Source organism: Amycolatopsis sp. VS8301801F10 (assembly GCF_046195355.1).
Classification (GTDB): Bacteria; Actinomycetota; Actinomycetes; order Mycobacteriales; family Pseudonocardiaceae; genus Amycolatopsis.
The window spans coordinates 7,441,576-7,672,261 of record NZ_CP176065.1 but is presented as its reverse complement, the minus strand read 5'-3'; the positions used below and the strand labels follow the sequence as shown (position 1 = coordinate 7,672,261).

Genomic DNA, 230,686 nt, shown 5'->3' with positions numbered 1-230,686 from the left:
CAGCGGATCACGCCTTACACCCCACGCCACAACGGGAAAGTGGAGCGCTACAACCGCATCCTGGCCGAAGAGTTCCTCTACGCGCACGTCTGGCTCAGCGAAGAACACCGCACCGCAGCCTTGACCGTCTGGAACATCCACTACCACTACCATCGACCACACACTGCCGCCGGAAACCAGCCACCAGTCACCCGGCTCCATACCGGCGTCACCAACGTCATGGCCTCATACAGCTAGCTCCCTTTTTTCCAAGCCCTCGGCGAACCGGTCTGCGACGCTGGCCCGGTGATCAAGCGCATCATCGCCTACTCCGAGGGCTCCGACAACACCGCGACCCGCGATTTCTACGTCCACGTCCTCGGGCTCGACGTCGCCATGGACGACCCCGTCCTCGGCTTCCGCAGCCGCGACGACCCGGCCGCCCAAGTGCTCGTCCTTCCGCCCGGGAGCACCGACCCCGTGCCGCGCTGGGGCGTCGACCTCGGCGAACCGGAGGCAGTCGAGCGAGCCCACGCCGAGGCGGTCCGGCGCGGGCTGCGCGTCGTCTATCCGCTCACCGACGAACCGTGGGGCGTGCGGCGCTTCTTCGTCGAGGACCCGGGCGGCACCGTCGTCAACGTGCTCGCCCACGTCACGGGCAGCTCGCGCACCGAGTAGAAGATCGCGTTCTCCTTGAACTCCAAGCGATCCAGCGGCGCCGCCAGCTCCAGCGTCGGGATCCGGCGGCGCAACGCGGAGTACGCGACCTCCAGCTCGACCCGGGCCAGCGGCGCGCCGAGGCAGAGGTGCCGTCCGTAACCGAAAGCGACGTGGTGGCGCGCGGAACGGCGGACGTCGAAGCGGCCGGGATCCGGGAAGGCCAGCGGATCCCGGTTCGCCGTGCTCTTCACCGCGATGATCCCCTCGCCCGCGCGGATGAGCTGCCCGCCGATCTCCAGATCCGCCAACGCGACGCGCCGGGCTTCGGTGTGCGTGATGGACAGGTAGCGCAACAGTTCCTCCACCGGGTCGGCGGTGGCGTCGCGGAACTGCTCTGGGTGCGTCAGCAGCACAGCGGTGCCCAACGCGATCATGGCCGCGGTGGTGTCGTGTCCTGCCACCAGAAGAAGCTGGCCCAGAACGGCGATCTCGCGCGAAGTCATCGCTCCGCGCTGCTGGAGTTTGCTCAGCAGATCATCGCCTGGCTCGGCGGCTTTCGCGGCGACCAGGTCTTCCAGGTACGCGTTCAGCTCTTCGCTGGCGGCCACGGCGCGTGCCGGGTCCGGGTCGTCCATGACGAGCGTCCGGGCCACGCCCTGGAAGAAGTCGCGGTCCGCGTAGGGGACGCCGAGGAGTTCGCAGATCACCAGCGAGGGGAGCGGCAGCGCGAACGCCTCGACCAGATCGGCCGGATTCGGCCCGGCCAGCATCCGGTCGAGGAGACCGTCGACCAGTTCCTGAACGCGCGGCCGCAGCGCCGCCATTTTCCGGACGGTGAACTCCGGGGCCAGGAGCCGCCGCTGGACGGTGTGCTCCGGCGGATCCATCTGCATCAACGTCTTCATCCGCGCGTCGCGTGCCTTGCTGACCGCGTTGGTATGCGGAAAACCGGGCTGTGCGACGTCAACGCTGACGCGCGAGTCCGCCAGCACCGCACGGACGTCGGCGTACCGGGTGATCAGCCAGGGCTCGCTGCCGTCCCACAGCCGTACCCGGGACACCGGCGCCCGCTTCGTCAATCCGGGGGCGGGGTCGAAGGGGCAGCCGGCCGCCCGTGCCATCGGGAAGGTTTCCTTGCCGCTCATGCGGTCTCCTCACGGTCGAGTGCGGTTCGGACCTGAAGCATGACCGCGGGAGAGGACCCGGTAATCAGACAAATCGGACGTGAACTGTGTCACAATCCATGCTGTCGCTGTGGTGGCGGCGCAGGCAGGCGAAAACAGGTCGCCCACAGTCCCGGAGATGAGCGAATCCGTCATCTGGAGCCTTCTCGTGGAGGTCTTCGCCGATCTGCCGCGCAGAGGTGGAGGGAGTGCGGCCCGACCAGGCATCCTGCTCGCCGTGAGATCCGACATCTCACCCTTTTGGCTGGTCAGGGGGAATCGATGCGCAAGTGGTGGCCGTTGGTGGGCGTATGCCTCGGCACCTTCATGTTGTTGCTGGATCTGACGATCCTGTCCGTGGCGCTGCCCAGCGTCGCGGTGGGCCTGCACACCACGCTGGCCGGGTTGCAGTGGGTGCTGGACATCTACGCGCTGGCCCTGGCGGCTCTGGTGCTGGTGGGCGGATCGGTGGCGGACATCGTGGGCCGTCGCCGGGTTTATCTGTACGGCCTCGCCGTTTTCGCGGTGGCCTCGCTGGCCTGCGGGTTGTCCACGTCGGTGGTTTTCCTCGTCACCGCGCGGGCGGTGCAGGGCATCGGCGCGGCGGCGATGTACGCCACGACGATCGCGCTGCTGGCCGACCACTACACCGGCCGGGACCGGGGCACCGCGTTCGGCGTCTGGGGCGCGGTCAACGGCGTCGCCGGCGCGGCGGGTCCGCTGGTCGGCGGGCTGATCACCGAATACCTGAACTGGCGGTGGATTTTCGGGGTCAACATCCCGATCTGCCTCGTCGCCGTCCTGATCACCTTGCGCTGCCTGCACGAGACGGAAAAGCGCGCGCAGCGGAAGTTCGACATTCCCGGAATGGTGTCGTTCGCGGTGGCCGCCACCGCGATCGTCTACGGGCTGATCCTGGTCAACGGCACCGGCTGGACCGACCCGAGCACGCTGCTCGTTTTCGCGGCGGCGGTGGTGGCGCTGGTCGTGTTCGTCATCGTCGAATTGCGGGCCGAATCGCCGTTCATCGATTTGCGCCTGCTGCGCAGCAAAGCGTTCAACATGATCATGGTGGCGACCTTGGTCCTGCAGGTCGCGGCGTTCACCTACATGCCGTTCACGTCGCTGTGGATCCAATCGGTGCTCGGCGCGGGACCGATGCAAGGCGGGCTGGTCTTCGCCGCACAGGGCGGCGGCGCGCTGGTGGCCTCCCTGCTGGCAGGGCGGTTCCTGCACGGGGTCGCGCCGCGCTGGTCGGTCGGGTTCGGCGTGCTGATCGTCGGCTGCGGCGCCTTGCTGCAAGCCGGGATCGGCGCGGACGCGGATTCGTCGGCGGTGATTCTCGGGCTGGCGGTGTCCGGCATCGGGATCGGTCTCGGAACCCCGACCCTGGTCTCGGCCGCGGTGGCCGCGGTGCCGCCGAAGGACGCGGGCATGGCGGGCGGCGCGGTGAACACGCTGCGCCAGTTCGGTTATGCGCTCGGCGTCGCGGTGCTGGGACTCATTTTCGCCTCCGCGGTGCAGTCCTCGTTCGAGTCGTCGCATTCGGTCGCCGACCCGCACGCCGCCGCGGAAAAGCTCGCCAGCGGCGGGGCCGGCGAACTGCTGGCGGCCAACCGCGGGCTGACCGGGGCGGTCCAGCACGCGTTCGTCTCCGGCCTGAACACGATCTGCCTCGTCGCCGGGCTGCTCGGCGTGGTCGGCGGATTGCTGGTGCTCGTGTTCGGCGCGGTGCGTACGAAGGACGACAAGGCCGTGCCGGAACCGGTCAAGACCACCTGACCGCTATCGCGGCCGGGCGGCGGTCCGGCCGAGGTCACGGGCCGCTCCCGCGCTCTTGAGCGTCTGGAGCACGGGAGCGGTCTCCATGTGGCGGATCGCGTCGAGGGAACACACGCGTTCGGTGAGGTATTCGTGCAGGGCGTCGAGGTCGCGGCACAGCGCGTGCACCACCAGGTTGGTCGGCCCGGTGGTGGCCGCGACCACGGCTACCTCGGCGTGGCCCGCCAGAGTCGTCGCGACCTCGACCAGCCGCGAGGGTTTCACCGACAGCCAGAGCCATGTTTCCGCGCTGTACCCCATCGCGAATTCGTCGATTTCGATGTCGAAGAACACCACGCCGTGCTGACGCAAGGCCTGCAACCGGCGTTTGACGGTGGTCTCGGACCATCCGGTGGCCGCCGCCAGCTCGCCGTAGCTCATCCGGCCGTCCCGCGTCAGCTCGGCCAGCAGCGGGGCGTCGGCGTCGGTGAGCGCGACGTCGCCGCCGGTCTCGACCGGGGGCGGGCGCAGCTCGTCCTGCTGCGCGGGCGTGAGCGCGGTGGTCAGCGCGCGCCAGCCGGACGGTCCGCCGAAGTACATGTGCAGCAGGCAATGCGCGGAAACCGACATGACCCGGGGAGTGCGCGGCAGTTCGCGCAAAAGCAGGGAACCCTGTGCGTTGCCCGGAACGGTGCGGACGGTGCACATGATTTCGGTGCCGCCGGAAATAAGCTGCACCCAGGAAGTGTCGGACCGCCGCGCCAATGCCTCGGCCACGGTTTTGGCGGCGTTCGGAGTCACCGACAACCGCACCATCCATTCGATTTCCCCGGAACGGCGCGGCGCGGGAAGCCCGACCACCCGGAGAATCCCGGCCTCGCGCAGCCTGCGGTACCGCCGCGCGACCGTCTGCTGGGAAACCCCGAGCACCGCCGCGACCCGGCTGAACGAAACCCGGCCGTCGAGATGCAGGGCATGGATCAGACCGCGGTCCACCTCGTCCAGGACGACTTTCTCCATGGGGCGAGCTTAGTCCGGCGGGGGAACGTGGTTTCGGAGGATTCCGGTTGAAACGCGTTCTGTTCGGGCGCGGAGTGAGGCCGGCGGAGCGTCTGCGAGGGCAAACGCGCCGCCGGCCGTGATGGGGTTACGAAACGAGCGGGCGGACTTCCTCGGCGAGGAAGCGGAAAAAGCCGACTGGGTCGGGTTCGTCGGGGGTGGGTTCGAGGATTACGGTGTCGGCGCCGGCTTCGGACCATTGCGTGATCGTGTCCGCGATAGCGCGGGCATCGCCCACGGCTGTGAGACTGTCGCCGACGTCATGGCCCAGCCTTTTCGTTTCGGCACCGGCTCGTTCGGCCGCGTCCGGTCCGGTCGCGGCCACCAGCTGGACCATGAACGGGAATTCCCCGCCGCTTTGTTCGCGCGCGGCCCGCCCTTCGCGCACCAATTCTATCGCTTGCGGAAGACCCGCCAAAGTCGTTCCGGTGACGACGCCGTCGGCGGTTTCCCCGATCAGCCGCAGGCTGCGCGGACCGAACGCGCCGGCCACCACCGCCGGAGCGGTTTCCGGCGGCCAGTCGAGAGCGACGTTGTCCAGCTGGACATAGCGGCCTTGCGTGGTGACGCGTTTCCCGGCGAGCAAATCCCGCAGGGCGTCGAGATATTCGCGCAGCAAGGTGAGCGGCGAAACGACCCGGGCCCCGACCTGGCCCATCCACTCCTGGTTGCCGTGGCCGACTCCCCAGATCGCCCGTCCGGGGAACATTCTCTCGAGGGTGGCGATTTCCATGGCGGTCAGCGCGACATTGCGCAGCGGCACCGGAAGAACGCCGACGCCGATGCGAACGCGCTCGGACCAGGCGAGCGCCGCCGCGGCACTCGAGATGCCGCCTTCGGCGAAGCAGTCTTCGCACAGCCAAAGTTCTTCGAGACCCGCCGCATCTGCTACCTTCACCACCTCCCGGAGCAGCTCTGGGGGATTTTGCGGACGGAATACGACACCCATGGTTGTCATGCCCCTATTGCTACCATTCGGCACCGCTTCGGGCCAGCGAATATAGCCGCGATCGCGTACTACGGATCGGTGAACATTCGGGGGCGCTTTCCGCGGATCGCGGATCGGCTCCGGTCCGGTCAGGTCATTCGCCTGCCGGGAAGCCGGTCGCCTTGCCTGGTCCGCATTGCCGCCCGCCGCGATGTGCGAAAGCGTGTCCGCATTCACGACGACGGCCGAGTGTGGAATATTTCACGCCACCGCGGTCACTATGTCGACAACGTGCCGAATGTGGTCTTTTGTCACATAAAGCGGCGCGAAGGCGAAGCGAATCAGGTCCGGCGGCCGGGAATCGACGTGCACACCGCGTTCGGCGAGTTCGCGCTCGACCCGCTCGGCCTCCGCGACGCGCACCGCGAGATGCCCGCCGCGCCGAAGAGCGTCCCGCGGCGAGACAAGCTGCTCCGCCAGATCCGGCCGGCTTTCCTCGAGACAGGCGAGGAAATAATCGCCGAGTTCGCGAGTGCGCTGGTAGAGCGCTTCGACCCCCACCTCGAGCAGCGGATCGAGCGCGTGGTTCAACCCGGCGAGGCTGAGCACCGGCGGGGTTCCCGTGCGGGCCCGGTCGATTCCGTCGGCGGGCTCGAAACCGGCGGTCATCGCGAACGGCCTGGCGTGGCCGTGCCATCCGGCCAGCGGGAAATCCACGTCCGGCTGATGCCGCACGGGCACGTAGGTGAAAGCCGGGGCTCCCGGCCCTCCGCCGAGATACTTGTACCCGCAGCCGATGGCGAGGTCGACTTCGTTGGCGTCGAGTTCGACCGGGAGCACGCCCGCGGCGTGACTGAGATCCCACACCGAAATCGCTCCGGCGTCGTGGCACAGCGCGGTAGTCGCCCCGATGTCCCGGCGTTCTCCGGTGCGGAAGTCCACCGGCGAAGTGAGTGCGGCGGCCACTTCATCGCCGTGTTCGCGCAAGCGGCTGTCCAGTTCCGCGCGGGATACGGCGACCAAGCGCCGGTCGAGCAATCGCGCGACGGATGCCGCGATATACAGGTCGGTGGGAAACGACTCCTGCTCCACCAGCAAAACCGGCCGGTCCGCGCGCAACCGGCAGGCCGCGACGAGGACATTGAACAAGGTCGTCGACGTCGTTTCTCCCGCGACGACAATCTGTCCCGGTTTCGCGCCGAGCAGCACGCCCAGCTTGTCGCCGACCGTGCGCGGCAGATCCAGCCAGCCTTCCTGGAACCATCCGCGCACTTGCAGAGGAGCCCATTGCCGGGAAATCAGCCGTCCGAGTTCGGGAACCAAGCTGTGCCGCGGAGCGCCGAGCGAATTCCCGTTGAGATGGATCCGGCCGTCCAGGGCGTACTCTCGCGAGTAGGGCGAAAGCGGGTCGGCATTTTCTTGGGTTGCTCCGCCTTCGTCGATCCTGGCCTGAATCGTCATTCCTGATTCTCCTTATCGTCGGCCCCGGGGAAACAGTTGTCGCCGAAGAATAGTCGCCGGTGTGGTGTCGCGCCATGAGTTCTGGCAGTGCCTACGGCCTCGGCGAACGAGATGAGCGGCTCTTGAGCCGCGCTTGAGCGAGCGCCGGTAATTTGGCGAAACCGCTTTTCTCTCCGGGCGCGCGGGAACCTCCGTGCGGTTGACACGCGGGGCGTCCGGTACCTACTCTCGATCAAGTCCTGCTCCGAATCAGGGCGCGCGGTAGTGCGATCGTCAGTGCTGGGGTGTCGAGACCAATCGGCGAAAACTGCCGACGGCCGTTTCCGGCCGGCCGAATTGTGCTGAACAGGCGAAGACGGGCGCCGCGTGCGATCGGCGGCGGATCAGTGGTGCGCTTTCCCGCGTTGTGGCAAGGGTGTATCAGAAAGGGACTCATCGTGCAGCAGAAATCGGTCACCATGGTCGACGGTTACGTGCCGGTCATCGACATCTCGTCCCGCGACAGCGCGGAGGGCCGCGGGGCACTGGCCGCCGCGATCGGCAAGGCGTGCGAAACGTCGGGCTTCTTCGTCATCGTGAACCACGGTGTCCCGCAGGAGCTCATCACCCGGACGTGCGAGGTGACCAACGAGTTCTTCCGGCTGCCGGACGAGGAGAAGGAGCTGATCGCCCACCGGCCCGGCGCGTCCGGTTTCCGCCGGTCCGGCGGGAAGGTGGCGCAGAGCATCGACCGGAAGACCCCGCCGGACCTGTGCGAGACGTTCGCCGCGCATTCCACCGGCGAGCTGAGCGAAACGGAACGCGCGAAGCTGGGCGACTACCAGGCGACCTGGAAGCTGGCCAACATCTGGCCGGAGCGCCCGGCCGGGTTCAAGGACACCTGGCACGAGTACATGGCCGCCCTCGAAGCGCTGTCCGCCGACCTGATGCGCTTGTTCGCCCTCGCGCTCGGCCTGGACGAGAACTTCTACGACTCCAAATTCGACCGCCACGTGTCCGCGCTCGTCGCCAACTACTACTACCCGCAGCACGAAAAGCCCTTGCCCGGCCAGCTGCGGAAGGGCGCGCACACCGATTTCGGCAGCCTGACCGTCCTGTACCAGGAGGACAACCTGGGCGGGCTCCAGGTCCTTCAGGGCGAGGACGAGTGGCGGGACGTCCGGGCCATCCCGGGCAGCTTCGTGGTGAACGTCGGCGACCTGATCTCCCTGTGGACCGGAGGGCGCTGGGTGTCGACCATGCACCGGGTGGTCAACCCGGAGCAGGGCAACACCTCCTCCCGGCTGTCGTTGCCCTTCTTCTACCAGCCCAACCACGACGCCCGCGTAGAACCGCTGCGCCCGCTCGCGGCGGCGGCCGACGACAGCCGCTTCGACACCGTGATCGCCGGGGAATGGGTGGCGATGAAGATGAGCAAGCTGTTCGCGACCGCGCATTGACGGCTTGGGAAGGCTGAGGTGCGGCCGGCGGCCCGCCTCGGCCTTCCCCGCGTTCCGGGTCAAGGCCGCACGGCGTTCGCGACCGCGTAGCTGTCCTCGAGGAAGAGATAACGCGTGATCCGGCCGCCGGCGACGGTGATCCGGATGGCGAACTGGCTTTCGACCGGTCGGCCGGTGGCGCGCACGACAGACCGCAGGCGACCGGTGACCACGGCCTCCTCGCCGTCGACGAAGACCCGGTCCACTTCGAACAGTTCCTGGATCACGTACCGGCCCATCGAGGCGTAGAAGTCCGCGACCTCGGCCGGCGTGCGGCGGCGTCCGAGCCACGGAACAAGGTCGGCGGCGCCGGGGATATGCCAGTCCACTTCGTCGGCGAACAAGCTGTCGAGTCCGTCGAGGTCGGCTTTGGCCAGTCGCGCGAACAGTTCGTCGACGACGGCGCGGGTGCTCGGGGTCAAGGTTTCCTCCGGCGAGACAGTGGCGAGTACGGCAGGGCGGGCGGTCCGGGAACCGCCCGCCCTTTCTGCTACTTCAGTTGTTCGTAGGACACGCCGTAGGCGCCGAGCCAGTTGTTGAGCCGGATCGGGGTTTCGGCGAGGAGGATCCGTTCGAACATCGAGCACGGCTGGGTCACCGGCTGGTTCGCTTGCGCCCGGCAGGCCTCGACGTCGAGCAACGGCAGGGCGGGCGAATCCGGGTTCGCCACGATCTTGCCGAGTTCCTGGTTGATCGCCTCGTCGTAGGCAGTGTCCTGAGTGGACGGATACGGTGCCTTGCGGCGCTGCAGGATCGACTCGGGAAGCAGGTCGGTCGCCGCCGCCCGCAGGAGGCTCTTCTCGCGGCCGTCGAACGTTTTCATCGCCCACGGCGTGCCGTAGACGTATTCCACGAGCCGGTGGTCGCAGAAGGGCACCCGGACTTCCAGGCCGTTGGCCATGCTCATCCGGTCCTTGCGGTCCAGCAGCTGGGGCATCCAGCGGGTGATGTTGAGATAGTTGTTGTTCCGCATGCGGCGTTCGAACTCGGACTGGTCCGGCGGATGGGGCACCTCGGCCAAGGCCGTCTGGTACTGGTCGGCGACGTATTCCGGCAGGCTGAGCTCCTTGACGAGGTCGGGGCGGAAGAACCGGGTGGACAGACTCGCGGGCGACTCGCTGGCGAGCGCGTGCCACGAGAAGGTGTCGGCTTCCACCGCGCGCGGCAGATGACTCCACAGGTATCCGCCGAACACCTCGTCGGCTGATTCGCCGGACAGCGCGACCGTGGAATGTTCGCGGATCGCCTTGAACAGGAGGTACAGCGAAGGGTCGTGGTCGCCGAGCCCGTACGGCAGATCCCAAGCGCGCAGCACCTCCTCGCGCACCGCGGGATCCACCAGGTCGGCGTTGTTGAGCAGAATGGTCGTGTGGTCGGTCCCGGCGTGTGCGGCCAGTTCGGCGGCGTACGGGCTGTCCGGGGCCTCGCGCAGCGGCTCGGGTTCGAAATTGCTGGTGTAGCCGACGAAGTCGACGGAGAACGCGCGGACCTTGCCCTCGCCGCGCGCGTTCGCGGTGCGTTGCGCCAGCGCGGTGATGACGCTCGAGTCCAGGCCGCCGGACAGCAGCGTGCACAGCGGCACGTCGGAGATCATCTGGCGGCTCATGATGTCGTCGAGAAGTTCGCGGACGGTGGAGATCGTCGTGCGCAGATCGTCCGTGTGCGGGTTGCCGGTCAGCGACCAGTAGCGCTGCTCGGCGAGCCCGTTCCCGCGCACGCGCACGAGATGTCCCGGTTTGACCTCGTGCATGCCGCGCAGCGGCGTCTGGCCCGGAACCCGCAGAAAAGAGATCGCGTCGCGCAGGCCGTCCACGGTGATTTCCGCGGAGCTGAGCGGATTGGCGAGAATGGCCTTGGGCTCCGAACCGAACAGCACCCCGTCCGGCGTCGGGTAGTAGAACAGCGGCTTCACACCGAGCCGGTCCCGGACCAGCAGGAGTTCCTGGGCGCGGTTGTCCCAGATCGCGAAAGCGAACATGCCGTTGAGGCGCTCCACGAAGCCGTGCCCCCACTGCAGGTAGGCCCGCAGCACTACCTCGGTGTCGCTGCGCGTGCGGAACCGATGCCCGTGTGCGGCGAGTTCGTCGCGGAGTTCGGCGAAGTTGTAGACCTCGCCGCTGTAGCTGAGCACCGCCAGCGGGTCGCCGTCGCTCGTCGTTTCCGGGCTGGACATCGGCTGCTGCCCGCCGGGAAGGTCGATGACGGCGAGCCGGCGATGGCCCAGCGCGACCCTCGGGCGGAGCCACAGGCCCGCCGCGTCCGGGCCGCGGCACGCCATCGTGGCGACCATGCGCTCAGCGGTTTTCTCCTGCCGCGTGAGATCGCGCTGAAAATCCACCCACCCAGTAATTCCGCACATGAAAGACCTTTCCCCGAGGAAGAAATGTGGATTGCCGTCCGTCGGCCTGCTGGCGAGAACCGGAAGCGGCAGGCCCGCTCGATTGTCCTTGGTAGCACGACTTCCGTCCGGGGCGGAACAGCAGACCATCGGCCGCGCCGATTTCCGCGCGCTGCGGCCAAGGGCGGCGCCGAGGGCGGGCATCGGGCGCAGGAACCTGTCTTGCGGTTCGGCAAGCAAGCCGCCGTCGCGTCCCGGCGAGGTTGCCCCTAGTGAAATGACAGGGGTTGTGCACCTGATCTGCGATCACACAAATGGCGTATTCTTCGCCGGTTCCCGCTGGACAGCCGAGTGTTCGTCCGCGCGCAATTGCGCGCCAGCCTTCCCTTAGCTGGTGGCTAATTGCGTGAATCGGATTGCCGAATCCGGGATGCTACGGAATCCGTAGCTCATGCCTATGCGGTCGCGTTATCTGGACCGCGGCGGGCGCTCTCGACGAAGCGGACCCGAGATGATCGAGCTGGTAGACTCGTGATCGACACGATGCGGCACCGCTCGTCGGGGGTTGTATGTGCCAACCTGGGGGCAAGTCGCTGCTGAACACGTTCGGGCCGAGTTCAATCGTTACTGGGTACGTGGGGGCACGGTGGGCGACGTCATCAATGGTGAATCATCAATGGAGGAAGTGCGTTTCGCATCGGCGGCGATTCGGGAGCTGCCGTCCTGTTCCACAGTAGTGCAATGCCGGATATCGGACGTGCTGCCCGCGGATTCGTCGCCGCGCAGTGCGGCCCTGGATGCCGAGCACCTGAGAAAACTGCGCGAATCGGAGTCGCCGCTCCCGCCGATTGTAGTGCATCGGGAGACGATGCGGGTCGTCGACGGCTGGCACCGGCTGCACGCGGCGAAGTCGCGCGGGGACGCCACAATCGCGGCGGTGTTCTTCAACGGCACTTTCGAAGAGGCTTTCGTGCTGTCGGTGAAACTCAACTCGGCGCACGGGCTGCCGCTGTCGCTCGCCGAGCGGAAGGCCGCGGCGGAACGCATTCTGACGTGGTATCCGAACTGGTCGGACCGGTCGATCGCGGCCATCGCCGGGATCTCGCACACCACCGTCGCCGCCGTGCGCGGCCGGTCGACTGGCAAATCTGGCCAGTCGACCGGGCGGATAGCCCGCAACGGGGCGGTGTACCGGTCCAAGGTGCCGCAGGGGCGCCGGCGCGCGGCCGAGCTGTTCGTCGCCGACCCCAGCGCGTCGGCGCGCAAGGTGGCCCAGGCGGCGGGCATCTCCACCACCACGGCCAAGGACGTGCGGAAGAGGCTGCGGGCGGGGGAAGACCCGGCGGCGTCTCGCGGGGGCGCGTCCGGCGAGTCCCCGGCAGGCGAGCCGGACGGGAAGCTGCGGGTGCCGCACCAGAGGACCGTCGGCGCCGCCGAAATGCTCGACCGATTGCGCCGGGACCCGTCGTTGCGGTTCACCGATTTCGGCCGGAAACTGCTGCACTGGCTGGAGAGCCCGCTCGGCGACCACATCGACTGGGACGCCGTGGTCAGCAGGCTTCCGAGCCACTGCACCAGGAACATCGCCGAGATCGCCCGGCAGCGTTCCAAGGATTGGCAGCAGCTGGCGGAATTGATCGACCGCGACCTCAACGTCACCGGGTGAAAGGCGCCGCCTGCCCGCGGAGCGCCCGGATCGCCGAGGGTGACCGGGCTTCCTGACGCGCAACCGTCCCGTTAGGACAAGCGCCCGGATGATCGGGTGCAGTGTGTTCACCGCATTGGTGCTCGGTAAACAATGCGCGAAGAAACGGCGCATGTTCATTTTGTCGCGAGAAAAAACTGGTCAGGAGAATGTCGTGACGACTTTGGCCGAAAGACGCATCGACCGGTACCGGACCCGGACCGACGAGCCCGCGCCGCTGATCCGGCGAACCGACCCCGCGGTGTGGGGAAAGAAGGATTCGCCCGTGCTGGGCCGGCTGGACGCGGACGGCTACGCGGTCCTCGACGCCTTGCTGAGCCCGGCGGAAACGGCGGAGCTGGCGGCCGGGATGGACCGGCTGGAAAGCGACCGCGACCTGCGGGACGACGAGCGGGTGGTCATCGAGAAGAAGGCGGACCGGGTCCGGTCGGTCTTCGAGGTGCACCGGATCAGCCCGGCCGTCGCGGACCTGGTGCGGGACGAGCGGCTGGCCGGCCTGGCGCGGCGGGTGCTGGGTTCGGAGGTCTACGTCCACCAGAGCCGCGTGAATTACATGCCCGGTTTCGACGGGGCCGGATTCTATTGGCATTCCGACTTCGAGACCTGGCACGCCGAGGACGGGATGCCGCTGCCGAGGGCGGTGAGCCTTTCGATCGCGCTGACCGACAACCTCCCGTACAACGGCAGCCTGATGGTGATCCCCGGTTCGCATCGCTTCTTCGTGCCGTGCCGGGGGAAGACCCCGGACGAGCATTACCGGGAATCGCTGCGGGAGCAGCGGATCGGTGTTCCTTCGGAGGAGCACGTCGCCGAATTGGCGCGCGGCCGGGGGATCGTCCAGTTCACCGGTGCTCCGGGGTCGGCGCTGCTGTTCGACTCGAACGTGATGCACGGCTCGGCCAACAACATCACGCCGTTCCGGCGCTCCAACATCTTCGTGGTGTTCAACAGCGTCGAGAACGCGCTGGAGGATCCTTTCGCGGCCGCCGCCCCGCGTCCGGCGCATGTCGCGGCGCGGGATTTCACTCCGGTGCGCTGACGCGCGCGGCCCGGTCCGCCGGGCGGACGGCGCGTTGACGACGGCATGCGACGGCACTAATCTCTCGTGAGAACCAGTGCGAACGTGAATTTCCGACTCGCACAATGTTGGGGGAATACCGGTCTTCGGCGCGGAAGCGGTTTTGCCCGGGGCCGACAGGCTCAGGCGCTCCGGACAGGCGAACCCGCGTTCCAGGAAATCGTTCTCGTTCAGTCGGGTCCGCGCCCGGCTCACGTTTCGCGAGGCGCGGAGAAAACGTCGTTGGTTTCCAGGGGCTGTTTCGGCGGCCCTGACAAGGGAGAGAAAACTTCGTGGATACGGAACCATTGCTGAACCTCGTCCTCGGCGACGTGCTGAGCAGGCAGGCCCGCGAATACCGGAACGAGGCGTTCCTGCGGTTTCGGGAGGGAGACCTGACCTACGGCGAGGTCGACGAGATGGTCAACCGGGTGGCGCAGGGGCTGATCTCGGCCGGCATCGGCCCCGGCGACCACGTCGCGGTGATGATCCCCAACCAGCCGGAGATCCTGTACTCGATTTTCGCGCTGGCCAAACTCGGGGCGCCCTCGGTGCCGGTCAACACCGAATACCACAGCGAACTGCTGCGGCACGTGCTGCACAGTTCGGACAGCACGACGCTGATCGTCGATTCCCGCTACGTGGACCGGATACCGCCGTTGGCCGCGCGTCTTCCGCGGCTGGAGCGGATCATCGTCTGCGGCGCGGACGCCGCCGCGGCGGCCCGCCTGCCGCTGGGCAAACCGGCGGTGACGCTGAAGAGCCTGCTGGGCAACGGAAACGCGCGGCCGCTGGTCGAGGTCGGCTTCTCCGACCTGCAGGCGATCCAGTACACCTCCGGCACCACCGGCCCGTCCAAGGGCGTGATGGTGTCGCACGCGCACGCGCTGATGTGTTCGCTGGATTCGCTGAACTACCTGGACCGCTGGGGAAAGACGAGCTACAGCCCGCTGCCGCTGTACCACGGGTCGGCGTTGTGGGACGGGGCGTTCTCCGCGCTGCTGTGCGGCGGCTCGGTGGGGATCGTCGAGCGGTTCAGCGCCTCGCGGTTCTGGGACGACGTGCGGTTTTTCAACGCGAAGGTCGCGATGAGCGTGTTCACCATGATCCCGATCCTGCTCAACGCGCCGCCCAGCCCCCGGGACAAGGACCATCCGCTGGAGATGTTCTACACCGGCAAGTCCGCGCTGGACGACACCCTGCGGGACCGGTTCGGCGTGCGGTCGGTCGAGACCTACAGCGCCGCCGAGGTCGGCCTGCCGATCGCCAGCCCGTACGGGCAATGGCGCACCGGTTCGTGCGGCCGGGTGGTGGCCGACAAGTTCGAAGCCGCGGTCGTGGACGAGCACGATTTCGTGGTCGGCCCCGGGGTGGCCGGCGAGCTGGTGATCCGGCCGAAGCTGCCGTCGATCGTGACCGGCGGCTACTACGGCGTCCCGGAGGCGACCGCGCGGTGTTTCCGGAACATGTGGCTGCACACCGGCGACCGCGTGTGGCAGGACGCCGACGGCTACTTCTACTTCATCGACCGGATGCGCGACGCGATCCGCCGGCGCGGCGAGAACATCTCGGCGTTCGATCTGGAATGCGAGGTGAACCTGCACCCCGCGGTGCTCGAGACCGCGGCGATCGCGGTGCCGTCCGAACTGGGCGAGGACGACGTGAAGCTGGCTGTCGTGCTGCGTCCCGGTTCGACGCTGACGCCGCAGGAGCTGATCGAGTTCTGCACCGAGAAGCTGCCCCGGTTCATGGTCCCGCGGTACGTGGAGTTCGTCGATTCCCTGCCCCGGACCGGAAACGACAAGGTCGCCAAGTACCTGCTGCGGGCGCAAGGCGAGCACGGGGTCACGCCGGGAACGTGGGACCGGGACAAGCCGGCGCAGGCCGAGGCGAGCGCCGGGGAAGGGGCCTGAGGGGTGCACTGGGCCGACAGCGAGCAGGACGCGGCGTTCCGCGACGAGGTGCGCGCCTTCATCCGCGAGTCCTTCCCGGCCGGGTACGAACCGGATCCGGCGGGCGAGAACAGCCTGGAGCCGGAGGACGCCCTCGGCTACGAGTGGTCGGCGGACCGGGTCAGTCCCGACCCGGTCCGCCGCGAACACGCGCGGGCGTGGGCGGCGGCGCTCGCCGGCCGGGGCTGGGTGGCGCCCCGGCTGCCGGAGAAGTACGGCGGGGCCGGGTGCTCTCCGATGCAGGAGCTGATCCTGCAGGAGGAGATGATGCGCGCCGGAGTGCCGACGGTGAACGGCATCGCGGCCTTCCTGTTCGCGCCGACCTTGCTCGCCTGCGGCACCGAGGAACAGCGCGCCGCCCACCTGCCGGGCATCGCGCGCGGCGAAGTCACCTGGGCGCAGGGATTTTCCGAACCGGACGCGGGATCCGACCTCGCGTCGGTGCGGACGAGGGCGGTCCGCCGGGGCGGCGAGTACATCCTCAACGGGCAGAAGGTGTGGACCTCGCTGGCGCAGTACGCGGACTGGCTGTTCGTGCTCGCTCGCACCGACCCGGACGCGCCGAAACACCGCGGGCTCACCATGCTGCTGGTGGACGCCAGGTCGCCGGGCGTGGCGATCCGGCCGATCCGCGACCTCCGCGGCGCCGAGCCGTTCAACGAAATGTTCTTCACCGACGTCCGGGTGCCCGCGGAGAACCTGGTCGGTGCCGAGAACGAGGGCTGGAAGGCGGCGATGACGGCGCTGGGGTTCGAGCGCGCCGGCATCGGGGCGACGATCAAGTACGAACGAGTGCTCGCCCAGCTTGTCGAGTACCTCCGGAGCGGGCAAGCGGCGTCGTTCGTGCGGGACGACGCCGCGGTGCTGCGCCGCGAGATCGCCCAGCGGTACCTGGAAATCCGCGTGCTGCACAACCTGGCGCGCTACACCGTCAGCAAGCAGGAAGTGGGCGAGATGCCCGGATACGAGGCGTCGGCCAGCCTGTTGTTCGGCGCCGAGCTGAACCAGCGGCTGGCGCGCACGGGCGCCGGCGCGTTCGGCCCGTTCGCGAATCTGTGGCAGCGCGGCGAAGCGCCGTTGGGAGCGCTGTTCACCCATCTGCGGTTCGACTCGGTGGCCGCCACCTTCATCGGGGGCGCGGCGGAGATCCAGCGGCAGATCATCGCCTGCCGCGGCCTGGGTTTGCCGCGATGACGGCGAGCGGTCCCGGGCAGGCGACGAGGAAAGGCGAGCAATGGATCTGACCCTCACCGCGGACCAGCGGCTGATCCGCGACGCCGCGGCCGAGTTTCTTTCGGCGCGGGCGGCCGAGGCCGGAGCGCGGGCGGTGCGCACCGAAGCGGCGGGCTACAGCAGGACCTTGTGGAAGGAACTGGTCGACCTCGGGTGGACCGGGCTGCCGCTGCCGGCGAGCGACGGCGGCGAGGGCGCCGGATTCCTGACCGCGTGCCTGCTGCTCGAACAGCTGGGCGCGCACCAGATTCCCAGCCCGTATCTGCCGAGCGTGGTGTGCGCGGCGTTTCCCATCGCCCGGTACGGAACGCCCGCGCAGCGCGAGGAATTCGTCGGCGGGATCGTGCGGGGCCGGGTGCTCAGCTATGCCCGCGCCGCACCGCGCGGGCAGTGGGACTCGGATGACTCGGAGGTGCGGGCCACGCCCGTCCCCGGCGGCTACCGGCTGTCCGGCACCGCGTGGTTCGTGCCGTACGCCGAGGCTGCCGAGCAGCTGCTCGTGGTGGCCGGACTGGACGGCGAGCTGGCCGTGTTCGTCGCGGACACCGCGGTCCCCGGCGTGCACAGCGCCGAGCTTGACGTGGTGGGCAGCGAACCGCAGTATCGGGTGGAGTTCCGCGACGTCGTGGTTCCGGCCTCCCGCCTGATCGACGGCGGGCGCGCCGTGGTGCGGCTGATCTCCGCACTCGGCGCGGCGGCCGCCTGCGCGGAGATGGCGGGCGGGGCGCAGCGGGTGCTCGACAGCACCGTCCAGTACGCCCGCACGCGCGAACAGTTCGGCAGGCCGATCGGCAGTTTCCAAGCGGTGCAACACCATTGCGCGGACATGGCGGTCGACGTGCTCGGTGCGCGGCTGACCGCGTACGAGGCCGCGTGGCGGCTGTCCGAAGGACTGACCGCCGAGATGGAGGTGGCCGTCGCCAAGGCGGCGGTGAGCGAGGCGTACCGCCGGGTGTGCGCGCTGGGCCATCAGGTGCACGGGGCGATCGGCTTCACCGGCGAGCACGACCTGCACCTGTACACCCGCCACCAGTTCGCCTGTTCGCTCGCCTTCGGCGACGCCGGCGCGCACCTCGACTACGTCGCGCGGGCGCTCGGTATCTGATCATCGACCACAGTCCGGGGGACAAAGTGCTGTTAAAGCTGGACGAATTGGAAGGCGAGCTGGCCGCCACGTTCGACGAATGGCTGACCGGGTACATCGAAAGACCGCATCCGGAACTGGGCCGGAAAGGCGCGATCTGCCCGTTCGTCCGGCCCGCCCGGCTCGCGTCCGGGCTGCGCGCGTACCGGTACCACTGGCTCGCGGGCGGCGACCTCGGGGACATGCTGCAGATCTTCGACACCGCGATGTGCCGGTACCGGCAGGAGGACTTCGGCGAGCTCAAGCCGACCCTGCGCACGCTGGTGGTGGTGATTTCCGGGCTGCCTCCCCGGGACTACGAACTCGTCGACCAGGCGCACGCCGAGCGCAAGGGCGACGCGATCGCGCACGGGCTGATGCTCGGGCAGTTCCATCCGGAATGCCCCGCGCCGGCCGCGCACAACGAGCGGTTCCTGGTCAACCAGGCTCCGTTCGCCGCGGTGGCGGTCCGGGACATGGCGTTCCACGACATTCTGTTCCTGAACCACGTCGGAAAATGGTTCCGGGAGTACCGGGACCGGTTCGGCCATTTGTACGACGACGGCAAGCGGGTCGATCCGCATTTCCGGGAATTGTTCGACGCGGCGCAGTCCAGGCAAGAACACAAGATGGAGGTTGGGTAATGCGGATGGGGGACGTGTACATCGCGGGCATCGGGACCCACTTGCCGGATCGGTACAGCGCCGAGCAGGCCGTGGCCGAGGGACGCTACGACGAGGAGGTGCGCGAGGCGACGGGGATGCTGTCCGTGTCGGTCGCGGGGGACACGCCGGCCCCCGACCTCGCCATCGCGGCGGGCCGCGCCGCGCTGCGGATGGCGAACATCCGCGCGGAGGACTTCGCCGTCCTGGTGCACAGCCACGCCCATTTCCAGGGACCGGAGACCTGGTCGGCCCAGCACTACATCTTGAACAACACGGTCGGGCTTCCGATCCCGGCGCTCTCGTTGATCCAGGGGTGCAACGCGTCGGTGACGGCGCTGAGCTTCGTGCGCAGCTTCCTCAAGGCGGGCACGGAGAAAACCGCGGCGCTCATCACGGCGGGAGACAACTTCGGCACGCCGGTGATCGACCGCTGGCGGTGCATGAACCTGGCCCCGCTCGGCGACGGCGGCGGCGCGCTGGTGCTGTCCACCGAGTCCGGATTCGCCCGGCTGCTGTCCAACGGGGCCCATTCCAAGCCGATGATGGAAGAACTGCACCGGGGCGGCGAGCAGATGTTCCCGCCGCCGATCACCGTCGGCGAGCCGGTGGACCTGGAACGCCGGTTCGCCTACTGGAACCGGCAATGGGCGCAGGGCGTGAAACCGCCGACCGGCGACGCGACCGAGAACATCAGGGAAGCGGTCGGGCAGGCGCTGGCCGACGCGGAGCTGAAGATGGGCGACATCGCCAGGGTCGTGCAGCCGCACTTCGGCAAGCCCGCGATGCGCAACTTCTTCCTCGACCCCATCGACGTGGAACTGGAGCGCGGCACCTACGAGTTCGGCAGGCGGATCGGGCACGTCGGGCCGGTCGACATCATCGCCGGGCTCGAGCACCTGTGGCGCACCGGCGCGGTGCGGGCGGGGGAGATCGTGCTGCTGCTGTCCGAGACTCCGGGCATGGAGGCGGGCGCGGTGCTGGTCGAGATCACGCGCGACGGGAGCGACCAGTGATGCTCGCCGGATGCACGCCGTGGCCGGAGGAGTTCGCCCGGCGCTACCGCGAGGCCGGGCTGTGGCTCGACGTCCCCCTGGGCGAGCTGCCCCGGCAATGGGCCCGCGAATACGGCACGGCCACCGCCGTGGTGTCCGGCCAGGAGCGGCTGAGCTACGCCGAGCTGGACGAGAAGATCGACCGGATGGCGGGCGGCCTCGCCGGATACGGCCTCGTCCGCGGGGACCGGGCAGTGGTCCAGATGACCAACGAAAGCGCGTTCCTGATCGTCTGCTTCGCGATGTTCCGGCTGGGCGTCACCCCGGTGTTCTCGCTGCCCGCGCATCGCGACGTCGAAGTGATCCACCTGATCGAAACCTCCGGCGCGGTCGCGTACGTGATCCCCGACGTGCGGCTCGGCTACGACTACCGGCTGCTGGCGGCCCGGGTCGCGATTCCCCGGCGGAGCGTGCGGACCGTGTTCGTGGCCGGCGACGTGGGGGAGTACGCCGAGTTCGTTTCGCTGTCCACCGTGGGCGAAAAACCGGAAGGGCTGCCGGAGATCGACGCGCAGGACGTCGCGTTCTTCCTGCTTTCCGGCGGAACGACGGGGCTGCCCAAGCTGATCCCGCGCACCCACGCGGACTACTTCTACCAGCTGCGCTCGGCCGCGAAGCTGTGCGAGCTGGACCGGGACACGGTGTACCTCGCGGTGCTTCCGATGGAGTTCAACTACTGCCTCGGCTGCCCCGGGGTGCTCGGCACCCTGCACCACGGCGGCCGGGCGGTGCTCGCGCTGAGCCCGAGCCCGGACGGCTGCTTCCCGCTGATCGAACGGGAACGCGTGACGATGAGCTCCCTGGTGCCCACGATCGCGCACGCGTGGGTCGAAGCGCGGGAATGGAGCGAAGCCGACCTGAGCAGCCTGGAAGTGGTGCAGATCGGGAGCGCCAAGCTGCACGAGAGCCTGGCCCGCAAGATCACCCCGATGCTGGGCTGCCGGCTGCAGCAGGTGTTCGGCATGTCCGAGGGGCTGATGAGCTACGTGCGCCGGGGAGACCCGGAGTACACCGTGCTGCACACCCAGGGGCAGCCGCTGAGCGAATTCGACGAGCTGCGCGTGGTCGACCCGGAGACCGGCCAGGACGTGCCGCGCGGCGAATGCGGCGAATTGTGGGCGCGCGGCCCGTACACGATCCGCGGCTACTACAACGCGCCCGAGCACAACGCGGTCGCCTTCACCGAGGACGGGTTCTACCGCTCCGGAGACCTGATCTGGCAGACCGAGCGGGGCGACATGGTGGTCGCGGGCCGGATCAAGGACGTGATCAACCGGGGCGGCGACAAGGTGTCGGCGACCGAGGTCGAGGGCTATCTGCAGGCGGAGGAGGGAATCCGGCAGGCGGCCGTGGTGGCGATGCCCGACGAGGTGCTCGGCGAGAAGACCTGCGCCTTCGTCATCGCCGACGGAAAGGCGCCGACCGGGCTGCAGCTGCGGTCCTCCTGGCGGGCCAAGGGGATCGCGGACTTCAAGATCCCGGACCGCGTGGAGCTCGTCGACGAGCTTCCGCTCACCGGACTGGGAAAGCTGGACAAGGCCAGGCTGCGCGCGGACATCGCGGCGAAACTGCGGGAGGAGGCCGGATGAGCGGGCACGAGGAGCTCAGGGACGAGGTCGCGGGAGTGCTTTCCCTGCGCCCGGAGGACATCGAGGAGCATCGCAATCTCGCCGACCTCGGCATGACGTCGATGGAATTGATGGGGCTGATCAACCGGTGGCGGAAGCGGGGGCTGCAGGTCTCGTTCGACACGCTGGTGGAACAGCCGACCCTGGCGGCCTGGCGGAAGCATCTGGAGGCGGTTTCATGACGGCGGGCGAGGCGCAGCTGATCAGGGCCGGGATCGTCTACACCGCGGACGAGACCGAGCGGGTCGTCCCCGGCGGCGCGGTGCTGGTCGAGGACGGGAGGATCGCGGCGGTCGGGACGGACGCCGAGGTCGCCGCCGCGGCCGCGGCGCTGGACCGGCCGGTGCGCACGGTCGACGCGACGAACATGATGGTGCTGCCCGGTTTCGTCAACGCGCACTGGCACGAGTTCTTCTCGTCCCGGATCAGCCCCATGGACGCGCTGCGCCCGGTGCGCGACGACGAGGACGTGCCGGGATGGATGTCCTCGGGCGGCAACTTGCTGGCGGTCTCGCCGCTGTTCGACAAGTTCGCCGACCTGGTGCCGCGGCTCACCGAGCGGGAAGCGGTCGACATCGCCACCTACTCGGTGTGGACCCAGCTGCGTTCGGGGACCACCGCGCTCGCCGATCTCGGTTCGCTCAACCAGCCGGACGCCCTGGTCGCCGCGTTCCGCGCGGTCGGCATCCGCGGCGTCGTCAGCACCTGGGTCAGCGATGTCGTGTGCGAAGCGGGGGCGGCCCGCCCGCGGCGGTCGCGCCCGGCCGCCGCCGTCGTGGACGAACTGGACCGGGTGGCGAAGATCTGCGCCGCCGACGACACCGGGATGCTGCGGGCGCGCGCGTCGGTCGTCGTGGTGACCAACATGTCCGACGAAGCGGGAACGGGTCTCGCGGAGCTGGCCGACCGGTACGGGCTGACCACCGGGGCCCACTTGTGCGCGCTGCGCACGGAAAGCCCGACCGTGCGGGAGTTCTTCGGCCGGGGCTCGGTGCACCGGTTCGCCGATCTCGGGCTGCTCAACGACCGGTTGCTCGGCGCGCACACCAGTTTCGCCGACGAAGCCGAGCGGCGGCTGCTGATCGAGGCGGGCGTGCACGTCAGCCATTCGCCCGCCAAGTACGGGCCGGTGGGCGAATCCACGATGTCCGAAACCCGGCTGATCCCGGAGTTCGCCAAGGCCGGGCTTCCGGTGTCGCTGTCCACCGACGGCGCGGGCAAACCCATCGGCGGCATGGCGGAGAACATGCGCGCGGCGTGGCAGCAGCACAACGAGCTGTACGCCGACCCCACCGTGCTGCGCGCCAGCCGGGCACTGGCCATGGCCACCCGGCTGCCCGCCGAAGCCCTGCGCTGGCAGGACGAGATCGGCAGCATCGCCCCGGGCAAGCAGGCCGATCTGCTGATGGTGCGGGCGGACGACTGGCGGTACCTGCTGGAGCCGCGTCCGCTCGAGGCCTTCCTGCATCTGGGCGGGTCGCTGGACGTCGACACCGTGCTGGTCGCCGGCCGGACGCTGATCAAGGGCGGGAAATCGGTGCACCTGGACGAAACCGGACTGCGGCGGCGGTACCTGGACGCGCTGCGCTCGTGCTCGGCCCGGGTCTTCGACGTGGCGGAGCCGCAGCTGCGCGAGGTCTTCGCCAGGGCGGCCCGATGACCGCGGAACGGGAGGCGGTCTGCCCGCTGCGTCCGCCGGAATACGTCAGCTACGCGCACATGGACCGGTTGCACGAGCTGGTCGAGCCGAGGACGGACTCGCCGAGGGAAGTGGTTTTCCTTCTGGTGAGCCACGTCAAGGAGCTGCTGTTCCGGGTCGGGTACGTGGAACTCGACCAGGCGCGCGAGCAGCTGCGCACCGGCCGGGTCGACCAGGCGTGCCTCGCGCTCGACCGGGCCGCCCAGTCGCTGCGGGTGCTCGTGCAGACCTGGGACCTGCTGACCTCGATGTCCCCGGACGAGTTCCTCGTGTTCCGGCACATCCTCGGCGAGGCGTCGGGCACCCAGTCCTTCATGTACCGCACCTTGGAGTTCTGCCTGGGCAACAAGGATCCGCGCATGGTCGCCGCGGCCGAGGACCAGCTGGCGCTCTACCCGCAGCTGCGCCGGGAACTGGCCGCTCGCACCGTCTACGACGAGGCGCTGGGGCTGCTGGCCCGCGAGGGCCTCGACATCCCCGCGGCGGTGCTGGAGCGGGACGTGTCCGCGCAGTACCGGCCGGACGCCGCGGTGGAACTCGCGTGGCGGGCGGTGTACGAGCAGCCGGCGCGGTGGCCGGCCGCGCACCGGATCGCCGAGCGGCTGACCGAGGTGGCGTTCCGGTTCTCCCACTGGCGCGCCAGCCACCTGCTGGTGGTGGAGCGGATGCTGGGCAGCAAGCCGGGAACGGGCGGCACCACCGGGGCGCCGTGGCTGCGCGAGATCAACGAACATCGGTTCTTTCCCGAACTCTGGTCAGTGAGGACGTCGCTGTGACCCCAACGCTCAAGAGCCGCACCGCCCCGCTGACCATGCCGGGGCTGGTCCCGATCCTGTTCGGGCACGCCGCGTTCCAGCAGCTGAACGCCGGTTTCCAGCTCGGGCTTTTCGCCCGGCTGGCCGAGCGTCCGGACAGCTCGAAGCCGGAGCTGGCCGCCGCGCTCGACCTGCCCGCCCGCTCGGCCGACGTGCTGCTGCTCGGCACCACCGCGCTGGGGCTCACCACCGCCGAGGACGGCCGTTACCGGAACGCGGAGATCATCGACGCGGCGTTCCGGGACGGCAGCTGGCAGACGCTGCGCGACATCGTGGAGTTCCAGGCCCGGATCAGCTATCTGCCCGCGTCCGACTACGCGGAATCCCTGCGCACCGGCCGGAACGCGGGCATCCGGCATTTCCCGGGGGACACCGAGGACCTCTACAGCAGGCTGTCGAATTCGGAAGGCCTGGAGGAACTGTTCTACCGCGGGATGAACGCCTGGTCGAAGCTGTCCAATCCGGTGCTGGTGAACGGGCCGCGGTTCGCCGAGGTGCGCCGGGTGCTCGACGTGGGCGGCGGCGACGCGGTCAACGCGATCGCGTTGGCCCAGGCGCATCCGCACCTGCGGGTCACGGTGCTCGACCGCCCGGCCGCGCTGGAGGTCGCGGCGGAGCGGGTGCGCGCCGCCGGACTGCGGGACCGCATCGAGCTGCACGCCGCCGACATCTTCACCGGCGAGTACCCGGGCGGCCACGACTGCGTCCTGTTCGCCCATCAGCTCGTGATCTGGACGCCGGAGCAGAACCGCGAACTGCTCGGCAAGGCATGGCACGCGGTCGAGCCCGGCGGACGCGTGCTGATCTTCAACGCCTTCGCCGACGACGACGGGCAGGGGCCGTTGTACGCGGCGCTGGACAGCGTGTACTTCTCCACGTTGCCGTTCGCCGGCAGCACGCTGTATCCGTGGCACCGGTACGAGGAATGGTTGCGGGAAACCGGTTTTGCCGAGATCACCCGGGTCGGCACGTCGTCCTGGACGCCGCACGGGGTGCTTCAGGCGATCAAGTCCTGACTGCTGGGTGCCGCCGAGACTGGGCCTCGGCGGCACCCAGCGCTAGCGCGTCGCCATGGCCGCCAGCACCCGGGAGCCCAGCGGATCTGCGGGCTTTCCCAGTCCCAGCACCAGATCGAAATGGTTGGCCCCCGGGACGACCAGCTCGGCCGCCTGATTGCCCGCCTGGCGGGCCGCGGCCGCGAATTCCTTCTGCTGGCGAATGTATTCGCCGGTCTCGAATTCGCCCCGCGCCAGCAGCAGCCGGGGCGTCCGGCAGGGCAGCGCGTGCAGCGGGCTGTGCGCCCGGGCCGTCGCGGCGTCGAGGCCGAGCGCGTCGTTGACGTAGGTGTGCCGGATCGGTTCCAGGTCGTAGGTGCCGCTCAGCAGGCAAGCGCTGGCCAGCGGGGGCCGCTCGCCGGGCGTGCGCCGATCGGTGCACAGCGCCATGGCCAGCAGGTGCGCGCCCGCGGAACTTCCGCTGGCGTGCACCGCGTCCGGCCTGGTGCCGAGTTTTCCGGCGTTGTCCCGGATCCAGCACAACGCCCGCCACACCGCGTCGCACATCTCGGGCAGGGTCCGGCCGGGCGCGAGGCCGTAGCCCACTGCGGCGAATCCGTAGCCCTGGTTGACGAAATCCAGTGCGCTGAAGCTGGCCTCGTCCTTGCTGGTCTGCTGCCAGTGTCCGCCGTGGACGAACACCTGCAGCGGCGCGCCGGGCTCGGAAGCGGGGAAGTGGTCCACGGCTTCGGCCGGATGCGGGCCGTAGGAATAGGTGGCGAATCCGGTCGTGTCTTTGGCTTTCCGGCTGAGTTCGGCGCATTCCTCGAGAATGGCCGGGAAATTCGGGGCCAGGCGGCTCGGGGAGAATTCCGCGTCCAGCCGGGATCGCGGGGTTGGGTCGACCATGAGTTCCATGGTCGGTTTCCGCGGAACCGGTGTCAATATCAGCGCCCGGGGGCGGCGTACAGCTGGTGGAGCAAGGAGTTCCGGGCGGTCGGTTCGATCGCGGAAGTGCTGTTGGCGTCGAGCACCCTCCGCTGCAGCAGCTGCAGTTCGGCGGACGGTTCGATGCCCAGTTCCTCGGTCATAGATTTGCGCAGTTCATGGAATACGCGCAGCGCGTCCTGGCGTCTTCCCGCTCGCTGCAGCGCGATCATGTAGTAACCGTGCAAATGCTCGTCGAAGGGATGTTCCACGACCAGTCCGGACAATTCGGCGAGCACCTCGCGGAACTGCCCGATGTGCAGCTGGGTTTCCACCCGCTTGATCCGGGCGTTGGACCGCGTCTGCTCGATCCGGGCGACTTCGGCCTGCAGCAGCGGCCCCTGGTCGACATCGAGCAGCGGGAGCCCGCGCCACAGCTGCTCGGCCGCGGCGAGCAGCCGCACTCCCTTGGCGTGATCGCCGGCGTCCAGCGCGGTGCTTCCCCGTGCGGTCAGCCGCTCGAATTCGGCGAGGTCGAACCGGCTTTGCGCGGTGTCGAACAGATATCCCCGGTTGTGGGTCTGCAGTATTTCGGCGCGCACCCGGCTGCCGGGAACGTCCAGTGCCGCCGCCAGCTGCCGCCGGATGTTCAGAATGTAGGTCTGCACCGCGGTCACCGCCGATTTGGAAGGCTTTTTGAGCCACAGCTCGTCGATGATCCGGTTCAGCGAAACGACTTTTTCGTGCTGGGTGAGCAGCAACCCGAGCAAATGGCGTTCCTTCGGGGCGGACGGGGTCAGCGTCCTGTTCCCCGCGGATACCGAGAGAGGTCCTAATATCCTGAGGTCAAGAGTGCTCCGCATCTGGCTCCCCCATGAGACGCGCGCCGGTTTCCGGGCACGCTGTGCGCATTCGCGACGATTTTCCTGCATCGCCGGGCGAATGTGCAACAGGTCGGCCGATCCGAAGGGGAGTCTCCTGGCCGGGGAACGGGAAGCGCTGGTCAAGGCTTTCGGGCGGTCGCCCGCAACAGCAGGCCTTTGGTGCGCAGCGTCCCGGCGGGGACCGGGCGTACCCGGGCGCCGGGCACCGGGTCGAGGCGCCATTGGCGGGTGATGCCGGCGAGAGCCAGTGCCGCTTCGCCGAGGGCGAAGTTGTCGGCGATGCACTTGCGCGCCCCGTTGCCGAAGGGGATGTACGAGGCCGTCGCGGTAGCGCGGGTGTGGAGCCAGCGGTCCGGGTCGAAGCGTTCCGGATCCGGGTAGAGGTCCTCGCGGCGGTGGATGAGATAAGGGCTGACGATCACGTTCGTCCCGGCGGGCAGGAGGTGGTCGCCGAGTTTGGTGTCGGCGGTCAGCGAGCGGGAGGCGACCCAGCCCGGCGGCCGCAGCCGCAGCGTCTCGCTGATCACCCGGCGCGCGAGGGGCAGGCGCTCCAGATCCGCCGGGCCGACTGGATGGTCTGCCAGCACCTCGTCCGCCTCGGCGCGCAACCGGCTGGCCACCTCCGGCGCCCGCGTCAGGTGGTGGAGAGCCCAGGCCAGGGTGAGCGACGTCGTCTCGGCGCCGGCGAGGAAGAAGGTCAGCACGTTGTTGCTGATCTGTTCTTCCGGGGACGACAGGGCGCCCTGGTCGTCCTTGTCCGCGATCAGGATCGACAGCAGATCGTGGCGGTCGCGTCCGCCGGAACGGTGCCGCCGCACGAGGTCGGTGCTCACCTCCTGCAGCCGCTGCTGGGCTTGCTTGCGTTCCCGGACGTTCAGCACCGGCAGCTTGAATTCGCTCAGCGTGAGCAGCTGCACCGGAGTGTTGAGGAATACGTCCCCGTCCCGCAATGCCTGGCGGACCGTGTCCGGCGGAATCGAATCGGAGAACAGCGTGGACACCACGACCGACGACGTGAGTTTCCGCATTTCCGCCGAGACGTCGAGAATTTGCCCGTCTTGCCAGGAACCGGTCAGTTCGGCGATCCGGGCCGCGGCTTTGCCCAGGTAACCGGAGACGAGGTCGCGGTGGAAAACGGGCTGAAGCTGCCGCCGTTGGCGGCGGTGGAGGTCGTGCGGGCAGGTGAACAGGCCGTCGCCCAGCAGCCGGCGGTTCCATTCCGAGATCGGGCCGCCCTTGTCGAACGCGCGGTCGTCGCGGTGCACTTGGCGGGTCAGTTCGGGATCGCACACCACCACCACGGTCGCCGGGCCGGCCTTGACGCGCACCAAGTCGCCCTGTTCGGGCAGTCCGGTGAGAAAGCCGAAGGGATCGCGCAGCAAGGGGAGCAGATGCCCGAGGACGGGCAAGGCTCCGGCGGCGAGCGGGATCGTGCGCAGACTCATCGCTTGAAATTCTCCCCAGCACATCGGAAACGGGAAAGGCGGAATGCGTGACCCGGGGGCGCGCCGCCGTGGTCCGCGAAAAATACGCTTAGCCTGATCGAGGCTAGTCCGCGTCGCTCAAAGCGCGCTCAATTCCGGCGCGGCGACGGAATGGGCGTCCGCGGTTTCGGCCCCTGCGCGACAGCTCTTGCCGTCGTCAGTCCTTCGCGGGGTCCGGCTCTCCGGGCCGCTCGACCACGCTCCACAGGAACGAATACCTGCGCCCGGTCGGTTCCTCGCGTTCGACGAACTCGTCCAGCAGCGCGTCCAGCCGGGACTGGAGTTCGGTCGCGGCCTCGTCGCTCAGCCGGACCACGCCGCGGCGGGTCTGCTGGATCGACGCCGGGTCGGTTTCGAGCATTTCGGCTCGGTGCGCGTCCAGGGTCGCCAGTTCGACGCGTGCGGTCAGCGCGGGATCGCCTGCCTGGTCGAGGTCCAGGTGCCAGGTCCGCCGCGTCGTCCGGTAGGGGCGTTCCCACGCGCCCAGGTCGCTGCGGCGGGCCGGTTCGGCGACGAGGAAACCCGCTTCCGCGAGGGCGTGCACCCGGCGCAGCACGGTCGCCGGCGACTCTTCCAGCCGTTTCGCCAGCTGCTGGTTCGTCCACGCGGAATCCAGGCACAGCCGCAGAATCCGCCAGCTCAGCGGGTGCGCGAGCGCGCGGAGGTCGGCGGCGGTCGCCTGGCGCGGGAGGGGCTCGTCCATTGACAGCAGCTTAGCCGATTTGCTTCGATGGTATCGATATCAGAAAATGAAATCACTGGAGGTCCGGGTGCGCCGCATCGAGTCGTACGTCGAGCAGCACCGGGAGCGGCACGAGGCGGAGCTGGCCGAGTGGATCGGCGTTCCCAGCGTGAGCGCCACCGGCGAGGGCATGGCCGAGGCGGCCGAGTTCGCGTGCGGGCTGCTGCGGCGCAGCGGGCTCGACGCGCGGCAGGTGGACACCGGCGGCTGGCCGTTGGCGGTGGGGCACGCCGATGGGCCTCCCGGATCGCCGCACGTGGTGATCTACGGGCATTACGACGTCCAGCCGGCCGGGCCGCTGTCCGCTTGGGACAGTCCGCCGTTCGAGGCCAGCGTCCGCGGCGGGCGGATGTACGGGCGCGGCACGGGGGACAACAAGGGGCAGCATTTCGCGCAACTGCTGGCGTTGCGGGCGCTCGCCGAGACCGGTGAACTGCCGTGCAGCGTGACGGTGCTGCTCGACGGCGAGGAAGAAATCGGCAGTCCGAACCTGGAGCCGGCGCTCGCCGGGCTGCGCGACGAGTGGGACGCGGACCTGGTGCTGTGGAGCGACGGGCCGGTGCACGACAGCGGCGAGCCGACGGTCAGCCTCGGCGTGCGCGGCGCGGTCCGGTTCGAGATCCGGGTGCCCGGCGCTCCGGCGGCCCTGCATTCGGGAAACTGGGGCGGGGTCGCGGCGAACCCGGCGTGGGAGCTGGTGTGGCTGCTGTCGACGATGCGCTCGCCCGACGGGGAGATCCTGGTCGAGGGGTTCACCGACGGCATGGTCCCGCTGAGCCCGTCGGAACGAGACGCGCTCGACGCGCTTCCGGTCGACGTGCCCGCCGCGCTCGCCGAAGTCGGGCTGGACCGGATGGACGTGCCGGACGGCGCCGGGTTCAACGACCGCCTCGCCTCGCCCACCTTCAGCATCAACTCGCTGTCCTGTTTGGACGGAGGCGAGCACCGCACGGTCATCCCGGCGGTCGCGGTGGCCCGCTGCGATATCCGGACGGTCGGCGGCCAGCGGGCCTCCACGGTCCTCGGCGCGTTGCGCGCGCACCTCGCGCAACACCTTCCGCACGCCGAACTGCACGTCCCGGGCGGGGTGATGGAAGCTTCGCGGACGCTGCCGGAATCGCCGTACACCGCGGTGATCACCGACGCGGTCAGCGCGGCCGCCGGGCGTCCGGCGGTGCTGGTGCCCGCGATGGGCGGCAGCCTCCCGATCGCCGCGCTGTCCGACGGCCTCCGCCTGCCGTGCTACGGAATCCCGCTGGCGAACGTCGACGAGCACAACCACGGCCCCAACGAGAATTTCGAACTCGCCCGGTTCCACGCCGGGATCACGGCCGCCGCGAACGTCCTGCTCGAATTGGGCAAGCTCCGCTGAATTCCCGCACATGGTTGCTCCGGGCGAATGCGCTCGGAGCCGCGATTCACCCACGAAGCCGAACCGCTGACGCACCGCCCCGGAGGCGACCATGTCGATTCCCGCTCCCGATTCCCCTGCCCTGAAAACCGGCCACGGCCCAGCACCGCGTTCGTCCCGGATCGTGCTCGCGGCCACGATTGGCAACACCCTGGAATGGTTCAGCCTCGGGGCCTACACCTTGTTCGCCGACGTGCTGGCGAAACAGTTCTTTCCCGCGACTGATCCGGCGGTGTCGCTGATGCTGGCTTTCGCCAGCGTCGCAGTAGCGTATTTGATCCGCCCGTTCGGCGGGATGATCCTCGGGTCCTACGCCGACCGTGCGGGCCGCAAAGCCGCGCTGGTGGTGTCGATCCGGATCATGGCGGTGGCCTCGCTGCTGATCGCGATCATGCCGAATTACGCGACGATCGGGATCGCGGCCCCGATCGGGCTGGTGTTCGCCAACCTGCTGCAGGGATTCTCGGCGGGCGGCGAATTCGGCAGCGCGACCGCGTACCTGGTGGAGAGCAACCGGAAACGCCGCGGCTTCATGGGCAGCTGGGGCGCGGCGAGCCAGGGCTTGAGCACCTTGCTGGGCATCGTGTTCGCCGCCGTGCTGAGCGCGGTGCTCACCGAACAGCAACTGGGTTCGTGGGGCTGGCGGATTCCCTTTGCCTTCGGCCTGCTGATCGCGCCGATCGGGTTTTATATCCGGCGGCACGTCGAGGAATCCCCGGCATTCGAGAAGGAGTCCGCCGAGGCTCCGCTGCGGGAAGTCCTGCGTGCGCAGAAAACGCGGATTCTGGTCGCGATGGGCGCGATGGCGGTGTCGACCGCGATCAGTTACCTGATCATTTACCTGCCGACCTACGCGATCCGCAATCTCGGACTGCCCACATCGCTGGCCTTCACCACGACGATCGTCGCGCAGATCGTGCTGACCGTCCTCGCGCCGGTCGCCGGACGGCTCTCCGACCGGACCGGCCGCGTTCCGCTGATGGCGGCTGCCTGTTCGGTGCTGCTGCTGGCGATCTTCCCGTTGTTCCTCGCGCTGAACAGCCATCCGACGTTCGCGATGATGACGGCGGTGCTGGCCGCGATCGGCCTGGTCAAGGTCTGGTACGTCGGCCCGCTGGGCACGATGATGGCCGACGTCTTCCCGACCCGGACCAGGGCGACCGGGCTGGCGGTCAGCTACAACCTCACCGCCTCGCTGTTCGGCGGGTTCACGCCGCTGGTGGTGATTTGGCTGATCGAGGCGACCGGGAGCAACCTGGCGCCGAGTTACTACGTGATGGCGTTGGCGGTGCTGAGCCTCAGCGCACTGGTCTTCGCCCGGCGGCGGCTGCGGGTGCGCTGAAGCCACGGGTTGCTGTGCCGGTGCCGGGTCAGCTTCCTCCCGTGCTTTCGCGGGCGAGCAGCGTGTGCGGTGCGATGAACTCCTCCGCAGGCAGCCCAGGGTCCTCGATCCGCGCGGCCAGCCGGGCGACGGCCGTTCTCGCGATGAACGGCGTGTCAAGCGAAACAGTGCTCAGCGACGGCCGGGAGTAGCGGCCTTCTTCGATGTCGTCGATCCCGATGATCGCCACGTCTTCTGGCACCCGCAGACCGGCGTCGAACACCGCGCGCATCGCGCCCATCGCGAGGAGGTCGGAGTAGCAGAAGATCGCGTCCGGATGCGGTGACTTGCGCAGCAGCGACGTCGCGGCAGCGTAGCCGTCGGCGCGGCCGTAGTGCGCGGCCGTGCGCTGCAACGCGTTCACCGGTTCGAGCCCGCGTTCCTCCAGTGCTTTCCGGAAGCCCTCGGTGCGTTGCAACGGCGTCGAGTAGGTCTGCTTGGGCTGGGCGCCGATCGCCGCGATGCGGGTGCGGCCGCGGTCGAGCAGGTGTTTCGTCGCGTCGTGGGCCGCGACGACGTTGTCGATCGCCACGTGGTCGAAGCGCTGGTCGAAGACGTGCTCGCCGAGCAGGATCAGCGGCGACGAGCGGCCCGGGTCGACGTCGCGCAGCTCGTCTCTCGTCGCGAGCGGCGCGAACAGCATGCCGTCGAACAGGTTGCGCCTGCCGCCGCCGCGCAGCAGCTGGCGTTCCCGCTCGTGGTCGTGCCCGGTCTGGTCGATCATCACCTGGAAGCCGAGACCCGCGGCGGCGTCGATGACCTCGCGCGCGAGCTGGCTGAAGTACGGCACGTCGATTTCCGGCACCACCAGCGAAAGCAGGCCGGTCTTGCCGGTGCGCAGCGTGCGCGCGACCGGGTTCGGGATGTAGCCGAGCTCCTCGATCGCCCGCAGCACGCGCTGGCGCATCTTGTCGCTGACGTGCTCGTAGCCGCTGACGACGTTCGACACCGTCCGCACGGAAACCTGTGCCCGATCCGCTACGTCCCGCAACGTCGCCGCCATGGAAACCCCCTTCGTCCGGAAGCCACCCTACCTTTTGCAACGTGTGCAAGCATGTCGTACAGTTTGCGTACGATGGCAAACGAGGGCGCGTCCTTCTCCCCGCGCCCCTTGTCACCGTCCCGCACAAAGGAGTGCCATGAAATCCACTCTCGGACGGAGCGGCGGACCAGCCCGCCTCCTCGCGCGCCGCGGCGGAACGGCCGCCGCGGCGGTCCTGCTCGTCGCCGGGCTGACCGGCTGCGGCCCGGACATCGGTTCCGGCGGCGCGGAGGCGGACAACGCCGTCCTGCAGGCCCCGGCGGAGGACGCGCCGAAAGGCGAGATCACCATCTGGGACCGCTCCGGCGACCTGTACAAGGTCTTCGACTCCGCGATCAAGAAGTTCACCGCCAAATACCCCGGCGTCACGGTCAAGCACGAGGCCGTCGACATCGACTCCAAACTGCAGAACACGCTGATCACCGGCACCGACGTGCCCGACGGCGTTTTCCTCGACGACGCCAAGGTCGGCGGCTACGTCAGCCACCTGTGGAATCTCAAGGACGTGCTCGCGCCCTACACCAAGGACATCGCGAAGCAGAAGGTCGACGTCAACACCGTGGGCGGCGGCATCTACGGCGTGCCCTTCGACCTCGACCCCGGGCTGCTGTTCTACAACGCGAAGGCGCTGAGCGCGGCCGGGATCGACCCGAACGGCATCAAGACCTACGACGACCTGCTCGCCGCGGCGAAGAAGTACCAGCAGTACAAGCCCGGCGCGAAGCCGATCCACCTGGAGCAGAACGCCTTCAACAGCCAGCTCCAGCTCGAGATGTTCGCCAGCCAGCTCGGCACCAGCCTGGCCGGCCCGGACGGCGCGCTGCGGCTGGATTCGCCGCAGTACCGCCAGATCCTGACCTGGCTCGACACCGTGCGCAAGGACGGGCTCGGCACCCGCGCGGAGTACCTCAAGCCCAGCGACGTCAGCGCGCTCGACTCCGGCAACGAGGTCTTCTACCCGTGGGCGATCTGGTTCGACTTCGCCCCGCAGCAGCAGCTGACCGCGACGAAGGGCGACTGGCGGGCGATGCCGTTGCCGGCGTGGACCGCGGGCGGCGCGCGCAGCGGCGCGATGGGCGGCTCGTCGTTCGTCATCCCCAAGGACGCCAAGAACCCGAAGCTGGCTTGGCTGTTCTACCGCTTCCTGGCGTTCGAGGAGGCCGGCTACACCGGGGTCTACGGCCCGAACGCGGTCTATCCGGGCGGCCTGAACACGTCGATCCCGGCCTACCGGCCCGCGGCCGACCCGGCGAAACCGCTGTTCCGCCCGATCGAGGCGATGGGCGGCCAGGACCTGTGGAAGACCGCGGTCGAAGCGAGCCGGGACATCCCCGGCGGCGCGCCGATCCCGTCCTGGTGGTCCGGCGCGGTCGACTACCTCGGCACCGGCCTGCAGAAAATGCTGGACGGCGCGCTCACCCCGCAGCAGGTGATCGACAAGGCGGGCAAGGACATCCAGACCAACCTGATCGACCGCAAATGACCAATCGTTCCGTTTCCGCCGCGACGAGAGCGTTCAGGGAACCGCCGCCTGCCGCCGCACCGCGGTCCCGGGCGCCCCGTCGGCGGCGGAGCGCCCTGTCCTGGCGCCGCCGGTTCGCGCCGTACGTCTTCGTGCTGCCGTTCGTGCTGGTGTTCTTGGCTTTCAGCGTCTACCCGCTGTTCTTCACGCTGCGCCTGAGCTTCACCGACTGGCACGGCTCCGGCGCCGCGCACTGGGTCGGCCTCGACAACTACCGGTACCTGCTGACCAACGGCGGTTTCTGGTCGTCGCTGGGCAATTCCGGGGTGCTGTGGCTGCTGATCGTCCCGGCGCAGATCGTGCTGGCGGTGCTCGTGTCGGTGCTGCTCAACGCGATCAAGCGGCTGCGCGGCTTCTACCGGGTGGCGTTCGTCGTGCCGTTCGTGACGCCGCTGGTCGCGGTCGCGCAGATCTGGATCGTGCTGTTCGACCAGGACAACGGCGCGGTGAACGCGCTGCTCGGCGCGGTCGGCCTGCCGCCGGTCGGCTGGCTCGTCACGAGCGGATGGGCGAAGCCGACGCTCGCGTTGCTGTTCCTCTGGAAGACCACCGGGTTCGTGGTGCTGATCGTCCTTTCCGGACTCCAGCAGATCGACCGCGGACTGTACGAGGCGGCCTCGCTCGACGGAGCCGGCCGGGTACGGCAGCTGTGGTCGATCACCGTTCCGCTGCTGCGCCGTTCGCTGATGTTCAGCGTCGTCCTGCAGACGCTGGCGGTGTTCCAGATGTTCGCCGAACCGTACGTGGTGACGAAAGGCGGGCCGTACACCTCGACCACCACCGCCGGGCTCTACCTGTACCAGCACATCACCCGCGCGGATCTCGGCACCGGAGCGGCGAACTCGTTCCTGCTGGTGATCGTCGTGATGGCGGGGTCGCTGCTTTTCGTGCGGCTGCTGCGAGCGGAGGACTGACATGACGACCCTCGGCGTCCGCGAACGGCGGTCCAAGGCGCGGCCGTTGCTCGGCTCGCACGCGTTCCTGATCGTGCTGACCGTCGCCCTGCTCGCGCCGGTCGCGTGGGCGATCCTGTCGTCGTTCAAACCGGCGGGCGAGATCATCCGGGACCCGCTCGGATTCGATCCGGCGACCTTCACCCTCGCCAATTTCCGCGGGATGTTCCAGGACGTCCCGATCGGCAGCGGGTTCCTCAACACCGGCGTCGTGCTCGTGGCGAAGGGCGCGATCACGATGTTCTGCGCGCCGCTGGCGGCGTACGCGCTCGCGAAGTACCGGTTCGCCGGCCGCAACCTGATCTTCGGCACGGTGCTGCTCACGTTGATGCTGCCGACGATCGTGCTGATCATCCCGCTGCTGCTGGAGATGAAGGAACTCGGCTGGGTCAACACCTACCAGGCGCTGATCCTGCCCGGTTCGGTCGACGCGTTCGCGATTTTCTGGATGCGCCAGGTGATCGCGGCGGTCCCGGACGAACTGCTCGACGCCGCGCGCGTCGACGGCTGCGGCGAGTTCGGCATCTTCTGGCGGGTGGTCGTCCCGGCGATCCGGCCCGGTCTCGCCGGGCTCGGCGTGCTGACGATCATGAACATCTACAACGATTTCGTCTGGCCGGTCGTGGCGGCCAGCTCCAGCCGGATGGCCACCCTGCAGGTCGTCCTCTCGACGCTCGCCCAGAACATCTCGGGCAACCGCGTGGACGCCGACTACGCGACGGTCACCGGCGAGCTGCTCGCCGCCGCGTCGCTCGCGCTCGTCCCGCTCCTGATCCTGTTCATCGTGCTGCAGAAGCATTTCATCAACGGCATCCTCGCCGGAAGCGTAAAGGGCTGACACACATGACGATTGCCGAGAACGCCGCCGAGCCGACCACCGCGGAGGCGGTGGCCCGGCCCGGATATCCGCGTCCCGACCGGGACCGGTCCGCGCGGTGGCTCAACCTGAACGGCCGCTGGCGGTTCACCGCCGACGACGGGGCTCCGGACTCGATCGTCGTCCCGTTCGCTTGGGAGACCGCGGCTTCCGGCGTGCAGCGGACGTGGCTGCCGCACGCGGTCTACGCGCGCACGGTCACGGTCCCGCCGGAGTGGGCCGGACACCGGGTGGTGCTGTGCTTCGGCGCGGTGCATCACCGGGCGGACGTGTCGATCGACGGCGTACCTGTCGGGTCGCACGTCGGCGGGCACAGCTCGTTCGAGTTCGATGTCACCGACGTGCTGGAACCGGGCCGCCCGGCCGAGCTGACCGTCGAGGTCGAAGCACCGGCGGACAAACGCGAAATCCCGCACGGCAAACAGCGTTCGATCCCGCGCGACGACTACGACGGCGTGTCGTTCACGCCGACGTCCGGGATCTGGCAGACCGTCTGGCTGGAAGCCCGCGGCCGCACGTACGCCGCCGAAGTTTCGGTGCGCGGAGACTCGCTGACCGGGTTCGACCTCGCGGGCGAACTCGCCGGCGACGCTCCGGACAGCGCGGTGGTGGTCGCTCGCCTCGAAGGCCGCAAGACCGTCCTTCCGGTGCGCGACGGGCGGTTCTTCGGACGGCTGGACCTTCCCGATCCGCGGTTGTGGAGCCCGGACTCGCCGCATCTCTACTCGATCGAGGTGACCGTCGGCGAGGGCGAGTACGCCGACCGGCTGACCGTGACCGGGGGATTGCGCCGGATCGAAACACGCGGCGAAGCGCTGTATCTCAACGGAGAGCGGCTGTACGTGCGAGGCGTGCTCGACCAGGGCTACTGGCCGGAGAGCGGGCTCACCGCACCGGACGACGAAGCGCTGGTCCGCGACCTCGACCTGGCGCGAGAACTCGGATTTTCCCTGGTGCGCAAGCATCTCAAGGCCGAGGAACCGCGGTGGCTGGACTACGCGGACCGGACCGGGATGCTGGTCTGGGCCGAACCGCCGGGCCCGAGCCGGTTCAGCCCGGCGGCCGCGGCGGCCTTCGAAGCGCAACTGCCCGACCTCGTGCGCCGCGACGGCAACCACCCGTCGATCGTGATCTGGGGGCTGTACAACGAAGAATGGGGCCTGGACTGGGACATCCCGGGCAGCCCGGAGCGCGCCGCCGCGGCCGAGCACGCGTACGACCTCATGCGGTCGCTCGACGACACCCGGCCGATCGTGGAGAACTCCGGCTGGGCGCACGTGAAGACTGACCTGGTCGACTGGCACTACTACGACGAAAACCCGCGCCACTGGGCGGAAAACGTCGCCGCGCTCGCGTCGGGGGAGCGGGAGTCGTTCGAGGTGAAGCTCCGGCCGGATTTCCTGGTCGACAAATCGTTCTACGGTTCGGCGAGCTTCCCGCGCTCCGGCGTCCCGGTGCTGAACAGCGAATACGGCGCCGGGTTCACCAGCCTGGAGCGGGCGTGGCACGTGCGCTGGCAGACCCAGGAGATCCGCAGGCACGACCGGTTCTCGGGCTACATCTACACCGAACTCACCGACGTGGAACACGAGATGGCGGGCCTGCTGGACGCACACCGGCGGCCGAAGGACTGGGGCGGGCTGAACCCGGCCGACGCCTTCGCGGAGACGACTCTCGTGGTCGACCTCGTGCCCGCGCACGCAGGCGCTGACGTCCCGGTCCCGACCGGGCCGCTGACGCTGGACGTGCACGTCTCGCACACCGGCCAGGAGCCGATCGCGGGAACGCTGCACGCCGGATGGGGCGCGCCGGGTTCGCGCGGTCTGCCTCCGGCCGCGGTTTCCCTTGCCGCGCAAGCGAAACCGTTCCGGCTCAGCGACGCGTTCCCGCTGACCGTCCCGGCGCCGGGCGGCCCGGCGCGGTTGCATCTGTGGTTGGAGAAGGACGGCGTGGCGGTCGCGCGGACGTTTGTGGACGCCGCGGTGGTGGAGGAATTGAACCGGCGCGGCGCGCGGGAGTGACTGTCGCCGGGAAGGGGCGGTCAGCTTGGGCTGGCCGCCCCTTTTTCGGTTAGGCCGGGAGGTGTCAGGCCTGGGTGGACAGTCCGTGGCAGATGCGTTTCCGCTGACCGTCCCGGCACCGCGGCCTGCATCTGTGGTTGGAGACAGACGGCGAGGATTTGAATCGGCGCGGCGCGCGGGAGCGACTCGCACGGCGAAGGGGGCGGCCAGTCTGAGCTGGCCGCCCCCTCCCCGGTTAGGCCGGAACGTGCCAGACCTGAGTGAACAGCCCATTGCAGTCGTAGATCTGCAACTGCGTGCCGTCCGCCGTCTGGGCCTGCGGGTCGTCGAGGCAGCGACCCGACTGCGGGTTGAAGAGCGACCCGTCGGCCCGAGCCCGCCACTGCTGCGAAGGCGTGCCGAGGCAGTCGCGAAGCTCCACTTTGGCCGAGTTCGCGGTCGCGCCGTCGACGATGTTGAGGCATTTGTCGAAGGCGCGGACCGTGCCGTCGGTTTCCAGCGACCACTGCTGACCCGTCGCGATGCCGCAGGTGTAGAGCTGCACCGCGTTGCCGTTGACCGACGTGTTGGTGTTCACGTCGACGCACTTGCCGCCGGGGCCGGTGATCTGGCCCTGCGCGTTCGGCAGCGTCGCGGTGCCGAAGTCCGTTTCGCATTTGCCCGTCGACAAATGCGTGCCCGCGAGCATCAGGAACGTGGCGCCCGACGGCGCGCCGAGCAACGGCGAGCTGTATCCGGCGCAGGCCGTCTCGCCCGCGTTGTAGCCGCCGGTCGGAGCGGTGGTCACCGGCGTGGTGATCTCCTGCCAGGGGCCCGATCCGAGGTTCCGGTTCACGAACAGCACGTGCCCGTCCTCCGGCTGGATCGCCAGCGATCCGTCAGTGCCCGCGACGACCCGCTGCCCGGACGCGACGAGCGTCCCGTTCGCGCCGCCCGCCGGGGACCACGTCAGATACGGCGTGTGCAGCAGGAACCGGTGATCGGCGGTCTCGATGCGAGTGCCGAGGCTGCCGGGATTCCACGTCACGGCGTCCGGCGAGGTCTTGAAGTAGACGTCGCAGGCCTGGTCCGGGTCGGCGCCGGCTTTGCAGTCCTCGTAGGTCATCGCGTACGTGCCGTTGGGCAACGGGACGACGGTCGCCATCCCCGGCCGGTCGACGCCGTTTTGCAGCGCGACGTCGTAGACCTCGTTGCCCCAGGTCAGGCCGCCGTCCGTGGAGACGGTGTGCGCGAGGACCTGGGCGTAGTTGTTCGCCGAGGGGCGCTCGTCGGAGAAGTAGCAGATGAGCCCGCGGTCGGTGACGGCGAATTCCGGTTCCCAGATGCCGTGGCCGATCGTGTTGGCCATGCCCGACTCGGCCGCGCACGAACTGCGGTAGGTCCAGCTCGCGCCCTGGTCGGTGGACGCGAAAACCTCGACCGCCTGCTGCGTGTAGTCGCCGTGGTTCCACGCGGTGCCCGCGGCGAGCAGCGTGCCGGCCGGCAACGATCCTTGGGCGCGCGGCAGTTCGTAAAGCGTCGGACCGTCGAGATCCCAGCCGTGCTGGGTGTCGGTGACCGTGCTGATCGGCGAGGACGTCCAGGTGACGCCGTTGTCGGTCGAGCGGTAGATCGGGAAATTCGCCTTGCCGACGCCCGTGCCGGAATGGGAGAACGTCGCCAGCAGCGTGCCGTTCGCGCTGCCGTTGTGCGCGAGCCGGACGACCCGCGGATAGCTCGCGTCCTCAGTGGACCCGGCCGCGGTGCTGGGCCGGTAAAGCACGCCGCCGGACGTCGTCGCGGCCTGCCCCGGCGCGGCGGCCAGCACGGCCGCGCCGAGGACTGTCGCCGCGACCAGTGCGCCGCGTCTGAAGCGGTGCCGGAAAACCAGGGGACCAGGGGCCATGGACCTCACTCCTCGGACGGGAAGGCGCCGTGGCCCGCGGACGGCTTGGCGCAGCCAGGGTTCGCGCGTCGCGTCCGAAGCGCGCGAGCAGCGCGGGACGACCCGGGTGCTCGCTGCGGGCCAGTTTGCCATCGTGTGCAAGGAGGGTACCGCCGTTTTGCACACGATGGCAACCATGGCTGGATACCTGTCCGCGTCGGACAGGAGCGGCTGTCCGCTAAGCGTTTTCGGCGGACACGACCACCGGAATGCGCCGCAGCCTTTCGAGGAGCAGGCCGGTTTCCCTGGCGGTCAAAAGAACTGTGCAGCTCACCCGGCTTTCCACTACGCCTTCGCGCACGTCGACGTCGAGGCCGCGGACGGGATAACGCCGGCCGTGCAGCAGGGTCAGGACGCGCAGTGCGCCGGCGAGCCCGCCGGTGACGTGGGCGGTGACGGCGCGGTAGACGGGGAATTCGGCCGGCGAAGCCGGGGAGGCTTCCGGGGAAACGGCGGCACTCATGGTTGATCGAGACAAGACGGATCTCCTGCACCAGTGTTCGGGTGGATGATCCGGACCAGGTTCCGAAGCGCACGAAAGACAGCGCGCCGGCGACCTGGTCTAGCCGACGCGCCAGCGAATGATCAGCGTGCGCACGGGCTGAGCATACCCGGGGCGCTCCGGTTGTCCAGCCCGCGGCGGAGAAACCGGCGCGACTGCGCTGCCGAAAGGAAGAGCATTTCGGGCCGGCCGCGGCGATTGTTCTGGAGTATTCGAAATTCCGGGCCTCGCTGATCGACCCGACTTCGCCGAGTCGGCGTTGCGGAGGGCCGCTCCCGCCGGACACGCAGGGTTCGCGCCGCGGTGACTCGCGGTGGTGTGCCGGTCGCGCGGGCGGCCTGAGGTTGCGCGGGGAACCCGGGCCGTTGTTATCCTGCGGTAAGCGGTCGCTTAGCGGCTGCTGTCCAGCGGCGGACAAGGAGACGGTGTGGTGGAGTCGTTCAAGGATCGCGTTGCCCTGATCACCGGGGCCAGCCGGGGGATCGGGCTGGCCATCGCGAAGGGGCTCGTCGAACGCGGGGCGAAGGTGTGCATCACCGCGCGCAAACCGGAGCCGCTCGCGGAGGCCGTCGAGCAGCTCGGCGGTCCGGACGTCGCGATCGCGGTGCCGGGCAAGGCCGACGACGCCGCGCACCAGCAGGAGGCGGTCGCCGCCGCGGTGGAGAAGTTCGGCAGGCTCGACATGCTGGTCAACAACACCGGCATCAACCCGGTTTACGGTCCGACGCTGGACGTCGACCCGGCCGCGGCGAGCAAGATCTTCGCGGTGAACGTGGTCGCGCCGCTGTCGTGGATCCGCGCCGCGCGCGACGCGTGGATGGGCGAGCACGGCGGGGCGGTGGTCAACGTCGCGTCGATCGCGGGCATCCGCACCTCGCCGGGCATCGGCATGTACGGCGTCAGCAAGGCCGCGCTGATCCGGCTCACCCAGGAACTCGGCGCCGAGCTCGGGCCGAAGATCCGGGTGAACGCGGTGGCTCCGGCGGTGGTCAAGACGCAGTTCGCGACCGCGCTCTACGAGGGGCGCGAGGAAGAGGTCGCGGCCGCGTATCCGATGAAGCGGCTCGGCGTGCCGGAGGACATCGCGGGTGCGGTGGCGTTCCTGCTGTCCGGCGAAGCGGGCTGGATGACCGGGCAGACGGTCGTCCTCGACGGCGGCGTGACGCTCGGCGGCGGCCTGTGAGCGCCGGCGTCGTCGTCACCGGCGGCGGTGGCGGGATCGGGGCGGCCCTGGCCCGGCGGTTCGCGGCGGACGGGGCTCGCGTCGTCGTCGCGGACCTCGACGGCGACCGGGCGGCCGAAGTCGCGGCCGAGGTGGGCGGCACCTCGTTCGCGGGGGACGTGGCCAGCGAATCCGGGGTGGCCGACCTGATCACGGCAGCCCGCGAAACGCTCGGTGAGATCGACGTTTTCTGTGCCAACGCCGGGGTCGCGCCGTTCGGCGACGCGCACGCGGACGAGGACGCGTGGGCGCTGGCGTGGGACGTGAACGTGATGGCGCACGTCCGCGCGGCCCGGCTGCTGCTGCCCGCGTGGCTGGAGCGCGGCGAGGGCCGGTTCGTCGCGACGGTGTCCGCGGCGGGCGTGCTGACCAGCCTCGGTTCGGCGCCGTATTCGGTGACCAAGCACGGCGCGCTGGCGTTCGCGGAATGGCTGTCGGCCACCTACCGGCACCGCGGGATCACCGTGCAGGCGATCTGCCCGCAGGGCGTGCGCACCGCGATGCTGGAGGAGACCGGGGAACGCGGCAAACTGCTGATGGGCGCGACCGCGATCGACCCGCCGCAGGTCGCCGACGCGCTGTTCGCCGCGATGGCCGAGAACCGGTTCCTGGTGCTGCCGCACGCCGAGGTCGCCGACTTCTACGCGTTGCGCGCCACCGAAACCGACCGGTGGCTCGGCGGGATGAACAAACTGCAGCGGAAAATGGAGGAGCTGCCCGGCGACGCGTGACCCGATATTCTCCTTGCGCGGCACGGGGCCGCAGGGAGAACAGGGGAACCGGAATGACCGCACCCGCGCGAGCCGGCCTTTCGCGCATCGCCACCGCCAGTTTCATCGGCACCGCCATCGAGTTCTACGATTTCTACATCTACGGCACCGCGGCGGCGCTGGTGTTCGGGAAGGTCTTTTTCCCGACCTTCTCCTCGACCGCCGGGGTGCTGGCCTCGCTCGGTACCTTCGCGGTGGGCTTCGTCGCGCGCCCGGTCGGAGCGATCCTTTTCGGACACTGGGGCGACCGGATCGGCCGCAAGTCGATGCTGGTCGCGTCCCTGCTGGTGATGGGACTGTCCACAGTGGCCGTCGGACTGGTGCCGGACTACGGCACGCTCGGCCTCTGGGCGCCGATCCTGCTGGTGGCGCTGCGGTTCGTGCAGGGCATCGGCCTCGGCGGCGAATGGGGCGGCGCGGTGCTGATGTCGACCGAGTACGCGCCGCCGGGCAAACGCGGGCTGTACTCGGCCTTCCCGCAGCTCGGCCCAGCCATCGGATTCGTGCTGGGCAATCTGCTGTTCCTGGTGCTGGACGCGGTGCTCCCGCCCGCGGAGTTCCTGTCCTGGGGCTGGCGGCTGCCGTTCCTGTTCTCCGCGGTGCTGCTGGCGGTCGGGTTTTACATCCGGATCAAAATCGCCGAGACGCCGGTTTTCCAAGCTGCCTTGGACAAGGCCGAACAGGCGAAGGTTCCGCTGTTCGAACTGCTGCGGAAACAGCCGCGGGTTTTGGTGCTCTCCACGTTGTCCTTCGTGCTCGCCCACGCGCTTTTCTACACTGTGACCACATTCTGCCTTTCGATGGCGACGACCACGCTCGGCATTCCGCGCACGACCGTCCTGATCAGCCTGCTCATCGCCGCCACCGTGATGGGCGTGGCGACATTGGTGTTCGCCAGGAAATCCGACCAATGGGGCCGCCGGCGGCTGAGCGCGGCGGCCGCGGTGTCCGTAGTGGTCTGGGCGTTTCCGCTGTTCGCCTTGCTGCACACCGGAAATCCGGTGCTGCTCACACTCGGGTTCGTCGGCGGTCTGACGTGCTTCGCGATGCTGTACGGGCCGATGGGCGCGTTTCTGCCGGAATTGTTCCGGGTGCGGTACCGCTATTCCGGCGCGTCGATCGCGTACAGCGCCGCCGGGGTGATCGGCGGCGGGGTCGTGCCGTTGATCTCGACGGACCTGTGGGCGTCGACCGGTTCGACGGTGCCGGTTTCGCTGGTCCTGGTGGTGCTCGGGGTGCTCAGTTTCCTGTGCGTGCTGGCGCTGCCGGAGACGCGGGACCACGACTTCTCCGACGGGCTCGGCGAGGGCCGCTCCTGACTTTCGGCCCCACCCGGGCGGGGGAAACCCGGCCGGGCGAGGGGTTTCCGCCTCCGGTGCGCCGTTCGGGCTGCGGCTCTTGACACGCCGATTTGGTCTAGTCCAGTGTGTGACGGCACCCTTCCGGGTGCACTCCTCCCGGGTTGATCCCGCCGCCTCAAACCGGAGGTGTTCCGTGGTGCTCGTGGGAGGAACACGATGAAGACAGTGCGTCGGCTGGCCGCGCTCGCGGCGGCGGCAGGGGCGGCCCTCGCGACCGCGGCCGGGGTGGCCACGGCCGCTCCCGCCGCTCGGCTCGCGGCCGCTCCGGACCCGGTTCTGGCCTCGCCGTACCTGTACCAGTGGGCGGGGCAGACCAGTGCGTCGGCGGCGATGTCCGCGACCGGGATCAAGACGTTCACGCTCGCGTTCATGCTGTCGGACGGCGGGTGCAACCCGAAGTGGGACGGCGACCGTTCGCTGACCGGTTCGGACAAAACCCTGATCCAGGGCATCCGCGCCGCGGGCGGCGACGTCATCCCGTCCTTCGGCGGCTGGTCCGGCACGAAACTCGGCGCGAAGTGCACCTCGGCCAGCGCGCTGGCGGGGGCGTACCAGAAGGTGATCGACGCCTACGGCCTGAAGGCGATCGACCTCGACATCGAGAACACCGACGAGTTCGAGAACGCGACCGTGCAGGACCGGATCCTGAACGCGGTCAAGATCGCCAAGCAGAAGAACCCGGGCCTGCGCGTGGTGATCACGATCGGCACCGAAACGTCCGGCCCGAACGACTGGGGCAAGCGGCTGATCAAGCAGGCGAAGGCGATCGGCGCGCCGGTGGACGTGTGGTCGGTGATGCCGTTCGACTTCTCCAGCGGCGGCGACATGGCGGGCAAGACGAAGTCCGCGGTGGACGGACTGGCGGCCCAGCTGAAGTCGACCTTCGGCTGGGACAGCGCGACGGCGTACCGGCATGCGGGCCTGTCGTCGATGAACGGCAAGACGGACAACCCCGGCGAGGTCGTGTCGGTGGCCGATTTCACCGCGATCCGCGACTACGCCGCCAGCCGCCACCTCGGCCGCTTCACCTTCTGGGCAACGAACCGAGACTGCTCGGGCGGCGGCGAGTGCAGCGGAATCTCCCAGCCGAAGTACGCGTTCACGAAGATCGTCGCCGGATACCACGGCTGACCCTGCCCCAGGCCGGTGCCGAGGCCGCCGTTCCGAGGGGTGCGGCCCCGGCACCGGCCTGCGGTGCGGCTGGGATTGGGCGGGCGGTGTGGTGGGGCTTCGGGGCGGCCGGTGGTGGCTGGGGGAGTGGCGTTCGGCTCGGCAGGAGCGGCTGGGCCGGGTTTTGGCGCGACCGGGGGATGAGGGAGTCGCGTTCGAATCGGCAGGCGTGGTCGGGGTGGGTCTTCGTGCGGCCGGTGGTGACTGGGGGAGTGGCGTTCGGCTCGGCAGGAGCGGCTAGGCCGGGTTTTGGCGCGACCGGGGGATGAGGGAGTCGCGTTCGAATCGGCAAGAGCGGTCGGGGTGGGTCTTGGTGCGGCCGGTGGTCGCTGGAAGAGCCGCGTTCGGGTCCCGCAGGAGCGGCTGGGCTGGGTTCCGGGCCGGTCGGCGACGGGCCCCGCAGGTGGAGCGACCAGAGCGGCCGGGTTGGGATTCTGGCGCAGGGGGCCTGAATCCCGCGCAGTCGCGCAGAGCAGCCGGATCAGCAAGCGAACAGCCAACGGGCATCCGAAACCGCGGACAAACCAGCCAAACTCACTCGCCCAGCACCCGACGCACGAACTCCGTCTTCCCCGCCGTGTACTCCTCCCGATCCGTCGCCTCCCCGGCAAGGCGCCGCTTCAGCTCGGCATACTCCTCGGCCAACCCGCGATCCGCCCGCAGTGTGTCCCGGAAGCGGAGCTGGGCATGCCACCTCGGATGGCCCACCGGCAGCAAATGCAGATGCGCCACCCGACGCCGCCCCTCCGTGTCCGGCAGCACGAAAAACCGTCGCCACGGTGCCGCGGCGTCCAGCGACGGCGGCACGAAACACCATCCGGCAGCGGAAAGCACCGGTACCACCGCCGCGACCGTCTCGTCGGACAGGTCTCGCATCGGGGCCATCACGTCAAGCACCGGTTTCGCCGCCAAACCGGGCACCGCGGTCGAGCCGACGTGTTCCACCCGCCCGGGGGCGAGCCACGGCGCGAGCAGCCGGGCGACCTGGGCGCACAGGTCGGAGCCCCGCGCCGCCCACGTCGGATCCGGGGGACGGATTTCCGGCCGTTCGTACGCCCAGGCCGGAACATCGGGCAGGTCAGCCATGCGAAAGTGAAGCCGGGGTCGCCACCATGCCCACCACGCTAACCCCGGCCACCGACAAAAACCGTCAGGCGGGCAGATCCACCAGGTCAGCCAGCCGGGCCCGATGCCGGCCCGGCGTGCCGAACGCGATCTGGTCGCTCTTGGCCCGCTTCAGATAGAGATGCGCCGGATGTTCCCACGTCATCCCGATCCCGCCGTGCAGCTGGATCGCTTCCTCCGCCGCGTGCACCGCGATCGGCGACACCCGCGCTTGCGCGACCGCCACCGCGATCGGCACGTCGTTCCCGGTCGCCAGCGCGTCCGCCGCGTACCGGGCCGTCGCCCGCGCGTTGACCAGTTCCGTGTACAGGTTCGCCAACCGGTGCTTCAACGACTGGAAACCACCCACCGGACGGCCGAATTGGTACCGCCCCTTCAGGTATGTCACGGTCTCCGTCAACGCCCACTCGGTGATCCCGGTCTGCTCCGAAGCCAGCAACCCGGCCGCAGTGGTCAACGCGTGCTCCAATGCCTCCGCGGCGGCGGCACCGGTGCAAATCACCTGCGCGGCAGCGGAATCCAGAGCCACGTCGGCGACCCGGCGGGTCAGGTCAAGCGACACCGCCTCGGTCACGGTCGCCGCGGAAGCGTCCACCGAGTACAGGCCAGGCCCGTCCGGACCGACAGCGGGGACGATCAGCAGATCAGCGACCGAAGCATCGACCACTGTGGACACTCGACCGGTCAAGGTTCCGTCGAGAAACGAAACCGCGGAAGGGAAAGCGGAACCCGGCGCGGTCGACAACGGCACCGCCAAGGCGCCGATCGCCGAGCCGGAAGCCAGCCGGGGGAGCAGGTCCGAGCCCGCGGCCAGCAGGGCGGCGGTCGCAAGCACCGCACTGCCCAGATAGGGCACCGGCGCGACGCTCCGGCCCAGTTCCTCCATGACGACCGCGACCTCGCGCGCCGAAGCCCCGTGTCCGCCCAGGGATTCCGGCACCAGCAGCCCCGCCGCGCCGAGGTCGGCGGCCAGCGTCTTCCACAGGGCGAGGTCGTACGGAGTGTCCGTTTCGACCCGCGCCAGCAGCGCGGCCGGCCCGGCGCGGTCGGCGAGCAGCGCCCGCACCGAGGACCGCAGATCCTCTTCCACCTCCGAGTACAGCAGGTCCGGCGTGCTCATCGGGGCAGGTCCTTCCAGGCGACGTCCTTGTCCACCCGCGGCTCGGACGGCAGCCCCAGCACGCGTTCGGAGATGATGTTCCGCAGCACCTCCGAGGTGCCGCCCTCGATCGAGTTCCCCTTGGCGCGCAAGTACCGGTACCCGGCGTCGCGGCCGAAGAAGTCGACCTGTTCCGGACGGCGCATCGTCCAGTCCTCGTAGCGCAGGCCCTCTTCGCCGAGCAGTTCCAGCTCCAGCCCGGACAGCTGCTGGTTCAGCTCGGCGAACGCCACCTTCATCGCCGAACCCTCCGGACCCGGCGCGCCCACCGCGAGCTGCTGCCGCTGCCGTTCCCCGGCCAGCCGCAGCGATTCGGCCTCGACCCAGTGCTGCACGAGCCGGTCGCGCAGTTCCGGCGTGCGCAGCTCGGGACGCTCTCGCCAGGTCTTCGCGACCAGCCCGATCATCCCGCCCTCGCGCGGCATCGCGGTGCCGCCGATCGCGACGCGCTCGTTCATCAGCGTGGTCTGCGCGACCTTCCAGCCCTCGCCGACCGCGCCGAGCCGCTGCGAATCCGGGATCCGCACGTCGGTCAGGAAGACCTCGTTGAACTCCGCCTCGCCGGTGATCTGCCGCAGCGGCCGGACCTCGACGCCGGGCGCGGTCATGTCGCACAGGAAGTACGTCATGCCCTGGTGCTTCGGCACGTCCGGGTCGGTGCGGGCGACGAGGATGGCCCACTGCGCGAGATGCGCGCTTGAGGTCCACACCTTCTGCCCGGTCACGACCCAGTCGTCGCCGTCGCGGACCGCGCGCGTGGCCAGCGCGGCGAGGTCGGAGCCGGCGCCGGGTTCGCTGAACAGCTGGCACCACACCTCCTCGCCGGTCCACAGTGGACGGAGGTAGCGCTTCTTCTGCTCCTCGGTGCCGAACGCGAGGATCGTCGGCGCGGCCATGCCGAGCCCGATCAGGATCCGGCGCGGGTTGTTGTCCGGCGCGCCAGCCGCGGCGAAAGCGGCCTCGACCTCGCCCTGCAGCGCACGCGGAGCACCCTGGCCGCCGAGGCCCTCGGGGAAGTGCACCCAGGCGAGCCCGGCATCGAACCGCGCCCGGAGGAAGTCCAAAGTGGACAGCTCGGCAGGGTCGTGCGCGGCAAGGAACGCGGCGACCTGCGCGCGCAGTTCCTCGGCGGTCACTTGCCCGCCTCCGTCCGGTACTTCTTCAGCTCGCGCCGCGCCAGCGACCGCTTGTGCACCTCGTCCGGCCCGTCGGCGAGCCGCAGCGTGCGCACCCCGGCCCAGATCTCCGCCAGCGGGAAGTCCTGCGAAACGCCGCCCGCGCCGTGCGCCTGGATCGCCTTGTCCAGGATCCATTCGACGGCCAGCGGGGTGGAGATCTTGATCGCCTGGATCTCGGTGTGCGCGCCCTGGTTGCCGACGGTGTCCATCAGCCACGCGGTCTTGAGCACCAGCAGCCGCTGCTGCTCGATCCGCACGCGCGCCTCGGCGATCCAGTCCTGCACCACGCCGGAATCGGCGATCGGACGGCCGAACGTCTCGCGCGACAGCGTCCGGCGGCACATCGCCTCCAGCGCCCGTTCCGCCATGCCGATCGCGCGCATGCAGTGGTGGATGCGGCCCGGCCCGAGGCGGGCCTGCGCGATGGCGAAGCCGGAACCCTCGTCGGCGATGAGGTTTTCCGCGGGCACCCGGACGTCCTCGAACAGCACCTCGGCGTGCCCGCCGTGGTCGCCGTCGGTGTAGCCGAACACCTGCATGCCGCGCACGACGGTCAGCCCCGGCGTGTCGCGCGGGACCAGGATCATGCTCTGCTGCTTGTGCGGGGGCGCGTCCGGATCGGTCTTGCCCATCACGATGAAGATCTTGCAGTTCGGGTTCATCGCGCCGGTGATGTACCACTTGCGCCCGTTGACGACGTACTCGTCGCCCTCGCGCCGGATGCTGGTGGCGATGTTGCGCGCGTCCGACGAGGCCACGTCGGGTTCGGTCATCGCGAACGCGGAGCGGATCTCCCCGGCCAGCAACGGTTCCAGCCACTGCTTCTTCTGCTGCTCGCTGCCGAACATGGTGAGCACTTCCATGTTCCCGGTGTCCGGCGCGGCGCAGTTCACCGCGGCGGGCGCGAGATGCGGGCTGCGGCCGGTGATCTCGGCGAGCGGCGCGTACTGCAGGTTGGTCAGCCCCGCGCCGTGGTCGCCGGGCAGGAAGAAGTTCCACAGCCCGCGTTTGCGCGCCTCGGCCTTCAGCTCGTCGACGACCGGCGGCGGCGACCACGGGTCGGTGCGCGCGGCCAGCTGCTCGGGGAAAACCGCCTCGGCCGGGTAGACGTGCGAATCCATGAATTCGAGCAGCTGCCCGCGCAGTTCCTCGGTGCGGGCGTCGAACGCGAAGTCCATCAGTTCTCCTTGCTGAGCGTCTTGGCGCCCTGCTCGATCAGGGGAGCGACGGCGGCGCCGATCTGGTCGAAGCCCTCGCCGACGGTTTTGCCTTGCTGGAAACGGAAGTAGATGCCCTCGAGGATCACCGCGAGCTTGAAGAACGCGAAGCTGACATACCAGTTCAGCGCGGACAGATCGCGGCCGGACCGCTGCGCGTAGCGGGCGATCGTCTCGTCGGTGTCCGGGTACCCGGGCGCGCTGCTGGCGTTGGACACCATCGGCAGCGAAAGCTGGTCGCGCTGCGCGTAGGTGACCATCAGGCCGAGGTCGGTGAGCGGGTCGCCGAGCGTGGACATCTCCCAGTCCAGCACCGCGGTGATCCGGTCGTCGCCGTCGACGAGCACGTTGTCCAGCCGGTAGTCGCCGTGCACGATGGCGGGCGGGCCGGACGCCGGGATCGCCGCGGCGAGCTGGTCGTGCAGCCGCTCCGCGCCGGGAAGGTCGCGGCTGCGCGAACCGTCGAGCTGCTTCTTCCACCGGCGCAGCTGGCGTTCCAGGAAGCCGTCCGGACGGCCGAAATCGCCGAGCCCGACCGCTTCCGGATCGACCGAGTGCAGGTCCACGAGCGTGTCCACCAGCGAATCGGCGATCGCCCGCGTCCGCTCCGGGCCGAGCTGTTCCAGCTCCTCCGCCGTGCGGTACGGCGTGCCCTCGACGAACTTCATCACGTAGAACTGCGCGCCGAGCACGTCGGAGTCCTCGCACAGCAGAACGGTTTCCGGCACCGGCACCGCGGTTCCGGCGAGCCCGCTCATCACCCGGAACTCGCGTCCCATGTCGTGCGCGGTCGGCAGCACGTGGCCGAGCGGCGGACGGCGCACGACCCAGCGCTGCGTGCCGTCGGACACGAGGTAGGTGAGGTTGGACCGCCCGCCCTGCACCACTTCCGCGGTGAGGGCGCCGGAGACGAGCCCGGGCCGCTCGCGGTCGAGATGGGAGCGCAGCCTCGCCAGATCGAGGCCGGGCGGGTCGGTTTCGGTCATCGGAAGGACTCCAGTTCGGGCTAGGTCGGCGATCAGAGGATGAGCCGGGAAACCATCTCGGCGACGCAGGCGGGCTTGTCCTCGCCCTCCATTTCGACGGTCCAGCGCACGACGGCCTGCTTGCCGCCGGGCACGTCGGTCAGCTCGACCAGGTCGGCGGTCCCGCGCACCCGCGAGCCGACCTTCACCGGCTGCGGGAACCGCACCTTGTTGAGGCCGTAGTTGATGCCCATCTTCAGGCCCTCGACCCGGTAGATCTCCGGCAGGAACGCCGGGATCAGCGACAGGGTGAGGAACCCGTGCGCGATCGTCGTGCCGAACGGGCCCGCGGCGGCCTTTTCGGCGTCGAGGTGGATCCACTGGTGGTCGCCGGTGGCGTCGGCGAACAGCTGCACCTGCTCCTGGGAGACGGTGTGCCATTCGCTCGTGCCCAGCGTCCCGCCCACTGCTCCGGCGAGTTCGGCGACATCGGAGAACACGCGCATCGCGATCAGTCCTTCGGTCCGCCGGCGACGTAGATGACCTGGCCGGACACGAAGCCCGCGCCCTCGCTGACCAGGAACGACGCGACGTTCGCGATGTCCTCGGGCGTGCCGACGCGCTGCACCGGGATCTGCGAGGCGGCCGCGGCCTTGAAGTCTTCGAAGCTCATGCCGACGCGCTCGGCGGTCGCCGCGGTCATGTCGGTGGCGATGAACCCGGGCGCGATCGCGTTGGCGGTGACGCCGAACTTGCCCAGTTCGATCGCCAGCGTCTTGGTGAAGCCCTGCATGCCCGCCTTGGCCGCGGAGTAGTTCGCCTGCCCGCGGTTGCCCAGCGCCGACGTGCTGGACAGGTTGACGATCCGGCCCCACTTCTCCTGCGTCTGGTACTTCTGCACGGCGCGGGTCATCAGGAAGGAGCCGCGCAGGTGCACGTTCAGCACCGAGTCCCAGTCCTGTTCGGTCATCTTGAACAGCAGGTTGTCGCGGGTGATGCCGGCGTTGTTGATCAGCACGGTCGGCGCGCCGAGCTCCTCGGCCACGCGGGTCACCGCGGCCTCGACCTGCTCGGCGTCGCTGACGTCCAGCGCGACGCCGACCGCGCGGCCGCCGTCGGCGACGATCGCTTCGGCTCCCTGCTTCACCCCGGCCTCGTCGAGGTCCAGCAGGCCGACGGCGAACCCGTCGGAAGCGAGGCGGCGGGCTACGGCGGCGCCGATGCCACGGCCGGCGCCGGTCACGATGGCCACACGGGAAGCGGTCACGAGGATCTCCTCATCGTCGAGAAAGCGGTTCGGCAGCGGCGCTAAGCGTACGCTTAGTACGAGAATTTCGCGAGACCTCGGAAGGGCGGTTCGCCGCGTGCGGCCGGAATCGTCGGTCCGGGCGAGTAGGGTCGCCGCCGATGAAGATCACGAGCGTGCCCCTCGTCGCGGCAGGACGCGCGCTGGGAGAAGCGGTCGCCGGGGGCGGCGGTCCGGCGGTCGCGCCCGGCCGGACGCACCAGGCGCTGATCGGGCTCGCCGCGGTCGTCGCCGGGGTGCTCGCGTTCTTCCCCGCCGACCGCGCGAACGAGGGCACGCGGGTGCTGGCGGCCGCGCTGACCATGTTCGCGGTCGGGCTCACGCTGGTGCGCCCGCTGTGGTCCTGGCGCGTGCTGATCGTGATGGTGGGCTGCGCGGACCAGCTGTACGGGATCCACGCCCGGTTCGGCTGGCCGTGGACCGGGGGGTTCGCGTTCGCGGCGATCCCCGTGCTCGCCGCGGTCGGCCGCAACCACCGGCCGGGCGTGCTGGCGTGGGTCTGGCTGATCTCCGCCGGGGTCAGCGCCCTGCTGGCGAACGTGCGGGGCGAGCTGGTCGTGATTTCCGTGCTGCTCGCGGTGCCGCTGGCGTTCGGCTGGCTGGTTTCGCGGCTGCGCGGTGCCGAACGCGACCTGGAGGCGGAGTCCGCCCGCCGGGCGGTCCTGGAGGAACGGGCCCGGATCGCTCGCGAACTGCACGACGTGGTCGCGCACCACATGTCGGTGCTGGCCATGCGCGCGGATTCGGCGCGCTACCGGTTCCCCGGCCTCGACGACGGGTTGCGCGAGGAGTTCCAGTCGATCCAGGACACCGCGCGCAACGGGATGACCGAAATGCGCAGGATGCTCGGCCTGCTGCGTGCTGGGACGGGCCAGGAGACCGAGCCCCAGCCCGGGGCCGAGCAGATCGGACAGCTGGTGGAACGCGTTCGCGCGGCGGGCACCGACGTGCGGTTCGAGCTGCGCGGCGATTACCGCGCGCTGCCTGAGGGCGTTGGGCTGTCGGCGTACCGGATCGTCCAGGAAGGACTCAGCAACGCGGTGCGGCACGCTCCCGGCGCGCCGGTCGAGGTGTTCGTACACGTCGGTCCGGGACAGCTGCGGCTCGTCGTGCAGGACACCGGTGCCGTCGCGCGCGCTCCGGAGGACACGGCGGGCCGGGAGAAACACGGACTGCTCGGGATGCGGGAACGCGCGGCAGCGCTCGGCGGTACGTTTTCCGCGGGACGACGGGACGGCGGCGGGTTCGCCGTCGTCGTGACCGTTCCGCTGGACTAGGGGGACAGCCATGGTGGTGACGGTGGTGATCGCCGACGACCAGACCATGGTCCGGCAGAGCTTTCGCGCGGTACTGGCCGCGCAGCCGGACATCGAGGTGATCGGCGAGGCGGCTACCGGGACCGAAGCAGTGGCCGCGTGCCGCGCACTGCGTCCGGACCTGGTGCTGATGGACATCCGGATGCCGGACCTCGACGGGCTGGCCGCGACCCGGCTCGTCCTCGGCGACGGGCGGGACGCCGGACCGAAGGTGCTCATGCTGACCACCTTCGACGCGGACGAGTACGTCTACGGCGCGCTCAGCGCCGGTGCCAGCGGGTTCCTGCTGAAGGACTCCCCGCTGGACGATCTGGTCGTCGCGGTCCGGATGGTGGCCGCGGGCAACGCGCTGTTCGCGCCCGCGGTGACCCGGCGGGTGATCGAGGGGTTCGCCGGGACGCGGCCGCCGACCCAGGACGCCGGCAGGCTGTCCGAACTGACCGCGCGCGAACTCGAGGTGCTGCGGCTGATCGCGCGCGGACTGTCCAACGCGGACATCGCGGGGCAGCTGGTGATCGCGGAGCAGACCGCCAAGACGCACGTCAGCCGGGTGCTGGGCAAGCTCGGGGTCCGTGACCGCGCCCAAGCCGTAGTGCTGGCGTACGAGGCCAAGGTCGTGGTGCCGGGCCAGTGATACGCCGGTAGCACTCGCGCGCGGGGACGCTACCGGGGGAGCAGCCGAAGACGGCTCCGCGGACCGACGATTCCGGGGCACTCGTCTCCCTAGCTTTCCCTGGTGCGCCAAGAGAAAAAGATCGTCCTCGGGGTCGCGATCGCCGTGTTGACCGGGATCGCCGTCGTCCGCTGGCTCGGCGGAGCGCCGCTCGGGGTGGACAGCGCGGTGTACCGCGCCGGTGCGCTCGCCGTGCTGCGCGGACAGCCGCTCTACGAACCCTTGCTCGCGCTCGACCCGAAGTCCGCGCTGGAACTGCCTTTCACGTACCCGCCGAGCGCGGCGTTGCTGTTCCTGCCGCTGGCCGCGCTCCCGGTGCACTTCGGGTGGCTGCTGATCGCGGTCGGCTCGGTGCTCGCGCTCTGGTCGGTGACGCGCCGGTTCGCCCGGGAACGGCCGCTGCCGGCGCTCTGTCTCCTGCCCGTCCTGGAACCCGTGTGGCGGATGATTTCGCTGGGCCAGATCAACGGCGTCCTGATGGCCATGGTCGTGCTGGACGCGCTGCCGGGCCGCAACCGCAGATCCGGCGGAATGCTGATCGGGCTGGCCGCGGCGGTGAAGCTGACCCCGCTGATCTTCGTCCCGTACCTGTTCCTGACCGGCCGCCGAGCCGACGCGTGGCGTGCGCTGGGGACGTTCCTCGGGACGAGCGCGGCCGGTGCGCTGCTCCTGCCGGGCGACTCGATCCGGTACTGGACCTCGGCGATGCTGGACAACCGCAACGCCGGAACCGTCGACTGGGTACTGGACCAGTCCCTGCACGGCATGTTCGCGAGGTTCGGCGCGACCTCGCTCGGCTGGTACGCGGCGTCGGCGGCGCTGTGCCTGCTGGCGGGCGCGCTGCTGGTCCGCGAGTTCCACCGGCGCGGCGACCCGCGGGCCGCGCTGCTCGTGACGGCGGCGTGCGGGCTGCTGGTGAGCCCGCTTTCCTGGACGCACCACTGGATTTGGGCGGTGCCGCTGGTCGGTTTTCTGTCGGGCAAACGGGCTGGGCTGATCTGCGCCGGGACGGTTTTCAGCGGGATCGCGCTGGCCGTGGTTCCCGAAGGCGGGCACCGGGAACTGTCCTGGAACCCGGTCGAGGTGGTGCTGGGCAACGCCTATGTGCTGAGCGCGTTGGCCGTCGGCGCGGTCCTCAGCGTCCGGCTGCTGACCCGGCGCTCGGGTCGGCTAGTGCGGCCAGCGCGACAAGTTCGGTGAGCGCCATCCCGCGTTCGACGAGGCCCAGCGGGATGAGCAGCCACCAGCGCTGGTCGGTCAGCGCGGCGACCACGACCGCACCGAGGATCACCGCGAACCAGGCGAGCGACGCGACCGCGAGCACGCGGGCGAGGAACCGGCGGCGCGGGGAGTCCGGAAAAGCCGCGCGCGCCGAGACGAGCACCGCGAGCGGAAGGCAGACGAACGCGACGACGCTGGCGATCCGGTGCAGCGTGCCGCCCGCGCCGGTGGCCGCCGCGTTGGTCCAGTCGGTCTTCGGGAACGCGACTATCACCAGTAGCCCGGCGGTCCAGAACGCACCGAGCACCGCCGCGAGGACCGGCAGCCGTCCCTGCAGCCGCAGCACGGCGAACGCGACCGCGGAACCGGCCGCGACCAGCACGACTGCCAGATCGAACACCCATTTGTGGTCCGACCGCCCGTATTCGCTGATCGTCCGGCGGGTCGCGCTGATCTCGTCGGTGGGCGGCACCACCTGCAACAGCAGCATCAGCACGGCGCCGAGAGCGAGCGCGGCGATCCCGGCCAGCGCGAGCAGGGCCGGGCGGCGGTCCGCGGAGACGGTGGTCATGCACTCACCGTGCCACGTGCCGGATATGCCCCGGGTGAATCAGGCCGCCCGGCCGGACCCGGTGACCTGCGCGCGCACCGTGCGCAGCGCGTCGTGGTCCACAGTGGACGGTTCGGCGGACAGCCAGCCGCCGATCTCGTGCAGGAACTGCTCCGGCGTCATCGGCGGACCGGGTTCGCCGTCCGGTTCGGCGGTGGTGACCTCGCCGTCGCGGCTGGGGTACACGATCATCGCGCCGCGCAGCGCGACGCCGGGCAGCAGTTCGCGGTAGCGCTCCAGGCTTTCTTCCAGCTGGCTGCCGCCGCCGCGGAACGGGCGGCCGTTGCGCAGCAGCCGTCCGTCCTCGGCGGTCTCGTAGTGCCCGGGCAGCCACAGCTTCGACTCGACCAGCACCAGCCGTTTCCCGCACAGCACCGCGTGGTCGACGTCGGCGAACACCGAACCCGGCCAGGCGAGCCCGTGGAAGATGCGCGCGCCGGGCAACCGGGTCAGATACCGCTCCAGCAGGTCCGCGGTGAGCCGTTCGGCCAGTTCGTCGTCTTCGGCGCCGGGGGAGCCGAACACCGCGGTGGCGCCGAATTCCTCGGCGAACTCGTGCCGGGCGCGGCGTGCGGACAGGAAGCCGCGGGCGAGCCGGTGCACGAGCAGCGCGGTGCCCGCGGTGAGCGCGAGCCAGACGATCAGCACCGGCGGCGTGAAGTCGATCCCGGCGAGCAGCGGCAACAGCACCAGCACCGCGCCCGCGACCGCCGCGACGACCGGCGTGTGCCCCGGCCCGCGCCGCCGCCCGTGCCGCATCCGCGGGTCGGCGGCGGCGAACGACCACCACTCCAGGGTTTCCGGATCGATGTCCGGCGCCTCCGGCCGGTAGCCGGGCTGCTCGCCGAAACGCCGCCGCGGCCGGGGTTTGGGCACCGAGGCGGCCGGAACGCCGGCGTCGTAGCGCGCGCGTTGGTGGGGGTCGGCGAGCGTGTCGTAGGCCTCGCGCAACAGCTGGAAGGTGCCGACCGTGCCGCCCGCGTCCGGGTGCAGCGTCTTGGCCAGCCGGCGGTAGGCGGCCTTGATCTCCGTGGGGGACGCGGTTTTCCCCACGCCGAGTACCGCGTAGTAGTCGGGCACGGTTCGGGTTCCACCTCCGGACGGCTGCCCGCGCAACGATATGGGGTCGCCGGGGCGCGGCGCCATCCGCCTCCGCGGCGCGCCGGGGTGAACGTGTCCGCTACGCCCACTCCTCGCGGCCGATGGCGTACTCGACGGCGTGGCGGTCGTCGCCGGGCGAGAAGTACTCCGGGTCGGCGACGAAGTCCCGGACGTGCCGGAGCCCGATCGCGGCCATCGTCGCCTGGGAGCCTTTGTTGGCGGCCGCGGTGCGGGCGTAGACGCGGTCGAGCCCGACGTCGCGGAACGCGTGCCGGAGCAGTTCGCGGCCGCCCTCCTTGGCGAATCCCTTACGCCAGTGCCGGCGGTGCAGGCGGTACCCCAGTTCGGCCTGCCCGGCGGATTCGCCCGGCCGCAGGGACCAGAAACCGGCGAAACCGGCTTCGACGAAACCCGCCCAGCACCCGAGGCCGCCGCCGGCATACGCGAGGGTTTTCCGCAGCTCTTCCGCCGCCTGCTCCCGGGTCAGCACGCCGGCCAGATACCGCATCACCTCCGGGTCGGCGGAGAGTTCGGCCAGGTGCTCGAGATGTCCGGCGGACAACGGGACCAGCCGGATGCGCTCGGTGCGCAAGATCGGTTGCGACATCAGGCGAACCTCCCCAGTTCGGCACCCGAGCAGTCTGACAGCCGCGCGGGCCGTCCGTCAGCTCGTTTTCCGGCTGTCGTCGCAGGCCGGCGCGCCGCGGCGGCTCCCGGTCAGCGGCGCCGTCCGGCCGGAGCGCCCGCTTCCGCCGGGACTCGCCGTCTCCCCGGACCCGCGCCTCATCGTCCCCTTCTCCCACTCCCGCACCGGTTTCGGCAACTTTCCGGACGCAGCCCTTCCGCACCCCGTTCATTCTATGTTAAGAAGCTTTACTAACTATTGGATGGAGGCACGACGTGAGCTCACCCTCCCGCCCGGGGGACTCCGCGACCCTTCCGCGGACCGGTCTCGAACGCCGGATCGGGCCGCTGCAGGCGACCGCGATCAACATGACGCAGATGTGCGGGATCGGCCCGTTCGTCACCATCCCCGCGATGGTCGCGACCATGGGCGGCCCGCAGGCGATGTTCGGCTGGATCATCGGCGCGATCATCGCGCTCGCCGACGGGCTGGTGTGGGCCGAACTGGGCGCGGCGCTGCCCGGGGCCGGCGGCACCTACATCTACCTGCGGGAGGCGTTCCAGTACCGCTCCGGGCGGCTGATGCCGTTCCTCTTCGCCTGGAGCGCGGTGCTGTTCATCCCGCTGATCATGTCCACCGGCATCATCGGGCTGGTCCAGTACCTCGGCTACCTGGTGCCCGGCGTGACCGACGCGGACGGCGTGACCCCGCTGGGCAAACTCGTCGGCATCGGCCTCGTCGTGCTGATCGTGCTCGCGCTGTTCCGCCGGATCGGCCAGATCAGCAAGCTCACCACCGCGCTGTTCCTGATCATGCTGTTCGCCGTCTTCGCGGTGATCATCGCGGCCTTCACGCACTTCGACGCGCACCAGGCGTTCGCCTTCACCCCGGGAGCCTTCAGCTGGGGCGGCTCGTTCTGGGCCGGTCTCGGCGCGGGTCTGATCATCGCCGTCTACGACTACCTCGGCTACAACACGAGCGCGTACCTCGGCGGCGAGGTCCGGAACCCGGGCCGCACGCTCCCGCGCTCGATCATCTTCTCGATCCTCGGCATCATGACGCTCTACTTCCTGCTGCAGGTCGGCGTTCTGGGCTCGCAGCCGCTGGAGTCGATCAAGAGCGCGACGTCGGTGGCGTCGTCGGTGCTGGAGCAGGCGTGGGGTTCGGTGGCCGCCAAGATCGTCACCGTCTTCATCGTGATCGCCGCGGTGGGTTCGGTGTTCGCCGGGCTGCTCGGCGGGTCGCGGGTGCCGTTCGAAGCCGCGCGCGACAAGGTGTTCCTGCCGGTGTTCGGCACACTGCACCCGAAGCTGAACCTCCCGACCGCGGGCGTGCTCGCGATGGGGCTGATCACCGCGATCGGTTCGCTGTTCACGCTGACCGACGTGATCAACGCGGCGGTCACCGTGCTGGTGATCATCCAGTCGCTGGCGCAGGTCGCGGCGATCGTGGTGCTGCGCCGTCGGCAGCCGCATCTCAAGCGGCCGTACCGGCAGGTGCTGTATCCGGTGCCGACGATCATCGCGGGTATCGGGTGGGTGTACGTCTTCCATTCCGCTACGCCGCTGTCGAAGTGGCTCACGGCCGCGTGGATCGTTCTCGGCCTCGTCGCCTTCGCGTTTTATGCCGCCAAGGAAAAGGTGTGGCCGTTCGGTCCCAAGGAAATCCGCGAGGCGTTCGCCTCCCCGGCCGCGGGGGCGGAGTCATGAGGAAACCGCTGATCGCCGGGATCGCCGCGCTGGTCCTCGTTCCCGGCGTCGTTTCAGCCACCGCTTCGGCGCAGCAGCCGGAAACGGCGGCGTCGCGCCCGCAGGGACCGTCGACGATCGGCCTGGGCGGCTGGCAGGTGCTGACGACCGCGCAGGTCAAGGACGACGGACCGGCGGTGTCGAGGCCGGGTTACCCGACGCACGGCTGGCTGAAGGTGAAGCCGGACGACGCGGGCGCGCCGGGGACCGAGATCAACGCGCTGGTGCAGAACGGCAAGTGTCCGAACGTGTTCTACTCGGACAACATGCGCAAATGCTTCGGCTACCAGGCGAAGCGCGGACCGGTCGGCACGAAGCAGTTCAAGGACCCGTGGTGGTTCCGCACCGATTTCAACCCCGGGTTCCGGCCGGGCAAAAACGCGAAGCTGACCATCCCGGGCGTCGTCGGCGAGGGCGACGTGTGGCTGAACGGCACGCTCGTCGCGGGCAAGGACGTAGTGAGCGGCGCGTACGCGAGCCACACCTTCGACGTCACGAAACTCCTGCGGCCGGGCAAGAACACGCTCGCGGTCAAGATGTACCCGAACGACCCGAATTCGATGTACACGCTCGACCAGGCCGACTGGGCGCAGATCGTGCCGGACAACAACACCGGTCTGCAGTTCCCGCCGACGCTGCAGCTGTCGGACGCGCTGAGCGGCGACAACGCGCACGTCGTGCAGGACAACGCGGCGGATCTGTCGACGTCCTCGCTGACCGCGAAGGTCGACGTCGCCAATGACGCGGACACGCCGCAGACCGGCGAGGTCACCGCGACCGTCACGCCGCCGGGCCGCGGTGCGCCGATCGTGGCGAAGCAGAGCGTCACGATTCCCGCGCACAGCAAGCAAACCGTGACGTTCACGCCGGCGAAGTTCCCGCAGTTGAAGATCGTCAAGCCTCAGGTGTGGTGGCCGTACTCGATGGGTGCCCAGCCGTTGTACACCTTGGGTACGACAGTTTCGCAGGGCGGCGTGGTCTCCACGTCGTCGTCGGAGACGTTCGGGATCCGGACGGTGACGTCGAAGCTGATCGGCAAGTCCCCGGCGCTGCCGGACGGCGCGCGGAAGTTCGCGATCAACGGCCGCGATTTCGTGTTCCGCGGCGGCGGTTTCGCCCCGGACCTGTTCCTGCGCTACGACAAGGCCGACATCGCGCACCAGCTCGCGCTGATCAAGAACCTGGGCCTGTCCGGCGTCCGCCTCGAAGGCCACGACATGCCCGCGGACTTCTACGAACAAGCCGACCGCGCCGGACTGCTGGTGCTCGGCGGATTCATGTGCTGCGACGCCTGGCAGCCGGAACATCCGGAGAAACTGGCCGAGCGCGACTACCGGATCATGCACGATTCCGCGTACTCGATCGCGCGGGCCGAACGCAGCCACCCCAGCGTGATCACCTACGGCTGGAGCGACAACGAGCCGATCCCTCGGCAGGAAACCGAGACGCTGAACGCGTTCAAGGCGGCCGACTGGGACGTGCCGGTGATCGCGTCGGCGGAGTACAAGAGCACCAAGACGCTCGGCCCGTCGGGGGAGAAGGAAGGCCCGTACGACTGGGTCCCGCCGACCTATTGGTACGACTCGTCGACCTTCGACAAGACCGACCCGAGCCGCACGAACGCGGGCGGCGCCTGGGGTTTCGCGAGCGAACAGAGCGCCGGGCACACCGTTCCGACCCTGGATTCGCTCCGCCGGTTCCTGTCGCCGGAGGAGCAGGCGAAGCTGTGGCAGGACCCGGGTTACAACCAGTATCATGCGAACTACGAGTCCGGGCACGGCGGCTACAAGTTCGGCACCCTGTACACCTTGGACGAGTCGATCGCCCGCCGGTACGGCGAATGGGATTCGCTGGAGTCCTATGTGGAATCCGCGCAGATCGCGAACTACGAGAACACCCGTTCGCAGTTCGAGGCGTTCCTCGCGCACGCCAACGACAAGCAGAACCCGTCGACCGGCGTGGTGTACTGGCAGCTGAACAAGGGCTGGCCGACGCTGCTGTGGGCGCTGTACAACAACGACGGCGACCAGCCGGGCGCGTATTTCGGCGCGCAGAAGGCGAACAAGCCGCTGCACGCGCTGTACGCCTATGACGCAGGCACGGTCGCGCTGTCCAACCTGGGCGCCGCGCGGCAGAACGGGATTTCCGTGCAGGCCAAGGTGTACGACACCGCGGGCAAGGTCCTCGACGACCAGACTGCCCCGGCGGTTTCGCTGGACAGCCAGGGCGTCGCGACCGGGTTGCTGAAGCCGAAGGTGCCCGCGGAGACGAAGGCGCCGGCGAAGGCGCAGGTGTATTTCGTGGAGCTGCAGGTGCGGCAGGCCGGGAAGGTCGTGGACCGGAACGTCTACTGGATGTCCACCCAGAAGGACGTCGTGGACTGGGCGAAGACGCTGCAGAATCCGCAAGCGACGATGAGCCAGTACGGTGATTTCACCGCACTGCGCGATCTGCCGAAATCGCAGGTCGCCGTGACCGCGTCCACCCGCCCGTCGCGCGGCCCGGACGGCACGGACACCGCGACGACGGTCACCGTTGCGAACACGTCGAAAACCTCCGCGGTCAGTTTCTTCCTGCGCGCGGATCTGCGCCGCAATACCGACGGGTCGCAGCTGCCTGCTGCGCTTTGGGACGACAACGACATCACGTTGTGGCCGGGCCAGTCGCAGACGCTGACCGTCCGCTACCGGGCCGCCGACCTCCACGGCGCGGCCCCGACCGTCAGCGTCGACGGGTTCAACACCGGCCGGGTCGTGGTCCCGGCCGGTCCGCACCGGGACAGCCAGGACGCTGTCCCGCCGGTCATCGAGGGGACCCGCGAGTGACATCGGACGACCTGATCCTGGGCATCGACTTCGGCGGCACGAAAGTGGCGCTGGGTCTGTCCGACCGGACCGGCACGCTGCTGGCCACGCGCCGCCTGGACACCGACGCCGAAGCGGGCGCGGAACAGGTGGTCACGCGGGCGCTGACGGCCGCCGCCGAGCTGGCCGCCGGCTCCCCGCCGGCCGCGATCGGCGTGGTCAGCCCGGGAATCGTGCTGCCGGACCGGATCCTGCTGGCCCCCAACGTGCCCGGCTGGGAAGAACTCCGCCTGGCCGAACTGGTGTCGGCGGCCTTCCCCGCCGTGCCGGTGAGCGTAGGCACCGACGCGAAAGCCGCCGCGCTGGCGGAATGGACCTGGGGCGCCCTGGCCGGAGCCGACCCGGCGGTGTTCCTGTCCCTGGGCACCGGAATCGCCGCCGCGGTACTGGTCGGCGGCCGCCTGCTGACCGGCGCGAACGGGGCGGCCGGGGAGATCGGGTACAACCTGCGCACCCCCCAAGACACCGACGGTTTCGCCAGCGGAGCGGCGCCGCTGGAAGAAGCCGTCGGAGGCCGGTGGCTGGGCACGCGGGCAACCGCGCTGCTCGGCCGCCCGGTCACGGCGGGGGAGTTGTTCGCACTGGCCCGGGAAAACACGGAAGCGAAGGAATTGGTCGCGTCGGCGCTGGACGAGCTTTCCATGCACGTGGCCAACCTGGCGATCGCATTCGACCCGGCCCGGATCGCCGTCGGCGGCGGATTGGTCCGATCGGCTGACGTACTGCTGCCCGCCCTGCGAGAACGCCTGGCGGCCGCAGTGCCGTTCCCGCCGGAGTTGGTCCCCGCGCGGTTCGACCAGGACGCTTCACTGCTGGGCGCGGTGGCGCTGGCGTTGAGGGAGGAATAAGACTCCGTGACCGGCGGGGTTGGTTGTGCGCTTCGCCGGTCACGGGTTCCAGGGTTCTGGCTGGGGTTTCGCTGGGTTGGTTGCGGTTTTGGCTGGCCGGGGTTCTGTTCCTCGCTCTCGCGCCCCGGACTCCGTCGTGCCCCCGGCCCCGGCGCGGCTCTGCTGGCGGGCCTGGTCAAGGCGAAGACCGCGGAATCCGTGAGCGCGCTGTTCTTCCGCGGGGTGCTGTGCAACTTCCTGGTCTGCCTGGCGGTGTGGATGGCCGCGCGCACGAAGTCGGACGGCGCGAAGCTGGCGCTGGTCTTCTGGTGCCTGCTGGCGTTCGTCAGCTCCGGGTTCGAGCACGTGGTCGCCAACATGACGACCTTCTCGCTCGGCCTGCTGGACGGAGTGCCCGGCGCGTTCGGCCGCAATCTGCTGTTTGTCGGACTGGGAAACCTGGTCGGCGGCGGGCTTCTCGTCGGAGCCGCGTATGCCCGTGCTGGGCAACCGGCCCCGCACCGCCGTTCCCCCGGTCCCGGCGACGGAAGAACTCGCGACCACTGGCAGCTGACCCGGCTGTTTTCGCCGCCCGAGGCACCCCTCCGCGCCTGCCTCGGCCGCGTAGCGACAGGGCGTTCGGCCCGGGCCTGCCGTCACAAATACCGATGTGCGCGGAAAGTCCCCTCAGTATCGTGTGGCCGACCGCACTCCCGGAGAGGACCGTGCCCCAGTGGACACCGTCGCCGATCTCGGCCCGTTGACCAGCACGCACCGCGTCGACAACCGCGCCCGGCGGCGCGTCGGGCTCGGCATGAGCGCGCTCGGCGCCGGCGCGGGGGTGCTGGGACTGCTGGTTTCGCAGCTCCCGATCGACCGGGCCGTCGCCCGTATCCTCGGCATCGTCCTGGGGCTCGGGATCGCGTTGCTGATCGTCGGGATCCACGCCGTCGCCGTCGCGGTCCGCGGCGGGCCGGGCGAACGCGTCGACGTCCACGAGAACGGCATCGCCTGCCGGACCAAGCGCGGCGTCCGGCAGTGGAGCTGGGACCGGATCACCGCGATCCGCCTCCGCCAGACAGAGTCCTCGAACCCGCTCGCGCTGAAGCTGCGCACGGACTACTGGTGCGACGTGGAAATCGACGGCAAACGGCAGCTCGTCATCACCGGAATGACCGACGAGCCCGAGGAACTGGTGCGCGCGCTGAAGCGGCGACGGCCCGACGTCTACGACGGGAACCCGCCGCACCCGGTGGCCCGGCTGCGCTGGTGGTGGCTCGGCGCGGGCATCGTGTTCTTCGCCGGGCTCGCCGCCGCGGTCATCTTCCTGATCACGCACCCGGACACCGAGGTCCAGGTCACGCACGGCACCATCACCGAGATCACCGACGTGCCCGCGATCAGCAAGGACGCGCAGCCGTATTTCTACGGTGCCATGCTCGCCTGCCTGGTTCTCGGGATCACGGGCATCCGGCTGTTCCTTTACGCCACCCGCGAACGCCGCTGAGCTTGCCCGGTCCGCCGGCGGGTCAGGTCTGGTGATGGACCAGGGTGGCGCCCGCCCGGAAGTCCTCGAGAACCGCGGTGATCGACCGGTGGGGCAACACGCACGCATAGCCGAGGTCGGGCGTAACCCATACCTATCCCGGCGACGACGCCGTCCTTCACCGGGTAATCCTTGGCGGTCGCGGAGGCGGGGGTGTCGAGCGTCGGTGCGCCGTTGGTGCGGAAGTGCGCCGCGGCGGCCGAGGCGCCGTTGGCTCCGGCGGCGACTGCGCACCACTCGCCGCCGTCGCTGACGCGTTCCGGCTGGCCGTGAACTCCCGGTGCTGGAAGTCCACTGGCACGTCGTTGGTGTCCTGGTCCTTGGCCCCGCCGCGGGCTCCGTTGACGACCGTGAAGTCCATCGTCGTCGAGTCGCAGCCGCAGCGTCCCGAAACCGATCCGCGGACTGGAGACGCCCCGCAGGTCGGCGGCCGAAACCCGGAATTTGACGTCGATCAGCTGCTCGCTGTGGAAGACCTCGTGCTTGAAGCGGACTGCCCACGCCCTCCAGCTGTCCGACGACGGAAGGTCGCAGACCTGCCACCGGCTCTTGAAGGTGACGGCCGTGGAACCTTCCTCCGAGATCGAAACCGTGCGACTGGACCACGAGGTTCTGCAGGGAGCTGAACCCGTGGAACGCCGTGCCGTCCCCGGCCAGCGCGCCGCGCGTCCGCCCCGGGCGTCCGGGACGACGTCGAACTGCCTGGAGAAACCTCGGTCGCGGGCAAGCTCGCCGCGCCGCGCGGAGCGGCGGAAGCCGCCGTCGCCCCGGTGCCAACGCCACCACGCCGACTGCGACACGCTTATCCATTTCTGCCTCTTTCCCTGTCCGGGACAAGACATGTTTCCGAAAGAAGGCTTTCGGCGGCTCGCGCCGCCGCCGAAGCTCGCTCGGTCCCGAGTTCGGCAGAAAGAATGCCGGCGGAGTTGTCCCTTCCGGTAAAAGCCCCGCGGATTTCGCCTCGGTCCGGAATTGCCCGCAGCCGAACGGCTTCGCAAGACTGCCGCTGGCGCCCCGAGGGCATGCGGATCAGCTCGCTTGCCACGACCCCAGCCTAGGCTGGCACCGCGACGGCGACGACGCTCGTGCTCGCCGGACCCGACGTCGGCGGCCCGGTGTCGGCCTGGGCGACCGCGAAGTCCTCCGGCCGGTTGCCCCTCCGCGCCGGCAAGCGGCGCGGAGGAACAGGGATCAGCGAACAGTTTTCGATTCGGCGATGTAGCGGCTGGACTCGGGCAGGAACGACAGCACCACGCCGACGACACCGCACACGGCGGAGGCATAGCCGATCACCGTGCCCTGCCCGAACAGCAAGGAAAGGACCTGCAAGGCGGTCAGCACCGTCAGCACGATCCGGGCCCAGTTGCGGCCCGCTCGCAGTTTGAACGCGAAAAGCAAGTGCAGCAACGCGACCACGAGCGCGATCGCCACCCCCATCGTGATGGCGATCGTCGCCGCCTGGTCGATCTGCGCGTCCGTGAGCTGCTGGGCGTTCTGCCCGTTGGCTCTGCGCGCCGCGTCGACCAGCGCGTCTTTCGAAAAGAGCAGCAACACCGCGGCGACCACCCCGACCGCCGTCGCAGCGACGAATGCCCAGAACGCACCGGTGATCGTTCCGGGCCGTTCGAGAACGCCCGCGCGCTCCGCGGGCCGGTCGGAGGAAGAGGAAGGGTAAGCAGGCAAGTCAGTCATGCGAAGAAGGTGGCACAACGCCGACGAGGCCGCACAATGAAACGCGAAATTCTCTCCGGAAGTCGTATTTCCGGAAGATATTCTTCATCGTCGCGCGCAATTCCGGTTTAGTGCCGGGGTGCAGCGGGTACCCATGGCGGCTCTGGTCAATGCGACTGCCATTCTGGCCCTCGCCAGATGGGCTTCCTCTGCGGAGGATACGGCAACACCTGGCGAAACCCGAACCGGGCGACGAAAATAATGCTGAACACGCCGGAAAGTCATCCTATTCGTCAACGGGGCAGCCTTTTCCTGAAAAATTCGGCACTCATCCGAAGCGGACAGAGCGAGACCGCGCGGCGGGGTGCGGGCGAACGGATGCTCCGGACGTCGCCAGGGCTGCCAGCGGCTCGGCACGTCGTCCCCTGGGCGAAAGCGGGAGAGAATGTCACCTCGCGCGGCTTCCCTCGTTCGGCAGCGCGGTCACGGGTGGCGTGGGCAGCGGCGGCAGCGCTGAACAGGGCAGCGTCCCCGACCCTGGTGGGCCAGCCCTGCCAGATCCTGTCTCGCATTCCGCGCCCCGCCCCTCCGCATTCCGCCACCAAGTTTCTCCCCCTCCCTCGCCACCCTCCTGACCAGCGAAAACCTCCGCTAGATCCAACCTGGCACCCCCGCGCACCGATCTGGCGCCCAAGAAGTGTGGACGAGGAGCTGCGGGTTGCCGTGCTCGTCGCCAGCACCCGGGAGGGCCGGGTCGGCGGCGAGGTCGGCCGATGGTTCGTCGAGCGGGCCGCCGGGCACGGCGGGGTGGTGCTCGACGTGCTCGACCTCGCGACGTTCGCGATCCCGGCCCGGCTGCCCGCCGAGCCGACGGCCGCCATGGCCGGGTTCGCGAAGCGGATCGCGGCGGCCGAGGCGTATGTGGTGGTCACGCCCGAGTACAACCGCAGCTTCCCGGCGTCGCTGAAGCAGGCGATCGACTGCGCGTACGAGGAATGGCGGGCCAAACCGGTCGGCTTCGTCTCCTACGGCTACCGCGCGGGCGGCCGTTACGCGGTGGAGCACCTCCGGGATGTCTTCACCGAACTGCACACGGCGACGGTGCGGGATTCGGTGTGTCTCGACCTGTTCGAGCACGAATGCGGTGACCCCGGCGCGGGCCCGCACGGCGAATCCGCGGGCCACGCGGCCTCTGCTTTGCTGGACGAGCTGGTCTGGTGGGGCCTCGCGCTGCGCGACGGCCGGCGCGCGCGGCCGTATCGCGGATGAAGAACTGAGGGGAAAGGAAAGACATGAGCAACGCTGCCGGGGAACCGGCGATCGAGACTTCCGGGCTCGTCAAAGTGTTCGGCGAGACCCGGGCGGTCGACGGGGTCGACCTCGTGGTGCCCGCCGGAACCGTCTACGGCGTCCTCGGGCCCAACGGCGCGGGCAAGACCACCACGGTCCGGATGCTCGCCACGCTGTCCCGTCCGGACGGCGGCGAGGCGCGGGTGTTCGGCCACGACGTGGTGCGCGAGGCGGACGCCGTGCGCAGCCGGGTCAGCCTCACCGGCCAGTACGCCTCGGTCGACGAAGACCTGACCGGGCAAGAAAACCTGGTCCTGCTCGGCAAACTGCTGGGCCACCGCGGCGGTGCCGCGCGCGATCGGGCGGCTCAGCTGCTCGCGGCGTTCGGGCTCACCGACGCCGCGCGCCGCCAGGTGAAGAACTACTCCGGCGGCATGCGAAGGCGGCTCGACATCGCCGCGAGCATCCTCAACACGCCGGACCTGCTGTTCCTCGACGAGCCGACCACCGGTCTCGACCCGCGCAGCCGCAACCAGGTGTGGGACATCGTCCGCGCGATCGTCGCGCAGGGCACCACCGTCCTGCTCACCACGCAGTACCTCGACGAGGCCGACCAGCTGGCGTCGCGGATCGCGGTCATCGACCACGGCCGCGTCATCGCCGAGGGCACCAAGGGAGAGCTGAAGGCCTCAGTGGGGGTCGGAGCCGTCCACTTGCGGCTGCGCGACGCCGGTCAGCGCGCGACCGCCGCCGAACTGCTGGAACGCTCGCTGTCGGCCACCGTGCAACTGGATCCCGACCCGGTCGCGATCACCGCCCGGCTGTCGTCCGAGGCGCACGAGGCCGCCGCCGACCGCGCGTCGCGTGCCCTCGCGGAACTCGCGAAGGCCGGCGTCATCGTCGACACGTTCTCGCTCGGCCAGCCCAGCCTCGACGAGGTTTTCCTGGCCCTCACCGACCGCACGGCCACCGAGGAGGCGGCGTGACCACCGTCAAGGAACCCGATCTCGACCTCGCGGCCCCGAAGCCGGACGAACTGGCCGCGGTCCTGCTCGCCACCGAACGGCCGCCGCGGCCGAGCGCGCTGTCCGCGTCGTTCTCCTTCGGCTGGCGGGCGGTGCTGAAGATCAAGCACGTGCCGGAACAGCTGTTCGACGTCACCGCGTTCCCGATCATGATGACGTTGATGTTCACCTACCTGTTCGGCGGCGCGCTGGCCGGTTCGCCGACGCAGTACCTGCAGTTCTTCCTGCCGGGCATCCTCGCGTCGAGCGTCGTGATGATCACGATGTACACCGGCGTCGCGGTGAACACCGACATCGCGAAGGGCGTGTTCGACCGGTTCCGCACCCTCCCGATCTGGCGGCCCGCCCCGATGGTCGGCTACCTCCTCGGCGACGTGCTGCGGTACCTGATCGCGTCCGTGGTGATCATGGTCGTCGGCCTGATCCTGGGCTTCCGCCCGGACGGCGGGGTCGGCGGCGTGGCCGCGGGAGTCCTGCTGCTGCTCGTGTTCTCGTTCGGGCTGTCGTGGGTGTGGACGATGTTCGGGCTGCTGCTGAGGTCCGAGAAATCGGTGATGGGCGTCAGCATGATGGTGATCATGCCGCTGACGTTCCTCAGCAACATCTACGTCGACCCGTCCACCATGCCCGGCTGGCTCCAGGCCGGCGTCTCGGCCAACCCGATCAGCCACCTGGTGACCGCGGTGCGCTCGATGATGTCCGGGACCTGGGACGGCGGCGCCATCACGTGGACGCTGATCGCGGCGGCCGCGCTGACGGCGGTGTTCGGGACGCTGACCATGCGGCTGTACAACCGAAAATGACCCGGCGTCGGGGGAGGCCGTCCGGCTGCGAACCGGACGGCCTCTCGGCCTCGGCTTCAGGTCGCGGGGGAGAGCACGTAAGAGAACCGGCGGACCGCCGGAACCCAGTGCTGGAAACGGGAAAGCGTGTCGATGCGCAGCGTGGCCGACACGTGCGCGAGTCCGCGATGGAGCTGACGCCAATCCCGCACTTCGTTGTCGCACAGCGTTCCGGCGACGGGATTCCGCCAGACCTCGCCCTGCCGGCGCGGTGCGCAATCGGCCACGAACCCGGACCAGGCGGCGTCCGGCGCACGGTGAACGAGGCCGCCGGTGACCGACCGGTCCGGGTCCGGCAGCGTGTCCAGCGCCTTTTCCAGCACGAGCCCCGGCGCGGTCAACAGCCCGAGCAACGCCACCACCGCCTGGTAGTCGCCAGGCGTGGTGTCGTCGCCGAGGAAACGCGACGCCTCGGACAGGTCCCGGGTCGCGCGAAGCATCCGGTACAGGTTGAACAGCCGTTTCGCCTCGCGAGGAGTGCTGATCAGCAGGTCCAGTTCGGACAACAGGTCGATTTCCGCGGGCGTGAGCGGACGCGGCGGGTCCGCGGCTCGTTCCGGACGGCTCTGACTGTCTACTTCGGACCCTTCCTCGATCTGGGGAACCAGGTCCGGGAGCGCCTTGGCCGGGGAAGGGATCCGCTGCGTCCGCGGCCGTTCCTCGCCCGCCGGTTCCAGCAGGCGATCGTCGGTCAGCGACCGCAGCAGCCGGCGCAGGCTCCCCTCGGACATGGTGGGCAGCACGAACGGCAGATTGATGATCTTCCCGAGATAGTCCTCCGGCGAAGCGAGCCGGCCGGCGTCGGGCGCATCGTCGAGCATCCCGTCGTAGCGGCTGTGCAACGACCGGGTCAGCCACCGCGGGTCGACGCCGACCACCACCACGAACAGCTCCAGGGCGAGCAGCAGATGCACCGCCTCCAGCACCTCGACCACCTGGCGGGCGCTGCACCGGTCGAGGTCGTCGATGTACAGCACGATCCGGTCGATCGGCATGCCGCCGGAGCCGGGGTGCGCGCGCCAATCGGCCATGAGTTCGACCAGCTGCTCGAAATCCTTCCGGATGGTCGAGATCAGCCCGAGGTCGCGCCGATAGGAATCGCCGTGCGCGCGATCGGCGAGAAACGCGTAAAGATTGCGGCCCGGCGTCAGCTCGGTCAGCTCCCGGCCGAGTTCGCCGACCCTCGCCACCACTTCTTCCAGCTGCGCCTCGGCGACCCGCTGATCGGTCTCCGCCCGGCGGAGCTCCTCGAGCATCCGGGACACCTCGGGCGCGAGCATCCTGCTCGCACCCCGGTCGATTCCGCGCCGGAGATCTTCGCTGAGTTCGCGCAACTCCCGAAACCCCGCCCGGGCGCGGCTCAGCAACGCGACCCCGGTGCCCGCAGCCGCGGCGAATGCGACGCCAACCCCGGCCAGCCATTCCCGCGCCACCGGCATGATCGCGGCGACGAAAAACCCGACGAACAAAATGACTGCGGCCACGGTCAGCGCTGCTCGGCCCCACCGCCCTCGCGGCGATCTGCGCAACGCCTCGGCTTCGGACAACGTGCCGCGCAATTGCTCGACGAGCAGCGCCCCCTGCTCGGCCTCGTCCTGAATCCCGAGCCGCTGCCACACTTCCCGGCTGCCAGCCAACGCCCGAATCAGGACTCGCGCGGTGTCCTTTCGGCTCAAGGCGGCTTTGTCGACGTCCGCTTGAAGTTTCGCGGCGGTCGCCTGCGCCTGCCGCTTCGCGTCCTCGAGTTCGGTGACCTGATCAAGCCGTTTGGAGAGTTCCTCGCGCAGTTGCTCGCGCCGCTGCTGCGCGTTCGGTCCCGGACCGGCGAGCTGGCGGAAGATCTCGTCGCCGAGGCTGGCCCACAGATTGCGGTCCGCGTAATGCCAGGCGTTGAACCCGATCTGGACGATCTCGCCGCAGTAAGCCGGATTGCCCGACCCCGCGAGCCGGTCGACCTCGTCCCGCATCAGGCCCATGAAGTAGCTCTTGCCGGACCCCCATTCGCCGAACACCCCGACCGACAGCGGCGGCAGCGTGCTCCGGTCGGCGATCACTGTCGCGAGCATCGACACGTAGGGCGCGACACCGAGCCGGTCGCGCTCGAGCGGGATGCCGCGGGTCGGATCGACCAGGTCGTTGGAGATGCCGCCGGCCAGTTCGACCGCGGAGAACCGCAGGCCTCCCGCCTGTTGCCAAGCCGCGCGGATCGCGTCTTCGGCGGGTTCGGAGTTGCAGACGAAGACAAGACTGCGCAGCCCGCTGGTTTCTTGGAGAGCCTTGATCGCCGCCGGAACCGCTACCGCGGCGACTTCCGCTTCCCCAAGCCCGAGGTCGCCAGTGCCCAGCAGCGGCAACCCGAGTGCGACCACGTTCGCGCTCGCCGCGAACCGGATACCGGCGTCGGTGGCGGCAGAGATCGCAGTCAAGGACGGCAGGCCGAACGCCCCGTCTTCATGCGGCGTCACGAGCACGGCGAACCGCAGCGGACCCCGGCCGGCGCCGCGGAGGTCCAGCAGGAACGGCCGCTCGGGCACGACCGCGTCGTAGTCGACCGAATCCCAGCCCGCGTCCGGATACTCCTCCCGGACGGCGCGGCCAAGGCTGCCGAGCGTCCCGCCGACGGACACCGCGACCGCATCGATGCCGGTTTCCCACGGATGCTGCGTGCGCACGACATGGCACGAAGTCCCGCCTGCTGAACCGAGATAACCGGAGTCGGTGGGTGCTGGTGTGCCTGCCATATCAGCCCGCGGCCTCCACGACCTCGACGTCAACGCGGACGGCCAGCCTAGCCAACACCGCCGCTTCGGCGCTCGGACTGCGCGGTTTCGGATACACGAACGGCGCACTGCCACACCCGTAAGCCTGAACGGCTTACGCTTCGCGGGTTCGGCCAGCGGCAGTCCGGTCTGGTTGCCGGTCTGGTTGCCTGAGCCGGGCGGAACGAGCGCGGCCTTGGACGACTCAGCGGCTGGCGCACGGCACGGCCACGTTCCCACAGCCTCGCCGATGCCAGTTTTCCGCTCCTCGCAATCGCTTCTGCCCTCGCGATCGCTTCTCCCCAGGCAATCGCTCGGTCCCTAGCAATCGCTCCGCTGGCGGGTGCGGGAATTTCCGCCTCCCGCTCAGACAGCCTCACCATCACTCGGCTCGGCTCCACGGCGTCCCTCGCCGCCTTCGCGCGCGTCGCTACTTCGCCTGGCCTCCTTCCGTTGGTGCCCTCATGCGGCGCGCGGGCAGCACGTCCTGCCGCACAGCCCCGGGCTTTGCCGGGCGGCCGCGGTTCGTTCTGGCAGATGGGTGCGTGGAGCGCTCGCCGCTCCGGCTGACGGTCCGGATTGTCTCGCTGGGCACTGGCGCGGTCTGCTCCTGTTTGGTCTGCTCCCTTCGGTGCGGTGGTGCGGTGGTGCGGTGGTGCGGTGGTGCGGTGGTGCGGTGGTGCGGTGGTGCGGTGGTGCGGTGGTGCGGTGGTGCGGTGGTGCGGTGGTGCGGTGGTGCGGTGGCGGATCCCTGGCCGGAACGCGACGTGCTGGTGCTCGCGCTCGGGCTGCTCGCGGGCAGCGGAAATGCGCGCTCACCCCGCGGTCGGTGGTCGAGCGGGACGGTGAACTGCGGTCGCACGTCCACGGCAATGGTCGTCCGGCGGTGCGGTTTGTCTCCTTCTCTCCTTCCCTTCCTTGCTGGGGCGGCTGCGGTGCCGCTCCGGGGCTGGCGGCCGGGCCCGCTGGGCTACAAACGCCAGGTCATGGGTGTGTCCGGTTGGTAGCTGCAGGACGAGCCGGTCGTGATGGTGTTGCGGAGGTGGTCGGCCAGTTCCGGGTGGAGGTCATTCAGTTTGCGGAGGGTGTCGCGGATGCGGGCGGTCACGGCTTTGCGGGCGCGTTCCGTTTCGTCGCCGAGGCGGCGGGTTCGGCCGGACAGGCCGGTGGACGTTCGGAGTTCCTCCAGCAGGGCGGCGCGTTCGTGGTCCAGGGCGGCGGCTTTGGCGTCGTCGCCGCGGAGGGTGGCGGCGTCGATGGCTTCGTCCAGCTGGTCCAGGCGGCGGCGGTAGGCGGCTTTCGCGGTGTCGTCCAGGATGGGGTCGCCGCTGAAGGTTCGGGTGGCTTCCGATTCTCGTCCGCCGTCCGGGGAAAGCAGTTGTGCGGCCGGGATTTCGGTTCCTGGTCTGCTCAGCAGGAAATTCAGGTCTCGCAGGCCTTTCGCGTCGGGCATGCGTACTTCGCGGTCGGCGAAGCGCAGGGTCCAGACCGCGTCGGTGCGGTGGAATTCGTTGGCGGGCACGGGTGGCGGCGAGGGCTCGGGCCGGGCGGTGATGTGGTGCAGGCCTAGTTCGGCTGCTTCGGCCGTGACGGCGTCGGCCAATGCGGTTGCGCGGTCGGTGTCGCCTAGGTCTCGCAACGTGGCTGCCAGGTGGTTGCGGGCTTCGACGGCCCACGGACGGGCGCGCAACCGGTCTGCGGAGCGGGCGGCGGCAGTAAGATGCGCGGCGGCGGTTTCGTGGTCGCCGAGGGTTCTGTGCAGCAGGCCGGTCCACAGGTCTACTGGGCCGCTCAATTCGCAGCCGTATAGGGAGACCAGCCATTCCCCGCGGTGTGGCGAGAGTTCGCGCAGCAAGCGTTCTGCCGCGGTGCGGTCTTTCAGCACTACGGCGGCTTGGGCCTGGCAGCGCAGCCATAGCGGGGTGAAAGTGCGGGCGTACGGGCCCTCTGCGTGTGCTTCGGACAGTTCGTATCGGGTGGTGGCTGCGTCGCCCGCTAACGCGGCGGTCAGGGTGCGGAGGAGCGCTGGGTGCGGGAAACCGGAATCGGCGACCTTTGTGGCGAGGTCGGCGGCTTCGGCGAATCGGCCTTGTACGAGCAGGGCGCTCCAGCGCAACTGGTCGGGCATGTAACCGTAATCGTTGCTGCCGAAGATTTCCGGGGCGGCCAGTGCCTCCGCGAGTGCCGCGTCGGCTTCGGCGAAGCGGCCGCGGAAGGTGCAGATGATGCTGCGGTCGATCGCTTCCGCCAGTTTCGCCGCTCGCACGCCTTCGTCGGCGATCCCTCGGAACACTTGGAATTGGTCCAGGTAGCGCGGATCTCCCTGTTCCAGCATCGCGACCCACTTCAGCGAAGCCGCGAAGAACTCGGTCTCCCGGTCGCCAGTGCGTCTCGCGATGGCGGTCAGTTCATCGGTAAGCCGCTCGCGTTCGGCGCTGCTGCCCAGGCCCCAGATCGCGTCGTGCCTGGCCCACAAGGTGAACGCCAGCGCGTCGTCGTCTTCGTCGTCTCGGGCGAGGATCGCGGCGCGGGCGGTGAGTTCCAGCCGGATGCGGTCCAGCGAGAGAGGTTCGGACGCGTTGCCGCCGCAGAGTTTTTCGTGTGCCTCGCGGAGCACTTCAGCGGTGAACTCGCGCCGTGCCCCGCTCGTGCCGAATTTAGAGAGGGTGAGGGCGGCGCGGGCGAGGAGGTTTGCGTTGTCCTGGCGGCGAGCCAGCGCGACGGCTTCTTCGCACAGAAGCCAGGCCTCGTCTTTCTCCTCGAAGCGCCACAGCGTGGTGGCCAATTCCAGCGCGACGACTGCTTGACTGCGTTCGTCGGCCGCTCTTTCCCGGGCTCGGCGCAGGTGTGCGATGGATTCCTCGAACGCCATCCGGGCGGCCGCGTCCTTGGCGGCGGCGAGCAGCAGGCGGACGACGTGCTTCGGTTCGAGATCGGTATGGGCGAGATAGGCGTGCCGGGCCCGCTCGGCGACGCCGATCAGGGTTGGCGTGTGCTCGCTGGCGCGCACGACCGCGGCGTGCCGGCGTTGTGCCTCCGCGGGCGTCAGCTCGGCGTATCTCGATTCTCGTACCAGGTCGTGCGCGAAGGAGAAGCGGCCTTCGCCGAGCGCGAGGACCAGCCGGGCGGCTACGGCGCGGGTGAGCAGGTGGTCGACCTGTGCGGCGGGCGCGCCGGCGGTGGCGGCGAGCAGTTGGAGCGAGAATTCGCGGCCGAGCACCGCGGCGTTGGTGAGCAGTTCGGTGACTGGACGGGGGAGGAGGGACAGCCGCCGCTGGAGGGCGTCGGCGACTCCGGGCGCGACCGCGGACACCGTGCTTCCGCTGCGCCACAACCGCGCTGTCTGTTCCACGAAGAACGGGTTGCCGCCGGTGCGCCGGTGCACCTCGGACGCCAGCTCGGCGCCCGGATCCGCGCCCGCGGTGCGGCTCATCAGCTCGGCTACCCCGGCTTCGTCCAGGCCGGTGAGCGTGATCGTGGTCGCCTTGGCGACCAGCGGCAGCATCAGCTCGTGCAGAGGGTGGCCGGGCGCGTCCACCTCGACGTCGCGGTAGGTGCCGATGAGCAGCAGCCGCTCGAACCAGGTGTGCCGGGCCGCGAATTCGAGCAGCCGCAGCGACGCCGGATCGGCCCAGTGCAGATCGTCGAGGATGACCGTCACTGGGCGGTCCTGGGCCACCGCGACCAGCGCTCGGGTGACCGCGTCGGGCAGCTGGAACCCGTCGTCGGCGGGCGGTTCGGGGGTTTCGCCGAGCAGCGCGGACAGCGTCGGCGAGCTCGCGACGGCCCATTCGTGCGGCGCGGCCTCCCTCCGCAGCGAGCGCATGACCTGGACCCACGGCCAGTAGCCGGGCGCGGCCCCGGACTCCCAGCAGGTGCCGCCGAGGACGAGCGCGCCTGCCTCGCGCGCGTCGTCGGCCAGTGCGCTGACCAGCGTGGTCTTGCCGATTCCGGCCTCGCCGGCGACCAGCGTGAGGCCGCCGTGGCTGGCCATGGCGCGCGAGAGCTGCGCACGCAAGGTCGCGGCGGGGTGGGCCCGCCCGATCAGCGCCGCAGTCATGTCCGGTTCCTCCCTTTCTCCGCGAGCCTCTCACGGGACTCGCGGTGCCGTCTCGTCCTTTCACCGCCCGCGACCGGCCGGTCACGCAGTTCGTGCTGGTCGCGGGTGATGCGGGCCATTCTGTCCGCGGGGTCTGACAATTCCCGGGGGTCCGTCGCCTGACCGGGTGACGGGAGTCCACTGTGGACCGGCGCTGGCCTCGGGGTGACGGGCGTCTCCGCCCGGGACCGGCGGAAGGGGTGGTTGCGGTACTGTCGCGGCCATGGGGAGTCTCCGTTCGCGCATCCTCGCCTGGGCCGGCCGCCGGTACATCGCCCGCCAGCAGAAGCGCGGTTTCGATCTCGAGAAGATGGCGCTGCTGCCGGATTCGGCGCTGGAGCCGTTGCGCCGCCAGGGTCTCGACCCGCTGCCGGACCTCGGCCGGCTGCGCGGCGAGGCACCGATCAGCAAGCTGGACCTGCCGTTCGGGATGAACGCCTGGCTCGTGACCGGGTACGAGGAGGCCAAGGCCGTCCTCGGGAAGGGCACGGAGTTCAGCAACGACTTCACGAACCTCGTCGGCAACGCGGGCGTCACCGAGGACCAGAACCCGGGCGGTCTCGGATTCGCCGACCCGCCGGTCCACACGCGGCTGCGGAAGCTGCTGACGCCCGAGTTCACGATGCGCCGGCTTTCCCGGCTCACGCCGCGGATCGACGAGATCGTGGCGGTCCAGCTGGACGCGATGGCCGCCGCGGACGGGCCGGTGGACCTGTGGGAGCAGTTCGCGCTGCCGATTCCCTCGCTCACGATCTGCGAGCTGCTCGGCGTGTCCTATGAGGACCGGGCGGACTTCCAGCGGCTGAGCACCGCGCGGTTCGACCTGTTCAGCGGCGCGGGCGCGTCGCTGGGGGCGATCTCGGAATCGCTGGGATACCTGCTGGAGATCGTGCGCAAACAGCGCGAGCAGCCCGGCGACGGCCTGCTCGGCATGCTGATCAAGGAGCACGGCGACGAGATCGACGACCGCGAACTGGCCGGTCTCGCCGACGGCATCCTGACCGGCGGCCTCGAGACCACGGCGAGCATGCTGGCGCTGGGCGCGCTGGTGGTGCTGCGCGACCCGGCCGCGTTCGACGCGGTCCGGGGCGACGACGATTCGGTGCACCGGTTCGTCGAGGAGCTGCTGCGCTACCTGACGGTGGTCCAGATGGCGTTCCCGCGGTTCGCGAAACAGGACATGGACATCGCGGGCGTGCACATCAGCGAGGGCGACATCGTGCTGGTGTCGCTGTCGGTCGCGGACCGCGACCCGGTGCTCGGCAAGGGCGACATGGACCGCTTCGACCCGACCCGCGAGCCGTCCTCGCACCTGGCCTTCGGGTACGGGATCCACCGGTGCATCGGCGCGGAACTGGGCCGGATGGAACTGCGGGCGGCGTACCCGGCCCTGGTCCGGCGATTCCCGAACCTGCGGCTGGCGGTGCAGCCGGAGGAGCTGGCGTTCCGGAAGGTGTCGATCGTATACGGGCTCGATTCGTTGCCGGTGCTGGTGGACTGATCTCGGCTTGCTGGACGGCCGAGGCGGCTGGGGTGGGTGCCTCGGGGTCGGTCGGCTGGGGACTGGTTCGCCCGCGGTTGGGTCGGCGCGGTTGGTCGCCTGCCGTCGGGATGCGGCGGATTCGGCCCGTGGATGGCTTCGGCAATCGCCGCACCGGTGCGGTAGTTGTTCGGGACAGTGGACGGTTGGATCGGCCGCGCGCTCACGGGTGGGCGAGATGGCTCCGTCCGACTTGCGGAGCGCGGGTGAGGTGAACGGCCGCACGGTTGAATCGGCGGCGCTTGAGATGCTCCGATTGGACGGACCGTGTGCGGGTGGGTTCACGGCGGCACGGTCGAATCTGCGGCGGGGAACGTACGAGGCGGTGCGCCAGGGCCCGCGGTGGAATCCGCGGTGCGCTCAGGAACGCACGAGGCGGACTAACCGAACCGACTGCGCACCCGTGATGGGCGAGGCGACGCGGTCGAACCAAGTCCACGCAGGTGCTCGTAACCCGTCACGGCACCGCGTTCGCCGGGCTTCTCACCTCAGCGCACCCCTCTCGGCCGAAACTGGATACTGATCCGCGGCCCCACCGCGCGGGCCGTTTTCGGGATCGCGTGTTCCCACGTCCTCTGGCAGGATCCGCCCATCACGATCAAGTCCCCGTGTCCCAGCGGGTACCGCACCGATTCCCCGCCGCCTCTCGGGCGCAGTGCCAGGTGCCGGGCCGCGCCTACGGACAGGATCGCCACCATGGTGTCCTCGGTCCGGCCGCGGCCGAGGTCGTCGCCGTGCCAGGCGACGCTGTCCTGGCCGTCGCGGTAGTAGCAGAGCCCGGCCGTGCGGAACGGTTCGCCCAGTTCAGCCGCGTAGTGCGCGGACAGTGCCTCCCGGGCCTCGGTGAGGACGGGGTGCGGCAGCGGTGCGTGCTCCCGGTAGAAGCACAGCAGCCGCGGCACGGCGACCACTCGGTCGTACATCTGGCGGCGCTCCGCGTACCACGGGACCTCGGCCGCCAGGTGCTCGTACAGCTCGTCCGAGCCGTCGAGCCATCCGGGCAGCACGTCGATCCACGCGCCTTGTCCCAGTTCGGTGCGCTGTATGCCGGACAGCGGGCCCAGCGTGGCCGGCCCGCTGGCACCGAACAGCGAGCCCTGAAATGCCTGACTCATGCCTCCAGGCTACACGACAATCGAACACCTGTTCGGATGAACTACTCGGCGGGCTTGGGATGTGCGGTGACGACGAGCCGGTGCAGGCGGGCGTCGGGGGCGGATTCGTTGTGGTAGCGGGAGACGAGGTCGGTCACGAGAGCGGTGAGTTCGTCGGTGAACGCGGATCGGTCGCGGGCGGAGGCGAAGGCGATTTCCGTGTCCAGGGTCAGCGTCGAGAGCGGTTTGCCCGCGCGGGCCGCGCGCCGGGTCAACCCGGCGACCTCGCGCAGGGTCCGGCCGGCGACGGCCAGCAGGTAGCTGACCGACAGGCGGTCCGGTTTCACGCGGGCGGAGCCGGCCGCGCCGAGGGCGGCGGGGGAGACCAGGTAGGCGCCGGCGGTGGCGGCGAAAAGCCGTTCGGTGAGGCCGCCCCACTGCCGGGTCCCGGCGGGTTCGACCAGGCCGTGCGTTTCGAGCGCGCGCAGGTGGTAGTTGACCTTTTGCCTGGTCAGGCCGACCTTGGCGGCCAGCGCCGCGGCGGACGCCGGTTCGGTCAGCGCGGCCAGCAGGCGGGCGCGCACCGGGTCCAGCGCGGCCGCCGCGACGGCGGGGTCCTCGATCACTTCGACGTCCTGCATCCCCTGAGCCAAGCAGTGACAAACAAAGTCGTCAAGGAGCCGGCCCTTGTCCGCGACCGGCCGGGGACTTACAGTGACCCACCAGTGGTCTGGACCTGTACCGCTACCGCCGCCCTGAGTTCGACGGAGGTTGGCACGTGCGCACGAGAACCCGGATCGGCGGAGCGCTGGCGGCGGCGGTGTGCGGGCTGGCGATGCTCGCCCCGGCCGCGGACGCCCAGGTCGGCGGCGGCACCTGGAAGCCCTGGTCGCCGGGGTACAAGGAACAGCAGAAGGGCTGCGGCCAGATCAGCGGGCTCACCTTCAAGCTGACCTGCTCCGACGGCAGCGGCGAGCAGCGCGCCGAACGCCGCTACGAGACCTACACCGGCGGCACGCACCAGTTCGAGGGCTCCTTCAAGATCACCAGCATGGGCGGCTCGCGGATCAGCCTGAAGCAGACGTTCCGCGACGGGTCGGACGCCGGGCCGTATTTCCTGCTGGCGGTGGAGAAGGGCGGCCGGCTGTACGCCGTGGAGAACGGCCAGACGGTGGCGACCGGCGCGACGGTCGGGACTTCGGTGCGGGTCAACACGATCAATCAGGTGGGCAGCTCCCACAAGGTATACATCAACGGCTCGCTGAAGCAGACCGATGCCAGCCCATCGGGTAGTTATTACGACAAATTCGGGTCGTATCGGACGGCGAGCGGGGCGGGGCCGATCACCGTGCAGTGGAGCGGGATCAAGTTCTGGACCAGGTGATCTCCGCGACGGATGCCTGCCGCCGCCGGGCATCCGTCGCGCGGGAATTCCGTTGCCGCGGAAGGGGGCTTCGGTCACTGTTGCGGCCATGACTTTGGTTGAGCACTACGCGACACCGCGACCAGTGGTCAGATCGCCGCACGGCAGGCTGGAATTCCTGTGCACGCACGAGTTCGTGCGCAGAGCGACGCCTGCGCCGAGGCCGGAGAGCGCGCGACGTCAGCGGGGCGACCGGAGTGCATGCACGTTGGCTGGCTGCGGACGGACATTCGGTGCACGTGGTCGATCCGGTGCCCAGACACGTCGAGGAGGCGGCTGGAATCGAAGGTGTCACAGTGGGAAATGGCGCTTGCCGAAGCCCGGCGCGTGCTTCGGCAAGCGGCATTTTGGTCGCCGCGGCGGCCAGCCGTTATCTCCCGGGCGTGGGTCGGCTCACCGAACAGTTGTGCCCGGCAGCAACGGCGTCATCGAGGAATTACCGCCAACGCCAGCGCGCATTTCCTGGCCGTAGCCCTCAACTAGCCCATGCTTCGAGCGAATCCCACGCCGCCAGCGTCCGGCGGCTGGTGAAGCGGCGGTGTTCGCCGGTCAGCGGGTCGTCGAATTCCAGTACTTTCGCCAGCAGCTGCAACGGTTTCGTGAAGTCGTCGAGCGGTTTCTCGTGCAGTTCCGGATAAAAGTCGTCGCCAAGGATCGGGATGCCCAAAGAGCACATGTGCACTCGCAGCTGGTGCGTGCGTCCGGTGGCGGGGGTGAGGCGATAGCGGCCCAGCCCGTCCCGGTGTTCCAGAAGTTCCACTGTGGACTCGGCATTCGGCGGGCCGGGAATCTCCTGTGCGGCCAGCACTCCGCGTTCCTTCACGATCCTGCTGCGCACCACCCGGGGCAGCTCCAGCGCCGGGTCATAGGGCGCGATCGCCTCGTATTCCTTGTGTACCAGCCGATCGCGGAACATCGTCTGGTACGCCCCGCGCGCGGACGGCGTGATCACGAACATCACCAGCCCCGCCGTCACGCGGTCGAGGCGGTGGGCGGGGGAGAGGGCGGGCAGGTCCAGCGAACGGCGGAGGCGCACTAGGGCGGTTTCCAGGACGTGCCGTCCGCGCGGGATGGTCGCCAGGAAGTGTGGTTTGTCGACCACCAGCAGGTGTTCGTCGCGGTGGAGAACGGAGACGTCGAACGGCACCGGGACCTCGTCGGGCAGGTCGCGGTGGAACCAGATGAACGAACCGGGGACGTACGCCGCGTCGATCCCCAGTGGCCCGTTCTCGCCATGGATCCGCTGCTCGTGCAGCATTTCCTCGATCCGTGCGGGGGCGACCCTTGGCAGCCGTTCGACCAGGTGCTCCAGCAGGGTCGTCCACGGACCCTCCTCGGGCAGCCGCAGCCGGGCGGGGTCCAGGCCGTGCCGGGGCGGGATCGGGGCCAGGCGCTTGCGTCTCATCGGCTCCCGAGTCTAGTCGGCCGGGTCCTGCCGGTAGGCCGCGATGTAGCGGGCGGTCGCCTCGGCGTTGGCCTCGGCGGCTTTCTCGCGCCGGATCCGCTTGCCGGTCCCGGGCGGGAAACCGTTGCGGGACAACCGGTGGTCGATGCTTTCTTCCATGTAGGCGCAGGAGTAGAAGTACGACACCAGCGCGGCCATCAGCACGATCGCCAGCCGCAGCCCGAGCGGGGCCGGCAGCAGCAGCCAGACCAGGCACAGCGGCGCGATGCCCACCGTCGCGCGCAGGACGTGCCGGGCCTTCCAGTGCTTGGACGTCGCGTCGTGCAGCAGCCAGTCGCGGTAGCGCTCGGGAAGCCGTCCGCTCACGGCATACCAGAACCAGCGGAGAACGCCGGGCCGGTCGGTCATCGCTCCTCCTCGGGGTCTGCTGCCACAGTACCCTAATGATTAGTACACTAACTATTAGTGTGGTGCAGCCCGCGCTAGAGTGGGCCCGAGCACGAGGAGGACGAGTGGCCGAGATCGACCTTGGCGAGGACCCGCTGAAGCTCGACCGGCAGGTGTGCTTCGCGCTGTCGGTCGCCTCGCGCAGCGTGATCGCGATTTACCGGCCGCTGCTGGAACCGCACGGGCTGACCCATCCGCAGTACCTGGTGATGCTGGCGCTGTGGGAGCAGTCGCCGCGGTCGGTCAAGGACCTCAGCACGGCGTTGCGGCACGAGCCCGCGACGCTGTCGCCGCTGCTCAAACGGCTGGAGGCGATCGGGTACGTGACCCGCGGCCGCAGCCGTGCCGACGAGCGGCAGCTGACCGTCGAACTCACCGACAAGGGGCGGGAGCTGCGCGCCGAGGCGGAGAAGATCCCGTATCGCGTCGTGGAGCGGCTCGGCATGGAGGTGTCCGAACTGGAGGCGCTGCACGCCGCGCTGGGCCGGGTCATCGCAGCGACCGCCTAGCGGGAAGAACTCGCGCCGGGATCCGGTTCTGCCGAGGGAAATCTGTCGAGGAGAGCGGAGCGGGCGTGGACAAGATCCGGGTGGGGGTGGCTCCGGGGCTCGGGACCGGGCCGGCGGAATTCACCGGTTTGGCCGAGGCGACGGAGGCGGCGGGCGTCGACTCGCTGTGGCTGTCCGAAGTGGTCTATTCGCCGGACGTCGACCCGTTGATCGGCATGACGCACGCGCTCGCCCGCACCGAACGGCTCAAGCTCGGCACGGGCGTGGCGATCCTGCCCGGACGGAACCCGGTGCTGGTCGCGAAACAGCTGGTCACGCTGGCCGGGCTGGCTCCGAAACGCGTGCTGCCGGTGTTCGGCCTGCTGCCCGCGCAGCCCGCGGAACGCGCCCTGTTCCCGGTGCCGGAAGGCCGTCGCGCGGCGGTGTTCGACGAGTCGCTCGCCTTGCTTCGGCTGCTGCTCGAACAGGACAACGTGTCCTTCGACGGCGAGTTTTTCCAGGTCGACGGCGTGACGATCGGGCCGCGTCCGGCGAAGCGGCTCGACGTGTGGGTCGGCGGGGCCGCGCCTGCCGCCTTGCGGCGCGCGGGCCGGCTGTCCGACGGATGGCTCGGCAGTTTCCACACGCCGGAGCAGTCCCGGGCGGCGCGGCTGGCGATCCAGGAAGCCGCCGCCGACGCCGGGCGGGAGATCGAATCGGACCACTTCGGACTGAGCATGGTCCTGGCTCTGCACGGGATCCCGGAAAGGCTGCGCGCGGTGGCGCAGCAGCGCAATCCGGGCCGTCCGGCCACCGACCTCGTGCCCACCAGCTGGGCCGGGGCGCGCCGGATGATCGAGCAGCACCTCGAGGCCGGAATCACGAAATTCGTGGTCCGGCCGGGATACTCCGGCGACTACCGGCAGTTCCTCGACGATTTCGTGCGCGAACTCGTGCCGCTGCAGAACTAGAACGTCAGCTGTTCGGTCTTGCGGGGCATGAGCAGCAGCGCGACGACACTGAGCACCGAAACGGCGACGATCGCGAGGAACACGTTGTGCGTGGCCCCGGCGAGCGATTCGCGCACGTACGCCGTCGCCGGCGAGTTGTCGTGCGCGCCGCTGAGGACGCGGCTCGTGGCGTCGACGCTCTCCGGAAGATGGCCGGCGACCTCGGCGGGCGGGTTCGCGAACCGGCCGGCGAGGGTGGCGTTGGCGATCGCGCCGAAGATCGCCGTGCCGACCGCGCTGCCGAGCGAGCGGCTGAACATGTTGGTCGCGGTCACGACGCCGCGGCGTTCCCAGCCGACGGTCGACTGCACGGCCACCACGGTCGGGCTGGCGGAAAGCCCGAGCCCGACGCCGACCACGAACACGGCCGCCGCGGCCGTCCAGACCACCGAGTCCAGGCCGAGGAACGTCGCCATCACCGCCCCGACGAGCAGGAATCCGCTGCCGATCAGCGCGGTGTCGCGGAATCCGATGCGCAGGTAGATCTTCCCGGACAGCGAAGCCGCGATCGGCCAGCCGATCGTGAGCGCGGCCAGCGCGAAGCCCGCGGTGAGCGCGTCCGTGCCGAGCACGCCTTCGGAGTAGGTGGGCAGGAAGGAGCTGAAGCCCAGCAGGACCGCGCCGGTGACGAGGGCGACCAGGTTCCCGCCGATCAGCGTGCGGCGGGTGAACACCCACAGCGGCAGCACGGGTTCTTCCGCGCGCCGTTCGACCAGCACGAACGCGACCAGCAGCAGGACGGCGGCGGTGAAGATCGCCAGGCTCGGCGCCGACGTCCAGCCCCACGCGACCCCGCCTTCCAGCAGGGCCAGGATCAGCAGCGCGCACCCGAGCGTCAGCAGGGTCGCGCCCGGGTAGTCGACCTTGTGCCGCGTGCGTTTCACCTGCTCGGTGAACTTGCGGTAGAGCATCCACGCGGCGAGCGCGCCGAGGGGCAGGTTGACGAAGAAGATCCACCGCCAGCTGAGGTATTCGGCGAACACGCCGCCGAGCGTCGGCCCGATCACCGACGCGACCGCCCATACCCCGGCGAGGTAGCCCTGCACCCGGGCGCGCTCCTCGACCGTGTACAGGTCGCCGACCATCGTCATGCTGATCGGCTGGACCGCGCCCGCGCCGATGCCCTGCACCGCGCGCGCCGCGATCAGCACCGGCATGCTCCAAGCGATCCCGCACAGCACCGAACCGAGCAGGAACGCGGCGATGCCGAAGAACATCACCGGACGGCGGCCGAGGACGTCGGCGAACTTGCCGTACAGCGGCACGGTGACCGCCTGGGTGAGCAGGTAGATCGAAAACAGCCACGGGAACTGGGAAAACCCGCCGAGGTCGCGGACCACCGAGGGGACCGCGGTGGCGATGATGGTGCTGTCGAGGGCCACCAGGCCGGTGCTCAGCATGACAGCGGCGAGGACGGGGCCCCGCTCGGATCGAAGGCCCACGGCGGCGCGTTTCGCCGCGGGCGGACTGCTCGTGCTACCCATGCCGGGAATGAACTCCTTCGCCTCGGCAAGCATTCCCCAGCCGATCGATCGGTGCCCCCGCGTTCGCCTGGCCGCCATCATGGAGGCATGGACAGATGGGTGCGGCCGATCAGCCGGGGCTGGGTCGTCGAGGGAGCGGTGCCGGGACCGGACGTCGACGAGTTCGCCGAACCGGAGGCGGTGACGAGGGCGCTCGCGGCGGCGGAAGGGGACACGCTGCTGGCCGCGCAGCATCCGGCGCGCACGCCCGCGGCGCTGGCGGCCGGGCTGGACGTCGAGGCCGCGCTGCCGGAGGCCCGTGCGACGCTCGAACGCCTGCTGACCGGGCATTACCGGCCGGAGACCGGATTCGTCGCGGCCTACCGGATCGGCGAAACCATCGCGGGCGTGCTGTGCCTGGTCGACGTCCGGGAGCTGACCTCGGCCGGGGCGCACGTGAAGCACACCGAGGAGGTCTACCCGGAGGTGGTCGCCGAACGCGCGGCTGTGCTGGACGGCCTCGGCTGCGCGACGAGCGCCGCGCTTCTGGTGCCGGTCGGCGACGCCGCGGAGCTGACCGCCGCGGTCAAGGAAGCGGCGAGTTCGGCGGAACCCGACGTGTCCACTGTGGACCGGGCGGGACTGCCGCACGAGCTGTGGGTGGTGCGGCAGGGCGAGATGCAGGAACGGCTGCTGGAGGCGGCGTCGGCGAGCGATCTGCTGGTGGCGGACGGAAACCACCGGGTCGCGGCGGCGGCGGGGAGCGGGCAGCTGCTGGCGCTGATCACCGAGGGCGCGCAGCTGGAGATCCGGGCGATCAACCGGGTGCTCCTCGGGACCGGGCGTTCCGCGGAGAGCCTGTTCGCGGCTTGGCAGGCGGCCGGACTGGACGTGTCCTGGGCGGACGACGCGACCCCGCCGTCCTGCCCCGGCACGGCGGTGGTGCTGGCCGGATCGCGGGCGCTCTCGGTGCGGCTGCCTGCCGCGGATCCGCTGGTCATCGACCACGAGGTGGTGGAACAGACGCTCCTCGGCTCGGCGCTCGGCCTCGACCCGGACGGCCCGCACGTGCGTCCGCTCCTGCCCGGCAGCCCCGTCCCGCCGGACGCGGACGCGGTGGTGCACCTGGCCCCGGTGCCGTTCGAGACGGTGCGGGCGGTGCACGCGGCGGGGCGGCGGATGCCGCGGAAGGCGACGTACTTCATGCCCAAGCCGCGGGGCGGGCTGGTGCTGGCGCGCTGGTAAAAAGGTGCAGGTCAGCGCCTGGTCCCTTTAGGATCGCGCAGGTGGAGCTACCCCTGATGCCGCCGGTGCGGCCGATGCTCGCCAAAGCCGTGCACGAGGTGCCGCGCGGCGGCGGGTTCTGGTATGAGCCCAAGTGGGACGGCTTCCGGTGCGTCGTGTTCCGCGACGGCGACGAGGTCGAACTCGGCTCGCGCAACGACCGGCCGCTCACCCGGTACTTCCCGGAACTGGTCGAGCTGCTGCGGGACGCGTTGCCGGGCAAATGCGTCGTCGACGGCGAGATCGTGCTGGTCACGCCGCGCGGGCTGGACTTCGGGGCGCTGCAGCTGCGGCTGCATCCGGCGGCCAGCCGGGTCCGGAAGCTCGCGGCGGAGACCCCGGCCAGTTTCGTCGCGTTCGACCTGCTCGCGCTGGGGGAGCGGGAGCTGACCGAGGAGCCGTTCGCCGAGCGGCGCCGGGCGCTGGAGGGCATTTTCGCGCCCTCGACCGGCTTGCAGCGGGTGCATCTGACTCCGCTCACGACGGACCCGGACACCGCGCAGGACTGGTTCACCCGGTTCGAGGGCGCGGGCTTCGACGGGGTGATGGCGAAGCCCGCCGACCTGCCGTATGAGCAGGACAAACGCGTGATGCTGAAGGTGAAGCACGAGCGCACCGCGGACTGTGTCGTCGCCGGGTTCCGGTGGCACAAGGACGGCAAGGGCGTCGGGTCGCTGCTGCTCGGGCTGTACGACGACGAGGGGGCGCTGCACCACGTCGGCGTCGCGAGCAGCTTCACCGCGGCGCGGCGGCGGGAGCTGGTCGAGGAGCTGGCCCCGTGGCGGGAGAACGCGCTGGACGGGCATCCGTGGCGGACGTGGGCGGAATGGCAGTCCGAGGAGGTGCGCCGGCCGGGCGCCAACAGCCGGTGGGCTCCGGACAAGGACCTGTCGTGGGAACCGCTGCGCCCGGAACAGGTCGCGGAAGTGCGCTACGAACACCTCCAGGGCGGCCGCTTCCGGCACGGCGGCCGATTGGTGCGGTTCCGCCCGGACCGGACCCCGGAATCGTGCACCTACGCACAGCTGGAAGAAGCCCCGCCGGCCGAGCTGGCGGATTTGTTCGGGGAGGCCCGATGAGCGGCGTGGCGCTGGACGTCGACGGCGTGGAATTGACGATCTCCAGTCCGGACAAGGTGTATTTCCCGGAACGAGGCGAAACCAAGCTCGATCTCGTCCGGTATTACCAAGCCGTCGCCGGCCCGTTGCTGGCCCGGCTCGGCGGACGCCCATTGCTGCTGGAGCGCTATCCGGACGGCGCGGGCGGGAAATCGTGGTTCCAAAAACGCATCCCGAAGAACGCTCCGGCCTGGCTGACCACCGCCGTCGTCTCCACCCCCAACGGCACCACCAGCGACGCGCTGGTGGCCGCGGATCTGGCGCACGTCCTGTGGGCGGTCAACCAAGGCTGCCTGGGCTTCCACGTGTGGCCGAACCGCGCGGCAGCCTTGGAGATCGCGGACGAACTGCGCATCGACCTCGACCCGTCGCCCGGGATCGGCTTCCCGCAGCTGCGCGAAGCAGCGGTGCTGGTGCGGGAATTCCTGGCCGAATTGGGAATCGAGGTCTACGTGAAGACCTCGGGATCCCGCGGATTGCACCTGTATTCGATTCTGGAACCACGCTGGGACGGTTACGAGGTGCGAGCCGCCGCGGTGGCGCTGGCAAGGGCTTTGGAACGGCGGCACCCGGACTTGATCACCGCGCAGTGGTGGAAGGAAGAACGCGGCTCACGGGTCTTTGTGGACTTCAACCAGAACGCGCCGCACAAGACGGTCTTCGGAGCTTGGTGCGTGCGACCGAGGGTCGGCGGACAGGTTTCCACGCCGATCGCCTGGGACGAACTGGCGACAGTAGAGCCGGACGCCTTGACGCTTTCGACGGTCCCGGCACTGGTCGCGGAACGGGGAGATCCGTGGGCCGGCGCGAACGACCGGCCGCAGTCGATCGAGGCGCTGCTGGAGATGTCGCGCGAGGACCTGGCCCGCGGGCTGATGGACGCGCCGTGGCCGCCGGTGTATCCGAAGATGCCGAACGAACCGCCCCGGGTCGCGCCGAGCCGGGCGAAGAAGGAATGACCCGGCAGGCCTCACCCCAGCGGCAGATCGAACGCCAGCTGCTCCTGCGCGCCCGCTCCCGCCGGCACTCCGGCCAAAGTGCCCGCGCACCCGGGACACGGCGTGACGTGCCCCGTCCCCGGAGCGGTCAGATCGACCGGCGTCCACGTCCGCGATTCCCGCTCCCCGCACGCGGACCGCCGGTACCGCAGATCGTCCGCCCGGGTCATCAGATGCGCGACCGGATCGTCCTCCGGCAGCGCGCCTACGAGGTACCACCGAGCCGCAATCGTCTTCGCCATGGAACTAGTCCTCCAAAGAGGCTGGTCCGAGCTACGAAGACATAGTGCGACTCCGCTCCGGCAAACCCGCGCGTTTACGCGTCTTCGGCGTGGCGCTCTTCCGCAGGCTCGTCCAGATACCGCAGAAACCGCAAAAGCCCCCGCTCATCCGGCGCATCGTCCTCCGCCACACACGCGGCGAGCTGCCGCTCAATAGCCGCGGAATCAATCCCGGCGCCAATCAGCACCAGCTCGGTCCGCCGCGGCCCAGACCCCCACGAAGACCGCTCTACCTGCACAAACGCTCCGACGGTGTGCAACCCGAACCGGGACCGGGCCTCGGCCGACCCGAGATCCACGTGCCCCTTGACCCGGTAAAGCCCAGCGGGCCGGCTCTCCAGAAACGCGAGAAACCGCCGAGGCGAAAGCGGCCGGTCAGCGGTGAACGTCACGCTCTCGTACTGTTCGTGCAGATGCTCGGAATGATCATGTTCCCGCAGATCGTCGAATGACAACTGCCCGTAGCTTTCCCGAGGCCGGGGATCGAAAAACAACCCCGGATCGACCCGTCCCCGTTCAGTCGCCAGCACCGGCACCCCGGGCGCGTGCTCCTCGACCACCGCCCGCACCTTGGCCAGCGCGTCCGCCTCGGCCCGGTCGGCCTTGTTGAGCACCACCAGGTCCGCGACCCGCAGGTGCTCGGTCAGTTCCGGATGCCGGACCCGCGTGGCCTCGAACTCGACCGCGTCGACGACTTCGACCAGCCCGCCGTAGCGGATGTCCGGGTTCTCGCTGGCGATCATCAGCCGCAGCAGGTCGCGCGGCTCGGCGATCCCGCTGGCCTCCACGACGATCACGTCGATGCCCGCCTCCGGCCGCGACAGCTTGCCCAGCATCGCGTCCAGCCCGCTGGCGTCGACCGCGCAGCACAGGCAGCCGTTGCCCAGGGACACCATCGTGTCGACCTGCCCGGCGACCGCGAGCGCGTCGATGTTCACCTGGCCGAAGTCGTTCACCACGACCCCGACCCGGACGCCTTGGCGGTTGGCGAGCAGATGGTTGAGCATCGTGGTCTTCCCCGCTCCGAGAAAACCCGCGACGAGCACTACCGGAACCCGCTGCCTGGCCACGCGTCCACTCCTCCTTCACGTCCGGGCCGCCGACGATACCCGCAGCGGGCGCCGGGACCGGGGCAACCTCGGCGAACGGAGCGCGTCGTCGTGGCAGGATGACCTGATGATCTGGACGCCGGGCAGGGAGGACCGCGTCGACGGCATGCCGACGGCCGGGGAATGGCGGCGGTTGTCGGTCGTGCCGGAGAAACGGGAGGTCTTCGGCTGCGACCTGTACTTCCGCGAGGGCTGGGCGGACGTGCTTTCGGTGTTCGGCGGCGACGCGACCGGTGTCCTCGGCGGGCTGGCGATGCTGGTGGTCAAACCGGACGCGGTGGCCGGGCGCAGGCTCGGCCCGATCATGGAGTACTTGGCGGACAACGGTTTCGTGCCCGTCGCCACGACGCGGTTCGCCTACACGCGGCATTCGATGCGCGAGGTGTGGCGCTACGACTGGCACATCTACACCGTGGACCGGCTGCAGCTGTGCACTTTCTGGTATCTCACCAACGACGTGCTGGTGTTCCTGGCGCGCGACGTCCGCCCGGTCCCGGGGCTGCCCGCCACGGTCCGGCTGTGCGAGCTGAAGGGTGTCGGCGACCCGGCCCGGCGCCAGTCGCACCATCTGCGCACGAAATTGAACCCGCCCAACCGGATGCTGAACTTCGTGCACGTCGGCGATGAACCGGCGGACATCGTGCGCGAGCTGGCGATTTTCCTCGACCGCCCGGAGCGGCTCCGGTTCCTCGAGGACCTGCGGGCGCATCTCGGCGAGGACCGCACGGCGCAGGCGCGGGCCGAGATCGCGGCCCTCGAAGCGGACTGCCCGGCGCACGACCTGGACCTCGCCGCGGCGTTGTCCCGGCTGGCCCCGCTGGCGGGCGAGGCCGCGGCGGCCCGGTTGCGGGACGTCGCCGCGAGCGGGGAGCGAATCAGCTGGGACGAGCTGGCCGAGCTGGTGCCCTTCGAGAAGGCCGATCGCTGGGACGTGATCGTGACGGCGTCGTTCGTGGTGCACGACGAACGTCCGGTGCCGCATGCGTTGCTGCCGCCCGTTTCTCCGGAGGCCTGGACGGCGCGGTAGCGCTGTCTGCAATGGACGCCGGGCCCGGGGTTTGTTCCCGAGCGGGGGAGCCGGGTTGGCGATTGCCTTCGGAGACCAGGCGGGACCCCGAGGCCAGTCCCGCCAGTACTTCCCGGCGCTGCGGCGAGTCGAGCGGCAGGCTGAGTTCGCGGACCAAGTCGGCGGGCTCGTCGGCGACGTGCACGTATCTGAGGTTCCGGTTGTGCTGGCCCAGCAGGGCGCGCAGCGTGCCGGGCTCGCGCTCCCGCGGGCCGTCCCGCAGGAGCAGCAGGGCAGGGCGGTGACGCGGGCACCTTCCCGGAAATAGGTTTCGCGGCAGTAGGCGAGGCGCTTCGCGGGCGTGAAGCACCGATGAGCAGTCAGCAAAAAAATGCCGAACGCTTTCGGCGCGGAACTCCCGCGTACCAATCGTCCACTGTGGACAACGGGGTTTTCCCGCCAGGACAGGCGTTTTCAGTGGTCCGGACCAGTAAGCGCGGATGATCCCGCATCCCCGTACTCGCGGATTCCGCCGGATGTCGCAGGCGGATTGGTCGGTTCCGGGTCTTGTCTCCACATATTCCCCGGCATTCCCCGAATTCGCGTAGAATGTTGTTCACCCGGATGGTCGCTGCGCCGGTTTGCCGGGGTCCATAGAGTCTGAGGGGCAGCCCTGGTCCAGTGGGGGAATCACCGCCAGCGGCTTCGCTTCGCGGCTCGCACAGTGCCGCGCTGGAACGGACGGGTGCGGGTGAGCCCCGGACGCGCCGTGCGCGGCACTGGACCGATCGGCTGCGCGAACACCCCGTAATCGCACCGCATCCGGCACGCCGCGCCCCGAGCGGCGTGCAGCCGAGCACGAGCACCACCGCGCGCACCGTCGTCGCACCGGCGGCGCTTCGCGTGCCCGGACGGTCGACGCCGCACCGGGCGGCCGCCGACCAGCCGGAATCCGTTCAGCGGGACGGCCGGGAACCCTGCTCGACCGATCTCCGCGCGACCGCGGCCCGGCCGGAAGGCGGAAAGGACCACACAACCCGAGGAAGAACATTCCCGGAGGGCCGGAATGCACCGACTGCCCGAACCCCGCAGCATCACCCTGACCACCCAGCAGGAGGCCGAAACCTTCGGAACCGACTGGCGCGCTCGCGCGTTCCGCGACGTCGAATCCCGGCTCACCGACCGCGGTTTCCCCTGTGTCTTCTCGAGAAACGCGTTCCGCAAGAGGCTGCTGCTGTTCGCCTTCGCCGAGGACGCCGGTCCGGACGCCATCGCGAGACTCGGCGTCCAGCTGGCCGAGTACGTGGAGCTTTCCCGGGACTGGAACGGCCATCTCGACACCGCGTACCCGCTGCTGATCGTGTTCTCGCCCGCGGCGGTGTCCGCCGGGTCGGTCGCCGGGTACCAGGCGTTCGGCTGGGAGGTGCTCCAGAAGCTGCACCACGTCGACCCCGCGCCGTGGCCGGAGAACGTCGGCACCGACCCCGCGGACAGCTCGTGGTCCATGTGTTTCAACGGAATGCCGTTGTTCTTCAACATGAGCAGCCCCGCGCACCGGGTCCGGCGCAGCCGCAACCTCGGCGAGCACTTCGTGCTCGTGGTCAACCCGCGCGAGCGGTTCGACGTCGTCGCGGGCGACACCCCGAGCGGGCGCAAGGTCCGCGGCAACATCCGGGCGAGGATCGACCGCTACGACGGCGCCCCGCGCGCCCGCCAGCTCGGCTCGTACGGCGTCGCCGGGCTCGAATGGTGGCAGTACGGCCTGCCCGAGGACGACGTCGACCGGACCGATTCCTGCCCGTTTTCCTTCCGGGCCCCCGAAACCGCGCAGCCGGACGGGGCCGCGGCCGCTACCTGATCGGAGACAGGCGATGATGGAACTGATCGTTTCCCAAGGCCGCATCGGCGACCGCGGCGCGGGAATGATCGAGGGCGCGGCCCGTACGGCGCGTGCGCTGCACGAGCGGTACGGCGTCGAACCGCGGTACGTCGGCACCCCGGCCGGTCCGCGGGACGACGACTGGACGGTCAGCCTCGCGGCCGCGGAGGAGACGCTTTCCGGTTTGGCGGCAGCCGTTTCGGCGAGTGTCGCGGCCGGACGGCGCACGGTGCTCGCGGCCAACACCTGCTCGGCCAGCCTGGCGACGCTGCCGGCCGCGGTCCGGGCCTTCCCGGACTGCGTGGTGCTGTGGATCGACGCGCACGGCGATTTCAACACCCCGGACACCACGGAATCCGGCTACCTCGGCGGAATGGCGCTCGCCGGCGCGTGCGGCCTGTGGGAAAGCGGGCACGGCGCGGGCGTCGACCCCGGCCGGGTCGTCCTCGTCGGCGCGCGCGACCTCGATCCGCCCGAACGCGAGCTGCTGGACAAGGCGGGCGTCCGGATCCTCGCCCCGGCGGAGGCGACCGGGAAGCGGGTCGCGGCGGCGGCCGGCGGCGCGCGGGTGTGGGCGCACATCGACTGGGACGTGCTCGAACCGGGCACCGTGCCCGCCGACTACCACGTGCCGGAGGGCCTTCCGCCGCACCGGATCCGCGAGATTCTCGAGGCGATCCCGGCCGGGGACGTCCTGGGTCTCGAACTCGCCGAATTCGCCGCGACGGGCGACGAAAGCGTCGACGCGCGCGCGACGGAGTCCATTATGGACATGATCGCGCCGGTGTTCGCGACCGCGGCGGTGCGATGAACCAGCGCGCGAATCTTCCGTTCACCAAAATGCACGGGTGCGGCAACGATTTCGTCGTGCTCGACCTGCGGGACGCGCCCGCGCCGTCGCCGGAGCTGTGCCGGGCGCTCGCCGACCGGCACACCGGCGTCGGCTGCGACCTGATCCTCGGGATCCGGCCGCCGCGCAGCGCCTCGGCGGTCGCGGCGTTCGAGATCTGGACCGGAGACGGCGAAAGCTCGCCGCAATGCGGCAACGGCGCCCGCTGCGTCGCCTCCTGGCTCGTCCAGGCCGGGCTGGCGCGTCCGCCGTCGTTCGAGATCGACAGTCCGAGCGGCACGCACCGGGTGGAAGTGCTGGAAGACAACAGGTTCAGCATAGAACTGACTGTCCCCCGGTTCACTCCCGAGCAGATCCCGCTGTCCGGCTTCGCGAGCAGGGACGGCCGGTACGAGGCGGTGCTGGCGGACGGGACTCCGGTCCGCTTCGCCGCGGTGTCCACCGGAAATCCGCACGTCGTGCTCGAAGTCGACGACGCAGGCAGCGCGCCGGTGGCCCGGCTCGGCCCGGCCGTGCGGGCGCTGCCCGGTCTGCCGCCGACGGTCAACGTCGGCTTCGCCGAGCTCGTGGCGCGCGACCGGATCCGGTTGCGGGTCCACGAGTTCGGCGTGGGCGAGACGCTCGCCTGCGGCAGCGGGGCCTGCGCCGCCGCCGCGGTGCTGATCCGGGCCGGACGGCTCGACCGGGACGCGGCGGTCGAGGTGCCCGGCGGGGAACTCCGGATCGGCTGGCCCGCCGAGGAGGAGCCGATCGTGCTGGCCGGCCCGGCCACCACTGTGTACGAAGGAGGATTCCGTCATGCCGCTGTACTCCAGCATTCTTGACGCGATCGGCCGCACGCCGATCGTGCGGCTGAACCGGATGGCGCCCGAGCACGTCTCGGTGTATGTCAAGGTCGAATCGTTCAACCCGGGCGGTTCGGTGAAGGACCGGCTGGCGCTGGCCATCGTCCTCGACGCGGAGGCGAGGGGAGCGCTCAAGCCCGGCGACACGATCGTGGAGTGCACCTCCGGCAACGTCGGCATCGCGCTGGCGATGGTGGCGGCCGCGCGCGGGTACCAGTTCGTCGCGGTCCTCGGCGACACGTACTCGGTGGAGCGGCGCAAGCTGATCCGCGCGTACGGCGGCAAGGTGCTGCTGTTCCCCGGCCATCTCGGCAGCCTCGGCGGCAACCGGATCGCCGACGAACTGGCCGAGAAGCACGGCTGGTTCCGCGCCCGCCAGTTCGAGAACCCGGCGAACCCCGCCTATCACCGGGAGACCACGGCCGCGGAAATCCTCTCCGACTTCGCCGGGAAACGGCTGGACACGTTCGTCACCGGCTTCGGCACCAGCGGCACGATCACCGGCGTCGGGCAGATGCTCAAGCTCGCCCGCCCGGACGTGCGGACTGTCGTGCTGGAGCCGGAAAAGGCGGCCGTGCTGGCCGGGCAGTCGTGGAATCTGCATCAGCTGCAGGGATTGGCTCCGAACTTCGTCCCCGCAGTGCTGGACCGCACGGTGATCGACGAGCTGGTGACGATCGACGACGAGCTGGCCAGGGACACCGCGCGCCGCCTCGCCGCCGAGGAGGGGATCTTCGCCGGCATGTCCGCGGGCGCGACCCTCGCCGCCGCGCTGCGCGAGGCGGAGAACTCGCCCGAGGGCGCGGTGCTGCTCGCGATGCTTCCCGACACCGGCGAACGGTATCTGTCCAGCTTCTGGTTCGAAGGGATCAGCGACGGTTCGGACGACGAATGGCTGGCCTCGCTCGGCGAGTGACGCGCACGCTCGCCCGACCACTGGGGACGCATGATGCACGAGTTCATTCCTCCGGCCACGCGGTTCGCGCGGCTGCCGGAGAGATTCGCGATGAAACGCGGCGGCGTGCTGCACGGCGCGCGCGTCGCCTACGAGACCTTCGGACAGCCCGCCCCGGACGGGGGCAACGTCGTGCTGCTGCTCACCGGTCTTTCGCCGAACGCGCACGCCGCGTCCTGTGCGGAGGACCCGAGCCCGGGCTGGTGGGAGCAGATGGTGGGGCCGGGCAAGCCGATCGACACCGAGCAGTGGCACGTGGTCTGCGTGAACTCGCTCGGCGGCTGCCACGGATCGACCGGACCCGCCTCGGCCGATCCGGCGACCGGGCAGCCGTACCGGCTCGGCTTCCCCGAACTGTCCATTGAGGACATCGCGGACGCCGCGGCGCACACGGTGCGGAGCCTCGGATTCGAGCGGCTGGCGTGCGTCGTCGGCGCGTCGATGGGCGGGATGAGCGCGCTGGCGCTGCTGGCGCGGCACCCGGAGCTGGCGCGCAGCCACGTCAGCATTTCCGCGGCGGCGCATTCGCTGCCGTACTCGATCGCGATCCGTTCCCTGCAACGGGAAGCGATCCGCTCGGATCCACTGTGGAACGACGGCCGCTACGGTCCGGAACGCTACCCGGAACGCGGCATGCTGACCGCGCGCAAAATCGGCATGACCACCTACCGGTCCGCCCGGGAATGGGAACGCCGGTTCGGCCGCGAGAGATCCGGGCCCGGGGACGTCGCGTTCGGCCCGGAGTTCGCCGTCGAGTCCTATCTGGACCATCACGCCCGCCGGTTCGTGCGCCGGTTCGACCCCAACAGCTACCTCTACCTCAGCCGCAGCATGGACTGGTTCGACCTCGGCGAGTTCCGCGGCGCCGCCGAGGCGCTGGCGGCGCTGCGGGTCGACCAGGCGCTGGTGATCGGCACGCAGACGGACATCCTGTTCCCGCTGCACCAGCAGCGGCAGATCGCCGACGGCCTGCGGGCGGGCGGCGCGGACGTGGAATTCCTCGCGCTGGAGTCCGACCTCGGCCACGACGCGTTCCTGGCGGACCTCGACAGTTTCGGGCCGCCGGTGGCGAAATTCCTGTCCACCCTGTGACGGCCCCGGACCGACAAGAGAGCGAGACCGAGTTGGAGAACACCATCGCGCTGGTCACCGGCGCCAACCGCGGCATCGGCTTCGAGATCGTGCGCCAGCTCGCCGAACGCGGCGTCCGCGTGGTGCTGAGCGGGAGGGACGAAGCGGCGGTCGAGACGGCCGCGGCGGGATTGCGCGACACGGGCCTTGCCGTCGAAGGGCTGCGGCTCGACGTCACGGACTCGAAGAGCATCGAGGCCGCCGCGGCGGAGCTGGAAACCCGGCACGGACGGCTCGACGTCCTGGTCAACAACGCCGCCGTGCGGATCGAGAAGTACGGCAAACGGCCGTCGCAGCAGACGCTGGCCGAATGGCGGGAAACCTTCGACACCAACCTGTTCGGCATGGTCGAGACGACGCTGGCGATGCTGCCGCTGATCCGGAAGTCGGCCGCCGGGAGGATCGTCAACGTGTCGAGCCTGCTCGGTTCGCTGACCCTGCACAGCGATCCGGAGTCCTACACCTACAGCGACACCTTCAAGGCGCTTCCGGCTTACAGCGCCACGAAAAGCGCGGTGAACTCGTGGACCGTGCACCTGGCGTACGAGCTGCGGGACACGCCGATCAAGGTCAACTCGGCGCATCCCGGCTACACGAAAACCGGAATGAACGACGGAGCGGGCGACCAGGAACCGCCGGACGGCGCCGTGACCAGCGTCGAACTCGCGCTGCTCGACGAGAACGGGCCGAGCGGCAGCTACGTGCACGCCGGGAAGGTCCTGCCGTGGTGACCCGCACCGTCCCGATCGGGGGAACTGCTCGATGACCACCGTCGCACTCGTGACCGACCGCGTCAGCCTGCCCATCGACTACGACATGCCGCTGCTGCGCGAGGCCTGCGCGCGGACCGGACTCGACACCGAGGTCTGCCCCTGGGAGGACGCCGAGGTCGACTGGGGCCGGTTCGACGCGGTCGTGCTGCGCTCGCCGTGGAACTACGTGGACCAGCTGCCGGACTTCCTGGCCTGGTGCGAGCGGGTCGAGGAGGAGACGCTCCTGCTCAACCCGCTCGCGGTCGCCCGGTGGGCGCTGGACAAGTCGTATCTCGCGGACCTGGCCGCGCTCGGAGTCCCGGTCGTCCCGAGCCGGTTCGCCTCGCCCGGCGACGACCCGGACGTCGTGGTGCGGGAAGTGCTGGACACGCATCCGAACGCGACGGAAATCGTCGTCAAACCGGGAGTCGGCGCGTATTCGCGCAATGTCCGCCGGTTCACCCGTCCGGCGGCGCCGGAGGCCGCCGCGCATCTGTTGAAACTGTTCGGCGAAGGCGGGCACGCGCTGGTCCAGCCGTATTTCGAGTCGGTCGACCGGGACGGCGAAACGAACCTGGTCTACTTCGACCGGCAGTACAGCCACGCGATCCGCAAGGCCGCGATGCTGATGCCGGACGGAACCGTGCACGTCCCGACGCTCGACTTCCGCACCCCGCGCGTCGCCGACGAGGACGAACGCGCGGTCGCGGTCGCCGCCCTCGACGCCGCGGCGAGCCATCTGGGCCTGGACCGCCCGCTGCTGTACGGCCGGGTCGACCTGGTCCGCGACGACCGGGGACAGCCGAGGGTGCTGGAACTCGACATCTGCGAACCGTCGCTCAACCTGCCGTTCGGCGACGGCAGCGCGCTGCGGTTCGCCACCGTTCTCGCCGAGCGGATCGGGGCCTGACCCCGCCCGTTCCGGTCTCGTGCCATCGTGACGAAGGAGTTGTGTGACGTGCGTGTTCTTGGCTACCTGGACGGTTCCGTAGCCGATCCGGACGACCCGCAGATCAAGGTCGCCGACCTGGGCCTGCTCCGCGGCGACGGAGTCTTCGAAACGGTCCTGGTCGAGGACGGCGAACCGCGGGAACTCGACCTGCACCTGGACCGGCTCGCCCGCTCGGCGCGGATGATGGAGCTGCCCGAACCGGACGACGCGCAGTGGGAACGGGCCATCCGCGCGGTGGTCGACGCCTGGCCCGACGACAGCGAAATCGCGATGAAACTCATCTACACCAGGGGTTTGGACAGCGAACCCGGCTCCCCGCCGACGGCCTTCGCGCTCGGACTGGAGATCAGCCCGAAGATGCTGCGCGAACGCACCGAAGGCATCGCCGCGATCACCCTGGAGCGCGGCATCGAACCGGGTATCGCCGAACGCGCGCCGTGGCTGCTGCTGGGCGCGAAGACGTTGTCCTACGCGGTCAACATGGCCGCCCTGCGCGAGGCGAACCGCCGCGGCGCGTCGGACGTCATCTTCACCGCGACCGACGGTTCGGTGCTGGAAGGCCCGACGGTTTCGGTGGTGCTGGTGCGCGACCGGACGCTGTACACGCCGCCGCCGATCATCGGCATCCTGCCCGGGACCACGCAGGCCGCGGTGTACCGGGGAGCCGAGCGCGCCGGGTTCACCGCGAAAATCGAAACGCTGACCGCCGACGACCTTTTCTCGGGCGACGGCGTTTTCGTCGCGTCGTCGGTCCGCAAACTGACCCGGGTGCACACCCTGGACGGCAAAGAACTGCCCGACTCGACCGAATTGCACCGCGAACTGAGCGCGGCCTACGAATCGGTGTACCGGTAGGGATCTTGCCGACCCCGCGCGGAACCGGGCAAGATCGGAACCGGCGATGCCCGCCAGTCTTGCCCGGCGCCGGGCGGGCGGCGGGGAGAATATTCCGGCTGCGGGGAGGATCCGATGCCCGAGGATTCGGTTCTGCCGGCTGTGTCCTACGTATGGGGTGGGCCGTGACCTCGGCTGGGCCTGGGCGGTCCGGTCGCGGTGGTGCGGGGGGTCTTGCTGGCCGGTTCCCTCGGGCGAGGGTTTCTTGGCGGGGTGTCAGCGCTCGGTTCGGTTCTGCGGTTTCCGAGGCTGCCGGATCGAGGATGCGGCGCGCCTTTTCGGCTGCGAGGGGTTGTCGGGGCGGGGGCGGTCGGGTGACCGGTTGCCTTGTCTTCGGGGGTTCGGAGGGCGGTGTTTTGCCGGGGCGTGAGCCGGTCTCCGCCGCTGCGGGCCGTTCTCTGCGCAGTGCTGCTCGGTGCGGAGGTCGTTGCGTGGTGGTCCGCCTTGTTTTCGGGGCTTCCGAGCGGGCTGTTTTGCTGGGGCGTGAGCCGGTCTCCTCCGCCGTGAGCTGTTCTCTGCGCAGTGGTTCTCGCCGCATGGTCATCCGCCGCGTCTTCGCGGCTTCCGAGCGGGCCGTCTTGCCGGGGTGTGAGTCGGTCTCCACCGCCGCGGGCTGTTCTCTGCGCACTGCTTCTCGAGGCGGGGCTTGTCGCTTGATCATTCGCCTTGCCCTCGCGGCTCCGGAGCGTGGTGCTCTGCCGGGGCTTGAGCCGAGCACCATCCCCGCGCCCCGAGTCGTCCCGCGCAATGCTTCTCGCTGCGGGGGTCGCCCCGTGATCGTCCGCCTGGCTCCCGCGCCGCAAGCCGTTCCCCGTGCAGCACCCCTCGGTGCGGAGGTCGCCGCATGACCGCTCGTCCCGCCGTCCCGGAACGGGTGACGCCGTTGCGTCCCGGGCTCGTCCTGATCGGCGTTCTGCTGATCGCCACGAACCTGCGCGCCGCGATCACCACCCTCGGGCCCACCCTGAGCCTCGTCCAGGCCGACCAGGGGCTTTCGTCGGTCGCCGCGTCCGTCCTGGTCAGCGTGCCGCTCATCGCCTTCGCCGTCTGCTCGCCGATCGCGCCCAAGGTCGCCGCGAAGCTCGGGCTCGAGCGGGCGCTCGGCGCGGCGGTGGCGCTGCTCGCGGTCGGGATCCTGCTGCGTTCCACGCCGCCGCAGGTGTTGCTGTGGACCGGGACCGTGCTGCTCGGGGTCGCCATCGCGATCCTGAACGTCCTGCTCCCGGCCCTGGTCAAACGCGATTTCCCGACCCGGATCGGGCCGATCACCGGCACGTACACCGCGGTCCAGTCCGGCGTCGCCGCGATCGCCGCCGGGGTCGCGGTGCCGCTGGCCGGGCAGCAAGCAGGCGGATGGCGGCTGTCGCTGGGAGTCTGGGCCGGGTTGGCCCTTGTCGCGCTCGGCGTTTTCCTCCCGCAACTGCGGCGTTCCGCGACGGCGCCGGCCCTCGCGCCGACCACCGGCGCGGCGCGGCCCTGGACGAGCGCGCTGGCCTGGCAGGTCACCATTTTCATGGGCCTGCAGTCTCTCGCCTTCTACGTGCTGGTGACCTGGCTGTCTTCGATCGAGCACGCCGCGGGCATCAGCTCGGTGACCGCGGGGTTCCACCAGCTGCTGTTCAACCTTTCCGGCCTGGCGGGCAGTCTCGTCTGCTCGGCGCTCATCCACCGGTTGCCGGATCAGCGGGCGATCGCGATTACCGGGTCGTTGCTGCTGACGAGTGCGTTGGCAGGGCTCCTGGCCGCGCCGGGGGCCGCGGTGCTGTGGGCCATCCTCGCCGGACTCGCGGGCGGGATCACGCTGGCGCTGGCGTTGTCCCTGTTCGGATTGCGCACCAAGGACTATTCCGATGCGGGAGCGTTGTCCGGGATGGCGCAGTCCGCGGGGTACACGCTTGCCGCGCTGGGGCCGATCGCGATCGGCGCGATCCACGACGCGACCTCGTCATGGACGCCCGCGCTCGGGGTGATGATCGCGCTTGCGCTGGTGCAGACCGCGTTTGGGGCGTTGGCTTCCCGGCCTCGGACGATTTGATCGTCCAAGGGTGGACAATAAGGACATGATCAACGTCCTCGTCGCCTACGCGGGAAAGCACGGCGGCACCCGTGAAATCGCCGAAGTCATCGGCGAGGAGTTGCGCGCCGCCGAGTTCGCGGTGGACGTGCGTGACGCGGGCGAGATCGACCGGGTCGCCGGGTACGCCGCGGTGGTGGTCGGCAGCGCGCTCTATTACGCGCGGTGGCGGCCCGAAGCGGTGCGGTTGCTGGAGCGGAACACCGAGGCGCTTCGGGCGCGTCCAGTCTGGTTATTCCACAGTGGACCATGTGGCCCTGGCGCGAATCTCACCCGGGTGAGCCTGCCCGCGCGCGTGACCTTGCTGGCCGCCGCGATCGACGCGGGGCGTACCGAGACGTTCGGCGGGCGGCTTGATCCGGCGCTCGCGGACGGTGTGCTGGAAAAACTGATGGCGCGCGGAAACCGGGTCGGCGATTTCCGCGACTGGGACAGAATTCGGGCGTGGGCGCGGGACATCGGCCGGCGGATTCATTCCCGCGTCCCGATCTGAGCGCCGCGCGAAACGCCCGGTTCCTCCGTTTTACCTTGGTATGTCGGGGATGCGCGGTGTCCACATGCGACTCTTGCCTCTCCGCCGCGCCGGGTGTAGACCAAGCCGGTGACCGAAAACGCAGCCGGGGGCAAGGAAAAACGCAAGCTCAGCGCCGATCAGCGGAATTCGTTCCTCGCCGCGTGGCTCGGCTGGAGCATGGACGCGTTCGACTATTTCCTGGTCGTGTTCGTGCTCGCGGACATCGCCAAGGACACATCGTTCGGGGCCACCGCCACCCAGTTGGCGTTCATCACCACCGCGACGCTCGTGATGCGCCCGGTCGGCGCGCTGCTGTTCGGGCTGTGGGCGGACCGGTCCGGACGGCGCGTCCCGCTGATGGTCGACGTCCTGCTGTACTCGGTGGCGGGCGTGCTGTGCGCGGTCGCGCCGAACTTCACCGTGCTGCTCGTCCTGCGGTTCGTCTACGGCATCGGCATGGGCGGCGAATGGGGGCTCGGCGCGGCGCTCGCGATGGAGAAGATCCCGGTGGAGCGGCGCGGGTTCTTCTCCGGGCTGCTGCAGGCCGGCTACTCCGCCGGATATCTGCTCGCCGCGTTGGCATATCTGTTGTTCCACACCGCGCTCGGCCTGGAGTGGCGGTGGATTTTCGTGCTGAGCATCTTCCCGGCGCTGATCAGCCTGCTGATCCGGGCGCGGGTCAAGGAATCCGAGGTGTGGGAGGCGGCGCAGGAGAAGATGCGCGTCACCCGGACGTCGGTCAAGGACGTCCTGCTCAACCCGAAGGTGCTGCGCCGGTTCGGGTACCTCGTGCTGCTGATGACCGCCTTCAACTGGATGTCTCACGGGACGCAGGACCTGTACCCCACGTTCCTGAAGGCGACCGACCACGGCGGCGCGGGGCTGAGCGCGGCGACCAGCACGTGGATCGCCGTGCTGTACAACGTCGGCGCGATCGTCGGCGGACTGGTCTTCGGCTCGCTGTCGGAACGCTTCGGCCGCCGCATGACGATCGTCGGCGCGGCGGTGCTCGGACTGCCGATCGTCCCGATCTTCGCCGTCGACCACGGGGCCGGGATGCTCGCGCTCGGCTCGTTCCTGATGCAGGTCATGGTGCAGGGCGCGTGGGGCGTCATCCCCGCGCACCTGACGGAAATGTCCCCGGACGCGATCCGCGGCTTCTTCCCCGGCGTGACATATCAACTCGGCAACCTGCTGGCCGCGCTGAACCTGCCGATCCAGCAAAGCATCGCCCAGTCGCAGGGCTACCCGGCCGCTCTCCTGTGGACGGTGATCCCGGTGCTCCTCGCGGTCGCCGTGCTGACCGCGCTGGGCAAGGAAGCGAAGTCCATCCGCTTCGGCGGGGAAGGCGCGACCACCGCGCCCGCCGGAACTTCCTGATCTTCCCCCTCCTGCCAGGGCGCCTTGCCGTCGAACAATCGCCGATATATCGTGGGCATATCGGCGATTGTTCGACGACGAAGGAGGAGCACATGACGAGGACCGCAGGCGGAGGACACCTGTTCCGGGGCTTCGGCGGGCCGGAACGTTTCGATGGACCCGGGGTGCCGTTCGGATTCGGCCGCCCCGGGCAGGTTCGCCCTGGTGACGGGGGTCGTGACGGGCGGGGCGAGCGGAGGGCGCGACATCCGGGCGGACCGGGGGAAGGACACGGGTGGCCCGGGCCCGGCGAGGAGCAGGACCGGCAGGGGCAATTCGGTGGGCTGGGGGCTGAGTTCGGCTGGCCTGGGCATCCGGGCTGGCAGGTGGGTGAGCATCCCGTCTCGTCGGGTGTGGCGGGGGAATGGCACGCGCACCCCGGCCATGCCGGTTTGCCGCGTGACCCGGTTGGGCACCACGGGCACCCCGGCCATCCGGGCGGGAACCCCGGCTACCCCGGTGGCGGGGAAGCGTGGGACGACACCGTCCTCCAAGCGCGCGGCGGCTTCCCTCCCGGACCTCCTGGGCCTCCCGGACCGCCTGGACCGCCGCATCGGCCGGGATTTCCCGGGTTTCCTGGCTTCCCTGGGTTTCCCGGCGGACCGGGAGGCCCCGGCGGGTTCTTCGGCGGTCCGCCCCACGGCGGGAGAGGGGGACGAGGTCCGGCCCGTCCGGTGCGGCCGGCCGTGCTCGCTCTTCTCGCTGAGGAGCCGCGGCACGGGTATCAGTTGATGCAGGAGATCCGGCGTCGCACGAATGACGAGTGGCGGCCCAGTCCGGGGTCCATTTACCCGATTCTGCAGCAGCTCGAGGACGAGGGTCTCGTCCGCACGGCCGAGGAGGGCGGCCGGCGCGTCGCGCATCTCACCGAGGCTGGGCGGGAGCACGTCGCGGGGCGCGAGGAGGAGTTCGCCGCGCTGTGGGAGTCTTCGGCTCGCGACGAGGAACCCGGTGCGGACCGGTTCGCTGCGCTGTACCAGCAGATCGGCGAGCTGGCCGGGGCCGCGGCGCAGGTCGCGCACACCGGGAGCGAGGCGCAGTGCGCGGAGGCGCGCAAGATCCTCCGCGAAGCCCGCCGCCGGTTGTACGCGCTGCTCGCGGACGACGATTCCGACGAATGAAAACCCGCCGGTTGGCGAGTCCATTGTGGACTCGCCAACCGGCGGTCACCTCGGGGCACAACCGGAGGTGGTTCGGGCGCGCGTGTCGGTTGTTGGACGGCGGCGCGGTGCGACGGGTCCAATGCGGCCATGCCATCGTTTGTCCACCTGCACGTCCATACCGAGTATTCGATGCTGGACGGTGCGGCGAAGATCGGTCCGTTGTTCGCGGAGGCTGCTCGGTTGGGGATGCCCGCGGTGGGGATGACCGATCACGGGAACATGTACGGCGGGGACGAGTTTTATCAGACGTCGAAGAAGCACGGGATCAAGCCGGTCATCGGGATCGAGGCGTATGTGGCGCCGGAGTCGCGGTTTCACAAGAAGCCGGTGTTCTGGGGGCAGGCGTCGCAGCGGGGGTCGGACGAGTTCGGCGAGGGCGGCGACGTGTCGGGCGGCGGTGCGTATACGCACATGACGATGGTGGCGGGGAACGCGACGGGGTTGCGGAATCTGTTCAAGCTGTCGTCGCTGGCGTCGATTCAGGGGTATTACCGCAAGCCGCGGATGGACCGGGAGCTGATCGCGGAGAACGCGGAGGGGATCATCGCGACGACGGGGTGTCCGTCGGGCGAGGTGCAGACGCGGTTGCGGCTGGGGCAGCGGGAGGCGGCGATCCAGGCGGCGTCGGATTACAAGGACATTTTCGGCGCGGGGAATTTCTATCTGGAGCTGATGGACCACGGGTTGCCGATCGAGCGGTCGGTGCGGGAGGGGCTGCTGGAGATCGGGAGGCTGCTGGACCTGCCGCCGCTGGCGACCAATGACTCGCATTATGTGACGAAGGACCAGGCGGACACGCATTCGGCGTTGTTGTGCGTGCAGGCGGGGAAGACGCTGAACGATCCGACGCGGTTCAAGTTCGACGGGGACGGTTATTTCCTGAAGTCCGCGGAGGAGATGCGCGAGTACTGGGACAAGGAGGTCCCGGGGGCGGCGGACAACACGCTGCTGATCGCGGAGCGGGTGGAGTCGTATGAGGACGTGTACGCGCACAAGGACCGGATGCCGGTCTTCGACGTCCCCGAGGGCCACACCGAAGCCTCCTGGCTGCGCCACCAGGTCGCCGAGGGGCTCAAATGGCGGTTCCCGGACGGCATCCCGGACGGCTACGAGGAACGCTGCGACTACGAACTCAACGTCATCGAGGGCAAGGGCTTCCCGGCCTACTTCCTGATCGTCGCCGACCTGATCCAGCACGCGCGGGAGGTCGGCATCCTGGTCGGCCCCGGCCGTGGTTCCGCGGCGGGCGCGCTCGTCGCGTACGCGCTCGGCATCACGAACCTCGACCCGATCCCGCAGAAGCTGCTGTTCGAGCGGTTCCTGAACCCGGAGCGCATGTCGATGCCCGACATCGACATCGACTTCGACGACCGCCGGCGCGGCGAAATGATCCGGTACGCCACCGAGAAGTACGGCGCGGACCGGGTCGCACAGGTGATCACCTTCGGCACGATTAAGACCAAGGCGGCGATCAAGGACTCCGCCCGCGTGCACTTCGGCCAGCCGGGCTACTCGATCGCGGACAAGATCTCGAAGGCGCTGCCGCCGCCGATCATGGCGAAGGACATCCCCCTGTCCGGCATCGTCGACTCGAAGCACGAGCGCTACGCCGAGGCCGCGGAGGTCCGCACGCTCGTCGAGACCGACGAAGAGTGCAAGACGATCTTCGAGACCGCGCGCGGCCTCGAAGGCCTGATCCGCAACGCCGGCGTGCACGCCTGCGCGGTGATCATGTCGAGCGAGCCGCTCACCGACGCGATCCCGGTGTGGCAGCGCGACGACGGCTCGATCATCACCGGCTGGGACTACCCGTCGTGCGAGGCCATCGGCCTGCTGAAGATGGACTTCCTCGGCCTGCGCAACCTGACCGTCATCGGCGACGCGATCGACAACATCAAGGCCAACCGCGGCGAAGACATCGATCTCGACCGGCTGGCCACCGACGATCCGGAAACCTTCGCCCTGCTGGTCCGCGGCGACAGTCTCGGAGTGTTCCAATTGGACGGTGGCGCGATGCGGGATCTGTTGCGCCGCATGCGTCCCACGGGATTCGAGGACATCGTGGCCGTCAACGCGCTCTACCGGCCAGGCCCCATGGCGATGAACACGCACAACAACTACGCCGACCGCAAGAACAACCGGCAGGCCGTCGAACCGATCCATCCGGAACTGGAGGAACCGCTGCGCGAGATCCTCGCCGAAACGCACGGTCTGGTGGTGTACCAGGAACAGATCATGCAGATCGCGCAAAAGGTCGCGGGCTACTCGATGGGCCGGGCGGACGTGCTGCGCCGCGCGATGGGCAAGAAGAAAAAGGAAGTCCTGGAAAAGGAATTCGCGGGCTTCCGGGCCGGGATGCTCGGCAACGGCTTCTCCGCCGAGGCCGTGCAAGCGTTGTGGGACACGATCCTGCCGTTCGCGGGCTACGCCTTCAACAAGTCGCACGCCGCCGGTTACGCGCTGGTCGGCTACTGGACCGCGTATCTGAAGGCGAACTACACCGCGGAGTACATGGCCGCGCTGCTCACCTCGGTCGGCGACAACAAGGACAAGTCGGCGATCTATCTGTCGGAGTGCCGCCGGCTGGGGATCAAGGTGCTGCCGCCGGACGTGAACGAGTCGGCTCTGCGGTTCGCGGCCGTCGGGAACGACATCCGGTTCGGCCTGGGCGCGGTGCGCAACGTGGGCGCGAACCTGGTGGAGTCGATCATCAAGACGCGCGAGGAGAAGGGCAAGTACTCCTCGTTCACCGATTTCCTGGACAAGTCGGAGCTGGTGGCCTGCAACAAGCGGGTGATCGAATCGCTGATCAAGGCGGGCGCGTTCGATTCGATGGGGCACACGCGGCTGTCGATGATCCAGGTGCACGAGGACGCGGTGGAAGCCGTCGTCCCGCTCAAACGCCAGGAAGCGATGGGCCAATTCGACCTCTTCGGCGGCGAAAACGAAGAACCGGCGTCCTCTCCGTTGGCGCACGTGAAATTCACCGCCGAAGAGTGGCCGCGCAAGCAGCTGCTCGCGCACGAACGGGACATGCTCGGCCTTTACGTTTCGGCGCATCCCTTGGACGGGGCCGAGGGCGTCCTCCGCAAACACGCACCGCGCCCGATCGCGGCGATCATCGACAACCCGCCGAAGGAAGGCGAACTCGTCGTCGCCGGATTGATCACCTCGCTGGAGCGGCGGGTGAACAAAAAAGGCGAACCGTGGGCGATCTGCACGATCGAGGATTTGGACGCGTCTCTGGAAGTGCTGTTCTTCGCCAAATCGTACGCGTTGTGCGCTGCGGATCTGGTGGAGGACAACGCGGTGCTGGTGAAGGGCCGGGTCAACTGGCGGGAGGACAAAATGTCGGTCTTCGGGGCGAATCTGGCGCCTTTGGACCTGACGGAACTCGGTGAAGCGCCGCTGGTGCTGCACACGCGGGCGGAGAAGGTGACGCTGCCGGTGGTGCTGGAACTCAAGCAGACTTTGCGGGCACACCAGGGAAACACGCCGGTGCACCTGCACGTGGGAGAGCGGCGTTACGCGCTCGACGGCTACTCGGTCAAGGTGACCCCGGCGCTGCTCGGCGAGGTGAAGACGATCCGGGGAATCACGGTGGGTTCGTGAGCGGCGATGCCGGGGAGAACCGCCGCTCACGACTCCCTTCGGCTGGGACTCGTGAGCGCCTATGCCGGTTCTCCCCGGCGCCAGCGCTCACGAGCCCCTTCCCTCAGCGCTTCAGCCCGTGTTCGATCGCCTCGATGATCCGCGGCCGCAGCTGCGCCGTGCTGACGATCGCGTCCACCGACCCGACCTCGACCGCGCGCTGGATGCTGTGCACCCGGTCGAACTCCGACGCCACCTCGCCGAGCTTCTCCGACCGCACCGACGACGTGACCTCAGCCAGCTCGGCCGCGCACGCCGCCCGTTCCGCCCCGCTCAGCTCGCCGAGCCGTTTCTGCAGCTCAGCCACCCGCGGATCGTTCGCCGTCCGGGTCTTCACCTCGCCCGCGAACACCACCGCGGCCGCCGGGGCGCCGCCCAGCACCGAGGCGAACGAGCCCTCCAGCGCCAGCACCGTCATGTTCGGGTTCAGCGCCTTCGAGAACACCACGAACGCCCCGCCGTGGTAGCGCGAGATCACCGTGAACACGATCGGGCCCTCGAAGTTCACGATCGCGCGGCCGATCTCGGCCCCGTACTCCAGCTGGAGCTTCTTCATCGACTCCGGCGAGCCGTCGAAGCCGGACAGATTCGCCAGCACCACCAGCGGACGGTTGCCGCTCGCCGCGTTGATCGCGCGCGCCGCCTTCTTCGACGACTTCGGGAACAGCGTGCCCGCGGTGAACGTGTCCGGGCCGTCGGTGGGCGGGAAGCCGCGGCGCGGCACCGAACGCGATTCGATGCCCAGCAGGCACACCGGGTGGCCGCCGATGTGCACGTCCTGCACCGCGGCGGTGTCCGCGTCCGCCATGCCCGCCCAGCGTTCCAGCACCGGGTGGTCCTGGTCCGACAGCGCGCGCATCACCGTGCGGATGTCGAACGGCTTCTTGCGGTCCGGGTTGTGCTCGGCGGAGAAGATCTGGCCCACCGTGGTGAAGTCGCTGCCGACGACGGCGTGCGGGTAGTCCGACACGTCGCGGGTCGCCGGGTCGGTCGTGACCGCCTTGCGCGGGCCCGTTTCGCCCGGCACGACGTAGGTGTGCGCGTAGTGCGCCATCAGCACGTCGCGCGCCCCGGCGAGGTTCGGCGCCCAGTACTGCGCCTGCCCGTTCGGGCCCATCACGCGGTCGTAGCCGCCGATGCCGAAGTTGTCCTCGGCCGACACGCCGCCGGAGAAGTCCAGCGACTGCTTGCCGGTGAGCACCATCGCCGAATCCGGCGTCATCACCAGGATGCCCTTGGTGTGCATGAGCATCGTGGCCTCGGCGTTCCAGTACGGCTGCGCGCCCACGGTGATCCCGGCGACCACGATGTTGATCTCGCCGCCGTCCTGGGTGAACTCCACGATCCGCTTCAGCGCGGCCGCGACCCAGTCCATGTTCTCGGTGCCGGACTCCATCGAGATCCGCGCGCCGGACGACAGCGCGAACCATTCGACCGGGACCCGCAGCTCCTGCGCCAGGTTCAGCGCCGCGATCACCCGCGTGCACTCCGGTTCGGCGAGCGCGCCGAGCGACTTCGTCGGGTCGCCCAGCAGCACCACGCGCTTGACGCCCTCGGGCACCAGGTCGGTCGGCGTGCTGACCACGCCGGCCACGAGCCCGGCCTTGTTCTGCCCGCGCGGCCGGTCGACCGGCACGAGCGCGCCGGTGTCGTCGAGGTCGTGCTCCACGAAGGACCCGCCGCCGGCCAGCAGGTCGGTCAGCTCGTACGGGTACACCGTGTCGCGGCGGGCCGCGCGCAGCACCTTCTGCCGGTAGTCGTCCAGCGGCTGCACCGGTTCGGTGCTCGGGGCCTCGACCGTGAGCCGCACGCCCGCGCCGACCTCGTTGCGGACGGTCACCGCGACGTCGGTCAGCTCGCCGGTTTCGGCGTTCCGCTGGCGGGCGAGGAACTGGATCTCCTCCAGGCCCGCGCCCGCGGTGGTCGGCAGCACGCGGCGGGCGAGCAGGTTCAGCTCGTCCATGGTCAGGTCGCTCGGCGGCCACACGTAGATGACGATCCGGTTGGTGTCGAACCGGTTCTTCGCCGGACGCCGCGCCTGCGCGTTGCGGACCGCGTCGAGGCACGCGGCGAGCGTGTCCTCGGCCGAGGGCAGCGACACGAGCCTGCCGTCCGCCTCGCGCAGCGGCGTGAGGTCGCGGACCTGCGCCATCGCGATCAGCCGCTCGTCGGCCGGGTTCGTCTTCGCGGTGCCGGTGAACAGGTAGACCTCTTCGTCCGCCGACGGCAGCCGGGTCAGGTCGAATTCCTGCAGCCGCTCCAGCTGGAGCCGCTCGGCGACGCGCGGGTGCAGCCCGCGGATCACCCGGTCCTCGGCGAACCCGGATTCGGTGCGGCGGAAGGTGAAGTGGTGGTGCATCACCGCGCCGCCGCCCCCGGCGACGGTGGTGACGACCCGGTCGACATCGGCCGGAAGCGGTTGCGCCGCCACGATTTCGCCCAGCTTCGCGGCCATCGCGTCGCTGTCCGGCTGGTCCGTCCACTTGAGATAGACGTCCGCGGCGACCGGCGCCCCGGCGCCGGCCGACAGTTCGGCGACCGCGCGCATCGCGTCCGGCAGCTGCGGGAAGTCGACCGCGGTGGTGACCACGCGCGCCGGTTCGGGGTGCTCCGCGGTGACGAACGAGCAGCCCGCGACCTCGCGCACGCGCACGTCGGTGAGCGCCTTGTTGCCGTAGTAGCGCCGGGTCAGCACCTCGAGCATCGGGGCCGGGTCCGCGCCCGGCCGCCCGATCCGCTGGCCGAGCAGCCGCACCAGCGGCTCGTTGCTCGACACCATGCCGGAGATCCGCTCGGCGCGGTCGGGCGCGTCCGGGTTGCGGTCGAGATAGCGCAGGTGGCCGCGGATCTCGGCGTACACCTCGGCGCGGGCCCGGCGCAGCATCGGCTGCGCGAACCAGCGGAACACCACGCCGCGGGCGAGGTCGCTGACCGCCGGGAACCGCAGCTGCGTGGCGGCGACCAGGTGCTCCAGCGCGAGCCCGGCCGCCTCGCGCAGCTCGGCCGAGGGCGGGGCCTCGGCGAGCCACTGCCGCAGCAGCGCGGACACGATCGCGCTGTCGCTCGAAGCCCGTTGCTGGGCAAGGAAAATCCGGAAGACCGCCTCTTCCAGCTCCGGCGTGCGCTCGAGGTCGCCGACGCCGTAGTGGCCGAGCACGCGGCGCAGCCTGCCCTGGAATTTCTCCGGCAGCCCGGCCCGCTCGACGTCGAGGCTCTGCAGATAGGTGTGGAAGTACTCGCGGGCGCTGTGCACCGGGCTCGACGCGCTGAGGTCGTCGTCGGCGGGCTTGTTGCGGCTCAGCTCGGACAGGTCGGCGAACACGTCCAGCAGTTCGAGCTCGCCCTCCAGCGGACGCGCCGGCAGCTGCGCGCGCGCCGCCAGGTAGCCGCTGAGCACGCGGCCCTGGTCGTGCGGGTCGACGTCGAACCCGAGCAGCAGGCTGCGCAGGTCCTGCCTGCCGCGCTCGACCCGGTCGGCCGCGCTCGTGCCGTCCTGCTCGGCGGGCAGGTCGATTTCGGCGGTCTCGGTCTGCGCGGCGGCCTCGTCCTCGGAGCCGTCGGCCAGCGGCTCGAGCCGCAGCAGCGGCGCCCCGGTCTCCACCTGGCTGCCGATCGACACCGGGAGTTCCTTGACCCGGGCCCGGAACGGCGCGCGCAGCACCGTCTCCATCTTCATGCTTTCCAGCACGAGCACCGGCGCGCCGGATTCGACCTCGTCGTCCACCGCGACCGGCGTGGCGACCACCAGCGCGGGCGCGGGGGAGCGGACGACGCCGCCCTCGTCGCGGCTGATCCGGTGCGTGACGCCGTCGACCTCGACCAGGTGGATCGGCCCGTGCGTGCCGGTGACGAGCCGGAACCGCGTGCCGTTGACGGTGATCTGGCCGCTGTACTCGTCGAACCGCTCAAGCTCGACGTCGGCCTGGTGCACGTCGCCGCCGCCGCTGACGCCGACCCGGAACCGCTTCGGGCCGGTGCGCGCGACGGTGACGCGGTAGGACGCGCCGCGCAGTTTCAGGTCCAGCGGCCGGATTTCGTGGCGCACCTGCGGACGGCCGCCGAACGCGGTGGACAGCAGGCGCTGCCGCCCGACTTCTTCGTCGTCCTCGTAGGCCTCGATCGCCGCCGCGGCGAGCGCGACCGCGGAATGCCGCGTGGTGACGAGCCGGCCTTCGGCGCGGACGCGGTCGATCCAGCCGGTGTCCGCGCTGGCGTCGATCACCTCGGGCTGGTCGAGCAGGTCGAGCACGAAGCTCTTGTTGGTGGCTCCGCCCTCGATGAGCACGGACGTCTCGGCCATCGCCCGGCGCAGCCGCGCGAGCGCCTGGTCGCGGTCGCGGCCGTAGGCGATGATCTTGGCGATCATCGAGTCGAAGTCGGCGGGGATGGTGTCGCCCTCGCTGACGCCGGTGTCGACCCGGATGCCCGGGCCGGCGGGCAGCAGCAGCCGCGCGATGCGGCCCGGGGACGGCGCGAAGTCGCGGTCCGGGTCCTCGGCGTTGAGCCGCGCTTCGACGGCGTGCCCGGACTCTTCCGGCTGGGCGCCTTCGAGCTTGCCGCCGGACGCGACGTGCAGCTGCAGCCGGACCAGGTCGGTGCCGGTGGTGATCTCGGTGATCGGGTGCTCGACCTGGAGCCGGGTGTTGACCTCGAGGAAGGCGAACATCCGGTCGCCGGGGTGGTAGAGGAATTCGACGGTGCACGCGCCGCGGTAGCCGACCGCGACCGCGAGCCGCTCGGCCGACGCCTTCAGCTCGGCGGTCTGGTCCGCGCCGAGCACCGGCGAGGCGGACTCCTCGATGATCTTCTGGTTGCGCCGCTGCACCGAGCAGTCGCGGACGCCGAGCGCCCACGCGGTCTCGCCGTCGGAGATCACCTGGACCTCGACGTGCCGCGCGCCGGTGACCAGCCGCTCCAGGAACACGACGCCGCTGCCGAACGCGCGCAGCGCCTCCTGGCTGGTGCGCTCGTACGCCTCGGTGAGGTCGTCCGCCGATTCCACCTTGCGGATGCCGCGCCCGCCGCCGCCCGCGGTGGCCTTGAGCATCAGCGGGTAGCCGATCTTGTCGCCCGCCGCCAGCGCCTCCTCGAGCGTCGCGACCTCGCCGCCGCTCCACGGGGCGACCGGGACGCCGACCTCCTCGGCGATCAGCTTCGCGCCGATCTTGTCGCCGAGCTTGCGCATCGCGTCCGCGCTCGGGCCGACGAAGGCGACGCCGATCTTCTCGCACAGTTCGGCGAACGCCGGGTCCTCGGCGACGAAGCCCCAGCCGACCCACGCCGCGTCGGCCTTGGTCTCGACCAGGGCCTTCTCCAGTTTGGCGAGGTCGAGGTAGGGCCGCGCGGAGGCGGGGCCGAGCGAATAGGCGACGTCGGCTTCGCGGACGAAAGTCGCGGTGGCGTCCGCGTCCGTGTAGAGCGCGACCGTCTCGATCCGTCGCCCGGTCTCGGCGGACAAGTCCCGGACGGCGTGGATCAACCGCATCGCGGCCTCTCCGCGGTTGACGATGGCGACGCGATTGAACACGGACAAAGCCTCCCAGTGAACCGACTGCACGCACGCACAGCAGGCGACGCCGGACCCGCCGGAACGTCGCCTGTCTTCGTCGTACACATTGCTCCCTTACCGCCGGGTACACCAATGTCGCGGATGGCGCATGCCGCGCCTGCCGGTTTGTAGGAACCCGCCAAAAACGGCTCGTGTCACGTCGTCCGGGCCTCGTTTCTCGCGAGGTATGCCACAAATCACGCCCGGTCGGCGGCGGCTGGACGGCCGGCCGTTCCCAGGGGGTCGGACAGGGGTCACCCGCAGTTCAGGCGGCGGTGCGGAGGGCGCCCGGACGAACCGGAGCTGAGGCTCCCCTGAGGTGGGAAATTGTGACCCTTGACACTCCTCGCGGGGCCCCCTACGGTCCGAGTAATCGATTTCTCGACGCGCGGCGGGCCGAGAGGGCGGGGCATGGGCGACGGTGGCGTCGCGCTGGTCGAGCTGGCCGGCGTCAGCAAGACCTACGGCGGGGTGCGTGCCCTGGGCGCGGTGGATTTCACCGCGGCGAAGGGGGAGGTGCACGCGCTGCTCGGCGAGAACGGGGCAGGCAAGTCCACGCTGCTGAAGATCTTGTCGGGGGAAATCGCCGCGGGGGGAGGGGCGATCCGGATCGCGGGGGAGGCGGTCCGGTTCGCCCGCCCGGCCGACGCGCGCCGCGCCGGGGTCGCGATGATCCACCAGGAACTGGACCTCGTTCCCGCGCTTTCGGTGGCGGAGAACGTCTTCCTCGGCCGCGAACCGCACACCCGGGCCGGCACGGTCGACCGGCGGCGGATGGTCGCGGCCACGCGCGAGGTGCTGGAGCGCTCCGGCGTCGGCCTCGACCCGCGCACGCCGGTCGAACGGCTGCGCACCGGCGAACAACAGCTCGTCGCCATCGCGAAAGCCCTGTCGCTGGACGCGCGGATCCTGCTGATGGACGAACCCACGTCGGCGCTGTCGCCGCGCGAGGTCGAGCGGCTGTTCACGGTCATCGACCAGCTGCGCGCCGACGGGGCCGCGATCGTCTACGTGTCGCACCGGATGGACGAGATCGGCCGGGTCGCGGACCGGGCGACGGTGCTGCGCAACGGCGAGGTCGTCGCGGAGTTCAGCGCGGCGGAGCTGACCGCGGAACGGGCGGCGGAGGCGATGGCCGGCCGTCCGGTGCACCTGATGTTCCGCGCGGACAGCGTGTCTTCGCCGGATCAGGACGAGGTGCTTCGCGTCGAAGATCTCGTGGTGCGGCCGCGGGCCGGGCGGCGGGAGCCGGACGGGATCAGTCTCACCGTGCGGGCGGGCGAGATCGTCGGGGTTGCCGGATTGCTCGGCGCGGGGCGGACCGAGTTGCTGGAGACGCTGTACGGCGCGTCCGGCGGCAAGGTTCACCGGGGAAGGATTTTCCTGCGGGGCAAGGAGTTCCGGCCGCGGTCGCCGCGCGCGTCGCTGCGGGCGGGGATGGCGTTCGTGCCCGAGGACCGGCGGATCGCGGGGCTGGCGCTGGAGCATTCCGTCGTGGCGAACACCGTGCTGTCCATTGTGGACCGGCTGGCCCGGTTCGGGATCGTTCCCGGACGGCGCGAGCGGGCGGTGGCCGGGAAAGAAGCGGGGCGGCTCGGGGTGAAACTCGGGTCGCTCGCCGATCCGGTGGGTTCGCTGTCCGGCGGGAACCAGCAGAAAGTGGTGCTGGGCCGGGCTTTGCTCACCGAACCGGCGTTGCTGCTGCTGGACGAGCCGACGCGCGGCGTGGACGTCGGGGCGAAGGCGGAGATCTACCGGCTGCTCGGAGAGGCCGCGCGCGGCGGCGTCGGGGTGCTACTGGCGTCGTCGGAACCGGCGGAGCTGGTCGGCGTGTGCGATCGCGTGGTGGTGCTGCGCGGCGGGCGCAGCGTGCACGAGCTGGACACCGCCCGCGCCGGCGAGGCGGAACTGCTCGCCGCGTCGATGGGAGACGTCCGGTGACCGGGCGCGCCGTGCTGGCCGCGGTGTTCCGGTTCCAGAGCGTCTTCGGGCTCGTGCTGGTGTTCGCCGCCGCGATCGTCTTTTCCCCGCACCGCGACGGGGAGCTGGTGTTTCTGGGCAGCGGCAACCTGTTCAACGTCGTGCGCGCGATTTCCGAGATCGGCATCATCGCGGTCGGCATGACGCTGGTGATCCTGGTCGGCGGCATCGACCTGTCGGTGGGCTCGGTGATGGGGCTGGCCAGCGTCGGCGTCGCGCTGCTGCTCACCAGCGGCGGCTGGGGCCTCGTGCCGGGCGTGCTGGCGATCCTCGCGCTCGGCTTCGGTTTCGGCCTGGTGCAAGGGATCGCGAGCGCGCGGTTCCGGATCCAGTCGTTCATCGTGACGCTCGCCGGGATGCAGATCGCCCGCGGCATCGCGCGCATGTGGTCCGGCGGCGAAGGCGTTTCGATCGCCTACGGCACCGGTCCCGGCCAGGCTCCGGTGCCGTTCTCGCTGCTGGGCGAGCGGACGTTCGGCGGCGTGGTGCCGATCCCGGCGCTGTTCTTCGTGGTCGTCGCCGCGCTGGCGGTGCTCGTGCTGCGGGCGAGCGCGTTCTCTCGGCACGTGTACGCGATCGGCGGCAACGAGAAGGCCGCGGTGCTCTCCGGAGTGCCGGTGATCCGGGTGAAAGTGCTGGTCTTCGGCCTGTGCGGGCTGCTCGCCGCGCTGGCCGGGATCGTCCACGCGGGACAGTACAACTTCGGCGGGCCCAACGACGGCACCGGCTACGAGCTGAACGCCATCGCGGCCGTCGTGATCGGCGGGACCAGCCTGTCCGGCGGGCGCGGGTCGGTGTCCGGCACCGTCGCGGGCGCCCTGCTGGTCGGCGTGCTCGACAACATCCTCCAGCTCAACGACATCGATGCGAACGTCCAGCTGATCGTGGTCGGCGTGGTGATCGTGCTGGCCGCGGGCCTGCAGCGGCTGCGCCCGGCCACGGTGTAGACGTTCGGGGAAAGAGGCGCAATGTCCGGCATCCTCCGCGGCGGAGCGGTCCTGGCGGGGCTGGCCCTCGTCGCCGCTTGCGGCACTACGCACGAGAACGCGCCGGGCGCGTCGTCCGGGACCGCGCCGGCCGCGAAACAGTGCCGCGGCCCGAGCGGGAAATACAAAATCGGGATGAGCCAGGCGAATCTCGCCGAACCGTATCGGGTCCGGATGGACGACGACATCCGCAAAGCGGCGGCCGGGGTGCCGCAATTCAGCGTCAGTTACGCGGATGCCGCGCAGGACAATGCGAAACAGGTCGAGCAGGTCAACACCTTTCTCACTCAGGGGATCGACCTGCTGATCATCAGCCCGAACGAGGCGACGCCGCTGACCGGCGTGGTGAAGAAGGCCTACGACCAGGGGATCCCGGTGCTCGTGCTGGACCGGAAGGTCGACGGCGACGGGTACACGTCGTTCATCGGTGCGGACAATGTGGACATCGGCCGGCAGGCGGGCAAGTTCTTCGCCGAGAAACTGCTGCCGCACGGCGGAAAAGTCGTCGAGCTGAAGGGGCTCGCCGGGTCGACGCCCGCCAAGGAACGCAGCGACGGATTCAACCAGGGCATCACCGACCGGAATATCACCGTGGTGGGCAGCGCGGACGCGGATTGGTTGCGGGACAAGGGGCAGCAGCAGGCGGACGCGTTGCTGAAGGCGCATCCGGACGCGCAGGCGATGTTCTCCGAAAACGACCCGATGGCCGAGGGCGCGCGCATCGCCGCGCAGAACGCGGGCCGCGCGGACCTGCCGATCGTCGGCATCGACGGCCTGCCGGTGCCCGAGGGCGGCATCAAGGCGGTGGAGGCCGGCCGGCTGTCCGCGACGTTCATTTACCCCACCGGCGGCAAGGAAGCCGTTGCGGCGGCGAAGAAACTGCTCGTCGACTGCCAGCCCGTGGCGAAGACGCAGACCCTGCCCACCCGCCTGGTGACGCGCGACAACGCGGCCCAGGTCTACGCCGAACTGAACCGGAGCTGACCCCCTATGGCGCGCATCGGCCTCCTCGCCGTCTCCGACGGACGCGACCACGTGCACCGGCGGAACACCGGTTTCATCCGGGCCAAAGCGGACGAGTTCGCCGCCGCGCTGACCGCGGCGGGCCACGACGTGGTCACCGGAGGACTGGTCGCCACGAACACGACCGCGACCGCGGCCGCGCGCTCGGTCGCGGCGAGTTCGGTGGACGTGACGGTGTTTTATTACGCGGTGTGGGCCTTTCCGCACTTCACCATGCTGGCCGCGGACGCGACGCCGGGCCCGCTGCTGCTGGTCGCGAGCACCGACCCGACCGAGCCCGGCCTGGTCGGAATGCTCGCCGCCGGGGGCGCGCTCGACCAGATCGGCCGCGCGCACACCCGCCTGTGGGGCGCCCCGTCCGACGCCGGGCTGATCGGGGAAGTCGGCGCCCACGCGAGCGCCGCCGCCGCGGTCGGCGCCCTGCGCGGTTCGACGTTCGGCCGCTTCGGCGGGCGGCCGATGGGGATGAACACCGCGGTGGCCAATACCGATCAGTGGATGCGCCAATTCGGGGTGGACGTCGAGGAAATCGACCAGTACGAACTCGTCCGCCGCGCCGAATCCGGCGGTGCGGCCGAGGCGGTCAGCGGCCGGAAATGGCTGGAAGAGCAGGCGACTGTGCATTATGATGGGGATCGGCTCACGCCGGAGTTATTGGAACGCCAACTGCGTCTTTACCTTGCCGTGCGCGACGTCGCCGCCGAACGCCACCTGGATTTCTCCGGGATCAAAGCACAACCGGAACTGACCGAACACTTCGCGACCGCCGATGTCGCCGAAGCGCTGCTCAACGATCCTTACGACTGGAACGGCCCGAAGGCAGTGCACGTCACCGCCACCGAGGCGGACATGGACGGCGCGCTGACCATGCAGCTGATGCACCGGATCACCGGGACGCCAGTGCTGTTCGCGGACGTCCGCCACTACCACCCGGACCGGGATGTGTGGGACCTGTGCAACTCCGGCCAGCACGCGACGTGGTTCGCCGCGCGGAGCGAGGATCCGGCGGAGAACCTGTCCCGCGTGCACCTGTACCCGGAGGTGTTTTTCTTCCCCGCGGGCGGCGCTTCGGTGCAGCACATCGCCGCCCCCGGCCGGATGACCCTGGCACGGCTGAGCCGCTGGGACGGGGAATACCGGCTGCAGATGGTGCTGGGGGAGTTCGAGAACTACGACGAGCGAACCACGAAGGACCTGGTGTCGCGGTCGACGCCGGAGTGGCCGCATGCCTTCGCGCGCCTGGAGGTGGCCGCGGAGACGTTCCTGTCGCACTTCGGAGCAAACCACATCCACGCGGTGCCCGGGGACCGACGAAGGGAGTTGCGGGCGGCGGCTGGGCTGATGGGGGTGCGGGTGGAGGAGTGGAGCCGCTGATCGGGAGGGTGGAATAGGCCGGTCGTTCGTGGGCCAGCCATCGCCCCGCGCATCGCTGCCCGCCGACCCCCCCGCACGCTTCGCCTGGCCACCGTGCCCGACGCAGTGCGGGACCGGTCGCTCATCCGCGCCGCGTCAGCACGCCAGCCGCAAACTCCGCGCATCGCTCTCAGCCGAATCCATGGCTGCTTCAGCGCGGCTGGCACACCCGCGCCCGCGCAGTGCGGGTCCGGTCGCTCGTCGGGGCTGTTTCGGTGCGCCAGTGGCAAATTTCGCGTATTGCTCCCGGTCGCTTGCATGCGGCTGGCGACCGCCCCGCGTCCGCGCAGTGCGGGTGCGGTCGCTCGTCGGGGCCGTTTCAGCGCGCAGTCGCAAACCTCGCGTATCGCTCCCATTCGCTTGCACGCGGCTGGCGCCCCCCCCGCGCTCGCGCAGTGCGGGTGCGGTCGCTCGTCCGGGCCGTTCTAGCGCGCCAGTCGCAAATCTCGCGTGTCGCTCCCGGTTGCTTGCACGCGGCTGGCACCCCCGTGCCCGCGCAGTGCGGGTCCGGTCGCTCGTCCGGGCCGTTTCAGCACGCCAGCCACAAACTCCGCATATCACTCCCAGCCGAATCCAGCGCTGCTTCAGCGCGCCTGGCAACCACCCACGCCCAAGCAAGGCGGCATCGCGACGCCGCAGCACCGGGCACCCGGTTATTCACCCCCGCCACTCCGGCTCGCTAGGCAGCGCGCCCCCACCACTTCCTCGCGACCGCACCGCTTCAATGGGCCCACATACCTGGCAGGCTCGCTGCTGCCAACACCATCGCGGTTCTGCTCTGGAGCGGGCGCGGTGAAGCGACGTTGGATCGGGCCGAGGCACGGCGTTCTGTTGCTGCCGTGCCGAAGCGGCGCGTGCGACCGCCCGAATCCCCGCTCCGGAGCCACCCGGGCACGGCCGGGGACCGGTCCCACCCCTGCTGGATAACTTCGCCGCATGGGTGAACAGCCGTCGGGCAGGGCGGGCATTACCGCGTTCGTGCTCGGCATCGTCAGCTGGCTTTTGTTCCTCGGGACCTATCCCGCAGGCGGGACGAGTTTCGGCGACGCCGTCTACTACGAGCCGGTCACCGTGCTGGGGCCGTTGGTGCTGCCTGTCGGCGCGATCGTTTTCGGCCACGCCGGCGTGCGCCGAGCCGTTTCCAAGGGGCGCGGTCTCGCGGCCGCGGCGCTGGTGCTCGGGTATCTCGCGTTCGCCTTCGGGGCCGCGCGGTTCGTCGGGCTGGCCGCGGCGCGCTGACCACCTGCCGATCGAGCCGTTATTCCGGCTTGAAACGATTTGCCGGACATCGGGCCGAAATAGTCCGGCGGCGGGAAATCGTCCGCTCCGCCGCCCTCGGGGACCGCTGAGTCCCCGATCGTGTCTTGTCGTTTTCGCAGGTCGAAGCTGTCCTGGACCGGCTGGGGGAGCGAGGGGAGGGTTGCCCCTTCCTGCTGGCAATGCTGCCCTTGCGTAGCCAACTGAGACGTAGATCTCCACCGTTGGAGTGAAATCTGCTCGGTCGGGCAGCTTAGGCTCTTACGGCGCGTTACTTATTGAGAAACATTCACTTCGGTCCGGACAGGTTCGCGACCGGATAACGAAGGAGGCGCCGTCGTGGAAACCGAACCGCAGGTCGTCCGCGCGACGATCATCTTCGGGCTGCGCACGTTCGGGTCCGTCCCGCTGCCGGTGCGCGCCGATGTGGAATACGACCCGGCGGATCCGTTCGCGGTGTCGGTTGGCTACCACGCCGGCGGGGGTGTCGTGCGCTGGCTGTTCGGCCGCGACCTGCTCGCTGACGGCCTGCTCGCCCCGGCGGGCGACGGCGACGTCCGGGTCCGCCCCGCCGCCGACGACAGCCGCGTGCTGGTGGAGCTGAACGCCCCCGACGGTTCCGCGGTGCTGGAGGCGGCGGCGAGCGAACTCGCCGACTTCCTCGACCGCACCTACGACGAGGTCCCGGTCGGCTCCGAAGACCGTTGCTTCGACTTCGACGAGGAACTCGCGAAGCTCGCCCTGCGCGACTGACAGTCCACAGTGGACGACCGGCCCCGCGCCGGGCAGGCTCCCGGGCAGGCGACCTGCTTCGGGAGCGGGCGGGGCTTGGTCGCGGAGTGCTTCCGTCGGCCAGTTGAAGCAAGGCGGGCTCGTGCCGCGAGGGGTCGAGAGTCGCGGTGTAGACGCCGGTCGGGCCACAGCGTGCTCCCGTCGGTTAGCTGAAGCTAGGTGGGCTCGTGCCGCGAGAACCAGCCGTAGTGGTGCGAATGCCGGTTGGGTCGCGGAGCGCCCCGTCGGCCAGTTGAAGCTAGGTGGGCTCGTGCCGCGGGAACCGGCAGCAGTGGTGCACACGCCGGTTGGGTCGCAGGGCGCCCCCGTCGGCCAGCTGAAGCTAGGCGGGCTCGCGCGCGAGAACCGACAGCCGTGGCGCGAATGCCGGTGGGGTCGCGGGGGTGCCCCGTCTGCTGGTTGGAGCAAGGCGGGCTCGCGCGGCGAGGATCGGCAGTAGCGGCGCAAACGCCTGCCGGGCCCAGAGAGCGATCCCGTCGGCCCGCCAAAGCCACGCAGACTCGCGCTGCGAGAACCGACAGCAGTGGCGCGCACGCCGCTTGGGTCGCGGAGCGCTCGTGTCGGCCAGTTGAAGCAAGGCGGCCTCTCGCGGCGAGACTTGGCAGCCGCAGTGCGAACACCCGCCGAGCGCGGAGTGTTCCTCTCGGCCAGCTGAAGCCAGGCGCTCCGTCCTGCGAGGATCAGCGCAACCCCCCGCCAGGCCCGCAGAGCGCTCCCGTAAGCGAGAACCGGCAGCAGCGGCACCAACGCCGCCCCAGCCAGGCATCCCCCACCCAGGTGCCCGCGCATGAACGCCCGATGAACAACCCCCACCGCCCCCGCGAAAACCGGCAACCCGCCAACAACGCGTCGACCAGCCTCCGCCCGCAGCGCAACCCGGTACCGCACTGCCGAAGCGGGCTCTCCGATCAGGGCAGGTTCCGCTGCCGCGCGAGTGAACCCGTGGTCACCCGGGTTGACCGTACTGGCAGAGCGCGTACCGTCGCCTGTGTTGGCTGTTGTCCGGAACATACTGCGGTCAGCGCCCCAAGCAGGTCTCTGCGAAAGGAGCGCAAACCCATGACTCTCCACCTTCCCGGCGTCACCGCGCCGGAGGAATTGACCGTCCGTTCGGCTAGGCGGGCGGACGCTATCCACCTCGCTCTATCCGGCGACCTCGACGCGGCTACCGTGCACCTCTTCGAAGCCGCCGTCGCGTCGTTGGCCGGGCCGGTGGTCGTCGATCTGTCCGGTGTCGCGTTTCTGAGTTGCGCGGGGGTGCGCGCCTTGCTCGACGCGCACGAACGGATTCCAGGCTTCACTGTCGTGCCGGGGAAAGCGCACGCGGTCCGGCGGTGTCTCGCGGTGACCGGCGCGGACGAGATCCTGCGCGACGCGGTCGCTGCCTGATCGAGGGAGTTTCACTGCCGCCGGGCACGGGTAGGCCGCCGACATGACGATCGAGACGAACCGCGTTCCGCAGCTCGAACTCAACAACGGCGTCCGGATTCCGCAGTTCGGCCTGGGCGTCTTCCAGATCCCGCCGGAGGAAACGGCTTCGGCGGTGCGCGAAGCGCTGGAGGCCGGATACCGGCACCTCGACACCGCGCAGATGTACCGCAACGAAGAAGGCGTCGGGGCGGGCATCCGCGAATCCGGCGTACCTCGCGAAGAAATCTTCGTCACCACAAAACTGGCGAACGACGCACAGGGCCACGACAACGCGATCAACGCGATGGAGGGCAGCCTGCAACGGCTCGGCCTGGACTACGTCGACCTCTACCTGATCCACTGGCCGCTGCCGAAACAGGACAGGTACGTCGCCACCTGGCACGGCTTCGAGGAGCTGCTGCGCGCCGGGAAGGCCCGCGCGATCGGGGTGTCCAATTTCCAGGTCGCGCACCTCGAACGGCTGGCCGCGGAGTCGGCGACGGTGCCCGCGGTCAACCAGATCGAACTGCATCCCGCGCTGCAGCAGCCGGAACTGCGCGCCTACCACCAGGCGCACGGCATCGTGACCGAGGCGTGGAGCCCGCTTGCCCAAGGCGAGGTGCTCGAGGACCCGCTGCTGGCCGAACTGGCCGAGAAACACGGCAAAACGCCCGCCCAGATCGTGCTGCGCTGGCACATCCAGCTCGGCAACGTGGTGTTCCCGAAGTCGTCGTCGCCGAAGCGGATGCGGGAGAACATCGACATCTTCGACTTCTCCCTCAGCGACGGCGACCTCGACGTCCTCAGCGGCCTGGACGAGGGCCGCCGCACCGGTTTCGACCCGGACACCTTCGAAGGCTGAACCGGATCGGCCCGTCGCCCGTTGTCTCCTGTCAGGAGGGAGGCAGCGTGCGACTGTCCTGTTTCGTAGTGCCCGGCGACATCGACGACCGCAGCGTGCCCAGCGGCGGCAACACCTACGACCGCCGGATGGCCGAGCAGCTGCCGGTGCGGCTGCGGCCGGTCGACGGGGCTTGGCCGGACCCTGGGCAGGTCGCGGAAAAGCAGCTGGACCAGGTCCTCGCCGAGGTTCCCGACCGGGCGAAGGTGCTCCTCGACGGCCTCGTCGCCTGCGGAGTGCCTGACGTCCTCGCCCGGCACGCGGACCGGCTCGACCTGGCTGTCCTGGTGCATCTGCCGCTCGCCGACGAAACCGGCCTCGACCCGCGGCGCGCGGCTGACCTCGACGCCCGCGAACGGAAGACGCTCCGCCTGGCGCGCCAGATCATCGTCACCAGCCCCGCCGCCGCCCGCGCTGTCGAGCGGCGCCACGGCCTCGCCACCGTCCACATCGCACCGCCGGGGACCGATCCGGCGCCGCGCGCGAACGGGACGGACGGAGTGTCCCAGCTGATCTGCGTCGCTGCGGTGACCCCGCGCAAGGGGCAGGGCCTTCTCCTCGAAGCACTGTCCGAAGTGGACGGACTCCGCGTGGACCTCGTCGGCTCACGCACCCGAAACCCGGCCTACGCCAACAGCTTGCGCCATCCCCGGGCCCGCTTCACCGGTCCGCTCGCCGGGTCGGAGCTGGAAGCCGCCTACGACCGAGCCGACCTGCTGGTCCTGCCTTCGCTTGCCGAGACGTACGGCATGGTCGTCACGGAGGCGCTCGCCCGCGGCATTCCGGTGCTCGCCTCGGAAGTCGGCGGCGTGCCCGACGCCCTCGGCCGTGCCCCGGACGGCGAACAACCCGGCCTCCTCGTCCCGCCCGGCGACAAAGCAGCGCTCGCCGAAGCGCTCCGAAGCTGGCGCGACGACCCTGAACTGCGGAAACGACTCCGTACCGCGGCTGCCGCACGAGCGCGCACCCTGGAGGGATGGGCTGCTGCGGCGGCCCGGTTGCGCGGAATCTTGGCGGTGGGCTGATGCGGTGGCTGCGTTTGCTGGCCGGGGCCGCGCTCCTCGCCGCGCTGTGGTGGCGGCTCGGCACCGGGGCGTTCGCCGGCGGTCTGCGCGCACTGGGCCCGAGGCCGATCGCGACAGCCCTGGTCATCGGGGTGGTGACCACCCTCGCGAGCGCCGCGCGCTGGCGGCTGGTCGCGGCGCGGCTCGGCCTGTCCCTGCCGTTCCGGGAAGCCGTCGGCGACTACTACGGCGCGCAGTTCCTCAACGGCGTCCTCCCCGCTGGCGTGCTCGGCGACGTCCACCGCGCGGTGCAGCACGGCCGACGCTCCGGCGACGTCGGCCGCGGCGTCCGGGCGGTCGTGCTCGAACGCGCCGCCGGGCAAACCGTGGTGGTGATCGCCGGGCTGGCCGTCGTGGCTTTCCGGCCGGAGCTGTTGCCCCGGCAGGTGCTGATCTGCCTGGGGGTCGTGCTCGTGGCCCTCTTAGCCGGCGCAGTGGTGATCCGGCAACGGCTGCGCCGGGTCTGGGCAGCCGACCTCCGGACCGGCGTGCTCGAAGCGTGGCCCGGCGTCGCCGGCTGGTCCCTGGTCGCGGCGGCGGGCCATCTGACGCTGTTCGCGGTCGCCGCCCGGGCCGCCGGTGCGACCGCGCCGTTGAGCGTGCTGCTGCCGCTGCTGGTGCTCGCGTTGCTGGCGATGGGGATGCCGCTGAACGTCGGCGGATTCGGCCCGCGCGAGGGGGCCGCGGCGGTGTCGTTCGCCGCCGCCGGGCTGGGCGCCGAGCAGGGCGTGACGGTCGCGGTCGGCTACGGCGTGCTCGGCCTGGTCTCGACGCTGCCCGGCGGGGCGGTTCTCGCGCTCCGCCGGATGATCCGGCGGCCGGACCCGCAGGCCCGGCCGGTATCGTCCGGCCGGTGGCGGCGGCTTTCCGGGGGATTCGGCGACGGTGGTGCGCGGCGCTGGCCGTCGTCGGAGTTCTGGCCGCGCCGGCCTGCGCGGCTTCGGACGCGGCGATCAGCCGGGCAGGCGACGTCGTGCACACCGCAGCTGGCGTTGTCCGCGGCAGTGTCGCTCCCGGACACCGGCTCTTCCAGGGCATCCCGTACGCGGCCGCACCTGTCCGCGAGCGGCGCTGGCAGCCGCCCGCCCCGGTCGAGCCCTGGGCGGGCGAGCGGGACGCCACGAAACCAGGGCCCCGCTGCCCGCAGGCCGCCGACGGAGCCCTGACCAGCGAAGACTGCCTCTACCTGAACGTCTGGACCCCGCCGGCCGGCGAGCGCGCGCGGCCGGTCCTGGTGTGGCTGCACGGCGGCGCGTTCCTCAGCGGCGGCGGCGACCGCTACGGCGCCGCGCGGCTCGTCGAACGCGGCGACGTGCTGGTCGTGACGCTCAACTACCGGCTCGGCGCGCTCGGCTTCCTCGCCGACCCGGCGCTGGGCCCGGAACCGGGCAATTACGGCTTCCTCGACCAGCAGCAGGCCCTGCGCTGGGTGCGCGACAACATCGAACCCTTCGGCGGCGACCCGAACCAGGTGACGATCGCGGGGGAGTCCGCGGGCGGGATGTCGGTGTGCGACCACCTGGTCGCGCCCGGGTCGCGCGGGCTGTTCCGGGCCGCGATCATCCAAAGCGGACCGTGCCAGGCGCAGACGACGCTGCCCGCGGCCGAACGCGAGAGCGTCGAGTACGCCGCCGCGCGCGGGTGCCCCGACCGGCGGACCGCCGCGACCTGCCTGCGCGCGTTGCCCGACCGGAAACTCCTGGCCGCACCGGCGTACGGCTCGATCGCGGGCATCGAGATGCCCGGCCCGGTCACCGGCGGTTCGGTGCTGCCCGGCAAGGTCCCGGCGACTCCGGTGCCGGTGCTGCTGGGCACGACGCACGACGAGTTCACCTATTTCCTCGCCGAGCAGGCGGCGGCCGGGCGCGAGGTCACGCGGCACGGCTATCCGCAAGCACTGGCCCGCGTCTTCCCGCAGGCCGACGCGGTCGCTCGCGAATACCCGGCGGACGCGTTCAGCGGCAACGCATCGCTGGCGTACGCGGCGGCTGTCACGGACTGGGCGTTCGCCTGCCCGACCGCGCGGCTCGCCAGCTCGCTGCCGAGCGTGTCGACCTACGAGTTCAACGACCCGACCTCGCCGGCCGCGGCCGCGCTGCGGGCGCCGTTCCCGCTCGGCGCCACGCACACCGCGGAACTGCCCTACCTGTTCGATTTCGCCGAGCAGCCAACGACATTCACCCCGGCGCAGCAACGGCTCGCGGACCGGATGGTGGACGACTGGACCGCGTTCGTCCGCGGCGGCCCGACCGGGCAGGCAGTCGCGTACCGGCCGGGCGGCGCGCAGCCGTTGACCGGCTTCGCGAAAGAGCACCATTGCGGGTTCTGGGCTTCTCTACGCTGACCGGATGACCGTGCGCGCCGAAGACCTCGACGAAGCCCTCACCCGCGTGTCCGCCGCTCTCGAACCCGTCACCGGCGGCGACTGGACCCGTCCGGCGGGCGACCTCGACTGGGATTGCCGGTACACCGCCGAGCACCTCGGCGACACGCTCCTGTCCTACGCCGCGCAAGTCGTGAGCCGTCCGGCCGACCGCTACGTGCGCTTCCTCGCCAAGGCCGACGCCGGCGCGTCCCCGGCCGAACTGCTCGAATTCGCCCTCACCGGCGGGCGGCTGCTGGCCGCCGCGGTCCGGAACAGCCGTCCGGACGACCGCGCCTACCACCCGACCGGCCGCTCCGATCCGGCCGGGTTCGCCGCGATGGGCTGCGTCGAACTGCTGTTGCACGGCGACGACATCGCACAGGGCCTCGGCGCCGCGATCGACCCGCCGCGCGAGGTCTGCGCCCGCGTCGTCGCGCGGCTTTTCCCCGAGCAGGAGCCGATTCCCGACGCTTGGGACGCGCTGCGCTGGTGCGCCGGCCGGATCGACCTGCCCGGACGGCCCCGGCGGACCGGCTGGAAGTGGCGGGGCAGCCCGCTCGAGGACCGCTCGATTCCCGAGGAGTGAACACTCCTGCCCGCGGGGTGGTCACATCCGGTAGTCTTGACCACCAGGTCGAGAGGCGCTGCAACGGACCGGTGGTCCGCCACGCTCGGCCGGCACCACCATTCCCAAGGGCGCCTCCGTGGACTTCATGCGGAGGTGGCGATGACCCAGAACCTGCGGAACCTGCTCGACCAGCGCGTCGTCGTGCTCGACGGGGCCTGGGGCACGATGCTGCAGGGCGCCGGTCTCGCTCCCGAGGACTACCGGGCGGACTGGCTCGAAGGGCACGAGAAGGACGTCACCGGCGACCCGGACCTGCTCAACCTCACGCGGCCGGACGTCGTGCTCGACGTGCACCGCCAGTACCTCGCCGCGGGCGCGGACATCACCACCACCAACACGTTCACCGCCACCAGCATCGGCCAGGCCGACTACGGCCTGCAGGACCGCGTGCGCGAGATGAACCTGCGCGCCGCCGAACTCGCGCGCCAGGCCGCGGACGAGTTCGAAAACCGGTTCGTGGCCGGGTCGATCGGCCCGCTGAACGTCACGCTGTCGCTGTCGCCGCGCGTCGAGGACCCGGCGTTCCGCGCGGTCACTTACGAAGAGGTCAAAGCCGCCTACGCCGAGCAGATCAAGGCGCTCGCCGACGGCGGCGTCGATCTGCTGCTGATCGAGACGATCTTCGACACCCTCAACTGCAAGGCCGCGATCACCGCGGCCCGCGAGGTCGCGCCGCACCTGCCGCTGTGGATTTCGGTGACCATCGTCGACCTGTCCGGGCGCACGCTGTCCGGCCAGACCGTCGAGGCGTTCTGGACGTCGGTCGCGCACGCGCGCCCGCTGGTCGTCGGCGTCAACTGTTCGCTCGGGGCCGCGGAAATGCGCCCGCACGTGGAGGAACTGGCGAAGCTCGCGGACACCTACACCGCGTGCCACCCGAACGCGGGCCTGCCCAACGCGTTCGGCGGCTACGACCAGACGCCCGAGGAGACCGGCGGGATGCTCGGCGAGTTCGCCGGGGCCGGGATGGTCAACATCGTCGGCGGCTGCTGCGGAACCTCGCCGGCGCACATCGCGAAGATCGCCGAGGCGGTCAAGGGGCTTCCGCCGCGGCCGGTGCCCGCGCACGAGCCGAGCACGCGGTTCTCCGGGCTCGAGCCGTTCAAGATCGGCGCGGACACCGGGTTCGTGATGATCGGCGAGCGCACCAACGTCACCGGCTCGGCGAAGTTCCGCAGGCTGATCGAGGCGGGCGACCACCAGGCGGCCGTGGACGTCGCGCTGGAGCAGGTCCGCGGCGGCGCGAACCTGCTCGACGTCAACTTCGACGCCGACCTGCTCGAATCCGAGCAGGAGATGACCACGTTCCTCAACCTGATCGCCACCGAGCCCGAGGTCGCGCGCATCCCGGTGATGATCGACAGCTCGCGCTGGAGCGTGCTGGAGGCCGGGCTCCGCTGCGTGCAGGGCAAGGGCGTGGTCAACTCGATCAGCCTCAAGGAGGGCGAGGGCCCGTTCCTGGAGCAGGCCCGGCGCATCCGCGACTACGGCGCCGGCGTCGTGGTGATGGCCTTCGACGAGAAGGGCCAGGCCGACACGGTCGAGCGCAAGGTCGAAATCTGTTCCCGCGCCTACGATCTGCTCACCCGCGAGGCGGGTTTCGCCGGCGAGGACATCATTTTCGACCCGAACGTGCTCGCCGTCGCCACCGGCATCAGCGAGCACAACGGCTACGCGAAGGCGTTCATCGAGGCGCTGCCGCTGATCAAGGAACGCTGCCCGGGCGCGCACACCTCCGGCGGCATCTCGAACCTGTCGTTCTCCTTCCGCGGCAACAACGTCGTGCGCGAGGCGATGCACTCGGCGTTCCTGTTCCACGCCGTGCGCGCGGGGCTCGACATGGGCATCGTCAACGCCGGCCAGCTCGCGGTGTACGAGGACATCCCGAAGGACCTGCTGGAACTGGTCGAGGACGTGCTGTTCGACCGCCGTCCGGACGCCACCGACCGGCTCGTGGAGTTCGCCGAGACGGTCAAGGGCAGCGGCACCAAGCGCGTCGTCGACCTGTCCTGGCGGGAAGCACCGGTGGCGGAACGGCTTTCGCACGCGCTGGTGCACGGCATCGTGGACTTCATCGAGGACGACACCGAGGAGGCCCGGCAGCAGTTCGCCCGGCCGCTCGAGGTCATCGAGGGCCCGCTGATGGACGGCATGAAGATCGTCGGCGACCTCTTCGGCTCCGGGAAGATGTTCCTGCCGCAGGTGGTCAAGAGCGCGCGGGTGATGAAGCGTTCGGTGGCCTATCTCGAGCCGTACATGGAGGCGGAGAAGGCCAAAATGCAGGCCGAGGGCCGCTTCGACACCTCGCGCGGCAACGGCAAGGTCGTGCTCGCCACGGTGAAGGGCGACGTGCACGACATTGGCAAGAACATCGTCGGCGTCGTGCTGGGCTGCAACAACTACGAGGTGATCGACCTCGGTGTGATGGTGCCCGCGGCGAAGATCCTCGACACCGCGGTGGCCGAGCACGCGGACGTCGTCGGGCTGTCCGGGCTGATCACGCCGTCGCTGGACGAGATGGTGTCGGTCGCACAGGAAATGCAGCGGCGCGGGCTGAAGCTGCCGCTGCTGATCGGCGGCGCGACCACGTCGAAGCAGCACACCGCGGTGAAGATCGCCCCGGCGTATGACCACACGACGGTGCACGTGCTCGACGCGTCGCGGGTGGTCGGCGTGGTGTCCGACCTGCTCGACACCGACCGCGCGGACGCGCTGGACACCGCCAACCGCGCGGAGCAGCAGCGGTTGCGCGTCCAGCACGAAAACCGGCACGCGACGCCGATGCTGACTCTCGAACAGGCCCGGGCGAACGCCGAGAAGGTGTCGTTCGACGAGATCCCGACGCCGGAGTTCACCGGGGTGCGGGTGGTGGAGCCGTCGATCCGGCAGCTGCGCGAGATGATCGACTGGCAGTTCCTGTTCCTGGCCTGGGAACTCAAGGGCAAGTACCCGGCGATCCTCGACCAGCCGGTCGCGCGCGAGCTGTTCGACGACGCGAACCAGCTGCTGGACGAGATCATCGAGAACGGCTCGTTCACCGCGCGCGGCGCGTACGCGTTCTGGCCCGCGCATTCCGAGGGCGACGACATTCTGCTCGAAGGCGAGTACTCGGACTGGAAGTTCCCGATGCTGCGCCAGCAGACGCAGAAGCCGGACGGCCGCGCGAACCGGTGCCTGGCCGACTACATCGCCCCGGCCGGTTTCGGCGACCACCTGGGCGGCTTCGCCGTCGCCATCCACGGCGCGGAGGACCTGGCCGCGCGCTACGAGGCCGAGCACGACGACTACCGGGCGATCATGGTGAAGGCGCTGGCCGACCGGCTGGCCGAGGCGTTCGCCGAGTACCTGCACCTGGAGGCCCGCCGCCGCTGGTTCGAGCCGGACGCGCAGCCGGACCTGGCGGACCTGCACGCGGAACGCTTCCGCGGCATCCGCCCGGCGCTCGGCTACCCGGCGAGCCCGGACCACAGCGAGAAGAAGGACCTGTTCACCCTGCTGGGCGCGGAAGAGCTGGGGATCGGGCTGACCGAGTCGTACGCGATGACCCCGGCCGCCGCGGTGAGCGGGCTGATCTTCGCGCATCCGGACTCGCGGTACTTCACCGTCGGCCGGCTGGGACGCGACCAGACCGAGGACTACGCCCGCCGGCGCGGCGAGGAACTGTCCGAAGTGGAGCGGTGGCTGCGGCCCAATCTGGCTTACTGAGCCCGCTGGGGCCTTCCTGGTCGTTCCGCTGGCGTTGTTTTCGACGGGCGGCCAGAGCCGGGAAGCTGGCGGCCGGTGCCACGCCGTCGCGGTCCTTTGCAGCCTGCGGAAACTCGTGCATGCCGGACGAGGAGCAGCTGTGCGGGCGTTCTTTCCGTTGCGGCGATGGCGCTTTTCAGGCTCGACGGCTGGACAGGCGTGAGCTCAAGGCCCGGCCAGGTTCAGGACAGCAGTTCGGCGAGCCGCTCGGTGTCGCGCAGGTACTGCTCGTACGGGAATCCCGCTGCCAGCAAGGCTTCGCGCAGCTCGTCCCGCATGGGTTTCCCGGTCTCGCGGAAGGCTGTCCGGCCCGCGTCGGTGAGCGTGACCAGCCGCCGTCGCGCGTGGCCGGGGTCTTGGCGCACCTGGACGAACCCGGCCGTTTCCAGCGGACGCAGCGCGCGGCTGATCGCCGGGTCGGACACCGACATCGCCTGCGCGAGCTGATGCTGGGTCGCGGGTTCGATGTCTTCCACGGCGCCCAGCAAGCGCAGCTGGCTGTAGGTCAGTCCGGCTGAGCCGTCCGCGCGTTTCCGCGCGGCTTCGCCCATCAGGAACACCACCCGGTGCAGTGCTTCGGCAAGTCCGTCGTCCACGGGAGCGAGCCTACTAGGATTGTTGACTTGTTAATATTAACCATGCAAGACTCTCCGGCCTGGAGATCCCTTGCCTCGCCCAGACCCTGTTCCCCTTGAGCTGGCCGCTGATCGCGGTCGCCGGTGCGCTCGTCCGCGCCCGGAAGAGCCCTTCGCCGCGGGCCAGACTCGAAACCTGGCAACGATGGTGGGCCGTCGCCGCGCTCGGCTGCGGCAGCCTGTGGAGGGTTTTCGCCTTCCTCGGCGCGCCGGGCGTGATGGCCGACGCGATCGGGTTCGCCAGCTCGCCGTTCCAGTTCGAGATCGCGTTCGCCAACCTCGGGCTCGCGGTGATGGGCTTCCGGGCCGCCTCGTCGTCGGCCACCGCGCGGGAGCGGATCACCGTCGGCCTCGGAGCCGGGATGTTCCTGTGGGGCGCGCTGATCGGCCGCGGGTGCCAGTGGTTCGCCAATGGCGACCACGCGCCGGGCAACACCGGCGGCGTCCTGGTCTGCGACCTGCTGTTCCCGGCGGTGCTGATCGTCCTCGCGGTCCGCTCGAAGCGGCTGGCCGCGACTGTCGCGAAGCCCGCGCTGGTCTAGCCGGCCTGCGCGGTCTCGCCCCGGGGGTTAGTTTCGACGCCGTGGCGAGACTCAGTGCGGTCCGATCAGGACTGGTCGCGGGGCTGGTTCTGCTCGCGGCCGGGGCGGTGGTGCTCAGCGCGGCGGTGTCGGCCTGGTGGTGGTTCCTGGCGGCGCCGCTGCTGGCGCTCGCGGCGACCGGGGTTTACGACCTCGTGCAGCGGCGGCATTCGGTGCTGCGGAACTACCCGGTTCTCGGGCATCTGCGCTTCTTGCTCGAAAGCGTCCGGCCGGAATTGCAGCAGTACTTTGTGGAACGCAACTTCGACGGCCGTCCGTACGACCGTGATGTCCGGTCCATTGTGTACCAGCGCGCCAAGGGAACCGCGGCGGAAGAACCTTTCGGCACCGAGCGTGATGTGTACGCCGAGGGATACGAATTCCTTGTTCCGTCGCTCGCGCCGGTGCCGGTTCCCGATCGCGTGCCGCGGGTCCGGGTCGGAGGTCCGGATTGCGCGAAGCCGTACGAGATGGCTTTGCTGAACGTGTCCGCGATGAGCTTCGGTTCCTTGTCCGGCAACGCGATCCTCGCGTTGAACCAGGGCGCTGCCCGCGGCGGGTTCGCCCACGACACCGGCGAAGGCGGGCTCTCGGAGCACCACCTGCGGGGCGGCGGCGACTTGATCTGGGAAATCGGCACCGGCTACTTCGGCTGCCGGACCTCGGACGGAGATTTCGACCCGTCGACGTTCGCCGACAAAGCCGCGCACGAGGCGGTCAAATGCGTTTCCCTCAAACTCTCGCAAGGCGCCAAACCTGGAATGGGCGGCGTGCTGCCGGGTTCGAAGGTGAACGCGGAAATCGCCCGGGTGCGTGAGGTTCCGAGGGGAGAAACGGTGGTTTCCCCGCCGTATCACCGCGTTTTCTCGACGCCGCGCGAACTGGTGCTGTTCCTCGCCCGGATGCGCGAGCTGGCCGGCGGGAAACCGACCGGGTTCAAGCTTTGCGTCGGGTCGCGGATGCAGGTCCTCGCGGTGTGCAAGGCGATGCTGACGGAAGGGGTCACGCCGGATTTCATCGTGGTCGACGGAGCCGAGGGCGGGACCGGAGCCGCGCCGCTGGAGTTCGCGGACCACCTCGGCACGCCGCTCACCGAGGGACTGCACATCGTCCACAACGCACTGGTCGGCACCGGACTGCGCGACCGGATCCGGCTCGGGGCGAGCGGGAAGGTCGCGACCGGGGCGGACGTGGTGAAGCGGCTGATCCAGGGCGCGGACTACACGAACGCGGCGCGGGCGATGATGTTCGCGGTGGGATGCATCCAGTCGCAGCGGTGCCATACCAACAAGTGCCCGGTGGGGGTCGCGACGCAGGATCCGCGCCGGGGACGGGCGCTGGACGTGGGGGACAAGACCGAGCGGGTCCGGCGGTATCAGGAGGCCACGGTCGCCTCGGCGATGCGCATCATGGCGGCGATGGGGGTTTCGGATCCCTCGGAGCTGTCGCCGCGCATGCTGCGGAGGCGGGTGGACGCGCGGACGGTGCTGTCGTATGCGGAGTGGTACGACTGGCTGGAGCCCGGGCAGTTGCTGGCCGAGCCGCCGAGCGGATGGGCGGAGGAATGGGCCGCGGCTGATCCGGACCGGTTCGCTTGATCGTTGTTCTGGTGCGGCGTGGCCGGGGTGGGTTGGGCGCGGGTGGTTCGGTGGTTGGCTGGGTGCGTGGCTGTTTTGGCTGGCGGGTGCGTCTTGGCGGCGGATTTCGCTGATCGGGGTTCTGCTGTCGCGGGTGTGGGCCGGGTTGTTTGGGCGTGGGTGGTTCGGTGGCTGTGGGCTGTCTTGGTCGGCGTGCGCGCCTTGGCGGTGAACTTTGCTGATCGCGGTTCTGCCGTCGCAGGTGGTTCGGTGGCTGTCCAGGTGCGTGGCTGTCTTGGCCGGCGCGCGCGTCTCGGCAGCGCACTCCGCCGACTCCGCACTTCATGGGTGACCATGCCGGGCGAGGGGTCTTGCTGACGGAGCCGATCGGGTGAAGCGGCATCGGCGCGTGCGGCGCGCCCCGGGTGGTGAGCCGCCGGGGGTTGGCGGGGGCGGCCGGCCGGACCTTTGGCTTGACGTGCCGTTCTCCGCGACCGGGCGTCGCCGGGTTCGCTGTTGGCGGAGTGATCGCGCCGCCGGGCGGCGGGGCGGCGGTGCCACCGGCCGGGGGGTCTGCTGGCGATCCGTCCTCTGATCGGGCACGATCGGTGATCGTGGCTTCGGCAAACGGGCAGGACCCGGGGGACCTCGAGGTTTCCGTGCGGTGGCGGGGACCCGCCGCGGTGGTGACCGTGGGCGGCGAGATCGATCTGGTCACCGCGCCGGAACTCGGCGAGGTCGTGGGCGGGGTGCTGGAACGCGAGCCCGGCGTGCTGGTGGTCGACCTGCGCGCGGTCGATTTCCTCAGCTCGTCCGGGCTGCAGGTGCTGGCCGGCGCGCACCGCAAGCTCGACGCGGGAGCGTTGCGGGTGGTGAGCACGTCGTCGGTCACGTCGAAGCCGTTCACGAGCACCGGGCTCGACGAGTGGATCGCGCTGTTCCCCTCGGTCGACCAAGCGCTGGCCGGGGTCGCCGGGGCGGGCGGCTGACGATGGACGTGCAGGAGGGCACCCGCGCGCTGAGCTGCCACGGGATCGTGGCGGAACCGGAGTCGCTGCGCACGCTGCGGCACCGGCTGCTGGCCTGGGCGCGGGAGTCGGGCATTCCGGACGATCGGGCGCACGACATCGTGCTGGCCGGATACGAGGCGCTGGCGAACGTCGCGGACCACGCGTATCCGGGAGAACCGGGGCTGGTCGACCTCGACGCGGTGTGCCGCTCGGACAGCGTCGAGGTCGTGATCGCGGACCACGGCGAATGGCGCCCGCCGGACGAAACCGAGAACGACCCGGTTTCGGTGCGCGGCCGCGGCCTGCTGCTGGTGCAGGCGACGGCGGACGAATCGGACGTGCGAACCAGCGCTGGCGGCACGGTCGTCACGTTGCGGTGGCGGCTCTGAGGACTCCGGCCCGGGGTTCCGCGTTGCCGGGCTGGTGCGGATTGTCGTGTTGGGACGGAGTCTCGGCTGGGGGTCGCCGGTTCGGTTGAGGGCTCGGCCGTGACCCGGTCGCATGCGGACAGTGGCTGGTCGGTGCGAGCGGCGCGGTGGTTTCGTTGCGAGAGCGGTTGGTGCGGGCGATGGCTGATCGAGTGAGCCAGCGCGGTGGCCGTTGAGGAGCCCAGCCTGATGCTCCCCATTCGGCGAATCAGCGCGGGCGGCCCGGAAAGTCCGGTGCTCAGCTCACCGGTTCGGCGGCTCGGCGGCGGAGCAGGTAGCGCTGCACTTTGCCGCTCGGGTTGCGCGGCAGGTTCGGGACGAATTCCACCCGGCGCGGGTATTTGTACGGCGCGGCAAGGGATTTCGCGAAGTCCTGCAGCTCCTTGACCTTCGCCTCGTCGCCGGGAACACCCTCGTTGAGGACCACGTAAGCGGCGACGATCGAGCCCCGGGCGTCGTCCGGGGCGGCTACTACCGCGCATTCCAGCACGTCCGGGTGGCGCAGCAGCACCTCTTCCACCTCGGGGCCGGCGATGTTGTAGCCGGACGAGACGATCATGTCGTCGCTGCGGGCGCGGTAGTGGAAGTAGCCGTCGGAGTCGCGGACGTAGGTGTCGCCGGTGAGGTTCCAGCCGTCTTCGACGAAGACTGTCTGCCGGTCGTCGGCGAGGTAGCGGCAGCCCGTCGGGCCTTGGACGGCCAGGCGGCCCGGGGTGCCGTCGGGGACGGGGCGGCCGTTGTCGTCGACGATCTGTGCTCGGTAGCCGGGCACGACGCGGCCGGTCGCGCCAGGGCGGGCGTCCTCGTCGGCGGCGGAGATGAAGACGTGCAGCATTTCGGTGCTGCCGATGCCGTCGATGAGCCAGTGGCCGGTCGCCTCGTGGAAGTCGATCGCGACGGATTCGGGCAGCGCCTCGCCCGCCGACACCGCGCGGCGCAGGACGGACAGCAGCGGGCGGCGGTCGGACGCCAGGATCGCCCGGTACGCGGTGGGCGCGGTGAACAGCACCGTCACGTGATGCTCGGCGACGAGGTCCGCGAGTTCGGTCGGGGTGGCGCGCTCGACGAGCAGCGTCGCGGCGCCGGCGTGCAGCGGGAACACCAGCAGGCCGCCGAGGCCGAAGGTGAACGCCAGCGGGGGAGTGCCGCAGAACAGGTCGGTTTCCCGGGGTTTGACCAGGTGCCGGGAGAACGTGTCGGCGATGGCCAGCAGGTCGCGGTGGAAATGCATGGTCGCCTTCGGACGGCCGGTGGTGCCGGAGGTGAAGGCGAGGAGCGCGACGTCGTCCGCGGCGGTGTCGACGTCCTCGAACGTCGCCGGGCGGGCGGGGCAGCGGGCGGCCAGGTCGTCCGGGCTGTCGCCGCCGTAAGGGACGAGCGGGAGGTCGAAGGGCCGCAGTTCCTCGGGATACCGGTGGTCGCAGAGGGCGAGGACGGGCGTGCTGGCCTCGATGATTTTCGACAGCTCGTGCGCGCGCAGCATCGGCATGGTGGCGACGGCGACCGCGCCCGCTTTCAGCACGCCGAGCCAGCACGCGGCGAGCCACGGGGTATTCGGTCCGCGCAGCAGCACGCGGTTGCCGGGCACGACCCCCTGGGCGGTCAGCTCGTGGGCGATCTGGTTGGCGCGGGTCAGCAGGTCGCCGTAGGACCAGGATTCGGTGGGCGACAGCAGCGCGGGACGGTCGGCTCCCCAGCGCGCGATCGTGTCGTCGAGCAGGCGCGTGGCCGCGTTGAGCCGGTCCGGGTACTGGAGTTCGGGCAGGTCGAACCACAACCGCGGCCACTGCTCGAACGGCGGGAGGTGGTCCCGGCAGAACGTGTCGACATGCGCACTCGGCTGGAGCTGCACTGCGTGCCCCCAATTCGGACGACGGCCATTCACGCGTCCAGCTACTGTAATACGTTTTACGACCGTCAGGAAGACGCAACATCGGACGGCGCTCGCGGGGGCACGGAGCGCAGCCGGGAACCCGGCTGGAGTCCCCGCGGAGCGCGGTGGATCGGGCCCGGCCGCGCAAGGGATGCGGGTGCGGACGACGCGGCGGGGCGGAATTCTCTCCGGGCGGGCCGCCGTGCTGGAGCGGCGCCCGGGTCAGGCGCGGAGCTTCTCGCGGAAGGCGTCGATCCGCTCGCGGGGAAGGCTGTCGAAGTCTTCGGTGGTCGTGTCGATCGAGGCGAGGACGCGTTCGAGCCGCTCGAGGTGGTCCGGCCGGGCTCGCCAGTGGGAGAGCGGGGCGCGGAGCGTCGCCTCGAGAAGGTCGCCGGGGTAGAAGTCGCCTTCGCACAGCGGATCCTGCTCCAGCATGGCCAGCGCGCGCGGCACGAGGAACGGCACGCCGACCTGCTGGCCGAGCAAGAGCCGGAGGTCCTCGACGGTGAGCAGGGCGAGGGGCTTGCGCCGCAAGCGATGCACGGTTTCGATCAACCGGGTCGCGTCGGCGGGCGGGTCGCCCCAGTCGGAGTTTTCGAGCTGTTCCAGCGATTGCGCGGACCGGTCGGTTCGTCGGGACATGGTGCTCACCTCGTTCCGGCAAGGATTTTCGCATCGAGGGGGCGAGGATCCGGGAGAAGTCCACGAGGGGAACCCCGGGAAGGGGACGCACGGAACGCGGCTGCCCGTTCATCGCGGCGAAGCAGGGCGGCGCGGCGACTGTGACTGTGCGGACCGCTTCGGATCGACGGGCCTCTCGGTGGTCGCGTTGTTCCGGCGAGCCCGTCGCGTCGGCGGGTTCCGGGTCTCACGGGGCGGCTCAGGCGTGCGCGTCCAGATAGGCCGGGTCCGGGGGTGGGATCGGGACGTCCGGCTGTCCGGCCAGCAGCTGGTTCATCGCGGCGAAGTACGGTGGCGCGGCGACTGTGCCGCCGAAGGCGCCGTGGCCGCAGTCGCCCAGGTGGACTGGGGTGCCGGGGCAGATTTCCTGGGGGTGCGGGCCGTCGGCGAAGACCATGGACGACACGGCGTAGTGGTCGACTCCGCCGACGAACGCGACGGATTCGCTTTCCTGCGTGGTTCCGGTCTTGCCGATGTCCGGGTGGGTCCAGCCGGCCGCCTGGGCCGCGCGGGCCGACGTGCCGACGGTGGTGTCCTGGCTCAGCCCCGCCTCCAGCGTGTTCGCGACGCCGGGCGGGATCACCTGTTCGCACGCCTGCTGGTGCAGCGCGACGGGCTGGCCGTGCCGGTCGGTGACGGACAGGATCGGATTGGGCGGGCACCACGTGCCGCCGCTCATCAGGGTGGCCGAGACGTTCGCCATTTCCAGCGGGCTGACCGGGCTGTTGCCCAGGGTGAAGGACAGCAGGTTCTGGAAGTACTGCGACTGCGGTTCGTTGTACTGCGGGTTTTTCGACCGCGGGTCGGCCGGGTCGGTGATCGGCTTGGTGCCCGCGTCGTTGGTCGCCATGGTGGTGCGCAGGCCCAGTTTCCGCGCCATGTCGAGCACCGCGGGCATGCCCACTTGCGATTCGAGGCCGACGAACGCGACGTTCGGCGACGTCGCCAGCCCGGCGGCGAGTGAGATCGGGTTCGGGTAGCTGGTGCCGTCGTTGCTCACCGGATAGCAGTGCGTGTACCGGTTCATGTTGGGCGGGTTGAAGCAGTCGTGGTACGGGTTCGGCAGCGGCGTGTTCAGGCCCGCCTTCCCGGCGACCATCGCCGCGGCCGAGGTGAAGATCTTGAACGACGAGCCCGCGCCGAACTTGTTGCTCGCGTCGGCGACGATGTTCGTGGACGTCTCGCCCTGGTCGGGATCGGTGCCGTAATTGCGGTTCGCGACCATCGCGAGCACCTGGTGCCCGTCGCTGCCGGGCTGCACGACCGCGAAGGTGTTGGCGACGCCGTCCTGCGTGGTCGGCACGTTCGCGTCCACCGCGTCCTTCGTCACCTGGCTGACGTGCGGGTCCATGGTGGTTTTCACGGTGTACCCGCCGGTGTCGATCTGGTCGGTGGTGAGCCCGGACTGCACGAGGTAGCGCACCGCGTACGCGCAGAAGAACCCGGCGTCCGGTGCCGCGCCGAGACACGTGCTCGACGGTGCTTGCGGCCGCGGACCGCTGAGGCCCAGCGGGGTCGCCTTCGCGGTTTCGCCGTAGGACGCCGGAATCGAGCGTGCGGACACCATCGCGTCGATCACCAGATTGCGCCGTTGGAGCGCCTTGTCCGGATGCGTGTACGGGTTGTAGATGTTCGGGTTGTTCACCATCCCGGCCAGCAGCGCGGCCTGCGGCACGGTCAGTTTGTCCGCCGTCGTCCCGAAATACGCCTGCGCGGCGGCTCCGACGCCGTAGACCGTGCCGGTGTACTCGACCACGTTCAGGTAGTCGGCCAGGAGGTCGTCCTTGGACACGGTTTGGCTCAGCTGCACGGCTATCTTCGCCTCGCGCAGCTTGCGCGCCAGCGAATCCTCCTGATCCCGTTGCTGCGCCGCCTTGTTGTTGCGGTCCACGACGTTCACGAGGTAGTTCTTCACGTATTGCTGCGTGAGCGTGGACGCGCCCTGCAGGTTCCCGCCGGAACTGTTGTGCACCGCGGCGCGCAGCATGCCCTGCGGGTCGACGCCGCCCTCCTGATAGAACCGGCGGTCCTCGATGTCGACGATCGCGGCTTTCATCGCCGGGGAGATCTGCGCCGCGGTGACCGGAATGCGGTACTGCGAGTACAAAGTCGCGATCGTCCCGCCGTTCCGGTCGGTGACCGTGGTGACGAGCGGCGGCTCCGCGTGCACCAGGTCGGCGGAGATGGCGTCGACGGAATCGCTGACCTGATTGGACAGCACGCCGGCTCCGATCGCGACCGGCGCCAGCGTGCCGGCGACGAGAATCCCGGCCAGCACGCACAATCCGAGGAACGGGGCTATCCCCCTGCGACGAGACACGGTTCCCACGTTATGCCTGTCCCGGTGAGGAAACTGTGTGCATCTCGGGGTTTTTCATCGAGCCAACCTTCCCAGCAGAGCCGAAGCGACCGCGATCGCCAGCGCGGTCGCACCCACTAAGACGCCGAAGTCCGCTCCGAGGTTCTCCGGGGTCCCGATCAAGAGCCCCCGCAAGGCATCGACAAGGTAACTGAGCGGGTTCACGTGGCTCAGAGCCTTGAGCCAGGACGGCATCAGGTTCACCGGATAGAGCGCGTTGGACCCGAAAAACAGCGGCATCGTGATCGCCTGGCCGATGCCCATCAGCCGTTCGCGGGAAAGCACCAAACCGGCGATAACGATCGAAAAACAGCAGAAAAAGGCCGAACCGAGCACCACGGCCACCGCCGCGCCCAGCAACCGCAACGGGTTCGCGGTCAGCCCGACGCCGAGCAGTGCGGCCAGGAGCACCACGATGAACGCCTGCACGAGCGCGCGCACTCCGGCGGCGAAAGCCTTGCCCGTCACCAGAGCGGCGCGTGGCGTCGGGGTGACGAGCAGCTTCGCGAGGACGCCCGCGTCGCGTTCCCAGATGATCTGGATGCCGTAGAAGATGGAGATGAAGAGCGCGGACTGGGCGAGGATGCCGGGCGCGAGGTAATCGAGGTAGGGCACGGATCCGGTCGGGATCGCGCGCAGGCGGGTGAAGGTCTCGCCGAAGATCAGCAGCCACAGGGCCGGCTGGATGGCCCGGGTGAGCAGTTCGGTTTGGTCGCGGCGGAGTTTTTGCAGTTCTACCAGGCACATCGCGCCGATGCGGGAGAACAGCACGCGCAGCTGGCCCAGTGGACTGGGGTCGGCTGGCACGGCGAGTGGCGCGGACATCGCGGTTCCCTTCTTTGTGGGGGCGCGTTTCCGGTGGTGAGCTGGAATGCGGCGGGGACGGGGTTAGCCTGGGGCGGGTGTCGCGGTTTCCTTCTGTGCGGGGCGCGTTTCCGGTGGTCAGGTGGAATGGGAGGGGGCAGGGGCAGCGGGTGATGCGGTTTCCTTCTGCGTGGAGCGCGTTCCGGTGGCGAGCGGGGGAATGCGGCGGGGGTCAGCCGAGACGGCGGGCGGTGCGGCGGGCGGCGCGGACGTCGCGGAGCCCGCCCGCGTCGAGTGCGTTGCCGGTGACTGTCCGGAATACGTCGTCCAAAGTGGACTCCGGGCCGAGTCCGGCTTCGAGGTCGGCCGGGGTGCCGAGCGCGCGGATCTTGCCGGTGTGCATCAGCGCGACGCGGTCGCAGTACTGCTCGGCTTCGTCCATGTAGTGGGTGGTGACGAGCACGGTCATGCCGGTGGTGGCGCGGATTTCCGAGATCCGCTCCCAGACCGCCGAGCGCGCGACCGGGTCGAGGCCGATGGTCGGTTCGTCGAGGATCAGCAGCCGGGGCGAGCTGACCAGCGCCTGCGCCAGTTCCAGGCGGCGGATCATGCCGCCGGAGTACCGTCCGGCGGGGCGGTCCGCGTCGTTTTCCAGGCCGACCAGTTCCAGTGCCTCGCGCACCTGCGCGGCTCGCCGGGCGCGGGGAACGTCGAAGAGCCGGGCGAACAGCGCGACGTTCTCGCGGCCGGTGAGCGCGCCGTCGGCGGAAAGCTGCTGCGGGACATAGCCGAGCAGCCGGCGGACGGCCGTCCGGCGGCGGGCGACGTCGAGCCCGAAGACGGTGATGTGGTCCGCGGGCACGGGCAGAAGCGTCGTGATCATCCGGATCGTGGTGGTTTTCCCGGCTCCGTTCGGGCCGAGGAGTCCGAAGACCTCGCCGGATTCGATGGCGAGATCCACGCCGTCGACCGCGACGGCGGCGCCGAAGGAGTGCCGCAATCCGGTGCAGCGGACTGCCGGTTCGCTCATGTGTCCTCCTTGAGCACTTCGGTGAGCCGTTCGAGAGCGGGCAGCGCGGCGGCGATCGCCGCGGTGTCCTCTTCGGACAGGTGGGCGAGCGCGTCGGAGACCAGCCCGATCCGGGCGCGCCGCCAGGCCGCCATCCGGTCCCGGGCCGCGTCGGTGAGCTGCAGCCGCGCGGCCCGGCGGTCGGCCGGGTCGACTTCGCGGCGCAGCAGACCGGCCTCGGTGAGCAGGTTCACGAGCGTGCTCACCGAGTTCCCGGCCAGGCTCAGCTCCCGGGCCGCCGCCGCGACGCCGATGCCCGGGTTCCGGTGCACCACCCGCAGCAGTTCCACCTGCGAGCCCGGCAGATGCGATCCGGGCAGTTCGGCTCCCACGCGCCGGCGCACGACGCGGCGGATGCCCAGGACAGCGGTGAGAACGCGTTCGGCGAGGTCGATCCGGGGTGCGGGCATGCCGCCACATTAGCTCTGACTCAGAGTTATTAGCAACACTAAATGTCTCGTTCGCCCGAAGTCCGCCGATTCATCCCCGGTGCAGCAGCAGTGCGCCGCCCAGCGCGATCATGGTCGCCGCGATCACCCCGTCCAGGATTCGCCAGGCCGTGGGGCGCGCGAAGACGGCGGACAGCCTGCGCGCGCCGAGCCCGAGCGCGGTGAACCAGACCGCGCTCGCGACTACCGCGCCGATGCCGAAAAGCCAGCGGCTGTCCCCGTGTCCGGCCGCGACGGAACCGACGAGCAGCACCGTGTCGAGGTAGACGTGCGGGTTGAGCCAGGTGAGCGCGAGGCAGGTGAGGAGCGTGCGTTTCGGCGAGGACAGGTCCGCGGGGGAGACGGTCAGCGTGCCCGACCGGAACGCGCGGCGCGCGGCGAGAATTCCGTACCCGACAAGGAAAAGCCCGCCGACGATCGCGATCGCCTGGAGCGCCGACGGCCACCGCTGCAGGACCGCGCCGATCCCGCTCACCCCGGCGGCGATGAGGATCGCGTCGGAAAGCGTGCAGACGAGGATCACCGGCACGACGAGGCCGCCGCGCAGCCCTTGGCGGAGGACGAAGGCGTTCTGGGCGCCGATGGCGACGATGAGGGACATGCCGGTGCCGAATCCGGCGCTGAGCGCAGCGATCACCCCGCCGACGGTAGAAGCGCCCGCGGGCATTAATCCAGGTAAAGATTCTGAACTAAGATAAGCGATCGTGATGTCCGATCTTCCGCTCGACCAGGTCCGCACCTTGCTCGCGGTGGTGGACGAGCAGTCGTTCGACCGCGCCGCGGCGGTGCTGCACGTGACGCCGCCCGCGGTGAGCCAGCGGGTGAAGGCGCTGGAACAGCGGATCGGCCGGGTGCTCGTGCTGCGGTCGAAACCCGTGCGGCTCACCGAATCCGGCGAGGTGCTGGTGCGGTTCGCGCGGCAGCTGACCCGGCTCGAAGCGGACACGCGCGCGGAGCTGGGCCTCGGCGGCCCCGGCCGGCCGGCCACGCTGCCGATCGCGGTCAACGCGGACTCGCTGGCCACCTGGTTCCTGTCCGCGCTCGAAGAGGTGCCCGCCGAACCGCCGGTCTCGTTCGACCTGCGCAGCGACGACCAGGACCACACCGCCGCCCTGCTGCGCGAGGGGCTGGTGATGGCCGCGATCACCGCGACGCCGCAGCCGGTGCAGGGCTGCACGGTCAGCCGCCTCGGCACGATGCGGTACCGGGCGGTGGCGTCGGCGGAGTTCGTGCGCCGCTGGCTGGACGGCGGCCCGCTGGCGGAACGGCTGCCCGCCGCGCCGGCCGTGCTGTTCGACCGGAAAGACGATCTGCAGGACCGGTTCCTGCGCAGGCTGACCCGGCGCAAGCTGCCGAGCCGGGTCCGGCACTACGTCCCGGCGTCGGTGTCCTTTGTGGACGCGGTGGCGGCCGGGCTGGGCTGGGGGATGGTGCCGGAGCTGCAGCTGTCCGGGCGGGACCTGACGGATCTCGCGCCGGACCGGGCGGTGGACGTGGCGTTGTACTGGCAGCAGTGGAAGCTCGACTCGCCCGCGCTGGCCGCGGTGGCGGAGGCGGTGGGGCGGGCGGCCGGGCGCGCGCTCGGGCCGTAACGGGCGGATCGGCAGACAGGAACGCGCGGGCTTTCCGGCCGAGAGGATCTCCGGTGACGGCACGGGCCAGCGCCGAGGCGATCGACCGGCTGAGCGACGACTGGACGAGGCCGAGGAACTGGACCGCGAAGCGGTGCGGGAGTTCCCGGACGACCCGGCGCTGGGGAAGGCGCAGCTGATCCGGTACCGCCGGGAAGAAGCGCTGGAGTCCTTGGCGGTCGGCCGGGGACTTCGTCGAGGGCGAGGACGTCTTGCAGCAAACCTTGCGCCGCAACGATTGCGCCCTTCCGCGGTGGCAATTGCTGGTCGCAGTGGCCAAATTGCTCATCGAACGCGGCGACGCCACCCAAGGCAGGCAGTTCCACGCCGACGCGCCCGCCCGCGCGCAGGAGGCGATTTCCCTTGCCGCGAACGAAGCCGAACCGTACTTCGTGGCCGCCGTCGCGCGGTACCAGCTGGCTGAGTCCGCCGGGGATTTCCCGGCCAAGCCGATGCAGCGGCGCAAGGCGATCCGCGACCTGCGGCGGTGCGTGAAACTCGATCCGGGGAACGTCGAGGCGCAGCGCAGCGAAAGCCTGCGGATCACCCGGAGCAGCACGGCGGGCAGCGTCGTGGTGGTGGTCGCCGCGCTGATCGCGTTGTGGGTCGCCTTCTTCTTGCCGGACAAGATCACCGGCGTCATGCTGACGACGCTCACGACGGTGCTCGTCGGGCTCGTGGTCGTCGGCCTGGTGCTGCCGTTCCTGATCCGGCTGCAGCTCCCCGGCGGGGTGGAGGCCGACCTGAGCGCGAGCATCCGGCAGATCTCGTCCGGCCCGGCCGGCGAGGACACCTTCGGACCGGGCCGGTTCAGCGTGACCGCCGCGGCGGCGAGCCCGGGGCCGGAGGGGCAGTTGGCTCGGTTGTGAGTCAGCTTTGTGCGATGGGCCAGAGGTCGTCGTTGAGGAGCCGTTTCACGATCTTCCCGGTCGCATTGCGCGGTAGCTCCGGTACGAAGTAGACGTCGCGCGGCACGGCGAAGCGGGCGAGGCGTTGGTGGATGTAGTGCCGGACGTCTTCGGCGTGCATGCGGGCGCCGTGGCGGAGGACGACGTAGGCGGCGAGGCGTTGGCCGAACTCGTCGTCCGGGACGCCGACCACGGCTGCGTCCCGGACCCCGGGCAGTGCGGCCAGTGCTTCCTCCACCGGGCGCGGGAACACGTTCTCGCCGCCGGACACGATCATCTCGTCCGCGCGGCCGGTGACGAACAGGCGTCCGGACGCGTCCTGGTAGCCGACGTCGCCGGTCGCCATCAGGTCGTGGGCCCGGGGGACGCTGGAACCGTTCGTGTAGCCGTCGAACAGCATGTCGTTGCCGACGAAGATCTGGCCCTCGTCGCCGGGCGGGACCGGGCGGCGTTCGTCGTCCAGGATCGCTACCTGGGTGCCCGGCGGGCAGCGGCCCGCCGACGTCGGCGCGGCGCGCAGGTCCGCCGGGTCGGCGATGCTCGCCCAGGACACCTCGGTGGAGCCGTAGAAGTTGTAGAGGACGTCGCCGAAGGTGTCCATGAACGACGTCACGAACGCGCCCGGCATCGCCGACCCGCTGCTCGCCACGATCCGCAGCGACGACAGGTCGTACCGGCTGCGCACGCGTTCGGGCAGGTCGAGGATCCGCTGCAGCATGATCGGCACCGCGAACAGCGCGTCGCAGCGGTGTTCGGCGATCGTGCGCAGGGTTTGCTCCGCGTCGAACCGGCGGATCAGCGACAGTTCCGCCCGCAGCGCCATGCCGAGCTGCATCGCGGCCAGGCCCCAGCTGTGGAACAGCGGCGCGGCCACCGCGATCTTGTCCCTGGCCCGCAACGGGATCCGCGACAAAACGGTCGCCGACGTGCTCACGCCCTTCGGCGTCGGACGGCGGGCGCCCTTCGGCGCGCCAGTGGTGCCGGAGGTCAGCACGACGATCCGGCCTTCGCGTTCGCTCGGCTTCGGCCGGGCCGTCGGGGCGTCCTGGAGCAGTTCGTCGAGCGTGCGGTAGCCCTGGTCGGCGTCGTCCCACGTGCTCACCCGCGGGAACTCGCCGGGCACCGACGCGATGATCGGCGCGAACTCGTCGTCGGCCAGCACCGCGGCGGGCGGATGCTGCGTGAGCACTTCCTCGACGGCGGCGGGGGAGAGGCCGGTGTTGAGCAGGATGACGTCGGCGCCGAGTTTGCTGCAGCCGACGAACGCCTCGACCATCGCCGCGTGGTTGCGGCACATCAGCGCGACCCGCGAACCGGCCTCGACGCCGAGCGCGGCCAGTGCGTTGGCCAGCTGGTTGCTGCGCTCGTCGATCTCGCCGAACGTGCGGGTGTTGCGCTCGTCGTGCACCGCGACGTCGTCGGCGCCGCGGGCGGCCGCGGCGAGGTATCCGCCGGCCAGCGTCGCGCCCCAGCGCGCGAGGGAACTGAGCTGCTTGACCATCTTGTCCGGCCGTCCCGCGGCCAGCACGCCCGCGCGGACCAGCGTGTTCGCCGTGCGCAGGGCGGTGGCCTGCTCCTGCTCCGGCGGGTCGCCGGGCAGCCCGGACAGCTGCTGCCCGATCCGCTTCGCCAGCTGTTTGAGCAGGCCTTTCACCGTGCCGCGGGCGAGCAGGCCGGAGTGTTCCGGCGGCAGCGACGGGAGCATCATCCGCAGCACGATCTCGGTGCCGCCGCGCGGGACCGGCCGCAGTTCGACCGACACCCAGGTGCGCTCGTCCGGCAGCCCGCACCAGACGACGTGCTCGCCCGGCCGGTAGACCGCCGCGTGGATCGTGCCCTCGACCAGGGTTTCCCGGTCCGGGGCGAGCCGGATCAGGCAGTGCGGCCCGCGGCCGCGTTCGGCCGGCACGGTGACCTCGCACCAGCTGATCGCCGGGACGAACCTCGGGTACAGCTCGGGGCTGCCGACGATCTGCCACACCTGTCCGGGCGGGTGCCCGACCACCGCACTCGCCTCGACCACATCGTCTCGCATCGCGATCCGCCTCGCCGCCGCACGCGTGTGGGCTCCCCGGTCCTTCCCGGACGCGTGTTCAGGTTGCGGGGACGCTACCAGGCACTGCGGGCCTGGGGTACTCCGAAGGACGGGAAATCCAACCAGATGGGAATTTTCTTGCCGGGTCCCCCGGGGCCGGCGGCGGCCGCGGACCGGCGGGTTCCGGCGCTCCGGACATAATGGGCCGGGTGGAGCAACTGGTCGAGGAATACGGACCCAGCTGGGACCCGGGCCCGTACGAACGGGGCACCGACGGACCGCGCGTGATCCTGGTCGGGGCGGACACTTCGCCGACCGGGCTGCGGGCGACCGCGTACGGCGGCGGTCTCGCCCGGCGGCAGCGCGCGCGGCTGGTCGTGGTGTACGTGGCCGCGCCGACGGTGTGGACCGGGCTCGCCGCGGCCGCCGTCGTCGACGTGCAGCAGCAGACCTTCGAGGAGGAGATCGAGCAGCTGCGCGCGGAACTGCGCGACCGGGCGGCCGACCTGCAGGTGCCGGTCACGTTCGTGGTCCGCCGCGGCGAGACCTTCCCCGAACTGCGCCAGGCCGCGCTGGAGGCGAACGCCGACATGGTCGTGGTCGGCGCTTCCGAACAGGGCGGGCACCGGCTCGTCGGCTCGGTCGGCAACCGGCTGGTGCGCGCGGCGACCTGGCCGGTCGTCGTGGTGCCGTGAGCGATTTCGAGAACATCGTCACTCGGCTGCGCGCCGCCGGATGCGTGTTCGCCGAGGACGAGGCCCGGCTTCTGCTGGGCCAACCGGGCGACCTGGCCGGGATGGTCGAGCGCCGGGTCGCCGGGGAGCCGCTGGAGCACATCCTCGGCTGGGCGGAGTTCGCCGGCCGCCGGTTCGTCGTCGCGCCGGGCGTTTTCGTACCCCGGCATCGCACCGAGCTGCTCGTCCGGCTGGCCGCCGGGTTCGCGCACGAGCGTTCAGTGGTGCTCGATCTGTGCTGCGGTTCCGGTGCGCTGGGCGCGACGGTCGCGGCCGAGGTGCCCGGGATCGAACTGCACGCGGCGGACGTCGAGCCCGCCGCGGTCGGCTGCGCGCGGCGCAACGTGCCTGGTGAGGTCTACCAAGGCGATCTCTACGCACCTCTTCCGCGACGGTTGCGCGGCCGGGTGGACGTGGTGATCGCGAACGTCCCGTACGTCCCGACCGGCGACGTCGCGTTCATGCCGCCCGAGGCACGCGACCACGAACCCCGGGTCGCGCTCGACGGGGGAGCAGACGGTCTCGACGTTTTCCGCCGCGTGGTCGCGGAGGCTCCGGCGTGGCTCGCGCCCGGCGGACACGTGCTTTTCGAAGCCAGCGAACGTCAAGCGGCCGCCGCGACGGCCGAACTGCGCCGGTCAGGGCTGGTCGCGTCCGTCGAAGAAGACGACGAACTCGGCGCGACAGTCGTGGTAGGACAACGCGAACACTGAGCGGCGAACCGGATTCGCCCGCATTCCGTACTGCGTGCGTCCGGTGGGGACGTCTAGGGTCAACCCATGAAGGTCGGCCTGCTCACCCGGGAGTACCCGCCGGACGTGTACGGGGGAGCGGGGGTGCATGTCGAGTTCCTCGCCCGGGAGCTGCGGTCGCTGGTCGACCTCGACGTGCACTGCTGGGGCCCCGACCGGCCGGACGGCGCGCGCGGGCACCGAGACGCGCACGGATACGCCCAGCCCGCGTTCGCCACGATGGACATCGCGGTTTCGATGGCCGACGCGCTCGCCGGGCACGATCTCGCGCACAGTCATACCTGGTACGCGAACCTCGGCGGGCATCTCGCGAAGCTCGCGCACGGCATCCCGCACGTCATCACCGCGCATTCGCTCGAACCGCTGCGGCCGTGGAAAGCCGAGCAGCTCGGCGGCGGCTACCGCGTGTCGTCGTGGATCGAGCGCGAGGCCTACGAGGCGGCGGACGCGATCATCGCGGTCAGCTCCGGCATGCGGCGCGATGTGCTCGCGGCGTATCCGAACGTCGATCCGGCGCGGGTGCACGTGGTGCGCAACGGCATCGACACCGAGCTGTACCAACCCGATCCCGGCACCGATGTACTCGAGAAGCACGGCATCGACCCGAACCGGCCGTACGCGTTGTTCGTCGGCCGGATCACGCGGCAGAAGGGCGTGCCGCATCTCGTGCGTGCCGGGGCCGCGCTGGACGAGGACGTGCAGCTGGTCCTGTGCGCGGGCGGCGCGGACACGCCGGAACTGGACGCGGAGTTCCGCGGGCTGGTCGCGGAATTGCAGGAAAAACGCTCTGGGGTGCACTGGATCCCGGAAATGCTGCCGCGCGGCGAAGTCGTCCAGCTGCTGACACATGCGCTCGTGTTCGTCTGCCCGTCGGTGTACGAACCGCTCGGCATCGTGAACCTGGAAGCGATGGCGTGCGGCACCGCGGTGGTGGCCAGCGACGTCGGCGGGATCCCGGAGGTGGTCGCCGACGGCGAGACCGGGGTGCTGGTGCATTACGACGAGAACGAGCCCGGCGCTTTCGAGGCCGGGCTCGCGCGCGGGATCAACGGCTTGGCCGCCGACCGCGAGCGCGCCGCCCGGCTGGGGCTGGCCGGACGGGACCGCGCGGTGGGAGAGTTCGGCTGGGCAGCGATCGCCGCCGCGACGGTCGGGGTTTACGAGGCGTGCGGGAGGGTTTCGTGATCGACGGATCCGATGTGCTGGGGATCGTTCTCGCCGGCGGCGAGGGCAAACGGCTGATGCCGCTGACCACCGACCGGGCGAAACCCGCGGTCCCGTTCGGCGGCGTGCACCGGCTGATCGACTTCGTGCTCTCCAATCTGGTGCACGGCGGGATCCGCCGGATCTGCGTGCTGACGCAGTACAAATCGCATTCGCTGGACCGGCACATCTCGACGACGTGGCGGCTGTCGTCGCTGACCGGCGAGTACGTCACGCCGGTGCCGGCGCAGCAGCGGCTGGGCCCGCGCTGGTTCCAGGGCAGCGCGGACGCGATCCACCAGAGCCTGAACCTGGTGCACGACGAATCGCCCGCGTACATCGCGGTGTTCGGCGCGGACAACATCTACCGGATGGACCCGCGCCAGATGATCGACGCGCACATCGCGTCCGGCGCGGGTGTGACGGTCGCCGGCATCCGCGTGCCGCGCGCGGAGGCCCGTTCGTTCGGCGTGATCAGCACCGAGGACGGCACCAAGATCGACGCGTTCCTGGAGAAACCCGACGACCCGCCGGGCCTGCCGGATTCGCCGGACGAATCGTACGTGTCGATGGGCAATTACGTGTTCACGACGCAGGTGATGCTCGACGCGCTCCACGAGGACGCGAAGAACCCGGCGTCCAAACACGACATGGGCCGCGACATCATCCCGGCGCTGGTGGAGAAATCCGAGGCGGCCGTCTACGACTTCAACGGCAATGTGGTGCCCGGCGAAACCGACCGGGACCACGGCTACTGGCGCGACGTCGGAACGATCGACAGCTATTACGACGCGCACACGGATTTGATTTCGACGCAGCCGATTTTCAACCTGTACAACCGGAAATGGCCGATCCTGGCCCATCCCGGCCAGCGCGCGGCGGCGAAATTCGTGGAAGGCGGCACGGCGACCCAGTCGATCGTCAGCAACGGCTGCATCATCTCCGGCGCGCAGGTGGTGGATTCCGTGCTGTCGCCGGACGTTTTCATCGAGAACGGCGCGGTCGTGCAGGGCTCGGTGCTGCTGGACGGCGCCCGGGTCGGGCGCGGCGCGGTGGTGCGGCGCGCGATCCTGGACAAGAACGTCGTCGTCCCGCCGGGAGCGCACATCGGGGTGGACCTGGCCCGGGATCGCGGCCACTACCACGTCAGCGACTTCGGGATCGTCGTGCTGGGCAAGGGGGAAACGGCCATCTAGCCCGCGGCTTCCCCGCGGAGGGCCGCGACCGCGCGCGCGACGACGTCGGCCGGGGCGGGCTGCTCGCCCATCTCCGCCCGGACCTCCGCGGCCGCGCGGCGGAACGACTCGTCCTCGAGCAGCTGCGCCACCAGCTTCCGCACCGTGAACACGTCCACAGTGGACGGATCGTGGCTCAGCCCGACGCCCCGGTCGACCACTCGCTCCGCCGACATCGGATTGTCCGCGAAGCTGGGCAGAACCAGCTGCGGCACTCCGTAGAACAACGGCGCTGCAGTGGTCCCGGACCCGCCGTGGTGCACGATCGCCGCGCATCCCGGCAAAAACGCCGACAGCGGCAAATACCCCACCGACCGGACATTCCCCGGAAGCTCGCCCAGTTCGCTCAGATCAGCGGTGCCCGCCGCGAGAACGACTTCGACGTCCATCCCGCCGAGCGCGTCGAGCACCACCTTCAGGCTGCTGACCCCGCTCATCGCCGGAACCACCGTGCCCAGCGTGACAGCCACCCGAGGCCGTTCCGGCTTCCGCAGGGCCCACTCCGGCAGCACGGCCCCGCCGTTGTAGGGCACGAACCGCATCGGCCACCACGGGACGCCGTCGCGTTCGTCGGGGTGCTCCTCGTCCGCCCGCAGCCCGCCCATGCTCGGCGCGCGCGGGTCGATCCGGGCGAGGACGTTCGCCGGCGCGTCGCCGATGCCGAGCTTCTCGCGCATCAGCGTGACGAGTTCGCCGTCCAGGAAGTCGTCGTGCTCGGTGCGCCACGAGAGGTCGCGGGTCGACCACGAGATCCGGTTGCCGACCTCGAGCGCGGGCACGCCGAGCGCGGCCGCGGCGAGCGCGCCGGCCCCGTGGTCGGACGGGTAGACGACCAGCTCCGCGCCGAACGCCCGGCCCGCTTCGACGGTGCCTTCGGTCATCGCGGCGGTGAAGAGGCCGAACGGCCCCTGGTGCCGCCGGGCGATCCGGTACTCCTCGGGTTCGTCCGGGTCCGGGGCACTGCCGTCCTTGACGGTGGCCAGCAGGTCGGCCCAGATGTCGCGGCCGGGGAAGACGTCGGCGACCGGCAGCCCGGCGCGCGCGGACACCTCGGCGATCTCGGCGGTGGTGGCCAGCAGCACCTCGTGCCCGGCGGCGCGGGCGGCCCAGACGACCGGGATCAGCGGCAGCGTGAGCCCGTACCCGGGCGCGGACGCGAACAAGATCTTCACGCCTCCGAGACTGCCAGAACCGTGACGCTCCCCGCATCCCGGTTCCCGTTTCCGAACCCCGGTAACGCGCCGGGCCGCCGCCGCGACACATCCGCAGATCATCTCTCCCCGGAAAGGCCCGGTCCCCCATGCGAAGATCCCGTATCGCGGCATTGCTGACCCTGGTCGGCCTCGGCATCGCGATGTCCCCCGCCGTCGCCGCCGACGCAGGCCAGACCAGTACGTGGTGCACCAAGAAGGAGCAGGTGGCGATCCTCGGCACGTCCGCCGACACCGGCTACGGCACCACGGGCTACCAGTCCACGACGGACACTTACGCTCCGACCACCTACGGCTGGACCACGAAAATCGCCAACGACCTCCACGCCGAGTGGAACACCACGACCAAGAACTACGCGCACAACGGCGCGATGGCGACCGACTACCTCCCCGGCGGCCGCTGGCCCGACACGACCGGCGCGCTCGCCGACCTCACGCAACGCCAGCCCGACCTGGTGCTCGTCGACCTCGGCGGCAACGAGCTGATCGCCCAGGTCGACCCGGCGGTGTTCAAGGCGAACCTCGGCAAGCTCATCGACAACATCCGCGCGGCGCGGCCCGGAGTGGACATCCTGCTGTCGATCTACGCCGAGCTGAAGTGGACGCCCAACCCGTGGGGCGGGCAGACGCAGAAGTACTTCTGGTCGCAGTACGGCACGGCGATCTACCAGACGGCGGTGGCGAAGGGGACGGCGCTCGTCGATTTGCGGCAGTACATCCCGCCCGCCGGGTCGGCGAATCTGCCGAACCCGAGCCCGTGGATGGCCGACAACGTGCACCTGAACGACGCGGGGAACCTCGCCGAATACGGGATGTGGTGGGGGTGGACGTCGAGTCTGGGGAGTATTTGCTGAACGGTGCGGGGTCGGGTCGCTGATCCGGGCTGGCCGCGCTGGGGTGCGGCGGGTCGGACGGCGGCTTCGGACGGCGGCTTCGGGGAGCCGCCGTTTCGGGCTGCGGTCTTGGCGGGGGTTGCCGGGGTTCGGCGGTCGCGACTGTGCACGGTTCGGTGGTTGATCTGGCCTGGCTGCGCTGGGAGGTGGTGGGCTGGATGGCGGTTGAGTGGCGGCTTGGGGGAGCCGTCGTTCCCGGGCTGCGGTGTTGGCGGGGGTTGCCGGGGTTCGGCGGTCGCGACTGTGCACGGTTCGGTGGTTGATCTGGCCTGGTCGAGCTGGGGTGCGGCGGGGCTGGACGGCGGTTGAGCGGCGGCGTCGGGGAGCCGCCGTTCCCGGGCTGCGGTCTTGCGGGAGCTGCCGAGGTCCGGAGGTCGTGCGGAGGACGGCACGACCTCGCCGGGGCTGTTTCGGCACCCGGGACCGCGACGGGCGAGCGGGGCTTGCCGTCGCTGAACGGGTTGCAGGCGCGGCGGCGGGCGGGTCGCGGTCCGCTTGCCGGGTGGGGCGGCCGGTGGCTGGATGGTGGGCTTCTGCCGGTCGCTGCTCGCGGTGTTTCCGCGACCTGGGCGACGGCGCGTCGTCATCGGCCCGCGTGCCCGGCGGTGCGGTCGACGGCCGGAGGGCGGCCTTCTGCCAGCGCGTGGTGGCGGAACCCGCACCCCAGCCGCGCATTGCCGCTGCTCACAACGTTTCCCCAGGTCAACCTGGGTGGCGTAACCTCGGCGTAATACAAACCCCGGTAGCGTCGCCGGCGTGGTGACTGCGCAGCGGAGGGCGGAACGGGCCCGGCAGGTGGCCGACGGGTTGCGGCAGCGGATCGTCGCGGGCGAGGTCGGCGAGTTGCTTCCGGGCGAGCGCGAGCTGGGCGAGTGGTTCGGCGCGTCGCGGAACGTCGTCCGGGAGGCGCTCGGCTTGTTGCGGGACGAGGGGCTGGTCGAGCGTCGGCAAGGTGTCGGGACGGTGGTGGTGCGCCCGAAGTACGGCCACGGGCTCGACCAGCTGACCGGGCTGGCCGAGGCGCTCGAGGGGCACGGCGAGGTCGTGAACGAGGTGCGCACGGCCGGGACGGTCGCCGCGCCGCCCGCGGTGGCGGAGCGTCTCGGCCTGGCGGCGGGGGAGGAGGTCGTGCACCTGGAGCGCGTCCGGCGGCTGGGCGGGGCGCCGTTGTCGCTGGACTCGACGTATCTGGTCGCCGACCTGGGAATTCCGTTGCTGGGCAAGGATTTGGCGCACCGGGACCTGTTCGCGCTGCTGGAGGAGACCAACGGCATCCGGCTGGGGCGGGCGGAGGTCGAGGTGCACGCGGTGTCCGCCGGGCCGGACACGGCCGCGTTGCTGGACATCGCGCCGGGGACCGCGGTGTTCGCCCTCGACCGGTTGACCCGGCTGCCGGACGGGCGGCCGGTGGACGCGGAGTGGCTGCACATCCGCGCGGACCGGCTCACCTTGCGCGCGACCTTGCACCGGGGGCCGGGGTGATCCGCCGAAATCGGTTGCCGGGGCGGCCGGTGCACCGAGAGGGAGTGATTCGATTGGCAGGCTGCGGGTGCCGGCGGGGCGAGAGCGGCTTTCGGTGGTGGCCCAGGTGATCGCGGCGCTCATCGTGACCGGGTTGCTCGCCGGGATCGGCATCACCGCCGTCGGGCCGGGCGGGGTGCTCGCGACCGTCGGGCTGTTCGTCTTCACCTCGCTCACCCCGGCGCAGGTGGCCGGGACGGCGATCGTCACGCACGTGGCCACCGGGATTCTCGGCAGTGCCGCGTTCGTCCGTTCCGGACAGTTGCGGGAGCCGGAAACCCGGCGGGTGGCGGGAGTTCTCGCCGCGGCCGCGACAGTGGGGACGCCGCTGGGGGTGCTGCTGAACTCCTGGGTGTCCGCTAAGGCGTTCGGAATCGTCCTCGGCGGATTCGCGCTGGTCGTGGCGGTGTTCGTCGGGTTCAAGGGACGGGAGCGGGCCGTCGGGACGCCGGTCGCGGGGGCGATCGGGGCCGGGGTCGCGGTGGTCGCGGGGCTGGTCGGGGTCGGCGGGCCGATGCTGGCGGTGCCGTTGCTGGTGGTCGCCGGGATGCCGGTGCTCGGCGCGCTCGCCGCGGCGCAGGTGCAGTCGGTGGTGATCGCCGGCGTCGGCACCCTCGGTTATGTCCTGGACGGAGCGGTCGACTGGCGGCTGGCGGCGATTGTCGGGATTCCGGAGCTGGCGGGCGTTGTGCTCGGCTGGCGGATCGCGCACGCGCTGTCGACCAAGACGCTTAAAGCCGTTCTCGTCGCGGTGCTGGTCGGGATCGCGCCGTATCTCGCGTTGCACGGCTGAAGCCGGGTGGCCGCCACCCGGCTTCAGCCGATGCGTTACCGGTCGAAGGGCAGCTGCAGGACCGCTCCGGAGACGGGTTTTCCGGCGCGGACCGTATCCAGCTCCACAGTGGACAGTGCACGGCGGTAGAGGCGCGTGTCGTCCAGCGAACCGGACAGGTGCTGCGCGCCGTCCAGGCGTTCGCCCAGCCACAGCTGGAACGAGACGGTCTGGGTGACCGAACCGGGGGAGTCCGGACCGGACGCGGCTACCGTGCCGTCGACCAGGATGCGGAGCTGGCCGTTCGAGCGCTGGAGCGCCACGTGGTGCCATTTTTGGTCGTCGTAGGCCGACTGTGTGGTGACCGATGTGCTTCCGGCCGCAGTGGTCATCATCGCGATCAGCCGATGCGACGAGGGTTCGGCGCGCAGCCACAGCTGCGGCGCGGTCGAGCCCATGCCGCCCAGCCACAGCAGGGCTTGCGGATCCTTCGAAGCACCGTAGTTGACCCAGGTGGAGAAGGTGAAGTCGCCGGAGCCGACCAGCTGCGTCGGCGAGTACGGGACGCGCACGAAGGCGTTCTGCAGCTGGACGGCCTTGCCGTACTTGCCGGGAACCAAACTGGCGTCGCCAAGAATGCGCGCGGGCTGTCCACTTGCGACGTCCGGAGTGGACACTCCCGGCGAACGCTTCCAGCCAAGGTAGTTCTCGTCGAAGCGGGCGAAGCGGATTTCGTCGCGGGCGTCCACCGCGCCGCCCTCGTACAGCAGGCCGATCTTCGCGTTCTTGTCCTGCGGACCGCTCAGCTGGACCAGATCGGAGTAGCCGGACCAGTCCGTCGTGATCCGCGTTCCCTGGTCGGCGTTTTCCCAGGTGCGACCGTCGTCATAGGACGAACGGATGGTCATCCAGCGCCGCCGGTCGGTGTCGGCGGGCGAGGCGAACAGGATCCGCTTGCCTCCCGGACGGTCGAGGCGCAGCAGCGAACCTTGCACCATCGGGGTCACGAGGTCGGGAATCGTGGTGAAGCGCTGGGAAAAGGTTTCGCCGCCGTCCCGGCTCAACGCGTAGTCGCGGTTGCCGATGTCGGTTCCGCTTTGTTCGCGGCCACCGGCGTAGATCGTGCCGTCCGGCAATTCCGCCACGCTGACTTCCGAGGGCTTTTGCGCGAAGGTGCCGCCCACCGGGTGCAGGTAGTTGTCGACCGCGCCGACGTGCCAGGAAGAACCGCCGTCGTCGCTGTAGATCAGACCGGCGTAGTTCTCGACGGAATGGGTGCCGTCACTGCGTTCCGCGTTCACGCCGAAGACGAGCCGGCCCGCGTGCCTGCCGTGCTGAAGCTGAATGCCGTGCACCGGACCGGAGGCGTACCAGGAATCCCACGCGGGCAGCTTCGCCTGCGCGCTGATGTCGACTGGCGTGGACCAGGTGCGGCCGTCGTCGGTGCTGTACTGCGAGTGCGGCGTGCGCGGGCACGGCACGTCGCAGCCCTTGTCGTCGGTGCGGCCCTTGTTGTACGTGGTGATCAGGACGATCCGGCCGGTTTTGGTGTCCACAATGGGCACTGGGTTGCCGTGGGTGTCGCCACCGCCGCGGTTGACCACCTGCAGCGGCGACCAGGTGGTGCCGCCGTCGGCGGATCGCTTCAGCACCAGGTCGATGTCGCCGGTGTCGCCGCAGTTGTCCTTGCGGCCCTCGGCGAAGGCCAGCAGCGTGCCGTGCGTGCTGCGGACGATCGCCGGGATGCGGAAACACGCGTAGCCGGTTTCCTGATGCGGGTTGAAGAGTGCTTTCTGGTCGAATTGCGGCGCGGCCTGCGCCGAGCCGACGGGGGCGAGGAAAGCCAGCAGCACGAACGCCAGCACCACGCGAAGGGCGGATCTCATCTGGTCTCCGTTCCGAACTGTCCGGAAAGGACAGCCGCGCCGTACGCGGCCAATTCCACTTCGGACGATGGCTGGGCGGGATCGGTGAGCAACTCTGTACCGGGCGAAGGCAGGGAAACAGTGACAGCTTCAGCGTTGTGGTTGAGCAGGAACAGATAATCGTCGGAACCGTGCCGCACGACCGCCTGCACCCCGTCCGGCAATCCGGGCAGCACCGGCGAAACTCCGGCGTCGGCGGTGATGCGGTGGAAGAGCGTGCGCATGCCGTCCGCGTCCGGCCTGGTGCCGAGGTACCATGCGACCCCGGAGCCGAACTCGTGCCGGGTGATCGCGGGGCGGCCGGCCAGCGGACCCTCGGCGAAGGCGGCGACGACGTCCGCGCCCTCGGCTTCGATCCATTCGGACCAGATCGTCGCGCTGACCGGCGCGCCGTCGAGGTCGATGGTCGTGGAACCGCCTCCCGGAAGCGGCCAGAACTCCTCGACGCGCAGGCCGAGAATGTCCCGCAGGGGCGCTGGATAACCGCCGGTGTACACGCGGTCGTTCTCGTCGGCGATGCCGGAGAAGAACGACACCACGAGATGTCCGCCACCCTCCACATAGGAGCGGAGATTGGCGGCGACCGCACTGTCCATCAGGTACAGATTGGGCGCCACGACGAGCCGGTACCCGGACAGGTCGCGCGACGGGTGCACGACGTCGCAGGTGACGTTCGCGTCGAACAGCGGCGCGTAATGCGCGAGGTGCGCGTCGAGCTGGCTGAGATCGTCCGACGGATGCGAGTTCAGCTCCAGCGCCCACCAGCTGTCCCAGTCGTGCAGGACCGCGACGTCGGACTTGACCCGGCTGTCCGCCAGCTGCGGCAGCGACGCCAGTTCCCGGCCGAGGTCGCGCACCTCGCGGAAGATCCGGGTGTCCGGACCGCCGTGCGGCACCATCGCGGAGTGGAACTTCTCGGCGCCGCCCGGAGTTTGCCGCCACTGGAAGAACAACACCGCGTCCGCGCCGCGCGCCACGGCCTGCCAGCTGCCCAGCCGCATCGTCCCCGGCGGCTTCGGGCTGTTGCGGGTGCGCCAGTTCACCGCGCTCGGCGCCTGCTCCAGCAGCAGCCACGGCTGACCGTCCTTGATGGACCGGACGAGGTCGTAGGCGAAGGCGGCTTCCAGGTGCCCGCGCGGATCGTACGGATCGGGGTAGGAATCGAGGCTCACGATGTCCTCGTGCGGCACCCATTCGTTCCAGTCGAGCGACTTCTGCACCAGGCCGACGAAGTTCGTGGTCACCGGGACGTCCGGGGTGATCCGGGCCAGCACCTCGCGCTCGTTGAGGTAGCAGCCGAGCGACGCGTCGGAGGAGAACCGGTGGTAGTCCAGCTGGTGTGCCGGATTCGGGAAGGTCGGCGCGACGCGCGGCGGCTGCACCTCGGCGAAGTCGGAGTACCGCTGCGACCAGAAGGTCGTGCTCCAGGCTTCGTTCAACGCTTCGACGCTGCCGTAGCGTTCGGCGAGCCAGCGCCGGAAGTCCACTGCGGACACGTCGCAGTAACAGGCGCGGATGTGGCAGCCGAATTCGTTGCCGATATGCCACATTTCCAGGGCCGGATGTCCGGCGTACCGAGTGGCGACCTGTTCCACCAGGCGTGCGGCGTGTTCGCGGAACACCGGGCTGGACGGGCAGAACTGCTGCCGCGCGCCAGCGGACAGCCGGGTGCCGTCGGCGCGTACCGGCAGGATTTCCGGATATCGGTGGGAAAGCCACGGCGGTGGCGAGGCCGTCATGGTGCCGAGACAGGCTCGTACGCCACCGGAAGCGAGGTTGTCCATCACCGTGTCGAACCAGCCGAAATCGAATTCCCCGGGACGTGGTTCGACCTGCGCCCAGGAGAAAATCCCGACCGTCACCATCGAAACCGACGCCTCGGCCATCAGTTTCAGGTCTTCCGCCCATACGTCGGGCGACCAATGCTCGGGGTTGTAATCCCCGCCGTAGTACAGCCGATCCATCAGAGGAGACCCGCTTCCGCCAGCTTTCCCTTGATCTGCAGCAATTCGTCGTCGTTGAGGGGGAGTTGTGGCGGCGCCATCACCGCGTTGTCGATGAATCCGCGCATTTTCATCGACGCCTTGAACGCGCCCAGCGCGGCCGACCCGCGGCCCATCCGGCTCGGCGGGGCCACGTCGGTGATGCTGAACAGCGTCAGCAGCCGTTCTTGTTCCCGCCGCGCGGCCTGCGGGTTGCCGCCGCGGAAGTGGTCGTAGATCAGCACATAACCGACCGGGTCGACGTTGCCGAGTCCCGGAACCGCGCCGTCCGCGCCCTGCGCGAGCGCGGCGTCCACCAGCAGTTCGGAGCCGGTGAACACGGCGAAGCGCTCCAGCCCGCGTTCGCGGCGCTGCTGCAGCACCATCCGGAACCCGGCCTCGTCGCCGCTGGAATCCTTGAGCCCGGCCAGCACCCCGTCCGCGGCCAGGTTCAGCACCAGTTCGCGGTCGAGCTTCGTGTGCACGGCGATCGGGATGTCGTAGGCGAAAATCGGCAGCGCCGTCCGCTCGTGCAGCAGCCGGAAATGCCGGTCGATCTCCGCGACGTGCGTGCGCGTGTAGTACGGCGCGGTCACCACGATGGCGTCCGCACCGGCCGCCTCCGCGGTCTTCACGTGCTCCGCGACGCGCAGGGTCGTCATGTCGATGCAGCCGGCGAGCACCGGGACCCGCCCGGCGACCTGGTCGACCGCGGTTTCGACGGTGATCCGGCGCTGGTCGTCGGGCAGGAAGGCGACCTCGCTGGACGAGCCGAGCACGAAGATGCCGTGCACGCCGGCGTCGAGCTGGAATTCGATGTGCCGCCGCAGCGACGCGGTGTCCACGGTGAAATCGTCGTGGAACGGCGTGCAAAGCGGCGGGATGATGCCGGCGAACGCGGGCGCGGTCATGAGGCAGTCACTCCGATTTCTGGGTGGATGCAGCGATAGGTGTGCTCGTCCGGCCCGGACTGCGGCGGCAAGGCCAGCGAGCATTCGGCGGTGGCTTTCGGGCAGCGGGTGTGGAACGGGCAGCCGGGCGGCGGCGCGGTCGCCGACGGCACGGGTCCACTGAGGACAATCGGTTCCACCGGGTGCAGCAAACTCGGCGTCGCCGAGAACAATGCGCGCGTGTACGGATGATGCGCGTGGTGCGGCAGTTCGCTCGCCGGGGCTTGTTCGACGATCCGGCCGAGGTACATCGTCACGATGCGGTCGCTCATCCGGCGCACGGTCTGGATGTCGTGCGAGACGAACACCATCGCCAGTTCGAGCTGTTCGCGCAGTTCCAGCAACAGGTTCAGGATCTGCGCGCGCACCGAAACGTCCAAAGCGGACGTTGGCTCGTCGGCCACCAGCAGCGCCGGCCGCAAGGCGAGCGCGCGGGCGATCGCCACGCGCTGCCGCTGCCCGCCGGAAAGCTGCGACGGCAGTGCGTCCGCCACACTGGACGGCAGCCCGACTAGGTGCATCAGCTCCCGGGTCCGTTCGGCGCGTTCGGCGGCGGTGCCGATCTGGTGCACGTCGAGCGGGTCGCGCAGGATTTTCGAGACCGGCAGCCGCCGGTTCAGCGCGGTCGACGGGTCCTGGAAGATCATGCCGACCGTGCGGCCCAGTTCGGCCGGCCGCAGCTCGGACAATGGCTGACCCGCGTAGCGCACCGTGCCGGAAGTGGGCTTCTGCAGCCCGACCAGCACTTTGGCCAAAGTGGACTTTCCGCAGCCGGATTCCCCGACCACGCCGACGGTTTCGCCCTTCGCGATGGCCAGAGTGGCGTCGGTGAGCGCGTATACCCGGTCGTGTCCGAACAGGCTCGAACCGCGGATCTTGTGCACCACGTGCACGCCGTCGACTTCGACGAGGTTCATGCCTGTGCTCCTTCCGCCAGGGCGGCGACCGGGCTCTCCGCGGGGTAGTGGCAGGCCACGAGATGCCCTTCGCCCGCTGGTTCAGGCGCGACCTCGAAGCAGTGCCCGCGCGCGGCGGGACACCGGCTCGCGAACCGGCAACCGGGTGGGAAGTCCGCCGGTGCGGGCACGACGCCCTTGATCTGGGTGAGCGTCGCTTCGTTCTCTTCCAGCGACAGGACGGCGCTGAGCAGGCCACGGGTGTAGTGGTGCTGCGGGGCGCCGACGACGGACGCGGTCGCGCCGGTTTCGGCGACCTGTCCGCCGTACATCACCACCACCCGGTCGGCGATGTCGGATACCAACGCGAGGTCGTGAGATACCAGCACCAACGCGAAGCCGAGTTCTTCCTGGAGCCGCAGCAAAAGCGCCATGATCTGCGCCTGCACGGTCACGTCGAGCGCCGTCGTCGGTTCGTCGGCGACGATCAGCTTCGGGCTGCGAGACAACGCCATCGCGATCAGCACGCGCTGGCGTTGTCCGCCGGACAGCTCGTGCGGGTACGCGCGCAGCGTGCGGCCCGGGTCGAGGTTGACCAGTTCCAGCAGCTCCTCCGGCGTGCGGGTGCCGCCGCGCCGGGTGAACTGCTTGAGCTGCGCGCGGATGGTCATCGCCGGGTTCAGCGAGCTGAGCGCGTCCTGGTACACCATCGCCAGGTCGTGCCCGAGGTGCCGGCGGCGGACGCTCGGCTTCATGGTCAGCAGGTCGGCGCCGGCGAACCGGATCTCGCCGCTGAGCCGCGCGGCGTCCGGCTGCAGACCCATGATCGACAGTGCGGTCAGCGATTTCCCGCAGCCCGATTCGCCGATCAAGCCCAGCACCTCGCCGGATCGGACCGAAAAGGACACTCCGTCGACGACGTTCACGCCGTTGTGCCGGTCCGGGAACGAGATCGCGAGATTTTCCACCGCCAGCACGGTTTCCCGGCCGGACAGATCCCGCGCCTTGGCGGCCAGCCGTTGCCCGGCCTCGCGAAGACCGCGCAGCGGCAGCACCGGAGCGGTGGTCTCGGGAGCCAATTCGATCTGCTGCGCCGCTTCGGCCGCCTTCGCGGTGCGGGCCGACGGCGCGGCCCAGGCGTCGGAGATTCCCTCGGAGAGGATGTTCAACGCCAGCACGGTGGCCAGGATCAGCAGACCGGGGAAAAGGGTCGCCCACCAGCCGCCGGTCAGCACGAGGTCCTTGCCGTCCGACAGCACCGAACCCCACGACGGATCGGGCGGCTGGATCCCCGCGCCGATGAACGACAGCGAAGCCTCGAAGACGATCGCGTCCGCGACGGTGACCGTGCAGTACACCAAGATCGGCGCGGCGCAGTTGACCGCGACGTGCCGGGCGAGGATGAACAGCCGTTTCGCGCCGATCACCCGCTCGGCCGCTACGTAGTCCTCGCCGTACTGCGCGAGCACGTTCGCCCGCACCACCCGCGCCACCGGGGCCATGTTGAGGAAGCCGATGGCGAGGATCAGCACGAGGATGCCGCGCCCGAACACCGCCACCAGCACTGCGGCGAGCGCGATGCCGGGGAAGGCCATCAGGACGTCGAGGACCCGCATGACCAGGCCGTCGGCGCGGCGGCCGGACGTCGCCGCGAACGCCCCGACGACGACCCCGGCGACCAGCGCGAGCAGCGTCGCGCCGAGCCCGATCGCGAGCGACCAGCGGGTGCCCGCGACGAGCCGGGAGAAGATGTCGCGGCCGGACTGGTCGGTGCCGAACCAGTGCGCCGCGCTGGGCCCGCCGGTGTCGGTGCTGAGCAGGTCCGGGTTGTGCGTGGCCGCGGCGGTGCCGAGGATCGCGACGAGCCCGAGCACGATCAGCACGCCGAGCGCGATCCACGACGGCAGGGGAAGCCGCCGGAACCGCACGCCGGGCCGCGACAGCCGGGCGGTCAGGTTCGGACGGAGGACCGGGCGCATCACGAGCGGCTCCGGGGACGGGGGTCGGCGGGGTGATGGTGTCGGTGGCGGGGGAGGGCCGGGTGCGTCACGAGCGGCTCCGCGGGCGAGGGCTGGCGGGGTGGGAGGGCACGGCTAGGGGGATCGGGGGCGTCGCGGGCGAGGGGGTTGCCGGAGTTCGGGCGTTCGGGGGCCTGGCGGATTCGGTTCGCTGCTGTGGTCGGGAGGGTTCGGGCGGGGGTGTGGCGAGCGGTTGCGCGGGCGAGGAGGGCGGGGACCTGCGGGATTCGGTTCGTCGCTGCGGTCGGCAGGATTCGGGAGGGCGAGGAGGTCGGGGACCCGCCGGACCCGGCTCGCGGTCGGCAGGGTCCGGGCCGGGGTGTCACGAGCGGCTCCGCAGGCGGGGGTTGGCCAGCAGGTAGAGCACGTCGACGATCAGGTTCACGAGCACGAACCCGGCCGCGATGGTGATCACGAAGCCCTGCACCTTGGCGGTGTCGCCGTCCTGCACGGCCTGGATCATGTTCTGGCCCATGCCGGGCAGCGCGAACATCGTCTCGATCACCACCGCGCCGCCGAGCAGGTAGCCGACCCGGAGGCCCAGCACGGTCAGCGGGTTGACCAGTGCGTTGCGCAGCACGTTGCGGCCGACCACCACGACCGGCGGGAGGCCGCCGCCGCGGGCGGTGCGTACGTAGTCCTTGTCGAGTTCTTCGACCATCGACGTGCGGATCACCCGCGTCAGCTGCGCGGCGACCGGTGCGGCCAGCGCGATCGCGGGCAGCGTCAGCGAGTTCAGCCAGCCGGAGAACGAATCCGCCGGGCTGACGTAGCCGCTGGTCGGGAAGAGGCCCTTGCCCACCGCCAGCCACTGCACCAGCAGCAGCGCGATCCAGAACGCGGGCGCGGCGACGCCGGCGAGCGTCACGAACCGGATGAGGTGGTCCGGCCAGCGGCCGCGGAACAGCGCCGAGGTCACGCCGAGCACGACCGAGACGACGAGCGCCAGCGCCAGGCCGAGCAGGGTCAGCTGCACGGTGAGCGGGAGCGCGGTGGCGATGGTCTGGCCCACCGGCTCCTTGGTGATCACGCTCGTGCCGAAATCGCCCTGCAGCAGATGCCACACGAAGTGCACGTACTGCAGCGGCAACGGATCGAGCAGGCCGTTCTGCTCGCGGAACCGCTGGAGCTGGTCGGCGGTGGCGTTGGCCCCGTTGAACGCGGCCATCGCCGGGTCGACCGGCGAGAACCGCATCACGATGAACACGAACAGGATCACGCCGAGCAGCAGCGGGATCAGGGCGAGGATGCGGCCGGCCAGCATCCGCACGACGACTGTCACTTCCTGGCCCTCCCGTCAGACCGGTTTGGCCTGGTTGAGGTAGATGCCCGGATAGCCCTGGGCACGCACGCCGCTGATCGCCTTCGGGTCCCAGGCGGTGCCCGTCTGCGTGAAGACGATCGGGTAGATCACCGCCTGTTCCGAGATCTGGTCGAGCAGCTGCCGGTACAGCCCGCCGCGCTTGGTCTCGTCGGTTTCGGCGGCGGCCTTGTCCTGCAACGCCAGCAACGCGTCGGTGTCCGGGCCGCTCCAGCGCGCGTACCGCGTCATGAGCACCGATTGCTTGTCGTAGTAGTAGCGGATGAGCAGATCCGGGTCGTTGCCGAACTGCAGCGGGTTGTTCGTGGTGGCCACGACCTGGAAGTCGTCGCCGTTGTCCAGTTTGGAGAACAGCGCCTTGGTGTCCTGGGAGTCCAAAGTGGTCTGGACGCCGATCGCGTCCCAGCCCTCCTTGATCACCTTGACGCAGTCGAGCACCAGCGAAGTGTTCGTAGTGGACAGTGAGATCTTCAGTCCGCTGACGCCCGCTTCGGCGAGCAGCTGCTTCGCCTTTTCCGGGTTGTGCTCGAAACTCTGCGCCGCGGGCTGCGAACCGGGCAGCTTCGGGTTGATGAACGACGTGCCCGCGGTTCCGGTGCCGCGCAAGCCGATTTCGATCATCTTCTTCTTGTCGATCGCGTAATGCAGGGCTTGCCGGACGCGTTTGTCGGCGAACGGCGAGTGCTGGGTGTTGAAGAGCAGGAACAGGTTGTTGCCGCCGTCGGCGAATTCGACCGTGCGGCCCGCCTTGCGCAGCTGGTCGGCGTTGGCGGGCGGGATGTTCTCCGCGATCTGCGCGTCCGGCTTGGCCCCGGAGATCGCCGCCACCCTCGGCGCGGAATCCACAATGGATTTCCACAGCATCTTGTCGTACGCGGCCGGGCGGGGGCCGTTGTAGTCGGCGAACTTCTCGAACGAGGTGTGCGACAGCGGGGCCTGTTCGGTGATCTTGTACGGCCCGGAGCCGACGACCTTGCCCGCCGCGGCGGCCTTCCAGTTGTTCTCGAACACGTGCTTGGGCACGATCTTGCAGATCTGGATCCGCTGCAGTGCGTACGGGAACGCGAACTTCAGCTTGAACTCCACGGTCTTCGCGTCGACCTTGGCGACCGACTCCAGCCACTGCGAGAAGAAGCTGTGGATGAGGACGTTTTCTTTCGGGTCGAGGACGCGGGCGTAGGTGAACACGACGTCGTCGGCGGTCACCGGCTGTCCGTCGTGCCACTTCGCGCCGTCGCGCAGCTCGAAGCGCATCGTGGTGCTCTTGAGATCCGCCGGCAGCGCCTTGGCCAGGCCGGGGAACGGTTCCCGGGTGACCGGGTCGCCCTCGACGAGCGATTCGTAGCTGTGCAGGATGGCCGCCATCGCGAACGCCGACGCGGTCTGCAGCGGGTCCCAGGTCTGGTTGTTGCCGTATCCGATCACCGCGGTGACGGAACCGGACGAGGCGCCGGTCTTGTTGGTCGACGCGGGACCGCCGCACGCGGCGAGCGTCGACGAAACCGCTGCGGCAGCCCCGGCGAGGCCGGCGTAGCGCAGCAGTGCGCGCCGGTTGAACGAAGTCCCCATGGCGGTTCGGGACATGGCGTCTCCTGACTTGATGCGGTGTTCCACCCAGAAAGCATCGAGAAGTAGGACGTGGGACGTCCTATGACTTGCCGGAACCCTAAGTCCCGTTCCGCGCCCGGTCAAGAGGCGCGTTCCCACCCGCGCGGGTGCAGCGGCGAAAGCCGATCATGACGTAGGATGTCCTCCGATGGCGACGTGCCAGTGCAAGAAAGACATCCGGGAGACACGTGTGGCGCGCCCGCAACGCAGTGAAGAGATCACCAAGCAGATCATCGACCTGATCGTCGACCGGCAGCTGCCGACCGGCGCGCCGATGCCGACCGAACTGAGCCTCGCCGAGGACCTCGGGGTCAGCCGGAATTCGATCCGGGAGGCGGTCAAGGCGCTGCAGGCGCTCGGCATCGTCGAGGTCCGGCACGGCTACGGCACGTTCGTCGGCTCGGCGGGGTCGGAGGCGCTGCAGACGTGGCTGCTCTTCCGCACGCGCAGCCGCGGCAGCACCGACGCCGGGCGGCTGCGCGACCTGCTCGAGGTCCGCGAGATGATCGAAACGGAGCTGACCAGCCGGGTCGCGCGCGACCACCGGCCGGAGCTGATCGGGGAACTGCAGGCGTGCGTGGCGCGGATGCGGCGCAAGGGACCGGACGCGGCGGTGGCCGACCGCGAGTTCCACGACCTCATCTGCGCCGAGGCGGGATTCGACCTCGCGCGCGAGCTGACCGGCCTGTTCTGGGACGTCTACCGCGCCGCGGAAGGCGAAATGGGCGGTCCGGTGTCGTCCGCCCCGGCCACCGCGAAACGGCACCAGGCGATCGTGGACGCGCTCGTCAGCGGCGACGCGGAGGCGGCGGCGCACGCGGTGCACCGGCATTTCGACGAGGTGCGCAAGCGCGCGAAGGCGGGGCGGTATGGCGGCTTCGGCGAGGCGCGGCCTGCGGTTTCCGGTTCGGCTGTCAGTTGAGTGCGGTTAGGCTGGGCGGGTGCGGCGGCGGCGGCGCACGCGGTGCGCCGGCATTTTGACGAGGTGCGCAGGCGTGCGACGGCGGGGCGGTATGGCGGCTTCGGCGAGGCGCGGCCTGCGGTTTCCGGTTCGGCTGTCAGTTGAGTGCGGTTAGGCTGGGCGGGTGCGGCGGCGGCGGCGCACGCGGTGCGCCGGCATTTTGACGAGGTGCGCAGGCGTGCGACGGCGGGGCGGTATGGCGGCTTCGGCGAGGCGCGGCCTGCGGTTTCCGGTTCGGCTGTCAGTTGAGTGTGGTTAGGTTGGGCGGGTGCGGAGGCGGCGGCGCACGCGGTGCACCGGCATTTCGACGAGGTGCGCAAGCGCGCGAAGGCGGGCCGGTATGGCGGCTTCGGCGAGGCGCGGCCTGCGGTTTCCGGCTCGGCCGTCAGCTGAGTGCGGTTAGGTTGGACGGGCGCGGCGGCGCACGCGGTGCACCGGCATTTCGACGAGGTGCGCAAGCGCGCGAAGGCGGGCCGGTATGGCGGCTTCGGCGAGGCGCGGCCTGCGGTTTCCGGTTCGGCTGTCAGTTGAGTGCGGTTAGGCTGGACAGGTGACGACTACGGAGATCGCCTTCCTGCCGCCGTCCGCCGCTGAGGACGCCGCGTTGGTATCCCAGCTGACCGAGCTGGTGAACACCGTCTACGCCAAGGCCGAGGCGGGATTGTGGGCCGGTTCGGCCGATCGGATCGATGCCGGGGAGATGGCCGGGCTGGTCCGCGCGGGCGAGATCGCGGTCGCCCGGCTCGACGGGGTCGTGGCGGGGTCGGTCCGGATTCAGCGGCTGGCCGAGGATCTCGGGGAGTTCGGGCTGCTCGCCGCCGCGCCGGAGGTGCGCGGCGCGGGGATCGGGCGGGAGCTGGTCCGGTTCGCGGAGGAGCACTGCCGGAGCCAGGGGTGTGCGCGGATGCAGCTGGAGCTGCTGGCGCCGCGCGAGTGGACGCATCCGGCCAAGGAGTTCCTCGCGCGGTGGTACACCCGGCTGGGGTATCGGGTGGTGGAGACCTCGACGATCGACGGGCCGCATCCGGAGCTGGCTCCGCTGCTGGCCACTCCGTGCGATTTTCTCATCTGGCACAAGGATCTCGGCTGAACGTGGCGGCGGAATTCCGTCCGGTTCTGTCCTGGTGTCAATTCTGACCAGGTGGTAGAAATTGGCGAAAGCCCTCTACCGCTAGGAGTTGGCATGAGTGGACCTTCGGTGCAGCTGTACTCGGTGCGCGACGCGTTCGCGGCCGATCCGGACGAGACGTTGCGGCGGCTGGCCGCGATCGGGTTCCGCCGGGTCGAACCGTACGGGGTGGTGGAGAACGTCGAGGCGCTCCGGGCGGGGCTGGCGGCGCACGGGTTGAGTGCGCCTACCGCGCATGCCGCGGTGGTGGGGAAGGATCAGGAGGCAGTGTTCGGCGCTGCCCGGGAATTGGGGATCGACGTCGTGATCGAGCCGTTGATTCCTGCTGAGCGGTGGGGAAATTCAGCGGATATCGCCGCGACTGCGGAAGCGCTCAATGCCGCGGCGAAGGTGGCGGCGAGGTATGGCGTCCGGATGGGATATCACAACCATTGGTGGGAGCTGGAATCGCGGATTTCCGGGCGTAGTGCGTTGGAGGTTTTCGCGGATCGGCTTTCTTCGGAGATCGTGCTGGAGATCGACGTCTACTGGGCCACGGCGGGCGGGGAGGACGCGGCCGCGTTGCTGCGGCGGCTCGGGGAGCGGGTGGGCGCGATTCATGTGAAGGACGGGTCGTTGGCCGTCGATGCCACCGGGCAGGTGCCCGCGGGGCAGGGAAGGGTGCCGCTCCGGGAAGTGCTCGCGGCGGCTCCGGGGGCGTTGCGGGTGGTGGAGTTCGATCAGCATCCGGATGTTTTCGGGGGAATCGCGGAGAGTTTCGCTTATCTCGCCGGGGCGGGCGAGTGACTGTCGGGGTCGGGGTTGTCGGGGCCGGGTTCATCAGTGACGCGTATTTGGAGAATTTGACCGCGTTTCCGGATCTTCGGGTGGTGGGGGTTGCCGACCTCGATCTCGACCGGGCTCGGTCGCGGGCGGAGCGATACGGCGTTCCCTGGTTCGGTTCGGCAGCGGAGCTGCTCGCGTTGCCAGAGGTTGAGATCGTCGTGAATTTGACTGTGCCCGCGGTGCATGCCGAGGTCAGCCTCGCGGCGGTGGAGGCGGGGAAGCACGTTTGGACGGAGAAGCCGATCGGGGTGGATCGGGAATCCGTTCGGAAGCTTCTCGACCGGGCGCGGGAAAAGGGGGTGCGGGTGGCTGGGGCGCCGGACACTCTGCTCGGTGCTGGGCATCAGACCGCGTTTCGGGCGCTTGCGGGTGGGCGGATCGGGGTGCCTTTTACCGCGTTGGCACTTTTTCAGACGCCGGGGCCGGAGGGGTGGCATCCGGCGCCGGAGTTTTTGTTTCAGGCTGGGGGCGGGCCGTTGCTGGATATCGGGCCGTATTACTTGACGCAATTGGTTCAGGTGTTCGGGTCCGTGCGGAAGGTTACCGCGGTTGGCGGGCGGGGGAGGAAGACTCGGGTGATCGGGGCTGGGCCTCGGGCTGGGACTGAGTTTTCGGTTGCGGTGCCTACTACGGTGAGTGCCTTGATCGAGTTTGTGCGCGGGGGGAGTGCGCAGGTTTTGCTGTCGTTTGATTCCGCGGTGCGGCGGACTGGGGTGGTTGAGGTTTCCGGGCCGTTGGGGACCGCGGTTTTGCCGGATCCCAATGGGTTTGGTGGTTCTACTGTCGTGTATCTGGGCGGGGGCGCGGAGCCGGAGGAGTGGGGTGCGGTGGGGCATTCGGCTTCTCGCGGGACTGGGGTGCTCGATCTTGCCCGGTCGGTTCGGGCGGGGGTGGCCGAGAGGGCTTCGGGGGAGATGGCTTGGCATGTTCTGGACGTGATGGTGGCTGTTGAGGAGGCTATGGAGGGTGGGGGCGGGGTGGAGGTGGGCAGCCGGGTGGAGGTGGCGGAGTTGTTGCCTGTTGAGTGGGATCCGTTTGTGCGGACGTTGTGACGGCGGCTCGTCGCCCTGGCGGGCGACATTGCTATTGATGGGTTGCGTGGGGCACCCCGAAGCTCAATTGTGCTGACGGTTCGGGGGTGCTTGTCAAGGCGGGAAAGATGCCTTGACAAGCACCCCCGAACCGCAGGGAGGCTTCGTATCGGGGTGCGGGGGAGGGGCTGGGTGCCTCGCTCGTTGGGTGCAGCGGTGCCTGTTTAGGGCGGTAAGGGGAAGCAGGGGCGGGGGCCCCTCGCGGGCGGTAGGCGGGATCAGCGGCCGTTTGGGGCTGGATCTCCGGGATTCGCCTCGTTCGGGAACAGCGGGACGGTCAGGAGAGTTTGCAGAGAGAGACGGAGTGAACCGACTGCGTCTACTGCTGTGGGGGTGGTGAGCCACTGGACCTGGAGGCCGTCCATCAGTGCGATGAAGGTGAGTGCCGCCAAGTCCGGGTCGATGCCGGGGCGCAGCTCGCCTGTTTCGGCGAGCGCGCGGAACGACTGGGCGATGCTGTCGCGGGCTTCGCGGTAATGGCGGGCGAAGTAGGCGTGCGCGGGGTGGTCTTCCGAGATCGCCTCGGCGGCCAGGCGCGCGTACACCTCGACGATGCCCCGGTGGCGGACGTTGTGTTCGGCCAGCGCGAGGAAGCGGCGCAGGACTTCAAGGCCGGGTGGGGCGGCGGTCAGTTGTTCGCGCGCGGCGTCCTCGGCGTCGCGGCGTTCCAGTACCGCGGCGAGCAGTGCTTCCTTCGTCGGGAAGTGGTACAGGAGACCGGCGTGGGTGATGCCTGCTCGTTTGGCTATTTCCCGCAGCGACGACGCGTGGTAGCCGGCCTCGCCGTACACCTCGGCGGCCGCCGAAACGATGTCGTCGCGGCGGATTCTGCCCTTCAGGTAGCCCTCGCTCACGGGGCGGCGGCCAGGTCGGTTTCCACCCGCCCATCATGCCCCAGCCCCGTTCGCGTCCGTGTTCCCGACTGGACCCGACCCCCGAAGAGGAGCCGAGCCCGATGACCGAGCTTTCCCCGTCCCCGGTGCTGCCCCGGGCGGCCCGCGTCGCCACCTGGACCGTGTTCGCGCTGTGCGGGTTCGCGGTCGGCATGTGGGTGGTGCACATCCCGGTGATCGAACGCGCGACCGGCGTTTCGCACACCGCGCTCGGGGCGCTGCTGCTCGTGCTCGGCGGATCGGCGCTGCTCGGGATGCAGGTCACCGGGCCGCTCGCGGACCGGTTCGGGCATCCGCGGGTCGTGTCCGTCGCGGGGGTGCTCGTCGGGGGCGCGGTGGTGCTGCCGGGGCTCGCGGCGAACTGGTGGACGCTCGGGCTGGCGCTCGCGGCGTTCGGGTTCTTCAACGGATCGCTGGACGTCGCGATGAACGCGCACGCGGTGGTCGTCGAACGCGCTTATCCGCGGCCGATCATGGCGGCCTTCCACGCGATGTGGTCGATCGGCGGCGCGATCGCGGCCGTGGTCGGCGCGGCGGTGCTCGGGGCGGGCGTGCCGACGCTCGTGTCGCTCGGCGGCACCGGCGTCCTGTGCATCGTGGTTTCGCTGGTGGTCCGCCGGTACTTGCTCGACTCCTCGGAGCAGACCGCGGAAAAAACCGCGGAGAAAGCCGAACCGACGCGTACGCCAGCTCGCGTGGTGTGGCTGCTGGGTCTGCTGGCCTTCGCGCTGATGCTGTCCGAAGGCGTCGCGAACGACTGGGCCGCGCTGTATCTCCGCGACGGGCTCGGGACGTCCGAAAGCACCGCCGCCCTGGCCTACGGTTCGTTCGCGGTGGCGATGACCGTCGGCCGGTTCGTGACCGACCGGGTGGCCGCGCTGGCCGGGCCGGTCGCCGTGGTGCGCTACGGAAGCGGGCTGGCCGCGCTGGGGCTGGCGATCGCGTCGCTCGCGCCGTGGGTGCCGCTGTCGTTGTGCGGCTGGGCGGTGTTCGGGCTCGGGCTTGCCGGCGGCGTCCCGCAGTTGTTCACCGCGGCGGGCAACCTCGACAAACGCGCGTCGGGGGCGTTGATGGCGCGGGTGGTCGGCGTCGGATACGTCGGGCTGCTGGCCGGTCCGGCGATCATCGGCGGGCTGGCGCACTGGGTGCCGCTGAACGTCGCGTTCCTGCTGCCGCTGGCGTTGTGCGTGGTGGCGGTGGTGCTCGCGCCCGCGATGAAACCCCGCGGCTGAGTCAGCCCCCGCACGCCCGGGGCCGCAGCTTCTGGCCGCCGCCGGACAGCGTGATCGTCCCGGACTCCCCGCCCCCGCCCGCCGCGATCACCGTGCAGACGAGCTGCGCGACCGCGTTGGGCGACAATTCCCGGACGTTCACCCCGATCGCCGCCTCGCTCACGCCGATGGCGATCGGCTCGAACGACGGCGGAAGCTCGGTCGTGTAGCCGCCGGCCCGTTCGTCCTCGTCCGGGCCTTGCTCCAGCGCCCGGACCCGGTCCGCGGCCACTTCGCCGACGCCGCTGCGCACCACCGGCACGACCCGGCCGTTCAGCACGAAATACACCGTCGCGGTGGTCCCGAAGTTCCCGTTCGGCGGCCCGCTGGGCGCGTTCTCCCCGGGGATCACACCGCTGGGCCGCACCCCGCAGCCGCTCGCCAGCGCCAGGACCGCGAGCATCGCCAGCAATCGCTTCATCGCACCTCCCGAGGCAGCCACAACGTGAACACCGCACCGCCTTCGGGCCGGTTCCCGGCGACCAGCTCCCCGCGGTGCAACCGGGCGTTCTCCCAGGCGATCGCGAGCCCGAGCCCGCTCCCTTCGGACCGGCTGCGCGCGGTGTCCGCCTTGTAGAACCGGGAAAACACGTGCGGAAGCACCTCCTCGTCCAGCCCGGGGCCGGAGTCTTCGACGGCGAGCGTGATCCCCGCCTGGTCGCCCCGCAGCCGCACCGTCACCGGCTCCGCGCCGTGCCGCAGCGCGTTCCCCACGAGATTGGCCACGATCACGTCCAGCCGACGCGGATCGATCCGCGCGCGGATCCCGTCCGGCAGCTCGGTCTCCACCGCGAAGCCTCGCGCCCGCAGCGTCGCCCGGACCGCCTCGGCCACGTCGACGTCGTCCACCTCGAGCGACGCGGTGCCGGAGTCGAACCGGGTGACCTCGATCAGGTCGTTCACCAGCCGCGTCAGATTGTGCGTTTCCTGGCTGACCAGCCGCACCGCCTCGCCCGCCGCGTCCGGCAGCCGCTTCGCCTCGGCGTCGAGCATGTCGGTGACCGCGGTCATCGCGGCCAGCGGCGTGCGCAGTTCGTGCGACACGTCGGCGACGAACCGCCGCGCGTCGGCTTCCATCCGGCGCAGTTCGCCGACGTGCCGTTGCAGCGATTCGGCGGTCGAGTTGAACGTCTCGGCGACACTGGCCAGTTCGTCGCTGCCGCGGACGGCGATCCGGGCGTCGAGGTCGCCCGCGCCGAGCCTGCGGGCCGCCCGCTGCAGTTCGCCGACCGGCCGCAGCACGCTGCCCGCGGCCAGCACGGCGAGGATCAGCGCCACCACCAGCGCGGCCCCGCCGGCGAGCCACGCGTCCCGGGCGAGCCGGTTCACCGCGTCGATTTCCGCGTCGAGATTGCGCAGTTCGTAGACCTCGATGCCGGACGGGATCGCCGGACTCCGCCGGTCGCCGGTCGAGATCAGCAACTGCGAGCCCAGCAGCAGCTGCGTCACGCCGCCGACGTCCACCCGCTGCCACGCGACCCGCCCGGACCGCACGACCTCCCGCAGCTCCGGCGTGATCACTGCGGCGGGCAGGTCGCCCGCGCTGTGTCCGCCGCTCGTCACCAGCGCGGAGGTCTTCCGGCCGTTCAGCCGGTCGGCGGCCGACTGCAGCGCGCTCGGGGACACCGGCTGCCGGGGGAGCGGGTACAGCTGCTTGAGCTGGGTGGTCATCTCGACGGCGGCGTTGTCCTGGGTGCGCTGCAGGATCCCGTTCCGCGCCTGCACGTAGCCGATCCCGGCGACGGCCAGCGCGGTGAACACGCTCAGCAGCGCGAACGCCACCAGCAGCCGGGTGCGCAGCCCGCGCAGCCGCCAGCCGGTCACAGCGGCCCGAAGCGATAGCCGAACCCGCGCAGGGTCTGGACGTACACCGGTTTCGCCGGGTCGTCCTCGATCTTCGCGCGCAGCCGCTGCACGCACGCGTCGACGAGCCGCGAATCACCGAGATAGCCCTGGTCCCACACGGATTCGAGCAGCTGCTGGCGGCTGAGCACGCGGCCAGGCGCCGACGACAGCTCCAGCAGCAGCCGCAGTTCGGTCGGCGCGAGCCCGATCACCGTGCCGTGCTTGCTGACCACGAGACCCTCGCGGTCGATCGTCAGGTCGCCGTGCCGTTCCGGGCCCGGCTTCGCGTTCGGATTGCGCGGCTCGCCGCCGGTGCGGCGCAGCACCGCGCGGATGCGCGCCTCCAGCACCCGGGCCTGCGCGGGTTTCACCACGTAGTCGTCGGCTCCCGCCTCAAGCCCGGCCACCACGTCGATGTCGTCGTTGCGCGCGGTGAGCATGATGATCGGCAGGTCGCCGGCCGCGCGGATGCGGCGGCACACCTCGAAGCCGTCCATCCCGGGCAGCATGAGGTCGAGGACGACGACGTCGGCCGGGTGCCCGGCGAGCCGGGCGAGGCCTTCCTCGCCGGTCTCCACCGCGTCGACCGTGTGGCCCTGGTACGTCAGGGCCAGCCGCAGGCCGTCCCGCACGGCCTGGTCGTCTTCGATCAGCAGCACCCTCGGCATGTCTCCCACTATCGCAGCCCGCCCGTCCGGCCGCCCGGACAGTCCACAGCGGACACCGGGTCCCAGCGTGCCCGGCCTGGATCCCCGCGCGGTGCGTGCGGTGTCATCGTTCGGTAACAGCGCTGCCGCGGCGAACTGTTACAGAGCTGTCAAACTCCGTGCGCAGTGCGCGCACACTGGGGCCCGAAAGTGGACCCCATGATCGAGTCGCTTCGCCGGCCCCGGGTCCTCGCGGCCGCCACCCGCCTCCTGGCGATGGCGCTGCTCCCGGCGGCGTTCCTGCGTTCGCCCGGCCGCGGCCGGCACCTGGCCTGCCAGTGGGCGCTCGCGATGCGATACCCGGCCGAGGACCTCGCGGGCCTCAGCGAACCGGCCCGCGCGGCCTTCGCCGCGGCGCGCACCGAGGCGTTCTGGAAGCACCGTCAGCTGATCGGAGTCACCTCCGGCCACCGCGACGCCGCCCACCAGCACCGGCTGTTCGCCGAGGAGGTGCACCGCACCGGCTCCGTCGCCGCGGCCCGGCGGCGAGTGCTGCCTCCGCACGAATCGGCGCACGTCCGCGGCACCGCGCTGGACGTGCGGCCGGTCGAGGGCGCGGCGTGGCTGGAGCGGCACGGGGCGAAGTACCGGCTGTATCGCCGGTATGACAACGAGTGGTGGCACTTCGAGTACCACGCGGACACGGTGCCGATGCGGCTGCCGGATCCGGACGCGCTGCGTGCGCCTTCGCTGGCGCGGGCGGTCGGCTAGCGCAGCCGTCATCCGGCCGCCGCGGGGGTCGCGGGCCGGAGCGTTCCGTCGAAGAACAGCAGGGCGTCGTCTCCGGCGCCGCGCGTCGCGGAGCGCACTTCGCCGACGAAGATCGAATGGTCCCCGCCGGCGTAGTGGCTGACCAGCGTGCATTCGAGCCAGGCCAGCGCGCCGGACAGCAGCGGGGCGCCGGTGTGCGGCCCGGGGACGCAGTCGACGCCGGCGAACTGGCCGGGACCGAGCGGACGGTCCCGGCCGGAGAAGTAGCTCGCCAGCCCGCTCTGCCCGGCGCTGAGCACGGACACCGCGAACGACCCGGTCCCGGCGATCGCTTCGTGCATCGCGGCGGTCCGGGCGACGCAGCACAGCAGCAGCGGCGGGTCCAGCGACACCGAGGCGATCGCGTTGGCGGTCATCCCGTGCACGCGGGCGCCGCCGGTCGTCAGCACCGTCACGCCGGTCGCGAACCGGGCCATCGCCTTGCGGAAGCCGGCCGCCTCGACGACGCGGCCGTTCCGTTCGTTCAGCACTGGCCGCTCCCGCCCGAGTACGGAGCCAGCGCGTCCCGCAGCGCCGCCGGCACCCTGGTGGGCACGGTGGCCGTGTTCGGGCCGCGCATGCAGGCGATGCGCTGGCGTCCCCGGGCGACCAGCTCCTCCTGCCCGCCGCGCAGCACGACGTAGTCGAAGCTGAACTCGACCTGGGTCTGGGTGAGTTCCTGCAGCCGCATCCGGACCGAAAGCTCGTCGAGCGCGGTGATCTCGGCGAAGAACTCGCATTCCGCCTTGAGCGTGAACAGCTTCAGGTCCGCGCGCAGGTCGTCGATCACCTCCGGGGCCCGCTCGTGGAGGAACATTTCCCGGCACCGGCCCTGCCAGCGGAGGTAGTTCACGTAGTAGACGTTGCCGACGAGGTTCGTCTCCTCGAATCCCACCACGTGCCGCAGTTCGTAGTAGTCCGCCATCTCACCGTTCCCCTTCAGCCAGTACCGCGAACACGACCGGCTCGGCGACGCCGGCCACCGCCGCCGTCCAGGTCGCGATCCGCGCGGGCCCGGACGAGAAGACCGTCCACCCGTGCGGAAGGACTTCGTCCACAGTGGTCTTCGGATCCGCGATCCCGTTCTTGCGCAGGCATTCCAGCGCCGTCCACACGCGGGTGCCGGCGACCGCGGACGGCATCCCGGACTCCCGGACCAGCAGGTCCCGGACGGCGATGCCGTCGGGGCCGAGCAGCCCCGCCCAGTCCGGTTCGGCGCGGTCGGCGACGGTTTCGACGTCGCAGGCGAGCGGACGGCTGCCGGCGACCGCCAGCGTCAGTTCGCCGGAATGCGACGAGGAAACCAGCGCGCCGTCGGTTTCCGGCCGTCCGTCCGGGCGGTAGCGGATCCGCGCCGGTTCGCCGAGCGCACGGCTGAGCGCGAGCGCGGTGCGTTCCCGGCGGCCCGCGCCGGCCGGTCCCGGCTCCAGCACGACCGAGCGCGTGCCGCCGAGAATCCGTTCCAGGGACCGTTCCAGGTAGGACCCGGTGACCGTCGGGCTCCACGGGCCGGTTCGCTCGCGGTGGCGCACCGCGCGCAGCCGCAGTCCTTCCCAGCGTTCGACGAGCTTGCCGTCCGGAGCGAGGACGTCGATGTCGTAGGTGTAGCTGTCCCCGTCCTGCTCGCGTTCCCGCGCGTCGATCACCACCGTTTCGCCGACCGGCTGGGCCGGATCGGCCAGGTGCAGCCGCTCGACGCCTTCGGGAAGCAAGGTGGCGTCCGGCACGCAGCACTGCAGTCCGTGCATCACCGCGTCGCGAGTCCCGGGATCGGCCAGGACCGTTTCCTGCGGCAGGAACGAGGCGAACCACGGTTCGGCCGCCCGCGTCGCGATTTCGGCGACCGCGTGCCGGGCGGCGGCCCGGCGGTACCCGCGGACGCGCTGGAAACGCTTGCCCTGGAACATGACCTGGCCGTAGTACTCCTCCCGCGGCCGGGCCGGGATCAGCGGCAGGCCGAGCAGTGCGGCCGGGCCTTGCGGCTCCTCGGACGCGAACCGGGCGACCGCGCGGAAGTGGTCGGCGCCGAATCCGGTTTCGCTGGAACGGATCGTCACTTCGACGGTGTCGCCGTCCCGGGCCAGCGCGGCGATCCGGACAGTGACCGAACCGTCCGGCGGAACCGCGATCGGGCGCAGGAACCGCAGGTCCTCCAGCACCGGGACGCCATCGCGTCCGCTGACCGCGGCGGCCGCCTGCGCCATCGCCTCCATGCCCAGCACCGCCGGGAACAGCAGGGCCCCGTCGAGTTCGTGGTCGGCGAGATAGGGATCGCTGCCCGCGGTCAGCTCCGCCTCGGTGACGAGTTCGACCCCGGGGTAGTGCACCAGGACCCGGTCGAGGAACCGCTGGACGGGCACCTCGGCGCGGCGCAACGGAAGCGTCGGCAGCCCGCCGGTCCGCCCGGACACCACGACCACCGGCCCGGCGGCCGGATCGCACAGCAGCCGCCGCAGCAGGTCGATGCCCTGTCCGGCGGACACCGGCGTGATCCCTTCGCGCATCAGCGCCTCGACGACGCCGAGCCGCTCGCCCATGCCCGCACCGGACCAGACCGACCATTCCACCGCGAGCGCGCGGGCGCCCGGATTCCGCTGTCCGAATTGGACAGTCGCCTCGGTCATCCAGTCGTTCGCGGTGGCGTAATGGGCTTCGCCGCGCAGCCCGGCCCGGCCGATGATGCTGCCGAAGGTGACGAGCAGCCGGATCCGGTCCTCGCCGACCGCGTCGAGCACGTTCTGCAAGCCGGTCGCTTTCGGAGCCAGCGTCGCGCGGAAGTCGTCGGCGGTCAGGGAGGGGATCGCGGCGGGCGAGTTGCGGCCCGCGCCGTGCAGGACCGCGGTCACCTCGCCGAGTTCCTCCCGGAACCGGCGGACGGCCGCGCGCACCTGGTCCGCTGAAGAAACGTCGGCGGACAGGTACTGGTGGCGGACCCCGGCGTGCGCCATGCGTTCGAGGTTCGCGGCGAGTTCCTTGTCCTCGGCCGGATCGGCGCGGCCCAGCAGCGCGAGGCTCGCGCCGGTGTCCTGGGCGACGGCGAGCGCGCACTCCGCGGTGATGCCCTTTCCGCCGCCGGTCACCAGCAGGACGTCGGTGCTGCCGAGCGGATGCGGTCCGTCGGCGAGCCGCAGCGGGGTCAGCTCGGGCACGGTCCGGGCGCCGTCCGCCGCGTACTGGACCTCCGAGTATCCGGTGGTGGCCGCGACTTCGGCGGTCACCAGGGGGATCGCGGTTTCGGCGGAGACCGCCGGATCGGCGAACCGGACGACGGTCACCGGGACCGAAGCGGACTCGAGGAAGAACGTCCGGGCGAGACCGGCGGCGACCGGACCGTGCTCGACCACGACGAACCGCGTGCCGGACAACGCCGTCTGCGCCGCGCGGAGAGCGAGGTCGAGATGGGATTCGCCGGCGTCGGCGGGAAGGCAGAGCAGCACGCCGTCGCCGAGGCCGGCGTTTTCCAGCGCGTCCCGGACGGGCTTGGCGAGCGGATGCCCGTCGGCCGAGTACACCATCCAGGCCCCGGGCCGCCCGGCCGGCGCGGCGGCGGGGGCTTCCCGCGCGACCCGCCCGACCTGGAACGCCCGCACCCACGGCGCGACGCCCGGCACCTCCTTCGCGCCGGCGTCGTCCTGCTCGGTTTCGGCGAGCTGGTCGATCATCCCGGCCAGTTCCCCGACGCTCACCGTCGCGAACCCGGTCGTGGCCGCCAGCGCGGGCCGGCCCAGTTCGCGGGTGACGCCGTTGACGACCTGGCCGACCGTGATCGAGCTCAGGTGGAGTTCGTCGAGCGGATGGGTGTCCGGGCCGATCAGCTCGATCGGCAGCTCCACCCGTTCGGCGAGCTGCCTGCGCAGGACGTCCAGCGTCGAACCGGATCCGGCCGGGGCCGCGGGCTCGGGGCCGGTCTCGCCGGCGAAGACGACCCGGCCTGCGTCGGATTCGGGGGCCGCTTCGCAGGGGCTGGCGAGGAATTCGAAGCCCGCGTCGAGCGGGAACCGGCGCACCACCCGGCCGGCGAACAGGGCCGCGACCTGCGGTTGCGCGCCCAGCACGAAGGCCGCGCCGAGCGCGAGCAGCAGCGGCCGCAGGGAATCGCGGTCGGTGTCGAGCGGCAGCACCGGCTTGCCCGGGACGATCTCGGCGGCGAGGTTGCTGAGCACCCGGCCGGGGCCGAGTTCGAGGATCAGATCCGCGTCGGCGCAGGCCTTTTCCGCCGCTTCGCGGAAGCGGACCGGTTCGGTCACCTGGTCGCGCAGCAACCGGCCGAGGTCCGCGTCCTCGGCGAGCAGGTCGCCGGTGACGGTGGAGTAGGTCTTCCGGTTCGGCCGGGCGAAGGCGAATTCCTCCAGCTTGCGCTCCAGTCCCGCCGCGGCCGGGGCGACCAGCGGGGAGTGGAAGGCGTGCGCCACCGCGACTTTCGCGGTGGCGAAGCCTGCTTCGGCGGCCCGGCGGCACACCCGGTCGACCGCTTCTCCCGGCCCGGAGACGACGGTCTGGCCCGGCCCGTTGAAGGCGGCGACGACCACGTTCTCGTCGCGGAGCAGCCGCGCGGTTTCGTCGGGTCCGGCCGCGATGCTGGCCATCGCGCCGCCGCCGCGGCTCGCGGTCTCCATGATTTCGCCGCGGACCGCGGCGAGCCGCACGACGTCGCGGGCGCTGAGCGCGCCGGCCCAGTGCAACGCGCTCAGCTCGCCCAGGCTGTGCCCGGTCGCGGTGTGCGCTTCGAGGCCGAGGTCGCGCAGCACGTGCAGCGCGGTGACCGAAGCGGCGACGATCCGGGGCTGGGCGGCTCTGGTCGACAGCCGGGCGTCGGCGGGGAGGTCGAGGTCGAACGCCTCCGCCGAGGCGGGGAACCGGCGGCGCAGCGCCCGGGCGTCGCCTTCTCCGGAGCCTTGACCGGGGAAGAGGTACGCGATTTTCGGCTGGGTGGCAGCGGTGTCCAGGAAAATTCCGTCGCGGGGGCGGAAGGCCTTGGTTTCGCCGTCGTCGAGCAGTTGAAGAAGCGCCGCCAGCTTTCGCTCGGCGTCCTCGGGCGCGTCGGTCACGATGGCGGCGCGGAACCGCGCACCGGTCAGTTCGCCGGCGAGCGTGAAGGCGACGTCGGCGAGTTCGGCCGCGGCGAGCCGTCCCGCCGCCGCGTGCACGCGCTCCACCCGTTCGCGCAGGGCGGTCGGGTCCGGCGCGTCGAACAGGAACACCTCGGCGTCCTGCCGTCCGGCGGCGGCGAGGACGGTCTGCGCGTCGAGGTCGGCCCGGCGAGTGCCGCCGGGGGCCTGCTCGACCGCGATGTGCGTGTTGATGCCGCCGAACCCCATGGCCGACACGCCGGCGCGCATTTCCTCCCCGGCGGGCCACAGCAGCGGTTCGGACGGGACGAACAGCATCGCGTCCTCGCCGAGCAAGCCCGGATGCGGGACGGACTGCCCGGTGCCCGGCGGGATGACCTGGTGGTGCACGGCCAGGCACGCCTTGATCAGCCCGGCGATCCCGGCGGCGGCCTTGGTGTGGCCGAAATTCCCCTTGATCGAGCTGAGTGCCGCGGGCGCGGTCGAACCCGCTTCGCGGCGCGCGGAGGACAGCGCGGCGATCTCCGTCGCGTCCCCGACCGCGGTGCCGGTGCCGTGCCCTTCGAAGTAGGACACGGATTCCACGCCGTAGCCGGCCTTGGCGTACGCGCGGGAGAGCGCGAGCGCGTGCCCGCCCGCCTCCGGCCGGGTCATCCCGCCCTTGCCGTCGGAGGAGACGCCCCAGCCGGTGATGGTCGCGTAGACCCGCAGCCCGCGTTCGAGCGCGTCCCGTTCGCGCACCAGGACCAGCTGCCCGCAGCCCTCGCCCGGCCAGAACCCGTTGGAATCGCGGTCGTAGACCTTCATCTCGGCGGTGGCGAGCGCGCCGGTCTTGGCGAAACCGATGGTCTCGAAGGGATCGATGGACAGGTCGACCCCGCCCGCGAGCACCGCGTCCAGTTCCCCTTCGGCGAGCGCCCGCGCCGCGGTCGCCACCGCGAGCAACGACGACGAGCAGGCCCCGTCGACGGTGTACCCGCCGCCGCGCAGGTCGAAGTGGTTGCAGATCCGGCCCGCGATGGTGTTCCCGAGCCCGCCGGCCAGGGAATCCTCGTTGATCGGCGGGAACGGCGCCTTGTACCGGCCTTCCAGCTCCTCGAGGAACGCGGCGGTCTCGTCGGCCGCCCAGCCGCGGTCTCCGAGCGCGGCGGCGAGCGTGCGCCGGACGTAGGGCCAGCGCAGCCGCATCATCCCGGCGCGGGTGAACTCGCCGCCGAGGCTGTTGCCGAGTACCACGCCGGTCTTCTCGTGCGGAAGCCCTTCGCCGTCCGGGAACCCGGCGTCGGCCAGCGCGCGGCCTGCCACGTCGAGCGCGACCCAGTGCGTCGTGTCGCTGGCCCGGTAGGTGTCCTTGGAAACGCGGTACTTGACCCGGTCGAACCGGAAATCCCGGAGCACCGCGGCCTTCTCGGTGTACATCCGGTCCGCCGCGGCCGGGTCGGGGGAGTAGTAGTCGTCGAGGTTCAGCCGTTCGGCCGGAATCCGCCGGAACGCGCGGCGCCCGGCCAGGACGTTGTCCCACAGTTCGGCAGGCGAACCGGCGTCGGGATAGCACAGTCCGATGCCGACGACTGCGATCCGGTTTTCCGTCATTCTCCACGCAGCTTTCTCTTCGCCGGGAAATCGCGCCCGAATTCGGTGAGGCAAGGCCGGTCGAGGCACGGCCGTTGCCGGGGAAGCTCACCGAACACGCTAGGCGCACCGCGGCCCGCGCGTCTTCTTCGGCACTGTCCGACCCGCGCCGGTGCTGGGCAGCGACGGAGACGTCGCGGCGGCCGGACCCGCGCACAATTGGCTCGCGAGGAGGAAGAATGCCGAATATTGCGGGAACTCTCCGCCGGCTCGTGCTGGCCCCTTCGCTGGCCTCGGTCAGCTTCGCCGGGCGTGGTTTCGAGATCGAACCGAGCGATTCGACCCGGCGGTTGGAGGCTATTCCGCGCACCGTGGTGTGCGGTTTCGAATGGGCCATCGAAACACGCCGGATCAGCGAACTCGAATTGCGGCTGGAACTGATCGAACCGGAATTGCGCGGGTTCGCCTACGAGGGCGCCGCGATGGCGCTCACCGTCCTGGACGCGACGGCAGGCGGTTCCCGCACCCGCGAACTGCTGAGCGGGAAGGGCGCGCCGCATCTGCTGCTCGCCTACATCGGCATCGGCTTCGCGATGGCCCGGCTGCCCCGGGCGCGCTGGCGGAAGGTGCTGCCGGACCTCGAACCGTCGGTCTTCCATCCGGTGCTGAGCTGGCTCGTCGTAGACGGGTACGGCTTCGACCTCGCCTACTTCGGCGCCGAACGCTGGATCGGCAGGCAGGAAATCCCGAAGCCGTATCCGTGGCAGGGCTCGCCGGAATATTTCCCCCGCGCGGTGGACCAGGGAATCGGCCGGGCGCTGTGGTTCGTGCACGGCGGGCGGCCCTCGCGGGTGCTCGACGCGGTCGGCGCTTTCGCGGAGGCGCGGCACGAGGATCTGTGGGCCGGCGTCGGTCTCGCCGCCACCTTCGCGGGCGGCTGCGGCGCGGACGAACTCGCCGCGCTCGCCCGGGCCGCGGGCGCCCATCGCGCCGCACTGGGCGTCGGGTGCGTTTTCGCGGTGCGGGCCCGGACTTTCGCCGGGCACGTGCCGGAGCACACCGAACTCTCCGCGCTGGCGCTGGCCGGGGCCGGGGTCGGCGAACTGGCCCGGATCGCGGACGAGACCGCCGTCGCCGAGGACGGCGCGGCGGAACCCGCTTACGAACTCTGGCGGCAGCGGATCAGACAGCGGCTGCACGCCATCGAACCCATCGGATGAGGAGCCGGTACATGCCATTGCGAGAACGACCCGGACCGGTGCGGCCCGGCCGGTCGCCGGGAGCCGCCTTCCGGGCGGCGCGGCGGAAACTGCTCACGCCGGACGTCGCCGAAACCCGGCTCGCCGTCCGGGGTTTCCACGAAAAGGACGCGGCCGCGCGGGATCTGCTGGAAACCGTCGGGCGCACTTTTCTCGAGGGATACGGCAGCGCCGTCGAATCGAGGTCCGCGCCGGAGACCGTCGAGCGGCTGGCGGAGATCCCCGACCGGTTCCGCGGCTTCGCCTACGAGGGCGCGGGCATGGGACTGGCCATTTTGGACGGTCTCCCGCTCGGCGGCTCGTCACGGGTGGCGCGGCTGCTCGGCACCGAGCCCGGCTCCGCGCAGCTCTACCTGATCTACGTCGGCATCGGCTGGGCGATGGCCCGGCTGCCGCGGATCTGCTGGCCTCGGCCCGACCGGCTGGACCCGGTGGTGCGCTGGCTCGTGCTCGACGGATACGGCTTCCACCAGGCCTACTTCCACACCCGGAAATACGTGCACGAGCAATACCGCGAAAAGACGTTCGGCTGGCCGGACAAGACTCGCGGCGAGTACGCGCTCCGGGTGGTGGACCAGGGCATCGGGCGGGCGATGTGGTTCGTCGGCGGTGCCGATCCCGACCAGGTCGCCACGCTCATCGAACGGTTCCCGCGAGCGCGGCAAGCCGATCTGTACAGCGGGGCCGGACTCGCCGCCACTTACGCCGGCGGCGTGACCCGGGAAGAACTGGAGCGGTTTCGCGACCGCGCCGGGGAGCACGCGCCCGCGCTGGCCCAAGGCAGCGTTTTCGCCGCCGACGCGCGGGTTTCCGGCGGGATCGTCGTCCCGCACAACGCGCTGGCCACTTCGGTGCTCTGCGGCATGAGCCCGGAGGAAGCCTCGCTCGCCGCCCGGAAGGCCCGGCCGTCCGGGCCCGACGACGGCCCCCTGCCCGCCTACGAGCACTGGCGGCAGGCCCTTTCCCGACAGTTCGTCTCCGACGGGGGTGCTAGCACGTGAAAACCGGAGTGAAGCGATTGCTTCCGGGCGTCGTGGCGGTCGCGCTGATGCTGACCTTGTTCGCCGTGGCCAGGGTTCCCGCCACGTCGGCGAGCGAGGAACGCGCGGTCGCCGCGCGGTATCAGTTCACGCCGATGACCATCGCCATGCCGGCGGCGCCGAAGCAGCAGACGATGCGGAAGGTCAACCAGGCCTACCGGGACATCGCGGGCTGGGTGTCCTCGGTGGGCGCGGGCATCGCGATGGCCGACCTGGCCGGCGCCGGGCGCCCCGAGGACCTGTGCGTCGTGGACACCCGCACCGACCAGGTCGTGGTGACGCCCGTCCCGGGCACCGGGCCGCGGTACGCGCCGTTCGCGCTCGACCCGTCCCCGCTCCCGATGGACGACACGATGGCCCCGATGGGCTGCGCTCCCGGCGACTTCACCGGGTCCGGGCGGATGGGGCTGCTGGTCTACTACTGGGGTCGCACGCCGATCCTGTTCCTGCCCAAGGCGAGCGCGACCGGCGTCGGACCCGGCACGTACGAACCGGTCGAACTGGTCCCGCATTCGGGCGGTTCCCGTTACGCCGGGCCGCAGTGGAATTCCAACGCGGTCGCGATCGACGATTTCGACGGCGACGGGCATCCGGACATCTACGTCGGCAACTACTTCCCGGACAGCCCGGTGCTCGACGCCACGAAGTCCGGCGGCGTCGTGATGAACGGTTCGCTGTCGCACGCGGACAACGGCGGCCCCGCGCACGTGCTGCGCTGGGTTTCGGCCAGCAACGGCGACCATCCCGCCGCCCGGTTCGACCCGGCGCCGGACGCACTGCCCGCCGACGACATCTCGTCCAAGGGCTGGACGCTCGCCGCCGCCGCGAACGATCTCGACGGCGACCAGCTGCCGGAACTGTTCGTCGGCAAGGACCACGGCGGTTCCGCCTTGCTGCGCAACGTGTCGCAGCGCGGCCGGATCAAGTTCGAACGCGTCGAGGCCGCGCGCGATCCGATGGTGCCGAAGTCGAAACGGCTCGGCTCGGACACCTCGTTCAAGGGCATGGGCGTGGACTTCGGCGACCTGGACGACCACGGCCGGTACGACTTCTTCATCAGCAACATCACCACGACCTTCGGCATCCAGGAAAGCAACCTGCACTTCGTCAACTCGACGAAGAACGACGCCGAGGCCCGCGCCGCGCTGAGCCGGGGCGAAGCGCCGTGGACCGACCGCAGCACCGATCGCGGCACGGCGTGGGGCGGCTGGTGCTGGGACGCCAAGCTCGCGGACTTCGACAACAGCGGCCACCTCGCCATCGCGCAGGCCAACGGGTTCGTCAAGGGCGAGGTCAACCGCTGGCCGCAGCTTCAGGAACTGGCCACCTCGAACGACCTGACGGTCGGGCATCCGGGGCTGTGGCCGAACGTCCGCGAGGGCGACGACATCGCCGGCAACCAGGGGATGAACTTCTTCGCCAAGGGCGCGGACGGGCGCTACGTCAACATCGCGGGCGACCTCGGCCTGAACGCCCCGGTGCCGACCCGCGGGATCGCCGTCGGCGACGCGTTCGGCGACGGCAGGCTGGACTTCGCGGTCGCCCGGCAGTTCGACGCCCCGGTGTTCTACCGCAATACCAGCCCCGCTCCCGGCGCGTTCCTCGGCCTGAAGCTCTACCGCGACGACCCCGCCGCTCCCGGTTCGCTTCCCGCCCCGGGCACCCCGGTGATCGGCGCGCAGGCGACCGTCACGACCGCGGACGGCCGAGTCCGCATCGGACACGTCGACGGCGGCAGCGGGCACTCCGGCAAGCGAAGCCAGGACGTCCACTTCGGACTCGGCGAAAACGTCGCCGGACCGCTGCAGGTCGACCTGAAATGGCGCGATTCCTCCGGCCAGCCGCACGAGCAGCGCCTTCAGCTCGGCACCGGCTGGCACACCCTGACCCTCGGCGCTACGGCGAAGGAGAAGTGAAGACCATGACCGGGCAGACGCACAGTCCGCCGAACCGCGACCCCCGGGTCGTCACGGCGTTGCGCAGATTCGCCATTTCGATCACCGTGTTCAACATCCTCGGCTACACCCTGCTCGGCTTCGAGCAGCCGTGGCTGTGGCCGATTATCGCGATGCTTTGCGCCTATACCGTCGAAATCGGCCTCGAAACGCTCGCCGCGCGGGTCGAGCGCCGCGCGCCGCGCTTCACCGGCAACGGGGTGCGCGGGGTCGTCGAATTCCTTTTCTCCGCGCACATCACCGCGCTGGCGGTGAACATGCTCAGCTACGTCAACGACCAGATCTTCGCGATGATTTTCGGGGTGACGGTCGCGATCGGGGCCAAGTGGGTGCTGCGGGCCCCGGTCCGCGGCCGGATGCGGCACTTCATGAACCCGTCGAACCTCGGCATCGCGGTGATCCTGGTGGTCTTCCCGTGGGCGAGCATCGCGCCGCCGTACGAGTTCACCGCCAAGGTCGGTCCGGTGTGGGACTGGGTGATCCCGATCGTGATCCTGGCCTCGGGCACGATGCTCAACGCGATGCTGACCCGGCGGATGTGGCTGATCGCCGGCTGGCTGAGCTTCTTCGCGCTGCAGGCCGTCGTGCGCGGGCTGCTGCTGGGCACCGCGATCCCGGCCGCGCTCACCGCGATGACCGGCGTGGCGTTCGTGCTGTTCACCAACTACATGGTCACCGATCCGGGGACCACGCCGAGCAAACCCGGTTCCCAGTTCGCCTTCGGGGCGGGCGTCGCGATCGTCTACGGCGTGCTCACCGGCGCGGAGATCGCCTACGGGCTGTTCTTCGCGACCGCCATCGTGTGCCTCGTGCGCGGCGGGTTCCTCTGGGCCTTGCACGTGGTGGACCAGGCCCGCGCCGCCGAGGAGGCACAGCGCCGGTCCGCCGCCGCGGTCGAGGCGGCCGCGGCCGGAACCGCGAACGGGAGCGTTCCGCAGCAGCTCGCGGCGGGGACCGCGGGATGACCAGCGCCGCGGTCCGCCCGCCGGGACCGCCGAGGCGGGCGACGCCGAATCTGCTCCGGATGCTGTTCACCGACCGGCTCGCGCTGATGTCGCGGACGGCGAGCCGGTACGGGGACGCGGTGCGCATCGCGATCGGGCCCAAGCAGCTGTATTTGTTCAACCACCCCGACTACGCCAAGCACGTGCTGGTCGAGGCGAATGACAACTACCGCAAGGGAATCGGGCTGGCACAGGCGCGCCGCGCGCTCGGCGACGGGCTGCTCACGAGCGAGGGCGAGCTGTGGCGGCGGCAGCGCAAGGCGATCCAGCCCGCGTTGCAGCAGAAGCGGATCGACGCGCAGGCCGGCGTCGTGGCCGCCGAGGCGGGGGAGCTGGCGCGGCGGCTGGCCGCCCGGATCGGCGGCGGCCCGGTCGACGTGGCGGGCGAGGTGACCAGGATGACCGTCGGCGTGCTCGGCCGGATGCTGCTGCACGCCGACCTCGGCCCGGCGGCCGTCCTCGCCCACCACTTCGACGCGGTCCAGGACCAGGCGATGTTCGAGGCGGTGACGCTGGAGGCGATTCCGTCCTGGCTGCCGCTGCCCGGGCAGCGCCGGTTCCGGGCCGCCCGGGCGGCACTGCGGCGGCTGGCCGGGCAGGTGGTGGACCAGCAGGGCTCCGGCGTGCTCGCCGAGGCGCTCGCCGGAGCCGGCGGCGACCGGGCGCAGGCCAGGGACGAGGTGATCACCCTGCTGCTCGCCGGGCACGAGACGACGGCGAGCACGCTCGGCTGGACGATGGCGATGCTCGACCGGCATCCGGACGTGGCGGAGCGGGTGCGCGCGGAGGCGGCCCAGGTCCTCGGCGACCGGCTGCCCGCCGCCGCGGACCTGCACCGGCTGGTCTACACCGGCAACGTGGTGCAGGAGGTCATGCGGCTGTACCCGCCGGTGTGGCTCCTGCCGAGGGTCGCCGTGGCGGCCGACCGGATCGGCGGCTACCCGGTGCCCGCCGGGGCCGACGTGGTCGTCTGCCCGTACACCCTGCACCGCCACCCGGAGTTCTGGCCGGACCCGGAGCGGTTCGACCCGGACCGGTTCGAGCAGTCCCGGGCGGCGGGCCGGCCGCGGTACGCCTACCTGCCGTTCGGGGCCGGGCCGAGGTTCTGCGTCGGCCGCCATCTCGGGCTGATGGAGGCGGTGTTCGCGGTCGCGGTCCTGTGCCGGGACCTGCGGCTGTCCGTCGTGCCCGGGCACCGCCTGGTGCCCGAGGCGATGCTCTCGCTGCGCATCCGCGGCGGGCTGCCGATGTCGGTGCGGCCCGCCTGACGTTGTTCCCGTCCCGGGCTTGCCGGGACGTTCACCGAGGAGGAGAAATGACCCAAGCCGTCGTGTCCCGCGAGACCCTGGCCGAGATCCAGGACTTCTACGCCCGCCAGGTGCAGGCCATGGACAACGGCCGGTACGCCGAATTCGCCGACACCTTCGCCGAGGACTGCGCGTTCACCCCGGTCAAGAACCAGAGCACCGCGCACGGCAGGCAGGCGATCGTGGCCAAGCTCGACGATTTCGCCCGGACGCTGTCCGGGAACGGCGAGCAGCGGCGGCACTGGATGTCGATGTCGGTCATCGACGAGGCCGGGCCCGGCGAGTATGACGTCGTGTCGTACGCGCTGGTGACGAACACCGCGCCGGGGGAGCCGCCGAAGTTGCATTGGTCGGGTGAGATCGTGGACCGGTTGGTGCGTGAGGGTGACCGGTTGCGGGTGCGCACGCGGGCGGTCAACAGCGATTCGATCGCCTGAAAAGTCCGAAAGGGACGCCCGGCGCGGGCGTCCCTTTCGGCTTGGGCGGGGTTCAGTAGTTGCCGAGTCCGCCGCAGACGTTGATCGCCTGCGCGGTGATCGGGGCGGCGGCTTCGGTGGTCAGGTACCGGACGAGCCCGGCGACCTCGTCCGGCGTGGTGTAGCGGCCGAGCGGGATCTTGGCGGTGAACCGGCTGAGCACGTCGTCCTCGGTGGTCTCCCAGATCCGCGCGTAGTTCGCCCGGACCTCTTGCGCCATCGGGGTTTCCACGTAGCCGGGGCAGACCGCGTTGACGGTGATCCCGGTCCTCGCCAGTTCGAGGCCCAGCGCCTTGGTGAACCCGACGACCCCGTGTTTCGACGCGGAATAGGGCGCGCCGAGGACCACGCCCTGTTTCCCGCCGGTGGACGCGATGTTGATGATCCGGCCGGACCCCCGCTCCAGCATCCCGCCCGTGGTGAGCGCGGCCCGGCAGGCGAAGAACACGCTGTTGAGGTTCGTCGCGAGGACGTCGGTCCACAGGTCGTCGGTCAGCTGCGCGGTCGGTCCGCCGCCGCTTCGGCCCGCGTTGTTGACGAGCACGTCGACGCGGCCGAACCGCTCGACTGCCTCGCGCGTTACCGCGTCGACCGCGGCGGACGAGGTCACGTCGCAGGCCGCGCCCGCGACGTCCGCGCCCGCCGCGCTGAGCTCGCGCACGGTGCGGTCCACGTCGCCGCCGGTGCGCGCGCAGAGGAAAAGCCGGAAGCCGTCCTTGGCGAGGCCCTCGGCCACCGCCAGTCCGATGCCCCGGGTGGCTCCGGTCACCAAGGCCACCGGCTTGCCGCCGTCCGTCATCGATTTCTCCTTCGCGGTAAGGGGAATTGTCCTCCTCCACCGTGCACAAAGGACCTTCAGCCTCGCTAGAGCCGGGGGGTGACCGGTTGGTTAGCCGGATTGAAGGCGCGCCCGGCACGGTGGGAGCAGGCCCGAAAACGTCGTCCGGGAGAGACCATGACCTTCGATTATCAGGAGCTGCTCATCGGCAGCCGCTGGGCAGACCCGGCCGGCCGGAACCGCATCGGGGCCGTCTCGGCGGCCGGCGGGGAACCGCTGGGAAGCGTGCCGGAGGGCACGGCGGCCGACATCGATCTCGCGGTCGCCGAAGCCAGGAAAGCCTTCGACGATCCGCGCGGCTGGTCCCGCTGGCCTGCCGCGCGGCGGGCGGACGTGTTGCTGCGCCTGGCGGAAATCCTCGAGAAGCGCAGCGCCGAGACGGTTCGCCGGGTCAGCGCGCAGAACGGCATGCCGGTCAGCGTCGGCGCGTACAGCGAAGGCATGGTGCCCGCGATGCTGCTCCGGTATTACTCGGGGCTCGCCAGCGAATTGCCCGAGGAAGCGTTGCGCCGCAACCTGAGCGGCGGCACGACTGTCGTGCGCGAGGTTCCGGTGGGGGTGCTGGCCGCGGTTGTGCCGTGGAATTTCCCGCAGACGCTGACCTTCGCCAAGATCGCGCCCGCGCTGGCGGCCGGCTGCACGGTGGTCGTGAAACCGGCTCCGGAGACCGTTCTCGACGCGTTCCTGCTCGCCGAATCCGTCGCGGAGGCCGGTTTCCCGGACGGGGTGGTGTCGATCGTGCCCGGCGGCGCGGACGTCGGCGCGTACCTGGTCGCGCATCCCGGCGTGGACGCGGTCGCCTTCACCGGTTCGACCGTCGCCGGCCGGGAAGTCGCGCGGGAATGCGGACGGCTGCTCCGCCCGGTGACGCTGGAGCTGGGCGGGAAGTCCGCGGCGATCCTGCTCGACGACGTCGACCTGGCCGCCGCGCTTCCCGCGCTGGCCGCGGCGACGCTCGGCAACAACGGCCAGACCTGTTACCTGTCCACGAGAATCCTCGCGCCCCGGCGGCGGTACCACGAGGTGGTCGACGCGGTCACGGCGATGGCCGCCGGACTGCGCGTCGGCGATCCGCTCGACCCGGCGACCCAGCTCGGCCCGCTGGTCAGCGAGCGGCAGCGGGACCGGGTCGAGAAGCTCGTCGCCGCGGGCCGGGCCGAGGGCGGCCGGATCACCACCGGCGGCGGACGGCCGGCCGGCTTCGAACGCGGCTGGTACGTGGAGCCGACGGTGTTCACCGGTCTCGAGAACAGCAGTTCGGTCTGCCAGACGGAAATCTTCGGCCCGGTGCTCGCGGTGCTGGAGTACGAGAGCCCGGACCACGCGGTGGCGCTCGCGAACGACAGCGCCTACGGGCTGGCCGGAACGGTGTGGACCGCCGACGAGGAGCGCGGCCTGGCGCTCGCCCGGCGCATGCGCACCGGCACGGTCGGCGTCAACGGGTACACAGTGGACATCGGCGCGCCGTTCGGCGGCACGAAGGCGAGCGGGCTGGGCCGGGAACTGGGCCCGGAGGCGTTCGCCGCGATCCGGGAGCCGCAGTCGATTTACCTGCCGCGGCGGGAATGGGACCGCTGATGGGCGCGGAAGGATACGACACCGTCGTCGTCGGCGGCGGGACCGCCGGATGCGCGGTCGCGGCCCGGCTTTCCGAGGACCCGGCGCACCGCGTCCTGCTGCTGGAAGCGGGCGGCTCCAACCGGATGCCGCAGGTGCGGATCCCGGCGGCGTTCGCGGCGCAGTTCGGGTCCAAAGTGGACTGGGACTACCGCTGCGAACCAGAACCGGCTTACCACGGCCGGGTTCTGGCCCATCCGAGGGGCCGGATGCTCGGCGGCAGCGGGTCGATGAACCTCATGCTCTACATTCGGGGGAACCGCCTCGACTACGACGGCTGGGGCGTGCCCGGCTGGTCCTATGCGGACGTTCTCCCGTTTTTCCGGCGCTCGGAGCACAACGAGGAGTTCCGGGACGAGTACCACGGCACCGCGGGCCCGCTCAACGTCACCAAGATCCCGTCGCCGGATCCGCTGACGCACGAATGGATCGTCTCCGCGGTCGCTGCGGGCCTGCGGCCCAACGCCGACTTCAACGGCGCGGAGCAGGACGGCGTCGGACGGCCGCAGGTGACGCAGCTGCGCGGTTCCCGGTGCGACCCGGCGACCGCGTTCCTCCGCCCGGCGCTCGGCAGGCCCAACCTGACCGTGGTCACCGGCGCGCTGGCCGACCGCGTCCGGCTCCGCGGCGGCCGGGCGGTGGCCGTGGACTACGTGCACCGGGGCGCGCTCCGGACCGCGTTCGCGAGCGGCCGGATCGTGGTGTGCGGCGGCACGTTCGGCAGCGCGGAAATCCTCCAGCGGTCCGGAATCGGGCCGGCGGACCGGCTGCGCGCGCTGGGCGTCCCGGTCGAGGCGGACCTGCCCGCGGTCGGCGCGAACCTCGCCGAGCATCCGCTCGTGTCGCTGCAGTACGAGATCGCGTCGGACGAGGTCGGCCTGCACGACGTGACCGGCCGCGCGAACCTGCCGCGGCTGCGTTACCTGGCCGAATGGGCGTTGCGCCGGACCGGGAAACTCACCAGCAACGCCGGCGAGGCGCTGGCGCACGTCCGCAGCGAACCGGGCTTGCCCGCGCCAGACTTCCAGCTGCTGTTCGCCCCGGTCTTCTTCGCCGCCGACGGCCGCACACACCCGGCCCCGGCGATCACCATGGGCGCGTCGTACCTGACTCCGGTCAGCACCGGCTCGGTCCTGATCCGGTCCCGCCGCCCGGACGAGCGCGCACAGGTCCGCCTGAACCTGCTCTCGACGGACGCGGAACTGGCCGCTTGCCTGCGCGCACTGGACCTGCTCCAGGACATCGCCGCCCGCCGCCCGATGGCGGGCCACCTCGGCCGCGCGCTGCTGGAAGGCCGCGACCGGGCAGCGCTGATCCGGCACCTGCGGCAAACCGGCGCGCACACCTTCCACGCGTCCGGAACGGTCCGGATGGGCCCGGACGGCGCGGTGGACGAACGGCTCCGAGTGCACGGGATCGACGGACTGCGGGTCGCGGACGCCTCGGTGTTCCCCGCCATCCCGCGCGGAAACACGAACGCGCCCGCGCTGATGATCGGCGAACGGTGCGCGGAATTCATCCGGGAAGAGATTTCACCGACGAATGGAGTGGGAAATGGCGAAATTCGCGATCCTGGCCACGCAGGCCCCGAACGGCATCACCGGTGAGGACTACCGCCGCCGGCTGCCGGAGGGGGTGGCGTACATGAAAGGCCTGCTGGAACGCGGAGTGGTGACCCACGCGTGGACGAGAGTCGGCGCGTCGGGCGGGCTGTTCATCGCGGATGTCGGGTCGCACGAGGAATTGCTGGCGGCGCTGTACGACAATCCGATCAGCGCGCATCTGGATTTCGAGGTCGTGCCGCTGACCGATTTCGGGGAGTTCTCGGGGTCGTTCGAGTCGACTCCGGTGGGGGAATGAGTGAGGTCCCCGGGGTGCTTGGCGCTCCGGGGACCTTGTTTGTGTGGGGGTGGGTGGTGCGGTTCGCGACTTTCGCTCCCGAGTCGACTCCGGCGGGGGAATGAGTGAGGTCCCCGGGGTGCCAAGGCACCCCGGGGACCTTTGTTCATGCGTAGCAAACAGGCGGTCGCCCCCCAGCGAACGCAGTCAATTCCCCGAACGCCGCCACCACATCCAGTTCCGCCCCGGGAGGCGCCCCGTCGAGTTCGGCGTACGCCCGGTGCAGGTTCGCGACCAGCCGCTCCGGGTCCCGGAGTTCGCGGAATCGGCCCAGTTCCGTCCGGCGGGCCAGTTCCAGCGGCGGCAGTCCGGCCCGCCAGCCTTCCTCGGCCGTTTCCCGGATCCAGCGGAGGTAGTCCAAATTCTCCTCGAACACCTCCGCTCCGGCCACCGGCCCGTGTCCGCACAGCACCTTCTCCGCGCCCAGCCGCGCCAGGTCGGCGACGGCGGACAGCGAACCGCTCAGCGAACCCATCAGCACGAACGGCGTGCAGCCGGACATCAGGACATCCCCGGCGAACAGCACCCGTTCCTCCGGCAGCCACACCACCACGTCGGTCGTGGTGTGCGCCGGGCCGACGTGGAGCAGGCGCGCCTCGCGGTCGCCGACGTGCAGGGTCAGCTGGTCGTCGAAGACCACCGTCGGCGGTGTGACGCGGATCGGGCCCCAGTCGACGTCCGGCCAGAGCCGGGTGAGGCCGAGGCCCGCGCCGAGCATTTCGGCGCGGGTCCGGCGGTGCCCGACGAGCGTCGCGTCCGGGAAGAACTGGTTGCCGAACGTGTGGTCTCCGTGGAAATGCGTGTTGACCACCGTCCGCACCGGACCGCGGGCGAGGTCCGCGACCGCGGTGCGCAAGGCGATCGTGCGGGCGGCGGTGGCGAGGGTGTCGACCAGCGCCACCTCGCCGCCGCCGGTGAGCACGCCGGAATTGCTCACGCACCAGCCGCCGTCGGGCTGGACGTACCCGAAGATCCCGTCGGCCAGTTCGGCGAGGTAAGGCGCGTTCATCGGGCGGTCTCGGCGAAACGGCCCGCGTGCTCGAGGGTGGCCCGGCTGTTGCCGCCGATGGTGCGGCGCACGAAGTCCCGCGCCTGGGCGAGCGTGGTTCCGGACCCCAGCACGGTTTCCACCGCGTCCGGCTTGATCGACACGGTGTGTTCGGAGGTCACCCGGCAGCGCGCGCCGGCCGCCTCGAACACCCAGCGCCCGCTGTGCCCGGACAGCAGCGGCGGCAGCGCGGTCTGCTTGTAGACGATGCTCGATTCCAGCCGGATCCGCACGGACGTGGTCGTGTGCCGGGATCCGTCCGCGCCGATCGTGCACATCGTCATCCGCTGCTCGCCGTCCTCGCCGACAGTCAGGTCGAGCCCGTCGACGTGCGGCAGCCGCGAAGGCCAGTGCTCGGCTTCGTCGATGAACCGGTACGCCAGTTCCGCCGGTCCGTCGATCCATCGTGCGTCGGAGAATTTCAGCACCGGGCCGCCGAGCGCCGCGACGCGCAGGCTCGCCAGTTCCGCCTCGCTGTTGGCGTCCAGTGCCTGGCGGATCCACGCCGACGCGCCGGGATCGCCCTCGACCGGCGTGTATTCGTGGCGCAGGTCGACCGCGGTACCGCCGGCGACCGGCGTGAAATGCCAGCTGCCCGACATCGAGGCGATGGGCGGGCGCGACACCTCCTGCCGGAAGGAAATCACGCGGGCGGCACGGTCGATTTTTCGCCGCGAGACCCAGTCTTTGACCCGGTCGCCCGCGGTCGCCCAGATGCGGAACCGTTCCTCGGTCGCGCTGCGTTCGAGGTGGTCCACGTGGATGGTCGGGGGAAAGACGACGGGCCAGTCCGCGGACTCGGCGACCAGTCCGAAGACGACGTCGGCCGGCGCGGGCACCACGACGGAATGCAGGCTGTGCTCGATCATGGCAGTGCCTTTCTGGTCGCGGACGGCTCAGCCGGCCGCGCGCGCGGCGTTGACGGCGGCGAGCAGTTCGGCGGGGGAGCGCAGGTCGGCGACCACCGCGTCGGGCACGACCACGCCGAGCCGCTGCCGGATCCGGGCCGCGGTCTCGATCACCGCGAGCGAATCGACGCCGAGCGCGGCGAATTCCGCGTCGGCGAGGTCTCCGGCCAGCTCCTCGGTCGGCCCGGCGCATTCGACGAGAATCGCGCGCAGTTCTTCCATGGTCATGGTGCGGTTCCTCCGGTAGTCGTCGGGGCGGCGCCGCTGACCACGACAGCCGCGTTGAATCCGCCGGCGCCGCGGGCGAGCACCAGGCAATGCCGCAGCCGGGTGTGCCGGGGTACGCCGGTCACGAGGTCGAGCTGGTGGCGCGGGTCGGGCCGCAGCCGCGTCCCGCAGGGCGGAAGGACGTGGTCGCGCAGGGAGAGCAGGGCGGTGGCGACGTCGAGCGGCGGCCCGCCGGAATACAGCCGGCCGACCAGCGCCTTGGGCGCGGCGACCGGCACCCCGTACGGCCCGAACACCGCGGCCAGCGCCCGCGCCTCGGCCGCGTCCGCGTCGGGAATCCCGGCGCAGTCGGCGAAAACCGCGTCGATCTCGCCCGGATCGAGCCCGGCGTCCGCGACGGCCAGCCGGATCGCCCGCTCCAGCCCGGGAGGTCGGCCCGAGCCCGGCCGGGGATCGAAAGTGGCGGCGTAGCCCCGGATCTCCCCGTGTGCGCGGGCTCCGCGCGCCTGGGCGAATTCCTCGTTCTCCAGCACCAGAACCGCGCCGCCCTCGCCCGGCACGTACCCGCGGGCGCGCGGGTCGAACGGGAGATAGGCGGTGGCCGGGTCGGTGCTGTCGCTGAGCCGTCCGCTGGCCCATTGGGAAACCCACGCCCACGGATCGAGCGCGGAGTCCAGCCCGCCGCCGAGCACGAGCCCGGTGCCGCCGCGCAGCACCCGGCGGCACTGGCCGAGCGCGTCGAGCCCGCCGGCCTGTTCGGACACCAGCACCGCGCCGGGACCGCGCAGGCCGTGCCGGATGGAGATCTGCCCGGTGTTCACCGCGTAGAACCAGGCGAACGATTCGTAGACGCTCACGAACTCCGGCCCCTGCGTCCACAGTTTCCGGATTTCGCGGTGGGTGAAGGCGAATCCGCCCGCCGCGTTGGCGGTGACGACGCCGAGGTCGTACTCGGGCAGCCGAGCGGGCTCGGCCCCGGCGTCGGCCAAGGCGTCTTCGGCGGCGGCGAGAGCGAGCTGAGTGGCCCGGTCGGTCTGCTGCAGCAGATGCGGCGGAACCCTTGCGGTGGCGTCGAATCCGGTCACTTGCCCGGCGAGACGGGCGGGGTAGGTGTCGTAGTCTTTTCCGGGCAACGGGGCGATTCCGGTGCGTCCGGCGAGCGCGGCGGTCCAGTATTCTTCGGTGCCGCAGCCGTTCGGGGCGACGATGCCGATGCCGGTGATCAGTGCGCGGGTCATCGGAGCACCGCCTGGGGGGATCGCAGGACGAGCGCCGTTTGGAACCCGCCGAATCCGCTGCCTACCGAGAGCACGGTGTCGACGCGCGTTTCGCGTGCGGTCAACGGAACATAGTCCAGGTCGCACTCCGGATCGGGTTCGTGGAGATTGGCCGTCGGCGGCACGACGTTCGTGTTCAGCGCGAGTGCGCAGGCCGCGACCTCGATCGCGCCGATCGCGCCGAGCGAGTGGCCGACCATGGACTTGATGGAGCTGACCGGGACCCGGCGGGCGTGTTCGCCGAGGCTGCGTTTGAACGCCGCCGTTTCGTGCCGGTCGTTCTGCCGGGTGCCCGAGCCGTGAGCGTTCACGTAGTCCACTTCGGACGGATGGGTGCCGGATTCGTCCAGCGCGCAGCGGATCGCCTCGGCCATCTCGCGGCCGTCCGGGCGGAGGCCGGTCATGTGGTAGGCGTTGCAGCGCGTGGCGAAACCGGTGACCGCGGCGTAGATCCGGGCTCCTCGGGCGAGCGCGTGCTCGTGGCTTTCCAGGACGAACATCGCCGCGCCCTCGGCGAGCACGAAGCCGTTGCGCGTGGCGTCGAACGGGCGGGACGCGGTCGCCGGATCGTGCTTGTCCGGCGTGGTCGCGCGGATCGCGTCGAAGCAGGCGACGGCGATGGGCGTGATCGGGGTGTCCGCGGCGCCGGCGATCATCACGTCGGCGGAGCCCTCCTCGATGAGCCGGGCCGCGTGGCCGATCGCGTCGAGGCCGGACGTGCAGCCGTCGGAGACCACCGCCGCCGGGCCCTCCGCGCCGACCGACCAGGCGACCTCCGCGGCCATCGAACTCGGCACCAGGTAGTCGAACAGGTGCGGGGTCGCGTAGCGGTGGTCGACGCTCCAGTCCCGGCCGCGTCCGGAAAGGACGAGGTATTCGCGTTCGAGGCTGGTCGCGGCTCCCACCGCGGTGCCGACGGTCACCCCGACCCGGTGCGGGTCGACGCCGGCGAATTCCAGCCCGCTGTCGGCGACGCACTGCCGGGCGGACGCGACGGCGAACTGGGCGGCGCGGTCCATCCGGCGCGTCTCCCGCTCGTCCAGCCCGGCGGCCGCCGGATCGAAGTCGCACTCGCCGGCCACCTGGGACCGGTACGGGCTCGGGTCGAAGAACGAGATGAGGCGGGTGGCGGTGCGGCCGGACGTGAGCAGGTCCCAGAACTCCTTGGCTCCGGTGCCGCCGGGGGCGAGAACCCCGATTCCGGTAATGACCGCCCGGCGTTTCATATCCGCCGCCCGGGGCGGGTTCCCGGCGGCGGAAGGGCTGGCGCTGACTGCATGGAACGGTTCCTCCGGTGAAGTGCGCGAGGACGGAAAGTGGTCGAGACCAGTTCAGGATCTCCGCGGCCGCTGGCGATTCGCTGCAATATCGGCACAGCCGCGGCGGAAAGCGTTTCGTTCAGCGGTTTCCCGCGGTTTCCTGCAGCGCGTGAGTCACCGCGCCGACCGCCGCGCGGGCGCTGCCGAGCGCCTCGAGCAGCGCCGCGCGCCGCGCCGCGGGGCTGCGGTCCGCGGGCTCGGCGTGCCCGGCCAGCAACAGGACCGCGGTATCCAAAGCGGACGCCGCGGCCCACAGCACCGGGTCGGCGGGCGTCCCGAGGCCGCGGAGCCGGACGGCCGTCCGGGTGAGCCGGGCGCGCAGTTCCGCCGCGTCCGGGGCGGGCAGCGCGGGGGAATCCGGCCGGGGTTCGGTCATCGGGACGACATCACCCGGTCGGTCCACACTGGCCCGGGGGCGGCGGGCCACGGGCCGCCGCCCGCCGGGCCGTCCCCCGCCCGCGCGGCCGGGATCAGCGCGGAGAGCCGGGACGGCGGCCGCGCGAAGACGGTCGCGATCGGCGGATCGCTGAGCCGCGGCGGGCGCAGCGCGAGTTCCGCGGCCGTCAGCCGGCCGGGCCGGACGCAGAGTGCCCGGCTGACTCCGAGGAGGTGCGGACCGGAGTCCGCGCCGCCGGAACCGTCGCCGGCCAGGGCGATCAGATGCCAGCGGCCCGCCGGGACCGAACCCAGCGAGATCTCCGCCGACCGCGTCCGCCGGACCGCCGCGCAGGCGACCGGCGCGCCCTGCGGCACGACGGTGTCGAAGACCCCGACGATCACGTCGGCCGGGGCGTGTCCGGCGGGGACGGAGACCGTGCAGGTCACCGCGCCGGCGGACCGGGCACCCGGCGGCTGCGCGCGGTGCGCGGCCGCGGTCAGCTCGAAGGACGGCATCATGCGCATTCCCGGGCCGACCGCGCCGAAGAGGTCGCGCACCGCGGGGTCGCGCAGCTGCGTCGGGGTCATGCCGGTCTCCCGCAGGAACCTGCTGGAGAACGTGCCGACGCTGGCGTAGCCGACCGCGGCGACCACGTCGGACACGGTCAGCGAGGTGGTCATGAGCAGCCGCTTCGCGGCGAACTGGCGGAGCGCCTTCAGATATCGGCTCGGCGGGGTGCCGGTGACCTTCTGGAACGCTCGCGAGAAGTAGAACGGACTGACGAAGATCTCCTCCGATATGCTGGCGACGGTGAGGTGTTCGGAATATCTCTCGTGAATAATCTGCAGCGCTTTATTTACGGCGTGATCGATCACGGTTCATTTCCCCCAGCTGGCGTACTCGCAGATGCCTTCGGCGTTCGTGCCTCGAACCAAGGTAGCGGAAATCGAACCCGTCGGTCAGCGAAGGAGCAGAACGGAAGAAAGCGGCATGCTAATGGGTCAGCAACGCGCCTTCCCGGATTGACGCTGCGCCGTCGGGGGGTCTGCCGTCGGCGGCCGTTCGAGGAGGGCCTGTCAATCGAACGGCCTAATATCTCGGCGCTCCGTAACGAAGTTGCCGGGTCCTCCTAACCTGATCGCTGTTACACGTTCAGCGGATGCGCTCGCGCTGTGTGACCGGTCACGCGGGGTGCCCGGCCGGTCCCAGGCGTTCGGCACAACCGGGCAAGGGCAGCGGCGAAGACGCGGCGGTTTAACTCGGCCTGAGAAGGTTCGGTGCCTGGGCGCCGACCCCTCCGGCGAAATGCGGCTATTGCCGCGAAGGACCGGGCCGTGCATTCCAGATTCCCTAGAGGAGGTTGTGTGGTGACGTCCGATCGGCGCTTCCGGGAGGAAATTGTCGACCGCGCCAACGCGGTTGTTCCGGTCTTGCGCGACAATTCTTCCTGGTCCGAGGAAAACCGCCGGCTTTCCGCCGAGGCGATTGCCGCGCTGGCCGGGGCGGGACTGTTCCGGCTCCGCCATCCGAAACGTTTCGGCGGGTACGAGGCCGGCGCGCGCACGCTGGTCGACGTGGCCGCCGTGCTCGGCAGGGCCGACGGCGCGGCGGCGTGGGTGACGTCGGTGTACTGGATCCCCGGCTGGATGGCGAGCATGTTCCCGGACGAGGTCCAGGAGCAGGTGTTCGCCGATCCGGACGCGCGGGTGTGCGGCACGCTCAGCCCGAGCGCGATGTCCGCGCCCGCCGACGGCGGCATCGTCGTCAACGGGAAGTGGGGGTTCATCAGCGGCGCGCTGCACGCGGGATGGCAGGAGATCATCTCGGTGCACGTGCCGGAGGAGGGGCCGCCGCATCCGGTGGTCGCCCTGGTTCCGATGACGGACCTGCTGGTGGTGGACGACTGGCAGACCTCGGGCATGCGCGGTTCCGGCAGCGTCAGCACGGTCGCGAAGGACCTGTTCGTGCCCAGCGAACGGGTCCTGCCGCTCGCGACGGTCCTCGAAGGGAACCCGGTTTCGCCCGTCAGCGCCGCGTCGCCGATCTACCGGACCCCGCTGCTGCCGGTCGCTTCGGCCTCTTCGGTCGGTGCGGTGCTCGGCCTCGGCCGGGCCGCGATGGACGCGTTCCTCGCCCGGCTGCCCGGCCGCAAGATCACTTACACCGGCTACGAAAGCCAGAGCGCGGCTCCGCTGACCCACCTGCAGGTCGCCGAAGCCGCGCGGAAGCTGGACGAGGCCGAGTTCCACGCCTACCGGCTGGCGGACACCGTCGACCGCAAAACCGCCGACGGGAGCGGCTGGGACCTGCCCGGACGCGCCCGCGTGCGGGCCGATCTCGGCGCGGCGGTCCGGCTGGTCAAGGAGGCGGTCGACGTGCTCGCCACCGCCAGCGGCGGTTCGTCGGTCTACTCCGACGTGCCGATCCAGCGCATCCAGCGCGACGTGCACGCGGTCAGCCTGCACGCGCTCATGCACCCGGACACCAACGACGAGCTGTACGGCCGGATCTTGTGCGGGCTCGAGCCCGACACCCTCTACCTCTAGCGGAAGGAATCCCATGACTGCGCTGTCCGAATCGGACCAGGCGGCCGTCGCCGCGCTGACCCGGAAAGTGATCGCCGCCTGGGCCTATCACGACCACGACGCGTTCGCCGACCTCTTCACCGAGGACGGCACGATGATCCTGTCCGGCGTGTACTGCGCGGGCCGGGAGAAGATCCGCGAGTTCCTGAAAGCGGCCTACCAGAACGAATACCGGGGCACCCAGGTCACCGGCCAGCCGCTGTCGCTGCGCCCGCTCGGCCGGGACGCGGCCGTCCTGCTCACCCAGGGCGGCGTGCTGCGCCCCGGCGAGAGCGAGGTGTCCGCTGGCAACGCCATCCGCGCGTCGTGGGTCGTGCTCCGCCGCGACGGCCAGTGGCTCCTGTCCGCCTACCAGAACAGCCCGCGCTGAGCCGTTTCCCGGCGAGTGAAGGAATGACGATGACTTCGACCCCGGCAGTCCGGCTGCCGCTTTCGGAATCGGCCGCGCGGGTGCGCTCGCTGGCGGCGGAGCGCGCCGCCGCCGGCGAGGCCGCGCGCAGACTCGACCAGGAGGTGCTCGACGCGATCGTCGCGGCGGGTTTCGCCCGGCATTTCGTGCCCGCCCGCTGGGGCGGGCACGAGGGCAGCCTCGCCGACGCGGGCGAGGCGGTCGCTCTCGTCGGCGAGGGCTGTGCGTCCGCGGCGTGGCTCGCCTCGGTTTTCGCTTATTCGGGGCGGTTCGCCGCCCTCCTGCCGGAGCGGGCGCAGGCGGAGGTGTGGGCCGACGGCCCGGACCGGATCCTCGCCAGCGCGCTCGTCCCGGTCGGCACGGCGGACGAGGTCCCGGGCGGCTGGCGGGTTTCCGGGACCTGGCTCTACATCAGCGGCGCCGAGGAAGCGGGGTGGGCGCTGGTCTGCGGTCCGGCGCCGGCCGGCCCGCAGCAGCCGCTGAAGGTTTTCGCGGTGCCGCGCGAGGATTACGCCGTCGAGGACACCTGGCATTCGACCGGCATGCGCGCCACGATGAGCAACACCCTGGTCCTCGACGACGTGTTCGTGCCGGAACACCGGGTGTTCCCGCACGCGGTGTTGCTCGGCGGCGCGGCCGATCCGGCGCGGCCCGCGTGCCACCGGACGCCGATGCGGGCGGCCGGCGGGCTGACCTTCGGCATGCCGATCGTCGGCGCGGCCACCGGCGCGCTGCGGGCCGCGACCGCCGCACAGGCGGCGAAACAGGAGCGCAGCGGCAAGCCCGACCGGCCCGCGCAGCTGGAACTCACCCGGGCCGCCGCCGAAATCGACACCGCGCGAAGGACGTTGCGGCAGGTGGCGCAACAGTGCGACCAGGGCCGGTTCGGCCGCCTGGAGCGGGCGCGGTATCCGCGGGACGCGGCGCTCGCCGTGGAACTCGCGGCGACCGCGGTGGACCGGCTGGTGCGGCTCGGCGGGACCGCGGGGTTCGCCGACGACACGCCGATCCAGCGGATCTGGCGGGACGTCACGTGCGCGTCCACGCATCACGCGGTCCGCATGGCCACCGCGGCCCCGGCGTTCGCGGCGGCCCTGCTCGACGAGGAAGGCCGGTGAACGCGCCGTCGCTGGCCGGGAAAACCGCGCTGGTCACCGGAGCTGGACGGGGGATCGGCGCGGCGACCGCGCGGGCGCTCGGCCGCCACGGTGCGGCGGTGGCGGTCAACTACTACTCCAACGCCGAAACCGCCGCCGAGGTCGTCTCCGACATCGAAGCCGCCGGTTCGCGGGCGGTGGCCATCCCGGCCGACGCCCGGGTTCCGGCGGAGGTTCAGGCGCTGACCGCCCGGACGGTGGAGGAGTTCGGCGGCGTCGACATCCTGGTGTGCAACGCGATCGGCGACACCCGGTCGCTCAATTCCCGGGTCGGCCGCTCCGTTCCGTCCTTTGTGGACTCCGACGACGGGGTCGCGCGCCTGCGCCGCGCGGTGCTCTCGCAGCTGGACGCCACGTTGACCTGCTGCCGGCAGGTAGTGCCCGAAATGCGCCGCCGAGGCGGCGGTTCGATCGTGTTCATCGGGGCGTCGGTGACGCACAACAGCGCGCCCGCGCCGGCCGAGATCGCGGTGGCGAAGAGCGCGCAGGACGCGGTCGCCCGGATGCTGGCGCAGCAGCTCGGCCCGGACAACATCCGGGTGAACAACGTCGCGCCGGGGTTCGTCCCGACCGACGCCAACGCGGGGCCGCACCAGCGGACCATCATGGAGCACATCGCGATCCAGACCCCGCTGCAGCCGAACATCCGCGCCGAGGACGTCGCGAACACCGTCGTGGCGCTCGTCGGAGACCTCGCCGCGCGGCTGACCGGGCTCTTCGTCCCGGTCGACGGCGGACTGACCCTCGGCTGAACCCCCGACCACGGAAGGGAAACGATGAACACCTTGACCAGCGAGCGGGTGCGCTCCGTGCTCGGCAGGCTGCGCGCGGGCGAGCGAAGCGGGCTCGGCGCGCTCGCGGCGGCCGGGAAGGAGATGGCCGCCCGGGCGGGCGACCGCGTGCCGTACGACCTTCCGGTGCCGGAAATGGTGGACCTCTTCGCGGAACTGCCGATCCCGGTCACCGAGAAGACCGGCCGGCTGCTGTACCTGCTCGCCCGGTTCGCCAAGGCGCGCACCGTGGTGGAATTCGGCACCTCGTTCGGAGTGTCGGCGATCCACCTGGCCTCGGCGGTCCGCGACAACGGCGGCGGCCGGGTGATCGGAACCGAACTGCACCCGGCCAAAGCGGCGGCGGCACGGGAAAACCTCGCCGAGGCGGGCTTGGCGGACCTGACCGAAATCCGCGAGGGCGACGCGCTGGTCACCCTGCGGCAGCTCCCGCCGGAGGTCGACCTGCTGCTGATCGACGGCTTCCCGAGCGTGCAGCTGGAAGTGCTGCGGGTGGTGGAGCCGAACCTGCGCCCGGGCGCGATGGTGGTGGCGGACGGGGTGCCGGGCGGCGGGGAGGTGCTGCGCGCGTATCGCGAGTACGTGCGGGCGCCGGAGAACGGGTACGCGAGTGTGGAGATTCCGCTCGGGGACCGGTTGGAGGTCTCAGTACGCGTGGGCTGAGTGCCCGGGAAAACCGAGAAGCCGCACCGGAATCGACCGGTGCGGCTTCTCCGCGTCAGTGCGGTTTACCGGACGTGCTCGGCGACGAACGCCCGGATGTCGCCGACCAGCGCGTCCGGCTGTTCCATCGTCGCGAAGTGCCCGCCGCGCGGGAATTCGGTCCAGTGCACCAGCGACGGGACGATCTTCTCCGCCCACCGCCGGATCGGCCGCGAGACGTCCTGGGGGAAGAACGCCATCCCGACCGGCATGGCGACCGGCCACGGTCCGCCCCAGGTGCGGGCGAACTGGTCGGGGAGGCGGCCGGACTCGTAGTACACCTGCGCGCTCGAGCCCGCGGTCGCGGTGAGCCAGTACAGCGTGACGTTGGTCAGCAGGTGGTCGCGGTCGACCGCGTCCTCGGGCACTTCCGGCGCGTCCGCCCATTCCTTGAACTTCTCCGCGATCCAGGCGAGCTGCCCGACCGGCGAGTCGGTGAGCGCGTAGGCCAGCGTCTGCGGGCGGCTGGACTGGATCTTCTGGAAGCCGAACCCGTCGAGCGCGAACTCCATGGCGTGGTCCAGCCGGGCCCGCTCGCTGTCGTCGAGCTCGGCGATCGCGGCGTCGTCGGGCGGGAAGGTGACCAGCATGTTGATGTGCACCGCGGACACGTTTTCCGGCGCGGTCAGTCCGAGCTGCAGCGAGGTGAGCATCCCGTAGTCGCTGCCTTGCGCGACATACCGGTCGTAGCCGAGCCGCCGCATCAGTTCGGCCCACGCGCGGGCGATCCGGGGCACGCCCCAGCCGCCGTCCTTCGGCGGTCCGGAGAAGCCGAAACCGGGGATGCTCGGCACGACCACGTGGAACGCGTCGGCCGGATCGCCGCCGTGGCCGCGCGGATCGCTCAGCGGCCCGATCATTTCGAGGAATTCGACGAAGGAGCCGGGCCAGCCGTGGGTCAGGAGCAGCGGGACGGCGTCCGGTTCGGGGGAGCGCACGTGCAGGAAGTGCACGGTGGTCCCGTCGATTTCCGTGGTGTACTGCGGAAACTGGTTGAGCCGCCGCTCCTGTGCGCGCCAGTCGAAGTCCTCGGCCCAGTACCGGGCCAGCTCCTTCAGGTAGCCGAGCGGGATCCCGCGGGCCCATCCGGGCCCCGGTCCGGCGTCCGGCCACCGGGTGCGGGCGAGGCGGTCGCGCAGATCGTCCAGGTCCTCCTGGGCGATGTCGATGCGAAACGGTTCCATGGGCGGCCTCCGAAAGGGTGCGAACGGGCGCAGACCCGTACGGTCCCAGCCGCCGGTCTCCCGCGACGTCTCCGGCCGTGCGCACCGGCAGCAGCGCGGGAGACGTGCCGGGCCCGCCCGCGCGGCGAGCATGGACCCGAGCGAGTCCCACCGGCGGAGGAGAAAAGGGTGGCTTCAACACCGATCCAGCCCAGCAGCAACGGTTTCACCCCCTGGCCGGACGACGCCGTCGCGCGTTACGCCGGCGAGGGGTACTGGGAGGGGCGGACTCTGGCCGAGCATTTCGCTGAGGCCGCCTCCGCCCGCCCGGACGAGATCGCGGTCGTGGACGGCTCGGTCCGGCTGACCTTCCGGGACCTCCTGGCGCGCGCGGAAAACCTTGCGGCGCACCTGGAAGTGCGCGGACTGAACGCGGACGACCGGATCGTCGCGCAGCTCCCGAACTGCTGGGAGCTGGTGGTGCTGATGCTCGCCTGCTTCCGCTCCGGGGTGCTGCCGGTGCTCGCGCTGCCGGCCCACGGGGAACACGAGATCGCGGGCATCGCCGAGACCGCCGAGGCACGCGCGCTCGTGGTGTCCGATGTGGACGGACGCAAGCAGGATCTCGCCCGCGCCGTCGCCGGCAAGGTGGCGACGATCGAGCACGTCCTGGTGGCCGGAACGACGGTACGGGACGGAAATCTGGACCTGCGCGCGCTGAGCGAACCGGTCGGCCGCACCGCGCGCCCGGTTCCCGCCGACTCGCGGGCGATCGCGTTGTTCCTGCTTTCCGGCGGCACCACCGGAAAGCCGAAGCTGATCGCCCGCACGCACGACGATTTCGCGTATTACCTGAAGCTGTGCGGGAAAAGCGGCCGGTTCGGCCCGGACACGGTGAACCTGGCGGTACTGCCGATGAGCCACAACTTCCAGCTCGGCGGCGTGCTGGCCACGTTGCTCGCTGGCGGGCGAGTCGTGGTGGGCTCGTTCACCGCCGCCGCGGACGCGTTCGCGGCGATCGAACGCGAGCGGGTGACGATCGCCGCCGCGGTTCCGGCGATCGTCACCCGCTGGCTCGACCGCCGGGCCGAAGACCAGGCCACGGACCTCGGTTCCCTGCGGGTGCTGATGGTCGGCGGCGCGCCGATGGCCGAGGCGGTCGCGGCGCGCATCGGGCCGGAGCTGGGCTGCACGCTGCAGCACGGCTACGGCATGGCGGAGGGATTGGTCTGCACCACCCGGATCGACGCCCCGGAGGAAGTCCGGGTGGCGACGCAGGGCCAGCCGCTGAGCCCGGCCGACGAGATCGCGGTGGTGGACGAGGACGGGAACCCGGTCGCCCCGGGCGAGGCGGGCCTGCTGCTCACGCGCGGCCCGTACACGATCCGCGGCTACTACCGCGCGGACGAAGAGAACGCCCGGGCGTTCACCGCGGACGGCTGGTACCGCACCGGGGACATCGTGCGGCTGCGCCCGGACGGCAACCTCGTCGTCGAAGGGCGGGAGAAGGACCTCATCAACCGCGGCGGCGAGAAGATCTCCGCGGAGGAGGTCGAGGAATTCGCCTACCGGACCGCCGGCGTGGCGATGGCCGCCGCGGTCGGCATGCCCGACCGGCAGCTCGGCGAACGCGTGTGCCTGTACGTCGTCTGCCGTCCCGGCGCGACGGTCACCGCCGACGACGTGCGGGCCGTGATGGAACAGGCCGGAGCGGCCCGGTTCAAACAGCCCGAACGCCTGGTGGTGCTGGATTCGCTGCCGGTGACCGCGATCGGCAAGGTCGACAAACGCGCGCTCAGGGCCGACATCGCGCGGCGGCTCAGCGACGAAGCCGGGCTGGCCGGGAAATGGTCGGTCACCGTGCTCGAACAAAGCTCGCGCCGCACCGTCACGCGGCACGGGGTGTTCACCTTCGCCCCCGACGGCAAGGGCGAGGTCGCGACCTCGACCGGGTTCTCCGGGGCCATTTCCTGGGAGCGGGACGGCGACGGCATCCGCTTCGAGTTCGACCACGGCCTGCGCCGCGGCTGGGAAGTCCGCGGCTCGCAGCGGGGAGTGTTCGGCGGCGATTCCTTCGGCTCGCACGGCGAGGTCCGGGTCTTCGACGCCGACGGCGCGGCGGTCGAGGTCTTCCAGTCCGTGATGACCGCCGTCCGGCAGCACGGCTGACCCGGAACCGACGAAGAGGAAGGACCTCACCGATGAGCCGGTATCTCGGCGACCGCGCGATCGTGCTGGGCGGCGGCATGGCCGGCCTGCTGGCCGCGCGCGTGCTCGCGGACCGCTACCCCCGGGTGCTGGTGCTCGACCGGGACGCGCTGGCCGGAACGGCCGACGCCCGGCGCGGGGTGCCGCAGGGACGGCACGCGCACGCGTTGCTGGCCAGGGGACAGCAGATTCTCGAACAGCTGTTTCCCGGCCTGCTCGCCGAGCTGACCGCGTCCGGCGTGCTCAGCTGCGACCTGGCGGGCAACCTGCGCTGGTATTTCCACGGCCGCCCGCTGCGGCAGGCCCAGTCCGGGCTGCTGAGCGTCTCGGCGACCCGGCCGGAGCTCGAAGCGCACGTCCGGACGCGGGTCGCCGCGCTGCCGGGCGTCGAGCTGCGGGAGCGGACGGTGATCCACGGCATCGCCGGCGACGGCGGCCGGATCACCGGCGTCCGGGTCAGCGCGGCGGATTCGGAAGCCGAACCGGAAACGCTGCGCGCCGACCTGGTGGTCGACGCGACCGGCCGCGGCAGCCGCGCGCCCGCGTGGCTGGCCGACCTGGGCTATGCGCGCCCGCCCGAGGAGAAGGTCAAGATCGACCTCGCCTACACGACGCGATTGTTCAAGCTGGCCAGCGATCCCTACGGAACCGATTTGTCGATCAATTCCGTCGCGTCGCCGGCCAATCCGCGCGGGGCGTTCTTCGCGAAGCTGAACGACCAGGTCGCCATGCTGTCGCTCACCGGCATGCTCGGCGACCACCCGCCGAGGGACGACGAGGGTTTCCTGGACTTCGCCAAATCCCTTTCCGCGCCGGAGATCTACGAGACGGTGAAGGATTCCGCACCGGTCGACGACGCGGTCACCTTCCGCGTCCCGGCCAGCGTGCGGCGGCGGTACGACCGGCTTTCCCGTTTCCCCGAAGGCTTTCTCGTCATCGGCGACGCGGTCTGCAGCTTCAACCCGGTGTACGGCCAGGGAATGACGGTCGCCGCGATGGAGGCGCTCGCGCTGTCCGAGCACCTGCGCGCGGGCCCGCCCCGGCCGCTCGCCTACTTCCGGGAACTCGTGCCGATCGTGGACGTGCCGTGGGAGATCTCCGCGAGCGGCGACCTCGCGTTCCCCGGGGTGAGCGGCAAACGGACGCTGAAAACCCGCGTCGGCAACGCGTACATCGCGAAGCTGCACGCGGCGGCGCATTCCGACAGCCGGTTCACCGAAGCGTTCTTCCGGGTCGCCGGACTGGTCGACCCGCCGCAGGCGCTCATGCGCCCGCGGCTCGTGGCGGCCGTGCTGCGCGCGGCACGCCGTGCCAAGGACTGAAAAAACCCGCCCGTCCGCACTGCACCGGGGCTGCCCGGATTCGGAGGTATGCACGTGAAACAGTTCATCGGCGACCGGGCGATCGTCGTCGGCGGGAGCATCGTCGGCACGCTCGCGGCCAGGGTGCTGTCGGAGTCCTACCGGGAAGTCGTCGTGGTGGACCGGGACAAGGTGCTCGGCGTGCGCGAGGTCCGCCGCGGCGCGCCGCAGGCCGCGCACGCCCACGCGTTCCACAGCCGCGGGTTCCGGATCGTGCACGAGCTGTTCCCCCGGCTGCCGGAGGAACTCGAACGCGCACAGGTGCCGGTGCCCGACCTCGGCGAGATGCGCTGGTATTTCAACGCCCGGCTGCTCCGCCAGACCAAGACCGGGCTGCGCTCGATCGGCGCGCTGCGGCCGGTGGCCGAGGACATCCTGCGCTCGATGACCGCCGCGCTCCCGAACGTGACCTACCGGGAAGAGACGGAACTCGTCGGCTACCTGGCCGATGCCGGCCGCGACCGGATCGAGGGCGTGCGGCTGCGCGGTTCGGCCGCCGGATCGGCCGCGTTCGACCTGCACGGAGACCTGGTCGTGGACGCGACCGGACGCGGTTCGCGCACCCCGGCGCTGCTGGAGCGGTTCGGCTATGAGCGCCCGCCGGAGTCCCGGATGCGGATCGGGCTCACCTACACCACGCGGCTGTTCCGCCGCCCGCCCGGAGTCCTCGAGGACACCCAGTCGGTCAACCCGGTGGCCTCGCCCGCCCATCCCCGGGGCGCGTTCTTCGGCCGGGTCGGGCCCGAGACGTGCATCCTGTCGCTCACCGGGATCCTCGGCGACCGGCCGCCGACCGACCCGGAAGGATTCCTCGCCTACGCGAAATCCCTGCCGGTTCCCGAGGTGTACGAGGCCGTGCGCGACGCGGAACCGACCACCGACGCGGTGTCGTTCAGCTTCCCGGCCAGCGTGCGCCGCCACTACGAGCGGCTCACCCGGTTCCCGGACCGGCTGGTCGTGCTCGGCGACGCGGTGTGCAGCTTCAACCCGGTCTACGGGCAGGGCATGACGGTCGGCGCGATGCAGGTCATGGCCCTGCGCGAGCGGCTGGCCCAGGGCACGCCGCCGGATTCGCTCGGCCTGCGCCAGGACGTCGCGGCGGCGGTGGACGCGCCGTGGGCCATTTCCACCGGCGGCGACCTCGATTTCCCCGGGGTGCCCGGCGACCGCACGCCGGAAGTGGTGGAGGGCAACCGGTTCCTGGCCCGGCTGGCCGCGGCGGCGACCGAGGACCCGGTGCTCACCGAAGCGTTCCTGAAGGTCGCCGGGCTCGTCGCGCCGCCGGACTCGCTGATGAGCCCGGACGTCGTCGCCCGCGTCGACCGGCACGTCGCCGCGTAACGGCGTCCCGTGGCGGAATCGATTCGTTCGCTTGGAAAAGGCGGTCTTGGCATGCAGAAGAAATGGGCGTCCGCGGCGACGCTCCTGGCGGGTTTCGCGCTGATCCGCACCCTCGCCCGGCGCCGGCTCGGATTCGGGCGGCGGCCGGGCTGGCGGAGCCCGGGCAAGGGCGCCAGCCGGAACAGCAGGAGCATGGCGTGACGACGGTTCTCGGCATTTCCTGTCATTTCCACGACGCGGCGGCCGCGATCGTCCGGGACGGCGAGGTCGTGGCCGCGGTCGAGGAGGAGCGGTTCTCCCGGCGCAAGCACGACGCCTCCTTCCCCGCCGCCGCGATCCGGCACTGCCTCGACGCGGCCGGCGTTTCCGGGGCCGACCTCGACCTGGCGGTCTTCTACGAACGGCCGCTGGCGAAGCTCTCCCGGACCGTCGCGACCGGGCTCGCGTCCTGGCCGCGCGGCCGCGGGGTGTTCCGGCGCAGCCTCGCTTCCTGGGCGGACGAGCGGATCTGGATCCGCTCGACCATCGCCGGGACGGTCGGGGTGCCGCCGGGCAGGATCCTGTTCTGCGACCACCACGTCGCGCACGCCGCCAGCGCGGTGTTCGCCTCGCCGTTCTCCGACGCGGCGACCCTCACCGTGGACGGCGCCGGCGAATGGGCCACCGCGACGATCGGCCGCGCCTCGACGGATCTGGCTCCCGGCGTCCGCAACAGCCTCGAACTCAGCGCGGCGCTCGAATTCCCCGATTCTCTCGGGCTGTTTTATTCGGCGCTGACGCAATACCTCGGTTTCGAGGTGAACGAAGGAGAGTTCAAAGTCATGGGGCTGGCCGCCTACGGCCGCCCGCGGTTCCGCGAGGAACTGGCCAAGGTCTGCCGGATCGCCGAGGACGGTTCGCTGTCGCTGGACATGCGGTACTTCGAGTTCCACCACAGCGACCGGCGCGGGTTCAGCGACCGGCTGATCAGCCTGCTCGGCCGCGAACCCCGCGATCCGGCGCGGCAGATGGACATCGACGCGGCCACCGGCCGGATGAACACCCCCGCCGACCGGCACTACGCCGACGTCGCGGCCTCCGTGCAGCAGCTGTGCGAGGACGCGGTGGTCGCGATGGCCGACGCCGCGCACCGCGCGCATCCTTCGCCGAACCTCGCGATGGCCGGGGGAGTGGCGCTCAACGGACTGGCGAACGCGGCCGTGCTGGCCCGGACTCCGTTCGAGAACCTGTACATCCCGCCCGCTCCCGGGGACTCCGGCGCCGCACTCGGCGCGGCGCTGCACGGCTACCACGTCGTGCTCGGCCAGCCGCGCAAGTACATCGGCCGCGACGCCTATCTCGGTCCGGGTTACTCCGACGCCGAGATCGCGACCACGCTGGCCGGCTGGGGCATCGCCGCCGACGAGGCCGACGACGACCGGCTGCCCGACCTGGTGGCCGGGGAAATCGCCGAGGGCCGCGTCGTGGGCTGGTACCAGGGCCGGTCGGAGTGGGGCCCGCGGGCGCTCGGCCACCGGAGCATCCTGGCCGACCCGCGGCCGGCCGGGATGAAGGCGCGGATCAACGAAAAAGTCAAGTTCCGGGAACAGTTCCGGCCGTTCGCGCCAATGGCCGCCGCGCGCGCGGCCGACCGGCTGTGCGCCGGCCCGGTGCTGCACGATCCGGCCCGTTTCATGCTGCTGGTCCTCCCGGTGCTGCCCGAGGCCGAGGCGGACCTCGGCGCGGCGAGCCATTTCGGCACCGCCCGGCTGCAGACGGTGCACCCCGGCCAGGACCCGTTGCTGGAACGGCTGCTCGACGCCGTCGAAGTCCACAGTGGACAGCCAGTGCTGCTCAACACGTCGTTCAACCTGAAAGGGGAGCCGATGGTCGAAAGCCCGGCGAACGCCATCTCGACATTCCTGCGAAGCGGTCTGGACACGCTGGTGATGGGGCATCATGTGGTCAAAAAGAGTTGATTCAGCAATCCTCGGCGGGCGTTACGAGGCCGCGCCGCAGCTGGAAACCTACGACGGGCTCGAGCCGAGGGTGCACCCGTGGGTCGCGATGTCCGCGCCGCGCGAGGTCCGCACCCCGGTGGTTTCGACGGACTACCAAGGCTTCCGCCGCACCCCCTGCGGCTCCGGCACCGTGGACAGCTCGACCCCCGCGGCCGACGGCATGGTGCTCGGCGGGTCTTTCGTCTTCGGCGTCGGCGCCGAATCCGACGCGGAGACCCTGCCCGCGCACCTGGCCCGGATCACCGGCCGGACCTGGCGGAACCTGGGCGTCCGCGCCGGCACGTCCACCCACGAGCTGGTGGCCGCGCTGCCCTTCGTGGAGGGAGATCGGCAGGTCGTGGTGTGCTCCGGGGCGAACAACCTGATCGCCGCACTGCAGACCGCCCGGCCGCACGACGTCTACGGTCCGCTGTTCTTCGAGGAAACCCTGCTCAAGGTCGGCGCGCGCTCGATGCACGACGTGGCCGCGCTGATCGACGGCCAGGCCCGCCCGAGCCGGGGCGGCAGCCCTGACGTCCCGCCGGCGGAGGGCGTCGACGTCGGCACCTTCGACCAGCGGCGCGGACAGGCCCTCGAACGCCAGCTGCGCGACCTGCGCCTGCTCACCCGGCTGGCGGGCGGCCCGGAACAGGTGCTGTTCTGCGCGCAGCCGTTCGTGGACAAGAGTTCCCGCTCGGCGGTGCCGGAGGAGCAGCCGCTGCTCGGACTGCACGACCGGCAGCTGGGAGAGTCGTGGGAACGCATCCGCGAGTACGCGCTGGCGACGTGGCCGCGCTACACCGAGGAACTGGGCAACCGGTGCGCCGCGCTCGGGATCCCGTTCGTGAACCTGCCGGCGAGCGCGTTCCGCGGCTGGAGCTTCGTGGACCGGCTGCACTGCCGCGGCGAGGGCTACCGGCAAGCCGCCGAACACCTGGCGGCCGCCCTGTGATGCGGCTGCTGGACCTGCTGCTGCGCCTGCACGCACGGTGGGCGTTCGGGCGGCAGGCGGGGCGGACCGGGCGGGAGATCGAGGTTCCGAAGGACAACGTTTACCCGCTGTGGTGAGCGGGATGGGAGCGGGGCGGGAGGCCGGGTGGTCTTCCGCCCCGTTTTCGCGTTGGCTTGCGGTGCAGGCGAAAACGCCCGACCAGCGGCCCGGGTGAGCGCCTTCGCCGAGATGCGCGCTGGAGGGGGAGAAACCGCGCGGGGAGTTGCGGGCGGGGGCCCGTAGCGATTCCGGGTCGTTCCCCGTTGCCGAGCGTTGAGCGTAGGAGTTGTGGGCGGGGACCCGTAGTAATTCCGGGCGGCTCCCCGCTGCCGACCGCCGTCGACCATTGCGGCGCAAGCGAAAAAGCTCGGCGATCGAGCCCTGCCGAGCGCGGTCGCCGGGCTGTCCGTCGTCGGCGGGCAGCATCGGCGCGGGGAGTTCGGGCGAATCGCCGCGGCGCACGCGAAAACGCCCGGCCGGCGAACCCGGCCGAGCGTTCCCGCCGAACGATCCTCAGGCGAGGAAGAACTTCTCCAGCAACGGAGCCCCCACCGCCTGCGGGAACATGTGGCTGTGCCCCTCCAGCACCAGATGCTCGGCCCGCGGCAGCAGCGACAGCAGCTCCGCGCAAGCCAGCCGCTGCCACTCCGGGCTGTCGCCGCCTTCCATCATCAGCGTCGGGACGTCGACCTTGCGCACCACGTCCGCCGGGACCGAGCCGTCGCCGACGATCACTCGTTCGTAGACCAGCGTGTGCGCCAGTCCCTCGATCACCGGCCACGCCGGGTGGTTGCGCATCCGCTCGACGAAGCCGTCTCCGTTGCCGACCGCCTCCTTCTGGAACATCACGATCGCCTCCTCGCGGCGGCCGGCCGCGATGAGCGCCTTCAGCCGCTCCAGGTAGTCGGCCGGGGCCGGGGCCTTGCCGCCGCCCACCGAATAGGGCGGTTCGTACAGCGCCAGCTTCCGCATCGGGACGCCGCGCGCGGCCGCGTGCATCGCGAGGATTCCGCCGGTGCAGTTGCCGAAGACGAACGCGGGTTCGCCGATCGAGCCGAGGACCGTGGCGAGGTCGTCGATCTCGAGGTCCATCGTGTAGTCGTCCGCGTCGCTGTCGCCGCTGTCGCCCCGGCCGCGGCGGTCGTAGTTGAAGACGGTGAACTTCGGCGAGAGCAGCTCGACCAGCTTGCCGAACATCACCCGCTGGTTGAGCCCGCCGCTGATCACGACGACCGGCGGGCCGTCGCCGGTGCGCTCGACGGCGATCAGGGTGTCGTCGGAGGAGGCGAGGGTCGCCAGCGCCGGGGTCGTGCGGTCGGTGTGCTGTGCGGTCACGTTCCTTGCCCTTCTACTTGATTGCGATGGGGTTGACCGGGGAACCGGCGGCCCGGGTCACCGGAAGCGGCGGCGCGGCGAAGAAGAACTCCCAGACGCCGTCGCCCCGGCAGTCCTCGGCGAGAGCCTCGAGGTCGAGGATTTCGCACAGCGACATGCCCATGTCGCGGATCAGGACCAGGTGCACGTTCAGCAGCACGTCGGGAAACTCCCCGGGCAGCACCTCGATCGCCCAGTTGTCCGAACCGACCGCGGCGACGTCGCGTTCGCGCAGCCATTCGCAGCACCGCTGGCCCAGCCCCGGCTCGCCGGCCATGAAGGCGGCGGCGTCGCGGTCGGCGAGGAATTTGCGCCGCCAGCCGGTGCGGAACAACAGGATGTCGCCGGGGCCGACCGACACGCCCTGCGCCGCGCACGCCTCGTCCAGGTCCTCCGGCGTGATCACCGTGCCGGACGGCAGCCAGTCCACGCCCTTCAGCGCGGCGATGTCCAGCAGCACTCCGCGCCCGGCGATCCCGTCCGCCTGCTTGTCGATCGAACAGTGCGCGGCGCCCTTGACGGTGATCCGGTCCGCCGGGAAACCGTTGTACATCAGGTCGTCGTAGTAGACGTGGGCGAGCGCGTCCCATTGGGACGCACTCTGCAGCGGCATGAACAGATAGTCGTCCGCGTAGCGGAAACCGCCGGGGAAAAGCTGTTCCGCTCCGGTTTCCGCCATCAGGTGCACCGGGTTGACCCGGCCGGTGCCCGGCTGCGGGCCGTCGGAGCCGAGCGGGATGCCGAGGCCGAACACCGCGCCCCGGCGGACCAGCCCGGCGGCCGCGACCAGGCGTTCCGGCGTGATCAGGTTGACCGTGCCCCGTTCGTCGCCGGGACCCCACCGGCCCCAGTTGCTCAGCCGCGCCCCGAGCGCGCGGAAGTCCTCGCTCACCGGCCGGCCTTCCCGGTCGCCGTCCGGCGGAACTTCCGCACGTCGGCGACGAACAGGTCCGGCTCCTCGAGCGCGGCGAAGTTGCCGCCCCGGTCGAATTCGCTCCAGTGCACCAGGGTCGGGAAATCGCGTTCGGCGAACCGGCGGACCGGGACGAACGGCGCGCGCGGGAACACCGCGATCCCCAGCGGCGGCGCGATCGGGTCGTACCGGCCGGTGGTGACGTTGATCGGCAGGTAGTCGGCGATCTCGCAGTAGAACTGGGACGACGACGCCCCGGTCCGGTTCAGCCAGTAGCTCATCACGATCGTGAGCATCCGGTCGCGGCTCACCGCGTCCTCGGGGACCTGGGCGGAATCCGTCCAGTCCTTGAACTTCTCGACGATCCAGGCCAGCTGGCCGATCGGCGAATCGGTGAGGCCGTAGCCGACCGTGTGCGGGCGGGTGGCCATGAGCTTCATGGAACCGGCCAGCTCCCTGCCGAACCGCGCGTTCTGGGCCAGCGCCGCCTGCTCGCGGGGAGTGAGCACGGCGGTCTCGGCGGGATCGTCGCCCGCCGGGGTCGTCGGAAGGGTGTTGAGGTGCACGCCGACGAGGTGCTCGGCGTCCTCGGCGGCCAGCGCCAGGGTCACGCCGCAGCCGAAATCGGCCGCCTGGGCCAGGTAGCGGGAGTAGCCGAGGTCGCGCATCAGCCGCGCCCACGCTCGCGCGACCCGGGGGCTGTCCCAGCCGGTTTCGCCCGGCGGCGGGGAGAATCCGAAGCCGGGGATGGACGGGATCACCAGATGGAAGGCGTCGGCCGGATCGCCGCCGTGCGCGCGCGGGTCGGTCAGCGGGCCCAGCACGTCAAGGAATTCCGCGACCGAACCCGGCCAGCCGTGCGTGACGATCATCGGCATGGCGTCCGGTTCGGGGGACCGCACGTGCAGGAAGTGGATGTCGGCCCCGTCGATCGAGGCGAGGAACTGCGGGACCGCGTTGAGCTCGGCCTCGGCGGCGCGCCAGTCGTACTCGCGGCGCCAGTAGTCGGCCAGCTCGCGCAGGTACCCGGCCGGGACCCCGCGTTCCCATCCGACCTCGGGAAGCCGGTCCGGCCACCGGGCGGCGGCGAGCCTGCGGTGCAGATCGTCCAGGTCCTCCTGGGCGGTTTCGATCCGGAACGGATGCATGCCGGTGTTCTCCTTCGCGTCGGTGGGAGGTCAGCCGGTGAAACGGAGCCGGCCGACGGTTTCCGCCCCGGTGCCGGGGAAATCGAGGCCGGGCTCGGCGGCGAGGATCGCGCGGTGCAGCGTCTGCAGCCGCGGCGCCGGTTCGAGCCCGAGTTCGGAATTCAGCGAAGCCCGCAGCGCGGCGAATACTTCCAGCGCCCGGGTGCGATTTCCGGAACGGTGCAGGGCGAGCATGAACTGCGCGTGCAACCCTTCGTGAAAAGGATGCAGAAGGACCAGCCCGGCGAGTTCGGAAAGGGTGTCCCGATGCCGGCCGAGGCGCAGTTCCGCCTCGATCTTCCGCTCGAGCACGGTCAGCCGGGACTGTTCCAGCCCGACGACCCGCGCGGTGATCAACGGCCCGTGCTCGACGTCCATCAGCGCCGACCCCTGCCACTGCCCGAGCGCGCGCTGATAGGCGGCGACCGCGGCGGTGTCGTCGCCGACGCTCAGCGCCTGATCGCCCGCGACCTGCCACCGCTGGTACTCGTGCAGGTCCAGCTCGCCGCGGCCGAGCCGGAAGGCATAGCCGCCGCTGCGGGTCTGCAGCAGCTCTTCCGCGACCTCGGCGGACGTCATGCCGAACGCGCGGGCGAACAACCGGCGCAGATGCAGAACGTAGGTCTGCACGAGCGTCGGCCCGCTTTTCGGGGGATTGTCGCCCCAGATCTCCGCCATCAGCGTCCCGGCGGCCACCGTCCGGTTGTCGTTGAGCAGAAGCAGGGAAAGAACGGTGCGCGGTTTGCGCGCGGTAGGCACCGCGGAAACCGTGTCGCGGAATAGCGAAAGCGGCCCCAATATCTCGACTCGCACCCTGCCCAACTCCCTGGATTAGCCCACGTGCCAGATTCCGCCGAGCGGTCGATCGACTTCTTCACGGTAATCGCGGGAAGGAACGCGATTCGTCTCCGGAGCTGCTCGGCCAGCCGGGTTAGGCGGGGAGGTCCGGGGAGGGGTTTCGAGGGAATCGGCTTCCGGTGGGAAGCCCGCTTTCGTCGGCGCCGGACGCGAGGCGATGCTGCGGGAAGCCTCGTGCCGCGGACCGGCAGTGCGACTGTGCTTGCTCGTGTTCCCGTCCATGGCGAGCAAATGCGCTCGCGTCCCTCCGCGCGCGGGCGTCGGCGGGCTGCGGAGAAGAGCCCGTCAGAAAGGTGCGGGATCGCAGGCGCGGGACCCGAGATCCCGTCGCTCGGGGCCGCTCAGCGCCCGCCGCCCCGCCGACCTGTAACACGACCGTGCCTTCTCGTGCTTCCCGGCCATGGCAAGGAAATGCACTCGCACCACGTCGATCCCCGGTGTGTGTTGCCAGCGCGCCCTCTGCGCGCGGGCATCGGTGGGCTGCGAGGCGGGGCTGCGGAGAAGAGTCCAGTCAGGAAGGTGCGGGATCGTAGGGGGCGGCGCGGGATCCGAGATCCCATCGCTCCAGAGAACTCAGTGCCCGCCATGCCGCCGACCGGGAATGCGAAGCGTACTTGCGCGTGCTCCTCGGCCATGGCGAGCAAATGCGCCCGCACCACGTCCACCCGATGGTGTGTTGCCCGCCCGTCCCTCCGCGCGCGGGCGTCGGCGGTGCTGCGGAGAAGAGCCCGTCAGAAAGGAACGGGATCGCAGGCGCGGTACCCGAGACCCCGCTGCTCCAAGCCGCTCGGCGCCCGCCAACCCCCCGACCGGCAGTTCCGTCAGGAAGACGCGGGATTCTCCGGCGCAGCACGGGATTCGAGATACCGCTGCTCCGGCACGCTCAACGTCCGCCGTGCCGCCGACCGGTAATACGACCGTGCCTTCTCGTGCTCCCCGGCCATGTCGAGCAGATGCGCCCGCACCACGTCGACCCGGTGATGCGACGCCAGTGCCGCGTCCCCGGCGATCCCGTCCAGCTGGCGGAGCCCCTCCGCCGGTCCGTGCACCATCGCGACCGCGACGATGCGGTTCAGTGCCGCGACCGGGCTCGGGGCGATGCCGAGCAGCAGGTCGTACAGGCCGAGGATCTGCGGCCAGTCGGTGTCCTCCGCGCGCGCGGCCTCGTCGTGCACCGCGGCGATCGCGGCCTGGATCTGGTACGGGCCGAGCCTGCTGCTGGCCAGCGTCTTGCCGATCAGCTCGAGTCCTTCGGCGATCGCGGCGGAGTCCCACAGCGAGCGGTCCTGTTCGGCGAGCGGCACCGCGCTGCCGTCGGACCGGGTGCGGGCCGGGCGACGGGCGTCGGTCAGCAGCATGAGGGCCAGCAGGCCGGCGACCTCTCCGTCGTGGGGGACCTGGGCGTGCAGCTGCCGGGTGAGGCGGATGGCCTCGGCCGTCAGCTCCACCCGGTTCAGCGAGGTGCCCGAACTCGCGGTGTAGCCCTCGTTGAAGATCAGGTACAGCACCTGCAGCACCGCGCTCATCCGGGCGGCCTGCTTCTCCGGCGGCGGCATCCGGAACTGCGCCCCGCTCGCGCTGATCCGCTTCTTCGCCCGGTTGATCCGCTGGCTGACCGTCTTCTCCGGGACGAGGAACGCCCGGCCGATCTCCGCGGTGGTGAGCCCGCCGACCGCGCGCAGGGTCAGCGCGAGCTGCGCCGGTTCGCTCAGCTCCGGATGGCAGCACAGCATCAGCAGGGTGAGCGTGTCGTCGACGGCCGGGACCGGTTCGGGCTGCGGCAGCGCCAGGATGGCGGCGGTGTTCTCGCGCTGCTGGCGGGCCGCGTCGCTGCGCTGGAGGTCGATGCGCCGGCGCGAGGCCGCGGTGATCAGCCAGTTCTTCGGGTTGTCCGGCATGCCCTGCTTCGGCCACTGCAACGCGGCCGCCAGCAGCGCCTCCTGCACGGCGTCCTCGCAGAGCGCGAAGTCGCCGAACCGGCGGCAGACGGCGTTGAGCACCTGCGGCGTGAGATCGCGCAGCAGGTGCTCGAAGCCGTGTGCCGCGGTCAGAGATCCATCGCCTTCACGTCGAGGATCGGCCGCACCTCGATCTTCCCGTACTGCGCGTCCGGGACCCGCGCGGCGTGCTCGAGCGCGCGCTCCATGCTGTCGCATTCGACCAGGTAGAAGCCGACCAGATGCTCCTTGACCTCGGCGAACGGCCCGTCGCTCGCCACCGCCTTCCCGTCGAGCACGGTGACGCACTTGGCCATCGCCGGGTCCGCGAGCCCCTCGCTGAGGATCAGTTCGCCGGACTCCTCGAGCGTGCGGTTCAGCGCCATGTGCCCCCGGCCGAACTCGGCCCGCTTCTCGTTGGGCAGCTCTTCCCAGATCTCCCGGAACTTCGGGTTGCTGTGGATCATGATCAGGTACCGCACGCGGGGCCCCTCCGCCGTCTCGAAAATTTCCGGAGTTTTTTCCGCGGCCGTGTCGCTTCCGGCAGTCCCGGCTCCGACGTCCCCAGTGTAAGGAGCCCGCCCGGCGCCGGAGAGCGCGCGGTCGGTCCGCGTAAGAAGGAGCATAGTGGTGCGAAAGATCGTGGCAGGACTGTCCGTCTCGCTGGACGGCGTGACCGACTCCCCTCCGGACTGGATGATGCAGAGTCCCGAGATGGACGAGGTCATCCACACCGGCATCGCCGAGTCCGACGCCATCCTGCTCGGCCGGAACACCTACGTGGACTTCGCCCGGCTGTGGCCGGGCATGGGGGACTCGTTCCCGATGGCCGCGTTCATGAACAACACCCCGAAGTACGTCGTGTCGAGCACGCTGACCGAGCTGGACTGGAACGGCTCGACCCTGCTCGGCGGCGACCTGGCGGCCGAGCTGACCGCGCTCAAGGACAAGCCGGGCCGCAACATCCAGATCCCCGGCAGCCCGAAGCTCGTGCGCTCGCTGCTGCTGGCGGGCCTGCTGGACGAGCTGAGCCTGCTGATTCACCCGATCGTGCTCGGCTCGGGCGCGCGGCTGTTCGAGGAGCCCTCCGACCGGGCCGACCTCGAACTGACCGCGTCCAGGACGTTCGGGAACGGCGTCATCTCGGTGACGTACCGCCCGAAGCGGGGCTGAGGCGGATGCGCGCCCGGGAACGGGCTGAGCGAGGAGGAAGACGATGACCGCGGAGCCGAACGAGAAGGCCGTGCACCAAGGGGGTCCGGCCGGCCCGCCGGACCCCCGGAGATGGCGCACCCTCGCCGTGCTGGGCCTGGTCCAGTTCATGCTCATCCTCGACGTGACGGTCGTGAACATCGCGCTGCCGCGGATCCAGGACACGCTCGGCTTCTCGTCGGCCGGGCTGGCCTGGGTCGTCAACGGCTACGTCGTGATGGCGGGCGGGCTGCTGCTGCTCGGCGGCAGGCTCGCCGACGTCTTCGGGCGGCGGCGGCTGTTCATGGCCGGCGTCGTGGTGTTCGGCGTGGGCTCGGTGGTCTGCGGGGCCGCGGCGAACCCGGCCACGATGGTGACCGGCCGGTTCGTGCAGGGGCTGGGCGAGGCGCTCACCGCGCCGGCCGCGCTCGGGCTGATCGCGCTGCTGTTCACCGACGCCAAGGAACGCGGCAAGGCGTTCGGGATCTGGGGCGGCCTCGCCGGGCTCGGCGGCGTCACCGGTTCGGTGCTGTCCGGCGTGCTGGTCGACCTCGTGTCGTGGCGGTGGATCTTCCTGATCAACGTTCCGGTCGCGGTGGTCGCGCTCGTCCTGGTCCCGATGCTGACGTCGGAAAGCCGGATGACCCGCGTGCGCGCCCGGCTGGACTTCAGCGGCGCGATCGTCGGGACGCTCGGGCTCAGCGCGGTCGTCTACGGCCTGCTGCAGGCGGTTTCCCGTTCGTGGGGAGCGTGGCAGGTGCTCGTCCCGCTGCTCGGCGGGCTCGCCGCGCTGGCCGCGATGCTCGCGATCGAATCCCGTTCGGCGGCCCCGCTGATCCCGCTGAGCTTTTTCGCCAACCGCACCCGGCTGGTGGCGAACGTCGCCACCTTGGTCAGCACCGGCGGGTTCTTCACCTATTCCTATCTGCTGACCATGTACGAACAACAGGTGCTGCATTACAGCCCGCTCACCGGCGGGCTGTCGTATCTGCCGTTCGGGTTCGCGATCGGCCTCGGCATCGGAGCGAACAACGCGCTGATGCCGAAGCTGGGCGTGCGGGCGACGCTCGCGATCGGATTCGTCGGTTCCGCGGTGGGCCTGTTCCTCACCGGGATGATCGACGCCGATTCCGGGTACGTCGGCGGCGTGCTGCCCGGCATGATCATTCTCGGCGCGTTCACCGGGATCGCGATCCCGGCGTCGACGAGCGCCGCGCTGCACGAGGTGGACACGGAGAACTCCAGCCTCGCCTCGGCGGTGCAGAACGTCATGCAACAGGTCGGCGCCGCGGTCGGGATCGCCTGCCTGGTCGCGCTCGCGCTGACGCACACCACCGGCCAGCTGCGGTCCGGCGCGGCCCCGGACGCCGCGGCGGCCAGCGGATTCGCGCTCTCGTTCTGGGTCGGCGCGGCACTCATGGCGGCCGCCGCCGTGCTGGTGCTGGCGCTGCTCGGCAACCCCAAGGCCGCGGAATGGGGCGCACCGAAAGAAAACCCGGCGCCCGCGTGACGGCGCGCCGATTCCCGAATTGAAGGAGCAAACAGTGTTCGACACCAGCAAGGCATTCAGCGGGTTCTCGGTGGACGACGTCCCGGTGGCGAAGAAATTCTACGCCGATACCCTCGGCATCGAGGTCACCGAAAACTGGGGCATGCTGCGCCTGCATTTCGGCGAGGGCCGGGAGGTGCTGGTCTACCCGAAGGGCGACAAGCACGTCCCCGCCGAGTACACCGTCCTCAATTTCCCGGTGGACGACATCGACAAGGCGGTCGCGGACCTCGGCGCGGCGGGCGTTTCCTTCGAGCCGTTCGACGGCGTGGACGAAAAAGGCGTGTTCCGGCTCGGCGGCCCGCTCATCGCGTGGTTCAAGGACCCGGCCGGAAACATTCTTTCCGTCGTCCAGGAAAACTGAAAGCGAATCCGGACGGAAACTTGTTGACAGAACTCCGGCGGTATTTGTAAGGTGGAATTCGGGCGGTGGAAGCGAATGCCCCCGCCCGAATTCCCGGGAAATCCCATTCGGAAACCGTGAGAACGGAGTTGTCATGGTCATGTCCAAGGCGCGCGTGAAGGTCGCTCTCGCCGCGGCTGCCGGTGTTTCGGTGCTGCCGCTGCTGGCGTCTGCCGCTTCGGCCGAGCCCGCGGCGCCGGCGGTCGTGGTGTCGCCGGCCACTGGCCTCAGCGACGGCCAGTCGGTCACGGTCACCGCGACCGGCTTCGGGGCGAACGCCACTCTGACGATCTCGGAGTGCACGCCCGCGGCGAACAACGCCGGAGCGTGCAAGGAGGTTCCGCCGCTGACGTTCACCACCGACGCCAGCGGTTCGGGCAGCACCACCTATGTCGTGAAGAAGAGCTTCGCCGCCAAGCTGCCGGACGGCACCGACGCCGGCACCGTCGACTGCGGCACCGCGGTCTGCTTCATCGGGGTCCGCGATTCCTCGCTGCAGGGCGGCGGGCAGCAGATCTTCTTCTCGTAAGGCCAGCACGCCGGCGGTTCCGGGGCGCCCCGGAACCGCCGGCGCATCCACTTTTTTCCGGGCGCCCGGGCAGGGAACGGAGCAGGGCAATCTACGGGGACATCGAGATCGTCGGCGCACGCGAGAACAATCTCAAAAACGTGTCGCTGACCATTCCCAAGCGCAAGATCACCGTGTTCACCGGGGTGTCCGGATCGGGCAAGTCCTCGCTCGTGTTCGGGATCATCGCGGCCGAATCGCAGCGGCTGATCAACGAGACCTACCCGCTGTTCGTCCAGGCCCTGCTGCCGCATTACGGGAGGCCGGAAGCGGATTCGGTGGAAAACCTGTCGGCGGCGATCGTCATCGACCAGAAACGGTTCGGCGGCAACACCCGCTCGACGGTCGGCACCGCCACCGACAGCCACGCCCTGCTGCGGCAGATCTTCGCCCGCTGCACCGGCGGCGGCACGCTCGGCGCCCGCGCCTTCTCCTTCAACGACCCGCAGGGCGTGTGCCCGGACTGCGAGGGCATCGGCCAGGTGTCCGCGGTGGACGTCGACGCGCTGGTCGACCGGGACAAATCGATCAACGAGGGCCCGATCCGGTTCCCGACCTTCGCGGTCGACTCGCGGTTCTGGGGCCTGATGGTCAACTCCGGCTTCTTCGACAACGACAAGAAGCTGCGCGACTTCACCGAGGACGAATGGCACAAGCTGGTCCACCTCGGCGACACCAAGATCGACATCGTCTACGCGGGCAAGACCTTCAAGGCCACCTACGAGGGCCTGATCCCGCGGTTCAAGAAGAACTACCTGGCCAAGGGCGTCGAAGGGCTGCAACCGCACCTGCGCAAGGACTACGAGCGGGTGGTCACCACGCAGCCGTGCTCGCTGTGCGGCGGCACCCGGCTGAGCCAGGCGGCGCTGGCCGCGAAGCTCGACGGCAAGAACATCGCGGACTGCACCGCGATGGAGGTCGCCGACCTGGCCGCGTTCGTCCGGGGGATCACGCAGCCGGAGGTCGCCCCGCTGGTCGCCGCGCTCGGCGAACGGCTGGAGAGCCTCGAGCGCATCGGGCTGGGCTACCTGACGCTGGACCGGCAGAGCTCCACGCTGTCCGGCGGCGAATCGCAGCGCGTCAAGATGGTGCGCCACCTCGGATCGAGCCTCACCGACCTGACCTACGTCTTCGACGAGCCCAGCGTGGGACTGCACCCGCACGACCTGCACCGGCTCAACGAACTGTTCCGCAGGCTGCGGGACAAGGGGAACACCGTGCTGGTGGTCGAGCACAAACCGGAGATCATGGCGATCGCCGACCACATCGTCGACCTCGGCCCCGGCGCGGGCGCGGCCGGCGGCGAGGTCGTCTTCGAGGGCGAGTTCGCGGCGCTGGCCTCCTCCGGAACGCTGACCGGGCAGCACCTGAGCCGGCACGCGGAGGTGAAGGCCAGCCCGCGCAAGCCCACCGGGAAGCTGCTGATCGAGAACGCCTCGCTGCACAATCTGAAGGACGTCACCGTCGAACTGCCCCAGGGCGTCCTCACCGTGGTCACCGGGGTGGCCGGTTCCGGCAAGAGCTCGCTCGTGCAAGGCTGCCTTCCGGCGAGCTACCCGGACTGCACGATCATCGACCAGAACGTCGCGAGCGGGTCGAGGCGGTCCAACCTGGCCACCTACACCGGGATGCTCGACCCGATCCGGAAGGCCTTCGCGTCGGCGAACAAGGTGAGCGCGGCCCTGTTCAGCGCCAACTCCGAAGGGGCCTGCGCGGACTGCCAGGGCCTCGGCGTGATCTACACCGACCTGGCCCAGCTGGACCCGGTGGTCACGACGTGCGAGACCTGCGCGGGCAAGCGGTTCACCGCCGAGGTGCTGCGGTACCAGCTGCGCGGCCGGGACATCAGCGAGGTGCTGGGGCTGTCGGTGGCGGAGGCCCGCGAGTACTTCACCGAGAAGCCGATCCTGCGCACGCTGAAGACCCTCGAAGAGGTCGGGCTCGGCTATCTGACGCTGTGGCAGCCGGTGAGCACGCTGTCCGGCGGCGAGCGCCAGCGGCTCAAACTGGCCGGAGAACTCGGGAAATCCGCGCAGATCTACGTCCTGGACGAGCCGACCACCGGGCTGCACATGAACGACGTCGACACGCTGATCGGCCTTCTCGACCGGCTCGTGGACGCGGGCAGCACGGTGGTGGTGATCGAGCACAACCTCGAGGTGATCGCCAGGGCGGACTGGATCGTCGACCTCGGTCCCGGAGCCGGGCGCGACGGCGGGAGCGTCGTGTTCGAAGGCCCGCCCGCGAAGCTGCTCAAGAACAAGAAGTCGCTCACCGCGCGGTATCTGCGCGAACGGCAGAAGTGAGGCGGACGTGCCGGTCGCGTTTCCCGGGGAGTCCCCGGAGTACCGAGCCGCTCGCGACGCGCTGCTGCGGCGGGAGATCGAACTGCGCCGGCTGACCGAGGAGGTCGCCGAAGCGCGCCGCCGCCTGCCGCCCGGCGGGGAGGTTCCGCAGGATTACGTCTTCCGCCGCGTCGACCCTGGCGGCGAAGCGCCGTACGTGCGGCTGTCCGAGCTGTTTTCCCCTGGCCGGGATTCGCTCGCCGTCTACAGCTTCATGTTCGGGCCGGACCGGGCCGAGGCGTGCCCGATGTGCACGTCGTTGCTCGACGGGCTGGAGGGCGTGGCCGAGCACGTCGGCAGGCAGGCGGACTTCTGGGTGGTCGCGAGTTCGAGCACGGACCGGCTGCGGGAGTTCGCGGCCGGCCGGGGATGGCGGCGGCTGCGCCTGCTGTCCACCGCGGGCAACGACTACAACCGGGACTACTTCGGGCGCACGCCGGAGGGCCACGAAACCTCGATGCTGAACGTGTTCCGCCGGACCGGCGGGTCCGTCCGGCATTTCTGGGGCTCCGAACTGTTCTACGAGCCGCCCGAGCCCGGACAGGATTTCCGCGCGCTCGACCCGCTCGGAGCGCTGTGGAACCTGCTCGACTTCCTCCCCCAGGGGCGCGATCCGCACTGGCGCCCGAAGCTGAGCTATTCCTGACGTGCTCCCGGGAAAACCCGGTTCCCGCCCGAGGGGACCGGGTTTTCCCGTGCCCGGCTTCTCCTCCCGCGCCCGGACGCGGCGCCCGGACAGGCGAGAAGACGCTGCGCGGGATCCCCCGTGGTGTTCTGGTTCGCGCACAGTGCCGAACCGCCCGTCCGTCCACTTCGGACTCGAGCCGGGCCGACGAGGAGTTGCCATGTCCATGGGTGAGGACGAGCGCAGGACGATGACGCTGGAGGCCTTCGCCGACACCATCGTCCCCGGCGCGAAACGCAGTCCGGACGACCACGCGATCGCCGGTGCGGCAGCGGGTCCGGGCGCGGTCGAAGCGGGCGCGCTGGAGGTGCTGGAACTGCCCGCCCCGGGATTGTCCGCGGGGCTGCCCGATTTCGCCGCGCGGCTCGACGAGCACGCGACGGAATACGCCGGCCGGCACGGATTGACCCTCGACGCGGCGCTTCCGCCTTTCGTCGCGCTGCCGCATCCGCATCGCGCCCGGCTGGTCGCGAAGCTGACGGCGCCGGGGCATCCGGAGAAGGACGGCTGGGTGCTGCTCGCCTTGTTCAGCAACATGGCCTTCGACACCGCTCCGCACCTGCACACCGGCGAAGCGCTCGCGGCGGGCCACCCCGGGCTGACCGCGATGGGGTTCGCGCGGCCCGGATCCGACGGGCTGTGGCGGTTCCCGAAGTTCTCCTACCGCAGGCAGCTCGCCCGGCCGCATCCCGCCACGACGGCGTCGGGGAGCCCGGCGTGAACGCGGTGGAGAGCGTCGACGCGGTGGTGATCGGCAGCGGGTTCGGCGGCGCGATCGCGGCCTACTACCTGGCCGCCGGCGGCGCGCGGGTGGTCGTGCTGGAGCGCGGCCCGTGGCTGGCCGGCGCCGACTTCGACCACGACTACCTGCTCGGTTCCAGCTACACGCGGGTCTTCGATTTCGTCGCGGGCGACGGGATGAGCGTGCTCGGCGGCAACTGCGTCGGCGGCGGCAGCGTGGTCTATTTCGCGGCTTTGCCGCGGGCGCCGCGATTCGTGTTCGAACGCCGCGGCAGCATCGGCAGGCGGATGTGGCCTGCCGAGATCACCCGGGACACCCTGGATCCTTGGTACGATCGGGTTTCCGCGGCGATCCCGGTGTCCCAGCAGGGCTGGGACGACGTCTCCTACGCGGGCGGCCTGTGGGCCGCGGCCTGCGACCACGCCGGGGGAACGGCGAATCCGGTCCCGGTGGGCGTCGACAATTCCCTCTGCACCAACTGCAACTGGATGATGGCGGGCTGCCGGTTCGACGCGAAGCGCTCGCTGCTGTTCAACTACCTTCCCGGCGCGCTCGCGCACGGCGCCGAGATCCGGCCGCTGCACGAGGCGGAGCGCATCGCCCGCAACGACGACGGCGGCTACCGGATCCACTACGAACTGGTCGACGACGTCGACTACCGCGTGCACACCGGATCCGGCGCGATCGACGCGAAGATCGTCGTCGTCGCCGCCGGGGCCGGGGCGACGCCGGTGCTCCTGCAGCGCTCGGCCGAGGGACTGGGCGCGCTGCCGGAGGCGGTCGGCCGGTACTTCTCGGGCAACGGGGAACGGCTCAACACCGCGGTGATCGACGAGGACCGGGTGCGCGAGGTGCTCGGCCTCGACCGCGGCGACGGACGGGCGTACGAGGCCAACCAGATCGGGAAGGGCCCGGTGGTCGCCAACTGGGACCACCTCGACGGCTCGCTGCCGGAGTACTCGCGGTATTCGCTGGAGCAGCTGTACTTCCCGCCCGGGCTCGGCACGATTCTCGCGCAGGCGCCCGGGAGCCCGGCGCCGAGCTGGTTCGGGCCGGACAAGAAGAAAATGCTCGAACAGTGGCAGTCGTGGCTGACGGTCTTCTCGATGATCGAGGACGACAACGAGGGCGTTTTCGGCCCGCCGCCGCCGACCGGCAACGCGTACCGGATCTCGCAGCAGATGCTCGGCCGCGGCACGCTTTCCTACCGGCCGACCGAGAACACGCTGCGCGCCTGGGCGGAATCGGACGCCGAGGTGAAGCGGATCATCGAGGGCGCCGGGCTCGGGAAGGTCGCGCCGTGGACGAACGACCTCGTGGGCGCCTACACCGTGCACCCGCTCGCCTCGTGCCGGATCGGGGACGATCCGCGCACCTCGGCGCTGACCCCCGGCCACGAACTGCGCGGCCACCCCGGCATTTTCGTCACCGACGGCTCGGCGGTGCCGGGCGCGCTCACCGTGAATCCCGCGCTGACCATTTCCGCGCTGGCCGAACGCGCGATGCCGGGCATCCTCCGGGCGGCCCGCGAGCGGGGCGTCGACGTCAGCGACGGCGCGCCGGTCCCGGTCCCGTCCGCCGTTCCGGCGCGGCCGGGCGGAGTCTCCCGGTGAGCCTGCTCGACCGGGCGCTGCTCGCCGCCCTGCGCCGGGCGCCGTCCCGGGTCCGGCACGGTCTCGCCGGCCGGCCCGGACCCGGTCCGGCCGGCGAGGTCCGGCGGCAGATGGAGCGCGACTTCGGCCTGTTCGCGCCGCCGATCGCGCTGCACGCGTCCTCGCCGCCGGTGCTCGCGGCGGCGTGGGCGATGCTGCGGGAGACGCTGCTGCACGGCTCGGTGCCGAGGCCGGTCAAGGAAACGCTCGCCACCGAGATCTCGGCGGCGAACTCCTGCCCGTATTGCGTCGAGGTGCACGGCACGGTGCTCTCCGCGGTGACCGGCGGACAGCCCGGAGCGGGCCCGGTCGCGGAATGGGCCAGAGCGAGCGTCCGTCGGGACACCGCCCGGTCCGCGGCACTGCCGGGCACCGCGGCGCAGGCGCCGGAATTCCTGGGCGTCGCAGTGACTTTCCATTACCTCAACCGCATGGTGAACGTGTTCCTCGAGGCCTCGCCGCTGCCGCCGTCGGCGCGGGCCGGGCTGCGCGAGGGCGCGCTGCGGGCGCTCGGCCGGTCGTTGGCCGGCCCGGCGACCGCGCCGTGCCGGCCGGGGGAGGCCACGGCGCTGCTGCCGCCGGCCGCACTTCCGGGTGATTTGGCTTGGGCGGCGCCGAATCCGGTGCTCGCCGACGCCTTCGCGCGGGTCGCGGCCGCGATGGAAGCCGCGGGCGAGCGATCCGTCCCGGAACCGGTGCGCGCTGTGGTCCTGGAGCGGCTGCGGGAGTGGGACGGCGCACCGCCGGGCCTCGGGGCCGAGCTTTTCGCGCGCCTCCCGGCCGAACACGAGGCGGCGGGCCGGCTCGCGTTGCTGACGGCCTTCGCGCCGTACCGGATCGACGACGGGCTCGTCGCGCGTTTCCGGGCAACCCGCGGGACCACCGCGGCGTTGGCGGAGCTGACCGCCTGGGCGGCGTTCGCCGCGGCCCGCACGGCCGGTTCCTGGTCGGCACCGGAGGAGATGCCCGGCGGAGCGCGCCGGTGAAGAGTTGGTTCGCAGCAGAACAGACGAAAGGAAAGCCATGACGGCGATGCCCCGAGTCCTGTCCGACTTTCTCGCCGAAGGCGACGACCTCGAAGACCTGCTGGCCGGACTGGCCCCGGAGCACTGGCGGCTGCCGACACCCGCGCCGGGCTGGACGGTCGCGCACCAGGTGGCGCATCTCGCGTCGGTGTTCCGGATGGCCGCGCTGTCGGCGGGGGACCCGGAGCGGTTCGCCGCGATGGCCGCCGGGCTCAGCGACGACTTCGAGGCCAACGTCGCCGCGGCGCTCGCCGGGTACCTCGGCGATCCGCCGGACCGGCTGCTGCGCCGGTGGCGGGAGGAACGCATCGCCGCCGCGAAGGCGCTCGGCTCCGGCCCGCTGGACCGGATCGTGCCCTGGCTGGTCCGCCCGATGCCGGCGAGTTTCCTCGGCGCGGCGGGCGTGATGGAGCTGTTCGCGCACGGCCAGGACGTCGCGGACGCGGTCGGCGCGCGCCGCGAATACACCGACCGGATCGAGCATCTCGTCGGATTCGCCGTCCGCAACCGGGATTTCGGGTTCGAGGTGCGCGGGCTCGCCGCGCCGAAGGACCCGTTCCGCTTCGAACTGACCGCGCCGTCGGGAGCCCAGTGGGCGTACGGCCCGGCGGACGCGCCGCAGCGGGTGACCGGGTCCGCGGTCGACTTCTGCCTGCTGACCACGCGCCGCAGGCACCGCGACGACCTGGACGTGCGCGCGGAGGGCCGGGACGCCGACCGCTGGCTGGACGTCGCGCAGGCGTACCGGGGCCCCTCGGGCGAGGGCAGGCGTCCCGGGCAGTTCCGGATGGCCGAGGCGGACTGACATGACGACGGTTTCGGGACCGGCCAGGACGAGCTGGCGGGGAGTGCTCGCGCTGGCCGCGGCGGTGGTC

General features: G+C 70.4%; 195 protein-coding genes, 2 pseudogenes and 1 riboswitch (2 of these 198 running past the window's edge). Of the genes and pseudogenes, 124 read left to right on the top strand and 73 right to left on the bottom strand.

Translation table 11 applies throughout. From position 1 onward, the window contains the following. Nucleotides 1–237, top strand: partial view of an IS481 family transposase gene (locus F9C11_RS35100; protein ID WP_409181661.1) — the 3' end only. It extends 765 nt beyond the left edge of the window; only the last 237 of its 1,002 coding nucleotides appear in the window; the start codon falls outside the window, past its left edge; it ends in the stop codon at nucleotides 235–237. Between the two features lie 48 nt (nucleotides 238–285). Then, entirely contained in the window at nucleotides 286–657 is a 372-nt protein-coding gene (locus F9C11_RS35095; protein WP_409181660.1) for a VOC family protein, read from the top strand. Here F9C11_RS35095 and F9C11_RS35090 read toward each other — a convergent pair. Continuing rightward, complete coding sequence (locus F9C11_RS35090) at nucleotides 546–1,784, bottom strand: cytochrome P450 (protein WP_409181659.1); 1,239 nt, start codon at nucleotides 1,782–1,784, stop codon at nucleotides 546–548. The genes F9C11_RS35095 and F9C11_RS35090 overlap by 112 nt on opposite strands. Before the next feature lie 300 nt (nucleotides 1,785–2,084). On the opposite strand from F9C11_RS35090, the gene F9C11_RS35085 reads away from it, so the two are divergent. After that, nucleotides 2,085–3,584: an MFS transporter gene (locus F9C11_RS35085; RefSeq protein WP_409181658.1), complete on the top strand. Its 1,500-nt coding sequence runs from the start codon at nucleotides 2,085–2,087 to the stop codon at nucleotides 3,582–3,584. A gap of 3 nt (nucleotides 3,585–3,587) precedes the next feature. Here the strand turns inward: F9C11_RS35085 and F9C11_RS35080 are convergent, their stop codons facing one another. The 3 genes from F9C11_RS35080 to F9C11_RS35070 all read right to left on the bottom strand — a co-directional run bounded on the left by F9C11_RS35080 (nucleotide 3,588) and on the right by F9C11_RS35070 (nucleotide 7,011). Continuing rightward, nucleotides 3,588–4,583 (bottom strand): Lrp/AsnC family transcriptional regulator, encoded by a 996-nt coding sequence (locus F9C11_RS35080; RefSeq protein ID WP_409181657.1) that lies wholly within the window; start codon nucleotides 4,581–4,583, stop codon nucleotides 3,588–3,590. Nucleotides 4,584–4,710: 127 nt separating this feature from the next. Beyond that, entirely contained in the window at nucleotides 4,711–5,787 is a 1,077-nt protein-coding gene (locus F9C11_RS35075; RefSeq protein WP_409181656.1) for an LLM class flavin-dependent oxidoreductase, read from the bottom strand. Nucleotides 5,788–5,811: 24 nt separating this feature from the next. After that, a complete protein-coding gene (locus F9C11_RS35070) occupies nucleotides 5,812–7,011 on the bottom strand; it encodes an aminotransferase class V-fold PLP-dependent enzyme (protein WP_409181655.1) in 1,200 nt (399 codons plus the stop codon). Nucleotides 7,012–7,448: 437 nt separating this feature from the next. On the opposite strand from F9C11_RS35070, the gene F9C11_RS35065 reads away from it, so the two are divergent. After that, complete coding sequence (locus F9C11_RS35065; RefSeq protein WP_409181654.1) at nucleotides 7,449–8,450, top strand: isopenicillin N synthase family dioxygenase; 1,002 nt, start codon at nucleotides 7,449–7,451, stop codon at nucleotides 8,448–8,450. A gap of 59 nt (nucleotides 8,451–8,509) precedes the next feature. On the opposite strand, the gene F9C11_RS35060 is transcribed toward F9C11_RS35065, so the two are convergent. Together F9C11_RS35060 and asnB are read right to left on the bottom strand one after the other, a co-directional pair. Next, nucleotides 8,510–8,911, bottom strand: a complete 402-nt coding sequence (locus F9C11_RS35060) for a nuclear transport factor 2 family protein (protein WP_409181653.1) — start codon at nucleotides 8,909–8,911, stop codon at nucleotides 8,510–8,512. A gap of 68 nt (nucleotides 8,912–8,979) precedes the next feature. Beyond that, on the bottom strand, nucleotides 8,980–10,848 hold the full coding sequence (gene asnB, locus F9C11_RS35055; RefSeq protein WP_409181652.1) for an asparagine synthase (glutamine-hydrolyzing): 1,869 nt from the start codon (nucleotides 10,846–10,848) through the stop codon (nucleotides 8,980–8,982). A 655-nt stretch (nucleotides 10,849–11,503) separates the two neighbouring features. Between asnB and F9C11_RS35050 the strand changes: the two genes are divergently transcribed. The 12 genes from F9C11_RS35050 to F9C11_RS34995 all read left to right on the top strand — a co-directional run bounded on the left by F9C11_RS35050 (nucleotide 11,504) and on the right by F9C11_RS34995 (nucleotide 24,772). Further along, nucleotides 11,504–12,493, top strand: coding sequence for a ParB N-terminal domain-containing protein (locus tag F9C11_RS35050; protein ID WP_409181651.1), 990 nt, complete (start codon nucleotides 11,504–11,506; stop codon nucleotides 12,491–12,493). 193 nt (nucleotides 12,494–12,686) lie between these two features. After that, nucleotides 12,687–13,571 carry an ectoine hydroxylase gene (gene thpD / locus F9C11_RS35045; RefSeq protein ID WP_409181650.1) on the top strand — a complete coding sequence of 295 codons (885 nt, stop codon included), beginning with the start codon at nucleotides 12,687–12,689 and terminating at the stop codon, nucleotides 13,569–13,571. Between the two features lie 311 nt (nucleotides 13,572–13,882). Beyond that, nucleotides 13,883–15,502, top strand: a complete 1,620-nt coding sequence (locus F9C11_RS35040) for an AMP-binding protein (RefSeq protein WP_409181649.1) — start codon at nucleotides 13,883–13,885, stop codon at nucleotides 15,500–15,502. 3 nt (nucleotides 15,503–15,505) lie between these two features. Continuing rightward, nucleotides 15,506–16,735: an acyl-CoA dehydrogenase family protein gene (locus F9C11_RS35035; RefSeq protein WP_409181648.1), complete on the top strand. Its 1,230-nt coding sequence runs from the start codon at nucleotides 15,506–15,508 to the stop codon at nucleotides 16,733–16,735. Nucleotides 16,736–16,775: 40 nt separating this feature from the next. Further along, a complete protein-coding gene (locus tag F9C11_RS35030; RefSeq protein WP_409181647.1) occupies nucleotides 16,776–17,879 on the top strand; it encodes an acyl-CoA dehydrogenase family protein in 1,104 nt (367 codons plus the stop codon). Nucleotides 17,880–17,905: 26 nt separating this feature from the next. Beyond that, a complete protein-coding gene (locus F9C11_RS35025; RefSeq protein WP_409181646.1) occupies nucleotides 17,906–18,541 on the top strand; it encodes a DUF6875 domain-containing protein in 636 nt (211 codons plus the stop codon). Further along, entirely contained in the window at nucleotides 18,541–19,575 is a 1,035-nt protein-coding gene (locus F9C11_RS35020) for a ketoacyl-ACP synthase III family protein (protein WP_409181645.1), read from the top strand. The genes F9C11_RS35025 and F9C11_RS35020 overlap by 1 nt, the downstream gene beginning before the upstream one ends. Continuing rightward, nucleotides 19,575–21,203: a (2,3-dihydroxybenzoyl)adenylate synthase gene (locus F9C11_RS35015; RefSeq protein ID WP_409187038.1), complete on the top strand. Its 1,629-nt coding sequence runs from the start codon at nucleotides 19,575–19,577 to the stop codon at nucleotides 21,201–21,203. The genes F9C11_RS35020 and F9C11_RS35015 overlap by 1 nt, the downstream gene beginning before the upstream one ends. Further along, nucleotides 21,200–21,424 carry a phosphopantetheine-binding protein gene (locus tag F9C11_RS35010; RefSeq protein ID WP_344278357.1) on the top strand — a complete coding sequence of 75 codons (225 nt, stop codon included), beginning with the start codon at nucleotides 21,200–21,202 and terminating at the stop codon, nucleotides 21,422–21,424. The genes F9C11_RS35015 and F9C11_RS35010 overlap by 4 nt, the downstream gene beginning before the upstream one ends. Beyond that, nucleotides 21,421–22,902, top strand: coding sequence for an amidohydrolase family protein (locus F9C11_RS35005; protein WP_409181644.1), 1,482 nt, complete (start codon nucleotides 21,421–21,423; stop codon nucleotides 22,900–22,902). Before F9C11_RS35010 ends, F9C11_RS35005 begins: the two co-directional genes overlap by 4 nt. Then, nucleotides 22,899–23,717, top strand: coding sequence for a tryptophan 2,3-dioxygenase (locus F9C11_RS35000; protein ID WP_409181643.1), 819 nt, complete (start codon nucleotides 22,899–22,901; stop codon nucleotides 23,715–23,717). Before F9C11_RS35005 ends, F9C11_RS35000 begins: the two co-directional genes overlap by 4 nt. Next, nucleotides 23,714–24,772 (top strand): methyltransferase, encoded by a 1,059-nt coding sequence (locus F9C11_RS34995; RefSeq protein ID WP_409181642.1) that lies wholly within the window; start codon nucleotides 23,714–23,716, stop codon nucleotides 24,770–24,772. The genes F9C11_RS35000 and F9C11_RS34995 overlap by 4 nt, the downstream gene beginning before the upstream one ends. Nucleotides 24,773–24,814: 42 nt before the next feature. Here the strand turns inward: F9C11_RS34995 and F9C11_RS34990 are convergent, their stop codons facing one another. The 4 genes from F9C11_RS34990 to F9C11_RS34975 form a co-directional block, all read right to left on the bottom strand. Beyond that, complete coding sequence (locus F9C11_RS34990; RefSeq protein WP_409181641.1) at nucleotides 24,815–25,660, bottom strand: alpha/beta hydrolase; 846 nt, start codon at nucleotides 25,658–25,660, stop codon at nucleotides 24,815–24,817. A gap of 38 nt (nucleotides 25,661–25,698) precedes the next feature. Continuing rightward, on the bottom strand, nucleotides 25,699–26,541 hold the full coding sequence (locus F9C11_RS34985) for a BTAD domain-containing putative transcriptional regulator (RefSeq protein ID WP_409181640.1): 843 nt from the start codon (nucleotides 26,539–26,541) through the stop codon (nucleotides 25,699–25,701). A 140-nt stretch (nucleotides 26,542–26,681) separates the two neighbouring features. Next, nucleotides 26,682–28,007, bottom strand: a complete 1,326-nt coding sequence (locus F9C11_RS34980; RefSeq protein WP_409181639.1) for a cytochrome P450 — start codon at nucleotides 28,005–28,007, stop codon at nucleotides 26,682–26,684. Between the two features lie 196 nt (nucleotides 28,008–28,203). Continuing rightward, a complete protein-coding gene (locus tag F9C11_RS34975) occupies nucleotides 28,204–28,749 on the bottom strand; it encodes an ArsR/SmtB family transcription factor (RefSeq protein ID WP_409181638.1) in 546 nt (181 codons plus the stop codon). Between the two features lie 46 nt (nucleotides 28,750–28,795). On the opposite strand from F9C11_RS34975, the gene F9C11_RS34970 reads away from it, so the two are divergent. Further along, on the top strand, nucleotides 28,796–30,160 hold the full coding sequence (locus F9C11_RS34970) for a M20/M25/M40 family metallo-hydrolase (RefSeq protein ID WP_409181637.1): 1,365 nt from the start codon (nucleotides 28,796–28,798) through the stop codon (nucleotides 30,158–30,160). A gap of 91 nt (nucleotides 30,161–30,251) precedes the next feature. After that, nucleotides 30,252–31,541, top strand: a complete 1,290-nt coding sequence (locus tag F9C11_RS34965; RefSeq protein ID WP_409181636.1) for an MFS transporter — start codon at nucleotides 30,252–30,254, stop codon at nucleotides 31,539–31,541. A 28-nt stretch (nucleotides 31,542–31,569) separates the two neighbouring features. On the opposite strand, the gene F9C11_RS34960 is transcribed toward F9C11_RS34965, so the two are convergent. Then, the gene (locus F9C11_RS34960) at nucleotides 31,570–32,583 is read right to left on the bottom strand and encodes a LacI family DNA-binding transcriptional regulator (RefSeq protein ID WP_409181635.1); all 1,014 of its coding nucleotides are present in this window, start codon (nucleotides 32,581–32,583) and stop codon (nucleotides 31,570–31,572) included. A gap of 136 nt (nucleotides 32,584–32,719) precedes the next feature. Here F9C11_RS34960 and F9C11_RS34955 point away from each other — a divergent pair, with 136 nt between their 5' ends. Genes F9C11_RS34955 through F9C11_RS34940 form a run of 4 tightly spaced genes read left to right on the top strand, consistent with a single transcriptional unit; the run spans nucleotide 32,720 to nucleotide 37,995 of the window. Beyond that, entirely contained in the window at nucleotides 32,720–34,105 is a 1,386-nt protein-coding gene (locus F9C11_RS34955) for an ABC transporter substrate-binding protein (protein ID WP_409181634.1), read from the top strand. Continuing rightward, entirely contained in the window at nucleotides 34,102–35,058 is a 957-nt protein-coding gene (locus F9C11_RS34950; protein WP_409181633.1) for a carbohydrate ABC transporter permease, read from the top strand. The genes F9C11_RS34955 and F9C11_RS34950 overlap by 4 nt, the downstream gene beginning before the upstream one ends. A 1-nt stretch (nucleotide 35,059) precedes the next feature. Continuing rightward, nucleotides 35,060–35,935, top strand: a complete 876-nt coding sequence (locus F9C11_RS34945; RefSeq protein ID WP_409181632.1) for a carbohydrate ABC transporter permease — start codon at nucleotides 35,060–35,062, stop codon at nucleotides 35,933–35,935. Between the two features lie 5 nt (nucleotides 35,936–35,940). Beyond that, nucleotides 35,941–37,995, top strand: a complete 2,055-nt coding sequence (locus tag F9C11_RS34940) for a glycoside hydrolase family 2 protein (protein ID WP_409181631.1) — start codon at nucleotides 35,941–35,943, stop codon at nucleotides 37,993–37,995. A gap of 235 nt (nucleotides 37,996–38,230) precedes the next feature. Here F9C11_RS34940 and F9C11_RS34935 read toward each other — a convergent pair whose 3' ends face one another. Continuing rightward, nucleotides 38,231–39,880: a ricin-type beta-trefoil lectin domain protein gene (locus F9C11_RS34935; RefSeq protein WP_409181630.1), complete on the bottom strand. Its 1,650-nt coding sequence runs from the start codon at nucleotides 39,878–39,880 to the stop codon at nucleotides 38,231–38,233. A gap of 217 nt (nucleotides 39,881–40,097) precedes the next feature. Then, complete coding sequence (locus tag F9C11_RS34930) at nucleotides 40,098–40,382, bottom strand: hypothetical protein (protein WP_409181629.1); 285 nt, start codon at nucleotides 40,380–40,382, stop codon at nucleotides 40,098–40,100. A gap of 469 nt (nucleotides 40,383–40,851) precedes the next feature. On the opposite strand from F9C11_RS34930, the gene F9C11_RS34925 reads away from it, so the two are divergent. From F9C11_RS34925 to F9C11_RS34910, 4 genes are all read left to right on the top strand, one after another. Then, nucleotides 40,852–41,604, top strand: coding sequence for an SDR family oxidoreductase (locus tag F9C11_RS34925; protein ID WP_409181628.1), 753 nt, complete (start codon nucleotides 40,852–40,854; stop codon nucleotides 41,602–41,604). Continuing rightward, nucleotides 41,601–42,374: an SDR family oxidoreductase gene (locus F9C11_RS34920; RefSeq protein ID WP_409181627.1), complete on the top strand. Its 774-nt coding sequence runs from the start codon at nucleotides 41,601–41,603 to the stop codon at nucleotides 42,372–42,374. The genes F9C11_RS34925 and F9C11_RS34920 overlap by 4 nt, the downstream gene beginning before the upstream one ends. 53 nt (nucleotides 42,375–42,427) lie before the next feature. After that, nucleotides 42,428–43,732, top strand: coding sequence for an MFS transporter (locus tag F9C11_RS34915; RefSeq protein WP_409181626.1), 1,305 nt, complete (start codon nucleotides 42,428–42,430; stop codon nucleotides 43,730–43,732). A 198-nt stretch (nucleotides 43,733–43,930) separates the two neighbouring features. Then, on the top strand, nucleotides 43,931–44,905 hold the full coding sequence (locus F9C11_RS34910) for a chitinase (protein ID WP_409181625.1): 975 nt from the start codon (nucleotides 43,931–43,933) through the stop codon (nucleotides 44,903–44,905). Nucleotides 44,906–45,478: 573 nt separating this feature from the next. Here the strand turns inward: F9C11_RS34910 and F9C11_RS34905 are convergent. The 7 genes from F9C11_RS34905 to fabG form a co-directional block, all read right to left on the bottom strand. Continuing rightward, entirely contained in the window at nucleotides 45,479–46,030 is a 552-nt protein-coding gene (locus F9C11_RS34905; protein WP_409181624.1) for a GrpB family protein, read from the bottom strand. A gap of 64 nt (nucleotides 46,031–46,094) precedes the next feature. Further along, nucleotides 46,095–47,189: an acyl-CoA dehydrogenase family protein gene (locus F9C11_RS34900; RefSeq protein WP_409181623.1), complete on the bottom strand. Its 1,095-nt coding sequence runs from the start codon at nucleotides 47,187–47,189 to the stop codon at nucleotides 46,095–46,097. Then, a complete protein-coding gene (locus F9C11_RS34895) occupies nucleotides 47,186–48,364 on the bottom strand; it encodes an acyl-CoA dehydrogenase family protein (protein ID WP_409181622.1) in 1,179 nt (392 codons plus the stop codon). Before F9C11_RS34895 ends, F9C11_RS34900 begins: the two co-directional genes overlap by 4 nt. Beyond that, on the bottom strand, nucleotides 48,361–49,584 hold the full coding sequence (locus F9C11_RS34890) for an acyl-CoA dehydrogenase family protein (protein ID WP_409181621.1): 1,224 nt from the start codon (nucleotides 49,582–49,584) through the stop codon (nucleotides 48,361–48,363). Before F9C11_RS34890 ends, F9C11_RS34895 begins: the two co-directional genes overlap by 4 nt. Further along, nucleotides 49,584–50,609 carry a phosphotransferase family protein gene (locus F9C11_RS34885; RefSeq protein WP_409181620.1) on the bottom strand — a complete coding sequence of 342 codons (1,026 nt, stop codon included), beginning with the start codon at nucleotides 50,607–50,609 and terminating at the stop codon, nucleotides 49,584–49,586. Before F9C11_RS34885 ends, F9C11_RS34890 begins: the two co-directional genes overlap by 1 nt. Nucleotides 50,610–50,641: 32 nt before the next feature. Continuing rightward, nucleotides 50,642–51,094 (bottom strand): MaoC family dehydratase, encoded by a 453-nt coding sequence (locus tag F9C11_RS34880; protein ID WP_409181619.1) that lies wholly within the window; start codon nucleotides 51,092–51,094, stop codon nucleotides 50,642–50,644. Nucleotides 51,095–51,099: 5 nt separating this feature from the next. Next, nucleotides 51,100–51,855, bottom strand: coding sequence for a 3-oxoacyl-ACP reductase FabG (fabG, locus tag F9C11_RS34875; RefSeq protein ID WP_409181618.1), 756 nt, complete (start codon nucleotides 51,853–51,855; stop codon nucleotides 51,100–51,102). Between the two features lie 140 nt (nucleotides 51,856–51,995). On the opposite strand from fabG, the gene F9C11_RS34870 reads away from it, so the two are divergent. The 3 genes from F9C11_RS34870 to F9C11_RS34860 all read left to right on the top strand — a co-directional run bounded on the left by F9C11_RS34870 (nucleotide 51,996) and on the right by F9C11_RS34860 (nucleotide 55,083). After that, nucleotides 51,996–53,171: a sensor histidine kinase gene (locus tag F9C11_RS34870; protein ID WP_409181617.1), complete on the top strand. Its 1,176-nt coding sequence runs from the start codon at nucleotides 51,996–51,998 to the stop codon at nucleotides 53,169–53,171. 13 nt (nucleotides 53,172–53,184) lie between these two features. Continuing rightward, a complete protein-coding gene (locus tag F9C11_RS34865; RefSeq protein WP_409187037.1) occupies nucleotides 53,185–53,844 on the top strand; it encodes a response regulator in 660 nt (219 codons plus the stop codon). A gap of 102 nt (nucleotides 53,845–53,946) precedes the next feature. Beyond that, nucleotides 53,947–55,083: a glycosyltransferase 87 family protein gene (locus F9C11_RS34860; protein ID WP_409181616.1), complete on the top strand. Its 1,137-nt coding sequence runs from the start codon at nucleotides 53,947–53,949 to the stop codon at nucleotides 55,081–55,083. Here the strand turns inward: F9C11_RS34860 and F9C11_RS34855 are convergent. The 3 genes from F9C11_RS34855 to F9C11_RS34845 form a co-directional block, all read right to left on the bottom strand. Then, on the bottom strand, nucleotides 55,019–55,675 hold the full coding sequence (locus F9C11_RS34855; protein ID WP_409181615.1) for a DUF998 domain-containing protein: 657 nt from the start codon (nucleotides 55,673–55,675) through the stop codon (nucleotides 55,019–55,021). The genes F9C11_RS34860 and F9C11_RS34855 overlap by 65 nt on opposite strands. A 39-nt stretch (nucleotides 55,676–55,714) precedes the next feature. Continuing rightward, complete coding sequence (locus F9C11_RS34850; protein ID WP_409181614.1) at nucleotides 55,715–56,794, bottom strand: J domain-containing protein; 1,080 nt, start codon at nucleotides 56,792–56,794, stop codon at nucleotides 55,715–55,717. 100 nt (nucleotides 56,795–56,894) lie between these two features. Beyond that, a complete protein-coding gene (locus F9C11_RS34845) occupies nucleotides 56,895–57,422 on the bottom strand; it encodes a GNAT family N-acetyltransferase (RefSeq protein WP_409181613.1) in 528 nt (175 codons plus the stop codon). A 293-nt stretch (nucleotides 57,423–57,715) separates the two neighbouring features. Here F9C11_RS34845 and F9C11_RS34840 point away from each other — a divergent pair, with 293 nt between their 5' ends. The 5 genes and pseudogenes from F9C11_RS34840 to F9C11_RS34820 all read left to right on the top strand — a co-directional run bounded on the left by F9C11_RS34840 (nucleotide 57,716) and on the right by F9C11_RS34820 (nucleotide 64,386). Further along, nucleotides 57,716–59,149: an APC family permease gene (locus F9C11_RS34840; protein WP_409181612.1), complete on the top strand. Its 1,434-nt coding sequence runs from the start codon at nucleotides 57,716–57,718 to the stop codon at nucleotides 59,147–59,149. Continuing rightward, nucleotides 59,146–62,013 (top strand): glycosyl hydrolase 2 galactose-binding domain-containing protein, encoded by a 2,868-nt coding sequence (locus F9C11_RS34835; protein WP_409181611.1) that lies wholly within the window; start codon nucleotides 59,146–59,148, stop codon nucleotides 62,011–62,013. Before F9C11_RS34840 ends, F9C11_RS34835 begins: the two co-directional genes overlap by 4 nt. Further along, a complete protein-coding gene (locus F9C11_RS34830; protein ID WP_409181610.1) occupies nucleotides 62,010–62,900 on the top strand; it encodes an ROK family protein in 891 nt (296 codons plus the stop codon). The genes F9C11_RS34835 and F9C11_RS34830 overlap by 4 nt, the downstream gene beginning before the upstream one ends. A 6-nt stretch (nucleotides 62,901–62,906) precedes the next feature. After that, nucleotides 62,907–63,317, top strand: a pseudogene (locus F9C11_RS34825) (formate/nitrite transporter family protein); the annotation flags it as partial. 295 nt (nucleotides 63,318–63,612) lie between these two features. Beyond that, nucleotides 63,613–64,386 carry a hypothetical protein gene (locus F9C11_RS34820; protein WP_409181609.1) on the top strand — a complete coding sequence of 258 codons (774 nt, stop codon included), beginning with the start codon at nucleotides 63,613–63,615 and terminating at the stop codon, nucleotides 64,384–64,386. 1,230 nt (nucleotides 64,387–65,616) lie between these two features. Here F9C11_RS34820 and F9C11_RS34815 read toward each other — a convergent pair. Then, the gene (locus F9C11_RS34815) at nucleotides 65,617–66,117 is read right to left on the bottom strand and encodes a hypothetical protein (RefSeq protein WP_409181608.1); all 501 of its coding nucleotides are present in this window, start codon (nucleotides 66,115–66,117) and stop codon (nucleotides 65,617–65,619) included. A gap of 678 nt (nucleotides 66,118–66,795) precedes the next feature. Between F9C11_RS34815 and F9C11_RS34810 the strand changes: the two genes are divergently transcribed. From F9C11_RS34810 to F9C11_RS34800, 3 genes are read left to right on the top strand one after another with little or no spacing between them, the layout of a single operon-like run. Continuing rightward, nucleotides 66,796–67,365: an NADPH-dependent FMN reductase gene (locus F9C11_RS34810; RefSeq protein ID WP_409181607.1), complete on the top strand. Its 570-nt coding sequence runs from the start codon at nucleotides 66,796–66,798 to the stop codon at nucleotides 67,363–67,365. A gap of 23 nt (nucleotides 67,366–67,388) precedes the next feature. Beyond that, on the top strand, nucleotides 67,389–68,372 hold the full coding sequence (locus tag F9C11_RS34805; RefSeq protein WP_409181606.1) for an ATP-binding cassette domain-containing protein: 984 nt from the start codon (nucleotides 67,389–67,391) through the stop codon (nucleotides 68,370–68,372). Further along, nucleotides 68,369–69,214, top strand: a complete 846-nt coding sequence (locus F9C11_RS34800) for an ABC transporter permease (protein ID WP_409181605.1) — start codon at nucleotides 68,369–68,371, stop codon at nucleotides 69,212–69,214. The genes F9C11_RS34805 and F9C11_RS34800 overlap by 4 nt, the downstream gene beginning before the upstream one ends. Nucleotides 69,215–69,270: 56 nt before the next feature. On the opposite strand, the gene F9C11_RS34795 is transcribed toward F9C11_RS34800, so the two are convergent. Both F9C11_RS34795 and F9C11_RS34790 read right to left on the bottom strand, forming a co-directional pair. Next, nucleotides 69,271–71,925: a P-loop NTPase fold protein gene (locus tag F9C11_RS34795; RefSeq protein ID WP_409181604.1), complete on the bottom strand. Its 2,655-nt coding sequence runs from the start codon at nucleotides 71,923–71,925 to the stop codon at nucleotides 69,271–69,273. Between the two features lie 1,057 nt (nucleotides 71,926–72,982). Beyond that, entirely contained in the window at nucleotides 72,983–76,072 is a 3,090-nt protein-coding gene (locus tag F9C11_RS34790) for an ATP-binding protein (RefSeq protein WP_409181603.1), read from the bottom strand. 262 nt (nucleotides 76,073–76,334) lie between these two features. Between F9C11_RS34790 and F9C11_RS34785 the strand changes: the two genes are divergently transcribed. Further along, nucleotides 76,335–77,612: a cytochrome P450 gene (locus F9C11_RS34785; RefSeq protein ID WP_409181602.1), complete on the top strand. Its 1,278-nt coding sequence runs from the start codon at nucleotides 76,335–76,337 to the stop codon at nucleotides 77,610–77,612. Between the two features lie 527 nt (nucleotides 77,613–78,139). On the opposite strand, the gene F9C11_RS34780 is transcribed toward F9C11_RS34785, so the two are convergent. Both F9C11_RS34780 and F9C11_RS34775 read right to left on the bottom strand, forming a co-directional pair. Further along, on the bottom strand, nucleotides 78,140–78,766 hold the full coding sequence (locus tag F9C11_RS34780) for an alpha-ketoglutarate-dependent dioxygenase AlkB (protein WP_409181601.1): 627 nt from the start codon (nucleotides 78,764–78,766) through the stop codon (nucleotides 78,140–78,142). Between the two features lie 41 nt (nucleotides 78,767–78,807). Then, nucleotides 78,808–79,386, bottom strand: a complete 579-nt coding sequence (locus tag F9C11_RS34775) for an ArsR/SmtB family transcription factor (protein ID WP_409181600.1) — start codon at nucleotides 79,384–79,386, stop codon at nucleotides 78,808–78,810. Nucleotides 79,387–79,580: 194 nt separating this feature from the next. Between F9C11_RS34775 and F9C11_RS34770 the strand changes: the two genes are divergently transcribed. Further along, nucleotides 79,581–80,129 carry a hypothetical protein gene (locus F9C11_RS34770; RefSeq protein ID WP_409187036.1) on the top strand — a complete coding sequence of 183 codons (549 nt, stop codon included), beginning with the start codon at nucleotides 79,581–79,583 and terminating at the stop codon, nucleotides 80,127–80,129. Between the two features lie 514 nt (nucleotides 80,130–80,643). On the opposite strand, the gene F9C11_RS34765 is transcribed toward F9C11_RS34770, so the two are convergent. Further along, nucleotides 80,644–81,573, bottom strand: a complete 930-nt coding sequence (locus F9C11_RS34765) for an RluA family pseudouridine synthase (protein ID WP_409181599.1) — start codon at nucleotides 81,571–81,573, stop codon at nucleotides 80,644–80,646. 12 nt (nucleotides 81,574–81,585) lie between these two features. Further along, on the bottom strand, nucleotides 81,586–81,981 hold the full coding sequence (locus F9C11_RS34760) for a DUF5313 domain-containing protein (RefSeq protein WP_037353431.1): 396 nt from the start codon (nucleotides 81,979–81,981) through the stop codon (nucleotides 81,586–81,588). A 104-nt stretch (nucleotides 81,982–82,085) separates the two neighbouring features. Between F9C11_RS34760 and F9C11_RS34755 the strand changes: the two genes are divergently transcribed. Then, nucleotides 82,086–82,529 (top strand): MarR family winged helix-turn-helix transcriptional regulator, encoded by a 444-nt coding sequence (locus tag F9C11_RS34755; RefSeq protein WP_409181598.1) that lies wholly within the window; start codon nucleotides 82,086–82,088, stop codon nucleotides 82,527–82,529. A gap of 65 nt (nucleotides 82,530–82,594) precedes the next feature. Continuing rightward, a complete protein-coding gene (locus F9C11_RS34750; RefSeq protein WP_409181597.1) occupies nucleotides 82,595–83,479 on the top strand; it encodes a TIGR03854 family LLM class F420-dependent oxidoreductase in 885 nt (294 codons plus the stop codon). Here the strand turns inward: F9C11_RS34750 and F9C11_RS34745 are convergent. Beyond that, entirely contained in the window at nucleotides 83,476–85,002 is a 1,527-nt protein-coding gene (locus tag F9C11_RS34745; RefSeq protein ID WP_409181596.1) for an MDR family MFS transporter, read from the bottom strand. The two genes, F9C11_RS34750 and F9C11_RS34745, sit on opposite strands and share 4 nt — an antisense overlap. A gap of 87 nt (nucleotides 85,003–85,089) precedes the next feature. Here F9C11_RS34745 and F9C11_RS34740 point away from each other — a divergent pair, with 87 nt between their 5' ends. Genes F9C11_RS34740 through ligD form a run of 3 tightly spaced genes read left to right on the top strand, consistent with a single transcriptional unit; the run spans nucleotide 85,090 to nucleotide 88,342 of the window. Beyond that, entirely contained in the window at nucleotides 85,090–86,226 is a 1,137-nt protein-coding gene (locus tag F9C11_RS34740; RefSeq protein ID WP_409181595.1) for a DUF1015 family protein, read from the top strand. 41 nt (nucleotides 86,227–86,267) lie between these two features. Continuing rightward, a complete protein-coding gene (locus F9C11_RS34735) occupies nucleotides 86,268–87,344 on the top strand; it encodes an ATP-dependent DNA ligase (RefSeq protein WP_409181594.1) in 1,077 nt (358 codons plus the stop codon). Continuing rightward, complete coding sequence (gene ligD, locus F9C11_RS34730) at nucleotides 87,341–88,342, top strand: non-homologous end-joining DNA ligase (protein ID WP_409181593.1); 1,002 nt, start codon at nucleotides 87,341–87,343, stop codon at nucleotides 88,340–88,342. The genes F9C11_RS34735 and ligD overlap by 4 nt, the downstream gene beginning before the upstream one ends. An 11-nt stretch (nucleotides 88,343–88,353) precedes the next feature. Here the strand turns inward: ligD and F9C11_RS34725 are convergent, their stop codons facing one another. Together F9C11_RS34725 and F9C11_RS34720 are read right to left on the bottom strand one after the other, a co-directional pair. After that, the gene (locus F9C11_RS34725; RefSeq protein ID WP_409181592.1) at nucleotides 88,354–88,623 is read right to left on the bottom strand and encodes a hypothetical protein; all 270 of its coding nucleotides are present in this window, start codon (nucleotides 88,621–88,623) and stop codon (nucleotides 88,354–88,356) included. Between the two features lie 74 nt (nucleotides 88,624–88,697). Further along, nucleotides 88,698–89,732, bottom strand: a complete 1,035-nt coding sequence (locus tag F9C11_RS34720) for a CobW family GTP-binding protein (protein ID WP_409181591.1) — start codon at nucleotides 89,730–89,732, stop codon at nucleotides 88,698–88,700. Nucleotides 89,733–89,838: 106 nt separating this feature from the next. On the opposite strand from F9C11_RS34720, the gene F9C11_RS34715 reads away from it, so the two are divergent. The 15 genes from F9C11_RS34715 to dnaE all read left to right on the top strand — a co-directional run bounded on the left by F9C11_RS34715 (nucleotide 89,839) and on the right by dnaE (nucleotide 107,817). Next, entirely contained in the window at nucleotides 89,839–90,798 is a 960-nt protein-coding gene (locus tag F9C11_RS34715; RefSeq protein WP_409181590.1) for a nucleoside-diphosphate kinase, read from the top strand. Nucleotides 90,799–90,853: 55 nt separating this feature from the next. Further along, on the top strand, nucleotides 90,854–91,105 hold the full coding sequence (locus F9C11_RS34710; RefSeq protein WP_409181589.1) for a hypothetical protein: 252 nt from the start codon (nucleotides 90,854–90,856) through the stop codon (nucleotides 91,103–91,105). A 738-nt stretch (nucleotides 91,106–91,843) separates the two neighbouring features. Further along, a complete protein-coding gene (locus tag F9C11_RS34705; RefSeq protein ID WP_409181588.1) occupies nucleotides 91,844–92,635 on the top strand; it encodes a YqcI/YcgG family protein in 792 nt (263 codons plus the stop codon). Between the two features lie 13 nt (nucleotides 92,636–92,648). Next, nucleotides 92,649–93,467 (top strand): arginase family protein, encoded by an 819-nt coding sequence (locus F9C11_RS34700; RefSeq protein ID WP_409181587.1) that lies wholly within the window; start codon nucleotides 92,649–92,651, stop codon nucleotides 93,465–93,467. Beyond that, nucleotides 93,464–94,330: a diaminopimelate epimerase gene (gene dapF / locus F9C11_RS34695; protein ID WP_409181586.1), complete on the top strand. Its 867-nt coding sequence runs from the start codon at nucleotides 93,464–93,466 to the stop codon at nucleotides 94,328–94,330. Before F9C11_RS34700 ends, dapF begins: the two co-directional genes overlap by 4 nt. Then, a complete protein-coding gene (gene cysK / locus F9C11_RS34690) occupies nucleotides 94,305–95,267 on the top strand; it encodes a cysteine synthase A (RefSeq protein ID WP_409181585.1) in 963 nt (320 codons plus the stop codon). Before dapF ends, cysK begins: the two co-directional genes overlap by 26 nt. A gap of 33 nt (nucleotides 95,268–95,300) precedes the next feature. Beyond that, a complete protein-coding gene (locus F9C11_RS34685) occupies nucleotides 95,301–96,398 on the top strand; it encodes a homoserine O-acetyltransferase (protein ID WP_409181584.1) in 1,098 nt (365 codons plus the stop codon). Between the two features lie 32 nt (nucleotides 96,399–96,430). Then, complete coding sequence (locus tag F9C11_RS34680) at nucleotides 96,431–97,168, top strand: SDR family oxidoreductase (RefSeq protein WP_409181583.1); 738 nt, start codon at nucleotides 96,431–96,433, stop codon at nucleotides 97,166–97,168. A gap of 31 nt (nucleotides 97,169–97,199) precedes the next feature. Next, entirely contained in the window at nucleotides 97,200–98,099 is a 900-nt protein-coding gene (locus F9C11_RS34675; protein ID WP_409181582.1) for a RimK family alpha-L-glutamate ligase, read from the top strand. A gap of 48 nt (nucleotides 98,100–98,147) precedes the next feature. Beyond that, entirely contained in the window at nucleotides 98,148–98,996 is an 849-nt protein-coding gene (locus F9C11_RS34670) for an aminodeoxychorismate lyase (protein ID WP_409181581.1), read from the top strand. 883 nt (nucleotides 98,997–99,879) lie between these two features. Further along, nucleotides 99,880–101,070 carry a CynX/NimT family MFS transporter gene (locus tag F9C11_RS34665; protein ID WP_409181580.1) on the top strand — a complete coding sequence of 397 codons (1,191 nt, stop codon included), beginning with the start codon at nucleotides 99,880–99,882 and terminating at the stop codon, nucleotides 101,068–101,070. Between the two features lie 25 nt (nucleotides 101,071–101,095). Then, on the top strand, nucleotides 101,096–101,602 hold the full coding sequence (locus tag F9C11_RS34660) for a flavodoxin domain-containing protein (protein WP_409181579.1): 507 nt from the start codon (nucleotides 101,096–101,098) through the stop codon (nucleotides 101,600–101,602). A gap of 198 nt (nucleotides 101,603–101,800) precedes the next feature. Then, nucleotides 101,801–103,003, top strand: coding sequence for an MFS transporter (locus F9C11_RS34655; RefSeq protein WP_409187035.1), 1,203 nt, complete (start codon nucleotides 101,801–101,803; stop codon nucleotides 103,001–103,003). A gap of 725 nt (nucleotides 103,004–103,728) precedes the next feature. Continuing rightward, the gene (locus tag F9C11_RS34650) at nucleotides 103,729–104,163 is read left to right on the top strand and encodes a PadR family transcriptional regulator (RefSeq protein WP_409181578.1); all 435 of its coding nucleotides are present in this window, start codon (nucleotides 103,729–103,731) and stop codon (nucleotides 104,161–104,163) included. 129 nt (nucleotides 104,164–104,292) lie between these two features. Further along, nucleotides 104,293–107,817, top strand: a complete 3,525-nt coding sequence (gene dnaE, locus F9C11_RS34645; protein WP_409181577.1) for a DNA polymerase III subunit alpha — start codon at nucleotides 104,293–104,295, stop codon at nucleotides 107,815–107,817. A 103-nt stretch (nucleotides 107,818–107,920) separates the two neighbouring features. On the opposite strand, the gene F9C11_RS34640 is transcribed toward dnaE, so the two are convergent. After that, on the bottom strand, nucleotides 107,921–113,383 hold the full coding sequence (locus tag F9C11_RS34640) for a biotin carboxylase N-terminal domain-containing protein (RefSeq protein WP_409181576.1): 5,463 nt from the start codon (nucleotides 113,381–113,383) through the stop codon (nucleotides 107,921–107,923). Nucleotides 113,384–113,815: 432 nt separating this feature from the next. On the opposite strand from F9C11_RS34640, the gene F9C11_RS34635 reads away from it, so the two are divergent. The 13 genes and pseudogenes from F9C11_RS34635 to metH all read left to right on the top strand — a co-directional run bounded on the left by F9C11_RS34635 (nucleotide 113,816) and on the right by metH (nucleotide 130,928). Further along, nucleotides 113,816–115,345 carry a sugar ABC transporter ATP-binding protein gene (locus tag F9C11_RS34635; protein ID WP_409181575.1) on the top strand — a complete coding sequence of 510 codons (1,530 nt, stop codon included), beginning with the start codon at nucleotides 113,816–113,818 and terminating at the stop codon, nucleotides 115,343–115,345. Then, a complete protein-coding gene (locus tag F9C11_RS34630; RefSeq protein ID WP_409181574.1) occupies nucleotides 115,342–116,331 on the top strand; it encodes an ABC transporter permease in 990 nt (329 codons plus the stop codon). The genes F9C11_RS34635 and F9C11_RS34630 overlap by 4 nt, the downstream gene beginning before the upstream one ends. A 21-nt stretch (nucleotides 116,332–116,352) precedes the next feature. Beyond that, on the top strand, nucleotides 116,353–117,354 hold the full coding sequence (locus F9C11_RS34625; RefSeq protein ID WP_409181573.1) for a substrate-binding domain-containing protein: 1,002 nt from the start codon (nucleotides 116,353–116,355) through the stop codon (nucleotides 117,352–117,354). Nucleotides 117,355–117,360: 6 nt separating this feature from the next. Next, the gene (locus F9C11_RS34620) at nucleotides 117,361–118,767 is read left to right on the top strand and encodes an L-fucose/L-arabinose isomerase family protein (protein WP_409181572.1); all 1,407 of its coding nucleotides are present in this window, start codon (nucleotides 117,361–117,363) and stop codon (nucleotides 118,765–118,767) included. A 975-nt stretch (nucleotides 118,768–119,742) separates the two neighbouring features. Beyond that, complete coding sequence (locus F9C11_RS34615; protein ID WP_409181571.1) at nucleotides 119,743–120,045, top strand: hypothetical protein; 303 nt, start codon at nucleotides 119,743–119,745, stop codon at nucleotides 120,043–120,045. Nucleotides 120,046–120,402: 357 nt separating this feature from the next. Continuing rightward, nucleotides 120,403–120,816 carry an SsgA family sporulation/cell division regulator gene (locus F9C11_RS34610; RefSeq protein ID WP_409181570.1) on the top strand — a complete coding sequence of 138 codons (414 nt, stop codon included), beginning with the start codon at nucleotides 120,403–120,405 and terminating at the stop codon, nucleotides 120,814–120,816. A 1,098-nt stretch (nucleotides 120,817–121,914) separates the two neighbouring features. After that, nucleotides 121,915–122,244 carry an STAS domain-containing protein gene (locus F9C11_RS34605; protein WP_409181569.1) on the top strand — a complete coding sequence of 110 codons (330 nt, stop codon included), beginning with the start codon at nucleotides 121,915–121,917 and terminating at the stop codon, nucleotides 122,242–122,244. A gap of 43 nt (nucleotides 122,245–122,287) precedes the next feature. After that, nucleotides 122,288–123,127 carry an aldo/keto reductase gene (locus tag F9C11_RS34600; RefSeq protein ID WP_409181567.1) on the top strand — a complete coding sequence of 280 codons (840 nt, stop codon included), beginning with the start codon at nucleotides 122,288–122,290 and terminating at the stop codon, nucleotides 123,125–123,127. Between the two features lie 47 nt (nucleotides 123,128–123,174). Then, nucleotides 123,175–124,191 (top strand): glycosyltransferase family 4 protein, encoded by a 1,017-nt coding sequence (locus F9C11_RS34595; protein WP_409181566.1) that lies wholly within the window; start codon nucleotides 123,175–123,177, stop codon nucleotides 124,189–124,191. Further along, nucleotides 124,143–124,952, top strand: a pseudogene (locus F9C11_RS34590) (YbhN family protein); the annotation flags it as partial. The gene F9C11_RS34595 and the pseudogene F9C11_RS34590, both read left to right, overlap by 49 nt. 251 nt (nucleotides 124,953–125,203) lie before the next feature. Next, complete coding sequence (locus F9C11_RS34585) at nucleotides 125,204–126,574, top strand: carboxylesterase/lipase family protein (RefSeq protein WP_409181565.1); 1,371 nt, start codon at nucleotides 125,204–125,206, stop codon at nucleotides 126,572–126,574. A gap of 4 nt (nucleotides 126,575–126,578) precedes the next feature. Then, nucleotides 126,579–127,181 (top strand): maleylpyruvate isomerase N-terminal domain-containing protein, encoded by a 603-nt coding sequence (locus tag F9C11_RS34580; protein WP_409181564.1) that lies wholly within the window; start codon nucleotides 126,579–126,581, stop codon nucleotides 127,179–127,181. Nucleotides 127,182–127,225: 44 nt separating this feature from the next. Further along, nucleotides 127,226–127,304: riboswitch (S-adenosyl-L-homocysteine riboswitch) on the top strand. Nucleotides 127,305–127,322: 18 nt separating this feature from the next. Next, on the top strand, nucleotides 127,323–130,928 hold the full coding sequence (gene metH / locus F9C11_RS34575) for a methionine synthase (RefSeq protein ID WP_409181563.1): 3,606 nt from the start codon (nucleotides 127,323–127,325) through the stop codon (nucleotides 130,926–130,928). A 221-nt stretch (nucleotides 130,929–131,149) separates the two neighbouring features. On the opposite strand, the gene F9C11_RS34570 is transcribed toward metH, so the two are convergent. Further along, the gene (locus F9C11_RS34570; protein WP_409181562.1) at nucleotides 131,150–131,563 is read right to left on the bottom strand and encodes a MarR family winged helix-turn-helix transcriptional regulator; all 414 of its coding nucleotides are present in this window, start codon (nucleotides 131,561–131,563) and stop codon (nucleotides 131,150–131,152) included. 95 nt (nucleotides 131,564–131,658) lie between these two features. On the opposite strand from F9C11_RS34570, the gene F9C11_RS34565 reads away from it, so the two are divergent. The 4 genes from F9C11_RS34565 to F9C11_RS34550 all read left to right on the top strand — a co-directional run bounded on the left by F9C11_RS34565 (nucleotide 131,659) and on the right by F9C11_RS34550 (nucleotide 135,159). Beyond that, on the top strand, nucleotides 131,659–132,144 hold the full coding sequence (locus F9C11_RS34565) for a DUF6790 family protein (RefSeq protein ID WP_409181561.1): 486 nt from the start codon (nucleotides 131,659–131,661) through the stop codon (nucleotides 132,142–132,144). 41 nt (nucleotides 132,145–132,185) lie between these two features. Then, nucleotides 132,186–133,781 carry an FMN-binding glutamate synthase family protein gene (locus tag F9C11_RS34560; RefSeq protein ID WP_409181560.1) on the top strand — a complete coding sequence of 532 codons (1,596 nt, stop codon included), beginning with the start codon at nucleotides 132,186–132,188 and terminating at the stop codon, nucleotides 133,779–133,781. A gap of 593 nt (nucleotides 133,782–134,374) precedes the next feature. After that, entirely contained in the window at nucleotides 134,375–134,749 is a 375-nt protein-coding gene (locus F9C11_RS34555; protein WP_409181559.1) for an STAS domain-containing protein, read from the top strand. Between the two features lie 2 nt (nucleotides 134,750–134,751). Then, on the top strand, nucleotides 134,752–135,159 hold the full coding sequence (locus tag F9C11_RS34550) for an ATP-binding protein (protein ID WP_409181558.1): 408 nt from the start codon (nucleotides 134,752–134,754) through the stop codon (nucleotides 135,157–135,159). A gap of 277 nt (nucleotides 135,160–135,436) precedes the next feature. Here the strand turns inward: F9C11_RS34550 and F9C11_RS34545 are convergent, their stop codons facing one another. The 7 genes from F9C11_RS34545 to F9C11_RS34515 all read right to left on the bottom strand — a co-directional run bounded on the left by F9C11_RS34545 (nucleotide 135,437) and on the right by F9C11_RS34515 (nucleotide 143,100). Continuing rightward, nucleotides 135,437–137,050: an AMP-binding protein gene (locus tag F9C11_RS34545; protein WP_409181557.1), complete on the bottom strand. Its 1,614-nt coding sequence runs from the start codon at nucleotides 137,048–137,050 to the stop codon at nucleotides 135,437–135,439. Between the two features lie 243 nt (nucleotides 137,051–137,293). Further along, nucleotides 137,294–137,713, bottom strand: coding sequence for a contact-dependent growth inhibition system immunity protein (locus tag F9C11_RS34540; protein ID WP_409181556.1), 420 nt, complete (start codon nucleotides 137,711–137,713; stop codon nucleotides 137,294–137,296). A 238-nt stretch (nucleotides 137,714–137,951) separates the two neighbouring features. Continuing rightward, nucleotides 137,952–140,081: a transglycosylase domain-containing protein gene (locus tag F9C11_RS34535; RefSeq protein WP_409181555.1), complete on the bottom strand. Its 2,130-nt coding sequence runs from the start codon at nucleotides 140,079–140,081 to the stop codon at nucleotides 137,952–137,954. A 45-nt stretch (nucleotides 140,082–140,126) separates the two neighbouring features. Continuing rightward, a complete protein-coding gene (locus tag F9C11_RS34530) occupies nucleotides 140,127–140,936 on the bottom strand; it encodes an ABC transporter permease (protein WP_409181554.1) in 810 nt (269 codons plus the stop codon). Nucleotides 140,937–141,147: 211 nt separating this feature from the next. Further along, on the bottom strand, nucleotides 141,148–141,945 hold the full coding sequence (locus F9C11_RS34525) for an ABC transporter ATP-binding protein (protein WP_409181553.1): 798 nt from the start codon (nucleotides 141,943–141,945) through the stop codon (nucleotides 141,148–141,150). After that, complete coding sequence (locus tag F9C11_RS34520; protein ID WP_409181552.1) at nucleotides 141,942–142,394, bottom strand: MarR family winged helix-turn-helix transcriptional regulator; 453 nt, start codon at nucleotides 142,392–142,394, stop codon at nucleotides 141,942–141,944. The genes F9C11_RS34525 and F9C11_RS34520 overlap by 4 nt, the downstream gene beginning before the upstream one ends. Before the next feature lie 70 nt (nucleotides 142,395–142,464). Then, nucleotides 142,465–143,100, bottom strand: coding sequence for a LysE/ArgO family amino acid transporter (locus F9C11_RS34515; RefSeq protein ID WP_409181551.1), 636 nt, complete (start codon nucleotides 143,098–143,100; stop codon nucleotides 142,465–142,467). Nucleotides 143,101–143,140: 40 nt separating this feature from the next. Here F9C11_RS34515 and F9C11_RS34510 point away from each other — a divergent pair, with 40 nt between their 5' ends. Beyond that, a complete protein-coding gene (locus F9C11_RS34510) occupies nucleotides 143,141–144,025 on the top strand; it encodes a LysR family transcriptional regulator ArgP (protein WP_409181550.1) in 885 nt (294 codons plus the stop codon). Between the two features lie 311 nt (nucleotides 144,026–144,336). Next, a complete protein-coding gene (locus tag F9C11_RS34505) occupies nucleotides 144,337–144,933 on the top strand; it encodes a hypothetical protein (protein ID WP_409181549.1) in 597 nt (198 codons plus the stop codon). A 1-nt stretch (nucleotide 144,934) separates the two neighbouring features. On the opposite strand, the gene F9C11_RS34500 is transcribed toward F9C11_RS34505, so the two are convergent. Beyond that, nucleotides 144,935–147,007, bottom strand: a complete 2,073-nt coding sequence (locus F9C11_RS34500) for an AMP-binding protein (RefSeq protein ID WP_409181548.1) — start codon at nucleotides 147,005–147,007, stop codon at nucleotides 144,935–144,937. A gap of 209 nt (nucleotides 147,008–147,216) precedes the next feature. Here F9C11_RS34500 and F9C11_RS34495 point away from each other — a divergent pair, with 209 nt between their 5' ends. The 4 genes from F9C11_RS34495 to glgC all read left to right on the top strand — a co-directional run bounded on the left by F9C11_RS34495 (nucleotide 147,217) and on the right by glgC (nucleotide 150,892). After that, nucleotides 147,217–147,702 carry a universal stress protein gene (locus tag F9C11_RS34495; RefSeq protein WP_409181547.1) on the top strand — a complete coding sequence of 162 codons (486 nt, stop codon included), beginning with the start codon at nucleotides 147,217–147,219 and terminating at the stop codon, nucleotides 147,700–147,702. After that, entirely contained in the window at nucleotides 147,699–148,454 is a 756-nt protein-coding gene (locus F9C11_RS34490; protein WP_409181546.1) for a putative protein N(5)-glutamine methyltransferase, read from the top strand. Before F9C11_RS34495 ends, F9C11_RS34490 begins: the two co-directional genes overlap by 4 nt. A gap of 66 nt (nucleotides 148,455–148,520) precedes the next feature. Further along, on the top strand, nucleotides 148,521–149,678 hold the full coding sequence (glgA, locus tag F9C11_RS34485; protein WP_409181545.1) for a glycogen synthase: 1,158 nt from the start codon (nucleotides 148,521–148,523) through the stop codon (nucleotides 149,676–149,678). Then, nucleotides 149,675–150,892, top strand: a complete 1,218-nt coding sequence (gene glgC, locus F9C11_RS34480) for a glucose-1-phosphate adenylyltransferase (RefSeq protein WP_409181544.1) — start codon at nucleotides 149,675–149,677, stop codon at nucleotides 150,890–150,892. Before glgA ends, glgC begins: the two co-directional genes overlap by 4 nt. Here the strand turns inward: glgC and F9C11_RS34475 are convergent. After that, nucleotides 150,889–152,103 carry a nucleotide disphospho-sugar-binding domain-containing protein gene (locus F9C11_RS34475; protein WP_409181543.1) on the bottom strand — a complete coding sequence of 405 codons (1,215 nt, stop codon included), beginning with the start codon at nucleotides 152,101–152,103 and terminating at the stop codon, nucleotides 150,889–150,891. The genes glgC and F9C11_RS34475 overlap by 4 nt on opposite strands. A 128-nt stretch (nucleotides 152,104–152,231) precedes the next feature. Here F9C11_RS34475 and F9C11_RS34470 point away from each other — a divergent pair, with 128 nt between their 5' ends. The 3 genes from F9C11_RS34470 (at nucleotide 152,232) to F9C11_RS34460 (ending at nucleotide 155,349) form a co-directional block, all read left to right on the top strand. Continuing rightward, the gene (locus tag F9C11_RS34470) at nucleotides 152,232–152,996 is read left to right on the top strand and encodes an SGNH/GDSL hydrolase family protein (protein WP_409181542.1); all 765 of its coding nucleotides are present in this window, start codon (nucleotides 152,232–152,234) and stop codon (nucleotides 152,994–152,996) included. A gap of 795 nt (nucleotides 152,997–153,791) precedes the next feature. Continuing rightward, nucleotides 153,792–154,517, top strand: a complete 726-nt coding sequence (locus tag F9C11_RS34465) for a GntR family transcriptional regulator (protein WP_409181541.1) — start codon at nucleotides 153,792–153,794, stop codon at nucleotides 154,515–154,517. A gap of 67 nt (nucleotides 154,518–154,584) precedes the next feature. Further along, a complete protein-coding gene (locus F9C11_RS34460; RefSeq protein WP_409181540.1) occupies nucleotides 154,585–155,349 on the top strand; it encodes a sulfite exporter TauE/SafE family protein in 765 nt (254 codons plus the stop codon). Between the two features lie 35 nt (nucleotides 155,350–155,384). Here the strand turns inward: F9C11_RS34460 and F9C11_RS34455 are convergent, their stop codons facing one another. From F9C11_RS34455 to F9C11_RS34425, 7 genes are all read right to left on the bottom strand, one after another. Continuing rightward, a complete protein-coding gene (locus tag F9C11_RS34455) occupies nucleotides 155,385–157,214 on the bottom strand; it encodes an exo-alpha-sialidase (protein ID WP_409181539.1) in 1,830 nt (609 codons plus the stop codon). Then, nucleotides 157,211–159,217, bottom strand: coding sequence for a beta-galactosidase (locus F9C11_RS34450; RefSeq protein ID WP_409181538.1), 2,007 nt, complete (start codon nucleotides 159,215–159,217; stop codon nucleotides 157,211–157,213). The genes F9C11_RS34455 and F9C11_RS34450 overlap by 4 nt, the downstream gene beginning before the upstream one ends. Next, nucleotides 159,217–160,146, bottom strand: coding sequence for a dihydrodipicolinate synthase family protein (locus F9C11_RS34445; protein WP_409181537.1), 930 nt, complete (start codon nucleotides 160,144–160,146; stop codon nucleotides 159,217–159,219). Before F9C11_RS34445 ends, F9C11_RS34450 begins: the two co-directional genes overlap by 1 nt. After that, on the bottom strand, nucleotides 160,143–161,102 hold the full coding sequence (locus F9C11_RS34440; RefSeq protein ID WP_409181536.1) for an oligopeptide/dipeptide ABC transporter ATP-binding protein: 960 nt from the start codon (nucleotides 161,100–161,102) through the stop codon (nucleotides 160,143–160,145). Before F9C11_RS34440 ends, F9C11_RS34445 begins: the two co-directional genes overlap by 4 nt. Beyond that, a complete protein-coding gene (locus F9C11_RS34435) occupies nucleotides 161,099–163,060 on the bottom strand; it encodes a dipeptide/oligopeptide/nickel ABC transporter permease/ATP-binding protein (RefSeq protein WP_409181535.1) in 1,962 nt (653 codons plus the stop codon). Before F9C11_RS34435 ends, F9C11_RS34440 begins: the two co-directional genes overlap by 4 nt. Nucleotides 163,061–163,421: 361 nt before the next feature. Continuing rightward, nucleotides 163,422–164,381, bottom strand: coding sequence for an ABC transporter permease (locus F9C11_RS34430; RefSeq protein WP_409181534.1), 960 nt, complete (start codon nucleotides 164,379–164,381; stop codon nucleotides 163,422–163,424). Between the two features lie 15 nt (nucleotides 164,382–164,396). Then, entirely contained in the window at nucleotides 164,397–166,004 is a 1,608-nt protein-coding gene (locus F9C11_RS34425) for an ABC transporter substrate-binding protein (RefSeq protein ID WP_409181533.1), read from the bottom strand. 214 nt (nucleotides 166,005–166,218) lie between these two features. Here F9C11_RS34425 and F9C11_RS34420 point away from each other — a divergent pair, with 214 nt between their 5' ends. The 6 genes from F9C11_RS34420 to F9C11_RS34395 all read left to right on the top strand — a co-directional run bounded on the left by F9C11_RS34420 (nucleotide 166,219) and on the right by F9C11_RS34395 (nucleotide 169,995). Then, nucleotides 166,219–166,950 (top strand): FadR/GntR family transcriptional regulator, encoded by a 732-nt coding sequence (locus tag F9C11_RS34420; protein ID WP_409181532.1) that lies wholly within the window; start codon nucleotides 166,219–166,221, stop codon nucleotides 166,948–166,950. A 288-nt stretch (nucleotides 166,951–167,238) separates the two neighbouring features. Further along, on the top strand, nucleotides 167,239–167,382 hold the full coding sequence (locus tag F9C11_RS34415; protein ID WP_409181531.1) for a hypothetical protein: 144 nt from the start codon (nucleotides 167,239–167,241) through the stop codon (nucleotides 167,380–167,382). Continuing rightward, nucleotides 167,383–167,520, top strand: coding sequence for a hypothetical protein (locus F9C11_RS34410; RefSeq protein WP_409181530.1), 138 nt, complete (start codon nucleotides 167,383–167,385; stop codon nucleotides 167,518–167,520). Nucleotides 167,521–167,539: 19 nt separating this feature from the next. Continuing rightward, complete coding sequence (locus F9C11_RS34405) at nucleotides 167,540–168,079, top strand: GNAT family N-acetyltransferase (RefSeq protein WP_409181529.1); 540 nt, start codon at nucleotides 167,540–167,542, stop codon at nucleotides 168,077–168,079. Between the two features lie 93 nt (nucleotides 168,080–168,172). Next, complete coding sequence (locus tag F9C11_RS34400; RefSeq protein WP_409181528.1) at nucleotides 168,173–168,904, top strand: sugar phosphate isomerase/epimerase family protein; 732 nt, start codon at nucleotides 168,173–168,175, stop codon at nucleotides 168,902–168,904. Beyond that, nucleotides 168,901–169,995 (top strand): Gfo/Idh/MocA family protein, encoded by a 1,095-nt coding sequence (locus F9C11_RS34395; protein WP_409181527.1) that lies wholly within the window; start codon nucleotides 168,901–168,903, stop codon nucleotides 169,993–169,995. The genes F9C11_RS34400 and F9C11_RS34395 overlap by 4 nt, the downstream gene beginning before the upstream one ends. A 257-nt stretch (nucleotides 169,996–170,252) precedes the next feature. Here F9C11_RS34395 and F9C11_RS34390 read toward each other — a convergent pair whose 3' ends face one another. Further along, nucleotides 170,253–170,888 carry a TetR/AcrR family transcriptional regulator gene (locus F9C11_RS34390; RefSeq protein WP_409181526.1) on the bottom strand — a complete coding sequence of 212 codons (636 nt, stop codon included), beginning with the start codon at nucleotides 170,886–170,888 and terminating at the stop codon, nucleotides 170,253–170,255. 101 nt (nucleotides 170,889–170,989) lie between these two features. On the opposite strand from F9C11_RS34390, the gene F9C11_RS34385 reads away from it, so the two are divergent. Then, nucleotides 170,990–172,159, top strand: coding sequence for an MFS transporter (locus F9C11_RS34385; protein ID WP_409181525.1), 1,170 nt, complete (start codon nucleotides 170,990–170,992; stop codon nucleotides 172,157–172,159). Nucleotide 172,160: 1 nt separating this feature from the next. Here the strand turns inward: F9C11_RS34385 and F9C11_RS34380 are convergent, their stop codons facing one another. The 3 genes from F9C11_RS34380 to F9C11_RS34370 are packed head-to-tail and all read right to left on the bottom strand — an operon-like array spanning nucleotide 172,161 to nucleotide 174,711. Beyond that, nucleotides 172,161–172,619: a hypothetical protein gene (locus F9C11_RS34380; RefSeq protein WP_409181523.1), complete on the bottom strand. Its 459-nt coding sequence runs from the start codon at nucleotides 172,617–172,619 to the stop codon at nucleotides 172,161–172,163. Beyond that, nucleotides 172,616–174,022 carry an ATP-binding protein gene (locus F9C11_RS34375; protein WP_409181522.1) on the bottom strand — a complete coding sequence of 469 codons (1,407 nt, stop codon included), beginning with the start codon at nucleotides 174,020–174,022 and terminating at the stop codon, nucleotides 172,616–172,618. Before F9C11_RS34375 ends, F9C11_RS34380 begins: the two co-directional genes overlap by 4 nt. Continuing rightward, nucleotides 174,019–174,711, bottom strand: coding sequence for a response regulator (locus F9C11_RS34370; RefSeq protein ID WP_409181521.1), 693 nt, complete (start codon nucleotides 174,709–174,711; stop codon nucleotides 174,019–174,021). The genes F9C11_RS34375 and F9C11_RS34370 overlap by 4 nt, the downstream gene beginning before the upstream one ends. 198 nt (nucleotides 174,712–174,909) lie before the next feature. Between F9C11_RS34370 and F9C11_RS34365 the strand changes: the two genes are divergently transcribed. Next, nucleotides 174,910–175,461, top strand: a complete 552-nt coding sequence (locus tag F9C11_RS34365) for a D-alanyl-D-alanine carboxypeptidase (protein ID WP_409181520.1) — start codon at nucleotides 174,910–174,912, stop codon at nucleotides 175,459–175,461. 8 nt (nucleotides 175,462–175,469) lie between these two features. Here F9C11_RS34365 and F9C11_RS34360 read toward each other — a convergent pair whose 3' ends face one another. The 3 genes from F9C11_RS34360 to F9C11_RS34350 are packed head-to-tail and all read right to left on the bottom strand — an operon-like array spanning nucleotide 175,470 to nucleotide 182,162. Further along, entirely contained in the window at nucleotides 175,470–175,991 is a 522-nt protein-coding gene (locus tag F9C11_RS34360; protein ID WP_409181519.1) for a flavin reductase family protein, read from the bottom strand. Continuing rightward, nucleotides 175,985–176,425 (bottom strand): acyl-CoA thioesterase, encoded by a 441-nt coding sequence (locus tag F9C11_RS34355; protein WP_409181518.1) that lies wholly within the window; start codon nucleotides 176,423–176,425, stop codon nucleotides 175,985–175,987. The genes F9C11_RS34360 and F9C11_RS34355 overlap by 7 nt, the downstream gene beginning before the upstream one ends. Before the next feature lies 1 nt (nucleotide 176,426). Next, complete coding sequence (locus tag F9C11_RS34350; protein WP_409181517.1) at nucleotides 176,427–182,162, bottom strand: type I polyketide synthase; 5,736 nt, start codon at nucleotides 182,160–182,162, stop codon at nucleotides 176,427–176,429. Between the two features lie 218 nt (nucleotides 182,163–182,380). Between F9C11_RS34350 and F9C11_RS34345 the strand changes: the two genes are divergently transcribed. The 6 genes from F9C11_RS34345 to F9C11_RS34320 are packed head-to-tail and all read left to right on the top strand — an operon-like array spanning nucleotide 182,381 to nucleotide 189,143. After that, nucleotides 182,381–183,361 carry a DUF1702 family protein gene (locus F9C11_RS34345; protein WP_409181516.1) on the top strand — a complete coding sequence of 327 codons (981 nt, stop codon included), beginning with the start codon at nucleotides 182,381–182,383 and terminating at the stop codon, nucleotides 183,359–183,361. Between the two features lie 11 nt (nucleotides 183,362–183,372). After that, a complete protein-coding gene (locus F9C11_RS34340; RefSeq protein WP_409181515.1) occupies nucleotides 183,373–184,401 on the top strand; it encodes a DUF1702 family protein in 1,029 nt (342 codons plus the stop codon). 47 nt (nucleotides 184,402–184,448) lie between these two features. Further along, entirely contained in the window at nucleotides 184,449–186,356 is a 1,908-nt protein-coding gene (locus F9C11_RS34335) for a CRTAC1 family protein (protein WP_409187034.1), read from the top strand. 5 nt (nucleotides 186,357–186,361) lie between these two features. Then, nucleotides 186,362–187,360 carry an enediyne biosynthesis protein gene (locus tag F9C11_RS34330; protein ID WP_409181514.1) on the top strand — a complete coding sequence of 333 codons (999 nt, stop codon included), beginning with the start codon at nucleotides 186,362–186,364 and terminating at the stop codon, nucleotides 187,358–187,360. After that, nucleotides 187,357–188,667: a cytochrome P450 gene (locus F9C11_RS34325; protein WP_409181513.1), complete on the top strand. Its 1,311-nt coding sequence runs from the start codon at nucleotides 187,357–187,359 to the stop codon at nucleotides 188,665–188,667. Before F9C11_RS34330 ends, F9C11_RS34325 begins: the two co-directional genes overlap by 4 nt. A gap of 47 nt (nucleotides 188,668–188,714) precedes the next feature. Then, nucleotides 188,715–189,143, top strand: coding sequence for a nuclear transport factor 2 family protein (locus tag F9C11_RS34320; RefSeq protein ID WP_409181512.1), 429 nt, complete (start codon nucleotides 188,715–188,717; stop codon nucleotides 189,141–189,143). A 52-nt stretch (nucleotides 189,144–189,195) separates the two neighbouring features. On the opposite strand, the gene F9C11_RS34315 is transcribed toward F9C11_RS34320, so the two are convergent. Then, nucleotides 189,196–189,981, bottom strand: a complete 786-nt coding sequence (locus tag F9C11_RS34315) for an SDR family NAD(P)-dependent oxidoreductase (RefSeq protein WP_409181511.1) — start codon at nucleotides 189,979–189,981, stop codon at nucleotides 189,196–189,198. A 156-nt stretch (nucleotides 189,982–190,137) separates the two neighbouring features. On the opposite strand from F9C11_RS34315, the gene F9C11_RS34310 reads away from it, so the two are divergent. From F9C11_RS34310 to F9C11_RS34300, 3 genes are read left to right on the top strand one after another with little or no spacing between them, the layout of a single operon-like run. After that, a complete protein-coding gene (locus tag F9C11_RS34310) occupies nucleotides 190,138–191,598 on the top strand; it encodes an aldehyde dehydrogenase (protein WP_409181510.1) in 1,461 nt (486 codons plus the stop codon). Continuing rightward, the gene (locus tag F9C11_RS34305; RefSeq protein ID WP_409181509.1) at nucleotides 191,598–193,244 is read left to right on the top strand and encodes a GMC family oxidoreductase; all 1,647 of its coding nucleotides are present in this window, start codon (nucleotides 191,598–191,600) and stop codon (nucleotides 193,242–193,244) included. Before F9C11_RS34310 ends, F9C11_RS34305 begins: the two co-directional genes overlap by 1 nt. Further along, on the top strand, nucleotides 193,192–193,497 hold the full coding sequence (locus F9C11_RS34300; RefSeq protein ID WP_409181508.1) for a muconolactone Delta-isomerase family protein: 306 nt from the start codon (nucleotides 193,192–193,194) through the stop codon (nucleotides 193,495–193,497). The genes F9C11_RS34305 and F9C11_RS34300 overlap by 53 nt, the downstream gene beginning before the upstream one ends. A 145-nt stretch (nucleotides 193,498–193,642) precedes the next feature. Here the strand turns inward: F9C11_RS34300 and F9C11_RS34295 are convergent, their stop codons facing one another. From F9C11_RS34295 to F9C11_RS34265, 7 genes are all read right to left on the bottom strand, one after another. Further along, nucleotides 193,643–194,545, bottom strand: coding sequence for an MBL fold metallo-hydrolase (locus F9C11_RS34295; RefSeq protein WP_409181507.1), 903 nt, complete (start codon nucleotides 194,543–194,545; stop codon nucleotides 193,643–193,645). Further along, a complete protein-coding gene (locus F9C11_RS34290) occupies nucleotides 194,542–195,453 on the bottom strand; it encodes an aromatase/cyclase (protein ID WP_409181506.1) in 912 nt (303 codons plus the stop codon). Before F9C11_RS34290 ends, F9C11_RS34295 begins: the two co-directional genes overlap by 4 nt. Nucleotides 195,454–195,480: 27 nt before the next feature. Continuing rightward, nucleotides 195,481–195,720, bottom strand: a complete 240-nt coding sequence (locus F9C11_RS34285) for an acyl carrier protein (protein ID WP_409181505.1) — start codon at nucleotides 195,718–195,720, stop codon at nucleotides 195,481–195,483. After that, nucleotides 195,717–196,958 (bottom strand): ketosynthase chain-length factor, encoded by a 1,242-nt coding sequence (locus F9C11_RS34280; protein ID WP_409181504.1) that lies wholly within the window; start codon nucleotides 196,956–196,958, stop codon nucleotides 195,717–195,719. The genes F9C11_RS34285 and F9C11_RS34280 overlap by 4 nt, the downstream gene beginning before the upstream one ends. Beyond that, nucleotides 196,955–198,223, bottom strand: coding sequence for a beta-ketoacyl-[acyl-carrier-protein] synthase family protein (locus F9C11_RS34275; RefSeq protein ID WP_409181503.1), 1,269 nt, complete (start codon nucleotides 198,221–198,223; stop codon nucleotides 196,955–196,957). The genes F9C11_RS34280 and F9C11_RS34275 overlap by 4 nt, the downstream gene beginning before the upstream one ends. A gap of 172 nt (nucleotides 198,224–198,395) precedes the next feature. Further along, nucleotides 198,396–198,692, bottom strand: coding sequence for a hypothetical protein (locus F9C11_RS34270; protein WP_409181502.1), 297 nt, complete (start codon nucleotides 198,690–198,692; stop codon nucleotides 198,396–198,398). Next, complete coding sequence (locus F9C11_RS34265) at nucleotides 198,689–199,570, bottom strand: helix-turn-helix transcriptional regulator (RefSeq protein ID WP_409181501.1); 882 nt, start codon at nucleotides 199,568–199,570, stop codon at nucleotides 198,689–198,691. The genes F9C11_RS34270 and F9C11_RS34265 overlap by 4 nt, the downstream gene beginning before the upstream one ends. Before the next feature lie 489 nt (nucleotides 199,571–200,059). Here F9C11_RS34265 and F9C11_RS34260 point away from each other — a divergent pair, with 489 nt between their 5' ends. From F9C11_RS34260 to F9C11_RS34240, 5 genes are read left to right on the top strand one after another with little or no spacing between them, the layout of a single operon-like run. Beyond that, entirely contained in the window at nucleotides 200,060–201,241 is a 1,182-nt protein-coding gene (locus F9C11_RS34260; protein WP_409181500.1) for an acyl-CoA dehydrogenase, read from the top strand. Nucleotides 201,242–201,254: 13 nt separating this feature from the next. Beyond that, on the top strand, nucleotides 201,255–201,650 hold the full coding sequence (locus tag F9C11_RS34255) for an SgcJ/EcaC family oxidoreductase (RefSeq protein ID WP_409181499.1): 396 nt from the start codon (nucleotides 201,255–201,257) through the stop codon (nucleotides 201,648–201,650). 29 nt (nucleotides 201,651–201,679) lie between these two features. Beyond that, nucleotides 201,680–202,807, top strand: coding sequence for an acyl-CoA dehydrogenase family protein (locus tag F9C11_RS34250; RefSeq protein WP_409181498.1), 1,128 nt, complete (start codon nucleotides 201,680–201,682; stop codon nucleotides 202,805–202,807). Continuing rightward, nucleotides 202,804–203,598: an SDR family NAD(P)-dependent oxidoreductase gene (locus F9C11_RS34245; RefSeq protein ID WP_409181497.1), complete on the top strand. Its 795-nt coding sequence runs from the start codon at nucleotides 202,804–202,806 to the stop codon at nucleotides 203,596–203,598. The genes F9C11_RS34250 and F9C11_RS34245 overlap by 4 nt, the downstream gene beginning before the upstream one ends. Nucleotides 203,599–203,622: 24 nt before the next feature. After that, nucleotides 203,623–204,300: an O-methyltransferase gene (locus F9C11_RS34240; protein ID WP_409181496.1), complete on the top strand. Its 678-nt coding sequence runs from the start codon at nucleotides 203,623–203,625 to the stop codon at nucleotides 204,298–204,300. A 65-nt stretch (nucleotides 204,301–204,365) separates the two neighbouring features. On the opposite strand, the gene F9C11_RS34235 is transcribed toward F9C11_RS34240, so the two are convergent. Beyond that, the gene (locus F9C11_RS34235; RefSeq protein WP_409181495.1) at nucleotides 204,366–205,523 is read right to left on the bottom strand and encodes an epoxide hydrolase family protein; all 1,158 of its coding nucleotides are present in this window, start codon (nucleotides 205,521–205,523) and stop codon (nucleotides 204,366–204,368) included. 168 nt (nucleotides 205,524–205,691) lie between these two features. On the opposite strand from F9C11_RS34235, the gene F9C11_RS34230 reads away from it, so the two are divergent. Genes F9C11_RS34230 through F9C11_RS34205 form a run of 6 tightly spaced genes read left to right on the top strand, consistent with a single transcriptional unit; the run spans nucleotide 205,692 to nucleotide 213,343 of the window. Continuing rightward, complete coding sequence (locus F9C11_RS34230; RefSeq protein ID WP_409181494.1) at nucleotides 205,692–207,671, top strand: (2,3-dihydroxybenzoyl)adenylate synthase; 1,980 nt, start codon at nucleotides 205,692–205,694, stop codon at nucleotides 207,669–207,671. 32 nt (nucleotides 207,672–207,703) lie between these two features. Beyond that, nucleotides 207,704–209,032, top strand: coding sequence for an NAD(P)/FAD-dependent oxidoreductase (locus tag F9C11_RS34225; RefSeq protein ID WP_409181493.1), 1,329 nt, complete (start codon nucleotides 207,704–207,706; stop codon nucleotides 209,030–209,032). A gap of 54 nt (nucleotides 209,033–209,086) precedes the next feature. Then, the gene (locus tag F9C11_RS34220; RefSeq protein WP_409181492.1) at nucleotides 209,087–210,412 is read left to right on the top strand and encodes an FAD-dependent oxidoreductase; all 1,326 of its coding nucleotides are present in this window, start codon (nucleotides 209,087–209,089) and stop codon (nucleotides 210,410–210,412) included. Between the two features lie 51 nt (nucleotides 210,413–210,463). Continuing rightward, complete coding sequence (locus F9C11_RS34215; protein WP_409181491.1) at nucleotides 210,464–210,613, top strand: hypothetical protein; 150 nt, start codon at nucleotides 210,464–210,466, stop codon at nucleotides 210,611–210,613. After that, on the top strand, nucleotides 210,610–212,370 hold the full coding sequence (locus F9C11_RS34210) for a carbamoyltransferase (protein ID WP_409181490.1): 1,761 nt from the start codon (nucleotides 210,610–210,612) through the stop codon (nucleotides 212,368–212,370). The genes F9C11_RS34215 and F9C11_RS34210 overlap by 4 nt, the downstream gene beginning before the upstream one ends. Further along, a complete protein-coding gene (locus F9C11_RS34205) occupies nucleotides 212,351–213,343 on the top strand; it encodes a hypothetical protein (protein WP_409181489.1) in 993 nt (330 codons plus the stop codon). Before F9C11_RS34210 ends, F9C11_RS34205 begins: the two co-directional genes overlap by 20 nt. A gap of 552 nt (nucleotides 213,344–213,895) precedes the next feature. Here the strand turns inward: F9C11_RS34205 and F9C11_RS34200 are convergent. The 6 genes from F9C11_RS34200 to F9C11_RS34175 form a co-directional block, all read right to left on the bottom strand. Beyond that, the gene (locus F9C11_RS34200; RefSeq protein WP_409181488.1) at nucleotides 213,896–214,717 is read right to left on the bottom strand and encodes an alpha/beta fold hydrolase; all 822 of its coding nucleotides are present in this window, start codon (nucleotides 214,715–214,717) and stop codon (nucleotides 213,896–213,898) included. A gap of 13 nt (nucleotides 214,718–214,730) precedes the next feature. Beyond that, nucleotides 214,731–215,648, bottom strand: coding sequence for a cyclase family protein (locus F9C11_RS34195; protein WP_409181487.1), 918 nt, complete (start codon nucleotides 215,646–215,648; stop codon nucleotides 214,731–214,733). Then, a complete protein-coding gene (locus tag F9C11_RS34190; RefSeq protein ID WP_409181486.1) occupies nucleotides 215,645–216,817 on the bottom strand; it encodes an epoxide hydrolase family protein in 1,173 nt (390 codons plus the stop codon). The genes F9C11_RS34195 and F9C11_RS34190 overlap by 4 nt, the downstream gene beginning before the upstream one ends. Before the next feature lie 30 nt (nucleotides 216,818–216,847). Further along, nucleotides 216,848–217,615: a BTAD domain-containing putative transcriptional regulator gene (locus tag F9C11_RS34185; RefSeq protein WP_409181485.1), complete on the bottom strand. Its 768-nt coding sequence runs from the start codon at nucleotides 217,613–217,615 to the stop codon at nucleotides 216,848–216,850. A 920-nt stretch (nucleotides 217,616–218,535) separates the two neighbouring features. Further along, the gene (locus F9C11_RS34180) at nucleotides 218,536–219,765 is read right to left on the bottom strand and encodes an RNA polymerase sigma factor (RefSeq protein WP_409187033.1); all 1,230 of its coding nucleotides are present in this window, start codon (nucleotides 219,763–219,765) and stop codon (nucleotides 218,536–218,538) included. Continuing rightward, nucleotides 219,762–220,133 carry a YciI family protein gene (locus tag F9C11_RS34175; RefSeq protein ID WP_409181484.1) on the bottom strand — a complete coding sequence of 124 codons (372 nt, stop codon included), beginning with the start codon at nucleotides 220,131–220,133 and terminating at the stop codon, nucleotides 219,762–219,764. Before F9C11_RS34175 ends, F9C11_RS34180 begins: the two co-directional genes overlap by 4 nt. 148 nt (nucleotides 220,134–220,281) lie before the next feature. On the opposite strand from F9C11_RS34175, the gene F9C11_RS34170 reads away from it, so the two are divergent. The 11 genes from F9C11_RS34170 to F9C11_RS34120 form a co-directional block, all read left to right on the top strand. After that, complete coding sequence (locus F9C11_RS34170) at nucleotides 220,282–220,824, top strand: dihydrofolate reductase family protein (RefSeq protein WP_409181483.1); 543 nt, start codon at nucleotides 220,282–220,284, stop codon at nucleotides 220,822–220,824. Between the two features lie 43 nt (nucleotides 220,825–220,867). Further along, a complete protein-coding gene (locus F9C11_RS34165; protein ID WP_409181482.1) occupies nucleotides 220,868–222,352 on the top strand; it encodes a DHA2 family efflux MFS transporter permease subunit in 1,485 nt (494 codons plus the stop codon). A 34-nt stretch (nucleotides 222,353–222,386) separates the two neighbouring features. Then, nucleotides 222,387–222,755, top strand: a complete 369-nt coding sequence (locus tag F9C11_RS34160; RefSeq protein WP_409181481.1) for a VOC family protein — start codon at nucleotides 222,387–222,389, stop codon at nucleotides 222,753–222,755. 133 nt (nucleotides 222,756–222,888) lie between these two features. After that, nucleotides 222,889–223,323, top strand: coding sequence for an enediyne antibiotic chromoprotein (locus tag F9C11_RS34155; protein WP_409181480.1), 435 nt, complete (start codon nucleotides 222,889–222,891; stop codon nucleotides 223,321–223,323). 140 nt (nucleotides 223,324–223,463) lie between these two features. Further along, nucleotides 223,464–225,668: an ATP-binding cassette domain-containing protein gene (locus tag F9C11_RS34150; RefSeq protein WP_409181479.1), complete on the top strand. Its 2,205-nt coding sequence runs from the start codon at nucleotides 223,464–223,466 to the stop codon at nucleotides 225,666–225,668. Between the two features lie 7 nt (nucleotides 225,669–225,675). Next, nucleotides 225,676–226,353: a DUF899 family protein gene (locus F9C11_RS34145; protein WP_409181478.1), complete on the top strand. Its 678-nt coding sequence runs from the start codon at nucleotides 225,676–225,678 to the stop codon at nucleotides 226,351–226,353. Nucleotides 226,354–226,558: 205 nt separating this feature from the next. After that, on the top strand, nucleotides 226,559–227,113 hold the full coding sequence (locus F9C11_RS34140; RefSeq protein WP_409187032.1) for a DUF5987 family protein: 555 nt from the start codon (nucleotides 226,559–226,561) through the stop codon (nucleotides 227,111–227,113). Then, nucleotides 227,110–228,747 carry an FAD-dependent oxidoreductase gene (locus tag F9C11_RS34135; RefSeq protein WP_409181477.1) on the top strand — a complete coding sequence of 546 codons (1,638 nt, stop codon included), beginning with the start codon at nucleotides 227,110–227,112 and terminating at the stop codon, nucleotides 228,745–228,747. Before F9C11_RS34140 ends, F9C11_RS34135 begins: the two co-directional genes overlap by 4 nt. After that, nucleotides 228,744–229,772: a carboxymuconolactone decarboxylase family protein gene (locus F9C11_RS34130; protein WP_409181476.1), complete on the top strand. Its 1,029-nt coding sequence runs from the start codon at nucleotides 228,744–228,746 to the stop codon at nucleotides 229,770–229,772. The genes F9C11_RS34135 and F9C11_RS34130 overlap by 4 nt, the downstream gene beginning before the upstream one ends. 37 nt (nucleotides 229,773–229,809) lie before the next feature. After that, nucleotides 229,810–230,616, top strand: coding sequence for a TIGR03084 family metal-binding protein (locus F9C11_RS34125; RefSeq protein WP_409181475.1), 807 nt, complete (start codon nucleotides 229,810–229,812; stop codon nucleotides 230,614–230,616). A 1-nt stretch (nucleotide 230,617) separates the two neighbouring features. After that, a protein-coding gene (locus F9C11_RS34120) for an MFS transporter (RefSeq protein WP_409181474.1) crosses the window boundary here: on the top strand, nucleotides 230,618–230,686 show its 5' end (the start). Its footprint extends 1,437 nt past the window's final position; only the first 69 of its 1,506 coding nucleotides appear in the window; it begins with the start codon at nucleotides 230,618–230,620; the stop codon falls past the right edge of the window.

Coding starts and splice junctions, on each gene's coding strand:
- F9C11_RS35090 (WP_409181659.1), bottom strand. CDS start 1,784: ATGAGCGGCAAGGAAACCTTCCCGATGGCACGGGCGGCCGGCTGCCCC.
- F9C11_RS35085 (WP_409181658.1), top strand. CDS start 2,085: ATGCGCAAGTGGTGGCCGTTGGTGGGCGTATGCCTCGGCACCTTCATG.
- F9C11_RS35080 (WP_409181657.1), bottom strand. CDS start 4,583: ATGGAGAAAGTCGTCCTGGACGAGGTGGACCGCGGTCTGATCCATGCC.
- F9C11_RS35070 (WP_409181655.1), bottom strand. CDS start 7,011: ATGACGATTCAGGCCAGGATCGACGAAGGCGGAGCAACCCAAGAAAAT.
- asnB (WP_409181652.1), bottom strand. CDS start 10,848: ATGTGCGGAATTACTGGGTGGGTGGATTTTCAGCGCGATCTCACGCGG.
- F9C11_RS35050 (WP_409181651.1), top strand. CDS start 11,504: ATGGAGGAAGTGCGTTTCGCATCGGCGGCGATTCGGGAGCTGCCGTCC.
- F9C11_RS35030 (WP_409181647.1), top strand. CDS start 16,776: ATGGATCTGACCCTCACCGCGGACCAGCGGCTGATCCGCGACGCCGCG.
- F9C11_RS35020 (WP_409181645.1), top strand. CDS start 18,541: ATGCGGATGGGGGACGTGTACATCGCGGGCATCGGGACCCACTTGCCG.
- F9C11_RS35015 (WP_409187038.1), top strand. CDS start 19,575: ATGCTCGCCGGATGCACGCCGTGGCCGGAGGAGTTCGCCCGGCGCTAC.
- F9C11_RS35010 (WP_344278357.1), top strand. CDS start 21,200: ATGAGCGGGCACGAGGAGCTCAGGGACGAGGTCGCGGGAGTGCTTTCC.
- F9C11_RS35005 (WP_409181644.1), top strand. CDS start 21,421: ATGACGGCGGGCGAGGCGCAGCTGATCAGGGCCGGGATCGTCTACACC.
- F9C11_RS35000 (WP_409181643.1), top strand. CDS start 22,899: ATGACCGCGGAACGGGAGGCGGTCTGCCCGCTGCGTCCGCCGGAATAC.
- F9C11_RS34990 (WP_409181641.1), bottom strand. CDS start 25,660: ATGGTCGACCCAACCCCGCGATCCCGGCTGGACGCGGAATTCTCCCCG.
- F9C11_RS34985 (WP_409181640.1), bottom strand. CDS start 26,541: ATGCGGAGCACTCTTGACCTCAGGATATTAGGACCTCTCTCGGTATCC.
- F9C11_RS34980 (WP_409181639.1), bottom strand. CDS start 28,007: ATGAGTCTGCGCACGATCCCGCTCGCCGCCGGAGCCTTGCCCGTCCTC.
- F9C11_RS34975 (WP_409181638.1), bottom strand. CDS start 28,749: ATGGACGAGCCCCTCCCGCGCCAGGCGACCGCCGCCGACCTCCGCGCG.
- F9C11_RS34970 (WP_409181637.1), top strand. CDS start 28,796: ATGAAATCACTGGAGGTCCGGGTGCGCCGCATCGAGTCGTACGTCGAG.
- F9C11_RS34965 (WP_409181636.1), top strand. CDS start 30,252: ATGTCGATTCCCGCTCCCGATTCCCCTGCCCTGAAAACCGGCCACGGC.
- F9C11_RS34960 (WP_409181635.1), bottom strand. CDS start 32,583: ATGGCGGCGACGTTGCGGGACGTAGCGGATCGGGCACAGGTTTCCGTG.
- F9C11_RS34955 (WP_409181634.1), top strand. CDS start 32,720: ATGAAATCCACTCTCGGACGGAGCGGCGGACCAGCCCGCCTCCTCGCG.
- F9C11_RS34950 (WP_409181633.1), top strand. CDS start 34,102: ATGACCAATCGTTCCGTTTCCGCCGCGACGAGAGCGTTCAGGGAACCG.
- F9C11_RS34945 (WP_409181632.1), top strand. CDS start 35,060: ATGACGACCCTCGGCGTCCGCGAACGGCGGTCCAAGGCGCGGCCGTTG.
- F9C11_RS34940 (WP_409181631.1), top strand. CDS start 35,941: ATGACGATTGCCGAGAACGCCGCCGAGCCGACCACCGCGGAGGCGGTG.
- F9C11_RS34935 (WP_409181630.1), bottom strand. CDS start 39,880: ATGGCCCCTGGTCCCCTGGTTTTCCGGCACCGCTTCAGACGCGGCGCA.
- F9C11_RS34930 (WP_409181629.1), bottom strand. CDS start 40,382: ATGAGTGCCGCCGTTTCCCCGGAAGCCTCCCCGGCTTCGCCGGCCGAA.
- F9C11_RS34915 (WP_409181626.1), top strand. CDS start 42,428: ATGACCGCACCCGCGCGAGCCGGCCTTTCGCGCATCGCCACCGCCAGT.
- F9C11_RS34910 (WP_409181625.1), top strand. CDS start 43,931: ATGAAGACAGTGCGTCGGCTGGCCGCGCTCGCGGCGGCGGCAGGGGCG.
- F9C11_RS34905 (WP_409181624.1), bottom strand. CDS start 46,030: ATGGCTGACCTGCCCGATGTTCCGGCCTGGGCGTACGAACGGCCGGAA.
- F9C11_RS34900 (WP_409181623.1), bottom strand. CDS start 47,189: ATGAGCACGCCGGACCTGCTGTACTCGGAGGTGGAAGAGGATCTGCGG.
- F9C11_RS34890 (WP_409181621.1), bottom strand. CDS start 49,584: ATGGACTTCGCGTTCGACGCCCGCACCGAGGAACTGCGCGGGCAGCTG.
- F9C11_RS34885 (WP_409181620.1), bottom strand. CDS start 50,609: ATGACCGAAACCGACCCGCCCGGCCTCGATCTGGCGAGGCTGCGCTCC.
- F9C11_RS34880 (WP_409181619.1), bottom strand. CDS start 51,094: ATGCGCGTGTTCTCCGATGTCGCCGAACTCGCCGGAGCAGTGGGCGGG.
- F9C11_RS34870 (WP_409181617.1), top strand. CDS start 51,996: ATGAAGATCACGAGCGTGCCCCTCGTCGCGGCAGGACGCGCGCTGGGA.
- F9C11_RS34855 (WP_409181615.1), bottom strand. CDS start 55,675: ATGACCACCGTCTCCGCGGACCGCCGCCCGGCCCTGCTCGCGCTGGCC.
- F9C11_RS34845 (WP_409181613.1), bottom strand. CDS start 57,422: ATGTCGCAACCGATCTTGCGCACCGAGCGCATCCGGCTGGTCCCGTTG.
- F9C11_RS34835 (WP_409181611.1), top strand. CDS start 59,146: ATGAGGAAACCGCTGATCGCCGGGATCGCCGCGCTGGTCCTCGTTCCC.
- F9C11_RS34815 (WP_409181608.1), bottom strand. CDS start 66,117: ATGACTGACTTGCCTGCTTACCCTTCCTCTTCCTCCGACCGGCCCGCG.
- F9C11_RS34805 (WP_409181606.1), top strand. CDS start 67,389: ATGAGCAACGCTGCCGGGGAACCGGCGATCGAGACTTCCGGGCTCGTC.
- F9C11_RS34790 (WP_409181603.1), bottom strand. CDS start 76,072: ATGACTGCGGCGCTGATCGGGCGGGCCCACCCCGCCGCGACCTTGCGT.
- F9C11_RS34785 (WP_409181602.1), top strand. CDS start 76,335: ATGGGGAGTCTCCGTTCGCGCATCCTCGCCTGGGCCGGCCGCCGGTAC.
- F9C11_RS34780 (WP_409181601.1), bottom strand. CDS start 78,766: ATGAGTCAGGCATTTCAGGGCTCGCTGTTCGGTGCCAGCGGGCCGGCC.
- F9C11_RS34775 (WP_409181600.1), bottom strand. CDS start 79,386: ATGCAGGACGTCGAAGTGATCGAGGACCCCGCCGTCGCGGCGGCCGCG.
- F9C11_RS34770 (WP_409187036.1), top strand. CDS start 79,581: ATGCTCGCCCCGGCCGCGGACGCCCAGGTCGGCGGCGGCACCTGGAAG.
- F9C11_RS34765 (WP_409181599.1), bottom strand. CDS start 81,573: ATGAGACGCAAGCGCCTGGCCCCGATCCCGCCCCGGCACGGCCTGGAC.
- F9C11_RS34760 (WP_037353431.1), bottom strand. CDS start 81,981: ATGACCGACCGGCCCGGCGTTCTCCGCTGGTTCTGGTATGCCGTGAGC.
- F9C11_RS34745 (WP_409181596.1), bottom strand. CDS start 85,002: ATGGGTAGCACGAGCAGTCCGCCCGCGGCGAAACGCGCCGCCGTGGGC.
- F9C11_RS34740 (WP_409181595.1), top strand. CDS start 85,090: ATGGACAGATGGGTGCGGCCGATCAGCCGGGGCTGGGTCGTCGAGGGA.
- ligD (WP_409181593.1), top strand. CDS start 87,341: ATGAGCGGCGTGGCGCTGGACGTCGACGGCGTGGAATTGACGATCTCC.
- F9C11_RS34725 (WP_409181592.1), bottom strand. CDS start 88,623: ATGGCGAAGACGATTGCGGCTCGGTGGTACCTCGTAGGCGCGCTGCCG.
- F9C11_RS34715 (WP_409181590.1), top strand. CDS start 89,839: ATGATCTGGACGCCGGGCAGGGAGGACCGCGTCGACGGCATGCCGACG.
- F9C11_RS34705 (WP_409181588.1), top strand. CDS start 91,844: ATGCACCGACTGCCCGAACCCCGCAGCATCACCCTGACCACCCAGCAG.
- F9C11_RS34700 (WP_409181587.1), top strand. CDS start 92,649: ATGATGGAACTGATCGTTTCCCAAGGCCGCATCGGCGACCGCGGCGCG.
- dapF (WP_409181586.1), top strand. CDS start 93,464: ATGAACCAGCGCGCGAATCTTCCGTTCACCAAAATGCACGGGTGCGGC.
- cysK (WP_409181585.1), top strand. CDS start 94,305: ATGCCGCTGTACTCCAGCATTCTTGACGCGATCGGCCGCACGCCGATC.
- F9C11_RS34685 (WP_409181584.1), top strand. CDS start 95,301: ATGCACGAGTTCATTCCTCCGGCCACGCGGTTCGCGCGGCTGCCGGAG.
- F9C11_RS34675 (WP_409181582.1), top strand. CDS start 97,200: ATGACCACCGTCGCACTCGTGACCGACCGCGTCAGCCTGCCCATCGAC.
- F9C11_RS34665 (WP_409181580.1), top strand. CDS start 99,880: ATGACCGCTCGTCCCGCCGTCCCGGAACGGGTGACGCCGTTGCGTCCC.
- F9C11_RS34660 (WP_409181579.1), top strand. CDS start 101,096: ATGATCAACGTCCTCGTCGCCTACGCGGGAAAGCACGGCGGCACCCGT.
- F9C11_RS34655 (WP_409187035.1), top strand. CDS start 101,801: ATGGACGCGTTCGACTATTTCCTGGTCGTGTTCGTGCTCGCGGACATC.
- dnaE (WP_409181577.1), top strand. CDS start 104,293: ATGCCATCGTTTGTCCACCTGCACGTCCATACCGAGTATTCGATGCTG.
- F9C11_RS34635 (WP_409181575.1), top strand. CDS start 113,816: ATGGGCGACGGTGGCGTCGCGCTGGTCGAGCTGGCCGGCGTCAGCAAG.
- F9C11_RS34625 (WP_409181573.1), top strand. CDS start 116,353: ATGTCCGGCATCCTCCGCGGCGGAGCGGTCCTGGCGGGGCTGGCCCTC.
- F9C11_RS34620 (WP_409181572.1), top strand. CDS start 117,361: ATGGCGCGCATCGGCCTCCTCGCCGTCTCCGACGGACGCGACCACGTG.
- F9C11_RS34615 (WP_409181571.1), top strand. CDS start 119,743: ATGGGTGAACAGCCGTCGGGCAGGGCGGGCATTACCGCGTTCGTGCTC.
- F9C11_RS34605 (WP_409181569.1), top strand. CDS start 121,915: ATGACTCTCCACCTTCCCGGCGTCACCGCGCCGGAGGAATTGACCGTC.
- F9C11_RS34600 (WP_409181567.1), top strand. CDS start 122,288: ATGACGATCGAGACGAACCGCGTTCCGCAGCTCGAACTCAACAACGGC.
- F9C11_RS34580 (WP_409181564.1), top strand. CDS start 126,579: ATGACCGTGCGCGCCGAAGACCTCGACGAAGCCCTCACCCGCGTGTCC.
- metH (WP_409181563.1), top strand. CDS start 127,323: ATGACCCAGAACCTGCGGAACCTGCTCGACCAGCGCGTCGTCGTGCTC.
- F9C11_RS34550 (WP_409181558.1), top strand. CDS start 134,752: ATGGACGTGCAGGAGGGCACCCGCGCGCTGAGCTGCCACGGGATCGTG.
- F9C11_RS34540 (WP_409181556.1), bottom strand. CDS start 137,713: ATGTCCCGACGAACCGACCGGTCCGCGCAATCGCTGGAACAGCTCGAA.
- F9C11_RS34530 (WP_409181554.1), bottom strand. CDS start 140,936: ATGTCCGCGCCACTCGCCGTGCCAGCCGACCCCAGTCCACTGGGCCAG.
- F9C11_RS34525 (WP_409181553.1), bottom strand. CDS start 141,945: ATGAGCGAACCGGCAGTCCGCTGCACCGGATTGCGGCACTCCTTCGGC.
- F9C11_RS34520 (WP_409181552.1), bottom strand. CDS start 142,394: ATGCCCGCACCCCGGATCGACCTCGCCGAACGCGTTCTCACCGCTGTC.
- F9C11_RS34515 (WP_409181551.1), bottom strand. CDS start 143,100: ATGCCCGCGGGCGCTTCTACCGTCGGCGGGGTGATCGCTGCGCTCAGC.
- F9C11_RS34510 (WP_409181550.1), top strand. CDS start 143,141: ATGTCCGATCTTCCGCTCGACCAGGTCCGCACCTTGCTCGCGGTGGTG.
- F9C11_RS34500 (WP_409181548.1), bottom strand. CDS start 147,007: ATGCGAGACGATGTGGTCGAGGCGAGTGCGGTGGTCGGGCACCCGCCC.
- glgA (WP_409181545.1), top strand. CDS start 148,521: ATGAAGGTCGGCCTGCTCACCCGGGAGTACCCGCCGGACGTGTACGGG.
- F9C11_RS34470 (WP_409181542.1), top strand. CDS start 152,232: ATGCGAAGATCCCGTATCGCGGCATTGCTGACCCTGGTCGGCCTCGGC.
- F9C11_RS34455 (WP_409181539.1), bottom strand. CDS start 157,214: ATGAGATCCGCCCTTCGCGTGGTGCTGGCGTTCGTGCTGCTGGCTTTC.
- F9C11_RS34450 (WP_409181538.1), bottom strand. CDS start 159,217: ATGGATCGGCTGTACTACGGCGGGGATTACAACCCCGAGCATTGGTCG.
- F9C11_RS34445 (WP_409181537.1), bottom strand. CDS start 160,146: ATGACCGCGCCCGCGTTCGCCGGCATCATCCCGCCGCTTTGCACGCCG.
- F9C11_RS34440 (WP_409181536.1), bottom strand. CDS start 161,102: ATGAACCTCGTCGAAGTCGACGGCGTGCACGTGGTGCACAAGATCCGC.
- F9C11_RS34435 (WP_409181535.1), bottom strand. CDS start 163,060: ATGCGCCCGGTCCTCCGTCCGAACCTGACCGCCCGGCTGTCGCGGCCC.
- F9C11_RS34425 (WP_409181533.1), bottom strand. CDS start 166,004: ATGTCCCGAACCGCCATGGGGACTTCGTTCAACCGGCGCGCACTGCTG.
- F9C11_RS34400 (WP_409181528.1), top strand. CDS start 168,173: ATGAGTGGACCTTCGGTGCAGCTGTACTCGGTGCGCGACGCGTTCGCG.
- F9C11_RS34385 (WP_409181525.1), top strand. CDS start 170,990: ATGACCGAGCTTTCCCCGTCCCCGGTGCTGCCCCGGGCGGCCCGCGTC.
- F9C11_RS34380 (WP_409181523.1), bottom strand. CDS start 172,619: ATGAAGCGATTGCTGGCGATGCTCGCGGTCCTGGCGCTGGCGAGCGGC.
- F9C11_RS34370 (WP_409181521.1), bottom strand. CDS start 174,711: ATGCCGAGGGTGCTGCTGATCGAAGACGACCAGGCCGTGCGGGACGGC.
- F9C11_RS34365 (WP_409181520.1), top strand. CDS start 174,910: ATGATCGAGTCGCTTCGCCGGCCCCGGGTCCTCGCGGCCGCCACCCGC.
- F9C11_RS34355 (WP_409181518.1), bottom strand. CDS start 176,425: ATGGCGGACTACTACGAACTGCGGCACGTGGTGGGATTCGAGGAGACG.
- F9C11_RS34350 (WP_409181517.1), bottom strand. CDS start 182,162: ATGACGGAAAACCGGATCGCAGTCGTCGGCATCGGACTGTGCTATCCC.
- F9C11_RS34345 (WP_409181516.1), top strand. CDS start 182,381: ATGCCGAATATTGCGGGAACTCTCCGCCGGCTCGTGCTGGCCCCTTCG.
- F9C11_RS34340 (WP_409181515.1), top strand. CDS start 183,373: ATGCCATTGCGAGAACGACCCGGACCGGTGCGGCCCGGCCGGTCGCCG.
- F9C11_RS34335 (WP_409187034.1), top strand. CDS start 184,449: ATGCTGACCTTGTTCGCCGTGGCCAGGGTTCCCGCCACGTCGGCGAGC.
- F9C11_RS34330 (WP_409181514.1), top strand. CDS start 186,362: ATGACCGGGCAGACGCACAGTCCGCCGAACCGCGACCCCCGGGTCGTC.
- F9C11_RS34325 (WP_409181513.1), top strand. CDS start 187,357: ATGACCAGCGCCGCGGTCCGCCCGCCGGGACCGCCGAGGCGGGCGACG.
- F9C11_RS34320 (WP_409181512.1), top strand. CDS start 188,715: ATGACCCAAGCCGTCGTGTCCCGCGAGACCCTGGCCGAGATCCAGGAC.
- F9C11_RS34315 (WP_409181511.1), bottom strand. CDS start 189,981: ATGACGGACGGCGGCAAGCCGGTGGCCTTGGTGACCGGAGCCACCCGG.
- F9C11_RS34310 (WP_409181510.1), top strand. CDS start 190,138: ATGACCTTCGATTATCAGGAGCTGCTCATCGGCAGCCGCTGGGCAGAC.
- F9C11_RS34305 (WP_409181509.1), top strand. CDS start 191,598: ATGGGCGCGGAAGGATACGACACCGTCGTCGTCGGCGGCGGGACCGCC.
- F9C11_RS34300 (WP_409181508.1), top strand. CDS start 193,192: ATGGCGAAATTCGCGATCCTGGCCACGCAGGCCCCGAACGGCATCACC.
- F9C11_RS34295 (WP_409181507.1), bottom strand. CDS start 194,545: ATGAACGCGCCTTACCTCGCCGAACTGGCCGACGGGATCTTCGGGTAC.
- F9C11_RS34290 (WP_409181506.1), bottom strand. CDS start 195,453: ATGATCGAGCACAGCCTGCATTCCGTCGTGGTGCCCGCGCCGGCCGAC.
- F9C11_RS34285 (WP_409181505.1), bottom strand. CDS start 195,720: ATGACCATGGAAGAACTGCGCGCGATTCTCGTCGAATGCGCCGGGCCG.
- F9C11_RS34280 (WP_409181504.1), bottom strand. CDS start 196,958: ATGACCCGCGCACTGATCACCGGCATCGGCATCGTCGCCCCGAACGGC.
- F9C11_RS34275 (WP_409181503.1), bottom strand. CDS start 198,223: ATGAAACGCCGGGCGGTCATTACCGGAATCGGGGTTCTCGCCCCCGGC.
- F9C11_RS34270 (WP_409181502.1), bottom strand. CDS start 198,692: ATGACCGAACCCCGGCCGGATTCCCCCGCGCTGCCCGCCCCGGACGCG.
- F9C11_RS34255 (WP_409181499.1), top strand. CDS start 201,255: ATGACTGCGCTGTCCGAATCGGACCAGGCGGCCGTCGCCGCGCTGACC.
- F9C11_RS34250 (WP_409181498.1), top strand. CDS start 201,680: ATGACTTCGACCCCGGCAGTCCGGCTGCCGCTTTCGGAATCGGCCGCG.
- F9C11_RS34240 (WP_409181496.1), top strand. CDS start 203,623: ATGAACACCTTGACCAGCGAGCGGGTGCGCTCCGTGCTCGGCAGGCTG.
- F9C11_RS34235 (WP_409181495.1), bottom strand. CDS start 205,523: ATGGAACCGTTTCGCATCGACATCGCCCAGGAGGACCTGGACGATCTG.
- F9C11_RS34225 (WP_409181493.1), top strand. CDS start 207,704: ATGAGCCGGTATCTCGGCGACCGCGCGATCGTGCTGGGCGGCGGCATG.
- F9C11_RS34215 (WP_409181491.1), top strand. CDS start 210,464: ATGCAGAAGAAATGGGCGTCCGCGGCGACGCTCCTGGCGGGTTTCGCG.
- F9C11_RS34205 (WP_409181489.1), top strand. CDS start 212,351: ATGTGGTCAAAAAGAGTTGATTCAGCAATCCTCGGCGGGCGTTACGAG.
- F9C11_RS34190 (WP_409181486.1), bottom strand. CDS start 216,817: ATGCATCCGTTCCGGATCGAAACCGCCCAGGAGGACCTGGACGATCTG.
- F9C11_RS34165 (WP_409181482.1), top strand. CDS start 220,868: ATGACCGCGGAGCCGAACGAGAAGGCCGTGCACCAAGGGGGTCCGGCC.
- F9C11_RS34155 (WP_409181480.1), top strand. CDS start 222,889: ATGGTCATGTCCAAGGCGCGCGTGAAGGTCGCTCTCGCCGCGGCTGCC.
- F9C11_RS34140 (WP_409187032.1), top strand. CDS start 226,559: ATGGGTGAGGACGAGCGCAGGACGATGACGCTGGAGGCCTTCGCCGAC.
- F9C11_RS34125 (WP_409181475.1), top strand. CDS start 229,810: ATGACGGCGATGCCCCGAGTCCTGTCCGACTTTCTCGCCGAAGGCGAC.